Source organism: Oceanospirillum linum, assembly GCF_001995095.2.
Lineage (GTDB): Bacteria > Pseudomonadota > Gammaproteobacteria > Pseudomonadales > Halomonadaceae > Oceanospirillum > Oceanospirillum linum.
Map to the genome: position 1 here is coordinate 346,029 of NZ_MTSD02000001.1, position 230,686 is coordinate 576,714.

The window sequence follows — 230,686 nt, forward strand, 5'->3', positions numbered from 1 at the left end:
CCGGAGCCAGCATGAACCGATAATCCTTGCGGTTTATTGATCACCAGCCAGTCATCACACTCACGCAACACAGCAGCCTCCAAGGCCCGGGCAAACTCCTTGCTGACAGGTATATCATCTGCTTTTTCTGCAACCCGAACCGGTGGAACACGAACGATATCTCCCGCTTGTAAACGGTATACCGCCTTGACTCTTTTTTTGTTCACCCGAACCTCACCCTTTCGGATAATCCGATAGACAAGGTTTTTTGGCACACCTTTAAGAAAGGTAATCAGGAAGTTATCAACCCTTTGTCCCTCATGATGACTATCAATGGTGACAAAACGAACAGAGTGAACAGCTTCAGCCACATGGCCTCCCGGGGCAGTTCTTCAAGTAAATCAAATTGATGGTTTGCGTGATAACTGCTATATTACAGACCGCCTGAAAAAAGACTAAAAAAACTGACATCTATTGTCGCCTGCACACTTGGCTGATGGGGTATAAACTCCCCCGCCAGGAAAAACAGCCCGGCATTTCAGGCAAATATCACCGCTAGCATATTGAGAACAACCGTATTGTGTACGGGCTGTCATCAATCAGCGAGATGGTAACAGATTACACATTGAATGTGAGCTGAATGAACAGCTTGCAATTTCCGTTAACAGCACACCCTCACAACCTGAATAGTGCGAACGGATCAACTTATGTTTCGTGTCCGGTGAGACTTGCGGAACGACTGGTTTGTTTAGTGTTGGCCGATTGCCAACCCCGGTATCATCATTTGTCGTCATCCAGTCCTGTACCTTGCCACCAGTATGTTTTTCACCTTTTGCTGCATTCCGGCATCGGCCCATGTTATCCAACGTGAAACATGTTGCCCTAAGGGATAGTAGTCAGAGTTCGGCTCTATGATCGGGAACTGCCAGTCAGCAGATCAGATACGTATGACAGCCGCCGCTGAAGAGCATTAAGCACGCATAAAAATTTTGATTCTGAGCCTTAAAAGGTTGGTCAGTATACTGACATTTGGGTGTCCCAAGGACCCAAAAGACTTCGATGAAAAGAATGCTAATCAACGCAACCCAACCTGAAGAGTTGCGTGTTGCCCTTGTAGATGGCCAGAGACTTTACGATCTGGATATCGAATCAGGATCCCGTGAGCAGAAAAAAGCTAACATCTACCGCGGCCGTATCACACGTATAGAACCCAGTCTTGAAGCTGCCTTTGTTGATTTTGGCGCAGAGCGTCATGGTTTTCTGCCTCTGAAAGAGATCTCAAAAGAATACTTCAGCAAGAAACCGTCTGAAATTCAGGGCCGTATCAACATCAAAGATGTGGTTAAAGAAGGCACCGAGGTTATCGTTCAGGTTGATAAAGAGGAACGTGGTAACAAGGGCGCAGCCCTGACAACCTTCGTCAGCCTGGCCGGACGCTATCTGGTACTGATGCCAAACAATGCCCGGGCTGGTGGTATATCCCGCCGCATTGAAGGTGATGACCGCACACAGCTGCGTGAAGCGATGAGTCAGCTTAAAACACCTTCTGATATGGGCGTAATCGTCCGCACCGCTGGCGTTGGCCGCAGTGCAGAAGAGTTGCAGGTCGACCTCGACTACCTGCTACAGCTGTGGGACGCCATTAAAAGTGCCGCCCTTGAGCGACCTGCGCCCTTCTTGGTTTACCAGGAAAGTAACGTCATCATCCGTGCCATGCGTGACTATCTGCGCCAGGATGTTGGTGAAGTTCTTATCGATAGCCCTGAAGTTTTTCAGGAGGCGATGAACTTTATCCAGCAGGTGATGCCAAGCTTTAGCAACAAAATCAAGCAGTACGAAGACCCGGTACCTCTGTTCAGCCGCTTCCAGATCGAAAGTCAGATTGAAACGGCGTTCCAGCGTGAAGTGAAGCTGCCATCCGGTGGTTCCATTGTCATCGATCACACCGAGGCGCTGGTATCAATCGATATCAACTCGGCCCGGGCAACCCGTGGCAGTGATATTGAAGAAACCGCACTGAATACCAATCTGGAAGCCGCAGATGAGATCGCCCGCCAGCTTCGCCTGCGCGATATCGGCGGCCTGATCGTTATTGACTTTATCGATATGACGCCGGTTAAGAACCAGCGTGAAGTTGAGAACCGTATGCGTGATGCCCTCAAGGTGGATCGCGCCCGTGTTCAGGTCGGTCGTATTTCCCGCTTTGGCCTGATGGAGATGTCCCGTCAGCGTTTACGCCCTTCTCTGGGTGAAACCAGTGGTGTGGTATGCCCTCGCTGTGATGGTCAGGGCACAATCCGTGATGTGCAGTCACTGGCATTATCCATCATGCGTCTGATTGAAGAAGAGGCCATGAAGGATCGCACAGCGCAAATTCGGGCTATTCTCCCGGTCAGCGTTGCCACCTTCCTGCTGAACGAAAAACGTAAAACCCTTAACGATATCGAAACCCGTCAGGGTGTTGCGTTAATGATCGTGCCCAATCCACACATGGAAACACCTCACTATGAAGTGTCACGCCTGCGGGATGATCAGTTAGAAGGCAACGGTGAAGAGTCCAGCTTTGAAATCAATCTGGAGTCCACCGATAAAGAAGAAGAAACGGCAGCACCTAAACAGCCAGAACGTGCTCAGGCTGCAGTGCGTAGCGTTGTGCCGACAACGCCTCCACCAGCACCTCAGGTTAAAAGTGCTCCGACTGAAGAAAGCTTTTTCAGCAAACTGGTGAAAGGCATCAGCAAACTGTTTGCTAGTGATGACATCAAGAAATCAACGCCTGAGAAAAAGTCTTCTCAGGAAGAGAGTGAGAAAGATCATCGTAGCGGTCAGGAAAAATCAAACCGTAACCGTCGCCGCAGCGAACGCAAGCCACGTCGCGATAACCGCCGTGACAGCAGTCGTAACCGTGATGATCGTAATACCCGTGATGAGCAAGCGGAAGATAAATCAGAACGTAAGTCAGATAACCGCAAGCCTGATAAGCGCAATGATCGCTCAGACCGGAATAACGAACGCAGCAATGACCGAAAACGTCAGAGCCGCGATAATCGTGATCAGAAAGCGAAAGAAACTACAGAAGTACAAACGGAAGACAATCAGGAGCAGAAAGCAAAAGCCGAAGCTCGTGAAAATAACCGTCCGAAAAACAAGCGTACCCGTAACAACCCTCGCCGTCGTCGTCGTAACCGCAACAGCGAAGGTAACGAGCAAAATGAAGCACAGAACCAAAGTGCTGTTGCAGGCGGCAATGAGCCAGCAGAGAAAACGTCTGTTAAAGAAGAAGCCAAGCCTGTAGCTAAAAAAGCAGAGACGGCTCCTGCTAAAGCAGAGTCTTTACCGAGTAAAACAGAAGAAGCACCTGCAAAAGATGCGGCTAAAGAGATCTGGGCTAAAGCAGAAGCAACAATCGCGTCCCAGGTTGAAGAACCTTCTGTTCAGTCCGACACTGAAAATGCAGTCAAAGCAGCTAAAGCAACCTCAGCACCTGCTGGCGGCACTCAAAGTGCAGCAGCGGATCAAGCTTTACAAACAGCGCCTGCAGACAGTGTAAAAGAAGAGACAGTAACAAAAGAAGAAGCAGCAACAGAAGCTGAAACAGGCGTGGATGTCTCTCAGGAAGCAGCAACAACGGAAGTCTCAGATATTCAGCCTAACACTGAAGAGAAGCTGGCTGATGTTGACGTGAAGCCGGATGAGGTTATGCAGCAGGAAACCACTGCCAATGAAGTCGCTGTCGAGGCTGTACAAGCGGAGACCAAGTCTGAAGAGGTGAAGGAAACAGCGCCGGTTGAAAAACCCGTTGAACCTGTAGCAGAAGAGGCTGAGAAGCAAGAAGCAGTTTCAGCTACCGAGGAAGCCAGTGCAGCGCCAAGCAAGCCTGCAGAGGCAATAGCAGCTGAAACACAGCCTGCAGTGAAAACTGAAGCAGAAACAGCTCAGGTAGCTGAGTCACCAGCGGCAGATTCAACGCCGAAGAAACGGGTGAGTCGTAAGGTTCGTGCCAAAGTCGCCAAAGAGACAGGTGATATTGATCTGAAAATTCCGACACTTAAACCCAATGATGAAGCGATTACACTGCCAACTGAAAAGAAAGAAAGCGTCAGAAAAACGCGGGAGCGCAAACCACGCTCTGGTCGTGTTGCTAATGACCCTCGTCTGACCCGTGAATAACAGCGTTTATTCCGTCAACAAAAAACCCAGTCAATGACTGGGTTTTTTTATACCTGAACATAACCGGTACCTAAAAATAAAAAACAGCTCTTATTCAGATCAAAGAATCACTTGAGGCTCCCTCTCCAACTCAACCTGAAACCTGTGTTTTACCTCAGAAACAATATCATCAGCCAGAGCCAGCAGTCCTTCAGCACTGCCCCCACCATAGTGAACCAGTACAAGTGCTTGTTTAGGGTATACTCCTACAGAGCCGCGCCGGGTCCCCTTAAAGCCACACTGTTCAATAAGCCAACCTGCCGCCAGTTTATTTTGTCCTTCACCAGCAGGATATACAGGCATCCCAGGATATTGCCCTTTAAGGCTTTGTGCTAACTCAGAAGACACAACAGGGTTTTTGAAGAAACTACCTGCATTACCTACTTCAGCAGGGTCAGGGAGCTTACTCTGACGAATTCTGCAGACAGCCCTGGCTATCCTCAATGGCGTCACCTCTTTGCCTTCAAGCTCTGCCGCCAAGTCACCATAACCCAACTTCGGCTCTGCCTTAGTCTGCAGTCGCAGCAACAGGCTGGTAATAATAACCTGGTCAGTGCGCCCCTGCTGATACTCCGCAGACTTAAAGATACTGTCACGGTAACCAAAGAAACACGCCTCACGGCTTAGGGTAACCGGCTTACCATCACAGACACGAATCGCCGAAACCGACACCAGTACATCCGCCAGCTCTGAGCCATAGGCCCCGATATTCTGAACGGGCGCAGCTCCGGTACGACCTGGAATCAACGCCAGATTTTCCAGCCCGTACAGTCCTTTCCCGACAGTTTCCATCACAAGGTCATGCCAGACAACCCCTGCACCCACGGTCAGTAACACACTGCCATCTGCCTGAGGATCATAATGACGCTGCTGATTACTCATCTGCACTACCAGGCCAGGAATATCCGCAGCAAGAATAAGATTACTACCGCTACCTAGCGGAAAAACGGGCAAGTCACGCTTCCGAGCCCAGCCCAAAGCCTCCTGACACGCCTTTTCAGACTCAGGTCGACAGAAGTAATCGGCATAAACAAGAAAACCCAGGGTGTTTAACCCACTAAGGTCTTTATGATTTTCAGGTTCAAACAGGAGTTCTGATGGGGACACTAAATTGCTCACTAACCATTGGGGTGGGTTTGGCCTGAAAGGGATCAGCTATCGTGGTGTATAGCAAGCTCAACCAGTAGGTTTTTACCCGCCGCTTCAACCAGGTCCAATACTTGCTCGAAACCTGATTCACCACCGTAATAAGGATCAGGAACCTCCTTAAGACCCAGGCCTGGCGCGTAATCCAGAAAAAGCCCCAACCTTGCTGAAGCATCTTCAGGACGAATCTGATGCAGGTTTTCCAGGTTACTAAGATCCATTGCCAGTATATGATCATATTCATAAAAATCTTCTGCAATAGCCTGACGGGCTTTCAGCATACTCAGATCATAACCCCTACGTGCGGCAGCCTCCTGCGTGCGCGGGTCCGGCGACTTACCAATATGCCAGGCGGCAGTACCCGCCGAATCAATCTCGATCAGATCCTGAAGGCCCGCATCTGCAACTAACTTCCGAAATACGCCATCAGCCGTCGGGGAGCGACAGATATTGCCCAAGCAAACAAACAAAACCTTAATACGGGACATTAGAGCTTGCCCTCTGCCAGTCTCTGGCGAATATGGGCACGAACCCGATCCAGATCTTCAGCCGTATCAACACCTGCAGGATGCCGCTCGTCGGCCACCGCCACATGAATGCGGACGCCATTCCAGAGAGCCCGAAGCTGCTCCAGCTGCTCTGACTGTTCAATAGGTGCCGGTTGCCAGCTGACAAAGTCATTCAGCATTTTCACCCGATAACCATAAAGACCAATATGCCGATAAAGCGGCGAAGGCGGCAGCTGATTCAGATCTGCAGAAAATGCATCGCGCGCCCAGGAGATGGTTGCTCTTGAGAAATAGAGTGCATAGCCACGGGCATCTGTCACGACCTTAACAACATTCGGATTATGAACAGCGGCCAGATCTTCAATCTGCTCGCACAGAGTTGAAATACCTGCGGAAGGATCTGCCGCAAGATTATGGGCCACCTGATTGATCAGGCGCGGAGGAATCAGAGGCTCATCACCCTGGACATTAACGATGATATCATCCGCATAGAAGCCCAGCTTCTGAGCCACTTCCTGCAGACGATCAGTACCGGAAGGATGCTGATCTGAGGTCAGGCATACTTCAGCCCCAAAACCTTCAGCGGCACCTGCAATATTCTGATCATCCGTGGCAATAATGATCCGGCTGGCTTCACTTTTCCGGGCTTGCTCATACACCCGCTGCAGCATAGGCTTACCTTCAATATCCAGAAGCGGCTTGCCCGGCAAACGCGATGATGCAAAACGAGCGGGAATGACAACAGTAAAAGACATGGTCCGATCCTTAAAACCTTAGCTTGCACGATAGAGGATTACTTCTCGAGACGCTCATCAGCCGTCAATGTACGGGCTTCGCTTTCCAGCATAACCGGAATATTATCCCGAACAGGAAAAGCCAGGCCATCAGCCTTACAAACCAACTCGTTCTGCTCTTTCTTATAAACTAATGGCCCTTGGCAAACAGGGCAGACTAACAGGGCTAACAGTTGCTTATCCATGGTGTTTTCTCTTTAAAACAGTCAATAATTGATGATGTAGTGTTTCGATCAGGTCCGGCTTTATTCGGGCTTCAACATCCAAAGCCCAGTAGGTTTCTTCTGACCAGCTTCGACATTTCACCGCATCTTTTGCTGTCATCAGCACCACACGTCCATCCGGGACCTCATGATCTTTATAAATATGATGATCCGGGAAAGGATGACGCTCAATATGCAGCTCAAGCTCTTCCAGAGTCTGAAAAAAACGTTCCGGATTACCAATCCCTGCCATAGCAAATGCTGGCCTGCGCTGGGATGTTTTGAAAGGAGGTCGCCCTGCAGAAAACGTTTCTCCGGTGCGTAGATTTCTCCAGTAACGAGGACTCAGCTTCATGGGATGCGCCTGAACACCTGCGATATCAAGGGGGCAGTTACTTCCATTCGCCAGTACCAGATCCACTTCTTTCAGGCGCTGTGCAGGCTCTCTTAAAGGGCCAACGGGCAGGCAGTGGCCATTACCTAAACCACGACTGGCATCAACAATCACCCACTCAATATCCCTTGGCAGACTCAAGTGCTGTAAGCCATCATCACTGATAATCAGGTTGCAGGCAGTATGCCCCGGAAAATTCTTCTGAAAAAACGTCGTATCAAGCAGAGCCCGAGCAGCCCGATAGCGGTCCTGGTCGACAACAACCGGGCTATCGGTCTGAGCTGCAAGCATCACAGGCTCATCCCCAACGTCGGCTGCATCACTTTCAGCGGTAACGGCGACCGGCCCAGAGAGCTTCTTGCCACCATACCCCCTGCTAATCACCCCCGGATGCCATCCGTGATGCTGTAAAACCCGGCACAGCATAGACACCATGGGAGACTTACCTGTCCCGCCCACACTTACATTACCCACCACAATCACCGGAACCGGCAGGGCTCGTTGTTGTGCCCGTTTCTTTGCTTGATCTTTACGCGCTAAATAGCGGTAAACGACCTCAACCGGCCACAATAACAGGGGCCATTTGGCACCTGAATACCAAGCTTTTTCCAGTGCTTTCATGGTTAAGCCTCTTCGTCACTGAACTGCATGGAATGCAGCTGGGCATACGCCCCTCCTTTAGCCAGCAGCTCTTTATGGCTACCGGATTCAATAATTTCACCCTGCTCCATCACCATAATAATATCGGCGTTTTCAATGGTAGAAAGGCGATGCGCAATCACAAACGTCGTACGGTTTTTCATAACTTCATCAAGCGCTTTCTGAATATAACGCTCAGATTCCGTATCCAGTGCCGACGTCGCTTCATCCAAAATAAGAATAGGCGCATCTTTCAGAATAGCCCGGGCTATGGCCAGGCGCTGACGCTGCCCACCAGATAACAGAACGCCATTATCCCCAACCAGTGTATCCAGCCCGTCAGGAAGCTCCTCAATAAAGGACATCGCGTAAGCTGACTTAGCCGCAGCCTTTATCTGCTCCCGGGTTATGCCCGGCTGACCGTAAGCGATATTGTTAGCCACCGTATCGTTAAACAGTGTGACCTGCTGAGTGACCATGGATATCTGACGCCGCAGACTGGACAACGTCACATTTTCCAGTGGCTGCCCATCAAAACAGATCCCACCTTCAACAGGTTCATAGAACCGGGGAATCAGGTTGATCAATGTTGATTTACCACTACCGGAGCGCCCAACAATCGCAACAACCTGACCCGCATTAACATCAAAGTTGACGTCTTTCAGTACCTGCTTCTCAGTACCCGGGTAACGGAAGCCTACATTTCTGAACGAAACATCACCTTTAATTTGAGACATGACGCCGGAACCATAATCAGGCTCATCGTCTTTATCATATTGCTCAAAAAGATCCTCCGCCGCCGCAACCCCTCTCTGAATCGCATTATTAACCTCTGTCAGCTGACGGATCGGCTTCGCCATAAGTGATGCAGCGGTAATAAAAGCGATAAACTCACCAGGAGTCATGCCCTGCATAATCTCCGGGTCCAGAGCCAGCCAAACCAAAGTCCCCATGGCAAAAGCAACAATCAGCTGAACAAGAGGAGTACTCAGGGCCCGGGTTGCTGCCATCTTAATAAACTGCTTGCGGTTAAGCTCGCTTGCTTTATTGAATCGCGAGCGCTCATATTCAGTGCCATCAAAGGTACGTACAACCCGATACCCGGTAATAGCCTCAGAAGCAACATGGGTCACATCCCCCATTGAGGTCTGAATCCTGCGACTGACCTTTCTGAAACGCTTGCTGGCCACACTGACCACCAAGCCAATCAGAGGTGTCATCGCAATAAAAATCAGTGTCAGCCGCCAATTGTTATAGAAGAGATAGAGCAGCAGCCCGAACACAAAAATGCCTTCACGAATAACGACTGTAACGGCTTGAGAAGCAGCATTTGTGACCTGATCAATATTGAATGTCAGGCGTGAGATAAGGTGACCAGATGACTGACTATCAAAATATGACACCGGGAGAGAAAGGTACTTATCAAATAGCTGACACCGTAGTTTGTGCACCACGCCACGAGCGACAATTTCCATGAAGTAGATCCCTAAAAAGCTACCCACTCCCCTGGCCGCAAAAGCACTGACCATCAGAGTTGGAAATAACCACCGGAACTCCGAGTTTTGCTTTTCTATGGAATCAACCAGGTATTTCATCAGTTCGGCAAACGCTGTACTCGACGCTGCATAAATAATATAACCCAGAATACTTAAGGCAAATGCCCAGCTGTATGCCTTCACGTATTTTAGTAAGCGGAAATAAGAACTCGCCGCGCTTTTTGGCGAGTCTTCGAAAGGCGATATCTTTTGATCAGACAAGTGAAGCTACCTTATTAAAACGCTGTTTTTTTAATTAAAAATGCTGAGGTCTCGCCAGGAAGCGTTATGTTAACCACTTATTGGGCAAACCGGGTCTGAAAACTGACCTGAGTCAGACCCGCACCCGCCAGGTCATCCAAAACCCGCGTTACCCGACCATGGCGAGCCCTTTCATCAGCAATCACAACCACCCGCCCTGAGGATGCCTGCCGCTTAAGGTAGTCAGCCAGGGCTGATGAGAGTTTTTCAACAGGTTTCCCATTCATCAAAATGGAACCTGTTTCAGGAACCTCAAGCCGAAGCGGTGCAGGTGTTTCAACAGCCTGGCCATGGCTTGTTTCCGGTAGCTGAAGCTCAAGTTCGCTACTCTGGTCAAACGTAGTGGAGACCATAAAAAAAATCAGTAGCAGAAAAACCACATCAATCAGGGGTGTCAGATTAAGGCTGACGGGCTCCGACTGGCGACGCTGAAATTTCACGCAGGGATAACCTTTTCAGTCATATCACGTTGCATACGGGATCGCTCATCCAGGCCGGAAGACACTTTTGCCCGTTGACCATATAGCTCATCAACCAATTTGATTGACTCCTGCTCCAGATTAACAACCATATCCTGCACACGTCGTTCAAAAAAACGATGAAAAAGAACAGCCGGAATGGCAACCGACAGACCCGCAGCGGTTGTAACCAGTGCCTGAGAGATGCCACCAGCCAATGCCGGCGCTTTACCAGCCCCCTGCTCCATAATGACGGCAAAGACATCAATCATACCTAGAACCGTTCCCAACAACCCCAGCAAAGGAGTAATCGCAGCAATGGAGCCCAGTAAGCTTAAGAAACGTTCAAGATCGTGCACAACGGCTGCTGCGGCCTCTTCTATGGACTCCTTCATAACAACCCGGCTGAACTCTAGATTGCGCAGCCCCGCTGCAAATAGAAAACCCAAGGGCGAACTCTGCTCCAGCTCATAAAGCTGAGTCGAGCTCATTGGCGCAGACAGGGCCTGACGAACCACTTGCTGACGCAGAGCAGAAGGTGCAATACGTTCCCGACGTAATACCCAAAACCGTTCCAGAATAATTGCCGCGGCAGCCACAGATGAGGCCAGAATCGGCAACATTAACCAGCCACCGGCAGAAAAAATGAGATCCACGTTTTTTCCTTTGCTGAACAAGTGATTGTCTGTCATTCAAGCTGCAAGTGTACACCATTGTCAGGCTGGTCTGAACGCAAAACAATGACAGCAACAGCATTTCTCCCTCACCACGCCAGGCTCATCTGACAAATAAGCGCAACGGCCAGATCTTCAGCAGTATTCCGGCTCAATCAAGTTTTTGCCAGCGCCAGCGGAGCGGCTTCAATTCTCTGTTTGCCGTAAGCGTCCAATGACCGGAAAGGTCATCATCCTTCAGAAAGAGGGCTCCCAGATCCGCTGTATTGTATTCCCGGTAGATCTTTTCACTCGCCCCCATAGACTCCTGAGATCTGAGATAGGCGATCCGTTGCTGTACCTCTGGGGCAGGATGGCCATACCGGTTATTAAACCCAGCCGAGTAAATAACCCCTTTAGGTCTGACCGCCGATAAAAATGCCAGGCTATTTCCTCCGGTACTGCCATGATGACTGGCAACCAGCCACTCGGCCTGCAGATTTTGCCCCGAAGCTAACAACCAGCTTTCTGCCTGTTGACCAATATCCCCTGTCAGAAGAATGCTTTTTTCCGGCTCACTGACCGACCAGACCTTCAGCACACAGGAGCGATCATTATCACTGCGCACAATAGCAGACAGCACTTCAGTCGAAACAGGCGGATATAGCACCTCAAACACGGTATCTTCCCACTGCCAAAGCTGCCCCTGGTGACAGTCGGTAACGTGCTTAACCGAGCCTAAGGCTGTCTTATCCAGCCTTTCCGGCTGCCCTGCCAAAATCTTCTCAGAAAACGGGGTTAACGCAGATAAACCGCCTGCATGATCATTATCACCATGGGAGATCACAAGCAGATCAATCTGTGCGGCTTCCGATGCCAGCAGTGGAGGTAAAAAGAGTGAAACCGGTTGAAAGCCTGAACGAAAAGATGGGCCGGTGTCATATATCAGCTGCTTGTCTGCAACCCGGATGCGCACTGCTAACCCTTGCCCTACATCAAAAACCTCTACCCTGAAACCTTCCTTCCGATCCTTCTCGTGCTTAATATCTGCAACAAAATACAATCCGATACTAAGTATAACCAAGCTAACGCCCTGTCTGCCCGGTACCGCCGGAAACGCCCAGATCAGCGTCAGTAAAACCAATAATAACCCAGAGCCCAGGCCCAGTACTGGAGTCCCCCAGTTAAGCTCCAGCCCTAACAGCAAACATTGCCAGAACAGAAATTCCAGCATACCCAGTAAAGACTCAAGGGGAAGCACAGGCAAAATAGTCTGCAATAGTGCCAAGGGAAGTATCAAAAGCGATACCAGAGGAATAGCAACCAGATTGACCAAACCGGATACCAGGTCCGGAGTATTCAACCAAAAGCTCTGTACCGGTAACAACCCCGCCATCAGAACCAGCTGAACCCGGATAAACATGCCATGATGCCTGCCTCCGCTAATCACAATCAGCAACAGAAAAACAGCCCAGACACTGTAATAGAACCCGGGACGGAGCAAGTAGAGCGGTTCATAAAGCAGAAGCAGCGTCACAGCAAAAAGAAGAACTCGCAGGGGGGACAAAAGAAAGCCACGGCTTCTAATAAAAATCACCAGCAACGCCATTAAAAGCGCACGGGCTACTGCGACGCCAGGGGGCCAAATCAACAACATTGGGAATAACAGAATAACAGGGGCTGTCAGTAGAATAACTCTCTGCCAATACTGGTCCAGGGGTAACACTCGCCTTATCAGCGAAAGGACAAACCAGCCTGCACCCAGTAAAACCCCTATATGCAAACCTGAAACCACAACAAGATGAATTGTTCCGGTGGCCCGTAGCAGCTGCCAGTGATGGTCCGTCAGATACCGGCCATCCCCGGTCAGCAATGTTGATACCAGAGGCAAATCCTGATGATCCGCCCGCTCTGAAAAAACGGATCGCCATTGACTCAGTAATTGCGGCCAAAGATTAGCGTCAGACAGCCGCTGGCTATTCTGCTCACTGCGAATATAACCCCGGGCCATAACACCGTTACCCAACTGCTGAATCCGATAACGACTTTGTCCTGGATTACTGAGCCCCCTGACAGGATATAAGCGCACAAGAAACTGCCAGCGCTCCCCATCCCTGGCTTTAAATAATGACACCCTGTCTTCCGTCAAACCATGCAGATAACGATTAACCACCACACTGCCTTGAAAGGTGCATCTTTCAGCTGTTTCATCCACCAACTGGCACCAATTAACCTTAAATCTCAGCTGTTGCTGGTCCGTTGAATCACGCATGACCTGTTCAACCCGTCCCTGAATCAGCAGATCCTTCCCCGACAACGTCTGGGGCAGCGTTTGACTTAATAAAACAGCTAGATACACGTTTGTGTAAAGATACGCTAGAATCCCAACCCCTGTAGCAACAGATATAAGAGCAGGGCGGTTTCGGATTAATACCAGCGCTATAAAGGCCAGCATCAACAGGGCCTCAGCTGGTGGCCAGTCGAAAGCTACAATGCCCGCCAGCACACCTAAAATAACAACAATAAACCACATCGACCTGACCTCCTGTCCGGATGATGTTTTTTTTGACCTTAATCCCTAGTGACAAGGTCGAATATGTGGATAATGATCCGCTCTCAGAAGGTGACCAAAGACATGCCAAGACGAATCATCAAGAAATACATGCCCGACCCCAAAAAGCTACAGGAACAGAAATCTCTACGCTTTCTTGGCAAGCTTCTTGACGATCCCGGCCTTTTACATCTGACCCGGCGCTCTGTTGCCACTGCTTTCATGGTAGGCATTTTTTGTGCTTTTATTCCAGTTCCTTTTCAAATGGTTCTGGCCGCCGCCGGAGCTATGTTACTGCACTGTAACCTGCCAATTTCCGTAGGCCTTGTATGGATTACCAACCCGGTCACAATGCCGGTAATGTTCTATGGCACATACTTGGTTGGCGCATGGATTCTGGGCGTTGAGGCTAAGCCGATGCCTGATGAGCTAACCCTGGAATGGCTTGGCCAACTTTTGAACGATGCCTGGATACCGCTTTACCTCGGCTCCGTTATCATCGGCATTATGATGGCCATTCTCAGTAATATCGGCATACGCCTGCTTTGGCGCTGGCATGTCAGTAAAAGCTGGAACCGCCGCAAGAGACGCATGCTTATTCTGCCAGAGAAGAAGCAGGATATAGACGAAGAATAAACCTTCGGGCAAAACCAGATAGGATTGCCGATACGTTTATCGGGGGCTGCTTTTGCTACAAAATATCATTAATCGAAATTCCCAATCCAACACGATGAGTGTATTTATCGTAGTCTGCTAATGTATCACCATAGCCTGTGCGCATGAGCAAGTACCCCTTATAGCGCTCTCCTGCCAATGGGAAGCTCCAGCTAAACTGCATATTCCCCCGCGAGAAATCACTGTCGGTATGATTGCGCATACGGAAGGTCAATACGTGACTGGACTTCGTGTATGCCATGCCCAGCTCGCTGATTCCGACGTAGTTTTTGATATCCGGATTATCATCCTCTGATGCAGGCTCAGGAATGCGGAACCAGCGTTTAAACGCAATGCCCCAGTCGCCACTGGCAAAAAAGACCTCTGCAAACAACCGGTTCCAGCTACGGGAAAAATCTCCGCCCTGACCATTCGACTGGTGATTAATGCCCAGAGTAAAGCCTTCCAGTTTAAGCTCTTTCAATAAGGACTGGTTCAGGCTTACGCCATAAATCAATTCAGGCTCGTACATGGTCTCCCGGAAAGGAGCTGACTGCTCGTATAGCTGCCAATAAGATTGCTGAGTATAGGCTGCCATCAGCGCATCATTCTCTGTAAAAAGCCCGGTATCAATAGGGAATTTCAGACTGATCTGGAACTGTGCTTCTACGGGCCCATATTCTGCCCCCCGGAAGCCGGCAGATTTCTGGTAGCCACTGTAATAACTGACCGGCAAAAAATAGTTGGCCTTATAAGGCAGAAAAACCAAAGGGTCATCCGCCAGTTTTATTTCACGTTCTGCCCGCTTCCGCAGGGCAGATGGTGGATTAAACAGTGCCTTAGCAGTATTTTCCATCTTATCCGCCATTAACAGGCGTTCCTGTTCATCCGGTGCAAGTGGAACAGATTTTTCACCGGAAGGCAGACCAGTGCCTTGCTCGGACTGAACAAGCTGAACATCCTGTGTAGAACGGGTTTCCGAGAAAGAGGTACCAGCAACAGCAAGCCCCAGCAGGCCAATCAGGGCCCTGAGGCTTCCGATAACGTTCATCTCAGATGATCTCCGCAGATTCAGTCTGTTCAACCAACTGCCCCTGATCCAGCTTGAGCACGCGATCCATCCGCTGCGCCAGCGCCATATCGTGGGTTACCGTGATAAAGCAGGTCTGATGCTCTTTACCGATCTCCAGCATCAGCTGATTCACAGACTCTGCGGTATTCGGGTCCAGATTGCCGGTGGGCTCGTCCAGTAGCACACAGGCTGGCTCCCCTACCAGGGCACGGGCAATCGCTACCCTCTGACGCTCACCACCTGATAACTCTGACGGTTTATGATCAACACGATGCCCAAGGCCAACACGCTCCAACAGAGCCATCGCACGAGGCAGAACTACCCTACGCTTATCACCCCGAATCAGCAGCGGCATCAGCACATTTTCCAGCGCGGTAAATTCCGGCAGCAGATGGTGCAGCTGATAGACAAAACCGAGACTTCGGTTACGGAACAGCCCCAGTTCAGCATCAGTGAGCTTAGCCAGGGCTTTACCATCAATGGTCACATCACCGGAAGTTGGTTTATCCAGCCCGCCCAATAAATGCAGCAGAGTGGTTTTACCGGAACCGGAGCTGCCCACAATAGCGATACGCTCACCGCGAAAAGCACTAAAATTCAGCTGCTGTAACACCTGAACTTTCTCTGGCCCGTTCACATATTCCATCGACAGGTCGACACACTCCAGCACAGGTTGATTACTCATAACGCAGAGCCTCCGCAGGTTGAATTCGGGACGCCCGCCACGCAGGATACAAAGTCGACAGGAAGCTCATCACAAATGCAGAACCGGTAATGACACCCACATCACCCCAGCGCAGTTCTGACGGTAAATAACTGATGAAATAAACATTACTATCCAGAAACTGAATCCCCATAATCTGCTCTACCCAGGCAACAAAGTCGCTCACATTCAAAGCCGCCAAAACACCAAGTCCTGTGCCAATAAGCGTACCCGTCAACCCAATCACAATACCCTGCACCATAAAAATGCCCATGATGGTGGCCGGAGTTGCCCCTAAGGTTCGGAGAATCGCGATATCCCCCTGTTTATCGGTTACCACCATCACCAGGGTAGACACGATATTGAACGCGGCAACCGCAATCACAATCATCAGCAGCAGGCCGATCATGCGTTTCTCCATCTGTATCGCCTGAAACAGGTTGCCATGGGTTCGTGTCCAGTCACTACCGCGCATATTAGACGGTAGTTCCTGCAGTTGATTCCAGACCACTTCACGGGCTTTAAAAAGATCATCCAACTGCAGGCGCAGGCCATGAATATCTTTATCCAGTCGCATCAGGGTTTGCATATCCGCGATATGCGCCACCGCCAGATTACTGTCCAGTTCCGCCCCGACACTGAAAAGCCCCACAACAGTGAAACGTTTCATACGGGGAAAGACACCCGCCGGTGTAATCGAGGCTTCCGGAATCATCAGCGTCACCTTGTCACCAACACCGACACCGATGAAGCGCGCCAACAGATCCCCCATAATGATACCGAACTCACCAGGTTTCAGATCACCCAGAGAGCCTGCCACCATATGATCCTTCATGATGGAGACCTTATCCTCAAGCTCCGGCATAATGCCGTTCACTAAAGCACCGCGAACATAGCCCCTGTGGGTAAACATCCCCTGTGCCTTTACGTAGGGCACCGCAGCCTGAATGTGTTCATTCTGCTCCAGCTTTTCAGCAATCTCCGGCCAATTCTGAAAGCCGCTTTGAGAGCTGATGGTCGCGTGGGGCACCATACCCAGAATGCGCTGACGAAGCTCCCGGTCGAAGCCATTCATCACCGACAGTACCAGAATCAGTACCGCCACCCCCAAAGTTAGGCCCAGCATTGAGGTTAAAGAGATAAAAGAGATAAAGTGATTACGCCGCTTGGCGCGTGTGTAGCGTAAACCGATAAAAAAGGGAATCTTGTCTAACATCATGTTTGACTCAGGCTATGACGCAGGCTTGTGTAGCCAACGCCCATTTCAAATGAATATCCCGTAAAAGAGATACTCTCGCTAACAGGCTGTTTTTAGTGGGCTTATCATACGCTAAACCCTAAGTGTTCTGCCAATTGTGCCATTTTTTTCCGACACTATTGCTGCTGTTTTGTTATCCGCACAAACCGATCAAAGCTCAGCCGGTAAATAGCACTGGACAAAGTGCTATTCTCTGCTAAATTCCAGCCCCAAAATGGGCCAGAATTTATGAGACATAAAGGCTCAGAACAAGTTTCGGTCTGCAACATAAAATCAGGCAGATCACCCCTGATTTATTCCTAATCTCTTCTTTAAATATGAAGGTATCGCCACTGATGAGCACCACTTCAGACTCTCAAGCACCTGATCACCAAACAACATCATCCAAGTGCTACCAGTTGTTACCGGAATGGGCTCCGCAAAGCGGTGTTATGCTGACCTGGCCACACGCCAACAGTGACTGGGCTCCTTTCCTGACACAGGTTGAGCCTGTTTTTTATCAGATCGCAGAATCGATTGCCCATCGTGAAAAAGTGCTGATCACTGTGGCCAGTGATACGAAAAAGCGGGAAATAATCGCTCACTTTACTCAGTTAAATCTGCAGACAGAGCTGCGTGTTTTTGTTCAGGAAACCAACGATACCTGGGCGCGGGATCACGGCCCCATTACCGTCACCAAAGATGATAAGCCACTGCTACTGGACTTTATATTTAACGGCTGGGGCAACAAGTTTGATGCCCGACTGGATACGGCCCTGAACCGCAAACTGGCAAAAGCAAGTGCTTTCAACTGTGATCTGGAACCTGTCGACCTGGTGCTGGAAGGTGGCAGTATTGAATCAGACGGCCACGGCACGCTATTAACCACTAGCGAGTGCTTACTAGCGTCAACCCGTAACCCCTCTATGGATAAAGCAGCCATCGAAGCGCTGCTATCAGAGACGTTTGGCCTAAAGCGCACCCTATGGCTCGATTACGGATATCTGGCAGGTGACGATACCGATAGCCATGTGGATACCTTGGCACGCTTCTGTGACCCGCACACTATCGCCTATGTGCAGTGTACCGATGAAAGTGACGAGCACTATCCCGCATTGAAAGCGATGGAAAATCAACTAAAAGCCTTCACGGATTATCAGGGCCAAGCTTATAAACTGGTACCGTTACCGATGGCCGAGCCTTGCTTTAGTGACGAGGGCGACCGCCTGCCCGCCACCTATGCTAATTTCCTGATTATTAATGGTGCAGTCCTGCTACCCATTTACGGTAATGAACAACTGGATCAGCAAGCCATTGAGCAAATAAAGAGTGCTTTCCCGAACCATGAGATTATCGCCATCAACTGCCGCCCGATTGTTGAACAGTATGGCAGTCTGCACTGCCTGACAATGCAGCTACCTGAAGGAGTTCTCGTCTGATGCCATCATCCCCAAACAGCATATTAAAAGTAGGCTTGGTACAACAGCACGCCTTTAACGACAAAGAGAAGAGCCTGTCCATCAGTGAGCAGGGGCTGCGTCATCTGGCGGCCCAGGGCTGTGAACTGGCTATGCTGCAGGAGCTGCACGCTACCCAGTATTTTTGTCAGACTGAAGATACCGATCTATTTGACCTGGCAGAACCGATTGATGGCCCAACCAGTCAGCGCCTGTCTGCACTGGCCTATGAGCTGAATATGGTGATTGTCGGTTCAATCTTTGAAAAACGGGCTCCGGGCCTGTACCACAACACTGCCGTTGTGTTTGAGAAGGACGGATCACTGGCGGGCACCTATCGCAAAATGCACATTCCCGACGATCCCGGTTTCTACGAGAAATTTTACTTCACACCGGGGGATGCCACCTTTAATGATGGCCGCTCAGGTTTTAGTCCCATCGAAACTAGCGTGGGTAAACTGGGAGTTCTGGTCTGCTGGGATCAGTGGTACCCCGAAGCCGCCCGTCTGATGGCGCTGGCCGGTGCTGACATTCTGCTCTACCCCACGGCCATAGGCTGGGACCCGCGTGATGAAGCAGATGAACAAGCCCGCCAGAAAGATGCCTGGACGCTGATTCAGCGCGCCCATGCCGTCGCCAATGGCCTGCCGGTAATGGTGGCGAACCGGGTAGGCCACGAAACCGATCCAAGCGGTCAGAGTGAGGGGATTCAGTTCTGGGGCGGCAGCTTTATCGCAGGCCCTCAGGGGGAGCTGCTGCAACATGCCGGAGAAGATGCCTGCGTACTGGTGGCCACCATCGACAAACAGCGCACCGAAGACACCCGGCGTATCTGGCCGTATTTCCGCGACCGCCGTATCGATGCCTACGGGGATCTGACCAAACGACACCTGACGCCTTAATCAAAACGGCCAGACGATCTGGCCACCCTTAATCTGCCGCGACCGCCGTATCGATGCCTATGGAGATCTGACCAAGCGACATCTGACGCCTTAACCTGAAGCTTGGGCTGCACCAACAAAAACGCCCAGATAATCCCGACTAGCTCCCACGCTCTGCGTGGTAGCTCTCAGAAAGAGTAAGATATGGGTATTAGCCAAAAAAACACCGTACTACCGGACATTTGGAATCCTTTTTAAGGGTATACGCCCTTCCATGCTCCAGTTACGAATGATGCTAGAGCCGGCATTTCTAATCCGGTAGCGGTATTGGCCTGCCACCCTTGGGAAGAAATTGCGGTTGAGGCTCCTTACACCGCGGCTTGAACTCTTAGAAACCGGCACCCATACGCCTTTGATGCGCCGTTCGATAATATGCTCTATAACACTGTTTGGGCTATTACCTGATAAATCTCTGAACTTGAAAGAAACCATGCCCAGACAGGAAATCTTAAACGGCCCATACACGTTATCGAAAGACCCTACAGCCACGCGAGAACCGCTGCTGGATACTTTCATATTGCCACAACTACCCGCCTCTGCCGGATAACTTATACCCAGCAAAAGAAGGATCGCTATGGAGATAAATGATTTTCTGATCTGACACCTCCCGCCTAACAACAAAGATCTCACGCCACCAGTAAGCATCATAGCCAACAGAGTTATTGGACTGATCTATCAAATCATCTTGCCATCTTCGAAACCAAAATCAAACTGTTGCACCTGAAAACCGGGCAGTTCCGGGTTAAGCTTCCAGTTACCTTCCAGTCTGATATCCGGCAGCTGACCATTCTGTAGAAGAGACAACAGCGAACGACTGGTGCTGTCCCAGGAGAAGTTGAGCGGGATATCCAAAGTAGTTTCACTTTTCGCCGGCAGGCGGGTTTCGCTGTCTTTGCCGATCTGAACCGGCTTCATGCCGTTAACGATCAGTGCGGCACTCAACTGCTCTACGCTGACATCAAACATATTGGGGTTGTTGACCGGCAGCTGCACATTAAGTTGCAGGCCGCTTAAGCTGACATCCCCCAGGCTGATTTTTGGCATTTTAATTTCCGGTAGCTTCGGCGTAGCTATGACTTTGCTCACGGAAACCGGCTTTTCCCATTTCAATCCCAGAGGTCCGTTCAAAGTCAGTAAAGTACCAAAGGTATACTCCAGTTGATCTTTTTTCATCAGCTCCGGTGCCAGTTTAACAAGACTGTCCAGGCGAACTTTAAATGGCAGACTGATATTAGCCTGCCCACTCGGTTTCAGGCTCAGGCCGTTGTTGTCGCCTGTCACCAACGGCTGGCCCTCTACATCCAGCGTATAGTTAAAGCCATCCAGGTTCAGGGCAACCGGATTGGGGTTCAGCAGTTCGATATCCGCATCAAAATAGATGTAATTGAAGTCCATTTTGCTCACCTGAATCTTCTGGGAGACGACTTGTGGACTCTTGATCGTATTTTCAGCTAATGTTCCCAGCTGGGCGCAGCCCGTGAACAAAACCGTAGACAACAACAGAAACAGGGCTCGGTAATAACCGGAAGGCCGGTGAACTAAAGATAAAACGAATGGCATAAGAGATTCTCCAATAATGACGAAGTTATAATGCCACAATCACTGGCGAATTAACGCCACTCATAAAAAAGCCCCTGAACCGAAATTCAGAGGCTACTTACAGCATATAGAGCTAACAATCAGAACAGACGATTCAAGCCATTCAGTGCCGCTACCCGGTAGGCTTCCGCCATGGTTGGGTAGTTGAAGGTGTTATTGACAAAATACTTGATTGTATTGCCTTCACCCTCCTGGTTCATGATCGCCTGACCAATATGCACAATTTCAGATGCCTGGTCACCAAAACAGTGGATACCCAGCAACTCCAGAGTTTCCCGGTGGAAGAGTATCTTCAGCATACCTGCAGTTTCACTGGTAATCTGAGCACGGGCAGTATCTTTAAAGAAGGCCTGGCCCACTTCATAAGGAATTTTAGCCTCGGTCAGTTCACGCTCACTCTGGCCAACAGAACTAATCTCAGGGATGGTATAAATTCCGGTCGGAACTTCATTCACAAAGCGGAATTCGTCATCATCCAGAATATCTGCCGCTGCTGAACGCCCCTGGTCATAGGCAGCACTGGCAAGACTCGGCCAACCGATCACATCACCTACAGCGTAAACATGCTCTACGCTGGTACGGTAGTGCTGGTCAACTTCTAACTGACCCCGCCCATTTGCTTCAAGACCAACAAGCTCTAAACCAATATCGTCAGTATTACCGGAACGACCGTTACACCATAGGAAAGCATCGGCCCTCAGTTTCTTACCAGACTTCAGTTCCATCGTGACGCCCTGTTCATCGGCAGTCACCTTTTCATACTCTTCATTGTGACGGATCAGAACACCGGTGTTACGCAGATGGTAACTCAGGGCATCAGAGATTTCGTCATCCAGGAAGGATAGTAGACGATCACGGTTATCAATCAGGTCAACCTTAACGCCCAGACCACTGAAGATAGACGCATATTCACAACCAATAACACCCGCTCCATAGATAATCAGACGACGTGGTGTGTGGCCCAGTGTCAGAACCGTATCACTGCAATAGATGCGGGGATGACGGAAATTAATATCTGCCGGACGGTAAGGGCGGGAACCAGTAGCGATAACGATCTTCTGAGCGCGCAGCTCTTCGGTACCGTTGTGGGGGTCACGTACCATGACGGTGTGAGAATCCAGAAAACGGGCCTTGCCGAAATAGACATCAATCCGGTTACGGGCATAAAAGTTTGTCCGCAACTGAACCTGGCGCTCAATAACACGCTGAGAGCGCTCCAGAACTTTTGGGAAAGAGAACCAGCGAGGCTCACCAATATCGCGAAACATGCGGTTGGTATTAAACTGGATAATCTGCTTCACCGCATGGCGCAGCGCCTTGGAGGGAATAGTTCCTTTGTGAGTGCAATTACCACCTACAGAGCTTTGCATTTCAACCACAGCCACACGCTTACCGTGTTTTGCTGCGTTCATTGCTGCGCCTTCACCTGCAGGGCCTGTACCGATCACTACTACGTCGTAATTATATACCGCCATTGTCGCCGAATAACTCCCTAACCGTCGTGTTAGATCTGGCTGCACCTGAGCCTTCTGATTTTGGGCCTGAACAGACCCGAACACCCTAATGTGGACTCATGAGTTACAGCCAGCAATTATGCTTTCGCCGCGTATCTGCAAAAACAAGCTTCATTATTATTTATAACATCACGCCAAACGCTAAACCTTAACGCTGTACAACCAATTACATAGTTACTGCTTTCTTGCCAGGAAAAAATGCCCATTATCTGCAGAAACTGCCATTGTCGGCTGTCATGTTATTTATTTTTTTCCTTCATGCTGTGTTGCATCATACGAAAGATCTGTACGCTGAGAGACCTTACCTGCTTTTTTCTCTTGCTCAGTTTCGCAGATATCCTTGTTACCACCACAGATATCACAATCAGCAACCATTCCGATAGCGCTCATACCACCACAGGAGCCTGTAATGGGTTTACGACCAAACAGAACACCCACAGCCATACCTGTGATAAGCAGTGCGATAACAACAAATGCCAGAATCATTGTAGTCATTTAAGATTACCTCAGATTATTCATCAAAACGCTTTGTAATAATAAAAAAGACGGAAAATACGACTCAGTAATTCTGATTCGTCAAAGCGGTAAATTGTTCCGTCTGGATCACATCAAAACCTTCTTCAGCCTTGACCAGCATATAAACTGCAAGCTTTTGCTGTCGGGCAAATTTAAGCCCTTTTTCAGGCCCCATAACCATCAACGTAGTCGCAAGGGCATCAGCGGTTGCACAGGAAGCATGTAAAACAGTTACTGAAGCCAGTTTGTGCGTAATAGGCAAGCCCGTCAGTGGGTTAATCGTATGAGAATAACGCTGACCATCTGCTTCAAAATAATTCCGGTATCCACCGGAGGTTGCCACAGCGACATCCGTCACAGCCAGAACCTGCTGCGCAACCTGACCCTGAGTGTCAGGCTTCTCGATGGCTATCCGCCAGGAAGAACCATCCGGCTTACGCCCTTTAAGCTGAAGCTCACCACCCACTTCAACCAGATAGTTTTGATAACCCTGTTTCTGCAAATAACGGGCAACCTGATCAACAGCATACCCTTTTGCGATGGCTGAAAGGTCGAGGTAGATCGCTTTATTTTTTCGAATAGCCGGGGCTTTACCCTCAATACCTTTCACCTGAACCGAGTGGTAGCCTACCCGTTCAAAAGCAAGGGCCAGCTCAGCTTCACTGGGTACCTGATCAGGTTTAAGATCCGGGCCAAAACCCCAAAGGTTAACCAAAGGCCCTATAGTAGGGTCAAATGCCCCACCACTTTCTTCTGCGATCAGTAGCGCTTCGTTAACAACAGCAGCGGTATCCATCGAAACCGGAAACCACTCACCAGCTTCCATCTGATTAAACCGGGACAGTTCAGAAGACGATTTATACGTCGACATTTTAAGATCAATATCGACAAGGGAATCTTTAATACCCTGGGCCAGCAATTGCCGCTCGGCTTCACCAAGGCTGAGGCCTTCACTTTCGACCACAGAAACATGATATTGCGTGCCCATAATCGGGCCGGAAAATTTAATAACAACCGGATCACTATCGCAACCAGCAAGAAGGGCCAGCCCTATTAAGGCCAGCCCCACTTTCAGAGCCTGCCCCAGACGGGACAGGCTGCCAGTGATCAGTTTTCCAATCTGTCGCCATCCTGTTCGGATATAAACAGTAGGCGACAACCTGAGATCACTGCACATGACTTAACCACCGAAGTCATCAAGCAGAATGTTCTCTGGCTCCACACCCAGATTCTCAAGCATCTGGATCACTGCAGAGTTCATCATTGGAGGCCCACACATGTAGTACTCACAATCTTCAGGCGCTTCGTGATCCTTCAGATAGTTTTCATACAGCACATTGTGGATAAAACCAGTCATCCCCGTCCAGTTATCCTCTGGTAACGGATCAGACAGTGCCAGATGCCACTCAAAGTTTTCATTTTCTTCAGCCAGCTTATCAAACTCTTCCACATAGAAAGCTTCGCGCACAGAGCGAGCACCGTACCAGAAAGAGATCTTCCGCTTAGAATTCAGACGTTTCAGCTGATCGAAGATATGAGAACGCATAGGCGCCATACCTGCACCACCACCGATAAAGACCATCTCGTTGTCGGTATCTTTGGCAAAGAACTCACCGAAAGGACCTGACACAGTGATCTTATCACCCGGTTTCAGACTGAAGACATAAGAGGACATCTGACCCGGTGGTACATCATCACGACCCGGAGGTGGAGATGCGATACGGATGTTGAATTTAACAACACCTTTCTCTTCAGGGTAGTTTGCCATGGAGTAAGCACGGGTGATGGGCTCATCAACCTTAGATACGTACTTCCAGATGTTAAACTTGTCCCAGTCCGGATGATATTCTTCTTCAATATTGAAATCTTTGTAGTGAACCTCATGGGGAGGCACTTCCAGCTGAACATAACCACCAGCACGGAAATCTACGTTTTCACCTTCCGGCAGACGTAACGTCAGCTCTTTAATAAAGGTAGCTACGTTCGGGTTAGACTCTACAGTACATTCCCATTTTTTCACGCCAAATACATCGGCTTCCACTTCTACTTCCATGTCCTGCTTGACAGGAACCTGGCAGGATAAGCGCCAACCTTCTTTTTTCTCACCCATTGTAAAGTGAGACTCTTCCGTTGGCAGGATAGAGCCGCCGCCGGAAGATACAATACATTTACACTGTGCGCAGGAACCACCGCCACCACAAGCTGATGACAGGAAGATACCATTCGAGGCCAATGTCTGTAGCAGTTTACCGCCGGCAGGGGTGGTAATTTTCTGCTCACCATTAATGGTTACCGTGACATCGCCACTGCTAACCAGCTTGCTGCGTGCTGCCAAAATCACCAGTACCAGAGATACAACGACAATGGTGAACATGACCACGCCCAGCACAATAAGTTGTGAATCAACCATGTTCTGAACCTTTTTGTTCTAAGTTTCCGCCAACTGCAATTACAGCTGTACGCCTGAGAAGGACATAAAGCCCAGAGACATCAGACCTACAGTCACGAAAGTAATACCCAGACCTTCAAGGCCTTTTGGCACATCACTGTACTTCAGTTTTTCACGGATACCTGCCAGCGCAACAATCGCCAGCGCCCAACCGATACCAGCACCAGCACCGTATACCACGGACTCTCCGAAGTTGTAGTCACGCTCTGCCATAAACAGAGACGCACCCAAAATCGCACAGTTCACAGTAATCAACGGCAGGAAGACACCCAGCGCGTTATAAAGTGCAGGTACAAATTTATCGAGGAACATCTCAAGAATCTGAACCATCGCTGCAATAACACCGATGTAACTCAGATACCCCAGGAAGCTCAGATCAATAGATTCCGCACCTTCCATGCCAGTCCAGGTCAGCGCACCCTCGCGCAGCAGATTGTTATAGATCAGGTTGTTTACCGGTACAGTAATGACCAAAACGACAACAACTGCGATCCCCAGACCCAGGGCAGCTTCTACTTTCTTCGAAACGGCCAGGAAGGTACACATACCCAGGAAGAAAGCCAGGGCCATGTTTTCTACAAACATCGCCTTAACCAAAAGGCTTAAGTAGTATTCAAACATTATACGGCCTCCTTAGCCTGAGTATTAGGAGCGATCTTAAACTCAGCCACTTCATTCTGAGACGGCTGCCAGGTACGGATCAGCCAGATAAAGCCCGCAATGATAAAGAAAGCGGAAGGTGGCAGCAGCATCATGCCGTTAGGCAAATACCAGCCTCCATCGTTAATCTTTTCAAGAATCTGGATACCGAACAGGCTACCGGAGCCAAACAGTTCACGAACAAAACCAACGAACAGCAGAACCACAGTGTAGCCCAGGCCATTACCGATACCGTCGATGAAGCTCATCACAGGACCGTTTTTCATCGCGTATGCTTCAGCACGACCCATTACGATACAGTTGGTAATAATCAGTCCCACAAATACTGATAGCTGCTTACTGGTTTCATAAGCGTAGGCCTTCAGTACCTGGTCAACGACGATTACCAAGGATGCAATAATCGTCATCTGCACAATAATACGAATGCTGTTTGGGATCTGATTACGAATCATCGAGATAAACATACTCGAGAACGCGGTCACCAGAGATACAGCTGCACCCATCACCAAGGCAGTGCCCAAGTTGGTCGTTACCGCCAGAGCGGAACAAATACCCAGAATCTGCAAGGCAATTGGGTTGTTAGCGAAAATAGGGCTTACCAGAACACCCTTTGGAGCATCAGCCATCTTTATACTCCTTCCTTACGAATTTTGCTGAGGTAAGGACCAAAGCCCTCACTGCCGACCCAGTATTTAACCAGGTTACTTACACCACGACTGGTCAGAGTTGCACCAGACAGGCCGTCAACTTTGTGTTCTGCATTGGCAGTACCTTCATCAACGGAACCTTTGATCACTTCGATCACAGGCGTCATGCTGCTGCCTTCAAACACTTTTTTGCCCGGCCAGATCGCTTTCCACTTAGGGTTATCAACTTCACCACCCAGTCCCGGAGTTTCCGCGTGCTGGTAGAAGCCAAGCCCAACGACAGTGTTAGCGTCAGCTTCCAGAGCTAAAAAGCCATGCAGTGTTGACCATAGGCCATAACCACGTACTGGTAGAATAATACGGTCAAGCTGACCGTCCTTCTCAACCAGATATACCGTAGCGAACTGCTCACGGCGCTTAATGCTGGCAATATCTTCACTGTTAGACAGTGCTTTAGACATAGCAGGGTCTTTAGCCGCCTTCAGCTGGTCGTAAGTTTCAGCGTTGACTTCGTCCGTATACTCACCTGTATTCAGGTTTACCACACGAGGAGTAATCTGAGCGTACAGTTCATCTACGGATTTACCTGGTTCCAACAGACCGGCTGCAGCCAGAATATTAGATTTACGGTCCAGGTCTTTATTTTCCTGCTGTTGTGCTTTGAAAATAACCGCTGCGCCGGAAACAATCACGGAGCAGACGATACACAGCAGTAACGCTACGGTAAGCGTTTTCTTGATGGAATCGTTGCTACTAGACATTGCGCATCATTCTCCGTTTGATATTGGCCTGAACCACAAAGTGGTCGATAAACGGTGCAAACAGGTTCGCAAACAGAATCGCCAACATGATCCCTTCAGGGAATGCTGGGTTGATCACCCGAATCATTACGGTCATAACACCGATCAGAATACCGAACCAGAACTTGCCTGTATTCGTCATAGAGGCAGACACAGGGTCAGTCGCCATGAAGAACATACCAAAGGCCAGACCACCCAGGGTCAGATGCCAGTACCAAGGCAGCGCAAACATAGGGTTTGTGTCAGAACCGATAGCATTCAGAAGAGAACTCAGAGCAAACATACCGACAAACACACCCAGCACAATACGCCAGGATGCAATCTTGGTTGCCAGCAGCACAGCACCGCCGATCATAATTGCTAAAGTCGATGTCTCACCCATAGAGCCCGGCATAACACCGGTGAAAGAATCCCACCAGGTCAGCGTCTCTGTCAGACCCGCCATACCGTCAGCGGCAGCAACACCCAGAGCCGTTGCTCCAGTATAGCCATCCACCGCAGTCCATACCGCGTCGCCGGAGATTTGAGCCGGATAAGCAAAGTACAGGAAAGCACGACCTGCCAAAGCAGGGTTAAGGAAGTTCTTACCTGTACCGCCAAAGATCTCTTTAGCAACAACCACACCGAAAGTAATACCCAGTGCAACCTGCCACAGAGGGATAGTTGCGGGCAGAGTCAGTGCGAACAGGATAGAGGTAACGAAGAAACCTTCGTTCACTTCGTGGCCACGCTTCATCGCGAACAGCACTTCCCAGAAACCACCGACAATAAAGGTCACGGCATAAACAGGCAGGAAGTACATCGCACCGTGGATCATGTTGTCCCACAGGCTTGCAGGGTCATAGCCAGCAAAAAGACTGATCAGACCACCACGCCAGCCTTCAGCCGCCATAAGACCGGTTTCAGCCATCGCCATATTTGCGTGGTAACCCACATTCCACATTCCGAAGAACATCGCAGGGAAGGTACACATCCATACGGTGATCATCATACGTTTCAGGTCAACGCCGTCACGTACGTGAGCTGTGTGCTTAGTTGTAGAACCCGGAGAGTAAAAGATGGTATCGACGGCTTCATACAGCGCATACCAGTTCTCGTACTTACCACCTTTGTGGAAGTGAGGTTCCATATTATCAAGGATTTTACGCAGACCCATTATGCCCCCTCCTTCTCAATCGTGGTCAGATTGTTGCGCAGGAGAGGACCATACTCGTACTTACCCGGGCAAACATAGGTGCACAGAGCAAGATCTTCTTCGTCCAGCTCAAGACAGCCTAACTGCATTGCAGTTTCGATATCACCAACGATCAGTGCACGCAGCAACTGAGTTGGCAGAATATCCAGAGGCATAACACGCTCGTAAGAACCTACAGGAACCATGGCGCGCTCACTACCGTTTGTATTGGTAGATGGTGCATAGTTCTTCAGGCCAAACAGTTTGGAAACATAAATATTCAGCATGGAGTGCTTGTTCGCACCCGGCGACAACCAACCCATAAAGTCACGCTCAGTGCCTTCTTTCAGTACGCTGACCTGTGTGTGGTAACGTCCAAGGAAAGAGTAAGGACCTTTAGCCGTTGTTCCGCCAAACACGGAGCCAGAAATCAGGCGCACTGAATCACGGTCTGCGATGTCCGCACCACATACATCTTCCAGAGAGGCGCCCAGGCGAGTCTTAACCAAACGAGGGTTTTTAACTTCAGGGCCGCCCAGAGCGATGACACGGGAAACATTCAGCGTCCCTGTCAGAAACAGCTGACCAAAGGCTACAACATCCTGGTAACCAATCGTCCAAACTGTTTTGCCAGAGCTTACAGGATCTAAGTAGTGGATATGAGTTCCAGCCAAACCTGCAGGGTGAGGGCCTGCAAACTCTTCAACCACAACCTGGCCACTGTTTTGAGCCGGTACAGAAGCACCTGCCGCTTTACAGACAAAAACCTTACCATCAGTAAGGCGCGCCAAAACATCCAGTCCAGCCTGAAAATCCGCTTCCTGTCCTTTAAGAACAGCCACAGGGTCAGCCGCCAGAGGATTCGTATCCATTGCCGTAACGAAAATGGAATTTGGCGTGCTTTCCAAAGCAGGAACACGGCTGAACGGACGAGTACGTAGCGCAGTCCACAGACCGGACTCAACCAGCTGCTCCTGAACCTTTGTACGCTCCACCGATGACAGTTCACTCTGACTATATTGAGTAAACTGAACACTTTCTTCCTGCTCGGCAACTTTAATGACCACAGACTGAAGAATACGACGCTCACCGCGGTTAACTGCTACAACCTCACCAGCAGCAGGAGCCGTATATTTCACGCCCGGGGTCTTTTTATCACTGAAGAGCTCTTGACCCAGCTTAACCTGATCGCCGACTTTCACCGCCATTGTAGGCTTCATACCCACATAGTCAGTGCCAATCACAGCGACCGTACGTGCCTGAGCAGCATCTTCGATGCTTTGCTTAGGTACGCCGGCTATAGGCAGATCAAGGCCACGTTTGATTTTTATCATACGTCTCGCCCAATCACTTAGTTATTTTTTAAAGGTAAAGCTTAGATAACCTGAGGCAACATGCTCCGATATGCTGAGAAGCACCCTGCATCAGGTCGATAATTCTTATGGTCAGCTTGGCTGTTTTCGTAATCACAGGTCTGCCCACCCGGATCACGCCCAAAATCGAACACATTATAAAGACCTGCCAGCCCCTTTACCACTCGACCTGCGACATTTTGCCACAACCTCGGCCCAACAAGCGCCTTAGTCTTAAGTGAATTTCGGTCATTTAGGGGGCAACGTCTGAAAATATCCGCCAATTACCGGATAGATAGCAGGAAAAATGTTTAATTTTCTTTTACTTAGGTGCAAAAAAGCCCACTCATTGAGTGGGCTTTAATCATATCCGACTCAAAGGCCGGATAAGCATTTTCAGCGGATCAACGCGCCGGGAAATGCTGGAAGTGCACGTTAGAGATCTGCTGCAGAATACGTACAACCTGGCAGCTATAACCAAATTCATTATCGTACCAAACATACAGAACAGCCTGCTTGCCATTCACGATGGTTGCCTCACCATCTACAATCCCTGCATGACGGTTGCCAACGAAGTCGGAAGAAACCACTTCAGGAGACTGAACAAAGTCGATCTGCTTCTGGATAGATGAGTGCAATGACGCATCACGCAGGTAATCGTTAACGTCCTCCACAGACGTCTCTTTACCCAAGGTCAGATTAAGGATCGCCATTGATACGTTAGGTGTTGGAACCCGGATCGCATTACCGGTCAGCTTACCTTTCAGAGAAGGCAATGCTTTAGCGGCAGCAGATGCCGCGCCAGTTTCGGTAATTACCATATTCAATGGTGCCGAACGGCCACGACGTTTCGCTTTATGGAAGTTGTCAATCAGGTTCTGATCGTTAGTAAATGCATGAACCGTTTCAACATGGCCATGCTCAATGCCATATTTATCTTCGATCGCCTTCAGAACAGGTACGATGGCGTTAGTTGTACAGGATGCAGCCGAAAGAATCTTATCGCCTTCTTCGATCACATCACTGTTAATACCATGCACAATATTCTTGATATCACCTTTACCAGGCGCTGTCAGCAGAACCCGGGATGCGCCTTTACAGTTCAGGTGCTGGCCCAGACCGGTTTCATCACGCCACATACCCGTGTTATCAACGACAATCGCATCGTTAATACCGTAAGTTGTATAATCAACTTCAGCTGGCGAGTTCGCATAGATCATCTGAACGTAATTACCATTAATGATCAGCGCTTTTGCTTCTTCATCAACAGAAATTGTACCCTGGAAAGAGCCATGCACAGAATCGCGACGCAGTAAACTTGCACGCTTCTGCAGATCACCTTCCTTACCGCCCCGAACAACAATGGCACGCAGGCGCAACTTATTACCGCCACCCGCTTTCTCAACCAGGATACGCGCCAGCAAGCGGCCAATACGACCAAAACCATAAAGCACAACGTCTTTATAGCCATCTTCGCCATTATCCTGATATTTACCTACGGCTGTATCCAGCTCTTTGCGCAGGAAAGCTTCCAGATCACTACCGCCTTCGTTCTTGAACTTAACAGCCAGCTTGCCAATATCAACGTGAGCGGGGCCCATGTCCATACCTGCCATCGCTTCCAGAATAGGATGCGTATCACGAACTGACAGCTCAGTACCCTCAACCTGGCGAACAAAGCGGTGATCTTTCAGGATGCGGATAACCGACTGGTTGACCATCGCGCGGCCATACAGTGAAGTCACTACATTGTTTTTACGATACAGCTGACCGATCAGCGGGATCATACCTTCAGCCAGAGCTTCACGCTCCTGCCAATCCTGGAAACAGCTATCTAACATATCTTGACTCACGGGCGGCCTCACTTTAAATCAAAAAAAATCTCAACCGAAAATGCGGGCGTATTATGAAAGCAGAATGCCCAAAGGGCAAATTTAAACGCCGGTTTTACGGCCAAAGTCTATTTCACAGCCAGATTAAAGCATTACATATTAAACTTATCGGTTTAAATCCTGGATTTGTACGCTTTACATTCATGTACACCGCCTTAGACTTATCGTCTTTTCTGTCCCCAAGACATTTTATACAGCTACGGACCAGACATGATGCAACTGCAGCTCAAGCCTCAAACAGTTCCCGTTAAGCCCGGCGATACCCGTCACTGGGGAAACCTACCCGGGAACGCCCGCGCACTTATTATCAGTGAGCTGGCAAGCCAGCAGGACCGCCTGCTGTTTGTGGTGACTCAAAGCCAAAGCGATGCAGAGCAGCTGGCAGAGCTACTTGAATTCTTTTTACCGGATGAGCTACCGGTACTTCGCCTGCCTGACTGGGAAACATTACCCTACGATGCATTCTCCCCCCATCAGGATATTATCTCAGAGCGTCTGAAAGTACTGCTTCAGCTACCTCAACTGAAAAAAGGTGTCCTGGTGGCGCCGGCCTCAACCTTGATGCAACGGCTGGCCCCGGAAAGCTATATCAGTGGTTCGACATTTCTCCTGGAAACAGGCCAGTCCTTTAATGCTCAGTCCATGAGTCGCCAGCTGGAACAAGCGGGCTACCACTGTGTTGACAATGTCTACAGCCATGGCGAATACGCAATCCGTGGCGCCCTGATGGATATCTTTCCAATGGGCAGTGATCAACCGATCCGCATCGATCTGTTTGATGATGAAATCGATACTCTGCGTACATTTGATCCCGAAACTCAGCGCTCTCAGGAAAAAACTGATCAGATACGCATTCTGCCCGCCACAGAATATCCCCTGGACAATAGCGGAAAAACCCAGTTTAAAATCGCTTTTCAGGAGCAGTTTGATATCGATTTCCGCCAGTGCCCTCTCTATCAGGATGTCAGCAAAGGCATACCCTCACCAGGCCTGGAATACTATTTACCACTGTTTTTTGAGCAAACCGCCGACCTTTTCAGCTACCTGCCGGACAACACCCTGCTGGTGAGTCACAGCAATACTGAAGAAGCCGCCGAACACTTTTGGACAGAGGTAGAGCGCCGTTACGAAGATCGCCGTTACGATATCCAGCGCCCGATTCTTCCTCCTCCGCAGCTGTTTCTGCCGGTAAACCAACTGTTCAGTCGACTCAAAAGCTTTGCCCGTATTCAGCTACACACCGCTTCAATTGAAGAAAAAGCCGGGCGGATTAACCTGCCGTTCAGCGAACCTGCTCAGCTTCCCATCGATGCTAAAAGCAATACACCGCTAAAACGGCTGCAGGACCATCTGGCCTGTACAGAAAAGAAGGTACTTTTCTGCGCCGAATCTGCCGGTCGCCGCGAAGCGCTTCTGGAGCTGCTCGCTCGTATTCATTGCACACCAACCGGTTTTGATAACTGGCAAGCGTTTACTTCAGCTCCACCCGAGAGCAAACTGGCTATCGCCGTTGCTCCACTTCTGGAGGGCATCACCTGTGAAAACCCCGCTTTTGAGCTGATCAGTGAAAGCCAACTGTTTGGCCAACGGGTTTTCCAGAGTCGACGCCGCCAGAAAGCAACCGATATTGGCGAGTACACAATACGCAGCCTGACCGAGCTACAGGAGGGCGCACCTGTTGTACATATCGATCACGGGGTTGGCCGCTACCTGGGTTTGCAGGTGCTGGATATTGACCAACAAAAAGCTGAATTTCTGACCCTGGAATATGCCGATGGCGCCAAGCTTTACGTTCCTGTCAGCTCACTACATCTGATCTCCCGCTATTCCGGAGCCGGCGATGACCACGCCCCTCTGCATAAACTGGGCACAGAACAGTGGGAAAAAGCCAAACGTAAAACCGCTGAAAAAATCCGTGATACCGCAGCCGAACTGTTGGATATCTACGCCCGTCGGGCTGCCCGAAAAGGCTTTAAACATGATGACCCGGATCACTCCTATGAAGCCTTCTCAGCGGGCTTCCCTTTTGAAGAAACACCGGATCAGATGATGGCGATCAACGCCGTGATTCAGGACATGACCTCACCCCAGCCAATGGATCGTGTTATTTGCGGTGATGTGGGGTTCGGTAAAACTGAAGTTGCTATGCGGGCTACGTTTATGGCGGTTCAAAGTGGTAAGCAGGTAGCCATTCTGGTGCCCACAACCTTACTGGCGCAACAGCATTTTGAAAATTTCCGGGACCGCTTTGCCGACTGGCCGGTACAGGTGGAGGTGCTCTCCCGCTTCAAATCTGCCAAAGAACAGAAAGCAGTACTGGAAAATATGGGCAACGGCAAAGCAGATATTGTCATTGGTACCCATAAACTATTACAGAAAGATACCCGCTTCGATGATCTCGGCCTATTAATTATTGACGAAGAGCACCGCTTTGGTGTTCAGCAGAAAGAAAAGCTCAAATCTCTGCGCTCTGAAATAGACATTCTTACCATGACAGCGACCCCCATTCCCCGGACATTGAATATGGCCATGTCCGGTATCCGGGATCTGTCGATTATCGCCACGCCTCCAGCCAAGCGACTTTCCGTGAAAACCTTTGTTCGCAAATATGACAAACCAACCATTAAAGAGGCGATACTGCGGGAGATTCTCCGGGGCGGTCAGCTCTACTTCCTGCATAACGACCTGAAAACCATCGAAAATGCGGCAGAAACGATTCGGGAGCTGGTACCAGAGGCCAGAGTCGGCGTTGCACACGGCCAGATGCCCGAGCGGCAACTGGAACAGCTGATGTCCGATTTCTATCACAAGCGTTTCAATGTACTGGTCTGCTCTACTATTATTGAAACCGGCATCGATATTCCCAGTGCCAATACCATCATTATTGAGCGGGCGGATAAGTTTGGTTTAGCTCAGCTGCACCAACTGCGGGGACGTGTCGGACGCTCACACCACCAGGCATACGCCTATTTGCTGACCCCGGAAGGCAAAAAACTAAGCAAAGATGCCGAAAAGAGACTGGATGCCATCGCCCTGGCAGATGATCTGGGCGCAGGCTTTACTCTGGCCACTCATGATATGGAGATCCGCGGAGCGGGTGAGCTATTAGGTGAAGGTCAAAGTGGTCAGATGGAGCAGGTAGGCTACAGCCTCTATATGGAGATGCTGGATAAAGCGGTAAATGCCATCAAGCAGGGTAAAACTCCGGATCTCGATAAACCTCTGAATCAGGGTGCTGAAGTCAATCTGCGGATTCCGGCACTTATTCCCGATGAGTATCTGCCGGATGTACACACCCGACTGGTGATGTACAAACGAATTGCTAACGCTAAATCCAATCCTGAGTTAAAAGAGCTGCAGGTAGAGATGATCGATCGCTTCGGCTTATTACCGGAGCCGGTTAAAAATCTATTCAATCAAACCCGACTTAAACTTCGTGCTGAAAGCCTGGGTATCAGCCGAATCGACTGCGGTGCTGAAAATGGTAGCCTTGAATTCTCCGCTGAAACTCAGGTAGAACCCCTCTCCATTGTTAAAATGGTACAATCAGCACCAAACCGGTATCGTCTTGATGGTGCAAGTAAATTACGCTTTACCGACCTTATGAACCAGCCAGAACGACGGTTCTCGGTGATAGAAACTCTGCTGTCAAAACTGTCACCTGAGAAGGCAGCCTAAAATGAGAACAATTGACTCAATGATGCAAAGTAAAAAAAACAGAACATCTTTTCTTACATGGGGCCGCCAGACAGTAGAACGCGCAGCAAGCCTGTGCGTTCTGTCCACCACATTACTGGCGATGATGGTTGGCTCACCGGTATCAGCTGCAGATAGCACCACAGGCAAGCCAGCCCCACGTTACTACTCCGTAGAAATGATTATCTTCAGCTATGAAGAGCAGGATGACACTTTATCGGAGCGTTGGCCGGAAAATATACAGGTCGAACTACCCACATCTTATTTGCAGCTTTACCGCCCTTCCGATATAACACCTGAGCTCCTCAGGGTCACTCAACAGGAAGTACAGACCCGTGTAAAAACCAATAGTCTGGGTGAAACTGAGCTGGTTGAAACCCCTGTTGGAGTTGTCCCTCTCAACTCACAACAAAGGGCAGATATAAAAAACAATCGGCTGCCAAATCTCTTTTATATGCCGAAAAACAAGATGCAGCTGAATGCTCAGTATAACCGACTGAAACGACGCAGTAGCCTTCGGATTATGTATCATGAAGCCTGGAACATGCCGGTGTACGACCGGGAAAACAGCACACCCATTCTGATACAGGGTGGAGAGCAGTTCGATAATCTGTTTGAGCTTGAGGGTAGTATCGAAATTTCTGTTGCCCGATACCTGCATCTGGATACCAATCTTTACCTGAGAGAGTTTGAAGCCAATCACAACACTGATCAGGCTAACCCTGCAGACTTTAATGCGCGCCTGAGCCACCATGATAGCTCTGTATCGGTACTACAACAGAACACTGCGACACCAAACCCATCCCTTGCTCTGTTGGGCTTCCGCCAGTACCGGGTAAATACGGTAATCCCTCTTAAGCAGTCACGCAGAATGCGCAGCCGTGACCTTCACTACATCGACAACCCACGATATGGCATTCTGATTCAACTGATGCCTTATGACCCGGAAGAAGAACCTCTCCCGTTACGGTAACACTCAGCGGCGTACCTGGAAAAAACACTCCTGCTATAGTTTCCTTCAGATAGGAGAATATAACAGGAGCCGTTGAGTAGGGGGCGGTAAAGATTTAAACCCTGAATGCTGCTACAACCCGTTGTAGCTGATCTGCCTGCTGAGAGATCTCTTCACTCGCCTCCGAGTTACGGCGAACAGCTTCAGCAGTACCCTCCGTAATATCACGAATGACAACAATATTCTGACCAACTTCATTGGCCACACTGCTTTGCTCTTCAATGGCAGCCGCAACCTGAGTCGCACGATCAGAAATATCTGTTACGTCCTGAGTTATCGCCATCAGAACTGTTTCAACCTGAACAGCCTGGTCCCGGCTCTCCATACCCTGGTTCCGGCTACTATGAATCAACTGAACAATATCATCCGTCTTACCCTGCAACGAGCGGGTAATCTCGGAGATCTCCTGAGTAGCATCCTGAGTACGTCCAGCCAGGGCCCGAACCTCATCTGCAACCACAGCAAAGCCACGCCCTTGCCCTCCTGCTCGTGCAGCCTCAATCGCAGCATTTAATGCCAACAGATTAGTCTGCTCAGCAATTCCCTGAATAACACCTAGGACCTGACCAATAGTCTGACTCTGTTCAGATAACTCTGAAACCGTCGATACAGACCCTTCCAGCTGATCAGAGAGATCACGAATCAGGCTAATAGCCCGTTTCACCTGCTGCTGGCCACTGACCGCATCCTGATGGGTATTACGGGCATTAACAGCCATATGTTCAGTGTTATCAGCAATCTCCTCTACCGTACTCACCATCTCAGTCACTGCGGTAGCAACCTGATCTGTCTCCTGACGCTGACGATCAACATCAGAAGCAGTTTGAGAAGCGCGGTCAGAAAGCTGATTCGTAGTATGATTCATAGCACTAACAGCGTCATTGACCTGACAAATTACTTTCTGAAAACCTGCCAGCATATTATTCAGCGATGAAGCCATCATAGTGATTTCATCCTGACCCGTCTGCTCAACACGAAGCTTCAGGTCATGCGTCTCATGAATTCTCTGTATATCTCTCTGAATCCGGTTAATCGGCTGAAAGATAGAACGACCTATCAGATAGATAGTTACCATGGTGATAAGAAGAGCCACAACAAATACGGAAACCGCCAGGGTATGGGCCCAGGCGATACTGACAGCTAACTGATCACTTACTTTTTGCAAGGTCGAATCCAGCAATACCTCTGTACTCTGAATACGCTCGCGCATCTTAAGCCTCAACCCCTTGCTACTGCTTAGCCCAAGCTGCTCCCGACTTTTTACATAAGCGGAAAATTTCTGCTGATAGATATCCGCATAGCCAAGAAGGCTCTGATCAACCCCCAATTGTTTCAGCTGCTGCTTCAGCACCACCATTAACGTACTGAATTTCTCTGGATATTTTGCAGTGCCGCGCAAAATAAAGTCTTTTTCTGCCCGGCGAAGCTGAAGCATTGTCACCATGACAGCATCAGCAGAGAGTACTTTCAATTCGCGCTCAATATTGTGCACGGCTTGCCGTAGTTCACCCTGTAAACCAGATTCATGATCCAGGCCAACCTTTTCAGTGGCTTTTACCACACCATGAAAACTGCTTTGATATTGACTGAAGGTCGTTTCAAGCTGCTTCAGCTCCGGAAGCTGCAGATCATACTCATCAGCAATACCTTGCAGTTCCTCAAGTACAGTACGGGTATGGTGAATTTTCTCATCAAAGCGCGGAACATATTTCAGGTCGCTGCGAGCCATAAAGTCTTTTTCATAGCGACGCATACTCAACATATCAGACTCAAGGTTGTGGGCAAGTTCCTGCCCACGCCCCAACTTTTCAACCGTCGTTAATGCCCAGATAAAAAGTCCGAACATCACCAACATTACCACCACGACAATCGCCGCATTAATTGAAAGCTTGTGCTTAATCAGCATAGAAAGAAAACCTTAGTCGATTCATCAAAGCTCAAAGACCGAATAGTCTTTAGCTGAACAGAGCTTGTCGTGATTCCTTTCTAAATAAGCACAAGCCTCCTTGTTATACCTTCATTCAGATCCACGATTACACTTTGTCACAATTATAATTACACTTTATTACACTTAGTTATTCTTTTTGTCCAGTTTAAAAGCGTGATAATCATAATACAGATAAAGAATAATCTTAAGAATCAGTAAGATAGATACTTGGTTAAACATTAAAGCGATTCATATGTCCTGATACAGCCTGAACAGACCGCTCCAGATCACAACTGGCTTGTCGGGTTGAGTCTGCCAATGAGGACAGCTGGTCAGACTGTTCATTAATTTCATGCACCGTATCGTTAATATGGTTAGCCACTACAGACTGCTCTTCAGTTGCCGTCGCAATTTGTGCTGACATGCTATTGATCGTGTTAATACCGGAAACGATTCCCTCCAATGCGTCACTGGCAGACTGAGCACTACCGACCGTAGCGGTGACCTGATCACTGGCTCCCTGCATCGCCTGAACTGAGTCAGCAACCCCTTGCTGCAACCGTTCAATCATTTGCTGAATATCCTGGGTCGACTGCTGAGTCCGGGAGGCTAATGTTCGTACTTCATCGGCTACAACCGCAAATCCACGACCTGCTTCGCCTGCACGAGCAGCCTCGATAGCCGCGTTTAATGCTAACAGATTGGTTTGCTCTGCAATTCCGCCAATAACACCAAGTACAGACGCAATATTATTACTCTCCGACTCCAGCTGGGTAATCAGATCAACAGCACGCCCCATCTCTTTGGATAGCACATCAATCTGGGAAGACGCATCACGAATGGCAGTACCTGATACCTGAACATCATGATCTGCCTGATCAGACTCAGACGAGGTATTTTGAGCATTAACAGCAATTTCCTGAATTGCCTGCTGCATCTGATGTACAGCTGTCAGCACCTGTTCAACCGAGCGACTCTGATGTTCAGCACGCTCACCAGTCTGTGCAGCACTAGCCAACAAACCATTAACACCTTGAGCCATCTCCTGCACATGATCCTGAGCTTCCGCAATCATGGTCTGTAAAAACTCAAGCAGACGATTTACCTGATTAGCCAAACGGGCTATTTCATTTTGCCCCTCCGCCGGAAGTCTCTGGGTAAGGTCACCACCACCATCAGCAAGTGCTGCCATCAGTGCTTCCAGGTGAGTTAAAGGTTGCGCGATTAAGCGAGGGATAAACACGGTTGCAATCAAAGCGGTAATAACGGTCAAAGCAAGAATAACAGCAGCGTTTGAACGCTCATCACTGGAGACCTGAGTGATCTCTTCTGCCAATATATTTGCCCGATTATCGATGCCTTCACCCATCCGGTCATATTGCCCACGCAATTCAGAAAAGGCAGCACCTTCAGAACCTGTCATCAGGATAAAAGCGACCTGACTGTTTCTGGCATCGGCGGCTGACATTACTTTTTTCGCTTCCTGCTGCCAATTCTGTAGCGCCCGATGAAACTCATCTTCAGACTGCAGAACAACCCCGGCTTCCGCTGCTAGCTTACGGGCCAGAGCCATCCGCTCTACAGCCTGCTGAACATTCTCATCAAAGTCAGCTCTGGCACGATCAACTGAAGCTCCCTGACGACTCAGTGTCACATAGTCTCTTAGTGCAACCGCAGCCTGATAAAGATCCCGATCTGCATTTAACACTGCGCTTGAAGCCGGTGTCAGCATAGTTGCCATTCGCTCCGAGCGTTCACTGACATGTGAAATTCCGCGCGCTCCTATATACCCTTCAACCAGGATGAGAAACAAAAGCACCATAATAGGCAGGGCAACCTGCCATCTTAAGCTCAGTCTGCTATACGATTTGATCATGGCCTAACCCCACTCTTTATTTAAATCCGTTTTTTGTTCTCTGAATTTACCTTATACAGATAGGCACCTCTGTCCTATTAATCATAGGAATAAAGTCTCCTTATTAACAAAAATAAATGGAGTTAAAAACGAAAAAACCCTCTTCACAAGAAGAGGGTTCTAATTCTGAATCATGAGTAAGTAGTAAGAATCAGTCCACCGAAGTAGCATCCTCTTCTACATGAATCGCTTCTTCATCTTTCGCAGCATTCTTAGTTCTGTGCTCAATAAGGAAGTAAAGAACCAGACCTACGCCCAGGCCCCAGGCTGCACCATGTACCGACAGTACAACACCCATGATACCGGCAACCCCCATAGAGGTTGCACTTTCAATCTGTTCCACCGCAACAGCAATACACAGATAGCCCGTAATGATCAGCGTGATCGACAGCGCAATCGGTAATACAGGCTTAAACAGCGTAATCAGGGGCAAAATAAACAGCGCGATAAAACCAACAATCCAGAAAACACCTGCACCAGAGTAAATAGTATCCATGGCACCACGGCCATAACGATAGCGCTCAGCAATCGTCGCCATTACACCCGTGAATAAAGGACCCGCCAAACCCGGGTACGGCGCAAAGAAAGAATGCATCAGATTACGAAGACCTGTTACCAGGTGAACGCGATCAACATCAACTTCGATCTTTTCATCAGGGCGTAAATGATCAACACGGCTCAGCAGACTCTGACCCACAATAATGTCACCAAAAGCGATGATATACGCAATGATCGCCGTTGGAATCGCAGCGAGGAACAGGTCAATACCCGGCATACCTATGGTAAACGGCAGATAATCCCAAATCGCTGCAAAGTTAGGTGTAGAAATCCCCATCTCAATTTCAGGCAGTGGGTATTCACCAACACTCCACCCGATTGCCATAGCGATCAGCATGCCTGGCACCATGCCATAACCGGCAATAGTTTTTGCCCAACGATGCTTCTCTACCCAACCACGGAAAGACAGTGAGAACAACACATAAGCTGTAATCAGACCACCAATACCCAGAGATATTGGAGTACTGTTCAGGCGGCCACCATCAACAATTTCACCGCTGATTGCCGCAATACCAGCGCCCAGCAGAATACCCGCTTTAATAGAATCAGGTATCGAGTTCACCAGCTTAGAACCTAACCGGGTAACCCCCATAAAGAGAAACACAGCAGTGACAACCAGCTGCAATGCCACCAGGGCTTTAATCGCTTCAGGGCCAGGTTCAAAATCTCCGATAAAGAGAAGAACAACAGGGATAGCAGGAGTGATCCATCCGGGCACAAACGGTACACCGAGCAGATTAGGTAGCATGAAACCAATACCACAAATAACAACATAAGCCAGAGCTACATCATAAGGTAGCCCCAGGTACTTTTGCAGCAGCGGGATCATTGCCATACCCACGACAAACATCACCATACCCTGAACCGTCTCAGCCAGCTCCCAGCGGTAGTGAATGAATGGCAGACGAATTTTAAACGGACCCGCAGGCCAGTACGGATGCTCTTCTCCGTGTTTACGTTTTAATAGCACAGTAACACCTGTTAATTATCAATTTATTTTTAGTTTATTCAGCCATACCGATATCAGGAAACTGATTTGTCATTATCGTTATACAGAGCCATCCGGCATGATCAGGTGCTTTTTACCTTTCTTTCGCATCCGCAGCATATTAGACCTTGGTCAGAGCATGGTATGACTTCAAGGTCACTCTTCATCTATAATTTTCAATGACTTAGAAGTCACATACCAACCTATCAACCGGAAGGCCATGTCATGCATAGGCTACATAAAATTCAGCCAGCCCTTTGACAGCTAAACTTGAGCCATCTTTTCGGAAACAGGTATACGACTAAAAGATAAGCACTCCGGCGCAGAGATACCGGGCCTGTTCTTTCATTTCCTGCAGATGTTATGCTTATGTCACAGATGGGTATTAACATCTTATGAAACAGCATGTTAGCAACATACTTTTTCATCATTCGCCAGAAAAAATCTAAGAGGCCTCTATGCAAACCTTTAGTCAGCGTGCAGATCAACTTGCTGAAGTATTGAAACAAATGGAGATGCAGGCCGATGAATCACAGCTCTTTGCTCTGGGTTACATCATTCCGCAGCTAACATTGGTTGCTGAATATGTCGAGCCTGAAGACGACTTTGATACCTGCTTTACTCGTTGGCTGCATCAGGTATTCACTGATGATGGCATGAACAATGAAGATCAGCAGGAGATTTTACAGATCTGGCAGGCAGCTCAAATTAAAGCTCAATAACCTATACCCCTCCCTGTATCTTGAAATATAGCCGGGCAGAATCAGAAACAGAAAATCTCAGCACGGTAAACAGGCAAGATTAAAAAGATAAGCAAAGCACAGTCCTGAAAAGACAACAGATGCAGGGACAGGAGATAACGGTATGACATCACATAAAAAGCCAAAAGGCATTGATACACATATTTCGCCAGAAGGTAGCCTTGAAGTACTGTCTCAGACTGAAGTGAACCGGTTGAAATGTACTTCTGAAAACGGCCAGTACAACCTGTTAAGAGGTTGTGCTCTGGCAGTCCTTAACTGTGGCAGTCATACTGACGACAGTAAGGCGATACTGGAGCAGAACAAAGCATTTGATATTGAAGTGCTTCAACAGGACAGAGGTATCAAGATTCACCTGACACAAGCCCCGGCATCTGCTTTTGTCGATGGTCAGATGATCAGAGGTATCAGAGAGCATCTTTCCTCTGTTCTGAGGGATATTGTTTATGTCAGCAGCGAAGTTCAGCACAATAGCCGCTTTGACCTGAATGATTCCGAAGGGATCACCAATGCAATTTTCCATATATTGCGTAATGCAGGTACCCTGAAAGCAAACCATACGCCGGATATGGTGGTTTGCTGGGGTGGTCACTCGATCAGTCGTGAAGAATACCGCTACACTAAAGATGTTGGCCATGAGCTTGGCTTACGTGGTCTCAATATCTGCACCGGCTGCGGGCCAGGTGCTATGAAAGGGCCCATGAAAGGGGCTAATCTTGCCCATGCCAAACAGCGTATTCAGAATGGCCGTTATCTGGGAATTTCTGAGCCAGGTATCATTGCGGCAGAGTCACCCAACCCGATTGTCAATGAATTGATTATCATGCCCGATATTGAAAAGCGCCTTGAAGCCTTTGTTCGTGTCGGTCATGCCATTATTGTATTTCCCGGGGGAGCAGGAACCGCTGAAGAGATCCTTTATCTTCTCGGAGTACTGCTCAACCCTCAAAACGACGACATCCCTTTCCCGGTTATCTTCACAGGCCCGGAAAGCAGCCGTGACTACTGGCAACAGATCAATCAGTTCATTGGGCTAACACTGGGCTACCAGGCGCAACAACGCTATAAAATCATTATTGATGACCCAGCCCGGGTAGCCCGCGAGATATCTCACGGTATCTCTGAAGTTAAGAAATCCCGGTGTATCAGCAGCGATGCCTTTTATTTCAACTGGCGTTTAAAGATAAGCCCCGAGTTTCAACAACCTTTTGAACCAAATCATGAGAATATGGCATCACTCAATATACGCTTTGACCAGCCGACACATATACTGGCCGCAAACTTGCGACGTGCCTTCTCAGGTATTGTTGCAGGCAATGTTAAAGCTCAGGGAATCACTGCAATTGAGCGATTAGGCCCGTTCCAGATCAATGGTGACGAAGAGATCATGGCCCCTCTTGACGCACTGTTACAATCTTTTGTGCAACAACAACGCATGAAACTGCCGGGAACAGAGTATAATCCATGCTATGAGATTGCTAAGGACAGTAAATAGCACGCATAAATATCCTGCTTGTTGCAAAAAAAGGATAACAGATAAGGATCAGGATACAGTGGTTGAAAGCCCTGTATTGATGTCTGAGGTTTTCAATGCAAAACATGAGAAAGCTGAAGGAAGATGCCCTTCGGCGAAAACAAGAGTTCGAAGAAAAGCAGCGTAACGAAGAACTCAAAAAACAGAGAAAAATGAGCGGTGGCCGCTCATCACGCTCGGATAAACGACGCCCCTCTAAAGGGCGAGGCAGTAGTGCAGATCAGCGCCGTAAAGCGGTGCCTGCGCGGACTCAGGTGCGTAAAAAAGCGAAAAAAACCCCTGGTCGCTGGGTTATCGACACTCTTCTTGTTGTCGGAACCCTGATGGCTTTGGTTGCGCTGTTTAATCCCTACTAGCCTTATTCACGATAATATTCAGCCAGAGTGACCAATCCTCTGGCTTTTTAATTCTGTATGGTCACGCTTTATACCATCAGCAAGCCTTTTCTGCTTCCGCCTGGCAGTAGGCTCTCCCTAAAAGGACTCAGGGCTAAAAAAACAGGGCCTTGCTTTTAATAGACTGAACGGGGAGGTGCCATTGATTTGAGCGAGCTTATCAGCCTATTAAGTTCATGCTCGTCACCGGGCAAACCAAAACGTAACCGACCATATGGCTCAAAAGTGCGAACCCAGATGCCTTGTTGTGCAAGCTTCTGCTGGACCCATCTCACAGATCCATGGTACTCACTGGCATCTGCGAGCAGCACTAGGCTCACAAACAGCGGCGTTTGGCCCAATTCAAGATTCTGTGGAAATGCGTGTTCCAGATGAATGGCCAGCCGCCTGCTTTTATCTGCTAATTGCTCCCTCGCCCTGCTTTGCCAAGCAACATCATTTAGCATACGGGTTGTCAGCCAGCTGGTCACACCACTGACTGGCCAGGGACCTGTATTTATTTTCAACTCTTCTATCAGGGTCGCCCCCGCTAATACAAAACCACTGCGTATTCCGGCCAGGCCAAAAAACTTCCCGATAGAGCGTAAGACAATGATCGAGTCGCAGGCATCACAGGCAACACTCAGTCTTTCCTGCTCAGCAGAGGAATAGGCATCAATAAAAGCCTCATCCACCACCAACCAGCCTTGCTTTCCCGCTAATATGCGATGGCATGCAAGCAGCGTCTCCCGACTAAAATGCTGCCCTGTGGGATTATTCGGGTTAATTACCACTAAAATATCGCAGGCCTCAGCACAGGCAATTAGCTCAAGGGCATTGCTCGCATGGTAACAAAGCACTTCAAATCCGGATTTTTGCCAACACCAGGCATGCTCACGGTAGCCCTCTTCCGGTACTGCAACAGTTTTAGTATAGGAACAGCGCTTAGCCTCCGGCCCAATGTCTATACTCTGTGTCTCAGATATCTGCCTCAGAAATAAAGCGGACAATAACTCGATCCCTTGTTGAGAGCCATTTACAGGCCATAAATCAAGCTGCCGATAATAACCCCGGGCGGCCTGTAACAGAGCATCATAGTCATCCGGTAAATCCTGAAAGCAGCTGACAGGGATAGCAGGAACCGGCCAGGAGTCAGGGTTGAGCCCGGCAGAGAGGTCCACCCAGTGCTTGATATCAGGATAAGCTTGCCTGGCCCTCTTCAGATCTCCACCATGCCGGGGGGCATCAAGAGAAGGCAGCTTTGACAGCAGCTTTTTTTCCGATGAGTACGATTGATAGAATAACGACATCTAAGAAACCAGATAATCTACAACGAACACAAATATACTGCCAACGACGAGCCAGGCAAGCAGTACTCGTTCTACCAGTTTCTCTGCCGCCCTGAGATCTTTAACTTGCGGAGGACTGCCCTCTCCTAATATAGGGCGCTCTTTCCAGTGCCCATGGTAAGTATCACCGCCCCCCAGCCGTACTTTTAATGCACCGGCACCAGCAGCCATAACAGGCCCGGCATTGGGGCTCTCCCAATCGCCACTCTGTTTCCACCAGCAACGCAAACCAGACTTGATGCCTGCAGTACCATAGGGGCTATTCAAAGCATAAAAGAGCGCGGAAATACGGGCAGGAACCAGGTTCAGTACGTCATCAAAACGAGCCGCTGCCCAGCCAAAACTTAAAAAACGTTCCGTTTTATACCCCCACATCGCATCCAGTGTATTCGCCATACGATACAGCAAAACACCGGGAGCCCCAGCGAGTAAAAACCAGAACACTGCAGCGAAGGCACTGTCATTACCGTTCTCAAGACCGGACTCAATGGCTGCCCGTGTCACACGCATCGCATCCATATCAGAGGTATCCCGACTAACGATCCATCCCACATAAAATCGGGCCCGGTCCAAATCTCCGGCTAGCAGAGGGCGCTCAATCTGAATCAGATGCTGGCTCAGACTTTTAGCTCCTAGGGCAAAATAGAGCACGCCACCTTGCAGCACAAGATGCACCCAAAACAGGTAACCCGTTTCCATCTCAGGTATAAGACAAAACATCAGGGCAAGAAAAGGAAGCAGCGCCAACAGTAGGGCAAGAATACCCAGAAAACGCTTTTTAGCCACCGAAACAGAATGATCCTGCAGCTGGCTATCAGGGTTTAACCCCCGTTCCACCCAACTTACAAGGCTGCCATAACCCACCAGCGGATGCCAGAAAGGCAGTTCACCAAAACGAAAGTCCAACCACCAACCCAACCAAAGCGCGAAGAAAATAATCTCTGGTGCATATAGCGCCATAGGAACTCCAAGATCGAATGCTCAAATGGCTGACGTAAGTGGCCATCAACCTACAGTAAAAAATGCGCTATCATATCGCCTTTTTTCAGTACCGTCTTTTCAGTACCTGCCTTTTTAAATATCAACACGACAAACGAACCGGAACCGATACGATGGCCACCTGCAAAACGCTTATGATTCAGGGTACCACCTCCGATGCTGGCAAAAGCGCTATGGTGACCGGGCTTTGTCGCTTGCTCGCGCGCAAAGGTATCAGAGTCGTACCCTTTAAACCTCAGAATATGGCACTGAATAGTGCCGTAACGATTGATGGCGGTGAAATCGGCCGAGCACAGGCAGCACAGGCACAGGCCTGCTTTCTCGAACCCCATACCGATATGAACCCGATACTTCTGAAGCCCAATTCAGATACCGGAGCACAGGTCATTATCCAGGGTAAAGCGATCACCAATATGGATGCTCGTGTTTATCATAACTACAAACAGGAGGCGATGAAGGCTGTACTGGATAGCTATCAGCGCCTGCAGCAGCAATATGATGTCATTCTGGTAGAGGGCGCAGGCAGCCCTGCCGAGATCAATTTAAGAGATCGCGATATTGCCAATATGGGTTTTGCTGAAGCTGTGGACTGCCCTGTAGCGATTGTCGCTGACATCGACAAAGGAGGGGTTTTTGCCCACTTAGTTGGCACTCTGGATCTGTTGTCAGAATCTGAACAGCAGCGCACCATCGGCTTTCTGATCAACCGCTTCCGTGGGGATATCGCTCTTTTAAAGCCTGGTAATGACTGGCTGGAAGCACGTACTCAAAAGCCTGTACTGGGCGTGATTCCTTTTTTACATGGGCTTTGTCTCGAAGCGGAAGATGGCATTGGCGGGACAGGAGGGGACAGTGGCCGCGAAGATTCAATTAGGATTATAGCCCCAGTACTGCCTCGTATCAGTAACCACACTGACTTTGACCCTCTGCGCCACCACCCGCAGGTAGACTTCCACTTTGTAGCACCGGATGAGGTGCCGCCGCCAGCAGATTTGATTGTGATTCCCGGCAGTAAAAGTGTACAGGCAGATCTGAGCTGGCTACGGAAACAAGGCTGGGAAGCATATCTGAATAAACACCTTCGTTATGGTGGCAAAATTTTAGGCATCTGTGGCGGCTTTCAAATGCTCGGCCAGTGGTTGCATGACCCGAAAGGTATTGAAGGCACTCCGGGTAGTCTTGCAGGGCTCGGCTTTCTGGAGGCAGAAACAACCCTTGCTTCCGAAAAGCAGCTAAAAGAGGTGAATGGTGTGCTGAACCTTCAGCAATGCAAGCCCTCAGGCTCTGAACCGTTAACCCCGGTATATGGCTATGAAATACACGCTGGAATCACCACCGGAGACGCTTTATCTAACCCTCTGGTGCGACTGAGCCATGGTAAAAATGACGGGGCTTTATCAGCAGATGGTCAGGTAGCTGGCAGCTATCTGCATGGACTGTTTGATCATCCGCAAGCCTGCCAGGAGATTCTGAAATGGGCCGGGCTTAATCACGCAGAGCACTTCGATATCCGTACTCTGCATGAAGATGCCATTGAACGTCTTGCAGATGCACTGGAGGCCAGCCTGAACCTTAAACACTTATCTGAACTCACCGGTATCCCTTTTTGAGGGTGAGTATCATTTGACCGCACCTACAGACACCGCCTTACGCCCTGATATAATCCGGGGCCATTTAACCAGATAACGATCATTATCAGCTTTATTTTTCGGAAATAAAAAATATGCAAACACGAACTCTACGCTCTGATCTTATGCTGCTGATTACCGCGGCTATCTGGGGCACCGCCTTTGTCGCACAGCGGGTAGGCATGGATTATGTTGGCCCTTTTACCTTTACTGCAGCCCGTTTCTTTCTTGGTGCGCTTTCCCTACTGCCACTTTTATGGATTCTGAAGCCAGCAGCTATTCAGCCAACAACAGGCAAAGCCCGCCTGAACATATGGCAGGGAGGCTTGATCGCAGGTAGTTTTCTTTTTGCTGGTGCCACTCTTCAGCAGGTTGGACTTCAGTATACCACCGCAGGTAATGCCGGTTTTATCACGGGTCTTTACATCATTCTGGTACCCATTATGGCACTGCTTTGGGGGCAGAAAACCGGACGAAACACCTGGATTGGCGGAGTACTGGCCGTAGTAGGCCTGTACCTGCTGAGTATCACCGATGACTTCACACTGGCATACGGCGACCTTTTGCAGCTGATCGGTGCTCTTTTTTGGGCCGGCCACGTGCTGATAATCGGTTGGCTTTCACCGCAAATGGATGCTCTGCGACTTTCTATTGTGCAATTTTTTACCTGTGGCCTTGTGAGCCTGGGTGTGGCGCTTTTCATCGAAAATCCAACCTTTGCCAATATCGGTATGGCCTGGCAGCCAATCGCTTATGCAGGCCTTCTATCCGTTGGGGTTGCCTATACGCTTCAGGTATTTGCTCAAAAAACAGCGCCTGCGTCTCATGCTGCGATAATTCTTAGCCTAGAGGCTGTATTCGCTGTTATTGGTGGTTATTTTCTTCTCGGCGAGCGTCTGGATAGCCAGGGGGTTGTCGGGTGTGGCCTGATGCTGGCAGGTATGTTGATTTCGCAAATTTCAACGAATAAAAGCCCGAAAAAAGAACCTCAGGTTGAAATGCTACATTAACTTCCCTTTGTACTAAAACACTGCTCAGATCTCATGGTCTGAGCAGTGTTATCCGTGATCGTCTATTTTCGTTTTCAGTATCTGAGGAATACCGGCGGTCACAAAGATAACTTCATCCGCAATCTCGGCAATTTTTTGGTGTAATCGACCAGATTCATCCACAAAGCGCCTTGCCAGCTTATTCGTCGGAACAACCCCCTGACCGACCTCATTACTGACCAGAATCAGATGGCCATCAACCCCTTTTCTGAGGAAGCTAAGAAAGTCTTCCTGCCGTTTTATCAGCGCCTGATCATCATCCAGCAATAACAGATTGGTCATCCACAAAGTCAAACAGTCCAGCAACACACAGCCTTTCTGATCACAGGCCCGGAGCTTGATAACAGGAAGGATATCCAGAGGTGCCTCAATGGTTGGCCACTCTGCCGGACGACTGGTTTGATGATGCCGCACACGATTCGCCATCTCATCATCCCACACCTGGGCGGTTGCCAGATAATGCACAGGTAACCCGCTGCAGGATGCTATTTTTTCCGCTAGTCCACTCTTACCGGAGCGGGCACCACCGAGAATAAAACTAATCACATCGTTCTCACTTAAATACAAAATAAAGCATCAACTAATCACATCGGGTATTGTGATCAGTTATGCTGGAAGCTTAAGCTGAACTTTGTCAGCCTCCCTCTGTCCAGAAGGTATCGTCTGCGTCATTTCTACTGATTTTAAATTGCAGACCTCAGACAATAAAAGGATACACCTGTGAAAAATAAATTGATCGCATTCGCTGGTATTATATGGATGACACTGGCATTTCAGGCCTACGCACAATCACCGGAACAACCTCATATTATCGTTCAGGCTGAAGGCGTTGAATACACCTTACCCGACCAGGTTACACTCAGCCTGACATTGGAAAATGTCAGCCCACACTTATCCAAAGCCCGGGATAATGTAGAACAACGGAGCGAACAACTACTGCGTAGTATCCGCCGTTTTCAGTTGGATGATAAAGACATTGAAGCGGGGCAGGTTCGGGTTCAACCTGAATACCAATGGGAAAATAATAAACGTATCCAGACGGGTACCAAGGTCAGCCGGAGTATGCAGTTTCATATCCGGGACCTGAGTATCTACCCGGACGTGCTGGATGAAATCTTCTCTGCGAAGGTGGACTCTATGGCTCAGGTGATATTTTCCCATAGCCAAGCGGAAACATTGCAACAGCGTTCTCTGGCCAAAGCTGTGAAAAATGCGAAAGAGAAAGCAGAACTGATGGCACGTCAGCTGGGGCAACGAGTAGGTAAAGCTTACATGATTGAAGAAGCAGGGTTTAGTCACCCAACGCCTGTTGCCCGCAAAGAAGTTATGATGCTGGCCGATGCAGCCCCGCAAGCTAAAACCGATTATCAGCCCGGTGAGGTAGCCTTTCGCAGTCAAGTGCGTATTGTCTTTTATCTGAACTGACAGCAAATAACCTGCTACAGACAAAATGGGCGCTTCACCTGAAGCGCCCATTTTTTATACCGAGGGCTTAGCTATCCACCCTTCTTCACTTTTTACCGGTCAGATCTTTGCCAGACCCCGGGCCAGATCCGTTTTCAGATCTTCCAGTGTTTCCAGCCCAACAGCAATACGCAGCATACCATCGGTTATACCTGCTTCATCACGTTCCTGCTGGCTGATACGTCCATGCGTGGTACTGGCCGGATGTGTGATGGTGGTTTTCACATCCCCCAGGTTCGCCGTGATCGACATCATCTCCGTGCTATCAATAACTGTCCATGCACCCTCTTTACCGCCACGCACTTCGATTGAAAGCACAGCACCAAAAGCAGACTGCTGCTTTTTAGCCAACTCATGATCAGGGTGCGATGCTAAACCCGAGTAATTAACTTTAGCCACCTGCGGTTGCTGCTCCAGCCATTGAGCCAGTGCCAGAGCATTTTCACTGTGTGCTTTCATACGCAGGTTAAGTGTCTCCAGACCTTTCAGGAAGACCCAGGCATTAAATGGACTCAGGCTTGGGCCACAGGTACGTACAAAGCCGACAACCTGCTCCATATCCTGGGCATTACCCACAACAACACCGCCAATGCACCGCCCCTGTCCGTCCAGATACTTGGTGGCAGAATGGATTACAATATCAGCCCCCATAGACAGCGGTCGCTGCAGAGCCGGTGTGCAGAAACAGTTATCAACAATCAGCTTCGCACCTTTGCCATGGGCAATCTCTGCAACTCTTGCAATATCAGCCAGCTCACAGGATGGGTTGGATGGCGTTTCCAGGAAATATAGTTTTGTGCGCTCTGTAGCAACGTCAGCCCAACCAGCATAATCCTGAAGATCCACGTAGCTGATGCTGACGCCGAACTTCTTCATATATTTTTCAAAAAGATTAACTGTTGAGCCAAAAATATTGCGGGAAGCCACGATATGGTCACCCGCTTCCAACAGTGCCATACAGGTACTCAGAATTGCAGCCATACCTGATGCAGTACCCACAGCCTTTTCGCCACCTTCCAGGGCTGCGATACGCTGCTCAAACATGCGTACTGTTGGGTTGGTAAAGCGTGAATAAACATTCCCCGGCTCCTCACCGGAAAAACGCGCAGCCGCCTCAGCCGCAGAGCCAAAAACAAAACTTGAGGTAGGGTAAATCGCTTCGCTATGCTCACCTTCCTGAGACCGGGTCTGGCCGGCACGAACGCCTAATGTCTCCAGTCCCCACTCATGGGCATTAATATCAAAATCGTTCATAGGGTGCTCTTTAATGGTCTGATCGGGTATGTCGCTCTTATGGGTAGAGCTCTGACAGGCAGGCTAAACAGATCAGGACAACCCAATCCTGTTTAGCCTGAAGGCACGAAGGTTTAATCGTCCGTGCTATCGTTGTGCATATCAATCACTACATCAACCTTAGGGTTTGAATCCTGCTTAGCATCATCATTACGCTCCGCATCAATACGATCCAGGTAGGCCTGGTCAATATCGCCGGTCACATACTCACCATTAAATACTGAGCAGTCAAAGCCCTCAATCTCAGGATTGCCCTCTTTGCCACACTCAATCAGGTCATCCAGATCCTGATAAATCAACCAGTCGGCACCAATTTTCTGACCAACCTCATCATCGGTACGACCGTGAGCAATCAACTCTTCCGCAGACGGCATATCGATACCATAAACATTAGGGAAGCGAACAGCAGGTGCTGCAGAGGCAAAGTAAACATTCTTAGCACCGGCATCCCGGGCCATCTGAATGATCTGCTTACAGGTGGTTCCACGCACAATAGAGTCATCAACCAGCAATACATTACGACCTTCAAACTCGAGGTCAATGGCATTTAGTTTCTGACGCACCGATTTCTTACGCTCAGTCTGACCCGGCATAATAAAAGTACGACCGATATAACGGTTTTTGATAAAGCCTTCACGGAAAGTCACACCCAAGTGGTGTGCCAGCTCCAGAGCGGAAGTGCGGCTGGTATCCGGGATAGGGATAACCACATCGATGCCATGATCAGGGCGGTCACGCTGAATCTTTTCAGCCAGTTTCTGCCCCATACGCATACGGGATTTATGAATGTGGATACCATCCATAATGGAGTCAGGACGGGCAAGATAAACATGCTCAAAAATACAGGGGCGCGGACTTGGCTTATCAGCACATTGCTGGGTAAAAATTTCACCCTGCTTACTGATATATACCGCTTCTCCCGGCGCAATATCCCGCACCAGTTCAAAACCTAAAACATCCAGCGCGACACTCTCAGAAGCAACCATATATTCTGTGCCCTGGTCAGTTTCACGCTTACCAAATACCGCAGGACGAATCCCCATAGGATCACGAAAAGCCACAAGACCCAAACCACTGATCATAGCAATGGCGGCATAGCCACCATTACAACGACGGTGCACACGGCGTACTGCATCAAAGATATCTTCCGGCGTTAACTGCAGCCCTTGTTTACCCAGCTCATGGGCAAATACGTTCAGTAACACCTCAGAGTCAGAGGTGGTGTTGATATGACGCAAATCCGTATTGAATAACTCTTCAGCCAGATCTTTAGAGTTCGTCAGATTACCGTTGTGCGCCAGAGCAATACCGTAAGGTGAGTTTACATAGAAAGGCTGAGATTCCGCTTCACTGGATGAACCCGCCGTTGGGTAGCGGACATGGCCAATACCGATATTGCCATGCAGGCGTTGCATATGACGGGTGCGAAATACATCGCGTACCAGGCCATTACTTTTACGCAGAAAAAACCGACCATCCTGGCAAGTCATCATACCGGCAGCGTCCTGTCCACGGTGTTGTAGGACAGTTAAGGCATCATAAATGGCCTGATTTACACTGCTATTGGCAACAATGCCGACGATTCCGCACATCTAATATCACCTCTTAGGGGTTTAGGCTACATCAAACAAAAAAGTTAGCTGATCTGTCGATCAACCAGGCCTGCCGCCTGATCTCTCAAATTTTCCAGCATAGGGATAAATTGTGACTCACTCCACCAGCCTGAATCCACCAATGGCGTCAGACTGACAACCGCGGTTAGTATCACAAGAATAGCAACACCACGAATACCACCAAATATAAAACCCAGAATACGGTCAAAGCCGCCCAGGCCACTTGCTGTCACAAGGCTATGGGCAGCCCTGGAAATCATAGAGCCCAGCATGACGATGATGATCGCGGTCAGCGCAAAACCAAGACCATTTCTGATGGTAGTATTGTCAATGTAAGGTACCAGCATATCGCTTACCTGAGGGCCAAAAAGCCGGGCAATCATAATCGCTGCGATCCAGGTGGCTAAAGCCACCAGCTCTTTTATCATGCCCCGAATCAGGCCAAAAATGGCAGAAAGTACCAAAATTGCAATAATAGCCCAATCGATCCAGATCATGACGGCTCCTTACGTTATTTCATCAAACGATTCATTTCCCCATATTCCACAGGGCTTACAGTTAAACAGGCTTTACTGTTTCAAAATACCCGGCCATCCGGCACTCTGAACGACTTCAGGCTTACTTCCGCCTGTTACTGACGCACATCGGACATCGGATCATAGCTGACCATCAAAGCTTTAATACCAAAGCCATCTTTTAGCGCTGCTTTTACCTGATCTGCTTTGCCAGGGTCTGCAAAAGGGCCAGCATAAACAACAAAATAGGGTGTGCGCTCACGAACATAGGAGCGAATAGATTTGGCGCGAATTCGGTCGCGGAGTTTGATCGCGTTATTTTTATCTTTAAAACTTGCAGCCTGCAGCGTCCAGGCTGCAAGGGTGTGGCGCTCGGATAAACCTGACTGCCATTGTCCACGCTCAGGTGCCTTTTTTACAATATCCACTGGCTCTTTAGCCACAGGTTCATGAACTCTGATCTCAGGCTTTGGTGGTGCTGCCGGAATAGGCGTAGTGGTTTGCGATAGCTGAGGACGCTCGCCACCATCCAGTATAATAGGCAGGAAAATGACGGCGAGAGAGAGCAAAATAATGGCGCCGATAATCCGGTGTTTTAAGCCATATTTCACTGGTCTGTTCCTTTTATACCGGGCTTTGGACAACCCTTCATATTTGCTTTTAAAAAGATATCTCTGGGCACAAACATATCAGGTCGTTAACCGCTTTTTCTCTGCCAGAACATCGGCAACTGTATAGAAAGAACCAAAAACAAAGATAAGATCCTGGTCATCTGTTTCCTGCAAAGCGCTACTCAGAGCAGAGGAGACACTCCCGAAGCTCCGTATATTAACACATCCCTTAGCGGACAGGTGCGATTCAATACGTTGCACATCTGTCGCCCTCGGACTATCCAGCTGAGCCAGGTACCAGACATCAAAATAAGGGGCAACAACATCTAATACTGACTCAATATCCTTATCATCTAACATCCCTAACAGCGCAACACGTTTACCGGAAACCTCCGGCAGGCGCTGGACAACATAGTTCGCTGCATGGGGGTTATGGGCAACATCTAACAAAAAGCGGCCAATACGCTGCATGCGTCCCGTAAGCTGAGCTGAAGCCAGTCCCTGATAAATGGCCTGAGCCGGAAGACTTAGTCCAAGATGCCGGATAACCTGAAGAACTGTCGCAGCATTATCAACCGGCAAGCTCAGCTCTGGTAGCGCCAGGTACTGCAGCTCCACCTCTCCGGCAGCATTTAACTGTTGCCAGTTCCAGCCTTTATCTGCTTTTTGCCAACGATACTGCTGCCCAAGCTGATCAATGGAGGAACACCCAAGAGCTTTGGCGGTTTCCCGAACAGAAGGGACCATTTTTTCCGAGCCGATAATAGCAGGTCTGCCTTTTCGGAAAATACCGGCTTTCTCACGGCCGATCTGCTCGATATCAGAACCTAACCAACTTTCATGATCCAAAGCGATTGTGGTCACAACAGAAATATCAGCATCAATGAGGTTAACCGCATCCAGACGCCCGCCCAAACCTACTTCGAGTATCGCCACATCGACATTCTGCTCCGCAAAGATCAAAAGAGCGGCTAACGTACCAAACTCAAAATAAGTCAGGGATATATCACCACGGGCCTTCTCAATCTGCGCAAAAGCGTTGCAGATCAGCGTATCGGTAACGGGCTTACCATCCAGTGTGATACGTTCGTTATAGGACAGAAAATGGGGGGACGTGTAGCAACCGGTTTGATAACCACCTGCGCGCAGTACACTTTCAAGTAAAGCGACAGTAGAGCCTTTACCGTTAGTCCCGGCAACCGTTACGACTTTGCAGGGTAAGCTTGTTGCACCAAGCCGATCAGCGACCTTGCGCAAACGATCAAGCCCCAGATCAATCTCTGTCGGGTGCAGAGCCTCAAGGTATCCCAGCCATTCAGAAAGTGAGGCCGTTTCAGCAGCAAACCCCTGAAAATCAGGGGTTTGTATACCGGAGGTCAAATTACCGGATTGAGTCTTCATGAATCAGAGGATGCTCAGTTAGCCGGCATAGCCGTCAGCTTACGCAGGATAGAGGAGAGACGCTCACGTAATTCGTGGCGGTGAATGATCATATCGACTGTACCATGCTCCAGCAGGAACTCACTGCGCTGGAAACCTTCCGGCAGTTTTTCACGTACTGTCTGCTCAATAACACGAGGACCGGCAAAGCCACACAGAGCGAAAGGCTCAGCCACATTCAGGTCACCCAGCATCGCAAGACTGGCCGATACACCACCGTAAACCGGGTCAGTAAGTACTGAGATATAAGGAATGCCTGCCTGCTTAAGTTTCTCAAGAGCGGCACTGGTACGGGCCATCTGCATCAGAGAGAACAGCGCTTCCTGCATACGGGCACCGCCACTGGCGGAGAAGCAAATAAAGGGAACACCTTCAGCAAGAGCCAACTCAGCAGCCTTAACAAACCGCTGGCCCACAACAGAGCCCATGGAGCCGCCCATAAAGCTGAATTCAAAAGAACAGGCAATAACGTCAACGCCCTGAACAGAACCGCGTATAACAACTAATGCATCTTTCTCTTCAGTATCACGCTGAGCAGCAGCCAGGCGATCCTTGTACTTCTTCGAGTCTTTAAATTTCAGACGATCAATTGGCTCGATCTCAGAAAACAGTTCCGTACGCCCCTCTTCATCCAAAAACATGCCCAGACGTTTACGTGCGGTAAGGCGCATATGGTGATCACATTTAGGGCACACATTGTGACTCTTCTCAAGCTCCGGGCGGTAGAGAACAGTTTCACATTTAGGGCACTTACGCCACAGGCCTTCCGGGATATTGTTACGACGGTTACGATCAGAACGAACGATCGAAGGTACAATTTTTTCGAGCCAACTCATAAGTTATTTACTTCTGCTATTCCGTATAACAGCTTGACCGCCCGCAGGCAGCCAGCAGCGAATCTTTTTGTGAACAGAACGCCCCTAACGGGGCGTTCTCTGAGCTTAGGTGCAATATACCAAAACAACACGGATCACATAAAGTAAAGAAGCGTGTTTTTAGGCATCCATTGCCAAACGCATCTCTTTAATACGCTCCTGAAGTGCAGGAGCAATTTTTTCCGGGGTATCAGCCAGCTCTGCGATACAGTTAACCAGTACACTGCCAACAATCACACCATCAGCAACCTGACTGACCGCAGCAGCAGAAGCACCATCACGGATGCCAAAGCCAACAGCAAGAGGTACATCTGTCAACTGACGTAAACCCGCTAATTTACGACCTACTTCATCAACATCAAGTGTGGCAGATCCCGTCACACCTTTAACAGAAACATAGTAAAGGTAGCCTGATGCATGAGCCGCAATTTTAGCCGCACGCGCTTCTGTCGTTGTCGGTGCGACCAGGAAGATAGTATCAATACCGGACGCCTTAAACACAGGAACTACGTCATCCGCTTCCTCAGGCGGCAGATCCACCAAAAGCACACCATCAACACCCGCTTTCTTAGCGTTAGCGGCAAAAACGTCGTACCCCATATGCTCGATCGGATTCAGATATCCCATCAGCACAACCGGTGTTATCGAATCTGTCTTACGGAAAGACTCAACAATATCCAGAACCCCCTGAACACTGGCACCTGCACCGAGTGCACGTTCACAGGCTTTCTGGATCACAGGCCCATCGGCCATAGGATCAGAGAAAGGCATACCTAACTCAAGCATGTCTGCACCAGACTCAACCAAAGCATGCATCAGGTTTTCTGTGTATTCCGGTTTTGGATCACCACCAGTAATATACGGGATCAGTGCCTTTTTGCCGTCAGCATTAAGAGCTGCAAACTTTTCTTCAATACGTGTCATCATCAACCTCACACCGTTATTCCATCGATACCCGCAACCGTGTGAATATCTTTATCACCACGGCCGGACAGGTTGATAATAATGTGCTGATCAGGACGCATACTTTGAGCCAGTTTGCGACCATAAGCCAAAGCATGGCTACTTTCCAGTGCCGGCATAATACCTTCAACCCGAGTTAACTCGCGGAAAGCCGCCAACACCTCATGGTCATTAGCAGCCACATAGTTTACCCGACCGATATCTTTCAGATAAGCGTGCTCAGGGCCAACACCCGGATAATCCAGACCCGCTGAAACCGAGTGGGTTTCAATGATCTGACCATCGTTATCCTGCATCAGGTAAGTACGGTTACCGTGCAGAACACCTGGCTCACCTGCACACAAAGGCGCAGCATGACGACCGGTTTCAACACCGTTACCACCGGCTTCAACGCCATACATTGCCACTGACTCATCCTGCAGGAAGGGGTAGAAAAGCCCCATCGCATTAGAACCACCACCCACGCAGGCTACCAACGCATCTGGCAGACGGCCATTTTGCGTCAGGCTCTGCTCACGGGCTTCACGGCCGATCACAGAATTAAAATCACGCACCAGCATAGGATAAGGGTGCGGGCCTGCGACAGTACCGATAATGTAGAAGGTATTGTCGACGTTGGTTACCCAGTCGCGCAGCGCTTCGTTCATTGCATCTTTCAGGGTACGGGAACCGGAGGTTACAGCGTGAACTTTCGCACCCAACAGCTTCATGCGGTAGACGTTCAGGGACTGGCGCTTCACATCGTCCGCACCCATGAAAATCTCACACTCAAGGCCCAGACGAGCAGCAACGGTTGCTGTTGCCACACCATGCTGGCCAGCACCGGTTTCAGCGATGACACGGGGTTTACCCGTGTATTTCGCCAGCAGCGCCTGACCAATCGTGTTGTTAACTTTATGAGCCCCCGTGTGATTCAGATCCTCACGCTTAAGAAAAATCTGCGCACCACCCAGTATCCGTGACCATCGTTCTGCGTGATAAAGCGGCGAAGGACGACCCACATAATGAGCCAGATCTTTATCAAACTCCGCCTGAAACTCAGGGTCTTTTGATAATTTGTTATAAGTCTCTTCCAGTTCTTCTAACGCGTAGCTCAGCGTTTCTGAAACAAAGCGACCGCCATATGGGCCAAAGTGGCCCTTCGTATCCGGCAGTTGCAATAGCTCAGCATAGGTGTTCGCCTTGGTCACGGATTTGCACCTCTAATAAATGCATGAATTTTAACGGGATCTTTAATCCCTTTTTGGGCTTCAACACCGCCTGACACATCAACCCCATAGGGTTGGAGCTGTTGCACGGCAGAGCTGATGTTTTCCGGGGTTAATCCCCCGGCAAGAATAAGTGGTCTTGGTGGATCTTCCGGTATCAGTTCCCAGTTAAACGTTTCGCCCGTCCCTCCCGGGACACCGGGGCGATAACTATCCAACAGCAATGCCCTTGCCTGTTTAAACTCAAGCATCTGCAGGGACAGAGAGCTCGCGTCCTTGACACGGAGCGCTTTAATCCAGGGACGGTTAAACGACTCGCAGAACTCAGCAGACTCATCACCGTGAAACTGAATCAGATCACAATGACTCACCTCTAGAATACGATAAATATCATCGGATGGTTCATTAACAAAAAGTGCAACTGTCGTCACGAAAGGAGGCAACTGGCTAATAATTTCACCTGCTTTCTCCGGTGAAATATAGCGTGGACTGGGTTTGTAAAATACAAACCCAAGGGCATCTGCCCCAGCGGCAATGGCCTCCAACGCATCTTCAATACGGGTAATACCACAGATTTTCACACGGGTTCGCATGACTTAAATATTCTCAGAACCTAACAGAGTTAAAAAATGCGGGCCAAGCTCCAGTTTTGGCAGACCAAAATGCTCCGGATACTGGGCTTCGACAAAGTAAAGACCATTGGGAGGTGCCGTCACACCAGCCTGAGTACGATCTCGCAGAGCCAGAAGTTCTGCTATCCACTCAACGGGTTTATCCCCAGCTCCAACCGGCAGCAGCGCGCCCACAATATTGCGGATCATATGGTGAAGAAACGCATTGGCCTGAATCTCCAGAATCACCAGAGAGCCCATGCGAAAAACTTTGGCTCTCTCGATATTACGCCACGGCGTATTGGACTGACAACCCGCAGCACGAAATGAAGAGAAATCATTTTCTCCTAACAGATGCTGAACAGCCTCATGCATCCCCCTCTCATCCAGCGGACGGTCAAACCAGGTCATCTGATCGCACATCAGTGCAGGGCGCACACGCTGATTGTAAATAATATAGCGATAGCGCCGGGAGGTTGCTGAATAACGCGCATGAAACTCAGAGTCCACAGGAACCGCCCAACGAACCGCGATACTATCCGGCAAATTGGTATTACAGCCAAAAACCCAGGCTTTACTGGAGCGCACCGCTTTGGAGTCGAAATGAACAATCTGAGATGAAGCATGCACACCAGTGTCTGTCCGACCTGAACACATAACCGTCACAGGCTCATTTGCCACTTTGCTCAGTGCCTTTTCCAGCGTTTCCTGCACACTTCTGACGCCTGGCTGCTGTGTCTGCCAGCCATGATAGCCGGCCCCATTATATTCAACACACATCGCATAACGACCTGCGCGGCCATTATCATCAGGGATTACAGAAAGCTGAGTCATATTGAAAGGATGTATTCCAGTTAAACAAAAGCGTTATACAAAATCTGCTGGGCCTAAACAGGCCAGCCTTAAAACGGCATCGGGCCTGACCTGAGTCAGACCCGATGGATACTGCAGTATCTGCATCCGATGCTAAGCATCACCCTGCAGTTTAGCTATTAGTTCGCTGGCATCACGTTTTTGCTCAGTGCTACCACGCTTAAGAACATCTTCTAAAGCTTCAATGGCTGATGTGGTATTCCCCATATCAACATAGGCCCGGGCCAGATCCAGCTTGATTTCCGGGTTCTCGTTTTCATCCAAAAGCCCATCAATATTCAGCTGTTCATCAACACCGTCGTCTTCAAAAGAGATATCTGATAGCTCTCCAAGATCCGCAAGATCGTCATCATCATCGATACTTGGTGAAAGATCGACAATATCATCAGAGGCCAGATCCTGACTGACAAGATCTTCCATACCTCTTACGTCTGAAATATCAGGCTCATTAACAGCTGACATCGACAGATCACCAAGATCCTCAATATAATCTTTAGCATCCGTTCGAAGGGCTTGCTGGCTATCATTAAATTGATAATCAGCATCACTTTCATCAACGCTGAACGGAGCCAGATCATCAGATTCTAAGTCCGCCAGATCTGTCAGTTCAAAATCATCTTTACCGAGAGGCTCCGGCTCACCAAGCTCCAGTGGGTCCAGGTTGATCATGGGCTTACCATCTTCAGGATCATCGCCCAAATCCAAGTCCATCAACTCAAAGTCAATGTCATCCAGGTCGAGGCTATCATCGGAAGATTCCTCACCGGCATAGCGTTCAAAGTCACGTTCCAGCGCATCCAGCTCACTATTCAGGTCAACATCATAATCAGCATCTACTGACCCGGAAGAAGCGGCCTTATCATCCAAAGGCATGATGTCATCCAGGTCATCAACCTCATCTGCAGCGGATGGCTCAGCCACATAATGACTAGCACCGGTTTTGTTATAGAGTTCCTGCTGCAGAGTCAGCGCCTCACTTAACGCTTTAGCATCCGCGGCACTCTGCAACTGGCGCAGCTCATGATCAAAAGTCGCCTCATCACCCAGGTCAACCAGCACCTCCATAAACTTCAGGCGCACATCATTATCCTGAGGGTTCTCACCCAAACTTCTCTGTAAGATTGCAGCAGCGCGCTCGGGCTGACCGAGTTCACGGTAGCTTTCAGCTTCATCTAAAGCACTAAGCTCAGAGACAGTATCATCAAGCTCTTCAGAGTCGCCCTGCATAACAGAAATATCATCGGATTCAGATAAAACCGGTTCTACAGCAAAATCATCAGGGGCAGCGTCTGTAGAAAGATTCTGTTCTGACTCCAGAGCTAATTTCTCAGCTTCCTGGGCAGCAGCGTCATCGGCAAGCGCGGCCAACAGCTCATCATCTTTCTGCTCCTGAGTATCGATAGCACCATCATCAAGAGACAGATCAGTACCATCATCTATCTCTGAAAGCTCCAGATCACTCAGGTCATCCCCTTCAAGGTCAATGAGCCCCTCATCATTCAAATCAATCTGAAGATCCGGATCATCTTCACTGGTTTCTGTTACGCTATCTAATTCCAGATCGTCAAGCACTTCCGGTTCAGACACCTCATCATCGAATGAGATATCTGAGCGCCCGGCATCTGACCCAATGAGATTATCCTGAACCGACTCACCTGAATCAGCTTCAACGGCTAATTCGGTGTTTGCTGTCGACTCAGCTTGCACGAAAGGGAGTTGGATGTCCCCCGCTTCGTCATCTCCGTCAGGCTCGCCCAGATCGCCCAGGTCAAAGTCTTCTGAAAAATCGAGATCATCGAGATCAAGATCACCGTCCAGCCCCAAAGATTCACCGCCGGTTTCAAGATCGTCCCCCAGGTCACCCAGATCGAAATCACCAAGATCTTCGATATCTGCAGAGCTGCGTTCCGCCTGAACATCAGGCTCACCGAGGTCATCAAGATTTAGCTCATCGGAAGCATTAGCTTCAAGATCCATCTCAATCTCAGACAAGCTACTCTCATCAAGGTCGCCACTCAGGTCATCATCAAGATCACCACTCAAGTCATCATCAAGACTCAAATCATCCGGTAAGTCATCATTTGAGATCGCGTCCAGAGCAGCGACACCAGCGGCCCCCGCTACTGCGCCGGTTGCCAGATCAGACAAATCAGAATCATCACTGCTATTTTTCTGTTTTACCGACTTTTTACTGGCAGCCTTGCGGCGACGCATCATCACAAGCAGCAGAATCAGAGCCAGTATTGCGGCAGCAGCACCACCAATAATCGTTGCATTTTTTCGCAGACTATCAACAAGGAATGATCCAGGGTCCAGCTCTGTTGTTTCCTGTGTATCCAGTGAGAAGGATTTAACAGGCTCCGGTTGAGCATCCTGTTCCGTTGCAGCTTCATTCTGCTCCGAAGCTTCTTCAGCTTTTGCAGCCAGATCCAGGCCAATAGCACCGGCACTAACCTGGCCAGTTACCGCCGCTGATGCGGTTGTTGCAACTGGAGGCTCAGCACTAATCGCCATGCTGTCTTTTTCGGTAGACGGGGTATTGGGTTCTGCAACCGACTCACCCGACAGAAGCTTATTCTGCTTATCAAGCATTGCTTCCATCGCAGCCAGCTGTTCATCTTTTAAGCGAATCAGTTTCTGTAGAGTACTAACCTGCTTCTGAAGCTCATCCAGACGGCCGGATAGTTCAGTTTTTTCACGGTTTGACTGATCAAGGCTTTCTTTACTGAGCGCCAGCTCTTCACTGACTTTTGCACGCTCTGAATCTGCTGCCTGTTGCTCTGTATCAGCCACCAGCTTCAGAGGCTTACTGTCAGCCGGAGCGCTACTCGCCGGTTTTAATTTGGCAGGCCCAGGTACTGACTGAGCTTTAAATGCGACCCAGGCTTTATTCTGGCGGGCAACCTCTCGAATAGCTTCAAGCCCGGTACGGCTCATCATGGCAGAGCGATTAGGAATCAGGATGGTGCTGCCTGCTTCCATATTATTGATATTGCCGGTTGGGAAAGCATCCGGATTAGCGTCCTGAATACCCAGTATAGCCTGCTTAATAGTAATATCACTATCCGGGCGGTTCTTACGGGCAAGGCTCCAGAGTGTATCCGTTGGGCCAACCTTAATTCGATGCGCGCCCTCTTCAACCAGGTTTGTAACAGGCGGGGCAGTACGCGCAGAAGATGCAGGGGCGGCCTGAACACTGGAAGAAGACTGTGCGGATGTATTGTCAGCTGACGTATTGTTATACGTTGGAGGGTCGATCAGGAAAGTATATTCCCGCATCAGCTGCCCCTGCGGCCACTCTACAGCCAACAGAAAGTTCAGAAATGGCTCTTTAACCGGTTTAGAACTTGTAAGTTCAATATAGGGACCGTTACCACCCGAAATAACACTAAAAGTCAGGTTCTCCAGAAAAAACTGGCGATCCAGCCCCGCTTTAGCAAATGCGCGTTCATCCGCAAGTTGCACGCGAATATCTTCAGCATCAACATCGTCTGTTTGTGCCAATTGAATCGTTGCCTTAAACGGCTGATTCAGTGATGAAAGTAACTCGGCTTCACCGAGTCCTAAAGCAAACGCCAGTGGACTGCTTAACATACCCACCGTCGCAAGAGTTCCCGCCAGCTTGCGCACCATATTTCTGATTCCTTAACACTTTGCACCGACCTGAACGGCAGTACGGCAGACTGAGATTGCTAAACCTTAGCCTTTCTGTCCCAGTTGATATTGGATTAGTGTAACTTTTATCAATATTTCAACTATTTGTACACATCACCAAAGAACCATTCAGGCTTTTTATTTGTTTAGGTTGTTATTTTTTATCCGCTTTTTCCCCGGCTAAACGGCTGATCAGTGCCATAAGTTAACAACCTGTCGTTGATAAAAGCAAAAAACAAGCCAAAAAAGAGATATGCGTAAGATCCGAATAAAATACTTTGAATGCCTGTAAAATATTAATTCACTGCCAACAGTCCCCGGATATTATGAATATCGGCCAGACATTCTCGAATATCAACCTGTACAGCCTGTACCCACTGATGCGAACGGGATAAGCATTGCCGCTGAAACGGAAAAAGCCTGCCGAAGCAGGCTTTTCCCATGTAATAACAGAAAAAATCAGTTATCCATCAGGATCGTCAACATACGACGCAAAGGCTCAGCAGCCCCCCACAACAACTGATCACCCACACTGAATGCGTTCAGGTATTCATTGCCGATATTCATCTTGCGCAGACGACCAACCGGTACACTAAGAGTGCCTGTCACTTTTGCCGGCGTCAGTTCCTGAGCCGTGATATCACGCTCATTAGGAATCACTTTCACCCAGTCGTTTGCCTCAGCGATCATGGCGTTAATCTCATCCATCGGCACATCGCGCTTCAGTTTGATGGTAAACGCCTGACTGTGACAACGCATCGCACCGATACGCACACAGGTACCATCGATTGGAATCGGGTTCTTATCCAGCCCCAGAATCTTATTGGTTTCGGCAACTGCTTTCCACTCTTCCCGGCTCTGGCCATTATCCAGCTTGCTGTCGATCCATGGGATCAAAGAACCTGCCAATGGTGCGCCGAAGTTGTCCAGCGGCATCTGATCACTGCGGATGGTTTCTGCAACTTTACGGTCGATATCCAGAATCGCCGCTGAAGACGCGATATCGTCTGCAACAGAGCCATGGATAATCCCCATCTGACTAATCAGCTCTTTCATGTGGCGGGCACCGCCACCAGAGGCCGCCTGATAGGTCATGGAGGTCATCCATTCGACAACATCATTCTGGAACAGGCCACCCAGGCCCATCAGCATCAGAGAAACGGTACAGTTACCGCCGACAAAGGTTTTAACACCGTTTGCCAAACCGTCTTTGATCACGTTCATGTTGACCGGATCCAGAACAATGATCGCCTCATCATCCATACGCAGTGAAGATGCGGCATCGATCCAATAACCGTTCCAACCACTGGCACGCAGCTTAGGGTAAACATCGTTTGTATAATCACCACCCTGACAGGTGATGATAATATCCATGGCCTTCAGCTCTTCGATATCGGTAGCGTCTTTCAGGGCAGGCGCTTCTTTGCCAAAATTTGGCGCTGCCTGGCCTGCCTGAGAGGTTGTGAAGAAAATAGGTTCGATCTGGTTGAAGTCACCTTCATCCTGCATGCGCTGCATCAGCACAGAACCTACCATTCCGCGCCAGCCAACAAGACCTACACGTTTTTGAGCCATATTGTCACCTATTGGTCTATGGAGTATTTGCCGCCCTACACCTCGTCTTAAAGGTATAGGCCGGTTAAGTAATTAACAGCAGAATCCGTGTCGGGCAGGCCCATGACCTACCTCCCGGCAATCTGCCTGAGCCGCTTTGTCTGCAGCCTCAGCGCTGTACCATAACGGTTTTACTAAAGTGCAGCGACAACAGCAGCACCCATCTCTTCAGTACTAACCAACTTACAGCCTTCCGACATAATATCCGCTGTACGCAAGCCCTGATCCAGCACCTTTTCTACCGCCTGCTCAATACGATCTGCCGCGGCAATCTCATTCAGAGAGTAACGCAGCATCATAGCTACGGACAGAATCGTTGCCAGGGGGTTTGCTTTACCCTGACCTGCAATATCCGGCGCCGAGCCATGGCACGGCTCGTACATACCTTTACCGTTTTCATCCAGAGAAGCGGATGGCAGCATACCGATAGAACCGGTCAGCATAGCAGCTGCATCGGACAGAATGTCGCCGAACATGTTGCCGGTTACCATCACATCAAACTGCTTAGGTGCGCGCACCAGCTGCATCGCGGCATTGTCCACCAGCATGTGAGACAACTCAACATCCGGGTATTCTTTGGCCAGCTCATCCATCACCTCTTTCCACAGCACAGTCACTTCCAGCACGTTGGATTTATCGATGGAGCACAAACGCTTACCACGTTTCTGAGCTGCCTCAAATGCCTGGCGGCCAATACGACGAATCTCTGACTCGGAATAAACGTAGGTGTTGTAACCTTCACGCTCACCATTATCCAGAGTACGGATCCCCCGAGGCTGACCAAAGTAGATACCCCCAGTCAATTCACGCACAATCAGAATATCCAACCCGGATACCACTTCCGGCTTAAGCGTTGAAGCCTCTGCCAGCTGTGGGTAAAGAATCGCCGGGCGTAGGTTAGCAAACAGTTCTAACTGAGAACGGATGCCCAGAAGACCTTTCTCAGGTCGCTGCTCCATCGCATTGCCATCCCACTTGGGACCACCGACAGCTCCCAATAAAATAGCATCGGCGTTACGGGCTTTTTCCAGAGTCTCATCCGGAAGAGGGTTACCTGTGGCATCCACAGCTGCGCCGCCGATCAGAGCGGAGTCAATCTCAATATCCAGATTCAGCGTGCCCAGCACTTTTACTGCTTCGGTTACAATCTCAGGGCCGATGCCATCACCGGGCAATACCAATACATGCTTTGTCATTTTCTGTTATCCCGAGGCAGGTCGGTTACCTGCCTTTATCTGTACATAGAATATTTAGCTTCACGGTCTGTTAAAACTAAGCTCAGTCAGTCATTAAAAAGCGTATTAAACCTGGCGGAACAACCATGGCTGTGAAGCCTGATGCTTCGCTTCAAACGCTTTAATGGCATCTGATTTTTCCAGTGTCAGGCCGATATCATCCAGACCATTGATCAGGCAATGACGGCGGAAGTCATCTACATCAAACGTAATACTGCGTCCGGATGGCGTACGAATCTCTTTCGCATCCAGATCCACCGTCAGACGATAACCTTCTGCACCAGCAACTTCTGTAAACAGGCTATCGACAGTCGCATCATCCAGAACGATCGGCAGAATGCCGTTCTTAAAGCAGTTGTTGTAGAAAATATCCGCAAAGCTTGGCGCAATAACACAGCGGAAACCGTAATCCAACAACGCCCAGGGTGCATGTTCGCGGGAAGAACCACAACCAAAGTTCTGGCGCGCCAGCAGTATAGAAGCGCCGTCATAACGCGGCTGATTCAGAACAAAGTCCGGGTTTTTCGGTCGCTGACTGCAGTCCTGATCAGGCTTACCTTCATCCAGATAGCGCAGTTCATCAAACAAGTTTGGCCCAAAACCAGATCGCTTGATCGATTTCAGAAACTGCTTAGGGATAATCATGTCGGTGTCGACATTGGCGCGATCCATTGGAGCAACCAAGCCATCTAATTGAGTAAACTTTTCCATGGGTGCCTCCGGTAATCAGTTAGCTTGCAAAACATCACGAACATCAACAAAGTGACCAGCAACCGCTGCGGCTGCGGCCATGCCTGGGCTGACCAGATGCGTCCGGCCACCAAAACCCTGACGACCTTCAAAATTGCGATTTGATGTTGAGGCACAATGTTCACCGACCCCCAGTTTATCGGCATTCATCGCCAGACACATGGAGCAACCCGGCTCACGCCATTCAAAACCCGCTTCGACAAAGACTTTATCCAGTCCCTCTTTTTCTGCCTGGGCTTTTACCAGACCAGAACCCGGTACAACCAGTGCCTGCTTAACATTCGCTGCAACTTTTTTACCTTTAGCAACAGCCGCTGCTTCACGCAGATCCTCAATACGGGAGTTCGTGCAGGAACCGATAAAAACACTATCCAGCTTAATATCAGTAATTGACTGGCCCGCTTTCAAACCCATATATTCTAAAGCACGGGCATAGGCTTTCTGCTGATCTTCTTCTGCCTGTTCTGCAGGGTTTGGAACGATACCGGAGACCGGCAACACCATTTCAGGAGAGTTCCCCCAGGTTACTTGTGGCTCAATATCAGCCGCTTCAAGTTCAACGACAGTATCAAACACAGCATCAGCATCAGAGTGCAGGTCACTCCATACCTCAACTGCCTGCTCCCATTGCGCCTCTGTCGGCGCAAACGGGCGGCCTTTAACATAATCAATTGTTGTCTGATCCACAGCGACCAGGCCGACACGGGCACCCGCTTCAATCGCCATATTACAGATGGTCATACGCCCTTCCATCGACAGGTTGCGAATCGCTTCACCGCCAAATTCAATGGCACAACCATTGCCACCTGCAGTACCTATTTTACCGATTACCGCCAGAACGATATCTTTACCAGTAACACCGGCGACCAAGGTACCGTTAACCTTCACCAGCATATTTTTCATTTTGCGCTGAATCAGGCACTGGGTCGCCAACACATGCTCTACTTCTGAAGTACCGATACCGTGTGCCAGAGCACCGAAAGCACCATGGGTTGCAGTATGGGAGTCACCACAAACCAATGTCATACCAGGCAGAGTTGCCCCCTGCTCAGGACCAACGACGTGTACAATACCCTGACGTATGTCGTTAATTTTGAATTCTGTGATACCAAAGTCGTCACAGTTCTCATCCAGAGTCACAACCTGAATTTTGGAAACCGGGTCTTCGATACCGGCATTACCCTCTTTACGCTCTTTCAGTGTGGTTGGCACATTGTGGTCTGGCGTTGCCAGGTTCGTATCCAAACGCCAGGGTTTACGACCTGCAATACGCAGACCTTCAAACGCCTGGGGTGACGTTACTTCGTGCAGTAACTGACGGTCGATATAAATCAACGAAGTGCCATCATCACGCTCTTCAACTAAATGGTTATCCCACAATTTATCGTACAGGGTTTTGCCTGCCATCTGCCTAACTCCTCATGCATCTGTTTTCAGACCCGTATTTCTCATATTTTCAGCAACAAGCAGGTTTCAACCAGCGGGTTGCACTTTATTTACGGGTTATTCGACCAGTTTATAAGCCGCAATAAGATAAAACAAATTCATATTTTTTATCTATTGGATTCCTTTTGGTTATAATTGATCTCATTTGATTTAATAAATAGCCTTCAAGTGAGAATTTAAGAGCAGACCCCATGGATACTCAATCGTTACATGCCTTCATTACAGTTGCAGAGACAGGCTCTTTTTCCCGAGCAGCAGAGCTGCTACACCTGACTCAACCGGCAATATCAAAACGTATTGCAAACCTGGAGCGACAACTGGCGTGCAGATTGTTTGACCGCATTGGTCGGCAGACCCATCTCACAGAAGCGGGCCTGGCACTCATGCCACGGGCACAAAGCGTTCTGATCGAACTGGAGGACACGCGCCGTCTGCTGAACAACCTGAACGGTGAGGTCTCCGGCTCGCTGGTACTGGCTACCAGCCATCATATTGGCCTGCACCGGCTACCACCTGTATTAAAATCATTTACCCATCAGTACCCTCAGGTGAAACTGGATATGCGCTTTCTGGATTCAGAGCAGGCTTACGAAGGCATATTGCAGGGCAAGCTGGAGCTGGCTGTGGTGACACTCTCACCTCAAACCAATAGCAGCCTGAAAGTTGTTCCGGTCTGGACAGACCACCTGAAGCTGGTGGTTTCTAAAGACCACCCTCTTAATCGATCGACTCAGGTTAGCCTCAATGAGTTAACCCATTTTGATGCGGTACTGCCAGGCTTTCAAACCTTTACCCGGGGGATTGTTGAAGCAGCTTTCGCCCGAGAGCAGCTGACCTTAAATGTGGCGCTATCCACTAATTATATGGAAACACTAAAAATGATGGTCTCAATCGGCCTGGGCTGGAGCCTTCTGCCAGATACGCTGATTGATGACAGCATGTCCGTTATCCCCTTGCCGGATGTCGATATTACACGCCCTCTGGGTTATCTTTACCACAAGGAACGTACCTTATCTAACGCTGGCCAGAAAATGATAGCCTTACTGAACAATGCCATAGAGCCATCAGCAGATATAAAAGCACAACACGGATAATAAGCCGGCACCCCTTCAAGATCAGGGTACCGGCTTACAATGCCGTTGAACTCAGATTACAAAACTAATCAGCGTTCGTAGCAGCGTCTGCTTTTAACACATCAACAATCCGCATTGTGGCATAAGATCCCGGAGCCGCTTCAATGACATTCAGTTTACCGGCACCTGGCTCACGGGCTGCAACCATCGTTTTAGGGTCAGCATATTTATTTGATGTGCTCCACTCCTGCCAGTTTGGCCACCAGGAACCCGGATGCTTTTCAGCGCCGGCGAACCAAGCGTCCGGTGTATCTGCCAGTTTATCATTCGTCCAGTAACCGTATTTCTCTTTGGTGGGTGGATTCACAATACCTGCAATATGCCCTGAACCGGACAAAACAAACTTAACAGGTCCAGAGTGTATTTGAGCGCCCTTGTAGGTGGATGTCCATTTGGCAATGTGATCCTGAATGGTTGATACAAAATAAACCGGGGTTTTAATCTTGCTCAAATCTATCGGCGTTTCATTCAGGGTGATACCACCTGGTTTGACCAGATTGTTTTCCAGATACATATTACGCAGATAAAACTTATGCATTGCTGCCGGCATGTTCGTACTGTCAGTATTCCAGTACAGCAGATCAAATGCCGCAGGACGCTCACCTTTCAGGTAGTTATTGATAAAGAAGGACCAGAACAGATCGTTCTCACGTAACAAATTAAAGCTGAAAGCCATCGCACGGCCATCAAGATAACCATCACGATCCAATTGGCGCTCAATACCTGCCAGTGTCGCTTCATTGATAAAGACACCAATTTCACCAGGGTCAGTGAAGTCCTGAAGCGTTGCCATATAGGTTGCAGATTTAACGCGCTTATCATTTTTCGCTGCCATATAGGCCAGGGTTGATGCCGTTAACGTACCACCAATACAGTAAGAGATCACATTGACCTCTTTCTCACCGGTTGCCTGCTCAATAGCATCTATCGCTTCCAGCGGGCCTTCCAGCATATAGTTTTCAAAGCTTTTATCACGCAGGGATGGTCCCGGATTCACCCAGGAAATAATAAACACCGTATGGCCCTGATCAACCAGCCACTTAACCAGCGAGTTACTGGAGCGCAGATCAAGAATGTAATACTTGTTGATCCAGGGTGGCACGATCAGCAGTGGCGTCTTAAATACTTTTTCGGTGCTTGGCTTGTACTGAATCAGCTGCATCAGGTCATTCTGATAAACCACCTCACCAGGTGTGCTGGCAACATTTTCACCGGGCTTAAAAGCACTCCGATCCGTCATGGCAACATTCAGGCCATCACGACTGGACTTAAGATCCTCAATGAGCTGCTCCATACCCTGAATCAGATTACGCCCCTTCGTTTCAAAGGTACGACGAATCACTTCCGGGTTCGTTGCCACAAAATTACTCGGGCTCATTGCATTAACAAACTGCCGGGTATGGAAGTCTATGGTTTGACTCGCATGGGGACTCAAACCTTCAATATTGTGCACTGTGTTAAAAATACTGCGGGCAAACAGCAGGTAGGACTGCTTGATAAAATCAAACAGCGCATTTTCAGCCCACTCGCTATCATTAAAGCGGCGATCATCTTTAGCGGGTTCAACAATCGGGTCAACGGCTTCTCCCATCATCTGACGGGCCGTATTTTGCCAAAGCTGAATCTGGCTCTTCCATAGATTCATCTGCTCTTCATAAATCACCATTGGGTTTATGGCCAGCTGTTCAGACATCTTCTGAAAAGATTCCGATACGTCGAATAAAATGGAAAGAGATGGGTCACTCATACCCTGGCGGGACATCAGTTGTTCGATAAGCTTTTGATATTGACTGTTAGCATTGGAAATAAAATCAGCTAACTCAGCAGGATCGTAGATGTAATCCGTTGAATCTGTGCTCTGTTCACTCATGAGCATACCTCACTTGGTCTCACTTAAAGACCGGGTCATCCCTGGTGTCTTTCGACAAGCATCACAATTAGAAAAAACGAGGAGGGAGAATAAGAAGGCCACATAATTGCGGCCTTCTGGGTATTCAGCAAATTAAGCCGAAGCTGAGCTGCGGCTATTGCTCTTTGCTGCGGGCTTGGCTTCAGCAGCTGGGGCAGCCGCTGCAGTGGTGCGAGATTCTTCAACGATTTTCTCGACTTCCTGCTTAAATTCCATGGTCATATCAGCCATGCTTTTTGCGTCTTCCAGGACTTTCTTACTCAGGGTGCTCATGAGTTCAGCCTGAGATGCAGTGAAGTCGCGTACAGAATCAGCATCTTTGATTTCCGTAGCATTTTTCAACTGGTTAACGCCCATTTTACTGTACGACTTAAGAGCTTCGATCTGAAACTCTGTCATCTTTTCCATGTTTTCAACCATCAATGCATTCATTTTACGCATTGGTGCATACATGTTTTTTGTCTGTTCAGCAAAAGCGTTCATGATTTTGTCTTGCATGATATATTCCTTTCTTGGATTATCGACTTGATAAATTCTATAGTTTGCCAAGTGTCAATATGATTACATCTGTGAGGCACTCATATTGCACTGCACACAACGAATACTTTCGTTGGGTATGGCGTTAATAAGCTCAGCTTATTTTTACCTGCCAATGCATCCGGCACTAAAAGCAGGCATTCTCCCTGTCACTTCCCTATCTCTTAATTAGAACATTCCATTTTACTGTAAAGTGTTTTTTTATTTTTGCTGGGTGTAACTATTAAGCATCTGCATCATCATTTTTTGATATGTCTCAACAGAATCAAAACCCTGACTTATAAAAGGCTTCATTAAAGCTAAGGGCTCGTAACCCTCAACACCTTCTTCCATCTGCTGGCGAATTTTGACCATCAGATCTTCCTGAAATTTTTGCACATCCGGAAGGCCCATCGCCTTACGAAATTCTTCAGGCGTCATATCGACTTCGATGTTTACCTTCATGTAATCTCCTTTCCCTATGCAGGGAATTATAAGACTAATGTAACGCGCAGTGTCGCTATGTTGCAACTGCACAATCGTTATATCTGCGACTTGGAGCAATATTTCAGTCACAAGCTTAGTTAAGTTTATTGCTTTTCTTCTGCCCAGTAGCAGCGATGTATCCAAAGCGACCAAAGCACCAATGCAGCACCAAAACCTGCAGCAACACAAGCCAGCAGATAGCTTCCCTGGGCACCAATGCTCACCCAGAGTAAACCACTACCCCATGCTCCAAGTGCTCCACCAACGCCATACCCTAAACTACTGTATAACGCCTGCCCCTGGCCTGCTGTTTTGCCCGTAAAAAAACGTTGTACTAAAGCAATTGAAGCCGCATGAAAACTGCCAAAAGTGGCTGCATGCAACAACTGGGATGCTAAAAGCAACATCAGTTCATCAGCAAAAAGAGCTACCATCAGCCAGCGCAGAGCCGCTAAAACCAAACTCAACAGCAGCAAAATTTCGGGCTTAAAGCGTGTTAGCAGCAGGTGCATTATGGCAAACAGAACGACTTCAGCCATTACACCTAATGACCATAGTAATCCAATCAGGCTGCGGCTATAGCCAACGCCCTCCATATAAATAGAGAAAAAAGTGTAATACGGTCCATGGGAGACCTGCATCAAAATAACTGACAATAGAAAGACAAAAACAGGAGGGTGCTTTAAACGCCGCCAAAAACCTTCCTCCTGACGGGAATCTCTCTTGTTAACAGGAGGGCCATCTGATTCAGAGGCTGGTATTTTTGCCTCAACATCGGGCCAAATCTTTCCAGCTGGAATCATCAGTGTCGATAATGCCATAAAAGTCATGACAGATAAGATACTGACGGGCAGCCAGGTTACTGCAACCTGATCCAACAGCCAGCCAAGGCTTGCAACTGCTGCAATAAATCCAACAGAACCCCAAAGACGTATCTGACCGTAACGTTCTTCACGGCCTTTTATCGCTTTCAAGGTGATTACCTCATATTGCGGCAGGATGGCATTCCAGAAAAAGCTATACAGCACCATCGCAACAGCCATTGACCAAAATCCCTGCTGCAGATACACCGTCAGGAAACAAAGAGGTGTTAGCACCGCTCCCAGGCGCATAACGGATACATGGGCCTTCTTCTGGTCTGCCCAATAGCTCCACAAATTAGGAGCAACCAGCTTGGTCGCAATAAAAATAGCCATCAGAGAGCCAATCTGCTTTGCATCAAACCCTAGGGACTGCAGATACAATCCCCAATAAGGGTTTGTAGCCCCAAGAACCGCAAAATAAAAGAAATAGACAGAAGATAACACCCAATAAGCATTGGCCATCATATCAGTGCCACTGGATCACTTGATTTAAGTACATAGGAAGCCACCGTCATAGAAGAATCAATAGCCAACAGAAAGGTAAAAAAATACCCCGTACAAGCCGGGGTATCATTGCGCAGAGCTTCCGGGTCAGGCCTGAGCAGGCACAACAGGTGTTGGCATAACGACATCTCCACATTGTGCACGGTGGCGCAAATAGTGATCCATCAGAGTAATGGCCATCATCGCCTCGGCTATGGGCGTAGCACGAATACCCACACATGGGTCATGACGCCCTTTAGTAACCACTTCTACAGGTTCGCCACTAACATTGATACTTTTACCCGGCAAGTGCAGGCTGGACGTTGGCTTAAGGGCGATATGCGCCACAATGTCCTGTCCGGACGAAACACCACCTAAAATACCGCCTGCATTATTTGATAAGAAACCTTCCGGGGTTATTTCATCACGGTGCTGAGTGCCTTTCTGCTCCACAGAGTCAAAACCCGCGCCAATCTCAATACCTTTAACGGCATTGATACTCATAAGCGCATGGGCAAGCTCTGCATCCAATCGATCAAAGATAGGCTCCCCCAGACCGGGAGGAACATGGGACGCAACAACCGTTACTTTGGCACCGACAGATTCACCTTCTTTGCGCAGGGCATCCATATACCGCTCCAACTCAGGCACCTTATCTGCATCCGGGCAGAAGAAAGGGTTTGTGTTCACCAGGTCCCAGTCGACTTTCTCAACTTTAATTGGCCCCAGCTGAGACATATAGCCCCGCACCTCGATACCAAGACGCTCTTTCAGAAACTTCTTGGCCACAGCACCTGCAGCTACACGCATGGCTGTTTCACGGGCTGAAGAGCGCCCCCCGCCACGATAATCCCGGAAACCGTATTTCTGGTTATAGGTGTAATCCGCATGAGCAGGGCGATACTGCTGGGCAATATTGGAATAGTCTTTGGAGCGCTGATCCGTGTTTTCAATCATCAGACCAATAGCAGTACCCGTAGTTTTACCTTCAAAAACGCCGGATAAAATTCTGACTCTGTCATCTTCGCGACGCTGGGTCGCATGACGGGAGGTTCCTGGCTTACGACGATCAAGATCAATCTGCAGATCGTCTTCTGAGATTTCCAGACCCGGCGGGCAACCATCAATAATCGCCCCCAGTGCAGGGCCATGGCTTTCACCAAATGTGGTCAGGGTGAACAGTTTTCCAAAGCTATTACCAGACATGAAGCTCTCTCTTGCATTGCCTTTTCAGGCGTCATTTATTCTGTAAAATGAGTCCTGAAAAAGTCAGGACTATTAAGCGCTGTGGAAAAGGGTATCAACCACAGAGCTCCTGTTTTTCAGGGAAAAATCGATCAGGCGAAGTGACCTGCATATTCTTTTAGTTGCTCAGCGGTCAACATAAAAACACCCTGGCCTCCCATCTCAAAATCCAGCCAAAGAAAGGGGACTTCCGGGTAGGCTTCCTGCAGGGCAAACTCACTATTACCAACTTCACAAATCAACATACCATTATCCGACAGATAATGCGGTGCATCGCGTAGAATACGACGGGTAATATCCAGGCCATCACGACCGGAGCCAAGACCCAGTGCCGGTTCATGGTGATACTCTATCGCCATCGCCTCCAGATCCTCCTCATCCACATACGGAGGGTTAGAGACAATCAGATCATAAGCTGCCTCCTTAGGCAGATCATCAAACAGGTCGGACTGGTAAACCGTTACCTGATCAGCAAGGTCATGACGCTCAACATTACTACGGGCGACGCAAAGAGCATCTTCAGAAATATCCGCCAGGTCAACACGGGCATAGGGAAACGCATAGGCTGTTGCGATACCGATACAACCACTGCCAGAGCAAAGATCCAGCACACGGGTTGGTTCTTCACTGACCCAGGGCTCATAGTGGTTCTGAACCAGCTCACCAATAGGGGAGCGGGGCACAAGTACCCGATGATCAACATTGAACGGCAGACCAGCAAACCAGGCTTCGCCCAATAGGTATGCCAAAGGCACACGATCCAGGCAGCGCTTCTCAACGTGACTTAAAATAATAATCGCCTCATCACGGGTGACCCGGGCATCCAGCATGGAAGGGTCAAAATCCCAGGGCAGGTGCAGACTTCCCAGAACCAGGTGCACAGCCTCATCCCAGGCGTTATCTGTCCCATGGCCAAAGTAGACGTTATGGTGATTAAACTGAGAAAAAGACCAGCGGATATAATCACGGATGGTAAACAGTTGCTGGGCAACTTCAGTTAGCGCTTTCGTCTGTGGCACAAATTTTCTCCAGTCAGTCTTAACCACGGGTTATCACGTTTAAGTTTAACTCAGCATCCGGTTGCTATAAACCAAACTCGCTTATTTTGCCGACAGATTCCAAAATCGTAACGGATCTCTCCTTGCGCCAAATCAAGCATCTGGTATCGTTGCCCGATCACGAACACCGAGCCTAAGCCATGAGTAAAACCTTTCTGCCTGACGATGCCTTATCTGACGAAAACCTTAATGATATGGATCTTTTCCACTCAGCCATGAAGGGTGTGAAGCCGATCAAAAGTGACAAGGTGCTCCTGAAAACCCCAAAAAAGAAAGATATCAATACAGAAATCAAGCGCGCGGCAGCAACGGCCGCAGAAGAGAAATTCGTAATAGATAATCTTTCCGAAGGCAATATTCCTGATCAGAAACCCAGTGATATCCTTAGCTTCAAAGTACCCGATCTTCCGGTACGCACCTTTCAGGAGCTAAAAAAGGGCGAGATTAGCTGGCAGGAGGGCCTGGACCTGCACGGCCAGAATACTGAAGAGGCACGCTCAGAACTTTATGCCTTTATTCAGGATTGCCGGGCAAGGCGTTTTCGGAGCGTGATCGTCGTGCATGGTAAATCCTGGACAGAAGGCAGCGGCCGGGCGGAACTGAAATCCTACGTTAATGTCTGGCTACGCCAGATGCCGGAAGTGATCGCATTTCATTCCTGCCGCCCCGCCGACGGTGGTACCGGAGCGGTTTATGTCTTGCTGAAAACCAAAGAATGGGGCAGCTGACCCCAGACTATCCGTAACGGGCAGTCACTTCATAACCACCAGCTCCAGCCGACCACCATAGGCCACGGAGCCTTTTGTTGGTGCCAATGCCCCTAAACCTCTAAACTCCAGTTTATCCGGAGACAGACCAAGTACCTCCAGAGCACTCAGCAGCCGGGCAGCAGCCTGTTCCGACTTCAACATAAGCGCCTGATCACTTTGTCTGCCATAGTGGTGAGCCACTAACCAATAACGATCAGAGCTTGCCTGAATCTTTGAAACCAGCTGTTTGAGCGGCTCCCGGGCGTCTTCTTCAAACTGACCATCAGGCATCACCGGCAGCTCAACCCATCCGTCATCCTGCAGCTGTTCAAACAGAGTGTGCACACTCCCCTTACTGACAACCTTCTCAGCGTTAACCCGGTAATGGGAAACATAAACATAGATACGGCCAGTGCCTCGTTCTGTGATATATACCGAGATGTAATTATCAGAGGCATCATTTAGTTTATGGCGAACAGCAAAGTAGTGCTGTTCACGATCAACTCCATAGAGCGTAGACATTTTAAACACTCGATTAGCCCAGTCATTGCTGCTGCCGCACTCTCGGCCACTACACTGGAACAAAACATCAGAACCGGGTTGCATCAGATGATTCTGATAATATTCCAGTATCTCATCAGTGTCCCGGGTTGAACGCACCCGGTACAACGCCTGGTTTAGGGTTCCTGCTGGCAGGCTTAACCAGCTTTCAGGGAAAGCTTCCCCTCCTTTATTCTGAATTCGTCCTGTTGCTAACATATGCTGGTCCAGCACCAGGGTCTCTTCCATCTCTTTTTCCGCCAGGGGAAAAGGCTGCAGGAGATTAGCAGCCTGAGCAAAACCAGCAAGCATAAGGGCGAAAATAAGAATAAACATCTGGCAAAAATGCCGAAATGCCTCAGCAGAAAATGAGCGTCTGTTAAAAATACCGATACTGAAAATAGATATACCCACGATGTTCCTCACTAATGACCAAACTGATCCACATGCAATCAGGTCGACCTGCATGTCATCACTGTGACAACGGATTCAAGCCTATAACCCTAGACTACAGATCAGATAAAAGATTCGTTCAGGATAATATCTTCTGATAAAAAATGAATAGATCAGCTTTTTTGCCAAAAATCTTTCAGGGCATCTGCCACAGCGATTGCTGTCCCAGGTTCCAGGTGCAGATGGTGATTACCCGGCAGCACAAGCTGCTCAATATCGGCCACCCGTTCTTTACGCAATCGGGTATTTTCTCTATTCACAAGAAAGCCATGATCACCAACAATCAATTGTGTGGGGGCTTTAATCGCTTCACAAAAGCTATAGATCTGCACCTCTGTCAAACGCACCGGAGAAGGGATCCTCAGTCGTGCATCTGAGCGCCAGCGCCAACCCTCTTCATCACGCCGGGTTCCCCGTTCAGCCAGAGGAAAGGCTGCGTCATAACTGATTTCACCAATCCCTCGCATCCGGGCTTCTGCAGCTTCTTCTACGCAAGTGTAACAAGGTGGTGTCTTATAGGTTTGCAGCTTGTAGCGGCCTATAGCCTGGGTCAGCTGCTGAGGTGACTCTTCTGCCGACGTCGATAACGGCCCCAAACCCTCGATCAGGCCAACCCTGCCAACCCGGTCCGGCATTGCGCCAGCCATCAGAGTAGCGACACCGGCCCCCATGGAGTGCCCCAGCAGATCCACCTGCTCCCAGCCTTGCGCATCCATGAGAAGTGCCATATCAATGACATTATCCCAGATATGATAATAAGAACCTTTCGGACGATGACCGGAATGACCGTGCCCGACCAGATCAATTGCCCAGATATCCAGATCACAGGCCTCTGCCAACATGGGAGCTATCCGACAGAAGCTCTGACAATTATCCAACCAACCATGCATTGCAAGCACCGGCGTACGGTGCCCTTTTCCCCAGCGCAAACCGGAAAGGGAAACGTAGTCTAAATCCACCTGAAAAGGAATCGGTTCCTGCACGGTAGTACCTCGGTCATATCACAAGTACGGGCTTAACATCCTGCAGGCTATTGCGGGAGGCCAGATGAACCCTGCATCAGTTTAATCATGGCCTGAATCTCATCAGCTGTCGACTCCGGATACTCAAGTGGGAACAGGTGTCCACCATCAAGGGGTTTCCAGTTGAAGCCCGAACGACGAATCCCCCGAATCCCGTCCCCCGGAATGACGGATGCCTGATCGCTGGTCAATACGGATACCGGTACTTTTATTTTACGCCCTGACCCCCACAGGTTGTCAGCAATACCGCAAAAAATTTTGTACTCCACCTCAGGTGAAAAGCTCAGCACACGCATGCCATCTTCTGATTTAGTACCCGAAGCAACATAGTCAGCAAGGCAGCGTTCATCAAAATTTCGGAACAACGCCCGTGATTGCAGATACTCCAGAACAGCCTCTTCATCTGACCAGCTTTTCTTCCGGTAACGACTCTGGCGCGCCGGAGTAATGCGGTCGATTCGGCCTGTACGCTTAGCGATTTTCAGCAGCCAGGGTCTGAGACCGGAGATATAAAGAGGCGGGTCCAGCAAAACCAGCCCTTTAAAATAAGCGGGGGCTTTCAGGGCAGCCCGATAGAGCAACACGCCTCCCAGGGAGTGCCCTACGCCCCACACCGGTTCTTCTGCAGCACTGATCAGAGACAGCTGCTCATCCACCAGTGCATCCCAGTTGTCTGAGACAGGCCAGCGGGGGTCATGCCCGATATGTGACACCCCCTGAACATTAAAATTCTCAGCCAAAGCTTCAAACAAAACCCGGTAGCTCCCCATAGGAAAACCATTGGCGTGGGCAAAATGCAGAATTGACATAATAACGGACAGACTCCAGAGCAAACGTACGTTTGATTTTTATCACTTATGCCATAATGCACAAGTCAGAGATTATTCTGGGCTGTTAAATAATTAATCAACTTGCAGGAAAGCAAAGAGCGCAGTAAAGTCTTGCTCCCCTTAAGAGGAACTCCCTTCCGGCTGCATAATGCCAGCCCCTGGGCTAAGCAATCCCTAAAAAAGGAGCTATTATGAGTCTTGACCCGGATAAATCCAAACGCCCCAGTCGCTCTCCTGAAGTGAAAAAGAAGCGTAACCTAAGCTTCTTTATTACCGTGCTGGTAGCGATAACATTTGCCATCTGGCAGATCAGTCAGTCAAGCTGATGGACGCCCTACTTCACTCCCTTAGCGCGACGCTTCAAATTACCGCCCCAGTTTTTATTATTGTCTTTCTGGGTGTGCTGTTTAAGCAGTGGCGCTGGCTGGACGATCACTTTGTCAGAGTCGCCTCCACATTAGTTTTTCGTGTCACCTTGCCAACGCTGGTGTTTCTGAATATCAGTAAGACCAATATTCGCGAAAGCCTTGATCCCGGAGTTCTGCTCTATGCTTCTGCCGTTACCCTGATTAGCTTCTTTCTGCTGATTTGGGCTGCACGAATAATGGTGCAGACTCCTGCCGACAGGGGCGTATTTATTCAGGGAAGTTTCCGCGGTAATCAGGGAATTATTGGCATGGCCCTGGTAGCAAACCAATTTGGCGAGGCAGGCCTGCCCATGGCTTCGTTGCTACTGGGCTGCCTGATCATTCTCTATAACATCCTGTCAGTAATCGCCCTAAGCACGTCACAACCGGAACGATCAGGTATGGGCTGGAAGCCGGTTTTCATGGATATTGTCAAAAACCCATTGATCCTATCTGTCGTGCTGGCCCTGCCCTTTTCCTACTTCCAGTGGACTTTGCCACCACTACTGCTGAAAACAGGTACTTACTTTTCCGGTATGACCTTACCGTTAGCGCTATTATGTATTGGTGCTTCTCTGAGTCTTAAAGCGTTAAGAGCTTCATCATTGGCTTCATGGGGGGCCACCGGAATGAAACTGGCCATTCTGCCAGTATTGATGACCTGGGGGGCATGGTACTTGGGATGGACAGGGCAAACCCTGGGCATTCTCTTTCTCTACTTTGCCAGCCCAACCGCCGCAGGCAGCTTTGTTATGGCAAAAGCCATGGGGGCGAATGGTGCCCTTGCGGCAAATATCGTCGCCCTGACAACGGTGGGATCAACTTTAACCATCACGCTCGGTGTTTTCTTCTTACACTGGTTGCAACTGGTATAGATACTCCGGCTTACAAGCCATCCGCAACAGCACTCAGTATAAAAAACGCACTGTTACGCTAAATAACAGTGCGTTCTATATCAGAAACTCAATCCGGCAGGCAGAATCAGGAGGGCTCCCCCTTGACCTTCATTTTCAGAAACTCCCCCAGCTCCCGTAAGGCTTCGTCGGCCTGGGGTAAGTAGCGATGCAGTAGCTGCCAGACGTGTGGCATCTGACTCCACTTACTGATTTGAACCGGTGTGCCCGACGCTTCAAGCCGTTCCGCAAGACGCACACCATCATCTAACAGTAACTCCTGGCGACTGACCTGAATCAGGCAGGGTGGCAAGCTGGAAAGGTCACCAAACAAAGGGGACACCCCTGCATCTGACACAGAATGATCACCTGCATAAACATGGGCAAAACTCTGCATCTGTGCTTTGTTCAGCACCATATCGGTCGCAGTATTGGTATCAAGACTTGGCGTAGAACAGGTTAAATCCACCCAAGGGGAGAGGAAAGCCGCCGCGGCAGGCAAAGGTCTACCGGCAGATTTCAGCCTCTGCATCAAAGCTAAGGCCAGACCACCACCGGCAGAATCACCGGCAAATGCAATTTGTGAAGGGGTAACACCAACATCTAACAACCACTGATAAGCCGCCTCAGCATCATCAAGGCCAGCAGGATAGGGGCCTTCCGGGGCAAGGCGATACTCAACAATTAATACACGGGCATGAGCACGGTGGGCGATTTGCGCCGCCAATTCCCGATGAGTATCAATGGAACCCAGGACATATCCACCTCCATGCAGATAAACCACATAACGACGGGGCGTATCATGATCCCAGTACACCAACTCGGATTTGACGCCATTGGTATCTTGCTCGCTGATAATCAAGCCATGTGGCCGACAGGGCTTTAACATAGCGCTTTCTAACTGGTCCCGCATCAGTCGACAATATTGATTAAGCCCCTGGCGGTGCCAAAAGTCAAAACTCTGCCGGAAAGGTTCAAAGCTAATCACATGTTACTCCAGATCATCGGCATGGATCACAGTTTCCAGCCGGGCCAGACCTGCCGCCCAAATATCAGCCTGTACAACCGTAACCGATGCTGTCGCCATAGGATAGAATCCAGTCTCATCGCCATCAAGCAACAGACTGATCAGGCGACTGACCAGAGGCTGGTGGGTAACCAGCAGGACCGTTGATGTTTCCTTCATTTCACTCAACCACTGGAGCACCTGTGCCGGATCCTCATCCGGAGTAATCAGACCCAGTTCATGACAGGATTTCAACTCTGCATTTTTTTGGATCTCAGTACAGGTCTGCCGGGCTCTGACATAAGGACTGACATAGGTAACCGCCCCACTGAGATAATCAGCAATATGGCAGGCTACCTTACGCACATCTGCAATTCCCGCATCGGTCAGGCAGCGGTCAAAGTCCCGCGGAGCCATTCCGGCTTCGCCATGACGAAACAAAATCAGGCGCATCAGATTTAGTCCTGATCCGTAGGCTGATAAGGGTCTGCATCGGGCGACTCACCCTCCGGCCAGGCAGTAAAAGGGAAAGGTTTCTCTTCCCGGTTATACGTCAGATAGCGATAGACCTGATAAGCGTATCGGGAGAGACTGGCACCCGTCTGTTGTAAAAACAGGTTTTTGTCGCCTGTTACGGCAATAAAAACCACCTGCAATAAAACACTTAGCCCCAGTAAAAGCTCCGCAATCTGATAAGCAACCACAAAGAACAGCATGAAGATAATGCGTAACCAAAAAACTTCCGTTGCAATACCCTGTTTTTTCTCACTCATTGCTCTACTCCTTCTTTCACTGGCAAACCCTGACGACCAGGTTCTCGGCAATACAAACTCAACATCGGTACTTTGCTCACCGGACATTAAACCACGAATCACCTTCTCAACCGGCATATCGTTAAAAAGAACTTCGTACAACCCACAGGCCAGAGGCATATATACCTGCATCTCAACCGCTTTATTTCTGACCAGCCGAATAGTATTAACGCCTTCTGCCACCTGCCCTAGCTCATTCACAGCATCATCCAGTGACTTACCCTGTCCAAGAGCATAACCCACTCTGAAGTTACGGCTTAAGGGTGACATACAGGTGACAATAAGGTCCCCAACACCCGCCAAACCTAAGAAGGTCATTGGATTAGCCCCCATACTGACCGCAAAGCGGCTCATCTCAGCAAGACTACGGGTAATCAGCATACTTCTGGTGTTTTCACCAACCCCCAGGGCTGAAGCCATGCCCGCTGCAATCGCATAGATATTTTTGAGCGCTCCACCCAACTCAACACCAAACAGATCATTGCTGGCATAGACACGAAAGTAATCACAGCCCAGTACTTTCTGAATACTCTCACGTGTCAACTGATCATCACTGGCAACCACTGTTGCCGTCATCTGTTTCTGTGCAATCTCACTCGCAAGATTGGGGCCACTCAGAACACCGATATGTTGACTCGGTGTATGTGTCTTCAGGATCTCTGACATCAGGAGAAAGCCTTCTTCCCGGATGCCTTTCGCGGTACTGATCATGATCTGATCCGGGCGTAACTGGTCAGAAACCTGATCAACAACAGATGCAAAGGCTTTACTGGGAATGGCTACAAAAATAATATCTGCACCGGAAACCGCCTCGACAACATCGGTCGTCGCCCTGACATTAGCATTAATCTCATAATCCGGCAGATACCGCGTATTGCGACGCTTTTCATTAATATCCTGTGCAAGCAGCTCATCACGCAACCACTGAGTCACCGGATACTGATTGTCCGCTGCAATACTCGCTATAGCGGTACCAAAGCTACCTCCACCGAGTACGGTTACGGCTTGTCTCTTAGTCATAATCACTCTTACTATTATTATTTCCGGCTGACACTGAATATTCTATATTTTACCGGAGATACTCATCTGGCGCCTGTTCAATTAAATCAGCGTTGACCTGAACCATCTCTTTTAGCTCATCCACGTAGGCCTGACCACGCTGGGAATATCGCTTCAGATGCTCTGCAAGATAGATTGCCAGCCTGGCCCCTTTAAGCTCAGGCTCTGCAGCCCTTGCCTGTCGAAAGTCTTCATAAGCCCAGAAACTATTCAGGTTCTTCAGGTAGGCCCTGATACTGAGTTGCGGCGACTTAAAAACAGCAACCTCGTGATATGCTCCCTCGGACCGCTGATTGGGCACAAGGCCACACCCTTTACTAAAACACCACTGCCCAAAAAGGTTATTACCTTCCCGGGCAAAGCGGGAGCGCCCCCATGCCGATTCATTTGCGGCCTGAACCAGAACAAGCTCAACAGGAACAGGTTGCACCCTTATCAGTAACCGGCTTACCAGCGCCCTCAAAGCAGATACATCTGATGGCAGAGAGTCAGAGCCATCCATAAGCCTGTAATTTATCAGTATTGAGTTCAGCTGTGATGACTGAACCGGGGTAAGCTGCGACAGATTCAGTGCTTCAATCCAGCGCCGCTGCTCCAGGATATAGCTATTTTCCAGTAGAACCATGGGCTTTAACAGCGCAAAAAAGCCAAGCTTTTTCTGCCGGACATCCTGGGTATCTTTCAGCTCAGCAAGGGTACGATCAAGCATTTTAGGCGTCTCAGCCATCCCTTGCTTTCCTGAGCCTTTGCCATAAAACATCTCACTCATTAATAAAAAAGGAATCAGCAGCAGCAGAAAAGCTGAAAGCGATAAGAAGGGAAGCAGCTCTTTACGATCAGAAGTTGAAGACATGATTAATCTTTCCAATAAAAAATGCACAGCATATGCCGTGCATTTTAAGAGACAGAATTTAGAGAAGAGTCATCTGCAGTATCGTTAAACGACCTGAATATGCCAAGGCTCGTAACGCACACCAAACTGATTGTCATCCGTATACCGCAACGTCAGGAATCCTAAATCCTGCAGTTTCTTGTATACATCCGTCTCCGCAAAATCTTCTGTGAAGTTTCGGTAACCAAAACCTACCTTACCAACATCAAAGTCTCCCACTGCATGGTATGAGTACCCTGGTGGTGCCAAAGAACGGGATGCCTTAGACATGTTACCTTCAGCCTGAGCCACTTTAGACAAAAACAGGTACATCTGTTTAACCGTTCCCCGGATACCCGATGTCAAAACGATGTCGTCACCAACACCCTTTCTAAGCTTTTCATAAAAAGCGAGAGACTTACCCTTAAAGAGGAAATGCCCTGTTTTAGGCACTTTAAGCAGATCTTTGGATGGAATACGTTGCGTTAAACCGGCCATCACCTTTTCGCCGTAGAAACCATAAGTATGGGCATCAGCAAAAAATAACTTTTCCAGATATTCAAGCTCGACTTTGGTGAAATCACCAACCTGGGAGAAGTTTTTGCCATATTTAATCATCTGATCAAAGCTGATTAAATTAAAATTCCCGTGCCCCACCGTACGCTGTACGCGCGACATTCTGGCCAAGGTTTGTTTGACCAGTTTAAACTCTTCTGCAGAGATAAAATAATCGTCTTCAAAGACACCCTCAAAGTAGCGAATTTTCTTCATATAATCTTTGACTTGAGGGTCTGCTTTAACCGCTTCCAGGTCAGCCTGAAGATCCGCTACTTTATTTTCCATTCTGCTTGGGGCAGAAACCTCATGAAAGTCTGCTGCCGCTGCGTGTTCTTCTACGATGTCAGCCAACTGTTGAGGGACATCCGGCAGTGCAGAAACAGCCTTATCTTCAGCAACAGGCACCACAGCCAAGTCCGAGCCTTTGCTCTGTAACAGCTGACGCATGACGGAGCCGCTACCTAACGCAACAAAACCGCTGACTGACAATGCTTTTAAAATGCTTCTACGATCCACAACTACCATCCAGTGTCTGATCTGTAACCAAAGAGCCTAAAGCTTAAACTCTATCCCTTTTTCTGACAAGCCAACCTATCCTACTAAAGCACCTTTAAATCAGGCAAGAGGAAGATGTACATAATTGTATCGAAATAGTTGCTTATCAGTGTGCAGTGAATCACTTAAAATGATTTTTCAAAGCGACGTTAAAGAGAAACCGTATGCTAAAGAAAGGTGTTTTACTGGATGCAGCCAGTCTTGGTCATGATATTGATCTGAGCGAGTTAAAAGAAACGCTCGGCCAACTGAAGATATATGATAAAACCGAGCCAGATCAGGTTATCGAGCGTATTCAGGGTGCCGATGTCATACTGACAAACAAAGTTATAATCAACGCCTCAGCCATTGCAAATGCAGATAACCTGAAACTGATCTGCGTATTAGCTACAGGCGTTAACAATGTCGATCTCGAAGCTGCGAGTCAGGCAGGCATCCCCGTTAGCAATGCTGTAGCCTACGGCACGCATAGTGTCGCCCAGCACACTCTGATGCTGATGTTAATGCTTACAACCCGTCAGCCTCTGTATCAGAGTGCTGTAGCGGATGGAGAATGGAATAAAAGCCCGTTTTTCTGTTTGATGCAGCACCCCGTCTCTGAGCTGGCAGGGCAACATCTCGTTATTGTCGGCTCGGGTGAGCTGGGTCGTAAAGTCGCTCAGCTGGCAAAGGCCTTTGAGATGAAGGTCAGCTTCTCTGCACGGCCCGGAAACGAAGCTGACGATGGCAGAGAACCCCTCGCTCAGTTACTTCCGAAAGCCGATATCCTATCGCTGCACTGCCCCTTAACCGAAGCAACAAAAAATCTGATTGATGCCGGACTCCTGTCCCTGGCCAAGCCGGAACTTATGATCATCAATTGTGCCAGAGGCGGTATTGTCAATGAAAAAGACGTGTTGGCCACCCTGAAAGCAGGTAAAATCGGTGGCTATGGTACAGATGTTCTAACTCAGGAACCTCCGGTCAACGGCAATCCTCTTCTGGATGCTCTTCAGGAAAACCTAAACCTGATCATCACTCCGCATAATGCCTGGATTTCCCAGCATGCCCGACAGAATATTATCGATCAGACCACAAGATCGATCCAAACCTTTACCCAAACTCAGTGAGTAACTAACTTAACTATGCGTCTTGATAAGTTTATTTGTCACCACACAGGAATCTCACGCGCCGAAGCCAAACGGGTTTTACGCCAGGGGATGGTCACCTTTGATGAACAGGTGGTGAAAGACCCTGGTTTCAAAGTCAGTAACGATATGGAAATTGAGCTGAATGGCCAGATTCTCGGCGCGGTCAAACCACGTTATTTTATGCTCAACAAAATGGCAAACACACTGTGTTCTACCCTTGACGAGGAATATCCATCAGTACTTAGTGACATGGACCTCCCGCACACTAAAGGGCTTCACATTGCAGGGCGTTTGGATGTCGATACTACAGGCCTGGTGCTTATAACGGATGATGGCCAATGGTCTCATCAGATCACATCACCCAAAAAAGCATGCATGAAACGCTATCGTGCATGGCTTGCAGAACCACTGGTGGCAGATGCCGAGCATCAGTTTACAAAAGGTGTCCAGCTGCATAATGAGCGTGAGTTAACCAAACCGGCCATTCTGGAGCGTATAACCGATACAGAAGTGTTATTGAGCATCAGCGAAGGGAAGTATCACCAGGTTAAACGTATGTTCGCCGCTGTGGATAATAAGGTGATACAGCTGCACCGGGAGCAGATTGGTGCAATCTGCCTTGATCCGGAACTGAGTGAAGGAGAATGGAGAGAGCTGACTGACAACGAAATAAAAAGCGTCTGGTCAAAGTAGTTAACACACTCTACGTGGAAATTTCGCTATAGCAGAAGGTGGTCGCCCACTTTCTGCAAAGCTTATCAGGCCTCATGCTCCTGTGGAATAACCACCTGTTGCTCTTGCTTGCAGTCATCAGACTTTAAAGCCTTCAGGCACTTCTCAGCCCGCTCGTAGCCAAGGTCAATCATCTCTGTAGCCCGGTTAAATTCCAATGTTCCACAGGCATTCCTGGCAATATCCACCACCAGATCCGGGGGATAAACCGCCAGTTTCTGGCGGGCAAGAGTACTCTGCATCGCATCAAATGCCTGGTTAGCAACATCGTAGGCGGACCAGTCCCGCTCCTGTTTATCCGACTCCGTCCTTTGAAAGCCCTTAAAGAAGCGAGAGATTTTATTTTGCAGATCCGGGTTATCATTCTGTTCGATAGCAATCGATTGGCGCGGCATGGAAAACTCCTCCTGAACGGAAGCCCCCAGATTAACCGCAATTGTCAGATCAGTTTTATCACTAAACGTTGGAGCGATAGGCACCGGATTCAGGACACCGCCATCGATAAGTGTCAGGCCATCCAGCTGTACTGGTGTAAAAAATAGCGGCAAAGAAATTGATGCCCGAATCGCCTGAAAAAGAGATCCCGAATTGAGCCAGACCTCACGCTCTGCCTGAATGTCTGTTGCCACTGCGGTATAACATATCGGAAGCTCTTCAATCGTCTGATCACCCACAAGGTCCGTTAGGGTACTGATAATTTTGTCCCCTTTAATCAAACCTCCACGCCCCCAGGAAATATCCATCAGGGTGACCATATTTGCCTTCGTTATAGCCCGGACCCATGCTTCAAACTCATCCAACTTTCCAGCAGCATAAATCCCCCCCACCAAAGCCCCAATCGAACTGCCTGATACCGAAGCGATGGAAAAGCCATGCGCTTCAAGCCAGCGGATCACACCAATATGCGCAAGCCCTTTAGCACCACCACTACCTAAAACTAAGGACACTGTCTTTTTTGATTCCATAAACTCTACACGCCTCGAAATAATCACCACCACAAGCGATATGAACATAAGCAAAATATATACCTTGGTCTATATTAGCTATTTATTAGTCCCCAAGTTCAATTCATACATTTAAAATTCATTTTTAACCAAAAACATAAGGAAATAAGCATGAAGCTTATCCGTCAGGGCATATCACTTCAGTGGTTGATAGGTGGAGCGATGTTCTGCGCCATGCTTCTGCTTAGTACTTTATTAGTTATTCAAAATTATCAAAACAACAAAAATGCGCTTCTTGTCGCCACAGCGGAATCCGCCAAACAGCTTAGCGACACCTTAAATGAAAAAGCCAAACGCTTAACAGGTCCAGCTCAAAGCGCCCTGCAAATTCTCAGTTACGACCCTCTTCTGACCGCTAAAACCCTTGAAGCCAGACAACAGCGTCTTCCGGTACTGTTTGAAACACTTGACTCAAATGATGTACTGAGCGCCATTTATGCAGGATACAGCACCGGTGAATTTTTTCTGCTCAGGAAGCTAAATAACCAGGTCATGCTCAGAAAATTTGACGCCCCTGAAAACACAGCCTTTCTGCTTCAGACGCTATCGCTGCGACCAGACGGCATAGGTCAAGGCATGAAAAAGATATGGTTCTTCTATGATAAAAACCAAAACCTTCTCAGCAAAATAAATAAACCTGACTACGAATACGACCCCAGAACACGCGACTGGTTTAACAGGGCCCTGGAAAGCGAAGACCAAATACTAACCAGCCCTTATCTCTTTTTCAGTACCCGGGAAATCGGTATCACACTGGCAAAAAGAGGACACAATACTCAAAACACAATCGGTATGGATGCATCCGTCACTGATTTAGCCGCACAAATAGCGATGTTAAAACTGACATCCGGCAGTGAACTGGTAGCTGTTGATGAAAAAAACAATATTTTAGCCCACGCCGATACAGAGAAGATGATTGTTCAGGAGGATAAATATTACCGAATGAACACGCTTGAGGAGCTGGAAAGCCCCGTACTCAGAATGATTTCGGAGGATAACCTGGCCGCCAATGAGCTCAAACGTTTTAACACAAAAGACCAGGAATGGTATGGGCTTTGGATTCCAATTACAGGCCTCAGTGAACAAAATATAAAAGTATTGTTAGCAATCCCTTCAAATGAGCTTTTAGCCAACGCCAAAGATATTATTTTAAACCAGACTCTGTGGACCATCGTCGTTATTCTTATGCTTCTGTTGCTGGGTTTATATGGTGGTGCTCGTATCGGCCGGGCCTTCAGACAGCTTACAGAGCAGGTCAGGGCGCTATCCGGTTTTGATTTTAGCTCTCAGGTGCAGATTCGATCTGATATTAAAGAGGCAAAAGAGCTCAGTAGAGTTGTGGGTAATATGTCCCGCACGATTGATAGCTTCCAGGCCATTAGTCTCTGCCTCAATAGAGAAAATGATCTGGAGAAAATGCTCGACGGAGTATTAGAGAACCTGGTCACAGCTACAGGCATGTCCACTGGGGCTATCTATCTCTACCAGCCGGAAAAGCATCACTTTTCCCTTACCAGCACCACCGTTGAAACCGGCTTCCCAGAAGTACTAACAGAACAGGGTCAGGACGACTCCAGTATCCTCCACCACACACTAGAGCAGCTTGAAACGCCGAAGAACAGTCTGGTTATCTCTCTCAGAAAACGGGATAACAGCCTAGAGGGGCTGCTCGTTATGCATTGGAAAAAAGCGCCGAAAAATAAAAAAGCCCTGATTCGTTTTGTTTCAGAATTAGCTGGCTCAGCAGCAGTCGCCATTGAGACGCGACGACTTATTGACGGTCAAAAAGAACTGATCGAGGGTATTTTGCACTTACTTGCCGATGCCATTGATGCCAAATCTCCCTACACAAGTGGCCACTGTGAACGAGTGCCTCAACTGGCGCTACAGCTGATTGATACTCTCTCAGAGCAAACAGAAGGCCGTTTCGCAGACTTCAGCCTGTCCACTCAGGATAAAGAAGCCTTCCGTATTGCAGCATGGCTACATGATTGTGGGAAAATTCTAAGCCCAGAGCACGTCATTGATAAGGCCACACGACTGGAAACTATATTTAACCGCATACACGAAATCCGCACTCGCTTTGAAGTACTATGGCGGGATGCCGAAATTCACTATTGGCAGCAACGGGCTGCCGGTGAGCCGGAAGATGAACTTAAAATTGAACTTGAGCAGCGGCAACAGCAACTTCAGGCACAATTCTATTTAATAGCTAAAGCAAATGAAGGTGCAGAATCCACATCGGCAGATGCAGCCGCTCAGATCCATGAAATCGGCGATCAAACATGGCTACGTCACTTTGATAACACCCTAGGCCTTGCCCATGAGGAGCTCACACGCTTACTGAAAACGCCGCAGCCAACACTGCCAGCCAAAGAAAAACTACTGGAAGATAAGCCAGAACATATTATGTCCTGGGATGAAAAGCGCCGCCCGCCAGTTGAAAGTAACAACCCTGATAATATCTGGGGCTTTGATATGCAGCTACCGGAATACTCCGTCAATTTTGGCGAACGTTACAACCTGACCATACCTTTTGGCACCCTGACCAATGAAGAACGCTTTAAAATTAATGAGCATATCGTCCATACCATTATTATGCTGAGTACCCTGCCATTACCTGATCACCTTAAGCGAATTCCAGAAATAGCCGGCAACCACCATGAACGGACTGACGGCCAGGGCTACCCGAGAAAACTCCTGAGCCATGAGATGGCTCCGGAAGAGAAAGTGATGGCCGTGGCTGATATTTTTGAGGCACTGACCGCGTCTGACCGCCCCTACAAAAAGCCAAAAACCGTGAGCGAGTCACTAAGTATTATGGTCAATATGTCCCTTAACGGACACATTGACTCAGAGCTGCTCAGTACACTTTTGCAGGCTAAAAGCTTTTCCGGCTACGCCAACGAGTTTCTCTCCGAGGAACAGAATGACAAAGTGGATTACCCGGCACTGATCGAACAGCTAAATACTCCACAGCCGTAACCTGTCTGACAGGTATAAAAAAACCGCCACCCCAAATGGGTGGCGGCTGTTGCACTAATAAGGAACCTTCATGAAAAACAGGCTTTGACAAACCTGCGTCTTGCTACGCTTATTGCAGAAGATTAGAAGCCGGAAAGCCGGAACAGTTCCTGAATATTTTGTTAACTCCGGTATTAATAATCGATCAAAACCCCCTTATTTATTATTTTTATTAATCCACACCACGCACATGCATATAGACTACGAAAAACCCTACTTTTTAAGCGCCGCTACTTTAGGGAGATTACAACACCGGTAACTGCTGTTTTAAAAAGGCTTAATTTTTGTAAGTAACTTAAATTCATCCCAAATATTCAAAGGCTTCTTGATGGTAGCCGAGCTACACTCGGGACAGTTGTATTGAGGCATTTCCATTGGCGATATGATCACATCAGACATTGGAGCAACCACCTGGCTCCATCTACAGTTTGGGCAGATGCGTTTATAAGGTTCCGGTTTCACAGGCATAAGCTACTCCTCGTTTTGGTTGTTTTATCCGCAATAGTCGCTTCCCATTCCCAAGGCTAATCGCTTATGCGACACATGATGTCGTCCGGCGTTGTTAGTCTATGTCATAGACAGCCCGATGAACGTTGTCTATTACCACAAAGACAGAGTGTCTGCATGGAGGGGGTATTACACAATATGGTATCGTAAATCCGCCGCCCCCTTTCAGATAGCCACCGTTTAAAGGAATGATAATGGACTCCTCTTTAATAATAGAAAATAAAAATCAGGAACTAGAAAGAAGTATTCAAGATATCACTCAGTCTTGGGATATGCCTGTTTTGAATAAACCACAAGTCAAACCTCTTATTCCTGCAGAGCAACTGGAGTATCGTTTTTTCCGTATTTCAGAAATCAGTGAAGATAAAGCTGAAGGGTACCGCCTTGCGATGGCTAATGTACTTTCAATTTTAAATGATTCTGCAGCATCGTTGGCGTACCTGCTGAATGGCACACCTGAAGGTATTGAGCTGTATATTGGTGTTGTTAGCCAGGATTCAGCTATTACCTATGAAGCTTCCAAGCTACTTGAAGGCGCTCTAAAGGGTAATTTTCCTGGAGTACAGCTGGAAAAAGTCCAAGGAGACACGTCTTTCCAAGAGATGATGAGTCAAAGCCGTTATTTAGGTGTTGTTCAGGGTGTTCCTTCATTTAATGAGCAGGCGCAGGAAGCAAATCAAGAGGATGTACAGGGTGTTGAGCGTTTGGTGAACTCATTGACTGGAGGGTACTGGCAAATGTTGGTAATTGCAGAATCCGGCTCTGACGATGAGATCAAAGAGATTCTGAACCAGGTTTATGATCTGTCCACCAATCTGTCTGAAATGGCCAAGCGCTCCATTCAAAAGACAGAGAATAAGGGTACGTCTACCAGTCGAACGGAGGGTACAACGGAAGGAGATAATACTGGCTGGAGTAACTCTAAAAATACAAATGAAAGTAAGTCTGAAAATGAAGGTTGGAGCCTAACCAAAAGTGAGAATATAGGGCAGAGTTCAGGTAGTTCAGAGACTACGAGTACATCCACAAATAAAGGCACCTCCTATTCCACTAATAGAGGCACTTCCTCCTCTACTAATAAAGCTACCTCCGCCCCTGCTTCCGCCGGCAAAGGTACGTCTAACTCAATCAATAAGGGAAGCTCCAGCTCCACTACTGAAGGCAGCTCTATCTCTATCAATAAAGGCACTTCCACTTCTACCAATAAAAGCACCTCTACCAATAAAGGCACAACGGATGGAAAAACAGGTGGTAGTAGTACCAGTTTCTCAACAGGTGAGACCAAAAGTGAATCCGGCGGTAAAAATTGGTCCAATAATTCATCAGATATGGAAGGCACAAGTCACAGCCAAGGGATATCTTTTACCCAAGAACGAGTTAATAAAAGTATTGAAGAGCTGCAAAAACATTTGAGTGAGCAGGTGATCGAGCGTTTTCGGCTTGGACGTAGCAAAGGTATGTTCCGTACCGCTGTGTATCTGAGTGCGCCAGATAAGCGCAGCTTCCAAATATTGAGAGAGAGCGTGCGTTCTATCTTTCAGGGTAGTCAGGCTACAGCTACCCCTTTGAAAGTCTTCAAACTGGCTGAAAATGTTCGTCAATTAGGTGATATTCTACAATTACATGTAATAATGCCTAGACAAGTTATCAGTAAAGCATCTTTGTTGGTTAATAGCATTCCAGCCCGTAAATCTGGGCAGCTGGATATGGCCACTTGGCTTAATACCAAGGAGCTCGCCCTGTACACGGGTATACCCACCAAAGAGTTACCGGGGATTGTACTGCGAAAAAGTGTTAATTTCGCCGTGAACACGCTACCGGTAAAAGATCTGGCACTCAGCATTGGCCATATTGTGCATCATGGTCGTCTGTTAAAAGCCAGCCCGCTGCAACTTAGTAAGCAGGATCTGAACAAACACGTTTTTGTTACCGGGGTAACCGGTTCCGGTAAAACCACAACCTGTATGCAGCTACTGGAAAGCTCTGGCCTGCCTTTTATGGTAATTGAACCGGCCAAAACAGAGTACCGCGCCCTGCATGAACGTAATCTGAATGTAGAGTACTACCTGCCGGGTCGCGAAGAGATTACACCCTTCCGGCTGAACCCTTTTGAGCTGGTCCATCCCAGACAGAATCTGGCCGGGCATATCAGTGTGCTGACCTCAACCCTGACCACTGTCTACCCGATGGAAGCCGCCATGCCGCAGCTGGTGGAAGAGGCGATTATTGCCGCCTATGTGGATAAAGGTTGGGACTTAAGCACCGGTGATAACCTCTTTTACGACAACCCCTGGGATGACTCCCTGCAAGGCTGCTGTTGGCCCACTTTCTCCGAGATGATCGCGCAACTGGATGACCTGATTAAATCCAAAGGTATGGGGCAGGAGTTTGAAGAGAAATACCGGGGCTCTCTGGTTGCCCGCCTGACCAACCTGACACAGGGCATCAAAGGTCAGATGCTTAATACCCGTCGATCGATCAACTTTGATGCCCTGCTGGATAAGCGGGTGGTGATCGAGCTGGAAGAGCAGAAAAGCGAACAGGACAAAGCTCTGCTGATGGGGTTAATTGTCACCCGTCTGGCCGAGTGTATGAAGCACCGTCATGCCAAAGATCCCGCGTTTCAGCACCTGACTCTGATTGAAGAGGCGCACCGTCTGCTGTCCAAACCGGAGCCCGGTGAGGCCGATGCCAAAAAGATGGGGGTAGAGATGTTTGCCAATATGTTGGCCGAGGTTCGTAAATACGGTGAAGGTCTGATTATTGCTGATCAGATTCCCAATAAGCTAATCTCCGATGTATTAAAAAATACTCATACGAAAATTGTCCACCGCCTCTTTGCTGCCGATGACCGAAATGCCATCGGTGACACCATGAATTTAAATGATGAACAGAAAGATTTTTTACCGCTACTCCAAGCCGGTGAAACTGTTGTTTACTGCGGTGGTTGGCATGCACCGGTTCGAGCTCAAATTGAAGAACTAACGGAAACAGACGGCACTCCTCTGGCAGAGGACGCACTTAAGGTACTCGGTATGCGGCAAACCTGGCTGCAAAGAGAACAACTCTTCCCACAACTGATGGCGACTGGCCTGGTGACCTCTGCGGAGCAACTGACAGAAGTGCAATATAAAGGCGGGCGTTTATTACGTTTGGCCTACCGTTGTGCAGCTGGCTTAACCGGTAAAAAAGTGGCTAAAGATACCGATAAGTTACTGGCCAACGTTAGAAAAGTCTTGGATAGCTTTTCAATACAGTTGGCACGGTTTAACCCACAAAGTGATACCGAATCGGTTTATCAGTGTCTTGAAGCTTTACTGGAAGATAGCGTGTTGCAGAGTGTGCCAGATGGGGTTATCGCAACAGTATTAACGCTGCTAAGTGAGATTAACATAGAAGAAGCTTCTTTAAGCCGTGAACAGAAAACACAGATTAAAGATGATTTCTTAGTGCTTTTTAATTAATTCAATAACTAATACATTTTAGGAGAATTACATGGGATTCTGGTCATCAATGGGTAATGCTATCAGTAGTGCGGTGAGCGCCGTGGGTAGTGTGTGTAGTAGTATTGGTAGTGGCCTAAGTTCTGTTGCGTCTACCTTAGAGCCTCTAATCCGTAAAGGGCTGTCCTATATTGGCCCTGTGGGTAATGTTATCAGCACGGTTGCACAGAGACTAGAGGTATTTAAGTCCGGTGAAGATGTCATGGAAATGGGTGATCGACATATTCAAGCGAAAGATAAAGGGATTGATTACACACCTAATGATCAAACTTATAACGAATATCTTGAAGAAATCCGTAACTTTGAACTGGATCCGGAAAAAAGTCCGAAAACGGTGCTGGAAAAGATCGTTACTACCGCAAGCGGTATTGTGTTGGGCCTTAAGGGTATCGAAGAGAAAATGGATATGGCAGACGGTGAGTCTGGACATATTCTACGCTTAGTTGTCCTGTCGCCGGATGTCTTTAATGCTGAGAAAGTAGTCGATATGCTGGCGCAGGATACTGATTTTGAAAAGATTGCTGACTATTTTGACAACAAGCTGTCAGCGGTTGAAAACCGAGAGCTGCGTGGCGAAGTATTTACTCTGATCAAAGAGAGTGATCCGTCATTGGATGGCGAAGGGGTCTACGAAAAACTTTCTGAACTGAAAGATAAAGAGCCCGTAGCCTGATTAAAAGTCGTTGCCTTCTCAATTGTTAAACGGAACAGGAATAACCATGACGGATCAAAACCTACAAACAACGCTGGTGCTGGCTGAGCACCAGCGTCAGCTGTTTACCTTTATGCAAACTCCAGACAAACCTGAGAGCTGGCAACTTTTCAAGCCGCGGGGCGAGCTATCCCTTCCAGCTACCGGTAATGATTGCTGGCAGAAAGCACTGGACGAGATAACTGATTTTCATAACCGAAGCAGCGGCCTAGCCGCTTGTTCTGTTTTTGTGCTCAGTGATCGCCTCGGACTTTTTGCCCAAAGTGAATTGCTTGAACCGCTGCAGCAGGCGCAGGCCCAGCAGTGTCAGCTGATCCGCCTAAGCTGGTTAGCAGAGCGCTCCGGCACCTTGCCACCGGCCAGTGCCGATGCGGACTGGTTACAGCAATATATTCTGCCGGAGCTGGTGTCGGTGCCAGAAGCGGAAGCGCAAGTCGACAGCATATCCGATCAGGAGTTGTCTGAAGAGTTACAGAATGCCCAGGTCCAGCTGAAAGACCTGCAGCAACGGATTAAGCAACTGACCAACAGCGAACAACAGCTGAAACAACAACTTCAGGAAAAAGAGCAAGCGCTGCAGGTGACCCAAGGCGATATGGAGGCACTAAAACGTCGCAGCGATGCCTTAGTCAGTGGTGAACTGACCATGATGCAGCTGACAACTCTGCTGCCTGCCCTCTATAAAAATTTCTGGAGCTCTATCAGCCCCAGCGATTTGGCACTGCTGGCCGGAACCACTGAAGTCCCTCAGATTCGATCCCCGGTACATGAACCCACCGATGCGGTTATTCAGACCCTGAAAAAACGGATTCAGGTGCTGCACAGCAGCCAGAAAGAGGAGCTGAGGCAGCTCTGCCGTCAGTTGCCCCGACAGTTTACGGTCAGACCTGAAATGCAATTTTTCTTTGAGGATGAAGCCTGTGTCTAAAAGTGAAAAGGATATCGCAAAGCGCTACAAGCAGATAACAGATATAGACAAGGCCTTTCCTAAGGATCTTAATTATCTGGATCTTTTGATTCTGATCGAACGCGACCCCAAACTGCAGGCTCTGTTGCGCCAGGTGGTCTTGGGCGATGAACAGGTTCAGCCTACGACTGCAGTTAGTGCTAACGCTGCAACTACCCCATCAGAAAAAACCGCATCCGATGTTTATGCATCCGATGCTGAGACTGATGAGATTCAAACCCCGCCTGTCGCTTCACCTGAAGTGAGCCTCGCGCCAGAACCAGAACCAGAACCAGAACCAGAACCCCAGAATCCTCTGTTGGATGAACTGCAACCGGCACTAAATCTTCTGAATCAGGTTGAGCAGGATGCTGATTTTTCTGATCTTTGGCTACACCCGGATGACACTCAGGGGCAGACGCTTATCCGCTTGATCGCCACCCTCAGTCAGTGGGATCAGGTACAGGAGTTATGGGATCGTTTGGCCAGTCGCTGCAAAACCGATCAGCGCCCGGCATCGGCAGATGAGCTGTCAATTTTAGAAGCCGCTCTTAGTTTTTATAATCTGACACTGCGCTCCCGCTCCGCCAAGCTCAGCCAGCCGGAAACAGGTATCGCCTTTGATCATCAGCTACACACCCGAGCGACGCCACAAGGCGAGCAGATTAACGCCGTATGGCTGCCGGGGCTGACCAACGCCGCCGGTAAACTGCAGAAAAAACCTCTGGTACGCACTTGACCGCATTCTAACTTTTTCTATAACACGCATTTTAATTTTTTTGATAAACAGTCAAGGATTGAGCGATGGCTTCCCCTAATAAGCAGGCATCATCAGATCAAGCAAACAGCAACAATTCAAACTCTCTACCAGATGCCTTCAATCTGTATCTGAAGTGGCAAAAGATAGAACCGAGTCAATGGCAACAGTTAGACCCGGGTATTCAGCTGGATATTAAGCGCTCTGTCGAACAGGAGTTTCAAAAGGTTATTCAGAAGCTAAAAGAGCAGCAGCGTTACTATTTTGTTGCTGATCCTAATACAGATGAGTTAGCGCTGTTTGATGTAACTGCAGGTCTGTTATGGGATGTGCAGTATGACTTGATTGCAGATTATAAACGCTCAGCCGCGCGACATCGTGCAAAAGCAATCAGTAAGTTCGGCTTAGAAAACTGGCAAGTGCCAACGCTGCAGCAATTAAGGGCTCTTCATGTCAACTCTGGACAGTTACTGCGCTCTGGACACAACTACAGTTTTGTTGCTGCCAGTGAGTATTGGGCTACTGAAGAGGGTATGGTGGATATGGATTTTGAGCCGGGTTTATGGAGTCCTGCTCCTGGAACTGGCCATCTCATAGCCTGCAATCAGATTTCTGTTGAGCACTTAGTAATGCAAAGCCTGAATCAAGGCTGGTTGATTCATTCCTCTTTGAACTCTATTGGCGAAAAGTGGAAGCAAGCCCTCTCTCGTAATCGTAATGACCCATATTGGGCTGATGTGATCGCTGCTTGTAAACAGAGCCCCTGGCAAATGCCTTATCTGGGTTTTGGTCAATATTTCGCTAATCTCGACAGTACATCAACCACACTTCCCAAGTTGGAACAAAACCAGATTTCCGATCAGGATAAAGGCCTGTGGGAGCTGCACGGTGCTGACGCTAACCTGCTGCAGAAATTCCAGATTCGCCCCCGTAATCCCGCGCTGGATGTAAAAGACTGGCCCATCGCTATCGATTTTGGCACCAGCAGTACCGTAGTGGCTTATCAGGAGCATGGTCAGAAAAAACTGCTGCGTATCGGGGTAAAAGACCATTTCAGCGAGCCGGAAGCCAGCCACTTTGAGAATCCTACGGTTCTGGAATTTGTTGATCTGCCAAAAACCCTGCAGCCCTGGCAGAGCACCGCCTATCGGCCCAAGGTGAAGTGGGGAGATGTACGCTGCTCCCACGAGGCGCTGTCCCGGCTGCGGGATAACGAAGGCGATCTCAGTATCACCACCAGTGTACTGGCCAAAATCAAACACTGGGCCCTGCGCGAGGCACGGGATATTGCGGTGCGCATCAGCGATCAGGTCAATCAGTTTGAGAAAGAGCTGGAGCCGCTAACCCTGCGTAACCCCACCAAAGGGCAGGCGTTGCAGGTCAGTAATCAGGACCCGTTTGACCCCATTGAGCTGTATGCCTGGTTTCTGGGGTTGACTATCAACTGGCGTCAGCGCGGTATCTTTCTAAAATACTATATGACTTTCCCGGTGGCATACCCACAGGTGGTTAAAGACAAAATTCTGGCCTCGTTCCGCCGAGGGCTGCAGCGTTCCCTGCCTGAATCTCTGATTAACCAGCAGGTCTTTAATGATTTCTCGGTAACAGAACGCGCCTCTGAACCGGCAGCATTTGCCGCCACAGCACTGCCTTATTTTGGTATTGAACCCACAGAAGAGGGTGTGGCTTACGGTGTATTCGATTTTGGGGGTGGCACCACAGATTTTGATTTTGGCCTCTACCGGGAACCCAGCCCAGAAGAGGAAGATGAAGGCTACGAAGAGGTGTTTGAACACTTCGGGGCCTCCGGCGATAAATTTCTCGGCGGTGAAAACCTGCTGGAGCATCTGGCTTATGAGGTTTTCAAGGCCAACCAGGCCTTGTGTCGGGAGAAAAAGATCGCCTTTACCAAACCGTTGGATGCGGATGATTTTCCCGGTTCGGAAATGCTGCTGGAGAAAACCCGCGCCGCCTTTACCAATACTCAGATGCTGATGAGTCGCCTGCGCCCCTACTGGGAAGCCCGTGAGCAAAATAGCCAAGGTATTGAAAAGCTCAATCTGATCAACCGCAGTGGCGAAAGCATCAGTTGTGAGCTGACACTGCCCTATGATGAGCTGGAAAGCTTCCTCAATCAGCGCCTGGCCAAAGGGGTGATTAACTTCTTCTCCGCTATGCACAAGGCCTTTACCGAAGCCGATGTGCAGCCGCAAAAAGTACATATCTTTCTGGCGGGTAATGCCAGCCTGTCACCGGCGTTGCAGAGCTTGTTTGGTCTGAACAGTAAAGGTGAGCAGGGCAACAAAGGCGAGCAGAACAGCGAAGCGGGTGAAAATCCTTACCATCAGCAGGTGGCAGAATTAACCGATCGCTTATTTGGTGCGCTGGATATCGATTTTCAGGTACACGCACCGATCAGCCAAAGCGAAGGCAATCCGTATCAGGCTACCACCAAAACCGGTGTGGCTCTGGGGCTGCTGGATCTTTGCCCAGGCAGTCCGGTTAAGGTGGTTAACCGGGCGGTGATTGCTGCCCAAGGCGAAGCGCCTTTCGATCACTATGTGGGCTGCATTAAGCGTCGTATGTTTAAACCCAGCCTGAAGCGTCATGCAGCTTATGGACAGTGGCATGAACTGGGCCCTGTGCGGGAAGGTGTGTTTACTCTGGTCTCCACTCAGTCACCGATGGCCAATACCGGCACGGTACCGCAGAATGATCCGATTCTGATTCACAAACCCCTCAGCTTTGCCCATGCACAACCCGGTGAGCGGGTGTTTGCCCGAGCCATCGCCCCGGATCAGATCGAACTCACCACTGCCGAACATGCCGAAAAACTGCAGCGGGATAATACCCTCAGCGTACAGATTTTAAGTCTGGCGAGTTAAACAAAGGGATAAAAAATGACTTTTATTAGTGTCTTCGAGCTTTATGAGAAGCAGCAGCTTGAGAAGAAGCAGCTTGAGAAGAAGCAGCTAAAGAAAACTGTAGACGTTTTAGATCAGATAGCCAAGAGACGGGCTGCACAAGAACAGGCGGAAAAAAAGCCTGCCGCTCAACAAACGCTGCTTGAGTTGGATAAGCTGTTGTCGCCGCTGCCGTTGCTGGATCCTTCTGAACTAACCGACCCCAATAAAGGGCTTTGGGAGTTCTGGCAGCAGACTGCCCCAGAAGATTACCCGGGGCTGCTTGGCCGCAACCCTGCCGAGGATGTACAGCCTTGGCCGGTGACGATTGATTTTGGTACCAGCAGCACTGTTGTTGCCTTTAAAGACGGCGGTAAAAAACGCCTGATCCGTGTGGGTGTGAAAGACTTTTTTGCCAAGGCTGAAGCAGAGCATTTTGAAAACCCCACCGTGCTGGAGTTTGTGGATCTGGATAAGGCGCTGCCACCGTGGCAGCAAAGCGCCTATAAACCCGGTATAAAATGGGGCGATCTGCGCTGTTCCCATGAAGCTTTGGCAGGCCTACGGGATAATGAAGGTGACCCAGCCGTCACCGCAAGTATTCTGACTAACCTAAAACACTGGGCCTTGCGGGAAGGTAAAGAGGCACCTCTACGGATTCAGGATAGGGTTAACAACCGAGAGTTGATTTTGCCACCCCTAGAACTGAAAAATCCGGTAAAAGGTCAGCCGCTGTCGGTGAGTTCTGATGATGCTTTAGATCCCATTGAGCTATACGCCTATTATTTAGGGTTGGCGATTAACTGGCGCAAGCGTGGTATTTTTCTGCGTTACTATATGACCTTTCCAGTAACCTACCCGCAACGGATTAAAGAGAAAATTCTTTCCTCTTTCCGACGGGGCCTACAGCGCAGTCTGCCGGAAACCCTGATTCAGCAGGATATTTTTAACCGTTTTGAAGTGGCCGAAGTAGCCTCTGAACCGGCCGCTTTTGCCGTTGCAGCGATGCAGATGCACGGTATTGAACCCACCGAAGAGGGCGTCACTTACGGTGTGTTTGACTTTGGCGGCGGCACCACAGACTTTGATTTTGGTATCTATCGGGAACCCAACCAGGAAGAGGAAGAGGATGACGATTACGAAGTAGTGTTTGAGCACTTCGGCGCATCCGGTGACTCTTATCTTGGTGGTGAAAACCTGCTGGAAAATCTGGCCTATCGGGTATTTCAACAGAATCAGGAGATCCTGCGGGAGCACCGTATCGCCATCAGTAAACCGGTGAACGGGGGTTACTTTACCGGTTCTGAAATGCTAATCGACACCACTCAGGCGGCATTAACCAATAGCCAGCTGTTAATGGCCCGTCTGCGCTCCTTTATGGAAGAGGGCGAGGAAAACAGCGAAGGTATTGAGAAGATCAAGCTAATTAAACGCTCCGGTGAAGAGGTCGTCGCTGAGCTTGAGATCCCTTATGAAGATCTAAACGCTTATCTGGCCCAACGGATGCAAAGCGGTGTTGATAAGTTTTTTGCTGCGATGAATAAAGCTTTTGAAGAGCATAATCATCAGCCAGAGCAAGTACATGTCATGCTCGCCGGAAATGCAAGCAACTCATTAATACTACAAAATCTTTTTTCTAAAAAGATAGAGCAAAATGATGTTCTAGCGGAAGGCGATAACGGCGTTTGCGTTAAACTATACCAGCCTCTCTCAATGTCTGATAATAACCCAGAACAGGTCACGGCCAAAACCGGTGTTGCGCTGGGGATGTTGGATCTGGTGCCAGGCAGTGCTGTTAAGGTGGTCAATCATGCTCATCAGCAAAGTAACGGTGAAGGCCCTTCGCATTTTATGTCGGGCGGATTCGTCGCGGGGTGTTCCAGCCAGCTTTAAAGCGCCATGCAGAGTATCAGCAATGGCAACAGGTTGGGCTGGTGCGTAATGGCCGTTTTGATCTGACTTACACCACGTCCCCCCTTGCCAACGAAGGCGGGCTGGATGCAGGCTCAGATGAGACCTGTTTTATCCCCCTTGAACTGGCGCAGCTGGCAGATAAACAGCGTTTGTTTGTGCGGGCTGTAGCACCGGATCAGATAGAGATCTGCACTGCTGAAAGTATCGATGCTGCAGAAGCCGGTCAGGGAGATAATCAGCGTTTATTACATCTGACCTGATGAGCAACGACACCCTTTGTCGCCCCTCTCGGTAACCTCTCTTTTATTCTTAATTCTTAAGGACAAAAGGAGAGGTTATGTCCGTTCAGCAAGAATTTATCGATCTGTTTATCCCCATCGCTACGATTGAGGCCAAGTATCCTGGTGGTTGGCGTGGTTTTATCCAAAAATATCCAGAGGTGTATGCTTCCGGTTGGCATGACTGGCATCTGTTCCGGATGGGGGCAATGAATCCCCATCAGATCGATGGCCTGGTTAATTGGTGGCGTGAACAGGGTTTTATCCCTTACCGCCCAACACAGGGCAAGCCCAAACGCTGGGTGGATCTGTGCGTTTCCTCCTGGGGCAAGCCTACATTACCTTGCAGCTGGATCGCGTTTGATGAGCAAACAGGGGGAGCCTACCTGAAGGGAACCGAACCCGGTGAACGAATTGGACCAGAGCAGATGCCATTTATTCAGCCTAAATAAAGCGATCAGACAAGATAAAAAAAATTACACATCAATAAGGCTAAGTCTCTGTTTTATGAGTTAATATTAAGCTTCATAAGGTATCTCTATTTTGACTTTTTCTGTCTTATGTTTTCTCAAAGGAGTGAGTATGTCAGATCTTGTTCTGCGTCATCTGGAAATGCTGCGTTTAATCCCGCGCACAGCACCGGGTATCAGCACGGGTGATATTGAAAATACGCTAAAGGATCAGGGGTTTTCAATATCACGCCGTTCGATTCAGCGGGATCTTGAAAAACTGTCTCTTACTTACCCTTTGACCTGTGACTCAGAGGGCAATACCAACTATTGGTATTACACCTTGCGTGAAGATCAGCATATTTTAATCCCTTCCATGGACCATCAGGCAGCCTTAACCTTTAAGCTGGCTGAGCGTCATTTAATGCCGCTTATTCCTCAACAGTTGAAGTTTTTCCTTAATCCTTACTTTGTTGAGGCCGATAAAGTTCTCAACAAGCACCCGTCAAAGCTAAAGAAGTGGCTGGATACAACCCGGGCCATTTCTCTCGGGATTCAACAGCAAGCCCCGGAGATGGATGAGGCGGTTTGGGCTGTTTTCTCGCAGGCCATTATCAATCAGCAACAGTGCGAAGTTGTGTACCATTCTCGACGCTCTGAAGAGCCCAGAGCTTACAAAATCAGCCCATTAGGTATCGTCATTCGAGGGCCGGTTACCTATTTGCTAGCAATTTATGATGGTTATGATGATATTCGGCAGATGGCGATGCACCGTTTTAAATCGGCCAAAGCGATGGTTGATGATGCATTTATACCGGATCATTTTGATTTAGATGAGTATATCCGTGAGGGGCAGTTCGGCATTCTGACGGACGAGAAACCGATTCAGTTAAAGCTTAAGGTCTCTGCTGATGTTGCCCGCAGCCTGACTGAGGTGCCCCTTGGTGATAAACAGGTGATTGAGGCGATTACCCCTACTGACTTCAGAAGTGACTGCCGGGTAAGCTGTATGTTGCCGGAAAGCTGGGATCTGTATCGCTGGCTGCTGTCTCACGGCATGAGTGTTCAGGTTGAGTCTCCAGTGCGTATTCGCAAGACCTTTATTGATCATCTGCAAACGGCTCTCGACCGGAACACCTCCCCTATCAGTAACCCCATTGAAAATAGTTCTGCCATAATATAGCACCAAGAACCGGATTGATGCCGGTCTTATTTTTCGTTGGGCGGGATGCACTGTAAATGCTAGTTTCATCCAGCAAACGGTCAGTCAGATCAAGGCCTACAAAACGGCGCATGGAACCATGCCTCATAAAGCACACCTTCCATGGGAGATGCGCTCAAGTTGTCAAAAACGGCATGGTATGGATGTACCACATAGGCCATATTGAACAAGCTATGGATTTATTTCAATCAGCTCAACATCAAAAATCAATACCGAACCCGCAGGAATACGACCCACAGAGCGATTACCATAAGCAAGCTGACTGGGAATAAAGAAACGGGTCTTTTCACCTTCAACCATCAGCTGAACACCTTCTGTCCAGCCGGGAATCACCTGATTGAGACCAAAATCAATCGGCTGGCCACGATCTACCGAGCTGTCAAACACGGTGCCATTCAGCAGAGTGCCATGGTAGTGTACTTTAACCCGATCCGTAGCCTCAGGGTGCTGCTCACCTGTGCCTGCTTCCAGTACTTTGTACTGCAAGCCTGAATCCGTTGTTACGACATCTTCTTCCTGAGCATTACTGTTCAGAAAAGCCTGCCCTTCCTGAACATTTTCAGCAACATTTTTGCGATCATCCGTAAGACGTTTAAAGATAAAGAGCGCGATAATGACAATTACCGCAATAATAATGACTCGAGTCACAGAGAGTTTCCTTGTTATCAGGATATGGAACACCAGAAGTCAGAGCCTTGATCGCTAAAACCTCAAAACTCTGGCTGTCATATACATAAAAATTTTGCTTATGCTAGAGTAGACCGACAAAAAAGCAAGTATCTGCTGAAGCCACTATACGTCAATCCTGCACCACTCCAGCAAACGATTATTAGCAGGCATCCTATGATCGGCAACCAGTGCCAAGCCTGCTAACTCCGCCAGTTCCACGACCGCCTCGAACTCCCGGATGCCACTTAAAGGGTCTCTGTCCCGCAAAAAGCGATCAAAAGCCTGATTGCTCTCACTGGTATAAGTCCCCTGATAATTGAACGGGCCGTAAATACAGAGTTTGCCTCCCGCCTGCAACCGGGAGCCAATACCTTTAAAAAAAGCCTCAACCATAGCCCAGGACATGATATGCAGAGTATTGGCGGTAAAGATGCCATCCGGTTTTATCTCGGGCCATTGAGCCTGAGTCACATCAAGCTCAATGGGTGGCAGAAGGTTGTCACCTGAATATTCATCGCACCAGAGCTTCACGCCCGGCAGATTGATCAATTGATCAGAAGGCTGCCATTGCAGATGAGGCAGGTGCTCCGCCATATATACCGCATGCTGGCCCGTGCCACTGCCCACCTCCAGAACCTGCGAAACATCACTGAAAGTGCGCTTTAAGACCTGAAGGATAGGAGCCTTATTATTTTCGCAGGCCTGTGAAAAGGGTTTATTCATGGCTATTCCTGTCTTAAAAGCGGTGAAGACGTTTGAAGATTACAAGCCGGTATTAGCGACCTGAAAACTGGGCTGGACGTTTGGCGATAAAGGCCTGAACGCCTTCCCGCCCATCCTGTGTTTTGCTTAATGCGGCAATGGATTGAGACTCCAGCTCCATTTGGCTTTCTAAAGTTGCCGTATGGGCGCTGCCCACCAGTTGTTTTACTTTGGCGTAAGCCTGAGTCGGCCCTGCTGCAAGCATCTTAGCCAGTTCCTGAACCGTTGCCTCCAACTTATCAGCCGGTACAACACGATTGACCAGTCCCCAGTCCAGAGCTGTTTCAGCATCAAGCACACGGTTCGTCATAAAAAATTCTTTCGCCCGGCGCGGCCCTATCTGCTGAGTCAGATAATAGGATGTACTGCCATCAGGAGAGAAGCCAATTTGCGTATAAGCGCTGGTAAAACGAGCGGTATCTGCCGCAATAACCAGATCACAACAGGCCATTAAACCCAGGCCCGCACCTGCGGTCATCCCGTTAATGGCTCCAATAACAGGCAACGGTAAACGTGAAAGCCGGGCAATAGCGCTATGAAAATACGTTGTCATATCCATAAGCAAGCGATCAACTGAATCAGGATCATCAGCAAAAGCCCCTACATCACCACCGGCAGAAAAAGCTTTATCACCACTACCGGTGATCACTACAGCCCGAAGGGATGAATCACAGGCACACTGATTCGCCAGCTCACTCAGACGGCGCATAGCATCTTCATCCATCGCATTAAAAGCGTGAGGGCGGTTCAGGGTAATCCAGGCGATATTGTCGATACGTTCAAAAAGTACTGCGCTCATAGGGCTCTCCGGCCAGTTGATCTTGTTATGAATAAGGCATGTGTTACAAACAAGGTATTAGGACGGTGATTTTAAAACCGTGCTAAAACAGCACGAGAATTTCACAGCTGGCAGGGCAAGTCAAAATTGACTTATCAGTCAAAAATCATAGGAACGACAAAGCGGATATTTGGCATCAGAAGGCAGGTGCGCAAAGCGATTTACACGACCAATGCGGTTGAGGCAGTGCATCGCCAGTTCCGAAAACTGACCAAGACTAAAGGCGGCTTCGCCAATGAAAACGCGTTACTCAGGCTGCTGTACGCAGGTATGTTGAAGGCATCAGAGCGCTGGACGCATCCCGTGCAAAACGGGAACCTGACGTTGTCGCAGCTGAGCATCCACTTTGAAGGACGGATCGACGGCTACGTGGATCTGTAAGTAATGGGTGACACAGAACTATGAACACCCTCGCCATCACCGCCTCCTGCGTTTCAAAACCCGATCAGACCATAGTTCGGGAGGTTTTTCTACAGCTTGAACGCCCGCCATAAACGGCGCGAGGAACGAGCGTCCGGCGACCGAAGGGAGCAAATTTGATGGGCTTGCTAAGTTTATACAGGGCTAAATTGCCCAAGGAGCTTGCTTTATCTCCAATGCTGCATTGTTAAACCTTAACTTCCTATCTAAATTTTCAGTTAGAGTGCAAACAATATTTAGTGCCGTTTTATAATGCTCAATAGCTTTATCTAAGTGCATGAACTGCTCTGCATATCTAAGCTTAATAGCATCTTTCTCGCTAGGTAGAGATTTAAGGCTCTCAACATCAAGGTCTGCGCAAAACTGTTTTGATTCTTCGTAGAGAGACAAAAGATTATGGCCGAATATTTTTTTACCAATCTTTTGTTTTATTAATACTTTAAATGACTTTTCCACTGCTAAGTGAAGCTCCCAACACCCTATTGATACTCTATCTGTGTTGAAAGATATGATGTCATCAATAGCTTTCTCAAAGTGTGCCCATATCCCGTTTTTCATACTCAGAGTTTCAGGCTCTAACCCACTCACACTCATTAGGTTTAAGTGTATTTTTCGAGTCTTTGAAGCCACTTCTAAAACCTCATTCTCAAGAACCCTTAATCTTTCACTTACAAGAGCTTCAAGCCTTACTTTGTCATCGATGAAGTCTGTATACGATTCAGTTTCCTCAATACTATCTGGAAATTTAAGCCAGCAAGTTCCTTTTTCAGTTAGCGATGATGTTGTGAGAGGTATTTTTATTTTAATAGGCTGAGCATATGACGTTACAATCCCATATGTATCAGACTGATGTGGCGGTTTAGCAAGCTCACCATAAGTTTCGTAATACCATTGCATGAATAATGGAACAATGTCTCTTGAAAAAGCATCATGCTCTAAAATATTTTCTGAATCACCCAACGAACTACCTTTTATGCAATTTTCTACGAAGAACACAGCAGCTTTCATGAATCGCTCATGGATTGGAAAGTTATGTTCAGTAAAAACCTCATCGATTTGAGGCATTATCTGATCAATGAATTTTTTTAGCTCTGGATTCAACTGCATATACACCCAACCCTCATGGAAACTTAACGAGGCTGTAGAAAAACCTCAGCCTCAAAAATTGATCATTTTTTGTACTAAAAATAACGCTTCTACGTGAATTCTGGGGCAGTTTTCATCGCCAAATACTCTTAAATCAACGTAAGCGCGCGATAAATTCTCAATAACCAGAACCCGTTAGGTTTTTCTACAGCCTAACACCGCGTTAAGTAGTGAGCCACCACCACCATACCTAAACCATTGTGCCGTAGACACTAAATTCAAAGCAAACCGAAAATGCCGAGCGTTGCGAATCTGCCTTAAACGCTTTGTTAGGTGTTTTTCAGCGCATATGCTTTGAGGTGTACTTCTGCGGCAGACTCAGGGTCTAAACCTCGTAGTTGGGTAGTTCGAGTGCTACCATCCGGTAAAGTAACATCCAAGGTATCACCTGTAATGGTGTAGTAAGCAGTTATTACTTTGCCATTACTTTCAATACTGATTTCTTCATGCATATCTGTCCCTTACTTATTGCCTTTGCCTAAATCTTGTTTGAGTTTCTCTATATTGAGTTTGAGTAATTCGTCTTGAAGTGGCTGCACCACAAGATGCCATGTCCTAAAACCATACCAAATCATTAGAAGCCCTACACCAGCAAAAAAACCTAAACTTGACAAGAATATCGTTTTATTTTTTTTTGCGATTTTTAGCTTATTATCTAAAACTTGAAAGCGAGCTTCTTCTGAAACAGAGCGGGCAGGATCTGCAGCTAAAGTGGTGTATTCAACAGCAATATCAAACGCTAGAGTGTTAGTGCTATGGTTTACATAAACTAACGAACTAATGCTAAATATAAGCAGTAGAAGACCAAATAATGCGTAAAATTTGTAAATATTATCCGTCGGTAAAGGAACCCTACTTTCCATTAATATGACCTCGAAACTTCAATAACACCTAACATTTTAATCATAGGCATGCTTATTTCGCCAGTTTCAATATACCGCCAAAAATTGAGGAAAGATTTTGATTAGAAAGGAAAAATCCGTTTTCTGATCTGACTGCTTCCCTGCTAAACGCGCATGCGTATATACGCCAATAACCGTGCGCCTGTGCTCTTAAAAGCAATGGGCAGGCACGGTTTCCATAATGTATTGAATTTGCAGCTTATCTGATCGGCTTAATTAGGTAAACTGCGCATTAAGTCAAACAAAGTAGGTATGACTCACCTAGATATAACGTAACACCAAAAGAATTAAGATGTAGAAAACCTGCGGTAGCTGCCTAGTTCCTAGTCTCTGATCAAAAGATCAAAGAGGCTGAAAAAAAGGGCTGAAGAATATTCAGCCCTGTTGATGACGTTAGATTAACACTGAAAACGTTGGCTCTTATCATGCAGTTGTTGCATAAGCCGGTTAATGCTTACGCTCGCCTCGCTGGAGTTATCAGCTAACGATGCAGTAACTGCCGCGTCATCAGACAGCCGCTCCAGGGCAATATGTACTTTATTAACCGCATCATGTTGATGATGAGTCTGATCTGCCATCTGTCTATTTTTACTAAAAATAGCCTTCATTTCATCAGAGAGTGTAGTAAGCTCCTTCTGCGTCTCATCAAGGCTTTGCATCCCTTTTTCACTGCTGTCAGAACTATATTTCAGTTGATTTGCCATACCCTCACTTGAATGTTTCAGGTTTTCCAGCATCTCATGGATTTCTGTCGTGGAAGACTGGGTTCGGCTGGCTAATTGGCGAACTTCATCGGCCACAACAGCAAAGCCACGACCATGCTCACCGGCCCTGGCAGCTTCAATCGCTGCATTTAACGCCAGTAAATTAGTCTGGTCTGAGATATCACGAATAACCTCAAGAACCTGCATAATATTTTCACTATGGGATAACAGCTTATCTAGCTCCCCCAAGCTTTGGGTCATATCTTTTGTCAGATTGCTAATCGCTTCATGGCTCTGCCCTAGCTGAGTTAAGGCTCTCGCTAGTACTGTGCCACCTTTATCTGAAAGCCCCGCCGCTTCCTCCGCCTGATCGGCAATAGTCGAGACCTGTTCAGCTAACTGATCCATATGGTTCGAGATACCATTAATAGCCTGCTGCTGTTGAAAGGATGCCTCTTGAGTCTGGGAGGCTGCCTGTTGAACATTAGAACCAATGGCCTCTGCTTCTTTGGCTGAATGCTGTACATCTAAAATAGTGTCCCGTAGACGATCAAACAGCTTATTGAGCTGTAGGCATAATTCACCCACTTCCGCTTTATCCACTGTAGAGAACTGAGCCTTTAAATTCATCTCATCGGTCACACTGCGTAACTGCTGACGCAAGCGAGTGATTGGCCTTATCAAAATACCCGCCAGTGGGTATAAAACAGCCAAACTGGCTAAAAGTAAAAGCCCGGCAACCATCAGAGTATAGCGTTGATTCCCTTGGATCTGAGCCATAATTTCTACCACAGGAACCTCAGCTACTAAATAACGTTGTAAGGCAGAAATATAGATAGCACCAATAAAAACCGGGGCTCCTGCACGCTCAACCCGATAGATACGGGAAGTATCGGCAGAGACACCCTGCCATTGCGTATTGACTAAAGGGGCAAAATCTGGGGATTGACTAAGATTTTGTTTACCTGCGATAGAGGAGTCTGGATGGATATTAATTAAACCGTCTTTATCTGACAGCATCACAATGCCGGATTCACCAATACGATAATTTTGTATCATATTTGCCATCTGACTCATATTAAGCGCGGCCCCAGCGACAACTATCGGCTCACCATTAGCACTGGTCATATCGCTACTGTAGTTCACGAACATCATCATCTTGCCGCCACTGAGTTCGTTCGTATCCAAATTCAGCTCATACTCCTGACCCGATTTAATATAACGGTAATACCAAGCATTATCAGGGTTGCTGGTCGACATTTTTTGCACACTCAATTTGCCAGTGTAGTGGTAATAATAAGCACCGGAAGGTGTATTAATCGCCATAAAGGCCACTTCAGCATCAAGAGATTTAAACGTTTGGGCTAGGGCTTCTGTTATTTCAGGTAAACGGGATTCATCCGCACCATCGCGAACCCAGCGTTGAATAAAGGTGTTGTTCGAGAGTGATTGCGATCCTGCAATGGCAGGACTTAAAGCCGCTTCAATACGGGCAGATATCCCCGTAATCGCAGAAGGTAGTTCCTCAAGCTCTAGGCGGTTCAGCCGGTCGTTGCTATTAAGACCTGATTGCAGGAATATAATCAGACATAAAACGATAGTTAGTACAATTGAAGAGGCCGCGAACAAACGTGCCCGCATTGATAATGCATTCCAAAAAGCCATGATGCTATCTCCAAACAGCGTATTTCATCAATCCGTGAATGATGATCATGTTTAAAACTGCTATTCATTTATATTTATTATCAGGTGATATTCAACATCAAAAACTCGGCTATAAAAGCCGAGTTTTATTTTTCACAATAAAATTAAGCGCTGACGTTTTTCGCCGCGATAATCTCTTTCCACTTAGCAGGCCCGGTGGTGTGTACCGACTCACCCTTGGTATCAACAGCCACTGTAACCGGCATATCCGTCACTTCAAATTCATAAATGGCTTCCATCCCCATTTCAGGGAAAGCCAATACCTTGGCGTTCGTAATCGCTTTCGATACCAGGTAAGCGGCGCCACCTACCGCCATCAGGTAAACCGCTTTGTTGTCCTTGATCGCTTCAATCGCAACAGGGCCACGCTCAGATTTACCGATCATTCCCAGAAGACCGGTGCTCTCGATAACCTGACGGGTGAACTTGTCCATACGGGTTGCCGTAGTAGGGCCAGCAGGGCCAACCACTTCATCACGTACCGGATCAACCGGGCCTACGTAGTAGATAAAGCGCCCTTTCAGATCCACCGGCAACTCTTCACCGGCATTCAGCATCTCAACCATTCTCTTGTGAGCTGCATCACGACCGGTCAGCATCTTACCATTCAGCAGAACCGTTTCCCCCGGCTTCCAACTTTGAACGTCTTCTGGTGTGACTTCATCCAGGTTCACACGGCGGGTGCTCTCACTGACTTCGAAAGTCACTTCCGGCCAATCATCCAGGTTCGGAGGTGTTTGCAATGCAGCACCGGAACCATCCAGCTCAAAATGTGCATGGCGTGTGGCCGCACAGTTAGGAATCATACATACCGGCAGAGAAGCCGCATGGGTTGGGTAGTCTTTGATCTTAACGTCCAGTACCGTGGTCAGGCCACCCAGGCCTTGAGCACCAATACCCAGCTCATTAACTGCATCCATAATTTCCAGACGCAACTCTTCAGCACGATTCTGTGGGCCGCGCTCGCGCAATTCATGGATATCAATCGGGTCCATCAGAGATTCTTTCGCCATAACGGCTGCTTTCTCAGCAGTACCACCGATACCCAGACCCAGCATACCTGGCGGACACCAGCCAGCACCCATGGTCGGTACGGTTTTCTTAACCCACTCAACAATAGAATCCGATGGGTTCAGCATCACCATTTTAGATTTGTTTTCAGAGCCGCCACCTTTCGCTGCGACCTGAACATCAACGGTGTTGCCCGGTACGATTTCATAGTGAATAACCGCAGGGGTATTGTCTTTAGTGTTCTGACGCTTACCGGCAGGGTCCGCCAGAATAGAAGCGCGCAGTACGTTATCGGGGTGGGTATAAGCACGACGAACGCCTTCGTTAATCATGTCTTCAAGGCTCATATCGCCTTCCCACTGTACCTGCATACCTACTTTGACAAATACGGTAACAATACCAGTATCCTGACAGATAGGACGCTTACCTTCTGCACACATACGTGAGTTGATCAGGATTTGTGCCATTGCATCTTTAGCTGCAGGGTTTTCCTCTCTCAGATAGGCTTCATGCACCGCCTGAATAAAGTCTACCGGATGGTAGTAGGAAATATATTGCAGGGCGTCCGCAACACTATCGATCATATCGTCTTGACGGATTACAGTCGTCATCTTCGGAGCATCTCCTATCACGGTGTGTGCTTGGCTCCGGCGAACCGGAGTCTCGTTATTATTGAAGGCCTGCTACTAAGTCGTCTGCCCTAATTACAACACGCTCCGGCTGTAATAAAGAGCTATAAAATAAAGGAGGGCACAACGCTATCATCAGATCCTGTTAAGTCGCCGGATTATACACGATTTTCTGAAGCTAAGGCCCATCTGTCAGCTCAACTTTAGACAAAGGCACAAAAACCACTTAACAAAAAGTTACACAAAGAAACACCTAGACTACAGAAGAGTTCGGACTCTTAACCCACACTCATCAAAGATACAACTTTAACCTTTGTTCAAAAAAGATCCCCCATAAAGCTTCCAGCCAAGCGTTATCTCACTATCCTTACTGTGGTTCCAAAAATGAAAACAATAAAATGCCCAGCGACCAGAGAGCGTCACGAGCAATATCTGCGCATGAAGCGCTTGGGTATATCCGCACTTTCTCATGGCATGCTACTTCTGATCTTAGCACTGGCTCTCAGCCTGGATCTGTTAACAGATTTCAGCTTGCTAAGCTTCGTGCTTTTGACATTTAGCGCTATGGCGACCCAGGGAGCTTTTTGGTTACTGTTCCATTGCCGAATCAATCTCAGGTTCAAAGACCCCTCCCTGACACTGATGCAGATGGCAGTCGCGATTATATGGTTCAGTATTCTGATCAGCCAGCTACCAGAGATACGTGGTAGCCTGACACTGCTCTACATTATGGTCATGCTGTTTGGAATTTTTCAGATCTCTATGTTTGAGTTTGCTTTCGTTGGCCTGCTCAGTCTTGTCTGCTTTGGCGGTGTAATCGCTTCAGATCTTTATTTCCACCCGGAAGAAATTAACCTAAAGCTCAGTCTGGTACAGTGGCTTATATTGGCCTCAGCACAAACCTGGATCGCTCTTTTTGGTAGCTACGTTCGACGGTTGAGTGAGCGCCTGAAGAGACAACGTTCTGTCCTTCGCCACAGTAACCATAAAATGCAACGCGCGAATGAAGAACTCGAACAAGCGATGGAACAGCTGGATGAAATAGCCGGAACCGATGAGTTGACCGGCGTACTCAACCGCCGCCGATTTTTTGAAGAAAGCCGACTGAGGCTTGCAGGTACAGATGAATACCAGTCTTCTGCACTCTGCATGATAGACCTTGATCACTTCAAAAGAGTGAATGATCGCTTCGGCCACCAGGCAGGGGATCTTGTATTAGAACGTTTTTGTCAGATAACCCGGGAATGCCTGAGAGGCAGCGATCTGTTTGGCAGGTACGGCGGTGAAGAGTTTATCCTGTTGTTGCCACAAACCAATCAGGAGAGTGGCGTACAGATCGCCGAACGTATCCGACTTGCTTTCGAACAGTACACCTTTGACAGCATTGAACCAGGCCTCAGGCTTAGCGCCTCTATCGGCGCTACGCTACACCGCTGGGGCGAAACATTGGAAGAAACATTAAAGCGGGCGGATAAAGCTCTGTATCAGGCAAAAAGCTTCGGCAGAAACCAGACAATTTATATATCAGGCGCTCAAAGCTCCAGCCGTACATTAGATAACGCAGGAAAGACAGCCAAAGATTAGACCTGCACTCTTTGATCTATCAGGAGTCATCAACGCAGTAAATGACAAGAGTCATCAACGCAGCAAATGAAACTCAGTGAGTTGGTTCCGCTAATTCACTAAAGTGCTCAGCCCATAACGGATCGACCTTCTGGCAAACCACAAACTCCGGATTCAGAAGGCTCGCTTCCTGATTATAACGCAATGGCTTCAGGTCGCCATCCAACACGCATCCCCCCGCCTGTTCAACAACAGCTTGCGCTGCAGCTGTATCCCACTCACCCGTTGGGCCAAAGCGAACATAAAGATCACTTTTACCGGCAGCCACTAAACAAAGCTTCAGCGAGCTGCCCATGGGAACATTTTGGAACGCAGGCAAAACGGCGCAGAATTTCTCCAGTCGTTCAGCGCCATGGGAGCGGCTCCCAACGATTCTCCAGATTTCAGGCTGATACTTTGGGTCTGTTTTCAGCCGAACCGGGCTATCACTGCCATACTGAGCATGTGCGCCCAGACCCTCGGCACCGGTATAAAGCCAGTCTTTAACCGGTGAGTACACTACGCCTAAAACAGGCTTACCCTGCTTAATCAATGCAATGTTAACGGTGAATTCACCATTGCGTTTTACAAACTCTTTCGTGCCATCAAGAGGATCAACCAACCAGTAACAAGACCAGTGTTGGCGCTCTTCCCAGCGAATATCATCACTCTCTTCTGACAATACAGGAATATCCGGCGTCAACTGACTCAAGCCTTGCTCAATACAGTGATGAGATGCCAGATCAGCACGGGTCAATGGGCTGTTATCCGCTTTATACTCGATACCTAAATCCTTTTCCTGATAAATCGCCATAATCGCCTCACCTGCCTTGCGGGATAACTGTACGATATCAGGTAACAAGGATGCAGGGGTCCTTATACTCGATGTGCTCATAATGACTCCTTAGCCAAATACCGATATGGAAAATCAACGGATTAAAATAGAGGTGGGATCAGGTAACTCGTCAGCAGAAGAGTGCCAAATATCGCATGAAAGCGCCCGGTTAATGGTGTAATCATCACGCGCTCATTTGCCGGAACGGTCAGCAAACGCCAGGGGGCCTTTAGTGCCAATAGACTCATCAGTATCCATGCACTAAACGGCATCACACCGCTAAGCCATAACAGCAGAGCAGCAACAAATGCCGACAAGGCCATAAGTCTGTAGAGCACGACTGACTTCTGATAACCAATACGCACCGTCAGTGTCTGCTGGCCAACAGCCTTATCACTCTCAAAATCACGTAGCTCATTACTCAATAGTAACAGTGAAGTCAGAATACTTAACGGAATCGCCTGCAAAAAATATTCTATTTTAAAATATCCACTCATTACATAAGCGGACCCTGAAATCATCAGAATGCCCATCATAAAAAAAACAATGGGCACACCTAACCCTCGGTTTTTATAGTTGATGGGCTCTTGAGTATAAAAGTAAGCACCCGCTAAGCCGACGAGACAGATCCATAATAGATCCAATCCTCGTAAACTGATTAAAAACAAGCCAATCAGAATTGCCATCAGAAAACAGAGAAGGCCTAACCGAAAATTCCGGTCAATCAAGCAGGCTATGTCTTGCCGGTCACTTTCTGAGGCATTAGGAAAGCGCTGATCCAGTTCACGGATATCAGAATGATCGTTAATCAGGTTAACGGCAAACTGCAGCAGAATTCCTCCGGCCAGAATAGCCGCGGCAAAAAGAAAAGGTGCATGGCTACCATTCCAACCCAGAATGATACCCTGCAGGCAGGAAAGAACAGCAACCACCAGTGAAAAAGGACGGGCAGCCTTCAGCAATTGGTATTTCTGAGGGTTGCTATGTCGGCTGCCAAGCGTTTGCGCTGTCATGCTTTATCCTTAGCCTCTGCTATTGCCATAGGACTTTTTCTGAAACCTGTGCAAATGAGAATTTTACAGGCGGCTAATAGCAGAGATCAGTTACTTATTATGACGGATCGGAAAAACCAATACAGGTTACTTCAGATCACGCATCAGCAGCGCATACTCCAGATCCGCCTCGTTAAGGCCTGTTCCATCCAGCTCAAACCTGACAATATGACCATTACCAGGTGCAACCTGCATATCCTGACCTTTGCGGTTTTCCATCTGTTGCAGCTGGAAGCGACGATTCCCCTCCGGCAACATAAGCTCCAGCATATCACCGGTTTCAAAGCGATTTTTTACATCGATTTCCAGGACATTACGCTGGCTATCGAAGTTCATAACCTCACCAACAAACTGCTGATTCACCCCAATAGAGTTACCGGTTTCATAGTTTTGGTACTCATCATGGACATGGCGACGGTAAAAGCCTTCGGTGTAACCCCGGTGCGCCATATTCTCCAGCGTATCCATCAGACTCATATCAAATGGCCGGCCAGCAACCGCATCATCAATCGCTTTGCGGTATACCTGGGCGGTTCGTGCCACATAATAATGCGACTTGGTACGGCCTTCGATCTTCAGTGAATGAATACCCATCTTAGTCAGGCGTTCAACGTGCTGTACTGCACGCAGATCCTTAGAGTTCATGATGTAGGTGCCGTGCTCATCTTCATACACCGGCATCATCTCTCCCGGTCGGGAAGCCTCTTCAATCAGTGCAGATAAGCCTTGGCTGTTCTCATCATGGTGCATAGCACCCGGTGACATGACGTCACCCCCGGACATGGACGGGTCCCAAACACCAGCAGACTGATCAACCTGGGAGACAGGGATCAGGTCACCTGTTGCATCCGTTTGTGTCTGAACAGTATTGTAGTTCCAGCGGCAGGCATTGGTGCAGGTTCCCTGGTTCGGATCGCGATGGTTAAAGTAACCGGACAACAGGCAGCGACCTGAGTAAGCGATACACAATGCGCCATGCACAAAGGTTTCCAGCTCAAGCTCCGGACATTCATTACGGATCTCTTCAATCTCTTCGAGGGAAAGCTCCCGTGACAGAATGATCCGCTCGACACCTTGCTGGTGCCAGAACTTAGCTGCAGCAAAGTTCACCACATTAGACTGTACAGACAGATGAATAGTTTGCTCAGGCCAACGCTCACGGACCATCATAATCAGACCTGGGTCTGACATAATCAGAGCATCTGGCTTCATCTCAATGATAGGAGCCATATCATTCAGGTAAGTACGCACTTTGGCATTATGGGGGGCAATATTACTTGCCACGTAAAACTGTTTACCCCGGTCATGAGCGTACTGAATCCCCTTCTCCAGGTTATCCAGTTTAAAATCGTTATTTCGGACACGAAGGCTGTAACGGGGCTGCCCTGCATAGACGGCATCTGCACCATAGGCAAAAGCGTAACGCATATTTTTAAAGGTACCCGCCGGGGAAAGAAGCTCAGGCTTAAACATATCAACCTCTTCGGTGTCTGGTTGCAGGCCAGATCCACCCTTTGAGAAAACGCGCACTGCAAGCGTAAAATTGAAAGCTGGCGATTCTAACACAGGCATGGTTAGACAACAGTCTAATCCCATATTTTTAGTGGCAGTTAAGCTGGTTATCACTCAGAATTTTATGATCGATACGGTCACAACAGCGCAACAAAATCGTAATCTTATCGAAACACTCTTTTTATAGGCTGCTAGAAAGTTCAGATTCAATATTTCTAATTGCCTGATATAAAAGGAAACCAATATGAAACTCAAAGCATTAGCTAAAGCTCTTCTGATAACGGGCGCAATTGCAGGCGTGTCTGCCTGTGCCCAAATGGGTACGGCACATAATAGTGCACAGGAACAGATGCAGCAGGCTAAAGCCTTGTATGAAGTACATCATGATGATGGTCGTATCTATTTTTTCTATGACAAGTCCACTTACGCTCATTTTCTGCAGCACGGTGAAACACCCTATGCCTTTAAACGTATTGCTTCAGGCCCTAATGGTGAAACCCTGGTCTTTGGACTCAACGGGAAAGACAAAAAGAAACGTTCCGGTGTAGAAAGCGTTGATATGTATGATGGCAAACTCAAGCCAGATGCTTTCTATGGTGAAATGAGAGCTGAGGGCCGTATCTATGTGTTCTCAACGCTGGAAGATATGCAGAATGTGCGTGCCACTGGCGAAACCCCTTATCGCTTCACCCAAATTGGTGATGGCCCTAACGGTGAAACCATTGTTTATGTTTTAAACAACAGTAATAAGAAGCAACGCCCTGATGCACTGATTGCTCAGTTTAAAGCGCAATACCAGTAAGCAATTGCCCTCTTCAGGAGGAAAAAGACTTGCGCTTGAAACCAGCTTCGGCTGGTTTTTTTGAGCCCAAAATTCCTGTCAGAGATCAGAAGCCAATACCAACTGAGCATAAACAGGCAATAAAAAAGGCGACCCTAGGGTCGCCTTTTGGTGTGCTTACGCACAGTAATTATCAGTCTTATTAATAATTACCACTTACTCAAAGTAAGTTTATTTCCAACCAGTAACTTCGCGCAGACCGTCTGCGATACCAGCCAGAGAGCGTACAGTCTTAACGCCAGCGTCTTCCAGTGCAGCAAACTTGTCATCTGCAGTACCTTTACCACCGGAGATGATTGCACCAGCATGACCCATACGCTTGCCTTTAGGTGCAGTTACACCAGCAATGTAGGATACAACAGGCTTAGATACATTCGCTTTGATGTAAGCAGCAGCTTCTTCTTCAGCAGTACCACCGATCTCACCGATCATTACGATCGCTTCAGTCTGTGGATCATTCTCAAATTTTTCCAGAATGTCGATGAAGTTAGAACCTGGAATCGGGTCACCACCGATACCAACACAAGTGGACTGACCGAAACCAGCATCAGTCGTCTGCTTAACGGCTTCGTAAGTCAGAGTACCGGAGCGGGAAACGATACCTACTTTACCCGGCAGGTGAATGTGGCCCGGCATGATACCGATCTTACATTCGCCTGGAGTGATAACACCCGGGCAGTTAGGGCCAACCAGCTGAACACCCAGCTCGTCACACTTAACTTTACAGTCCAGCATATCCAGCACAGGAATGTGCTCAGTGATACAAACGATCAGCTTGATACCTGCGTTTGCTGCTTCCAGGATAGAATCCTTACAGAAAGGAGCAGGAACGTAGATAACAGAAGCGTCAGCGCCAGTGGTTTCAACAGCTTCAGCAACTGTGTTGAATACCGGCAGACCCAGGTGAGTCGTACCACCCTTACCAGGAGTTACACCACCAACCATCTGAGTACCATATGCAATAGCTTGCTCAGAATGGAAAGTACCCTGACCACCAGTGAAACCCTGGCAGATTACTTTAGTGTCTTTGTTGATTAAGATAGACATTCGATTAGTTCCCCGCCGCTTTTACCGCTTGTTGAGCAGCGTCAGTTAAGCTTTCAGCTGCGATGATATCCAGGCCAGATTCAGACAGAACCTTTTTACCCAGGTCGGCATTGGTACCCTCAAGACGAACAACAACAGGTACGTTAACACCTACTTCTTTCACCGCACCGATGATACCTTCAGCAATCATATCGCAACGAACGATACCACCGAAAATATTCACCAGAACTGCTTTAACTTTACTGTCGGACAGAATCAGTTTGAATGCGTGAGCAACGCGCTCTTTCGTCGCACCGCCACCAACGTCCAGGAAGTTCGCAGGGAAACCACCGTGCAGAGCAACGATATCCATCGTGCCCATCGCCAGACCAGCACCATTCACCATGCAACCGATGTTACCATCCAGTGCTACATAGTTAAGATCCCATTCTGCAGCTTCAGCTTCACGAGCATCTTCCTGGGAAGGGTCGTTCATCTCCTGCAGATCTTTGTGACGGTATACAGAGTTACCATCAACACCCAGCTTGGCATCCAGACAGTGCAGATCACCGTCTTCTTTAACAACCAGAGGGTTAATTTCGATCAGCGCCAGATCTTTTTCCTGGAATAATTTAGCCAGACCCATAAAGATCTTAGTAAACTGACCAACCTGAGTCTTGTTCAGACCCAGTTTAAAGCCAAGCTCACGGCCTTGGTATGGCTGTGCGCCAACCAGAGGATCGATAACAGCTTTCAGAATCTTTTCTGGAGTTTCTTCAGCGACTTTCTCGATCTCAACACCACCTTCAGTGGATGCCATGAAAACGATACGACGAGTAGCACGGTCAACAACCGCACCCAGGTAAAGTTCGTCAGCAATGTCAGTGCAGGTTTCTACTAAGATTTTAGAAACAGGTTGACCATTTTCATCAGTCTGGTAAGTCACCAGATTTTTACCCAGCCAGTTCTGAGCGAACTCGGCAGCCTGAGCCGGAGTTTCGATCAGTTTCACACCACCAGCCTTACCACGGCCACCTGCGTGAACCTGTGCTTTAACTACCCACTTGTCACCACCGATTTTTTCACACGCTTGCGCGGCTTCTTCCGGGGTATCTACAGCAAAACCCTTGGAGACAGGCAGTCCGTATGCGGCAAAAAGCTGTTTGCCCTGATATTCATGAAGATTCATACTGCTAAGCCATTTTTTTGTGCACTAACACTATTGGCGACACCTTGGGGTATGGTGTCGCCCCCTGCTACGGTTACCCGTAATTTTTTATTTCTTAAACGTCAAAATTACTTGCGTTTCTTACGGTTCGGCATATGAATTGCGTGACCGTCAACTGCCAAAGCCGCTTCGTGAACAGCTTCAGACAACGTCGGGTGCGCAAAGCACATCAGTGCCAGATCTTCTGCACTGGAGCCAAATTCCATTGCGATCACACCCTGGTGAATCATCTCACCAGCATTCTGACCAATAATGTGCATACCCAGGATACGATCAGTATCTTTCTGAGTAATAATTTTCACCATACCGTCGGTGCAACCATTGGTCATTGCACGACCAATAGCGGTGAACGGGAAGACACCCGTTTCATACTCAGTACCTTCTGCTTTCACATCTTCTTCAGTCTTACCAACAGAAGCGATTTCAGGGAAGGTATAGATAACACCAGGAATAGCATCGTAGTTAACCTGAGCTTTGTGCCCTGCTACGATATCAGCAACCATAACGCCTTCTTCAGATGCCTTATGAGCCAGCATAGGCCCACGCACCACATCACCAATCGCGTAAACACCTGGCACAGAGGTACGGCACTGATCATCAACATAGATGAAGCCACGCTCATCCAGAGAAACACCGGAGTCGTTGGATAACAGCGCTTCAGTGTATGGACGTCGACCAACACAAACGATCAGTTTGTCAAAGGTTTGAGTCTGCTCACCTTTAGCATCAGCATAGGTCACAACAACTTCGTTGCCGTTAATTTCAGAACCGGTGACACGGGCACCAATTTTGATATCCATACCTTGCTTGGACAGAATTTTCTTAGCTTCTTTAGCAATCTGCTGGTCAGTAGACGCCAGAAACGCATCCTGAGCTTCCAGTACGGTAACTTCAGAACCCAGGCGCTGCCATACAGAACCCAACTCAAGACCAATAACACCGCCACCGATAACACCCAAACGACCAGGAACTTCTTCAAAGTCCAGTGCGCCGGTAGAGTCAACGATCAGCCCTTCAGTCAGAGGCGTTGGTGGAATTTCAACAGGTACTGAGCCGGAAGCAATAATAATGTTATCCGCTTCAACAATCTGCACAGAACCATCATGAGCGGTCACTTCTACTTTCTTACCACTCAGTACTTTACCTGTGCCATGCAAACCCGTAACGCCATTTGCCTTGAACAGACCAGCAATACCCTGAGTCAGGTTGCCAACGATCTTGTTCTTACGGGCGATCATTTTCTTAACGTCCATTTTGACGTCAGAAACTTCAATACCCATATCCGCAAAATCATGCTGTGTTTCAGCATACTTGTGGGAAGCTTCTAATAGCGCCTTTGATGGGATACAGCCAACATTAAGGCAGGTACCACCATATACAGGTTTGCTTTCTTTATTCAGCCATTTTTCAACGCAAGCTGTTTTCAGGCCAAGTTGTGCTGCACGGATCGCTGCAACATAACCGCCAGGACCTGCACCGATGACAACTACATCAAATTTATCAGACATTATTTTTTCCTGTCTTTCGTGTCATGAGTGATCAAACTGTACTTAAACTTCCAGCAGGATACGAGCTGGATCTTCAAGAAGTTCCTTGATGGTAACAAGGAACTGTACAGCATCTTTACCATCGATCATACGGTGGTCATAAGACAGCGCAAGATACATCATAGGACGAATCTCAACTTGTCCATTAACTGCCATAGGTCGTTCCTGAATTTTGTGCATACCCAGAATAGCAGTCTGAGGAGCATTCAGGATTGGAGTAGACATCAGAGAGCCGAATACACCGCCGTTAGTAATGGTGAAAGTACCACCTGTCATATCAGCAATGCCCAATTTACCTTCACGGCCGCGCTTCGCGTATTCACCGATGCTGGATTCTACATCAGCCAGGCTCATAGTGTCGGTATCGCGCAGAATTGGAACAACCAGACCACGATCAGTAGAGACTGCAACACCGATATCGTAGTAACCGTGGTAAACAATATCCGAGCCGTCGATGGAAGCGTTAACATCCGGGAAGCGTTTCAGAGCCTCGGCAGCCGCCTTTACGAAGAAAGACATAAAGCCAAGACGAGTGCCGTTGTGCTTCTTCTCGAACATATCTTTGTATTTCTTACGCAGCTCCATAACCGGCTTCATGTCCACTTCATTGTAAGTGGTCAGCATAGCGGCAGTTTGCTGAGCATCAACCAGACGCTTAGCGATGGTCTGACGCATACGGCTCATTGGAACACGTTTCTCAACACGCTCACCGGCAGCAACATTCACTTCAACGGCAGGAGCTGCAGCAGGTGCCGCTTTAGCAGCGCCGGACTGTACTGCTTTCTGTACGTCTTCTTTAGTGACACGGCCACCTTTACCGGTACCGGTCAGCTTGGCAACATCCAGGCCATTCTCATCAGCCATCTTGCGGGCTGCAGGGCTCAGAATCTTGTCACCAACCTGAACGGTTTCTTCTTCAGAAGCAGAAGGTGCAGCGGCGGAAGCTTCTTCAGCAGGTGCAGCTGTAGTCCCAGCAGCGCCTTCTTCAAAAATTGCGATGACCTCGTCGCTCAACACTGTAGCGTCAAGATCCTTTCTGATCTCTTTAATAACACCATCAGCAGGGGCAACAACTTCCAGAACAACTTTATCAGTTTCGATTTCAACCAGCAGCTCATCACGTGAAACAGCTTCGCCAGGTTGTTTTGCCCAGTTTACGATGGTTCCGTCTGCAACAGATTCAGGGAAGACGGGAGCTTTAATTTCAGTAGCCATGTTCGGTCCTTTCTGGATTGTTCTTTGTTTGCACAAACAAAAAATCTGAGGTGCCCCGCCAGTTAGCAGGGCACGTAATTGATCAATTAAGCGTTAAAAGCATCAGATACCAGCTGTGTCTGCTGTTCAGCATGCACAGAGGTATAACCACAAGCCGGAGCCGCAGATGCAGCACGACCCGCAAACTTCAGTTCATAACCGAAGCCTTTACGGTAGTCATTCAGCACACCACGCATGTGATGCTGACTGCTGTACCAGGCACCCTGATTCATCGGCTCATCCTGACACCAGACAACATCTTCCAAAGCAGGATATTCGGCAACGATCTCTGCCAATTTCTCGGTCGGGAATGGATACAGCTGCTCAATACGGATAATAGCTGTATCTTCGCGCTCATTCTCACGACGGTAATTCGCCAGGTCGTAGTAGACCTTACCGGTCGTCAGAACCAGACGTTTTACCTTGCTTTTATCAATGGTGGCATCCACTTCATTGATAATGGTTTGGAAGCTGCCGTTAGCCAGCTCTTCAAGAGTAGACGTTGCATCTTTATGACGCAGCAAACTCTTAGGTGACATCACAATCAGCGGCTTACGCAGCGGACGAATCACCTGACGACGCAGCATGTGGAAAACCTGAGCCGGCGTAGTCGGAACAACAACCTGAATGTTTTGCTCCGCGCAAGACTGCAGGTAACGCTCTAAACGTGCGGAGGAGTGCTCAGGGCCCTGACCTTCATAGCCATGAGGCAACAGCATAGTCAGGCCGCACAAACGCCCCCATTTGTGTTCACCACTGGTGATGAACTGATCAATTACAACCTGAGCTCCGTTGGCAAAGTCACCGAACTGAGCTTCCCAGATGACAAGAGCATCAGGTTTTGTTGTTGCGTATCCATACTCAAAAGCCAGAACGGCTTCTTCGGATAGATAAGAATCATGAATCGTCATGGTAGGCTGTGACTCAGACAGGTTCTGCAAAGGAACATAAACCTCTCCATCAGCCTGACTGTGAATCACAGCATGACGGTGCGAGAAGGTGCCACGACCGACATCCTGACCGGTAATACGAACCGGGTGGTTCTGGTCCAGAATAGTGGCATAAGCCAGTACTTCTGCAAAACCCCAGTTTACAGGCATAGCACCTGCAGCCATCTTACGACGGTCTTCATAAATTTTATTAACCTGACGCTGAATCTTAACGCCATCCGGGATCTCACCCAGCTTGTTCGCCAAAGCCTGCAGGTGAGTCAGCTCAACAGAAGTATCTGCCTGAGAGGTCCACGCATGACCAAGATAAGGCGTCCAATCAACAAACAGCTCTTTGTTTGGCTCTTTAACCAGGCTGTTTGCTACATGACGGCCATCAACCAGAGCAGAGCGATAGTCTTCCATCCGGTCTTTATCTTCAGCTTCGCTTAATACACCTTCTTCAATCAGCTTCTTAGCATAAAGTGTACGTGTACTTGGCTGCTTGGAAATCTTCTGATACATCAGAGGCTGTGTACCAGATGGCTCATCCGCTTCGTTGTGACCACGACGACGATAACAAACCAGGTCAATCACAACATCACGCTTAAACTGCTGACGATAATCCGCGGCAACCTGAGCAGCATGAATCACGGCCTCAGGGTCATCACCATTAACATGAATGATCGGAGCCTGAACCATCTTCGCAATATCGGTGCAGTATTCGGTAGAGCGGGTATCTTCTGGTTTGCTGGTGGTGAAACCAACCTGGTTATTGATGACAAGGTGAATCGTGCCACCTGTCTTATAGGCACGGGTCTGAGACATCTGGAACGTCTCCATCACCACACCCTGACCAGCAAAGGCTGAATCACCATGAACAACAATCGGCATTACCGCATCACCAGACTGGTCTTTACGACGATCCTGGCGAGCCCGAACAGAACCTTCAACAACCGGAGAGACAATCTCAAGGTGAGACGGGTTGAATGCAAGAGCCAGGTGCACTTCACCGCCGGACGTCATAACATTGGATGAAAATCCTTGGTGATATTTCACATCACCGGAGCCATCATGATTGAGTTTTTTACCTTCAAACTCTTCAAATAGCTCAGCAGGGTTTTTACCCAGAATGTTAACCAGAAGGTTCAGACGCCCACGGTGGGCCATACCGATAACAATTTCTTTTACACCAAATGAGCCAGAGCGCTGAATCAGCTCATCAACCATAGGAATAAAAGATTCACCACCTTCCAGACCAAAACGCTTGGTACCTGGATAGCGGGATGCAAGATAATTCTCCATACCCTCAGCAGCGGTTAAGCGCTCAAGGATATGCTTTTTCGCCTCAACTCCGAATGCCGGAGCTGAACGCACGCTTTCAAAACGCTGTTGTAACCAGCGCTTTTCTTCAGTGTTCACAATATGCATGAACTCTGCGCCGGTGGTGGAGCAGTAGGTCTTCTCCAGCGCTTCGATAATGTCACGCAATGGGGCTTCATCTTTGCCGATAAACAGAGAGCCCGTTTGGAAAACGGTATCAAGGTCAGCGGAAGATAGTTGATGATATGCCAGGTCCAGATCAGCTACCGGCTCACGCTCAAGAAGATTCAAAGGATCAATATTCGCTTTCTGGTGGCCACGGAAGCGGTAAGCATTGATCAGCTGAAGGACACGAACCTGTTTCTTCTCATGCTCAGTACTTACTGAGCCTGCACTGGCGGGAGCAGCTTTGTGCTTGTTTTTAGCAAGCAGATCGAAGTGTTCACGGATGGGGGTAAGGGGGATATCACGGGAACCGGCGCCTTCGGTTCGTGGGAGCTTGTCGAAGTAGTTCCTCCACTCTTCAGGAATTGCATTCGGATCAAGCAAATATTGCTCATAAAGCCCTTCAACGTAGGACACATTGCCTCCGTAGACGTGGGAAGAGCTCCACATCAACTCCATTATGCCTTCTTGCATTCTTAGTCACCCTGCACGAGGAACTTGAAATCCACAATGACCCCTGAGTCTTTTTCAGGTCAAAAAAAAGGTAGCGTGCCTTACCTTCTGCAGATTAGGGTCAAGCCCTGTTCCCCAAGTCGTTTTACATTTGCTAAAGCCGGTACCTTTTGAGCACCGGCTTTAGCGACCACAGGTGTCAGCCTTTTGGCAGACACAATAGCTTTATTATTGTATTGATGAGCTGCGGTATGACTAGGTTGCGTTACGCAACAACATGTCACGGATGTGGCCAATGGCTTTTGTTGGATTCAAGCCTTTTGGACACACACTTACACAGTTCATAATACCGCGACAACGGAATACACTGAACGGATCGTCCAGTTCACTCAGTCGTTCACGAGTCTGAGTATCACGGCTGTCGATCAGGAAACGGTATGCCTGTAGCAGACCGGACGGGCCTACAAATTTATCAGGATTCCACCAGAACGACGGACAGGCCGTTGAACAACATGCACAGAGAATACACTCGTACAATCCATCAAGTTTATCACGATCTTCAGGTGCTTGCAGACGCTCAATAGCCGGAGCAGGAGTGTCATTCAGCAGATAAGGCTTGATGCGTTCATATTGCTTGTAGAACAGAGACATATCAACCACCAGATCCCGAATAACCGGAAGACCTGGCAGAGGACGAATGACCAGCTTATCCGCAGTCACAACTTCAGAAAGAGGTGTGATGCAGGCAAGACCATTCTTACCATTCATATTCATACCATCGGAACCGCAAACACCTTCACGGCAAGAACGACGGTAAGCAAACGTATTATCCTGCTCTTTAATCATGCTAAGAACATCCAACACCATGACGTCAGCGCCTTTAGTGTCGATATTGAACTCCTGCATGTACGGAGCAGAATCTTTTTCCGGATTATAGCGATATACACTAACAACCAGCATTAGGCTAACTCCCGTAAATTAGTAAGTACGTACTTTCGGTTCAAACGTCGGTACAGTTTTTGGTGAGAAATTAACATCACGCTTACCAACACGCTTATCAGCCGGGAAGTACATTGAGTGCTTCAGCCAGTTCTCATCATCACGATCACGATAATCATCACGTGCGTGAGCACCGCGGCTCTCTTTACGGTATTCAGCTGTAATAGCCGTTGCTTCCGCCACTTCAAGCAGGTTATCCAGTTCAAGAGCTTCAATACGCGCGGTGTTAAACGCCTGGGACTTATCGTCCAGCTTCGCATTAGCTATACGCTCACGAAGGGAAGCCAGTTCCTGAATACCTTTCTGCATGTACTCTTCTGTACGGAATACACCGAAATAGTTCTGCATGGTTTGCTGCAGTTCAGCACGTAGAGCAGCTACGCTTTCGCCATCACTGGACTCATTCCAGCGATTCATCCGTGCCATAGCACGTTCGATATCAGCTTCGTTAACATCAGCGTCGGTCAGACCTTCGCTCAAAGCTTTCTCGATATGGATACCCGCAGCACGACCAAATACAACCAGATCAAGCAAAGAGTTACCACCCAGACGGTTCGCACCGTGCACGGAAACACATGCAACTTCACCTACAGCGTACAGACCATTAATGATGTGATCGTTACCGTCTTCGTCCTGGGTCAGCGCCTGACCATGAACATTAGTCGGTACACCGCCCATCATGTAGTGGCAGGTAGGAACAACCGGTACAGGTTCTTTAGTCGGATCCGCATGGGCAAATGTTTTAGACAGCTCACAGATACCTGGCAGGCGCTTATTCAGAACCTCTTCACCCAGGTGATCCAGCTTCAGGAATACATGGTCGCCATTCTCACCACAACCACGGCCTTCCAGAATCTCCATAACCATGGAGCGGGCCACAACATCACGACCGGCAAGGTCCTTCGCGTTAGGCGCATAACGCTCCATGAAGCGCTCACCATCTTTGTTTACAAGATAGCCACCTTCACCACGACAACCTTCAGTAACCAGTACACCCGCACCCGCAATACCGGTTGGGTGGAACTGCCACATTTCGATATCCTGAACAGGAATACCAGCACGCAGAGCCATACCTACACCGTCACCGGTATTGATCAGCGCATTCGTGGTAGACGCGTAAATACGACCTGCACCACCTGTTGCCAGTACAGTCGCGGCTGCTTTAACAAATACGGTTTCGCCAGTCTCGATACACAGCGCGATCACACCACAGATATCACCAGCGTCGTTACGCACCAGATCCACGGCATACCATTCATTCAGAAATACCGTGTTATTTTTCAGGTTAGCCTGATACAGAGTGTGCAGCAGAGCGTGACCGGTACGGTCAGCAGCGGCACAGGTACGAGCAGCCTGACCACCTTCACCGAAGTTCTTAGACTGACCACCGAAAGGACGCTGGTAGATACGACCATTGTCAAAACGGGAGAAAGGCAATCCCATATGCTCCAATTCGAATACCGCTTTAGGGCCTTCGGAACACATGTACTCAATTGCATCCTGGTCACCAATGTAGTCCGAACCTTTTACGGTGTCGTACATGTGCCAGCGCCAATCATCATTCGGATCTGCACTTGCAATCGCACAGGTAATACCACCCTGAGCGGATACCGTGTGAGAACGGGTTGGGAACACTTTTGTAATCAGAGCAGTTTTCTTACCGGATTGCGACAGCTGCAGAGCAGCGCGCATACCGGAACCACCACCACCAACAATGATGGCATCAAAATTCAGTGTACGTAGATTTGCAGTCATTCCTTACGCTCCCCAAAGAACTTGAACACCCCATACCACATAGGTAAAGAGGGCTAGGTTACATACTGCCTGGAAGACAAAACGGATCCCCGTTGGCTTAATATAGTCTGTGGAAATTGTCCACAGACCAATCCAGGCGTGGGCAGCAATAGACAGGATCGTCAGGAACGTAAAGATACGAACCCAGGTTTGCTGAAAGAAACCGGACCACTGCGCGTAATCCAAGTCAGAAGTCGTCAGGAAATAACCAACGATAAAAACGCTGTACAGAGCTAGAACAACCGCACTAAAACGCTGTAACAACCAATCTGACAGGCCGCTACGACCAAAATTCGTTACGTTGGTTACCATACCCACACTCCTGCCAGTACAATCAGAATTACAGAAATCACCAGCGTCAGCTTGGCACCCAGCTGACCCCCTTCCAGTGTTTCACCGATACCTGCATCCATAAACAGATGTTTGATACCTGCTACCACATGGTAGGCCAGTGCGGAAAGAAGTCCCCAGAGTACAAACTTGGCGAATGCACCCTCCTGCAGAGTCTCTTTAACTGCATTGAAGCTTTGCTCTGATTCCAGAGAAGCATCAAAAGCCCAGAACATGAACGCCAGTCCAACAAACAGAATGACGCCCGTGATACGGTGCAGAATCGAAGTATATGCAGGGAGAGGGAGCTTAATAGTTGCTAGATCTAAGTTTACAGGTCTTTTGCTATTCACGGCTCTTACACACTCTCTATGCCCTTTCATAGGGCTTATGGTTTCAGGTGGTTGCATCCTTATATATAGAAGCATAAAAAAGGCAAAAAACCCCATTTCATTAACTTATTTATATAAGGCCGCACCACCGCCAATCGTGCGGCAGGAATTATAGTGACTCGCTATTCTGATTACAATAAAACCAAAGGCATAGCCGGGTCATAATTCCACGAAAACGCCACACGTCCGATGGGTCATTGATTTTAACAACCATTACCTGCTTTACTGCTACCTTTTTGGGTAATTGACAATCCTGCTTATCCTTCTATATTTGTGCAGTCCGCGATTTTGGGCATGGCAAGTATGAATTAACAATTAGAAAGGAGGCCATAATGGCTGACAAGAAAGCGATCCTGACGGTACCAGGGCTTGATGATCCAATTGAACTGCCGATTTATAACGGCACTGTTGGCCCTGACGTTATCGACGTACGCGGCTTGACCTCCAAGGGAATGTTCACCTACGACCCCGGTTTTGTTTCCACAGCATCCTGTGAATCAGAGATCACCTATATTGATGGCGCCAAAGGTGTTCTGCTGCACCGGGGTTATCCGATCGACCAGCTGGCAAAACAGTCTGATTACATAGAACTGTGCTACCTTCTGCTGAACGGCGAACTACCCAGCCCGGAAGATAAGAAAAGTTTTGAGTCCACCATCACCTACCACACCATGGTGCATGAGCAACTGACTCAGTTTTTTAAAGGCTTCCGCCGTGATGCACACCCCATGGCAATCTTATGCGGCGTTGTTGGCGCTCTGTCTGCGTTCTATCATGACTCCCTGGATATCAAAAATCCACGGGACCGCGAAGTATCTGCATTCCGCTTAATCGCTAAAATGCCGACGATTTCCGCAATGTGCTACAAATACTCAACCGGCCAGCCGTTTGTCTATCCACGCAACGATCTGAGCTATGCAGAAAACTTCCTGCATATGATGTTCAGCACCCCTTGTGAAGAATACGTACCGAATCCTGTGCTGGCAAAAGCCATGGATCGCATCTTTATGCTCCATGCCGATCATGAGCAAAACGCTTCAACATCAACCGTACGCCTTACCGGCTCCACGGGTGCAAATCCTTTCGCTTGTATTGCGGCAGGCATTGCAGCGCTATGGGGACCTTCCCATGGTGGAGCAAACGAAGCTGTCCTGACTATGCTGGATGAGATTGGCGAAGACTCTGAAGACAATATTCAGCGCTTTATTGCCAAAGCGAAAGATAAAGATGATCCATTCCGCCTGATGGGCTTTGGTCATCGCGTTTATCGCAACTTCGACCCTCGTGCAAAAGTAATGAAAGAAACCTGCGACGAAGTTCTGAAAGAACTTGGTCTGGAAAACGACCCTCAATTACATATTGCCAAGCGCCTTGAAGAGATCGCCCTTGAAGATGAGTACTTTGTGAAGCGCCAGCTATACCCTAACGTAGACTTCTACTCCGGCATTATCCTTAAAGCAATAGGCATCCCAACTAACATGTTCACTGTGATTTTCGCATTGTCACGCACTGTTGGCTGGATCTCCCATTGGAAAGAAATGGTAAGCGGCGACAACAAAATTGGCCGCCCTCGCCAGCTGTACAAAGGTTCCGATATGCGCGATTATCCTGCTAAATAAGCAAAAATCGGTTCCAAAAAAGGGCTGCTTTGCAGCCCTTTTTTATTATCAGAAACAGTATTCTTATCACAGCAAGAAAGAGGAATAACAACAATGACACTTAACCTCGCATTTATCGGCCTGGGCGTTATGGGCTACCCAATGGCAGGCCACCTGGCAAGCGCAGGTCACAAGGTCTGCGTGTATAACAGGACCTCCAGCAAAGCAAAGCAATGGACCGAAACTTTCGGCGGTAGCTTTGGCACAACACCTGCTGAGGCCGCTAAAGATGCTGACATTGTATTTTGCTGTGTCGGTAATGACGATGATGTACGCAGTGTCACCATTGCCGAAAATGGCGTTATTGAAAGCATGAAAGCCGGCAGTATTCTGATCGACCATACAACAGCCTCAGCAGAGCTTGCCATTGAACTCGATACCGCATGCCGTAGAGCTGGCTTACACTTTATCGATGCCCCTGTATCCGGCGGCCAGCAAGGAGCTGAGAACGGTAAATTAACGATCATGTGCGGTGGTGAAGACACTGTTTTCGAGAAGACCGAAGCCATCATGTCGAGCTATGCGCAGGCCGTCACCCTAATGGGTGCAGCCGGAGCAGGTCAACTCACCAAAATGGTCAACCAGATCTGTATAGCCGGACTGGTACAAGGCCTGTCTGAAGGGCTCTACTTTGCCGAAAAGGCCGGACTCGACCAGAATAAAGTTATTGATGTGATTTCCAAAGGCGCAGCAGGCTCCTGGCAGATGGTCAACCGACACCAAACCATGATCAGCGATCAGTATGAACACGGCTTTGCGGTGGACTGGATGCGCAAAGACCTTGATATCTGTCTAAACCAGGGACGTAAGATTCAGGCTAAACTACCGGTCACCGCACTTGTTGACCAGTTCTACAGCGAAGTACAGGCAATGGGTGGCGGGCGCTGGGATACGTCCAGTTTGCTAAAACGCCTGAAAGCGACCGATTAAATACTTTTTTATGTAATTTCCAGATACAATTTTAAGTGTACAATTTAGCTTTTTGATTTTATAAGGTGTTTTCTTTCCACGAAAACAAATTAGCCATTCAGACAAAGAGGATTTGATACCTTGGCAACGGAGACCCCCAACGCACAACAGGACAATCAATCTGAGCCACAGGGCCAGCTATTGACCAAACCTGAAAGCATTTACGGGCTTCTCAACCGCCTGAAAGATCATCATATCCCGCTAAAATTACACTTTAATACGGTCGAAGGTGTGTATAGCACCATTATTCTGAAAGTCGACCTGAAAAACCGCCACTTTATTATCGATCAGGTTACCCCTAACTGGGGTGACAGAATGATGGCAAAAAGTGGCGCGTTTATGTTTGAAGCCTACTATGACGGCTGCAGAATAGCGTCATCGACCCTGAAAGCAGCAGGAAAAGGGATCCAGGATGGACAAGCCATCTACAAGATTCCTTTTCCTGACGAGCTCGATTATTTTCAGCGCCGACAGTTTTATCGGGCCCAAATCCGCCGCGGAGTTATTATTGATGCTATTCTGGACTCGAAAGACTTTGCAAAACCCATTGTCGGCGAACTGAAAGACATCTCCGCCCAGGGCTGCCAGATTGAGATAGACGGCGATTACCGGGACACTCTTGGCAACCAAATCGTTCTTGACGCCTGTTCAATAACCTTCCCTAATCAGCTATCGATCAGCACCGCAATTCAGGTTCGCCATGTTGGTTATGATGACAAAAAGGATCGCTCAAGTTGCGGCTGCCTGTTTGTCGATCTCCCGCCAATGGAAGAGCGCAAAGTTTCCTACGCCGTTGCCGAAATACAACGGGAAGTTGCCCGTCGCTCCAGTGATGGCAGTGCCCGTTACATCTCCCCTCTTTATGAACCAAAGCCCATTGAAGAAAATGAAGATGAAGGCAGTGCAGGGACTACCGGCAAAAAAAACAAAAGCAAAACATCAGGTACAGCGACCGATAGCGACAACAAGGCTACCGACGGCTCCGTAAAAGAACAGATTGAGGATAGCGCTCTTCAGACCGGTATTAATGAGCTTAAACAGCAGAAAGAGAAAGCAAAACTGCAGGAACTTTTCAAAGAGTTCCGTATTTACCACACAAACGCTATTGCCGCTGTTAAAGGTCTTTTAGCCCAGGTTAAGCAGAAAACAACTCTTAAACTACAGCCTGCAATCGAAATATCAGAACAGCTGGCAAACGCCCTGGAGCAAAACCCACATGTTTTGCTGGCACTAACAACCCTGCGCGATGCTCAGGACTATATTCCCCAGCACAGCGTCAGCTTTGGCATTCATTTGGCTCACTTTGCCAAAAGCATGGGTTATCAGGGCAAGCTTGCAGACCTTATCTACGCAGGTCTTCTACATGATATAGGCAAGGCTACTTTACCCAGTATGGTTGTATTCAAGCCCGACAGGCTGAATGCCCAGGAGTTGAAAAGCATGCAACGGCATGTCATCACAACCCACAAGGCTCTCACGGAAGCATCGGACAACATTCCGAAAGAGGTAATCGCTGTTGTACTGGGCAACACAGAAAGACTTGATGGCTCAGGCTATCCCCGCCAGCTCAAGGCTGACAAAATATCAGGCCTTGCCCGAATGGCTGGTATTGTTGATGCCTACGATGCCATGACGACGGATCGTAACTACGCAAAAGGTGTATTGCCAGCTCTGGCGTTTAAAACACTCATGAATAGCGATAAGCAGTTTGACAGGCTAATGGTACAACGCTTTATCAAATGCATTGGGCTTATGCCCGTAGGTTCTTTTGTTCGCCTGTCCAGTAACAAGCTAGGCTTTGTTCTGACACTGGATGAGGAAACCTCTAAACCCGCAATGGTTCGTGTCATTTACGATGCCGACAAAAAACAACTTATTACGCCAGACGATTTTGATTTAACCGATCCGGTCAGCTCCGCCAGTGTCGGCACCATTGTTCGTCCGGAAGACCCCGCCAAATACTTTGTTAACAGATTACTGATGATGGACTAAAAGGCTTAAGCGGAAGAAGGCTTAAGAAAAAGGGATGGTACAGGCAGGCTCTTTCGGATACAGAAGCTATATTTCAGGCATAAAAAAACCGCCCATCAGGCGGTATCGTTATCTCTTTTCAACTCAATCTTCAGTAGAAAAGTGGCGTCCCATAGGGGGTTCGAACCCCTGTTACCGCCGTGAAAGGGCGGTGTCCTAGGCCACTAGACGAATGGGACGCATAACACTTCAAAATCACACACTTACCGGTATGATTTCAAAAGAGACAAGAGATTGGTGGAGCCTAGCGGGATCGAACCGCTGACCTCAACACTGCCAGTGTTGCGCTCTCCCAGCTGAGCTAAGGCCCCATCTCAGGTACGGGACGAATAATACTGATCCGCCCCGCACTGGTCAATACTTTTTTTCTAAAAAAACGGCATTTTTTAAGAAAACTTATACTGACAAATCAACCGGTTAGCCAGAAAGGCTTATCCGGCAAAAGAATTAGCTTACTGGTTTAACACAGCAAACTCTTTTTCCAGCTTCTTGGTTTGCTTTTTGGAAACACCACCCAGAACGTCAACCGCATGACGAAGGCGGGCACGGGTCATATCCGGGCCAATAATTGCCATGGAATCCAGAACTGAAGAAGAGGTTGCAGAACCGGCAATAGCGACAAAGATCGGCTGCAGGAACTCTTTGATTTTCACATCAAAGTGATCTGCAAGCATCTTCACATCTGCAAAGATATTATCTTTATTCCACTCACGGAGTGCTTCCATCTGCCATAACGTGAACTGCAGCTGCTTCACAACATCTGCTTTTTCCGTCTTGATGTGGGCAAAGCTCTCCTCATTGATTGGCAACATGCCAGAGAAGAAGAAACCTGCCAGTGGTGCGATATCACTAAAGGTTTCCACCCGCCCCTTAATCTGAGGAATGATCTGGCTGACGTACTCAGGATTAAAGGCCCACTTCATCACTTCCTGCATAAACTGTTGATCATCCAGTGTCTCACGGATGTATAAACCATTCAGCCAGGACAGTTTCTCAACATCAAAGACCGGACCACCCAATGAAACCCGCTGAATATCAAAGTTTTCAATCATCTCATCCAGCGAGAAGCGCTCACGCTCATCCGGCATCGACCAACCCATTCGCCCCAGATAATTCACAACCGCCTGAGGCAAGAAGCCCATACGACGATAGAAATTGATTGAAGTCGGGTTCTTACGCTTAGACAACTTCGATTTATCCGCATTACGCAACAATGGGAAATGACACAAAACCGGCATATCCCAACCGAAATACTCATACAGCAGCTTGTGCTTAGGTGCCGAGTTGATCCATTCTTCGCCACGAAGCACATGGGTGATCTTCATCAGATGATCATCCACCACGTTTGCAAGGTGATAGGTCGGCATGCCATCTGCCTTCAACAGGATCTGACAGTCGATCTGTCCCCAGTCGATCTCAATCGTGCCACGTAACATATCGTCAACCTGACAGACACCTTCCTCCGGTACGCACATGCGAATCACGTAAGGTGCATCAGCCGCTTCACGGGCGGCCACTTCCTCAGCAGGCAACGCCAAATCGCTTTGTTTCAACGCGGTATGCTTGCCTTCAGCTTTACGGGCTTCGCGCAGTTCATTCAGCTCTTCACTGGTACGATAACAGCGGAATGCCTTACCTTCTTTCTCCAGGCGATAAGCATAGTCTGCATACATATCCTTACGCTCAGACTGTCGGTATGGGCCGTATTCTCCACCAACATCCGGCCCCTCATCCCAGTCGAGGCCCAACCAACGCAGGGAGTCAAAGATCATCTGTTCCGAATCTGCACTGCTGCGGGTCTGGTCAGTATCTTCAATACGCAGAATAAATTTACCGCCGTGCTTTCTGGCAAAAGCCAGATTAAACAAAGCAATATAAGCAGTACCAACATGGGGATCACCGGTTGGTGATGGAGCAATACGGGTGCGAACAGTCATGGTTTTCCGTTCTATCCTGTGATGATGAATGGGAAAAATAATTGCTGACAATTATAGTCTAGGGACTGCCAGACCAACAGCCCTTCGGGCCAGTTATCAGGCCTCTGCAGATAAAACTTTACGTTTATTCCGCAGAGTTAAGAGTGCTAAAGGAATCATAGTTAGCGATCACAAGCGCCTGGCAGCCATCTGCTTACAGACGCCGATGCAACCAACTGGACAGCTGCTGACGTACTTCAACAAAGCGGCTGACTTTGAGTTCCGCCACGATAATACCTTCACCGGTTTCAAGCTCAGCCAGCTTCTCTCCCCAGGGATCAAGAGTCATGGTGTGCCCCCAGGTTTTACGGCCACTTTCATGATGACCACCCTGTGCCGGAGCCAGCAGAAAACATTGATTCTCTATCGCACGGGCTTTCAGCAACACCTCCCAATGGGCGCGCCCGGTTGGCACCGTAAAGGCTGAAGGCACAATCAGAAGATCGACATTATCCAGCCCACGGAAAAGCTCAGGAAAGCGAAGATCGTAGCAAATACCAAGGCCAACTCTCCCCCAGGGCGTATCAAAACAGATCGGTTGCGTGCCCGCTTCAATACTGGCAGATTCGTTATAACACTCCTCACCTTTTTGAAAACTGAACAGATGAATCTTGTCATAACGGGCGATGCACAAACCTTCAGAGTCAAAAACCAGCGTTGTATTGGTGACATGATCGCTCTGCCGGCCTTTTAACGGCAGGGATCCGGCCACAAGCCAGATATTAAGCTTACGGGCAAGGCTCGCCAAACGTTGCTGAATCGGCCCATCACCATAAGTCTCAGCGATCTCAAATTTGGCTCGTTCATCATGATGCAGCAGAGTAAAATACTCCGGCAAAGCAATCAGTTGTGCCCCCTGCTCCGCCGCCTGAGTCACCCAGTATTCTGCCCGTTTCAGATTCTGTTCCAAATCTTCACCGGAAACCATCTGCACGCCTGCTACTTTAAAATCCGCCAACATCATTTTTACCTTTTTTTATCCACCGCCACCGTCCCACGACTCTTTCAGCGGAGGCCAATTCATCAGAAAGCTAATTCATAGAAAAGCCCCCTGAAATACAAAGTCATTTAATGTGCCGCAGTATAACAATAGCTTTGCCCCTCGGCACAGCAAGGGTTCTTGCGTACAATGGTTGGTTTTGACGTTATTGGCCGGACGGCTCACCTCAATAATAAACGCTGGCCCGACAGAAACTGGATACGAATTTGACCTCACAACAAAACCCACGACTAAACTTTAAAGGTCTTATGGCGGCCTGCTTCAATCGCCGGATGCTGGTCACCTTTGTCATGGGCTTTTCAAGCGGCATGCCACTGCTACTCACCATATCAGTACTTCAGGTCTGGATGCGCCAGGAGGGTGTCGACCTTTCAACCATAGGTTTAATGGCTCTGGTCGGCTTGCCCTATACTCTGAAGTTCGTCTGGGCGCCGTTTTTAGATCGTTTTACCCTGCCCTTTCTGGGCCGTCGTCGCGGTTGGTTGCTACTGATTCAACTCCTGCTTGCATTTTCTATCGCAAGCCTTGGTTTGTCTGACCCTGCCTCATCCCCCTGGCTGATCGCTTTTCTGGCCTTGTTAGTCACCTTCTTCAGCGCCAGCCAGGATATTGTCATTGATGCCTATCGCCGAGAGCATCTGCATGAAAATGAATTGGGTATGGGTTCCAGCCTCTACGTCTACGGTTACCGTACCGGCATGCTACTGGCTTCCGGTGGAGGGCTCGTCCTGGCAGACAGCATCGGCTTTGCAGCGGTTTATATGCTGATGGGGCTTTGCATGGGTATCGGCATGGTAACCACTCTGATGGCCCCGGAACCTCAGATTGAAGCCGCACCACCTTCCAGCCTGAAAGCCGCAGTGGTTGAACCCTTCAAAGAGTATTTCACCCGGGATAGCGCCTGGACTATTCTGCTATTTATTCTGCTTTATAAGCTGGGGGACACTCTAGCCAGCGCCATGACCAGCCCTTTCTATGTGGACTTAGGATTCAGTTCCGAAGAGATTGGTTACACGGTTAAACTGTTTGGTTTCTGGGCGACACTGATAGGGGCTTTTTTAGGCGGTGCCCTGATCATCCGGTTAGGTATTTATCGCGCGCTATGGTTATTCGGCATCCTGCAAATGGCCAGTACCGCCGGCTTTGCACTTCTTGCGGAAGTGGGTTACAACCTGAATGCACTGGCCGCAGTGATAGGCTTCGAAAACCTGACCGCAGGAATGGGCACCGCTGCCTACATGGCCTTTATGGCATCCCTGACAGACAAACGTTTTACAGCAACTCAGTACGCACTACTCACCAGCCTGATGGGAGTTCCCCGTACGCTGATCTCGGCACCCAGTGGCTTTCTTGCCGAAGCTGTTGGCTGGACGGAGTTTTTTATTCTTTGCACTCTGATCGCGCTACCTGGCCTTTGGCTGCTGCGCCACTTCTCTGACTGGCATGGCCATAGTGATCAGAAGCAGAGATATCCTGGAACAAATAACAAATACTCAGCCTCTGATACAAGCCAGCTAAAGCCACAGACTGATAATAAGCTCTCTATAAAAAATAAGACCTCTGTTAAAAATGCCGTAAACTCGGGAAGAAGGAACCAGGGATATGATTAAGCAGGATGTTGAGAAGACCATTAGCCATGCTTTAAACTGTTGCCAACAATCCGGTGTACGCCTGACTCCAAAACGGGAAAAGGTTCTGCGTGTTTTGCTGGAAGCCAATAACCCCCTATCAGCTTACGACGTGGTTGAGCAGTTTCGGGAGGATTACTCCGAAAATCTACCGGCTATGAGTGCCTACCGAATTCTTACCTTTCTGCTCGACAACGGTTTCGTGCATAAGCTGGAAACCACTAATCAGTTTCTGGCCTGTCATCATATTCGCTGCGATCACCCCCACCAGCCGCCTAAGTTTCTGATTTGCGATCAGTGTAATACTGTAAAAGAGTTAAGCCTAAGCCCGGACACACTGAATGAACTTAATCGCGGCATTGAAGAAGCGGGCTTTACTCTAGTAAGGCGACAGCTGGAACTCCATGGCCTGTGTGATCAGTGCCAAAAAGACACCAAGGTTTGATTAAACGAACAGAAAAAGGCCTCGATTGAGGCCTTTCTATCTATGGACAGGTTTAATAAGCCTGCTCAGATTAAAATCAGATACCATAATCCCGCTCGACTTTAGCAATTCTCAGCTTAAAGGAGGCGTACCACTTTTCATGCCCCAGTCGCTGTGCTTCCTTGTGTTCCGCATTCTGCTTCCAATATTTAATCGAATCGAGATTTTCCCAGTAAGATACAGTAATACCTAAGCCATCCCGCACCGACTCCACCCCCAGAAACCCGGGCTGCTCAGCAGCCAGTTCAACCATGCGATCCGCCATCGCGCCATACCCATCATCACTTTCGGTTCTCTGGTTAGTAAAAATTACCGCGTAATAGGGTGGTTGCGGTGTTTGAGCAATATCAGACATATTCTTTTCCAGAAATGAGGTTAAAAACAGGCCGGAGCCTAAGCACCGAGCAGCGGTAAATGCTTAACCGAATGATATCTCAGGGCCAGTTGCAGACAGTGTTTTACAGCCGTCTCCGGCAGAGGCTCAGATAGCGGTAAAACGATAGCACGATTACCTTCAAAAACCAGGCTGTCGCGATACAACTCTTTAAAGGTCTCAATCAGACGCGTTTTGCAGTTGAAAAAAAGATAATACTGATCCGGTGCTTTTTCCTTCCAGTCCATTCGGACAGGGCTACCGGATTTCACGTGAAAACTTGGTTCCCCCCACTTTAAAGTCTGTTCAACCTCACCCACCTCTAACTTTGAAGCGGTCCTTATGATCAGGTCACGGAGCTCCAGCAGCCTTACCCGAACCTGATCCGGGTATTGATCAAGATGCAGACTGACGACATCACTCATTGCTTTACTCCATACCTTGCGTCACCGGCAAACTCTGAGGTCACAATATTCAGGTGTTCATCAGCCGTCGGTGGCTCAAAAAATGCAGTCACCTGATGAAACACCGCTTCGGTATCAAAGGCTGCCTGCTCCGGTTGCTCAAGGCGGCGTTGGGCGATCTGTTTCAGACACTGCTCATCGCTCAGATCCAGCCAGATCATCTGATGCTCGCAGCCTGCTTCACGACAAAGGTTCAGAAACCAACTTCGCTGACGCATAGTATTGGCCGGAAAATCCATCACCACATCTGCCCCTGTTGCCAGAATATTATGCACGAGTTGTTTGATAAACGGGCGGATCAGCGCGGAATATTTCAGGTAATCATCAAAGCTCTTAATCTGGCCTGAGTAATGGGTTGCAAGCCATTCATCTTCAGATAACAGCACTGCCTGCTGGTCAGCGGCTAGTTGCCTTAAATCCGGGTAAGAAAACGACAAAAGCCGGAGTGGTATCACTCCGGCTTGAGAGGTTCAGGAAAACAAGCCATCCTGAAAATGGTGTTCATCAGGCATCCTGCTGTCCACGATCATACTCTTCCTGGGCATCCTGCCATGCATCCGACATAGACTGATAGGCTTTATTGAAGCCGTTTCTCATTTCAGACCAGGCTCCTTTACTGCTTTCTTTCATACTGCCATACCATTCAGACAGCTGATTCCGCTCCTGGCGCAACTCCCGGAGAGCAGCCTGAGTTTCTTTACGAGCAGGCTTACTTAACTGATCCCAGCGATTATCAATCTGAGCTTCCAGCTGATTGATGCGCTCATCAGCCCGTTGCATTACTTGCCTGGCCGTTTGAACAGCCTCCTGCTGTTGATCCTCAGTATAAGCCTGTAGGGTTTCGACAACGTCAGCTGTTTCCTGCCTGATATCCTGGGCAGTAACGTTAGTATCTTCTTTATTGGCCGCCATAGAAAAAGACGCCACAGACAATAACAAAAAAGAAGTAATAATTTTAAAAATGTTATTTGTAAATATCATGTAATAGACTCCATTATTCATCAATTAAATTCAGATATGATAAAAAAACAATTAATCATCTGAAACGTTTTGATGCGGAGTCCATGGCTTCTGAGAGAGACTCTTTAGCCAGCTCCAGACCTGATTTGACATCGCTCCAAGCGTCATCGCTGGAATTACGAAGCTCTTCAAACTTGCTGGATACTGCTTCCTGCTTGGTTTTTAGCTGTTCGATCTGCTCATAGTACTCAACCTGGGCAGAAGCATTGGCCTGATCTGCTTTAGATTTGAGCTTATCGATATCAGCTTTCCACTCGTCAAGCTGGGCTTCAACCTTTTGTTGATAGGCTTCCTTCTTACTCATGATTCAATTAACTCCTTTGCCACGATCTCATATAAATATATTAGATATAAAATATAAAAGTGACTAGCTAACTGAGAATTTACCTTATCAAGGATCGAAATATGATAAGAAGCTTGATAACTACCCTAACATAAAAAAACGGGGTTCTGTCAAATCAGAACCCCGTTATATTTATTAATATTTAAAATATAAATTATGCTATTAGAAAACTAAATATTAATCTCTGAAATTTTGATACTGAAGCGGAATATCCAACTCAGACTGGCGGAGAAAGGCGATCACCTGTTGCAGGTCATCACGCTTTTTACCGGCAACCCGTACCTGATCCCCCTGAATAGCAGCTTGCACTTTCAGCTTTTCATTTTTGATCATTTTGACGATTTTACGTGCCGTATCAGTATCGATACCTTCCTGAAGAGTGACAATCGCCTTAGCTGTTTTGCCACTTTCAATGACATCGCCAACCTCCATACATTTAACATCAACTTCACGGCGGATCAGTTCTGCCTGCAGCATATCAACCATCTGACGTACCTGAAATTCAGACTCAGATACCACTTCCACCACATTTTCTTTACGCAAAAACTTAGCATCAACCCCTTTAAAATCGAAGCGATTTTTCACCACGCGATTAGACTGATCCACAGCGTTGGTCACCTGATGCATATCCAATTCTGACACCACATCAAAAGATGGCATGTTTGTCTCCTTAATAATTCTGTCTGCAGGCATTATACTTGCGCCCCTGTTTCTGCCAACTGGATAAATTGCATGAGTCAAACACACTGGACGGTATTGGGTGCGGGTTCGCTGGGCTGCCTTTGGGCGGGCTATCTGAATCAGGCCGGATTCCCGGTAACCCTACTGCACAGAGAAGGGGTTGCAGCACCTGAATCCCTGAATCTGACACGTTTTCAGGCTGAGCAGGCAACAGCATTTGAAGCAAGACTGACAACAGCATCTGCCTGCCCGGAAAAATCGATTAGCCGACTGGTTGTCGCCACAAAAGCCCATGATGCTCTGAATGCCGTGGCAGGTATTAAACATGCGCTAACCGACAACGCCTGTATTGTCCTCCTGCAAAACGGCATGGGGTCTCAGCAAGCTGTAGCAGAGCAATACCCTGAGTTTGCTATTATCGCAGTGTGTATTACTGATGGCGCGTACCGAACAGGCCCCGGGCATGTCATCCATGCCGGTCAGGGGGTCAGCCGTGTCGGGGCTCTGAATAAAGCAGGCCAAAAGGTCTGGCGGCAAGTGGTTGAAGATCTTGAGCAAACAGATCTTATTATCGAAGCCTGTGAAGATATTAATCAGGCGCTGTGGAATAAACTGGCAATCAATATCGCTATTAACGGCCTGACAGCATTGGATCAGTGTCTGAACGGTGAATTGATGCAGCCTGAGCGTTATCAGCGGGTCAGCCTGCTCTGTCAGGAAACAGAGGCCGTGATGAAAGGTCTGAAGCTACAACTACCGGAACAGGGACTGCTGCAACTGGCAACGGATGTCATTGAAGGTACGGCGAAAAACCGCTCCTCCATGCTGCAGGACACCCTGCGGGGTAAAATCACCGAGATCGACTATATCAACGGTTATCTGGTACAGCAGGCAGAACGCCTGAATATTGAAGTGCCGGAAAGCCTGAGTATCTACCGCGATGTAAAACAACGCTTCAATCAGCCGTCCTCATAGGGCGGCTTCTGACTCAACTGATCCAGTTGCTGTAAACCTTCTTCGATAATCTGGCGGGCTAAAGCGAACAGCTCAGGACGGCCTTGCTTTAACACCTGAAGCATCGCATATTTTTCCGGCAGGTAAAGCGCTGCAAACTCAGGATCACGCTCAGCGATTGTGTTGGTATTATCGATGATATCTGCCAGCTTAATCGTTTTTGCCCGTTTATCAGCCTGCTGAAGCTGCATTCGATCAAGCAACTTCCGCTCCGCACGTTCGAGGTCATCACTGTGTGGCCCCGAAGTCAGCTGCTCCACCAAAAGAGCAACCTCATCACCAAACAGCTGTCGAATCTCATCCAGATCCACATCTGTGTCTTCCACGACATCATGCAACCATGCCGCAGCCAAAACTTCTGGCTCCGGCAGAAACTCTGCCACACGTTCAGCAACAGCCTGTGGATGAACAATATAATCCTCATTGGTATAACGACGAACCTGCTCATGCCGGCCATGGGCATCTGAAGCAAATTGACGGGCTCGCTCCACCAGAGGGTGCTGCATAGCACTCGCACGCACCGTACCCCTGCGCCCCGTCTCCTCCACAGATGGAGCAGTATTCTGCTCCACATGGTTCAGCACATCGGCCGAGGACTTCGATGAGTTCGTTGATTTCATTCTGCCTCCGGATACCCCGGCAGTATGGGCTACCGGGGAAAGCTCATATATCAATATAAACCACGTAGCATTAGCCCGTGTTACGTAAACCGGCAGCAATGCCAGCCATAGTGACCATCAATGCCTGCTCGACCTGTCCATTACCCGGCTGAGAACGGTCCCGTTGTAATAACTCCGCCTGCAAAACATGCAGAGGATCGATATAAGGATTACGTACCCGCACAGCTTCAGCAATCAAGGGCATATGTTCCTGCAGTGTCTTGCGATCACGGATCTGCATAACGGTCTGCTTCAGGTTATCCAGGCGCGCACAGAGTACATCACCCAGAGGGTGCAATTTTTCCGGTACCAACTTTTTCTCATAATAACGGGCAACATTGGCATCAGACTTAGTCAGTACCATTTCTAACATATCCATATAGGTGGTAAAAAATGGCCACTTCTCCATCATTTCCCGTATTAAAGGCAGTTCACCTTCCTGAACCGCATCAGACAGAGCTATATCACTGCCCAGCCAAGCGGGCAACATCAGACGGATCTGAGTCCAGGCAAAAATCCACGGAATCGCCCGTAGGCTTTCCACACCACCGTCAGCCCGACGTTTAGCCGGCCGACTTCCCAACGGTAGCTTTGCTAACTCCTGTTCAGGTGTAATCGCGCGAAAATAGGGAACGAAATCCGGTACATCCCGCACCTGATGACGATAACTTTGCAATGCGCGCTCAGCCAGCAAATTCATCTCTTCACGCCACAAAGCTTTAACCGAGGGCGGCGGCTGAAGTGTGGCCTCCAGCACAGCGGAAACATAAATTTCCATACTCCGTTGTGCGATATCCGGCAAACCAAACTTAAAGCGTATCATTTCACCCTGTTCGGTTACCCTAAGACTGCCACTGACAGAACTTGGGGGTTGAGCCAAAATTGCCGAGCGGGCCGGACCACCGCCACGACCGACCGTGCCACCGCGACCATGGAAAAGTGTCAGATGGACGCCGTGGCGTTTACAAACTTTCACCAGTTCTTCCTGGGCACGATACTGTCCCCAGGCTGCAGCAAGCTGTCCCGCATCTTTAGATGAGTCCGAGTAACCGATCATGATCTCCTGCTCACCGCGAATCCTGTCCTGATACCACTCAATGCGCATCAGGCTACCGATGACCTCCGAGGAACGATCCAGATCATCCAGCGTCTCAAACAGAGGCACAACCCTCATAGGGAAAGGGCAACCACACTCTTTCAGAAGCAGGTGCACCGCTAAAACGTCCGAGGCATGATGCGCCATGGAGATCACATAGCTGCCAAGGGCTTCTTCGGACTGCTGAGCCACAACCCGGCAGGTATCAATCACTTCCTGGACATCAGCAGAGGGCTGCCAGTTATGAGGAATCAAAGGGCGGCAAGAGCGTAGCTCTGTCAGCAAAAAGTGCTGCTTTTCAGGCTCACTCCAGCTGCGGTAATCCCCCAGGTCCAGGGCCTGACAGATCTCTGCGATCACATCTGCATGGCGACCTGAATCCTGACGAATATCCAGTTTGAGCAGATTAAGACCAAAGCAACTGGCTCTTCGTAAGGTATCCAGCAAAGCACCTTTCGCAATACGGGACATACCGCAATCGATCAGGCTTTGGTAACAAAGCTTAAGGGGGGCTTTCAGCTCTTCGGTATCAATCAGTACAGCATCCGGCCGCTCGTCGCGACTATGGCCATCCAGCTGGTCTTCAATCCATTCCTGAGTCACCTGCAGGCGACGACGCAAACCACGCAGCAGTACGCGGTATGGCTCTTTGGTTTCCTCACCCACTTCGGCGCGCAGACCATCATTACACTGCCACATGGAGAGTTCGTTCAGCAGCTGATCTATATCACGCAAATAGAGGTCCGCTGCCATCCAGCGGGCTAACAAGAGGACTTCCTGCGTCACCTTCGCGGTTACATTGGGATTGCCGTCACGGTCGCCACCCATCCAGGAAGCGAAACGAATCGGCGAACAGTCCAAGGGCAGCGAACGCCCCGTTGTCGCTTTCAATCCCTGGTTCAGGTAGCGATAAAATTCAGGAACCGCCTGCCAGAGCGAGTTCTCAATAACCACAAAGCCCCACTTGGCTTCATCCACAGGCGTTGGTCGCTGATGTCGGATCTCATCGGTATGCCAAGCCTGTTCCACCAGCTGACGAATACGGTTTTGTATTTTCTCCCGCTGATCGAGATAGAGACTTTCATTTTCCAGCTGATCAAGATTATCTGCGATAGCATCATATTTCTGGATCAGTGTACGACGGTTCACCTCAGTGGGGTGAGCGGTCATCACCAGATCAATACGCATATCGGTAATGGTCTGCCAGATCTCCTCCGGCGAAATGCTCTGGGTCGCCAGGTGGTTAAACAATGTCACAATAGAGTGTTGCTCAAGCGCTTCGTAGTTCTCTGTTTTGCGATACCTGGCACGGTAATGCTGCTCTGCAATATTCGCAAGATTCAGAAACTGGTTAAAAGCCCTTGCCACCGGTAATAGCTCATCATCAGAAAGATTACTGAGGTAATCCTGCAAGCTGTTGTCAGAGTGATCACCCACCCGATCCGCTTTTGCCAGATGGCGGATGGTTTCGATCTTTTCTAAAAATTCATCACCCAGATGATGGCTGATGGTTTGCCCTAAATAGTCGCCCAGCTCTCGCACATTATCACGCAACGACTCATGTAACTGATTCATGGGCTACCTCCATGATGTCCGGAAAATTCATACCACGGGAAGATGTAATGACCGAGCCCGTAAATATTTTTTACTACGTTTGCATACCATTTACTACGTTTAAAAACTAAATGTCACTGGTTACTTTGCCCAATCTGGGCCATCTTTAAGGTGTCGTTATTGGACAGCTTTAATATCTGGGTCGCCGTGGGGAGCAAACTTATGAGATTTAATGAACTGGTACATAACTGGAAAAGCAATGACACCGGAGCAATTACCGAGGAGTTGTATAGCATTCGATTGCCGGTTGAGGATGCGGCCCGATTACAGGCGCTGGCAGAACTTTTTCCACGACGACCGCCAGAGCTATTATTGGCTGATCTGATTAAAGTAGCATTGGACGAGGTGGAGGGGCGCTTCCCTTACGAGAAAGGCACCAGGGTTGTGGCCCATGATGAAGAAGGTGATCCGATCTATGAAGACAAAGGCTTAACTCCCCGCTTTCTTGAACTGAGTCGTCACTATCTGAAAGAACATACCAAGCTTAAAGCTGCAGGTTAGTTTAGCTTCAGAGCAAACAGCTTCATCACCCGAAAACGAATAGTAAACTGTTTTATCACCGCCTTTCTCCCTTAGGCGGTATTTTCCCGCAGGATCACTGCGGGGCTTGCCATGTAGGCCGTCTGCCCTGAATCTTCGGAATCAGGATACCAGACGGTCAATTTTTACATCAGACTGACCAAACCTTCTATTCAGACAGAACTTGCGTCTCCAGCAACTTGGCTTCATCCCACCAGAGATCCATCTGTTTCAGGTCCACATCATCAAAATGGAGACCTGCCTTCTGTAGCTGTAACTCAACATAAGCAAAACGGAATTCAAATTTCCGATTCGTTCCTCTTAATGCACTTTCCGGGTCCTTCTTCAGGTAACGACTGAGATTGGTTGCCGCAAACAGAAGGTCACCAAACTCCTTCTGAGCTTCCTGCAGGTTATTTGCTGCTACCGCCTCTTCTACCTCTTCCAGTTCCTCGCGGACTTTTTCCAGCACGCCCTGAATATCCGGCCAGTCAAAACCTACCTTAGAGGCTTTTTTCTGAATCTTGGCAGCCCGGGTTAAAGCAGGCAGGCCAACAGGAATATCCGCCAGAATCGAAGGTTTATCTGGCAAGCGACCCGTGGATTCAGTCACAGCCTTGTTCGCCTTCTCTGCTGCCTTAATTTCCTCCCAGCGCTGACTGACCTGAGCTTTATCAACTTCTGTTGACGCCATAGCGCTATCATTGACAGGATACAGTTTACCCTCAGCAAAAACATGGGGATGACGTCGTACCATTTTGGTCACCAACTGATCAGCCACATCATCCAGATTGAACCAACCTTTCTCATCAGCCATCTGACTGTAGTAGATCACCTGGAACAGAAGGTCACCCAGTTCTTCCTTAAGATGATCCCAATCTTCACGCTCAATGGTATCGGCTACTTCGTATGCCTCTTCCAGGGTGTATGGCACTATGGTGGCAAAGGTTTGCTCTTTATCCCAGGGACAACCATTTTCCGGATCGCGCAGGCGCGCCATCAGATAGGTCAGGTCCTTTATGCTATATCGACCCGGGTTTTCAGATGACTCAGGCTGAGTATTGGTAACTGGCTTTTGGCTCATAACAGGTGGCTCTTGACGATAAATAAACAGATGAAAGACTCTAATGTAAAACGCCCGCAAAAGCGGGCATTTTCAGCAATCAGCATAGATCTGCGGCACAGATCAGACTGACTTTTTCTTTTCCTGGAAACGCTGGACATCAAGAATATTCGGTAACTGCTCGATACGATTCAAAATACGTCCCAATACCTGAATACCATCGACTTCCAGTGTCACTAAAATATTAGCCTGATTCTCTTTTTTATCCGTAAGCGTATTCACTGACAGCACATTCACTTTATCGTTTGCCAGTACTGACATAATGTCCCGCAGCAGACCGGAACGATCCCAGGCCCGAATACGCACATCAACAGAGTACATATGCCGGGTGCGCTCTCCCCACTCTACATTAATCATTCGATGCGGATCTTCAGCTTTCAACTGCAAAGCATTTGCGCAGTCCTGGCGATGAATAGAGACCCCGCGCCCAACGGTAATGTAGCCGACAATGTCATCTCCCGGAACCGGATGACAACACTTGGCAACCTGGGTCATCAAATTACCAACACCATGAATCGTGATGTCATCAGGGGCGCTGCCACCTGATGCCTGACCACCAGGATAACGCCGATGCAGCAGGAATTTTTCCAACTGCTCTTCATCATCCGTCTCACCAAATAAATTCTGAGCAACACTCAATACCTGACCGGTGCGCAAGTCACCGGCACCCAGCGCTGCGTACATATCATCTTCAGTATGATAATTAACCGCCTGAGCTAACTTTGGCAGATCCAAGCCGCTAAGCCCCAACTGCTTAAACTCTTTCTCCAGCAGTTGACGGCCCTCCGCAATATTCTGATCCCGGTCCTGAAGCTTGAACCAGCTCTGAATCTTAGCCCGGGTACGGGATGTTAACGCATAGCCCAAAGCAGGGTTCAGCCAATCCCGGCTGGGCCGGGTGTTCTCTGAGGTCAGAATTTCAACCTGATCACCGGTTTTCAAATGATAGGTCAAAGGTACAATGCGGCCATTCACCTTTGCACCACGACAACGATGGCCTACTTCGGTATGTACCCGGTAAGCGAAATCTACTGGCGTTGCATCATGGGGCAGGTCTAATACATGGCCATCCGGGGTAAAGATATAAATTCGATCCGGAGCAACATCATTACGCAGCTCTTCACGTAAACCATTGGCATCCCCGACCTCTTCATGCCATTCAAGAACCTGACGCAACCAGGCAATCTTCTCTTCGTAGCTGTCGCTGGTTTTCTTGGTATCGGTTCCCTTGTAAAGCCAGTGCGCACAGACTCCCAGCTCGGCTTCCTCATGCATATCGAGGGTACGAATCTGAACCTCGAGCACCTTCCCTTCAGGCCCAACCACTGCAGTATGCAAAGAGCGGTAACCATTTTCTTTAGGCGTTGCGATATAGTCATCAAATTCATGGGGAATGTGGTGCCACAGGCCATGAATAATCCCCAGGGCGGTATAGCAATCTTTAACATCCGGCACCAGAATCCGTACTGCGCGAACGTCGTACACTTCTGAGAAATCGATATTTTTACGCTTCATTTTGCGCCAGATACTGTAAATGTGCTTCGCTCGCCCATTTACCTCTGCGCCACGAATGCCTTCCCCTTCAAGCTTCTCTTTCAGGTGCGCAATCACCTTTTCAATATAGTCCGTACGATCCAGGCGCTTCTCAGATAACAAGCGGGCGATGCTCTTGTACTGCTCCTCTTCCAGATAGCGGAACGAAAGGTCTTCCAGCTCCCACTTGATATAACCAATACCTAAACGGTGCGCCAGGGGTGCATAGATTTCAAACACCTCACGGGCAACCCGCAAGCGCTTATCGCGGGGAGCATTTTTTACATCACGAATAGCGCAGGTACGCTCTGCAAGCTTAATTAAGGCTACGCGGACATCGTCTATCATCGCAACCAGCATCTTACGCAGATTTTCCAGCTGACTTTTATTCTCCTGACCGAAGACAATACCTTCTGCCGGCAGCTGAATATGGCTGATCGCCGCCATTTCTGTAACGCCGTTGATCAACTTGGCAACCGTTTCACCAAATGCCTCTTCAACCTGGCCAATCGTAATATGCCCCTCACGAACCGCCCGATAGAGAATAGCAGCGATCAGGGAGTCTTCATCCATCTGCAGCTCACCGAGAATATCAGCCATCTCAAGGCCGGTACGGTAACAACGGGACCCCTTTGCAATCCAGTAGTTGTCTTCTTTACGGGCATTGCGCTGGGCATCACGGGCCATTTCACAGGCTAACCGGACCCGCTCCGGAGAGTTGAGCGTGACATCTTCCTGCAGACGCTGCAGCCAGTTAGGGATGTTAACCGTGCCATCAGGGTTTAACGGTTGATCTTCGCGTACTTTTACCATGTCTTCGCCTGTAAATTCGGTTTCTTATTATCAGGTACTCACCCTGGCATACGCCCAGCTGCACCCTTTTTATTATATTGAGGTAAACAGACCGATAAGCCCGTCCAATCGACCATCGGTATTCTGCTAAATAATCCGTTTGCTACGCCTGTTTTTTCTTTTTCTTACCGCTACGCTCAAAAAGAGCCATAGACTCAACATGAGCAGTCTGAGGAAACATATCCATAATACCCGCCTTAACCAGCCTGAAGCCCTGCTCCGCCAGAATGGCACTATCCCGCGCCAATGTGGACGGATTGCAGGAAACATAAAGCACCTTTTTAGCACCCAGAGACTTCATCTGTTCACAGATCGTCTGCGCCCCTGTTCTGGGTGGGTCCAGCAGGACAACATTATAACGGGTCTTTGCCCATGAAAGCCCTTTGAATGCCTGACTCAGGTCAGCCGCTTCAAAAAAAGCATTTTCTATGCCATTTAGTTTCGCATTAACACGAGCCTGGCGAACAAGGTTTGCAGCACCTTCAACCCCCGTTACAGAAGCCACCTTTTTGGCCAATGGCAAACTGAAGTTGCCGAACCCTGCAAACAGATCCAGCACCACATCGCTTTCTTTCAGCTGCAGCCATTCCAAAGCCTGATTCACCATCTGCTGGTTAATAGCAGGGTTAACCTGAATAAAGTCGTTAGGTTGGAATGTAAGTGTGACATCATTATGGCGATAGCTAAGCACTGGCAGGTCATCGCCACTCAGCATGACCGGCTTACCTTTCTCAAGGCAGGCTTTAACCAGGCTATCAGCCTGGTCCTTCTGCCAATAAAGTTGAATCGAGTGCTCTTCAGCCCAATTAAGCCAGAGCATCTGATCTTTATGGGAAAGCGCTTTCAGATGACGCACCACTAAAGCACACCCTTCGTCACTGTGTGCCAGCTCAAGGTGCCCGATTGTTCGGCGCGATTCCAGCTCCGGAATCAGTTGATATAAAGAAGGGATTATAGCGGACAGTTCAGGATGTAGTACGGCACAGTGCTGAATTGAAACCAGATGAGAAGAGCCTTTCTCACGAAAGCCGATGATCAGCTCCTCCTGTCGGCTCCACTTCACCCCCAGCCGGGCTTTACGACGATAACCCCAGGGAGCATCAGCCAGCATAGCCTGTACTGGAATATCGGTCAGCTTACCGAAGCGCTCAAGTTGATCCACCAGGGCACTCTGTTTAACCTCACGCTGACGTTCAAGGGTGAGGTGCTGTAAACCACAACCTCCGCATTGCTGATAATACTCACAAGAGGGGGTGACACGGTCTGGGGACTGACTGTGCACTACTTCACAAACAGCTTCATCAAACCGTCGGTGTGTTTTAGTAATATGAATACTGACGACCTCACCGGCCAGAGCGCCTTCAACAAAGACGGTTTTTCCTTTGTGGCGAGCGATACCCCGGCCATCATGGCTCAGGCGTTCAATGGGGAGTTCAGACACTAGCTCAGGCACATAGCCCCCTTTCTTATCGACAATATCCGCACAAAACACGCCTTCAGATGCCGGTGCGTTAAGATAGCCTGACCTGTATATCCGGCAGGATAACAACGGGAAGTAGAGTAACGAACTGCAAATGCTGGATAAAGCAACAGCACTGCATAATGGCCGCAGATGATAACGCCTAATCTGCGCTTGTCCAGCCAGAGGGCTTAATCACACTCAAATTGCGACGAAAATCGCAGAACCCTGATAAAAAAGAGGAAGAACAGTGGTAATCATAACAGATAAACAATGGCTGCAATGAAAGAGGTGTTAGGAACAACAGTCATCGGGTTTAAAGGCTGGCAGCCAGACCAGATGAAGAGCGGTCACAACGCCTGACCGCTCCCGGGCTGATAAATCAGCTGTTAAAAACCCCCGTCGAAAGATACCGGTCACCACGGTCACAGATAATCGCCACAACAACAGAACCAGGGTTCTGGTCAGCAATGCGGATCGCACCTGCAATGGCTCCTCCTGAGGAGACGCCAGCAAAAATACCTTCCTCTCTGGCCAGGGCCTTCATCGTACGCTCCGCCAGATCCTGATCAATATCGATGACCTGATCGACCCGCTCCTCTTCAAAGATGGCTGGCAAATACTCAGCAGGCCAACGGCGAATACCAGGGATACTGGCACCCTCACTGGGCTGGAGTCCCACAATCTGAATATCCGGGTTCTGCTCTTTCAGGTAGCGGGATGTTCCCATAATCGTCCCTGTGGTTCCCATCGCACTGACAAAATGAGTCACTTTACCAAAGGTTTGCTGCCAGATTTCAGGGCCGGTCCCCCGGTAGTGAGCTTCCGGATTATCCATATTACCAAACTGGTTCAACACAATGCCTTTACCTTCGCTCTGCATGTTCAATGCAAGATCCCGGGCAGCCTCCATTCCTTCTTCTTTACTGACCGTAATCAACTGCGCACCATATGCTGCCATTGATGCTTTGCGCTCGGCACTCATATTATCCGGCATGATCAGCACCATGTTATACCCCTTGATCGCTGCCGCCATAGCAAGAGCAATACCTGTATTGCCACTGGTGGCCTCAATCAGTGTATCGCCGGGTTTGATATCACCACGAGCCTCCGCCAGATTGATCATACTGAGTGCTGGACGATCCTTTACCGACCCTGCAGGATTATTGCCTTCCAGCTTGGCCAGCACCACAGACCCATTATCCCGTATCAGGCGCTGCAAACGCACCAGTGGCGTTTGCCCCACAAAGGCTTCGATGGTCGGAAAGTTGTTAAATTGCACCTGATGTTCAGTAACCTGGTCCGGGGACATTTTTTCGGAAGACATAGACTCTCTCTGATTTTCGCTTTATCCGGACACATAATTCAGAAGCCGGGAATTATCTTGTTAATTTAGCAGGATATGAACCGCTAAACATTCCGGAACGGCCCAATAAAAGCAGATATTTCAATTACGTTTTTATATCTGCGCTCTTACTTTTTGAAAACCGCTACACCAATATCCGGCACATTTTCTCCGGTTGTCTGGAAGAAACTATATGGGGCAGATTCCGTATTTTTCAAAATAATGCTTTGCTATTTGCTTATAACTGCACCTGTAAGGGTATTATGATACAAGTGTTTTTTTCTGGTGTGACTGCCATTGCAGTAAAGATAAATCTGGATTACTGATGAAAAACTGGCCTCTGCGTAACAAAATACTCTTTATTGCGACCTTTCCGGCAATTATCACAGCGCTGGTTTTAAGCACCCACCTGTTTGTTAACTACTACGCCTTAGTGGAAAAAAATCTGATGGAAAAAGCAGGTGCTTTAAGCCGTCAGTTAAGTACTCCCTTAGCTTATGCTCTGGAACGAAATGATCGAGAGCAGGTACGCCGCATCATGGACCGGCTAAGCCAGGAACCTGAGATACGAGCGGTATCCATCCATAATAAAGACCGGGAAAACATTTTCCATGGTGGCCCCAGTATGTACCCGGTCAGCAACCCGGAACAAAGACTGCAGCCTGAATCTATGGTTCGGTATTCGGAGAGTACGTTACGTATTATTCAGCCTCTTTTTTCTCCCTTACCGGCCAAAAACCACATCATGGATACACAGCCTGACAATGACAGTAATAACCTTGTCGCGCCCCAGTTTATTCATATGGAGATCAAAACAAATGCTATTGCAGGGTGGCTGGAGCTGGAAGTTCACCTAAGCCAAATCCGCCTTAATATCATCTACGATGTCATACTCAATTGGGCTGTCGTACTGATTCTACTGATTGCAACCCTATTTATAGCGCTGCGGATAAGCCGCCATTTCCAGGAACCCATTCAGGAGGCCCAGAGTGTACTGAAGCAGTTACGCTCCGGTAATTATACTGTTGAAGCCCGGCACATTGGCGGCCCTGAATTCCATCGACTGGCAGATGATATCAATCAGCTAACTTATAGCATCAAACTGAAACGTCAGGAGCTGAACGATAATATTGAACAGGCTGCAGCAGAGCTTGAAGAAACCATGACCACCATGGAAACTCAAAGTATTGAGCTAGACCTCGCCCGTAAGCGTGCGGAAGAGGCTAACCGGATTAAATCTGAGTTTCTCGCCAACATGAGTCATGAGATCCGCACCCCAATGAATGGCATTGTTGGCTTCTACAACCTCTTGCGCCGCACCCCACTGACGCCTCACCAAAGCGCCCACCTGAACAGTATCCGAAATGCATCAGAGAGCCTGCTTTCAATCATCAACGATATTCTGGACTTCTCAAAAATCGAAGCACAGAAGATGGAAATTAAATCAATTCCCTTTAATCCCCGTGAAGTCGTTGACGAAACCATCTCTCTGCTCGCCCCAGAAGTACAGCGAAAACAACTCGAAATGGTCGCACTGGTTTATGACGATGTTCCGGCAACGCTGATCAGCGACCCCTTACGTATCAAACAGGTGCTCACCAACCTACTAGGGAATGCTGTGAAGTTCACCGATAAGGGTGATGTTGTTATCCGTGTTATGACCGAGCTGGAAGCGAATAATGAGCTATTAATTTGCTTTAAAATCAGTGATAACGGCATCGGTATAGCGAAGGAGAAACAATCCACTCTCTTTACCCCTTTCACTCAGGCAGATTCCAGTCAGAACCGCCTACACGGAGGAACAGGCCTGGGGCTGGTGATCTGTAAACGTCTGGTAGAGTTGATGGGGGGAGAGATTGGCCTGGAAAGCGACCTGGATAAGGGAGCCACTTTCTGGTTCACAATACGCACTCAGGTCCAGGGAGAGGTTTATGACCTTGAACCAGAGGCCTGCTTTGATAGTCTGAATACAATCCTGGTGGAAAGCCATCCTCTGAATCAGAACGCCCTGAGTCATCAGTTAAGTCAATTCGGGCTACAGGTTACCAGTCACAACAGTGTAAACGGTATTAATGTGCAACAGCCGGGCTGCCAGCTTGCTGTTTTAGCCTTAAATCATCAGGAGGCAACCAACAGAGCAACCCTCGCCCTGACACATAAACTGGCAGAGAGGGTTCCCGTATTAGTACTTTTAGGCAGTAATGATGCCGACCTTATCACCCGTTATATGAGTGCCGGGGTCAGCCATGTTGAAACGAAACCGATTAGCCAGGAAGAGCTGAAGACTGCCATTGAGGCAGTTCTTATTCATCACCAGCCAGCACAACAGGTATCTGCCGCGAAACAGATAAACCCTATCCCGGAAAGTGGTCTCATAACATACAAACCCGGCGAGTCTGGAGTCTCCCCGCATCAGGAGAGTACCCAGGACAATGTACAAAGCTATAGCCGCCAGGGTGACTTTAACCTGCAAGGTAACATGACCTCTTCGCCCACAATTCTTGTCGTAGATGACAATGACTCCAACCTGTTACTGGCATCAACGCTCCTCAGTGAGTTCGGCCTGAATGTCGTACAGGCTAAAAGTGGCAAGAAAGCGATTGAGGAAGTATTGAGAAAGCGTCCGGACCTGATTCTGATGGATATCCAGATGCCGGATATGGACGGTATGGAAGCAACCCGCAGAATCCGCAACCTTTCCCCTTACTATGAAGACTTGGGAATTATCGCCCTGACGGCTCACGCACTGCCGGAGGAAAAAGAAAATTTCATGGCGGCAGGGCTTAATGACCTTCTGACCAAACCCATTGACGAGGAGAAACTGGCAGGCCTGATCAAGCACTGGACAGGCTTCAGCCCAAGCGTTATGCCTCCTGATGCAGAGCCACCACTACCTGAAAACCAGCAACAGCTCGAAGACAGTATGGAAAGCGTGGTGGATATGGAAATGGGCACTCGCCTGGCAGGGGGGAAGGCATCTCTGGCAGAGGAGATGCTCAGAATGCTACTACAGGATATTCCTGCCACCCGTGAACATCTCGACAAGGCTTTTCACGGTGAAGATATAGAAGAGATGATCAATGCTGTTCATCACCTGCATGGGGCAACCCGTTACTGTGGCGTCCCACGCCTGGCTTTAACCACAGAAACCCTGGAAACACAGCTTAAAATACGCCAGATGCCCGCAGCCCAGGAAACACTGAGAACCCTGTATAAAGAGCTGAACAAGTTAGAATCATGGCAAAAAGAGCAGGAAATACTACAGCAAAGCCATTAATACACTGCCGGGCTATCAATGACTTGCAGGGAGCAGTCCCGCTCTGTCTAGCGGGACTCCAAAACAACAAAAGCCTGAGCTAAGCCGCCATCATCTGTGATCGAAAGGTGACAGACGACCTCCTGGTGAGCGGCAATGCACTCCGCCGCCGCACCGGATAGCAGCATAACGGGAGCGCCCGATTCCGCCCTGTCTACCTGCATATCCTGCCAACTGATCGGGCCGATGCCTGTTCCCAGAGCCTTTGCCGTTGCTTCTTTAGCAGCAAAGCGCTTGGCCAGATAAGCTGCTGGCTGAGGATGTTTGCCATACCGTTCCAACTCCGGCTTCGTCAGAATACGTTTTGCAAAACGCTCCCCATGCCGGTTGATGGCACTTTCAATTCGCGCTATCACAGCCAGGTCTGTGCCGATTCCCAAAATCATACCTGCAACTCTACTTAGGCTGAGCCGCCAGCATAATGCGCTTCATTTCAGTAACCGCTTCCTTCAGACCCACAAACATGGCTCGTGCGATAATCGCATGGCCAATATTCAACTCATAGATACCCGGAATACCGGCAATCGGCTCCACATTATGGTAGTGCAGGCCATGGCCGGCATTGACAATCAGCCCTTGTTTCAAACCCAACTTAACCCCTTGTTTAATAACATCCAGCTCCGCCGCCTGCTCCAGTGCATTTTCTGCATCAGCATAACGGCCTGTATGGAGCTCTATCACAGGGGCAATCGTTGCAGCTGCTTCAATCTGAGCCGGGTCAGCGTCAATAAACAAGGACACTTCGCAACCCGCAGCAGCCAAACGTTTACAGGCATCCGCCACACGGTCAAACTGACCGACCACATCCAGACCACCTTCAGTGGTCAGCTCTTCACGCTTTTCAGGTACAAGGCAGATATGCTCGGGGCATATCTCCTCAGCAAAAGCGATCATCTCCTCCGTTACGGCCATCTCAAGATTCATACGGGTCTGCATCACATCTTTAATCAGGCGAACATCCCGCTCCTGTATATGGCGACGATCTTCCCGCAAGTGAAGAGTAATGCCGTCAGCACCCGCCTCTTCAGACAAAATAGCCGCCTGAACCGGATCGGGATAGCGGGTACCACGAGCCTGACGCAGAGTCGCAATGTGATCGATATTAACACCCAGTTGCAAACGCGGAACGGACACTGAAACACCTATAGACATGATGACTCCTAAATTTAGCCTTATATGCAGGCTATGAAACAATTAAGACTGGGTTAGCCTAACAAGGCTGCCACACCACTTTATATATCTACGAAAAAAACTAAAGATTGATTCACTACTGCCCCGAATCCAAAAGAGCAGGCAAATGCGGTTGTATCGGGTTTTGATTCGCAATGCTGGGCTGAAAAAGTTGGCGGGAAAGCAGCGGTTTATCACCAATAAGGGGCTGAAGCGCAATTCGACTGAGTTTTTTGGCGACCTTCAGAGCATCTGCTGACGACCAGTTTTGCTCACTTAAGGCCTGTAAAACATCACCGGCAAAGCCACCCTGATCCACAGGATGAAAGCCTGACTGCCAATGATAAATATACTGTTGGTCCGGTTTAAGCTGCCCGCCCTGGTCATCAGAAAAAACCAGAGGATAACCAAGTGTTTCCAGCAATTGCCACTCAAAGCTTCTCAGAGAAGGTTCCAGCTGACCGGGCTGCTGTAACTGGGCAATCATCAGAGCATATTCCCGGAAAGTCTCGGGCACAGCTTCCTGTGGTAGCAACAAGCGATTTAGCAATTCATTCGCATACAAAACGCAGCTCAGAGCTCTCCCTCCGAGTAAAGGAAGCTGGCCACAGGGTTCAATGTCAAAAAGAGTCTTAAGACTGCTACTCCCCCGCCATGAAAGCTGCAGAGGCTGTAATGGCTGCAACAGGGCGCGATTACGGCTTTTTTTCTGCCGAACCCCCCGGGCAACGCCGTCTATACGACCATAATCCAGAGTCAGTAAAGAGACCAGGGCACTGGTCTCCTTGTAAGGGCGGCTATGAAGAACATACGCTGGCTGGCAGTGAACACTGGTGATCACAGGTGTGCTCCATCAAACTGGGCGTCAGAGATCTCAGATCAAAGGTCGGTGTAGCCCAAACTCTTCAGAGCACGCTCATCATCGGACCAACCACCTTTCACCTTAACCCAAAGGTTTAGCATGACTTTAGCACCAAAAGCACGCTCCATATCTATGCGGGCTTCCTGACCAATCTGTTTAATGCGGGTGCCTTTCTCGCCGATAATGATACGCTTCTGACCAGAGCGCTCTACCAGAATAAGCGCCCCGATAAAGAGCATGCCATCATCTTCACTGAACTCTTCAATCTCAACAGTAGCCTGATAAGGCAGCTCATCCCCCAACTGGCGCATAATTTTCTCTCGCACCAACTCTGAAGCAAGAAACCGCTCAGAACGATCGGTCACCTGGTCTTCCGGGTAGTAATGAAAGGACTCCGGCATATAGCCTCGTACCAGAGTCTCTAATTGCGACAGGTTGTGGCCGTGCTGAGCTGAAATCGGAATAATGGCATCAAATGCATACTTTTGCGCGACTTCTTCGAGATAAGGCAGAAGTGCTTCTTTGTCTTCCAGGCGATCCATTTTGTTAATCGCCAAAACCACAGGACATTTCAGGCCTTCAAGCTTCTGAAGAACAACTTCGTCTTCCTCTGTCCAGCGCATGCGGTCAATAATGAAGATGACAAGATCAACATCCTTCAGAGCACTGCTTGCCGCCTGATTCATGTAGCGATTGATCGCTTTGTTACGATCCTTTTCAAGCTTATGCATCCCGGGTGTATCCACATAGACCACCTGCACATCATCTTCGGTTTTAATACCGACAACCTGATGACGGGTAGTCTGAGGGCGACGGGAAGTGATGCTTAGCTTCTGGCCTAATATATGATTCATCAGGGTAGACTTGCCCACATTCGGGCGGCCAACAATGGCCACAAAGCCGCAATGACTGGTCTGATCACTCATAGGCGCACTCACTTCTTGCTATCCGATAATTTTGCAGACTGCTTTTTGGATTCAAGCTCTGTGAGGGCATTTTTTGCTGCCTGCTGCTCTGCATTACGGCGACTGCTGCCAATTCCTATCGTCTTCTCTTGCAAAAGAACCACATGACACTCAACAGTAAAAGTCTGATCATGGGCTTCACCCTCAACGGAAATCACTTCATATTTAGGCAGATTCTGTTGACGGGACTGCAGGAATTCCTGAAGCAGTGTTTTGGGGTCTTTCTGGGTATCATTAAGATTCAGCTTCATCAGGCGCTCTTTGTACCAGTCCAGAATACGTTCGCGAACCGTATCCATTCCGGCATCAATATAAATCGCACCTATGACAGCCTCCATCGCGTCGGCCAGAATCGAATCCCGCCGGTAACCACCGCTTTTCAGCTCTCCCGAGCCCAGCTGCAGGTAGTCACCCAGGTCAAACTCACGGGCAACTTCTGCCAGTGTCAGACCTTTAACCAGTCGAGCCCGTAGTCGGCTCAACTGCCCTTCACGGGCTTCGGTAAAACGATGATACAACGCTTCGGCGATGACAAAATTGACGATAGAATCACCCAGAAACTCCAGACGCTCATTATTACTACCACCAAAACTACGGTGAGTAAGCGCCAGCTTCAGCTGGTTAATATCGGTAAAGGTATAGCCCAGTTTTTTACTGAGTTCATTCAGATTTGCTTTCAACTCTAACTCGTTTTTTTCCGTCATCAGAAAAGGCAAACCGGCCCAGTTGGCCGGTCGTTAAATTATTACTGTATTACCCGAACACTGGAGAAGCTGGGCAGACTTGACCAGCCTTCCCAATGCATCCAGACCGCAAAGGCCTTGCCGACAATATGGCTCTCAGGCACAAAACCCCAGTAACGGCTGTCATTACTGTGATCCCGGTTGTCACCCATAACAAAATAGTGACCCTCCGGTACAACCACCTCTCGCATGTTTTGACCAGGCTGTAAGCTGTTGTAAATTTCGTGTTCAACATCACTCAATGATTCACGCAGAAGCTTCCGGTTCGGGTTGCCAGCGGGTAATGCCGCTACGAACGTCTGAGCAGCAGGCTCGCCATTGATATAAAGAACTTTATTCTCGTAACGTAAACGATCACCCGGCAGACCAATCACTCGCTTGATGTAATTAACCTTATCGTCTTTAGGATAGCGGAACACCATCACATCGCCACGCTCCGGATCATCAATCTCCACAACAAGATTATTGCTCACAGGCAGACGCAAGCCATAGGAGAATTTGTTTACCAGAATAAAGTCACCAATTTTAAGTGTTGGCAACATTGAGCCACTGGGAATCTGAAAGGGTTCGACCACGAAAGACCGAACGATCAGAACCAGAAACAACACAGGGAAAAAGGAGCGTGAGTATTCAACCCATAAGGGCTCTTTTTCCAACTGGTTAATCACCTCAACATCCATGGCAGAGCGTTGAGGCTGATTCAGAAAAGCGCTGACAGCACGTTGGCGCTTCTTAGCAAAGAAGAGGGCATCGGCAACATAACCGACACCCGTTACGGCAACCGCTATGACCAGCACTAATGCAAAATCAAAATCCATATTTAATTATCCACTTTAAGAACCGCAAGGAAGGCATCCTGTGGAATCTCCACACGCCCGACCTGTTTCATCCGTTTTTTACCTTCTTTCTGCTTCTGCAGCAGCTTTTTCTTACGACTAACATCGCCACCATAACATTTGGCGGTTACATTCTTACGTAATGCTTTTACGGTCTGACGGGCAACAACCTGATTTCCCATCGCAGCCTGAATCGCCACATCAAACATCTGACGCGGGATAATCTCTTTCATTTTTTCGGTCAGAGCCATGCCCCGGCTACGAATATGCTCTTTATGCACAATACAGGCCAGAGCATCAACTTTATCGCCGTTAATCAAAATATCCAAACGGGCAAGATCCGCTGCCTGGAAACGATCAAAGCTATAATCAAGAGAAGCAAACCCGCGACTCACAGATTTAAGCCGATCAAAGAAGTCCAGCACAACTTCATTCAGCGGGATATCATAAACCAGCTGAACCTGCTTACCCATAAACTGCATATCAATCTGAACACCGCGTTTCTCAACACAAAGAGAAATAACACCGCCCAGCATATCCTGCGGCACCAGAATATTAACCCGGGCAATCGGCTCACGCATCTCTTCGATACCTGCAGGATCAGGTAGCTTCGATGGACTATCAACACTGATGACATCGCCATTTTTCAACATTACTTCGAAAATTACTGTCGGAGCCGTCGTGATCAGATCAAGATCATATTCACGTTCCAGACGCTCCTGGATAATTTCCATATGCAGCATACCCAGGAAGCCGCAGCGGAAACCAAAGCCAAGGGCTTCACTGTTTTCCGGTTCAAAGAACAGGGAGGCATCATTGAGGGTCAATTTTTCCAACGCATCCCGGAAATCTTCGTAATCATCTGAGCTTACGGGGAAAAGACCTGCATAAACCTGAGGTTTAACTTTTTGGAAGCCCGGCAGCATAGGCACATCCGGAGTTTTAGCGGACGTGATCGTGTCACCTACAGGGGCACCATGGATATCTTTAATACCGGCAACTAAGTAACCTACTTCACCTGCTTTCAGAATACCGGTAGGCGTACGCTTCGGCGTAAAGATGCCGACAGCGTCAACTCCCCAAGCCTTACCGGTAGACTTGAGAATAATTTTATCGCCTTTACGAACCGTACCTTCCATAACACGGATCAGGGAGACAACCCCCAGATAATTATCAAACCAGGAGTCTATGATCAAAGCCTGCAAATCACCATCCGGGTCACCTTCAGGGGCAGGGATACGGGCAACCAGATCTTCCAGTACATCATCAATACCCAGACCGGATTTAGCACTGCAGCGTACAGCCTCAGTGGCGTCAATTCCGATAATATCTTCGATCTCCTGAGCGACACGGTCGGGTTCAGCCTGAGGCAGATCCATTTTATTCAGCACAGGAACCACTTCCAGTTCCTGTTCAATGGCAGTGTAGCAGTTTGCTACAGACTGAGCCTCAACACCCTGCGCTGCGTCAACAACCAGCAGAGCACCTTCGCAGGCAGCAAGAGAACGGGAAACCTCATAGGAGAAATCCACATGCCCGGGTGTATCAATAAAGTTCAACTGGTAGGTATTACCATCTTTGGCGCTGTAATTGAGGGTTACACTCTGCGCCTTAATAGTAATACCGCGCTCACGCTCAATATCCATGGAGTCCAGAACCTGAGCAGCCATCTCCCGCTCACTCAGACCTTCACAGTTCTGAATAAAGCGGTCAGCCAAAGTGGATTTACCATGATCAATATGGGCGATAATAGAGAAGTTACGGATGTGACTTAAGCGACTCACAGTATATTTTCACCAAAGAAAGGTCATCTACTGACGAATATGAATGTATCTATATATATCTGTCAGGGCTACGGATCGGCCCAAGACATGAACAGCCCAAACCCGAATAATGCAAAAAAGCCCCAGAAAAAATTAGCCCAAGAGTCTACATGATTCCCTATGCAGACGCCATGCCCATTACCCAGGGCTTCGCCAGATTTAATAAAGATCCCCTCCTGCCATATCAGCGATATATCATCGCCCATACAGCAGGAGGCAATTACAGGAGCAGAGGCTCCGCTTTATTGTCTTCGGCGGTCACTCAATTTTCAGTGGAACAAAGGCAGGCTCACCCTGGCGTACAACTCTAACCGGAACGGACTGGTCTTTTTTCAGTAGCCCGATAGCCTTACGGTAGTCATCCACACTGTTGATCTGGCGACTGCCAACCATGGTGATCACATCCCCTTCGCGTAAACCTGAACGAGCAGCACTTCCGGCCTCAATAGCCACAATGACAACACCCTGTTCAACATTCCAGCGCTGCTTCTGCTCTGACGTCAATTCAGCAACTTTCAATCCGATACGGTCGGCGGGCTGCTCCTGCTGAGTTCGGCGTGCTCCACGCTGATCCGGTAACTCTTCAATCTCAATATTCAGCATTTTGCGTGAACCGGAGCGCAACACCAGAACCTGAGCTTTATCACCGGGGCGCACCTGACCGACTAAGGGAGGCAGCTCACCGGAGCGATGAATCTCCTGCCCTTCAAACTCAAGGATAATATCCCCCTCCTGGATACCACCTTTACCAGCAGGACCATCCGATGCAACCTGAACAACCAACGCCCCCATAGGCTTTCTCAGCCCGAATGACTCTGCCAGATCACGATTGACCTCCTGAATGACAACGCCCAACCAACCCCGGGCAACACGCCCCTTCTCTTTCAGTTGATCGGCAACATTCATTGCCACATCGATCGGGATTGCAAAAGAAAGCCCCATAAAGCCACCGGAGCGGGTATAAATCTGAGAGTTGATACCAACAACCTCACCATCCAGATTAAACAGAGGACCGCCTGAGTTACCAGGGTTAATGGCGACGTCCGTCTGAATAAAAGGCACATAATTCTCATTCGGTAAGGAACGATTAACAGCACTGATAATGCCAGCCGTTACGGAATGATCAAAACCAAAGGGGGAGCCAATAGCAAGCACCCACTCACCGGCCTTCAACGACGCTGAGTCACCTAATTCAACAACCGGCAGCGAACTACCATCAATCTTCAGAAGAGCCAAATCAGTCCGTTTATCAAGGCCTATTACCGCTGCTTCCATTTCACGGCGATCAGACAGGCGAACAATAATTTTATCAGCCCCTTCAACAACATGGTTATTCGTTAAAATATAACCATCATCAGAGATAATAAAACCTGAGCCCAGGGACTGCTGAGGCTGCTCCTGAGGTGTACCGCGACGACCAAAGAAATGACGGAATATCTCAGGAAGATTTTCCTGATCCATCCCCGCAATTGGCGGATGATTTCCAGAGCTGTTTTTTACAGTACTGATATTCACGACTGCCGGTGCAGCATCTTCTACAAGGTCAGTGAAATCCGGCAAATTATAAGCATAAACCCTGCCAGCCAATAACAGGCAGCCCATAGCCAGACTCAGAAATACAACAATTCGGTTTATTCTTTTCATCAAACGCTCCTGAATGGAGGTTCCTGAATATGAGGATAATACCGGCTAGCTCCGGAATAAAACCTATAGCGCCTTAACTATCCACATATACAGTCACGTTCCACATACACAGTTATCAGATATATTGATATGGGGGATTACTGCGAATCAAGTTAATGGCAACAACGTTGTGATAGCGCACATCTAGTGATTCACCAGGGGGATATCGCCAGCAGAAGACTGTTTTCGCAATATCACAGGTTGATATTGTGAGTCCTGCCTGTGCCGCAGGCTGTACCAGCGCACATAAGCAAACCCAGACAGAAGGCCGACACCGGACAGAACAAAACTCATAACAGAGTCTTGCCCAAAAAAGTGCTCACCCATCAGAGCACCAGCCATCAGAGCTAACAAAGGCAGCAGATAGACAAGGGCTGAGCCGCGAATAAACGCTCCCTCTCCCAGACCAAGTACAACCTGGTCCCCAATCTGAAGCTTTTGGTTCGTTTTAACCTGTAGCCTTTGGGTCTTGCCGCTACTGATCTTACTCAGCAACGAGTGACCGCAACTACTTTTAGCAGAACAACTCTGACAAGCTGTCTGTCGGCAGGTTTCAACCCAAACCTCTCCAACTGAAACATCTACAACAATCGCTTGCTCTTCCAGCATGGCAGAACCTTTTTCTTAGGGTGACAGTGAACATCAGCCAAGTTTAAACGATCCATCCATAGTTCAAAGTTGAAAAGAGCAACGGACTCAGAAGGCCGCTGCAATTTTCTGTGCGGTGTGCAAAGGTATTTCACCTACAACCGTAATGACCCGTCCCTGATTCTGTTCATGTATACTTCGAATGACGACAACCGTAGCGCCATACTGGTGATGTCCTTCCTTGAGAGAATCAGCTCTTAACGGCTCAACAAAAACAGAAAAAGTACTCACACCATCTGACCAGGAATACATATTAGCCAGATGATCTTCGGACACCATCACAGCCTGTTTTTGCATAAACAGCTCAAAGCCTTCTGGAAGCCAGGGTAAAATATTCTGGGCAACGCTCAAAGGTGCTTCATCTGAACTAACACCTGCCTGCTCATTTTTAGCCGTAAAGGAAAAAGAGGTGAACTGGAAGGTCTCCAAAGCACGCGCCAGCGGGTCCAGCGTAACCGATTTCAACAAGAGCGCAGACTCCTTATCCAACCAAAGCCTGTAACCCAAACGCTGGTTGTCACGGGGAACAATTTCGACAATTACAGCCGGGCGACCAACAACGCGCCCCTGTCCTTTCAGCTGTAACTGATAAAACTGCTTAATTTTCTCAAGCCCGCCAGACAACCGCCCGGAAGGGTTTCGCCCCTGGATCAGATCGCTGGTGACAACTTCACCGGAGATTTTCCGGGTAATACGATCACCCTCCTGAAGAAACTCCCGTGGCAGGCCATCCAGGTAACTCAGTCTGGCTTGTTCACCCTGATCATTCACATCATGACTCAATTCGACCGCATCCAGCTGCCCTTCCCGTGAATAGACGAGCACACCGCTGTATTCATAGTTGTGCATCGCTTCAGAAAAGCGCTGTAACCACTGATCGGCACTGTCCGCAGCCTTAGCGGCCTGCGAAATAAAAAGCACACCGAACAAACCTATCGCGGAAATAAATTTTCTGATCATTAATTACTACCTGTCTGAGCCAGAGGTGATACACCTGAGGTATCACCGAGGCTCTCATCACTTATTGACCTGCAGCCTGATAACCGGAAACACGCACGATGGGCATCATGCCGTGAGTACCATTAGTGGCAACATATTCAGAGTGTTGCATCAGATACCCTCTAATCAGCCGTTCCTGACGCAGCTTTTGGTTATCAACCAACAGATAAGGAGCCCGGGCTACTTCTGCTCCGGCGCTCACTCGCTGAACCCCAATCGGACTCTGCTGCAACCCACGGGAAGGCAGGGTTTGCTGGTAGCCGGCAGACTGAGAAGCCAGTTGCTGGGCAACAGGTAATTCCTGTTGAGGGTTTGGCATCAACAGGACAACTGCCGCTGCAACAGAAGCCGCAATAGCACCTTTCGCCATCCAGGTATCCGATATCTGAGCAGCCCGCTGTCGCCAGTTCTCAAATAACTTTTTGCGATGAGCTGGTTCAGGCTCCTGCTCAAGGGCAACAGAAATCCGGTCAGCGATATCAACCAACTGCTCCTGTTCAAACTCTTGATGTAAAACACTGCGAACCAGATGATAACGATGCCAGGTATCAGCCAGGTATTCGCCATCCTGCTCATCGCAGGCTTTGAGAATACGGCGCAATTCTAGCTCGTCCGCTTCATTGTCCATCAGATGTGAAAGCGACTGGTGAATATTATCACTCATAGCTAACCTCGGTTCTTACTTACCCTGACGTGCCAGGGTGAAAAATTACTGAGCCGCCAGCTCAGGCTCAAACAGACGCTTAATCTCACGATCTACAGCCTCACGGGCCCGAAAGATACGAGAGCGTACTGTCCCCACCGGGCACTGCATAACCTGAGCTATATCTTCATAACTCATGCCATCCATTTCCCGTAGCGTAATAGCGGTACGCAACTCATCAGGTAAGTTGTTTATCGCTTTGTATACCGTTGTTTCCAGTTCATCCCGCTCCAGGCGCTTATCCGGAGACGCGTTATCGTTCAGGCGGCCGTCGTTATTCAGTACTTCAGCATCACCATAATCGATATCTGTTCCGGGAGGCCTTCGGCCGCGGGATACCAAATAGTTCTTTGCAGTATTAATAGCAATACGGTAAAGCCAGGTATAAAAAGCACTCTCAGAACGAAAATTCCCAATCGCCCGGTAAGCTTTTATAAAGGCTTCCTGGGTAACATCGAGAACTTCATGGGAGTCCTTTATATATCGACTGACCAACGCAGCGATCTTATGCTGATACTTACGCACCAGAAGATCAAACGCTCGTTTATCACCCGCCTGAACCCGCGCTACCAGCTGCTGATCCGTTTCCTTCGTCATCTCTCAACCTCAATGCGCCAGGCATTAATGCCACCCACGCAAAGCAATAAGGTGTTTCTTTATGAACACTATGACTCATTATGGCCTGCCATACTTCATGATTATTATGCTATGCAGGCAAGCGTTAGTCAGTGCTGTTATTCCGGTTTACGTCTTTCTACCATTTCCAGGCATCAGACAACGACATGATTACCGGTTATACCAACAGCCGTATCTACTTAGGGTTACCTGCTCTAAAATCTGCAGGACAAACACATTCACGACGATATCCAAAAATAGTGAAATCAAACGTAAGTTTGTCTGATGAAAGAAATTTCTCTAACATCAGTTGCCCTAGGTTGTCTTGCCATTATGACCGGAGCCTGTCCTAAAGGTTCATCTTGTAACAGCAGGAATATTTATTTTTTTGTGCATCGGAAAAAAATTGATGAGTCAGGTTTTTCAGCATGATGTTCTTATCATCGGTAGTGGCGCTGCCGGTTTATCTTTAGCTCTGCAACTGGGCGATCACTGTTCTGTTGCGGTCTTAAGCAAGAGTACCTTGGATGATGGCTCAACCCGCTGGGCACAGGGTGGCATAGCGGCGGTACTGGATACAGAAGATAGTGTTGAGTCCCATGTACGGGATACTCTGGTGGCAGGAGCAGATCTTTGCGAAGAAGAAGCTGTCCGCTTTACCGTACAAAACAGCAAAAAAAGTATCGACTGGCTGATAAGACAGGGCGTTCCTTTCACCCCTAATGATGAAACCGACAGCGACCAACCCTACCATCTGACCCGTGAAGGCGGGCACAGCCATCGCCGAATTATCCACGCAGCAGATGCAACGGGGCGGGCGGTATCTGACACCCTGATTGCCCAGGCACTGCGCAAACCGGGAATTGACATCTATACTCGTCGCATGGCCGTAGACCTGATCACCCGTCGAAAGCTGGACGCCGAAGGCCACGGTTGCGTTGGCGCTTATGTGCTCAACTGCGATACAGAACATGTCGATGTATTCAAAGCCCGCTTTGTTATTCTAGCAACCGGCGGTGCCAGCAAAGTATATCTCTATACCAGCAACCCTGACGGTTCGTCCGGTGACGGCATCGCCATGGCTTGGCGGGCAGGCTGCCGCGTGGCCAATATGGAGTTCAATCAATTTCACCCGACATGCCTTTACCATCCGCAGGCAAAGTCCTTTCTGATTACCGAGGCCTTAAGAGGTGAAGGCGCTCACCTTCTGCTACCTGGTGGCCAGCGCTTTATGCACCATTTTGACGAGCGCAAAGAACTGGCACCCCGGGATGTGGTAGCCCGAGCCATCGATCACGAAATGAAACGACTGGGCAGTGACTGCGTTTATCTGGATATCAGTCATAAACCGGCAGACTTCATCAGAAGCCACTTTCCAACGGTCTATGAGCGCTGCCTGGAGTATGGCATCGATATCACAAAAGACCCGATTCCTGTCGTACCCGCAGCACACTACACCTGCGGAGGCATCGTAGTCGACACCAAAGGGCATACTGATACACCAAATCTTTATGCCATTGGTGAAGCCAGCTTTACAGGCCTGCATGGCGCTAACCGTATGGCCAGCAACTCTTTATTGGAATGTCTGGTTTACGCCGAATCTGCAGCAAAGGATATCCTCAGCAAACTTCACGACGTACCTGAACCGCCCTATGTACCCCACTGGGATGAAAGTCAGGTCACAGACTCTGACGAAGATGTCGTCATCGCCCATAACTGGGATGAACTTAGGCGTTTTATGTGGGACTACGTCGGTATAGTACGTACCAATAAGCGCCTGCAGCGTGCCAAACACCGGATTGATATGCTGAATAACGAGATATCTGAGTATTACTCAAACTATAAGATATCAGGTGACCTGATCGAACTACGTAACCTTTCAGTGGTTGCAGACCTGATCATCCGCTCAGCTCTGATGCGCAAAGAGAGCAGAGGCCTGCATTACACCCTGGACTACCCCAACCCGAGCACTGAGCCACGTAATACTGTTTTAACCCCAGATCAGTGGTAATAACACCCTCCGCCACAGAATAAAATAAAAGCCGGCTCAGAACCTGAAGCCGGCTTTTTTACTGACAAAACTCAGTAAAACTCTAAGTTTACGGAAGCTATCTTGATCCGTACTGTCACCAACAATAAAAGCACGGTAAATCTCACCGTTTTTATCCCGGAATAACAAAAACAGCCAGAAACGGTAAAAACCTATGCTACTGATCAACTCGACGGAGCGTGAGGTGCCCGAGTGAAGCGTTAATGTCCACTGCCCATCAGCAAAAGCAATACCGCGAATATCACAGGGAAGCCCCATCAGGCCAAATATCTTTTTGGATCGATGCCAGAAGTAAACAGCCGGAATAATAAACAGCAGATTAATCCACTGCGGATACAGGTACAGCAAAAGCAGAAAAGGGAAAGCGTGACCTGCCAGAAGCCAGCCACGCAGTCGATCAGAGGCTCTTAAAGTTAGAAAGATCACCGTGCTCGGCATACGCAATAATTTTTTCCAGAATGACACGATATTCAGGCTCTTCAGGCAGATCACGCTGCATCAGCCACACAAAAAGATCCTGATCTTCGCACTCAAGCAGCTGCTCATAGCGCTGCCGATCCTCTTTGTCTAAGCCCTGAAAACAATCGCGAACGAAAGGCACCAGCATCAGATCTAATTCCCACATCCCACGACGACTCTGCCACTGCAAACGCTTAACTTCTTCTTCAATACCCATCTACGCACCTAAATACTTTTTAAAAGTCCCGGACGCAATTCCGAGCTGACATAGCCCATTATACCGCGCCTGAACAGCTTACCCCAGATCACTACGACCAATGATCAAAACAAAAAACTGCTTTAACCATTGATTTTTCACTAACCTTTTGTTTAATACAGAGATTATCTCTATTTTATTTTGCCGTAACCGGCCGATAATAATATTGCTTAACAGAATAACAAAGCCCATAAAAGAATAACGATCGACATGCAGGAAACAGACAATGACTAAATCAGAGTTAATTGAGCAAATAACCTTAAAACAACCCGAGCTATCAGCGAAGGAAGTTGAGGCTGCTGTTCGCATACTTCTTGAGCAAATAACCGATACACTGGCTACCGGTGGCAGAGTTGAGATTCGCGGTTTTGGCAGTTTTTCTCTGCATTACAGAGAGCCCCGTACCGGCCGCAACCCCAAGACCGGTGAATCCGTTGATCTGACCGGAAAATTTGTTCCTCATTTCAAGCCGGGAAAAGAACTTCGTGAACAGGTCGATGAAGCCAAAAAACTGCGAAGCTAATATGCCGTGCCTTGCAGTTTAAACTTCCGGGCTTGGACATCTGCTCTTTTTCATTAATGAGATTCCTGTCTAATGCTGGCATAATCCAGCCATACCCAATCAGATAACAGGAGTTAAGATGCGTTGGCTTAAAAGCGGTATTCTCTTTGTTGTGGTCTTAACACTTCTGATCACCGGCGTGCTTTTTTCTTCCCGAAACACAACACCCTACGCCATCGACCTACTGATTTTCCGCCTACCGGAAATCAGCATTTCTTTGCTTATTCTGGGCAGTTTGGTTATCGGTCTTGTCACAGGCTGGTTACTATCGCTTACTACCTTTGTCCGCCTGAAAGCCTCTCAGTTACGCAGTGAAAAAGCTTTGAAAACTGCTCAAAAAGAGCTGGATACCCTAAGAATATCTGGTTTAAAGGACAGTCAGAATGAATGAAATGCTACTGCTGATCATTCTGGTCACAGCAATAGCAACCGGCTTTTTTCTTGGTCAAAAAACCAAAAATAAAAGCAGGGGGCGCAAGGTTCCCCTGACAGAAAACAGCCTGAATAAAGATTATTTTACCGGCCTGACCTACCTTTTAAATGACCAACAGGATCAGGCAATAGAAACTTTTATGCGGGTTCTTGAAATCAATCCAGAGACCGTTGACACCCATATTGCCATGGGTAACCTTTTCCGCAGTAAAGGCGAAACAGAAAAAGCGATCCGCCTGCATCAGAATCTCTTTGCCCGCCCAACGTTAAGCAAGCCACTGACTCAGCAGGTTCAATTGGAGCTTGCCCGTGATTTTTTCGCCGCAGGCCTGTTTGACCGTGCAGAGCGCCTACTGCTTGAGATAACGAAAGCTCACTCAGACGACATCCGCTTACAGGTTCTTAAGCTGCTACTGCGCATCTATGAGCAGGAAAAAGAATGGCAAAAGGCCATTGATATCAGCGGGAACAGGCTTCTGAGAGACTTACCGGAACAGCGCATCGCAATAGCCCATTACTATTGTGAACTTGCGGAGCATCTGCTCAAACAAAACGAAACCATACAAGCAAAAAAATATTTAAAGCAGGCCCTTTACAATGACCCGAACTGCATTCGCGCGAACTGGTCAACAGCCCATCTTGAACTCAAAAACAAAAATATCCGTAAAGGCAAATCTCTTCTGCTGAGAATTCCACAACAGGACAAACGCTACTACTCCCTGGTATTACCGGAGCTAAGCAGCATCATGTCAGAAAAAGAGCTCAGCCCTGTACTGAATGAAGCACTGGAAGCCTTTCCATCACAAACAGCTCTTAGTCTTAAAACCAACCTGATCCGGCAAAAACATGGGGCTCGCTCATCTCTGGAGTATCTGGAGGCTTATTCTACGCGCCAGCAAAGTGCCTCCCCCTATGTAGCAACACTTGAGATACAGTTGATACGGGAGCTGACACCTTCGGAAGATATACACGGGCACCTGACTCAACTGGAGCAACAGCTTACCCGTTATGAAAACAAGCAACACAAGTCCCGCTGTATAAGCTGCGGTTTCAAAAGTAACCACAGCCCTCTTTGGCAGTGCCACAAATGTCGTAGCTGGGGAACCGTAAGGCCTGATGATATGCTTTAAGGCACCAGACAAAGAACACGCCCCCCACAAGCCCTCTCCCCATAGCCGCTTCCTTCTCAGCTTCTTACAGATGCGATCTCACCCTCAATCAGAGCCAACGCCTGCATAGGGTCTTCAGCCTGAGTGATAGGGCGACCGATAACCAGGTAATCACTGCCATCAATCAAAGCCTGTCCGGGTGTAACGACACGTTGTTGGTCACCCTTCGCAGCAAAAGAAGGACGAATACCCGGCGTAATCAACTGAAAGCTTCTCGGCAATGCTTCACGCAGCATGATCGCCTCCTGAGCAGAACATACGACACCATCCAACCCGGCCTGCTCAGTAAGAGCAGCCAGGTGCATCACCTGTTCTGCAGGGGTCGCATGGACGCCGGTTTCACGTAACTGCTGTTCATTCATACTGGTAAGTACAGTCACTGCAATCAATAAAGTATCATGACCGGCGCCCCGCAAACGCGCCAAAGACTCCTCCATCATAGGACGGCCGCCACAAGCATGAACGTTAACCATCCAGGCACCACTGTCCGCAGCAGCCAGAACAGCCTGAGCGGTTGTATTTGGAATATCATGAAACTTCAGATCCAGAAAGACCTTAAAACCTCGTTTGGTCAAAGCCGCAACAATAGATGGACCTGACCGGGTGAAAAGCTCTTTACCCACTTTAAGCTGACAACGTCCCGGCTCAAGCTGATCCACAAATGCTAACGCCTGTTCGGCGTTTGGATAATCAAGAGCAACAATAATCGGATTTTCTGTAAATAGAGACATCGGTTTTCCTCTGCAGTGAGTGCGCGCACATTATAAAGCCTGCCCTGAAAGGGTACAGGACAAATTCTCCCAAAAATTATCAGGCATATAAAAGTTAGATTAAAACCAAAGTCTATCAGGCAAATTGCCATTTTTTTTCTATGGTTAAAAAGCAATATATGGAAAAAACCAACAGAGGACGTTTTATGATGGTTAAGCACTTACCCTGCAAAAAAAGCCTGATGACCGCTTTCTTAATCGCGGTTTCCTTCCTGGGCAGCCCGGCATTGAAAGCTGAAGCGAAAACAACAGAGCAAACAGCCTCGGTCGCAACAACGACTCTGCAGGCTTCTGTTGTCAACATCAATCAGGCAGACTTATCCAAGCTACAGGATCTGAAAGGAATTGGACCTGCCAAAGCACAGCGCATTCTGGATTTTCGAAACCAGCATGGCCCCTTCAAAAGCATTGAAGCGCTAACTCAAGTGAAAGGTATCAATCTGAGAATTCTGGAACAAAACAAAGGGAGGATCAAAATCTGATTTCGATACACATAAAAAAAGGAAGGTTTGCACCTTCCTTTTTACAATCTATCCTATCCAACCATCAGAATCAGATACGCAGACCACCATCGCACTCAATGACACGACCGGTGAAATAATCATTTTCAATAATGTACTCAACAGAGTGAGCGATTTCGTCAGGCTTGCCCAGACGTTTCATAGGAATCACTGAGCACACTTTTTCCAGTGCTTCAGGCTTCATACCAGCCGTCATATCAGTTTCGATAAATCCAGGTGCGATCGCACCTACACGAATACCGTAACGGGACAGTTCTTTGGCCCAGGTTACCGCCATATTAGCAACACCAGCTTTAGCAGCAGTATAGTTAGTCTGACCCAGGTTGCCGGAGCGGGAGATACTGGAGATATTAATAATAACCCCTGGAATATCACGCTCAATCATTTGGCATGCAGCTTCACGGGCACACAGAAATACACCCGTCAGGTTTACATCAATAACCTGCTGCCACTGCTCAAGGCTCATCTTCTGCTGAACCTGGCCGTCTTTCGCCTTGATAAACAAGCCATCGCGAGTGATACCTGCATTATTAACCAGAACATCCAGGCGACCGAATTCAGTTGCGATTTTATTAAAAGTTGCTTCTACTTCAGCTTCCTGAGCAACATTCGCAATATAGGTTTTTGCCTCAGAACCAGCTTCTTTTACCAGACTGGCTGTTTCATCCAGTTTTTCCTGGTTCAAATCAACCAATGCTAACTTGGCGCCTTTAGCCGCCAGACGCAGAGCCATCTGGCGTCCCAGACCCTGACCACCACCTGTAATTACAACAACTTTATCCTGTAAATCCATCACGACCCCCTGGGCTTCTTACATGGCGTCATCGCCACTTATATTAGGTTTGAATACTTTCTTAATTTTGTGCATCGCAATATAACCCATTTTTTTTAAGTTGCGAACCCTGTTTTTCGCATCTGCAACACAAAAAAGAAAGTGAGGTGGCAGATTGAACAGGATTGAAATCCTCATTCTCTATCCCAATATCTGAGTTCAGACAATCAGGAAACGACTTATGAATAAATTTTTGCTCTTATTTATCGCAGTACCTCTGATCGAAATGGTTGTTCTGATTAAGATTGGACAACAGATCGGAGCACTCTCTACTATTGCTCTGGTCATATTGACTGCGATCATAGGTATTGCTCTTCTCAAGCAGCAGGGCATAGCGATGCTTAACCGGGCTAACTGGAAAATTAATCAGGGGCAAATTCCTGCCAGAGAAATGGCTGAAGGCATTGTCCTGGCAGCAGGGGGAGCATTGCTACTAACACCTGGTTTCGTTACCGACGCTCTGGGTTTTATCTGTATTTTGCCGGGCAGCCGTCATTTTCTTTTAAACCAGGTCTTGAAAAATATCAGCATTAACCCTATCCATCAGACACATGAACAAACCCATTGGCACGATACTCAAAGCAGCCAGAGGGATACGTATCACCGACACACCCCGCAAGAGAACAAAAAAGACTCTGGCAATGTGCTTGAAGGTGATTACGAAAGGAAAAAATAATTTTCCTAAGCCATTGAATTGAAAAAGCATGTCCCCATTAAAAGGGCATAGCTTTGAGCCCTTCGGGGCAAAACCAAAACATCCGGTTATACCGGAACTTTAAAGATTGAATATTAACGATCTTTTTTAGGAGTGATTTGAGAATGAAAATCCGTCCTTTGCATGACCGCGTAGTAATCCGCCGCAAAGAAGAAGAAACCACCACAGCAAGTGGTATTGTTCTGCCAGGCTCTGCTGCAGAGAAGCCTAACCAAGGTGAAGTAGTAGCAGTCGGTCAGGGTCGCGTTCTTAATAACGGCGAGCTTCAGGCTGTGAGCGTTAAAGAAGGTGACACCGTTCTGTTTGGTCCTTATGCCAGCAACACTGTAAAAATTGATGGTGAAGAATTGCTGATCATGAGCGAAAGCGAAATCTATGCTGTCTTAGAAAGCTAATTCAGTTTGACGCATTTGTACTTATCAACAGACAACAATTTACTGAACAGGATTTTTCAAAATGGCTAAAGAAGTATTATTTGGTACTGATGCACGTCAGCGTATGCTGGAAGGCGTAAACGTACTGGCTGACGCGGTTAAAGCAACTTTGGGCCCTAAAGGTCGTAACGTGGTTCTGGAGAAGTCTTTTGGTGCTCCGACCATCACAAAAGATGGTGTTTCCGTTGCCAAAGAGATCGAGCTGAAAGATAAGTTCGAAAATATGGGCGCGCAAATGGTTAAAGAAGTTGCGTCAAAGGCAAATGATGTAGCTGGTGACGGCACAACAACTGCAACCGTTCTGGCGCAGTCTATCGTTACTGAAGGTCTGAAGTCTGTTGCTGCGGGCATGAACCCAATGGATCTGAAGCGCGGCATCGACAAAGCGACTCAAGCTGTTGTTGCTGAACTGAAAGAACTATCTGTTCCTTGCGCTGACAACAAAGCGATCGCACAGGTTGGTACCATCTCTGCAAACTCCGACGCCACTGTAGGTGACATTATCGCTGAAGCGATGGCTAAAGTGGGCAAAGAAGGGGTTATCACGGTTGACGAAGGTCGCGGCTTTGATGATGAGCTGGAAGTTGTTGAAGGTATGCAGTTCGACCGTGGCTACCTGTCACCTTACTTTGTAAACAACCAAGAGAAAATGGCCGTTGAGCTGGATGACCCTCTACTGCTGCTGGTTGACAAGAAAATTTCTAACATCCGTGAGTTATTGCCGGTTCTGGAAGCCACTGCGAAAGCAGGCAAGCCACTGGTGATCATCGCTGAAGATATCGAAGGCGAAGCACTGGCGACTCTGGTTGTTAACTCTATGCGCGGTATCGTGAAAGTTGCTGCTACTAAAGCCCCTGGCTTTGGTGATCGCCGCAAAGCGATGCTGGAAGATATTGCTATTCTGACCGGTGGTACTGTCATTTCAGAGGAAGTTGGCCTGAACCTTGAGACAACAACTCTGGATCACCTGGGCAGTGCGAAGCGCATCACTATGAGCAAAGAAAACACCACCATCATTGATGGTGTTGGTGAAGCATCAGCGATTGAAGCTCGTGTTACTCAGATCCGTGCTCAGATCGAAGAAACCACGTCTGATTACGACAAAGAGAAGCTTCAGGAACGTGTTGCCAAGCTGGCTGGCGGCGTAGCCGTAATTAAGGTTGGCGCTGGTTCAGAAATGGAAATGAAAGAGAAGAAAGACCGCGTTGAAGATGCTCTGCACGCAACCCGCGCCGCAGTGGAAGAAGGCGTGGTACCTGGTGGTGGTGTAGCTCTGATCCGAGCTCTGGCAAAGGTTAAAGAGATTCAGGGTGATAACCACGATCAGAACGTTGGTATCGAACTGGCTTTCCGCGCCATGGAAGCACCTCTGCGTCAGATCGTAACGAATGCTGGTGAAGAAGGTTCTGTTGTTGTCGCTAACGTTCGTGCAGGCGAAGGCAACTATGGCTACAACGCAGCATCCGGTGAATACGGTGATATGATCGAAATGGGTATTCTTGACCCAGCGAAAGTAACCCGTTCTTCTCTACAGGCTGCAGCTTCTGTTGCAGGTCTGATGATCACTACTGAAGCGATGGTAGCTGATGCACCGGAAGAGAAAGGTGCCGCTGGTGGTATGCCTGATATGGGCGGCATGGGCGGTATGGGTGGCATGGGCGGCATGATGTGATCATCAGCCCTGCCATCGGGAACAGCGCCTCTGTTAGGCGCTGATCTCTGATACCATAAGCCTCGCTGAATGCTTTAACCGGCAGCAGCGGGGCTTTTTTCGCCTGTTGTTTTTCAGCCTGCAGCCTCAGTCCGTTTACGGTATCCTTGCCCGCTTCAGATTAACCGCTCAGCACTCAATACACGCCCGGTATAATCTCTCCAAATTTAGCGCTTTTATGGATCACTTATGCTCGAAAAAATTCGCATTGTTCTGGTTAATACTTATCACCCCGGCAACATTGGCTCTGCTGCACGGGCGATGAAGGTGATGGGACTGGATCGCCTTTATCTGGTTTCCCCGAATCAGTTCCCCCATGAAGACGCCAATACCATGGCTGCCGGTGCCGAAGATATTCTGGACAAGATTGTGCTCTGCGAAACGCTGGAAGACGCTGTCGGAGACTGTGAGCATGTGATTGCCACCAGTGCCCGCCCACGTTCCCACCAGGTGCCCGCGATGACACCCCCTGAATGTGCCCTCTTTGCTCATCAGACACCGGCCGCTGAAGAGGTTGCAATTGTCTTTGGCCGCGAGCGTAGCGGCCTGACTACAGAAGAATATGAACTGTGTAACAAACACGTGTTTATTCCGGCAAACCCCGACTATTCAATTCTGAATATGGCCTCTGCTGTTCAGATCATCGCTTACGAGCTGTACCAGAAAAGTCTGACTCACTTTGAGCCAGTGAAAAAAGAGATGGAACGCCCCAGTGCCAAAGAGATGAAGTTTTTTCTGCAACGTATGGAAGAGCGCCTGGATGACGCCGGTTATTTCAAAGGAAAGCCAAAAGATGTCACCTTGGGCAAATTACGGGCCTACTTTCAGCGCAGCCTACCGGAAAAGGCAGAGCTTAGCTTACTGCAGGGGATACTGACCCGCCTGGAATCAGAGGAAGATTGGCAACGTCGGCAACAGATAAAATGATAGATGAAAAAGCATCCGGCCAGCCTTTCAGCTGGCCGGGTACTTTCAAAGAAACAGCTGTCTCTGATCAGCAGCCTGAAACCTAGTTAACTTTAAAGCGGTTAATCAGGTGGATCATATCCTGAGACACCTGCATCAGGTTCTGACTGGCTGATGCCATCTGGGCAGACTCATTACTGACATTCATAGTCAGATCCCGCAAACTAACCACGTTGTTATTGATGCCCGATACAGTTGTGGATTGCTCTTCTGATGCCGCGGCAATCTCCTGATTCATTCGCTGAATCGAGGTAACCTCCCGGGTGATATTACCCAGCGCCTGACCCGCGGATGCGGATGTTTCAGCTGCAACACCTGCTTTCTCAGCACCATCACTCATGACCGACACGGCCTGTTCAGCTGCGGTCTGTAGTTTCTCAACAATGGTTTGAATCTCAGCTGTCGACTCCTGAGTCCGCTGAGATAAAGTTCGCACTTCATCCGCAACAACAGCAAAACCGCGGCCAGCTTCACCGGCACGAGCAGCTTCAATGGCCGCATTCAGTGCCAGCAGGTTAGTCTGTTCAGCAATACCTCGGATCACTTCCAACACAGTATCGACATTACGACTATCTTCTGCCAGACGTGAGATCACACTGCTGGCCTCCTGAATGGCAGAGGAGAGTTGCTCCGCTTCAGTAATATTCTGACGTATAATCTCCTGACTCTGCTCCGATTCCTTACTTGCCTGAATCGTCGATTCAGTGGCCAGAACCGTACGCTCGGTCACCTCTTCAACACTTGCCAGCATCTGCATCATAGCACTTGCCAGCTGCTCCGAATCCTGCTTCTGCTGATGTACACTACCGTCAACACTCTGAGTCGATGCCACCATTTGCGAGGCAGAACTTGCCAGCCGTTCTGCTGAGCCACTGACATCACGCATAATGCCCTGCAGAGAAGCCACAAAGTGATTGAAGTAACGCGCCAGCGCCACCAACTCCACCGAACCGGTTTCCTCCAGGCGCTGGGTAAGATCCCCTTCACCCTGTGACAGGCCCCGCATCGCTTTTACGGTTCGATTCAGAGGGGTTGTAATACTGCGGATAAAGAACACCAAAATAACTGATAAACCAACCAGAATAATCACACCATTGAAGATAGACATTAGCTCAGAAGCAGCAATATCTGCCTGCAGCGCATCCATATTCAAACCACTTCCAATAGTCCATTGCCATGGAGCAAAATAATTAGCGTAGCTGGTTTTGGGGTCCAGCTGCTCTTTGTTTTCACTGTTTGGCCATTGATAGTCAACAAAGCCACCGCCACTTTTTGCCTGAGCATAAAGCTCCTGAACGAAAGGCTTACCATTCGGGTCTTTCAGGCCCATGATATTTTTACCGACCAGGGCTTTAACCCCGCTGGCCAACTGCACACCCTCGCTGTCACCCACAAAAAGATAGTTACCATTATCAAAGCGCATAGCCGTAACCGCAGCCAGTGCCTGACGCTTGGCCTCAGCCTCTGACAAGGTACCATCCTGACTAAGCTGGTAGTAATGATCAATGACACCAACCCCACTTTCAACCAGAAGTGACACCCCTTTCTCATAGCTATCACGCAGGTGATCACGCATCTTAGATGCATCCAATAAGGTATTGATCACCAACCCCAACGCAAACAAGCCCAGTATCATCCAAGCGCGAGTCGCAATGGATATTCTTGATAAACTGGTTTCCATGATGTTCCCTCTAATCCTTGCCCAAGGCATTTACCTAAGACCCTGTAATACACTTTCCGGCCAGAAGTTTATGATGTTTTTCCTGTAACCGGCTCAGTTGTTCAACAGCAACGCCCCGATCCACATTCGGTTCAGTAGCTGTTTTCCGGATGACATCCCTGATGGTTTCAAGCAGCTCCTCTGAGTCTGCTTCGGAAACAGCGCCCATGCTGCTCCCCTGTCGCTCAAGCTGCTGCTGATCCTTCCTTCGTTTGGCCGCAGCCCTGGTAAAAACACTCACGCATGATCTCCTGCATCAAAATGGTAAACATTGACCCGATTCAAAGCACAATCCGGCAGATAGATCCGCCGATTACGAACATGCATCAGGTAAGGCATCCATAGCTGACCTTTAGAGCTATCCGCGCCAAAAGCTGCAAAAGCAGATACACACTGGTCGTTCCTATCAAAAACTTTCACGGCGCGATTCACCAGGTCTGAGACAAAAAGATAACCCTGCTCAAACTCAACACTGGTAGGAAGCAGAAAGTGATCATCGTCGGTTCCATAACCTGGCTGACCAAAACGACGAACCGGCCGCCCCTGTAAATCGGTTACCTGAATCCTGTGATTAAACTGATCCGAGATATAACAGAGCCCATCATCAGACACAGCAATATCAGAGGGCGTATGAAACTGATCGTCACCATCGCCCAGAGTACCAAAGGTATCTACAAGCCCGACGATTCCCAGTCTGTTGAGACGCCAGCGAGCGATACGGTTATTACCGGAATCCGCAATAAAAATATCCCGACTAACGGGATCAATGGCCAGCCCCTGAGGCTTATTCAGCTGCCATGGGAAATGTCCCAGAGAGCCGAAGACTGTATAAGGAATCAGCTCTTTGTAGAATGGATGGTATTGATAAATTGTGACAATTCCGCTTAGAAAATTACTGACAACTAATAAGGGGATATCAGGATCAAATTGCCCTGGTAAGGGATTAAGCGGTGTTAGAGAGGTAACCCCTAAGGAGCCAGGTAGCAGAGGCATACTGGCTGAACGTAAGCTGTTCGACTTTAAATTATCAGTGGATTGCAGCTGATAGTTTCCGGCATCGACCACCCAAAGACTCTCATCTTCAACCGAATTCGATGACGGCATAAACAGAGAAAGCCAACTTCTTTGCCAACGCTGCATCCACTCCATCTGCCAGTTCAGCCCCATATTGAGCCAGGTTGGCATGCCGGGTATCTCCGTCAGCTTCAGAAATTTTTCCTGCTGCTGCTTCAAATGCCCTACCTGTTCCTGAGAGAACCAAGGCATCATCGTTGGAGATTGAGCCGTGGAAGCACTGCGTCTCTCCGGGGTAATATCACCCGCAGCAGAAGTTGCAAAATGAAGCTGCCCCTTACTGTCACGTTCATCTCCAACCTGTGCCAGCACATCAGGGTAAATATCACGTCCATGTTGTACCCGTCTAAGATTAGCCTTGTGTAACTGCAAAGAAGCCAGAATCGGTTCGGTTACCAGAAACGTATTTTCCTGGGGAAACTCCGTTATCTGAATTGGCGAAAAATAACCCGCTAAAGCCCCCTGAGAGACACCATTCTGGCTATAGACAGAGATCGCATTACTTTTACCACCTGGAATCAGTACCCGTCCCTGAATTATGGCAACATCCCTCGCCAGCTCAAGGCCATCAATATAAGGTTTACCTGTGGATGAAAAAGCAACGCCATTACCCTGCCAGTCACAACGAACAACAGTATTAAAACCGGTATTAGCGATGTAGATACGCCCCTGCCGATCGACACTTAATCCTTGGGGCCAAAGCAGCTCTACTGGTGTTTTATAGCCGGTAATCTGATGGATATCGTAGAGATACTCTCCATCATCACGGAACACAGCTAAACGGCTGACACCATCAGGCCCTTCATAAAACTCATCGGCAACGCAAAGCTGACCCCGATAATAAACAATGCCATTAGGGCCTTTCAGGTCAATGTTTGATGTATCACCAAATGTTGAGATTGGAGTAATGGTATTTTCATCGTAAGAGAGGATATGAACTCGGTGATTGCCGATATCGGTAACGTAGATATATCGTTTTTCAGGATGAGGCAAAAGCCGGAAAGGCATGTTGAACTGCCTATCACCGCTACCCGTTGAACCGAAAACCATCAGAATGGTTTCAAGTTCAGCATCCATAACCAATAATCGGTTATGTGAGGTATCCGCCAGCCAAACTCTGCCAAAATGATCAACACAGCTACCAACAGGCGTATTCAGAGAGAGATGGCCCGCCGCAGCGACAGGCAACACTGGAAGATCACGAATCACAGATCCCAAGTGCGTTTTATATTCAACTCCCATCGGCCACACTCCTTGTCTGAGACTCATCTGATAATAGCCATAACGACTGTTGCACTGCAACGGATCTAAATGTAATCCTCCGAAAACAGTATGCCAACAGTTTTTTTAAAGCTTATTGTAATGATGTGATTCAACCCCAAAATACTGAAGGCCGCACCATATCTGACTTATGGCTAATACAGGAATAAAAAATCCTTCGAGCACCCGGCCTGCAGCAGGCTTTTCTGCAGACGAAAAAAAACCACCGCTAAGCGGTGGTTTTCTGTGAAATCCAGCTAATCAGTAATGATTAGTTGTTTTTCATCTGCTGCTTGATCAGATCACCAATAGTGGTAGGACCTGCAGCTTCAACTTCCTGAGAGCGTACTTTCGCCAGCGCTTCTTTCTCATCTGCAGCATCTTTCGCTTTAACAGACAGATTGATTACGCGGTTCTTACGGTCAATGCTAACGATCTTAGCTTCAACTGCATCGCCTTCGTTCAGTACGTTGCGAGCATCTTCTACTTTGTCACGGCTGATTTCAGACGCTTTCAGAGTAGCGATAACGTCAGTTGCCAGTTCGATAGTCGCTTCTTTCGCATCAATCGCTACAACTTTACCATTTACCAGAGTGCCCTTGTCATTTTCAGACACGTACTCAGCGAATGGGTCGCTATCCAGCTGCTTGATACCCAGGGAGATACGCTCACGCTCTGGATCGATAGACAGAATGATCGTTTCGATCTCGTCGCCTTTCTTGTACTTGCGAACGGCTTCTTCGCCAGCTTCATTCCAAGAAATATCAGACAGGTGAACCAGACCGTCGATGCCGCCATCCAGACCGATGAAGATACCGAAGTCAGTGATAGACTTGATAGAGCCAGTCACTTTGTCATTCTTGTTGAACTTGCCAGAGAACTCTTCCCAAGGGTTAGGAGTGCACTGTTTGATACCCAGAGAGATACGACGACGTTCTTCGTCGATGTCCAGTACCATAACTTCAACATCATCACCCACGTTAACAACTTTAGATGGGTGGATGTTTTTGTTCGTCCAATCCATTTCAGAAACGTGAACCAGACCTTCAACACCTTCTTCCAGCTCAGCGAAGCAGCCGTAGTCAGTCAGATTAGTAACACGTGCAGTTACTTTGGTGTTTTCTGGGTAACGGGAGATGATGTTCACCCATGGATCTTCGCCCAGCTGTTTCAGGCCAAGTGATACACGGTTACGCTCGCGATCGAACTTAAGAACTTTAACGTTGATTTCGTCACCAACGTTAACGATTTCGCTAGGATGCTTGATACGCTTCCAAGCCATATCGGTGATGTGCAGCAGGCCGTCAACACCGCCCAGATCTACGAATGCACCGTAGTCAGTCAGGTTCTTAACAATACCTTTAACTTCCTGACCTTCTTGCAGGTTAGCCAGCAGCTGCTCGCGCTCTGCAGAGTTTTCTGCTTCCAGAACCGCACGACGGGATACAACAACGTTATTACGCTTAGGATCCAGCTTGATTACGCGGAAGTCCAGCTCTTTACCTTCCAGGTGAGTGGTGTCACGAACCGGACGTACATCAACCAGAGAACCAGGCAGGAACGCACGGATGTTATGAACGTCAACTGTGAAGCCGCCCTTAACTTTACCGTTGATCACACCTTTAACAATTTCATTCTTCTCAAAGGCCGCTTCCAGACCTTTCCATGCTTCAGCACGTTTCGCTTTTTCACGGGACAGACGGGTTTCACCGAAACCATCTTCTACTGCTTCCAGAGCTACCTGAACTTCATCGCCAATGGACAGGGCAAACTCTTCACCTTCATTTACAAACTGAGAGCGTGGGATCACACCTTCAGATTTCAGGCCGGCGTGAACCGTTACCCAGTCACCATCAATATCAACAACCGTTGCGGTTACAATGGAGCCTGGCTCCATGTTGACTTCCTGGAGGCTCTGTTCAAACAGCTCAGCAAAGCTTAATTCGCTCATTATTTATCCTACGTGATCTACAAGTTAAGGGATTAGCAACACGGCTATAAGCCGCTGTATACATTGCTTCTCCACAGTCTCCGTATCACCAGCAAATACGGGCTTCATTTTATCTGCGCTCAGAAGTGTTAACGCCGGTTCAGGTGAATATCCGTTTATCAGTTAAAGGACAGATATTCCCTATGACACTTTGCCTGAGCACCCCCCGAAAACAGAAAACAGAAAATCAGACCAAAGCTCGCGCTTTAGCCAGATCGATAATCTGTGCAACTACTTCCGGAATCGACATATCGGTTGTATCAAGCGTAATCGCATCATCCGCAGGCTTTAATGGCGCTACGTCCCGATTCATATCACGCTCGTCGCGAGTTTGTATCTCGCTTAAAATGGCTTGGAATTTAGCATCAATGCCCTTTTCTTGCAACTGTTTTACCCTTCTTCGCGCCCGTTCGTCGGCACTGGCAGTGAGGTAAATTTTCAGTGGCGCATCAGTAAACACCACGGTTCCCATATCACGGCCATCGCCGACAACGCCAGGGGACTGGCGAAAATCACGCTGACGCTGCAGCAGCGCATCACGCACCGGAGTCAGCGCCGCCACGATAGATGCATTGTTACCGGTTGCCTCAGTACGGATCGCTTTAGAAACTTCTTCGCCATCCAGCATTACGCTGACAGGTTCATTCTCTGCTCCGGGCAGAAATGCAATATCCAAATTACGAGCAACTTCAGCCAGCGCTGCCTCATCATCAAAAGCAACACCTTTACGCTCTGCTCCAAGGGCGGTCAACCGGTACAAGGCACCACTGTCCAACAAATGCCAACCCAGCTTGCCAGCAATAATCTGACTGATAGTGCCTTTACCGGCACCACCCGGTCCATCCAATGTAATTACAGGGGCTGCTTTGCTCATTGCTATTCCCTATTTAATCAGGCTTCTTCAACATTAATTTTCATGCCAATTTTATTGGCAAGCTCGACAAAACCGGGGAATGAGGTCGCCACATTGGCGCAGTCCTCAATAAAGATCTCCCCTTCTGAGCATAAAGATGCCACGGCAAAAGACATGGCGATACGGTGGTCATCATGGCTGTGAACACGCCCTCCGGACATCTTACCGCCCTGAACAGCATTAATGCCGACGATATCAATACCATCTTCATAAACGGTGCATTGAATACCCAGTGCCTGCAGGCCGTCAGCCATCACCTGAATACGATCACTCTCTTTAACCCGTAACTCTTCTGCACCGCGCAAGCGAGTAACACCTTCTGCGCAAGCCGCAGCCACAAACAACACAGGGAATTCATCAATAGCCAGTGGAACCTGATCCTGAGGAATATCGATGCCTTTAAGATCCGCTGAGCGCACCCGCACATCCGCCACAGGCTCGCCCCCTACTTCCGATTCATTTTCCAGCGTGATATCAGCACCCATTGCGCGCAGGATATTCACAATACCCACCCGGGTCGGGTTCATACCCACATGCTCGATAAGAATCTCAGAGCGGTCAGCAATAGAGCCCGCCACCATGAAAAACGCAGCTGAAGAGATATCTGACGGTACATCAATATTACCAGCAACTAACTTTCCACCCCCTTGCAAAGAGGCCGTTGCCCCCTTACGGGTTACCTCATAACCAAAGCCGGTCAGCATGCGTTCCGTATGATCCCGGGTGGGTGCCGGTTCCGTTGTTTTGGTTTCACCTTCAGCATACAAGCCTGCCAGCAGGACACAGGATTTCACCTGGGCACTGGCCATCGGCATCTGGTAATCGATCCCTTTCAGGGCCTGGCCTCCACGAATCACTAAAGGTGGACGACCCCCTTCGGCTGTTTCAACCACGGCTCCCATCTCACGCAACGGCTTGGCCACCCGCTCCATAGGACGTTTAGTCAGAGACGCATCACCTGTAAGTTCTACATCAAATGCCTGGCCCGCCAGCAGACCAGACAATAAGCGCATTGAGGTTCCTGAGTTACCCAGATAAAGTGCGCCTGCAGGTTTTTTCAGACCATTAAGGCCAACGCCATGAATAGTGACTTCCCCTTGGTGAGGCCCTTCAATTACAACCCCCATATCACGGAATGCCTGTAGAGTTGCCAGACTGTCTTCCCCTTCAAGAAAGCCCTTAACCTGGGTAACGCCTTCAGCAAGAGAGCCCAACATAATGGAGCGGTGGGAGATCGATTTATCACCCGGCACACGAATACGGCCACTCAGGGCATTACCAGGGGCGGTGCGGTAGTTAATTAGCTTATTTTGCATAGGGATATACGCCGAATTTTCCAAAATTCTTGAGAAATGCTCACGGGCGGCTTTGGCACGGGTAAAAATACCCAACATAGCGTCACTGTCCGACTCTTCAATGGCCGTTCTTAAGCGTGACAAGCCCTGCTCAAACTCCGTAAGCGCTTGTAATACAGCGGGTTTATTTGCAATGTAGATATCACGCCACATCACAGGATCACTGGCTGCGATTCGGGTAAAATCGCGAAAACCGCCAGCGGCATAACGAAAAATTTCCAGGCTTTCATCTTGTGAAGCCAGGGTATCAACCAGGGAGAACGCAAGCATATGTGGCAAATGACTGGTCGCGGCCAACACTTCATCATGGCGAGCAATGTCCATGGTAAGCACATCAGCCCCCGTTGACCGCCACATCTGAGTAACGATGGATACCGCCTGCCGGTTATTATCCTGGGTCGGAGTCAGAATCACCTTATGCTTCTGATAGAGATCCACCAACGCCGCACTGACCCCACTTTTCTCGGAGCCCGCGATGGGATGCCCAAGAATAAAGTTTGCAGGCAGCCTGCCCCATACCTTGACCGCAGACGTTTGCACAGAGCCCTTACTGCTGCCTACATCCGTAATAATCGTATCGTTGCGCAGTAAGGGTTTAAGCTGCGTCATCACCGATTCCATAGCAATGACAGGCACCGAGACCACGATCAGATCCGCCTCTGCAATCCAGTCTTCTGCCCGGGTCGAACCTTGGTCAATCATGCCGATTTTGATCGCCAGTTCCACCTCGCTCTGATCCCGGTCACAGCCGATAATGGTGCCTCCCAGCCCAGCCTTACGCAGCGCCAGCGCCAGGGAACCGCCGATCAATCCAAGGCCGATAACGAGTGTTTTCTTTATCGATTTCACCCGGGGTTATTCTCCCTGCTCGTTTTCAGTACCGGAAGTCGCCAGAACCTTCTCCAGCGCGGCTATAAACCTCTGGTTCTCTTCCATCGTACCGATAGACACCCGAAGATGGTTTGGCATCTGATAGGGAGCCACCGGGCGTACAATAACACCCTCCTGCAGCAGAGCATCATCAACAGAGCCTGCCGGTTGCCCAACATCCACGCTGATAAAGTTACCCACGGACGGAATATAATCCAGCCCCATGCGTTTAAACTCTTCTTCCAGATATGCCATACCATCAGCATTCACCTGAATGCTTTTTGCCAGGTAATCCTCATCCTGAAGAGCGGCAATCGCAGCTTCCTGCGCCAACATATTGGCATTAAAAGGTTGGCGGATGCGGTTTAAAATATCAGCCACCTGAGGATGACTGACACTGTAACCGATTCTCAGCCCGGCAAGACCATAGGCTTTAGAGAAGGTACGGGTCACCACCAGGTTAGGATAATCACTCAGCAAGCGGATGCCATCGGGAAATTCGGCCTGATCAACATATTCGGTATAGGCTTCATCCAGAACCACGATAATGCGTTCCGGTACTTTATCCAGAAAGGTGCGTACCGCGTTTTCGCTCAACCAGGTTCCGGTTGGATTGTTCGGATTTGCAATAAAAATCACGCGGGTTTTATCAGTAATCGCTGCGGCCATCGCATCCAGATCGTGCCCCCAGTTTACTGCAGGTACAGCAATATGCTGAGCACCAATCGCCTGTGTCACGATGGGATAAACGGCGAATGCGTGCTGGGAATACATAGAGGCGCTATGGGCGGTCAGATAGCTGCGGGCGATCAACTCCAGTACATCATTGGAACCGTTACCCAAGGTGATCTGATCAGTGTCTACACCCAGCTTGTCAGCAATTGCCTGCTTCAGACGAAATGCGTTACCGTCAGGGTAGCGGGTCAGCTCCGGCATTTGGTTACGAATCGCAGCCAGCGCCTTTGGGCTTGGGCCCAGAGGGTTTTCATTACTGGCCAGTTTAACAATATTGCTGATGCCCAGCTCACGCTCCAACTCTTCTACTGGCTTACCGGGCTGGTACGGCTGCAGACCCTGAACGCCTTTATTTGCTAATTCAATGTAATCACACGCCATAATTATTCCGCCTTAGCTATTTCGCTTTGCCTATACTTGTCTGTTCTTATCTGCACTTGGTCAAGACAACAAAACGGGAGGCCAAGCCTCCCGTCTGGTTTTGCTTATTGCACACTAACCTCAGGGAGCCTTCAAAGTACGCCCTTAGGATAAGAACCCAGAATTTTAATATCAGATACTCTTTGGCTGATTTCCGCCAATGCCTCTTTAACGTTGTCACTTTCTGCATGATCTGCGAAGTCGATAAAGAAAACGTAGTTCCAGGCACCAACCTTAGAAGGGCGCGTCTCGACACGGGTCAGATCGATACCGTGACGATGGAAAGGTTCCAGCAGGTCATGCAGCGCTCCGGGTTGATTACGGGTAGCTACCATCAAAGAGGTTTTATCTTCACCGCTGGCAGGCACTTCCTGATTACCGATAATCAGGAAACGGGTAGAATTATCCGGCTGATCCTCAATTTTCTCTGCCAGCTTATCAAGACCGTATAACTGCGATGCCATATCACCAGCAATTGCTGCCGAGTGCCACTCGCTTTTTACTAAGCGCGCTGCTTCGGCGTTGCTGCTGACAGCGATACGCTCTGCATTCGGGTAATGCTGATCCAGCCACTTACGACACTGGGCCAAAGAGGAAGCATGGGAGTAAATTCGTGAGATCTTATCTTTACGGGTATTTTCCCCGACCAACAGATACTGATGGATACGCAGAACCACCTCACCGGAGATCTTCAGGGAAGAGTCAATAAAGCTATCCAGCGTGTGACTGATCACCCCTTCTGTGGAGTTCTCAACAGGAACCACACCATAGGCCACGGCCCCTGCTTCCACTTCGCGAAAAACATCATCAATAGCAGCCATTGGCAGGCTGCGGGCCGAGTGGCCAAAGTGCTTAAGAGCGGCTTCCTGGGTAAAGGTACCTTCAGGGCCAAGAAATGCCACTTTTACCGGCTCTTCAAGAGCCAGACAAGCCGACATAATTTCCCGGAAAAGGCGCGCCATCTCCTCATCAGATAAAGGGCCTTCATTGCGGCCCATCACCCGACGCAGAACCTGAGCTTCACGCTCAGGACGATAAAAATGGACATCAACAGAACCGGAGGCCTGCTTGACTTCCGCCACCTGCTGCGCGCACTGGGCACGCTGATTAATCAGCTGCTGAATCTGCTGATCAATGGAGTCAATTTGGTCGCGCAGCAGCGCGAGCTGTTCAGCTTCGGACATCTTGGCTTACCCGTGACGTTTTTCGAAATCAGACATAAAGGCGATTAAAGCATCAACCGCCGCTTCCGGTACTGCGTTATAGATACTGGCCCGCATTCCACCTACAGAGCGATGGCCGGCCAGATTCAGTAAACCAGCGGCCTCAGACTCCTGCAGGAACAACTTGTCCAGAGACGCATCCGCTAATGTAAAGGGTACATTCATCTGCGAACGATTTGCTACTGCAATCGGGTTAGCATAAAAGCCACTGTTATCAATCGCCTGGTAAAGCTTCGCAGCTTTGCGGGTGTTGATCTCAGCCATCTTGTCCAGGCCGCCAATATCACGTTTCAGCCAGTCAAACACCAGCCCCGCCAAATACCAGGCATAGGTCGGTGGAGTGTTATACATAGAGTCGTTATCCGCCATGATACGATAGTTCATCATCGACGGCGTGACCGCCATCGCCTGATCCAGCAGATCATCACGAATAATCACCAACGTCAGGCCAGCAGGGCCAATATTTTTCTGAGCACCGGCATAGATCACGCCATACTGCGTCACATCCAGGGGCTTGGACAGAATATCAGAGGACATATCACAGACCAGAGGCAGATCAGCCTGTGGCAGATAATCAAAGGCCAGTCCGCCGATGGTTTCATTACTGGTAAAGTGCAGGTAAGCCGCATTGTCAGACAATTCAAGTTCTGACTGCGCAGGGGTACAGGTGTAATTACGGTCTTTACTGCTACCGGCGGTATGAAGACCTTTCGCATAACGGGAGGCTTCTTTGATCGCTTTCCCGGCCCAGACACCGGTTTCAATATAGTTCGGTATACCACCATTACCCAGCAGATTCAGAGGCACCATTGCAAACTGGCTGCTGGCACCGCCTTGCATAAAGAGCACTTTATAGTTATCAGGAATATTCAGCAGCTCACGGAAGTCTTTTTCCGCCTGGGCGGCGATTGCCACATAATCGTCGCTGCGATGACTCATCTCCATTACCGACAAGCCACGCCCCTGCCAGTCCAGCATCTCAAATTGTGCTTTTTTCAGTACCGCTTCAGGCAGAGCAGCTGGCCCTGCACAAAAATTAAACAGACGTGTCATTTGGGTCTTCTCAAAATCGAAGTTCTGATGGTCCGGTCACTCAACAGATTAACGACCGTGACGGGTTTCAAATAGGGTTTTAAAACACATCAGAACTTCAGGCCATATCAACGCGGTAGCACCGCATCCGGTATAAAAGAGCTCCGGCGAGGAAAGCCCTCGCCGGAAAGGTGTTCAGAACGATCTGTGCTTATTCAGCAGAGTCATCTTCCGCAGAAGGATCAGATGGGGCTGAGCGCTCCGGTTCTGAAGTAGCATCGGTCTGATCCGTTGGTACAACGGAATTTTCAGCATCGTCTTCCAACTCATCTTCCGTCACTTCAGGCTCATCAATACGAACCGCAGTCACCAGGTTTTCGTCATCGCCCAGGCGAATCAGAGTTACCCCTTGAGTATTCCGCCCCGAAACAGAAACCTCAGAAACACGGGTACGTACCAGTGTGCCCTTATCGGTGATCAGCATCATCTCGTCCAGGTCACTGACCTGCATGGCAGAAACCAACTGACCGTTACGCTCACTGGTCTGCATCGCAATAACACCCTGACCACCACGGTTACGAACCGGGAAGGCCTCCAGACAAGTTCGCTTACCATAACCATTTTCAGAAGCAGTCATGATATAGATCTGACTATCTGTTGCATCATGGCTATCGTCAGCAATCGCGATATCAGAGGTTGAAGTATTATCCGGACTTTCTTCTGCTTCTGCAGCCACGTCATTAGTCTGAGGGATGATCAGGGAGATCACCTGAACATCACCCTCTTCCGGCAGACGCATACCCCGAACACCACCGGCAGTACGGCCCATTGCCCGCACATTGGACTCATCAAAACGAATCATCTTACCGGCACTGTTCAGCAGCATCACATGGTTACTGCCGTTGGTAATTGCAGCGCCAATCAGACGATCACCCTCTTTAATGTCCAGCGCGATCAGACCACTGCTGCGGGGACGGGAGAACTGGCTCAGAGCCGTTTTCTTAACCGTGCCTTTAGCGGTTGCCATAAAGACAAAATGGTCATCAGGGTAATCACGAACCGGCAGAATAGTGCTGATCTGCTCACCCTCTTCCAGCGGTAGCAGGTTCACCATAGGGCGTCCCCGGGAGCCGCGACCGGCCTGAGGCAGTTCATAGACCTTCAGCCAGTAAACCTTACCCTTATTGCTGAACAGCAAAATAGTGTCATGGGTTGATGCAACCAGCAGATGCTCCACCACATCTTCATCTTTCACGGACGTTGCAGACTTACCACGGCCACCGCGACGCTGAGCCCGATAGTCACTTAGCGGTTGAGACTTGGCGTAACCACTACGGGAGATGGTCACGACCATATCTTCTTCGTTGATCAGGTCTTCCATGGTCAGGTCGAGCTGACTGCTGATGATCTCGGTACGACGCTCTTCGCCGTACTGGTCCCGAATCGCTTCCAGCTCTTCACGAATAACCTGCAGCAGCTTCTCTGAATCCGCCAGAATAGCCGCCAGTTCTGCAATTTTTTCCAGAATATCTTTATATTCATTGAGCAGCTTTTCATGCTCAAGGCCGGTCAGGCGATGCAGACGCAGTTCCAGAATCGCCTGAGCCTGAGCAGGGGACAGGCGATACTCACCGTTGTCCTGAAGGCCAAACTGGGCCTCAAGCTCATCCGGGCGACAGGAATCTGCACCAGCTCGCTCCAGCATAGCGATAACATTACCCGGCACCCAACTGCCATTGATCAGCTTCTCTTTTGCTTCTGCTGCCGACGGTGACTGACGGATTAGTTCAATAACAGGGTCGATGTTCGCCAGTGCAATGGCCAGACCTTCCAGCAGATGGCCACGCTCACGGGCTTTACGCAGTTCAAAAACCGTACGGCGGGTTACAACTTCGCGTCGGTGACGCAGAAAGGCCTCTAAAAGCTCTTTCAGGTTCATCACCCGGGGCTGACTGTTCTCCAGTGCAACAATATTGATCCCGAAAACACTCTGCAGCTGGGTCTGTGCAAACAGGTTGTTGATGACAACATCACCGGATTCACCCCGTTTCAGCTCAATCACTACTCGCAAGCCGTCTTTATCAGACTCATCACGCAGCTCAGAAATACCTTCGATCTTCTTCTCTTTTACCAGCTCAGCAATCTTTTCGATCACCCGGGCTTTATTCAGCTGATAAGGGATCTCAGTGATAATAATGGTTTCTTTGTTGGCTTTATCATCACGTTCGATATGGTGGCGGGCACGGACATAGATACGGCCCCGACCGGTACGGTATGCCTGCAGAATACCTGCACGGCCATTGATAATACCCTGTGTCGGAAAATCCGGCCCCGGAATATATTCCATCAGATCATCAATGGTCAGCTCGCTATTATCCAGCAGAGCCAAGCAGCCATTGATCACTTCCGTCAGGTTGTGCGGCGGAATATTGGTTGCCATACCAACAGCAATACCAGAGGAACCGTTTACCAGCAGGTTCGGTACACGGGTGGGCAGAACTTCCGGAATCTGTTCTGTACCGTCATAGTTATCAACGAAATCAACGGTCTCTTTATCCAGATCCGCCAGCATCTCATGGGAGATACGCGCCATACGTACCTCGGTATAACGCATTGCAGCCGCGTTATCACCATCAATGGAGCCAAAGTTACCCTGGCCATCCACCAGCATATGTCGCATGGAAAAAGGCTGCGCCATACGCACAATAGTGTCATAAACCGCACTGTCACCGTGGGGGTGATATTTACCGATTACATCACCGACCACACGGGCCGATTTCTTATACGGTTTATTCCAGTCGTTACCAAGCTGCTGCATCGCAAACAGCACACGACGGTGTACCGGCTTAAGGCCATCGCGAACATCGGGAAGAGCACGACCTACAATTACGCTCATGGCGTAATCCAGATAGGACTGCTTCAGCTCGTCTTCGATGTTGACTGGCAGAATTTCTCTTGCAAATTCACCCATGAGTATCGGAATCCTTTATCGGCAACACTGCGTTGCAACCCAGTGCGCAACACTCTTATTCAAAATTCATCCGATTATACTCTTTATTACCCCCTTGCAGCAATTTGAGCGCTGACACACTACAATTGTAAAAAGACCACAAATCAGTTTGTTAAGCCTTATCTGTCACTTTCTCAGGGTAGCCTCGGCTTTCGCAGAGATAAAAAAACAGCTTCTGCACATTACGTGACAGAAGCTGGTTTTAAAATTCTTGGCGCATCACATACGATCAGAGCAGAAATTCTTTTTTATTCCGGGATACTCCCAAGGCATTCGAGATCCAAAGCACCTTTTCATGCACTTCCGTCTGCACCGAAAGAATCACCTCTTCTGCCTGCTGGGCCTGCTTTTCCATCTCTTCCATACTGGAGATAAAGACCTCAACCTGCTCGACCTGGTGACGGGCAACCTTTGCTCCCTGATGGGCAAACGTAGCCGCCTTATCGGAGTGAGCCTGGACGGTACGGGACATATCCAATAGCTCGCTGGAAGCTTTTTTCTGCTCCTGGGCAGCATCAGAGATATCCGTCATATTATCTTTCAGGTTACCGGATGAGTTACGTAACTGCCCCAGAATGCCACCAATTTTGGTAACTGAGTTTTGCGTTTCCATGGAAAGATTTCGCACTTCATCAGCCACCACGGCAAAACCACGACCATGCTCTCCCGCCCTTGCGGATTCAATCGCAGCATTCAGTGCCAAAAGATTTGTTTGCTCAGAGATACCGGAGATCACATCCAGAATGCTGGTGACTTCATCTACAGCAACGATAAGCTCATCCAGGGATTGATGACCACTGCTGAGTGTTGAAATTGCCTGTTCACTGGCCTGCTCTACGTTACGGGCACTGGTCTGACTTGTTTCCATAAAGCTTGCAGTTTCACGGGCAAAGCTTTCTACCTGTGTAGAGCTCATATCGACATCCTGTGCCAGGCGGGTCAGCTCATCAGTAAAGCTATGGGACTTAGAAATATAATCCCGAGTTTCATTGGCCGTTTTACTGATGGTATCGATATCCGTCAACACAACCTCCAGCGAGTCGGTAATCTGGCTCAGCTGCGCATGCTTTTCCTGTTGCTGATGCTGCATCGTTTCGATCATATGATTAAAGTTCTGCGCGATCTGCCCGGTTTCACTATCTGGGTTGTGAACCGTAATTTGTCGCATCTCACCGCTTTTTACCAGAGAGCCAATACCATCAGAAAGCTCTCGCAGTGTTTTCAGTACAACACGATTCTGGAACAGATGCAGGATAATAGCGACAAAGACGATTAGTCCCACATAAGCAATAAAAATCTGTTTAACCTGTCTCTCAAGCGTGTGACGATAGGCAATCACATCCGCCTGTCCGGACAAAATTTGCGACTCAGCATCAGCAATTAACTGATTGACCGCAACCCGGCTTTTCACTCCGACTTCAATGTTACTCAGGGTATTATCCAGCTCGGTCGGATACCGGCGCACTAGCCCCTGTAGATCACTGATCAACTCATCGCCAAGATCCACTTTAGCCGATTCAGACTCTGAGTCATCCCCCCAACCCATCAGGGCCTGCATCTCATCAACCTCCTCCTCGGCATAGACACCAAGGCGAGGCATTGCATTCAGTTCCGCAGCATCTGCCTTCAACTGCGCAACTTGCTCCAAAAGAGACTCACGATAGCTACTATTAGCCGTGTCCATATACTGCTCTCGCAGATACTTCACCTGAACAAGGGACTGACTCACGTGGTGCAACAGTTTAAAATATCCGGCAGCTACACGAGGGCTATCGGACTCACCTTCATCGGCATAGTCATAAATTACATCAGCAGCATCAGCAATCTCTTTCTCAGCCTGCAAAAGCAACCCTTTCTGATTACCCGCCAGTTTGCCAGCTCCCCGAAACTCACCGGTCACCCCTTCTTTCAGACGATTCAAGGAATCCGCAATATCTCGGGCAAGGGCCGGAGGCAAAAGCGCCAAACGTTCAGAGGTCAGTCGGTCAATTTCCTGCTCTGCCGCACTCAACTTTAAAGCATTGCCGGTTTGCAGGTATTCCTGAAGCGTACGCCTAAGGTCCAGAGCAACCTCTTCTTTCAACTCGTTATAGGATTGAGTTGCGGAGAAAGCACTGTCGAGACGCTTAAGCCCCCAGAACAGAGTTGCCGCCAAAGAAACAGCGATCAGAACCAGAACAACTGAGGTCGCTCGCGTGACCGTAGCAATTTTCATAGGATGTGTAGCCTTCATCTACGGGGCTTTCAATTCCCGCCATTCAATGCAGTAATTGGACGAATGTCCGCAATTAACTCTTTCGCAGCACACGATGCCAAAGCTAAATGACAGATTTCTTACACTTAAATGACAGTAATATTTCTGCAACACTTGGGAGCCGCCCAAGCCTCAGATCTACTTTGCTCCAGAGGTTTGACAGTTTTGTTACGGAATGTAAGAACAACTGTTTTCCCCGTATTATCTGGCTTAGCCGCGTCCTTTATTAGATAATGTCGCGCCCAGAATTGATGGAGTCCTGTCGCATGTGGTTTAAGAACCTTCAGCTTTTTCAGCTCAACAAAGATATCGAGCCAGATCTCAGCCAGCTTGAATCTCAGTTAGAAGCGTTCCGGTTTGAACCCTGCAAGAGTATCGAAACCTATCGGCTTGGCTGGACATTACCCGCTGCAACGGCAGGACAGCTACATCACGCCAGTGGCGGTGCTATTTTGCTTTGCTTACGCCGTCAGGAAAAAGTGATCCCGGCAGCCGTCGTTAATGAAACGCTTCAGGAAAAAGTGGAAGAGCTGGAAGCCAAAGAAAACCGCCACGTTGGCAGAAAAGAAAAGCTCAGCATTAAAGAGGATATCCTTAGCGAACTAACACCCCGTGCTTTTGTTCGTTCAAGTTTTACCTGGGGTTATATCGCCCCCAAGGACAACCTGGTGGTGGTTGACGCCTCCAGCGCCAAGAAAGCCGATGAGTTTTTAGATCTGCTACGCCAAACGCTGGGATCACTGCCTGTCGTCCCTTTTAACACCGAACAAAGTCCCAGTATTGTGATGACAGAGTGGCTGCAGGATGCCAGCAAGCGCCCTCAGGGGCTGGAGCTGGATGGGCAATGCGAACTGCGCTCTGACCTTGAAGAGGGCAGTGTGATTCGATGCAAACAGCAGGAGCTGGATGCGGAGGAAATTCTGGCCCACATAGAAACTGGAAAACAGGTGGTTAAGCTGGCAATAAACTGGCAGGAAAAGATCCAGTTTATCCTGCAGGATGATCTCATCATTAAACGCCTGCGTTTTGGTGATGAGCTACTGGATGAAGCGAAAGATAGCTATAGTGACGAAGACCCCATGACCCGGTTGGATACAGACTTTACACTGATGACCCTTGAGCTAAAGCGTTTTATTCCCACCCTGGCGGAATGGATGGGCGGTCAAAGCAACCTGGGATCCAACTAACCCTCCCCCCAACGAATAGTGACGCCTACCGGGCAGACTGATAAACCAATGGACTCAGAGAGACAATGAACACACTGGAAAACGACAGCTTTAAAGAGATTCGTCCTTATTACGACCATGAAGTTAACGAGGTCGTTCAGGAGGTCATCAACAACCCTGAACTGATCAGTGCCATCTGTCAGTTCCGTTTTCCACAGCTACATCAAAGCCTGGGTTTTCTTTTGCGCCCTCTGATTCGCCGTAAACTGAAAAGCCAGTTTTCAGATATCAACCGCATCGACCAGTTTCAGAGTCAGATCGCCGGCTACATGAATCGAATGATCCGCAACTCCACCGACGGCTTTACTGTTTCCGGCCTCGAGCAACTGGATACTTCCAAAGCTTATCTTTTTGTGGCCAACCACAGAGATATCGCCATGGATCCGGCATTTGTGAATTATGCTCTCTATCAGGCAAATCGTGACACCGTGCGTATCGCCATCGGCGACAATCTACTGCAAAAACCTTATATCAGTGACCTGATGCGCCTGAACAAAAGCTTTATCGTTAAACGGTCTGCCAAAGGCGTACGTGAAATGATGAAGACACTGACTCAGCTATCCGGTTACATCAACTTCTCTATACTGGAAGAACAGCATTCCATCTGGATCGCCCAGAAAGAGGGGCGGGCTAAAGATGGTATCGACCGCACAGATCCCGCCATCGTTAAAATGTTTTACATGAGCCGTAAACAAAAAGGCTCCGGGCCAACCTTTTCTGAGGTGATTAACGAGTTAAATATCGTGCCGGTCACCATCTCATACGAGTATGACCCCTGCGATGAGATGAAAGCGCGGGAACTCAACGCATTGGCCACTGAAGGTAGTTACAATAAAGTGGAGTTTGAAGATATAGACAGCATCGTTAAAGGCATATCCGGTCATAAGGGTCGTGTACATGTCCACTTTGATCAGCCATTATCCGGTGAATTCGCCAACGCTGATCAAGCCGCTTCTCAGATTGACCGCCGGATTTGGGACAATTATTGCTTCTACCCATCAAACTGGTTAGCTCTTGAAAAGCTGGGTGGTTATGAACATATCAGCGGCAAACCCATGATCACGCAACAGGAACGTAATCAGTTTGAACAACATCTACAGTCCATTCCTGAAAAACTACACGACTATGTTCTGAAAATGTATGCGAATCCTATTCTGAATAGTCGCGGCCTAATTAATAGCTAACCTGCTCTTTCCATCGGGCTTCCATATTAGGGCAGCCCGATGGAAAACAACTGTCCTTAACCCCAATTCCATCTTAGTATTCTCTTTCTACAAACTCGCTAATATGCCTTACCACAGGAGTTGCTATGCGACAGGAATCGACTAAAGCGGCACATAAAGTCACCCTGATCGGAGCTGCTCTGGATGCGATTCTTGGTATCTCAAAAATTATTGTCGGCTGGGCCAGCAATTCTCATGCGTTAATCGCCGATGGCATTCACTCACTATCGGACCTACTGACTGACGCCATGGTAATGGTTGTCACCTATTACGGCCGTCAGAAGCCGGACAAAAACCACCCTTATGGTCACGCCCGTTTTGAAACCATGGGCACGCTGGTTCTCGGTAGCCTGCTGATCGCGGTAGCAGGCGCGATCTTTTATGACAGCCTTATTCGACTCTGGCAAACAGACAACCTGACAGTCCCCCGCTGGCCAGCACTTGTCGTAGCCGCTATATCTATTCTCGGTAAGGAATGGATTTTTCACTACACGATGCGAGTCGCACAAAAAATCAGGTCTGATCTTCTGGTGGCCAATGCCTGGCACAGCCGCAGTGATGCCCTCTCGTCTATCGTGGTCCTGATCGGTATCAGTGGTACCATGCTCGGTATCCAATGGCTTGACCAGATCGCCGCCATGATTGTTGGCCTGATGGTCGCCCATATTGGCTGGAAACTGATGTCAGGCAGTATTAAGGAGCTGGTAGATACCGCCCTTCCCGAAGAAGAAACCCTTGATATGTTACGCCATGCAGAGAGTATTCGGTGTGTAAAAGCCATTCATAGCCTGCGTACCCGAAAGATGGGAGCCGATGTTTTCCTTGATATCCATATTGAAGTAAACCCAAGGATTAGTGTTTCCGAAGGTCATCAAATTGGTGTTCAGGTTTCTCAGTTGATCCGTGATCATCACCCGGAGGTGGCGGATATAACCTTTCATATTGATGCGGAAAATGACTCAGACGACGACTTACCCTCACTGGAAAAGCTACCACCGTTGAGAGACGACGTTGTCGGACAGCTTCAATATGCATGGCGGGCACTACCCATTGAGTTCCAAAGCAGCCAACTGGTACTGCATTATCTGAATAATCGTATCGATATCGACCTCTATCTTGCCAACAGCCTGCCCGTGACGCTGTCAGAGAGCATCCTTAAGCAGTGCCTTAACGATAAAGATTGGCTAGGGCAGCTAAGGGTCTGGCAACGAAATAATTAAGGATTATTCATTTAACAATCGGTAGTCCTAAGCCCATTGAAAAAAAACGTCTATTTAATCTGACGGGCAGCTTATATAATTCTGTGCAAGGCGGTATTCAATCCAGAGCCAGTTCCGCCACATTCACAGTCATGCGTCACCACAGATCAGATTATAAGATTGCGAACGGCATCTAAGGAGCCTTATATGAGCAGCGCAAATGAAATGAACAAAACCCGCGTTATCAACGAACTACGCCAGTTTATTAAAAAACTTCTGCAGGATCCTGAAATTATTCCCGCATCCCTTGAAGTTGCCCGCAAACACTCCGGCACTCAAAATGCAGCCACGGTTATCGCTAATGAGATCAGCAGCCTGACCAGCGTTAAGATTCCCGATGACCCGGAAGATTTCTCCGATGCAGATCGCCTGTACCTGGAAGTCTTAAAAGAAGTGATCGACGAAGAGCAAGCGATGTATTAGGCAGTAACAAGCTATGCGTTAGGCCTGAATCGACCGATATCAGTACAACAACGCTCTTTGCAAATCAAAAAAACCGAAGCTACAACCTTCGGTTTTTTTTATAGCCACCCATTGAGGCTTAAGTCAGATAGAGCAGGCATCAAAGTACACTACTGTATCTATTCACCAGAACCGGAAACACATGCTGTCTCTGTGGTTTCCCATGTAATAACGCCACCGGTTGTCGTCGGTGTAATGCAGTAAGAGGTTCCACCAAAATCTTCTGTAGCCGTTATGCTGATCTTTCCAGCTGCCACCGTTAAGGTAGCAACCGCTTTATTACCATCAGTAGCCGTAATTTCATCAGGGATATCTTCTTCGTCATCATCACAGTCATCAAAATCCCCTTTAATCTGAGCGCAAATTCCAATGGGCGTTTTATAGGCATCTGCCGCTGAAAGTACCGCAGCTCTGTTCGCTTTAGCGACATAATCACCATACTGAGGTACGGCTACGGCTGCCAAAATACCAATAATAGCGACGACAATCAGCAGCTCTACCAAAGTAAAGCCCTGTTCTGACTTACTGCTTGCTTTATTCGTAAATTCCATTTCATTCGCCTCTGCATGAGTGAAACGCATCCTGAAAGTGATAACCTGACTCTACCCAAATAACCGCCAAACCGATACTCGTGGCAGTAAAACGATTAAAAGTAATTTAGGTAAGAGCTGACTTATAACAATAGGTAGTATTCTGAAAAAGTCTATTTTCCAATACATGAACCCGGCAAACTGAAGGCAAGATACCCACTCAACGGAGGAGAGTCCGGTGACCTTAGATGGAATAGCAAAAAGATTAATCATGGAAGGTGTCCTCAGCGAAAAAAAAGCTACGGCTATCGCAGAGCAGGCTAAGGAGCAGGATACCTCTTTTCTTCAATATGCAGCCTCTGGTGATCAGGTTGCGCCAAAGACATTGGCATTGGCAGCCGCTCAGGAGTTTGGCCTGCCATTTATGGATTTATCTGCCTTTAATCCTGAACACTTTCCAAAAGATCTGGGAAGCGAGAAGCTGATCCGGCACCACATGGTGCTGCCTCTGTATCGTCGTGGCAGCAAGCTTTTCCTGGCTATTGCAAATCCGACACACCTAACGGCTGTAGATGAAATTCAATTTCAGACGGGGCTGAGTACGGAAGCCATTCTGGTACCCCATGATCAACTCTCAAAAGCAGTTAATACTTATCTGGAAGGCGATGAAGTCGCCTTCGCCCAGCTGGAAAAAGAAACCATTGAAAATCTGGATGCCTCCGCAGAACAGAGTGGTTTATCGAATGAGGCATACTCCAGCAGCTTTGACGATGCCCCTATCGTTAAGTTTGTCGATAAAGTGCTACAGAATGCGATCAGGATGGGGTCCTCAGATATTCACCTGGAACCCTATGAACACAGCTTCCGCATCCGCTACCGTACCGACGGTATTCTGCATGAAGTACTGAATCCGCCATTCAGCCTCAGGCACCGTATTACCAGCCGTATAAAGGTGATGGCACAGTTAGATATATCGGAACGCCGTATCCCTCAGGATGGCAGTATTAAATTAAGAATATCCAAAACCCTTACCATCGATTTTCGTGTGAATACTTTGCCAACACTTTGGGGAGAAAAAATTGTACTCAGGGTACTGGACTCCGGTGCAACCCAAATGAGCATTGATGAATTGGGTTTGTCGGAAATCCAGAAAACGATCTACAAGAATGCACTCGCTAAGCCCCAGGGTATGATTCTGGTTACCGGCCCAACCGGCAGCGGTAAAACGGTAACCCTCTATACAGGACTAAACATTCTGAATACGCCGGAACGCAATATATCCACAGTGGAGGACCCTGTGGAGATTAATATGGATGGCATCAATCAGGTTAATGTTAACACCAGGATTGGTCTCGACTTTGCGACCACTCTTCGGGCCTTTCTCCGGCAGGACCCGGATATTGTCATGATTGGGGAGATCCGTGATCTCGAAACTGCAGAAATAGCTATTAAAGCGGCACAGACCGGCCATCTGGTTCTGTCTACACTACATACGAACAGTGCTTCAGAAACTCTGACGCGCCTGAACAATATGGGAATACCTTCCTTTAATATTGCAACATCTGTCAGCCTGATCATTGCACAAAGGCTAGCCCGAAAACTGTGCAGTAACTGCAAAGCCTCCACAGACATCCCGGAAAAAACTCTCTTAGAGGCAGGATTCAGTCGTTCCGAAGTAACATCATTGAAACTGTTTGAGCCCGTAGGGTGTGAACAATGTAACAACGGCTATAAGGGACGCGTCGGTATTTATGAACTGCTACCGGTAACTTATGATATTTCCCGAATGATTCTAAAAAATGCAAATGCGATAGAAATAGCTCAACAAGCAGCGAAGGAAGGTTTTCCGGACCTGAAAGCATCAGCACTGGATAAAGTGCGTTCAGGTGTAACCACTCTGGCAGAAATACACAGAGTGACCCAGCATTGACTCAGAAGGAACCTGAGGATAAGACACGATGATAAAACCAGAAAAACAAAAGCAGCCATATTCAGTATTCAGCTGGCACGGTGTTGATCAGTCCGGTAATAAAGCTCATGGTGAACTTCAGGCACTAAGCCTGAACAGAGCAAAGATCTATCTGCGAAAACAAGGCATTACACCAAAGAGAATCCGCAAAAAGAAGCCTGTTCGCTTTGGCATCGGCAAACAAAAAATAACATCACGGGAAACAACCCTGTTTACCCGCCAGCTTGCCACTATGCTTCGGGCTGGTGTTCCCCTGATACAGTCTCTTAACGTGATCGCAGAAGGTCTTGAAAATGCGGCTATGCAGACAGTCATATTCAGTGTCCGAAATGAAGTAGCTGATGGGCATATGCTGAGTATGGGGCTACGAAAACATCCCAAGGTTTTTGATAAGCTTTTCTGCAACCTCGTCGAGGCTGGCGAACAATCAGGCTCACTGGACACGATGCTGGATCGGCTGGCCATGTATCAGGAGAAGACCGAACGCATTAAAACTAAGATCCAAAAAGCGCTCTATTATCCGGCCGCAGTCATAGCCATCGGCATCCTTGTCATACTGATCTTACTACTTAAAGTTATTCCTCAATTTGAATCATTATTTAACAGCTTTAACGCAGAACTTCCGGCAATAACCAGAGCTGTTCTCGGGCTTTCTGAATGGGTTCAGCAAGGTTGGTGGCTAATCGTGAGTCTTCTCACTATGATTCCTCTGTTTTTTATTCGAAGCTACAAATCTTCAGAACTTTTCGCTTACCGTATGGACGCTCTGATGCTTAAACTACCGGTTATTGGCCCCATTCTGCGTAAATCGTCTATCGCGAGATTTTCCCGAACACTCTCAACCTCGTTTGCATCGGGAGTTCCCTTGATAGAGTCTATGGCATCGGCAGCAGGAGCTGCTGGTAATAGAGTTTTTACCAGAGCCATCATTCAGGCCAGAGATAATATTTCAGTAGGTCAGCAATTAAATTTCGCCTTAAAAACCACGCAAGCCTTCCCTGTGATGGTGATACAGCTGGTCTCGATTGGAGAAGAGTCAGGGTCATTGGATAGCATGTTGAATAAAGTCGCAGATTTCTATGAAGAGGAAGTTGATGATGCAGTGGAAAGTATGACAACTCTGTTGGAGCCCATTGTTGTGGCTGTGCTTGGTACTATGGTAGGAGGACTGGTACTTGCCATGTATTTACCTATCTTCAAAATGGGCAGCCTTTTCTGATGAACGAACTAATCTACCTTCTGGATAAAGAGCCAATCGTTAGCGTTATATTAGTGACTTTGATCGGCCTACTACTGGGAAGTTTTCTTAATGTCGTTATTTACCGCTTACCTCTGATGATGCACAGGGAGTTTATGGAGCAGTGCCCGTCACCAGGCCTGCCCTCTAACAGCCAGACGGAGCAGAATAGTAAACAGTTTAACCTCGCATGGCCCGGTTCTCACTGTCCAGCTTGTCAGGCTCCGGTAAAAGCATGGCAAAACATACCGGTTATTAGCTACCTGGTATTAAAAGGCCGCTGTAACAACTGTAAAAGTACGATCTCGTTTCAGTACCCTCTTGTTGAAATAACCTCTGGCTTTTTTGCCGTTATCAGCTGGCAGCTATTTGGTTTATCACCGGAAGGCATCGCTTTCTTTATAGTCAGCCTACTACTCCTGGCACTCAGTATTATCGATCTTAAAACCTTCCTTCTACCTGACCGGCTGACCCTGCCTTTACTTTGGGGTGGCTTGCTGTATCAGAGCATTTATCAACCTCCTTTTCTGAATGAAGCCCTCTGGGGAGCCGCGTTAGGCTATCTGATACTCTGGAGCATTTATTGGCTGTTCAAGCTGATCACAGGGAAGGAGGGTATGGGTTACGGGGACTTCAAACTCCTTTCTGCACTGGGTGCATGGCTGGGAGCCAGTTTTTTACCAGCCTTGCTAATTATAAGCGCCCTTACGGGACTCATCATAGGGCTCGCCTACAAGACAAAGAACCGGGGACACCAAGGGGGAGTTCCATTTGGGCCCGCTTTGGCTTTTTCGGGCTGGCTCTGCCTCGCATTTCCTGATACCGTGCGCGCCATTATGGCTAAGCTATTTCTTTAAGGTTTGAAAAGATCCCATGAACACAACCAGGTTAGTCATTGGTCTTACCGGGGGTATCGGCTCCGGAAAAACGGCCGCGTCAGATTACTTTGCCACACTAAATATCTGCATTGTTGATGCAGATATAGAGGCCAGGGCCGTTGTTAAAGCGGGTACAGATACACTGGCTAAAATATCAGAACATTTTGGCCCTGGGTCTCTGAATCCGGATGGCTCCCTGAACCGTTCATGGCTCCGAGACAGGATATTCCAGCACCCTGAAGAGCGACGCTGGCTGGAATCAGTAACCCACCCAGCCATACGTCAGCGTATCATCGACAAACTGGCAGACTCAGACTCGCCTTACAGCATCTTGGTTTCACCTCTTTTGTTTGAAAGTGGGCAAAACCAGCTGACGGACAGAGTACTCTTAATCGATGTGCCGGAAGCACTTCAGATAGAACGCACAATGATGAGGGACCAGAGCAATAGCGAGGGGGTTAAGGCTATTCTCAAGGCTCAGATGACACGAGATGAACGTCGGAAGAAGGCGGATGATATCATTGTTAATAACCGTGACCTGACTTACCTGCAGTCTGAATGCCTGAAGGCTCATCATCACTACCTGAAACTGGCGGAGCAGCATACCAAAACACAAGCCTGACGAGTAAAGCCAGGCACAGTTGAATCAAATGACCTTTTGTTAACCGGATGTGAAGATGTCTAAAAAACCACTGACCGTAAAGTGCCCAACGTGTAAAACAGATGTTATCTGGAATGAAGCGAGTATACACCGACCTTTTTGCAGTGATCGTTGTCGCCTGATTGATCTGGGAGAATGGGCCAGTGAAAACCATAAAATTGCTGGTGAGAGCGCTTTTGATGAGGCCAGTAGTGACTTAATGGATATGTACCCTAAAGATTAAACCGCCCCAATTGAGCCCTGAGTACCCCAATGCGTAACGTACACTCATTGGGGTATGCATCATTAGACCAAGGAAAGATCGGGCAGCATGCACAGCAGCGGATAAGCCATCAGAAAATCAGACGGCTCCCTGGGGCCAAAAAGCCCGAATCCCCGCAACACCTTGCCCCCCTAAACCCCGAGCCCGACGAATATCCGCACGGCCAAGGCCTCCCAGCGCATAAACAGGTACAGGAATAGGCTCAATGGCATTATGAAACTCCTGCCAGCCCAAAGGCTCGACACCCGGGTGGCTTTCCGTTGCCAGCACAGGGCTGTACGTAACCATATCTGCACCCAAAGCTTGGGCCATCTGAAGCTGCGTAGGATTATGACAGGCACAGGATAACCATTTACCCGCAGGAATCGGCCGACTGGCATAATGAGACAGGCGTTCAGTCGTGAGGTGAATACCGTCAGCATCAACCCTGTCAAGTATGGACGGCTCCGCATTCAAAAGCAGTAAAGCACCAGCTTTCCGTGTCAACTCCAAGGCAGCATTAGCACGTTTAACAAACTCCTCTTCAGAGAGGTCATGGGCACGAAACTGAACAAGTTCAATATCTGTATTAAGTGCCACATGAAGCTTCTGCAACCACTGCTCCTCGTTCTCTGCATCACCTGTGATCATATAGTGATCTGGCAGGCGCAGTGCTTTGAGGATCGGCTTATTGGCTTCAGGAAAACTGTATTGCGACAGGTCTTCTTCTTTAACCCAGCGAACCGCCTGCCCTTCACGCCCATATGCTTCACCAGAAAAAGCACTAACCTGCCAAACATCCAACAGAACGGCGCGCTCCGGATAGCGGTGATGGATACGGATCAGCGGAGAAGCGGATTCAACCTGAATCCCGACCTCTTCACATAACTCCCGGTCTAATGCCTGACGGCCTGTTTCATAGGGGGCCAGCTTGCCACCGGGAAACTCCCAGAGTCCCCCCTGATCAACAGTAGCAGGACGGCGGGCAATCAAGATTTCACCTTTATCATTACGCACAACAGCAGCGGCAACATGAAGATGCTTGGGCATAGGGCACCTGTACTTCTTAGTATCAAAAACAAAAAAAGCAGGATGCCGATCAATGACAAGCGACAATGACGATTATTGCCACATCAATCTGCACCCTACCCTCTGGAGTCTACTCAATCATTTTCAGTCGGAAAACAGATACAGTCTCTAACTACGATAGTCAGCATTAATGCTGACATAATCATGCGACAGATCTGTTGTCCAAACGGTTTCGGCTGATTCACCACGAGCCAAATCGATACGAATAGAGATATTTTCCTGAGCCATAACAGCGGAACCGGCTTCTTCTGTATAAGTAGCGCAGCGGCCACCCATCTCAACGATTTGAACATCGCCCAGCCAGATATTGATATTATCAACAGCCAGTTGTCTCACATCAGCACGCCCCACAGCAGCAAGAATTCGTCCCCAGTTAGCATCACTGGCAAAAAGCGCCGTTTTAACCAGGGGTGAGTGGGCGACCGTAAAGGCAACTTCAAGAGCTTCTTCACTATCGCCTGCATGGGTGACGGAGATCTCAACAAATTTTGTTGCACCTTCACCATCTTTAACAATAGCGTGGGCTAAAGGTTGGGAGACACTATCCAGTGCTTGCTGGAAAGCTTCAACAGCAGCCGTATCATCAGCTGTAATAACAGCAGATCGTCCGGTAGCAACCAGCATGCAGGCATCATTCGTCGATGTATCACTGTCAATTGTGATGCGATTAAACGAACGATTGGTCGTTACAGTAAGCATCTGTTGCAGCAATACCTGATCAATTTTGGCATCTGTTGCAATATAGCCCAACATGGTTGCCATATTGGGTTTAATCATACCTGAGCCTTTGGAAATACCACTGATATGAACCGTTTCCCCATTGATCTCAACAGTTGCAACAGCACCTTTAGGGCGGGTATCTGTCGTCAAAATACCCTCTGCTGCAGAAGCCCAGTTATTCTCTGACAGGTCAGCTACCGCATCAGCCAGAACCGCTTCTATTTTATCAACCGGTAGTGGCTCACCGATCACACCTGTTGAGAAAGGTAGTACTTCATAATCAGCAACACCGGTCTTCTCCGCAAGCGAGGCGCAGCAACGAGCCGCAGCATCAACACCGCCAGAGCCAGTACCGGCATTGGCATTACCGGTATTTACCAGAAAATAGCGTGGCGATGCTTTTTCCAGATGTTTTTTTGCCACCTGTACGGGGGCAGCACAGAAAGCATTCTTAGTAAATACACTGGCAACGGTTGCATCTGCCGGGCACTCAATAACAACAACATCTTTACGCCCCGGCTTTTTGATCCCGGCACAAGCAACACCTAAACGCACACCTGAAATGGTATTAAATACAGGTAACTCCGATGGGCCAACGGCCATGACCACACTCCTCAATATCTGATGACAGTTTTCGCTTAACTCAGTTTACCGTGACACTGCTTATATTTTTTTCCGGAGCCACACGGACAAGGCTCATTACGACCAACTTTCCGGCCTTCGCGTACAAAGGGTTGAGCTGCATTCTCATCCTGCGGTATATCTTCCTGCTCAGCCCCCATAGCATTCGTTTCTGCATGCTGATACTGGTAGGCCTGCTCTTCCTGTGCTTCCCGGCGGCGGCGCTCCATCTCTTCAACATCAGCTTCCTGCTGTACCCGAACATGGCTCAGAATACGAATTGCATCATGCTTGATATTGCCCAGCATCTCCTGGAACAACTCAAAGGATTCGCGCTTATACTCCTGCTTAGGATTTTTCTGCGCATAGCCTCGCAAGTGAATCCCCTGACGAAGATGATCCATGGCCGCAAGGTGCTCTTTCCAGCGAGTATCCAATACCTGAAGAAGCACTTGTTTTTCAAACTGACGAATCGTGCCTTCGCCGACATGGGCTTCTTTATCGCGATAAAGTTGCGATAATTCCGCAAGAATTTTTTCCCGCAGACTATCTTCAAACAGTTGCTGATCATCATCCAGCCACTGCTGAATTGGCAAGCGCAGCGCAAATTCAGCCTCAAGGTGTGCTTCCAGGCCGGCGACATCCCACTGTTCTGGCATACTTTGCGGAGGAATAAAGGTACTGATTGCATCGTTTACGACATCACTACGAATTGAGTCTATGATCTCAGCAATCGACTCACTCTTCAGAACGTCTTCTCGCTGCTGATAAACAACAGAACGCTGGTCGTTGGCAACATCATCATATTCTAGCAGCTGCTTACGGATATCGAAGTTGCGCCCTTCAACTTTGCGTTGCGCTTTCTCAATCGCATTGGTCACCATACGGTGCTCAATGGCTTCGCCATTTTCCATCCCCAGAGCTTGCATAAATCCACGCACACGCTCAGAGGCGAACAAGCGCATCAGGTCATCTTCTAAAGACAAAAAGAAGCGGGTAGAACCAGGGTCACCCTGGCGGCCTGAACGCCCCCGGAGCTGGTTATCAATACGACGTGATTCGTGACGTTCAGAGCCGATCACATGCAGGCCACCAGCATCTAAAACAGCATCGTGGCGTATTTTCCATTCCGCCTTAATTTTATCAATCTGTTCCTGGTCAGGAGATTCCAGCCGTTCAATTTCATTCTCCCAGCTGCCACCTAAAACAATGTCGGTACCACGGCCTGCCATATTTGTAGCAATCGTTACAGCACCCGGGCGACCCGCCTGAGCAATGATATGAGCTTCTCTATCGTGCTGTTTGGCATTCAGAACATTATGCTTAACATCTGCCTTAGTCAGCAGGCGACTCAGATACTCAGACGCCTCAATAGAAGCCGTACCAACCAAGACCGGACGTTGGCGCTCCACCTCATATTTAACGTCTTTAATAATGGCATTAAACTTATCTTCCATCGTCAGAAAAATAAGATCATTCAGGTCTTTCCTCTGAACCGTTTTATTCGGAGGGATAACCACCACGTCAAGACTGTAAATCTGATGAAACTCAAAAGCTTCAGTATCTGCGGTTCCCGTCATGCCTGAAAGTTTTTCATACAAACGGAAATAGTTCTGGAAGGTCGTTGAAGCCAAAGTCTGGCTTTCATTCTGAATCGTAACCCCTTCACGGGCCTCAACAGCCTGGTGCAAGCCTTCAGACCAGCGACGGCCAGGCATGGTACGCCCTGTATGCTCGTCAACGATAACGATTTCATTATCCTGCACAATATAATGTACATCACGCTGGAATAGGTTATGAGCACGCAGTCCCGCATTAATATGATGCAGCAAGCCCAGGTTTGCTGGCGCATAAAGACTTTCACCTTCAGGCAGCAAGCCCTTCTCAATCAGCAGATTCTCAACAAACTGGTGACCGTCTTCTGTTAATTCTACCGTGCGGTGCTTTTCATCTTTAGTAAAATGACCTTCACCCCCCTCTTCAATGCACTCCTGAAGCTGAGGAATCAATGCATTGATCGTGCGATACATCTCCGAGCTGTCTTCAACGGCACCAGAGATAATCAGTGGTGTGCGGGCTTCATCGATCAGAATCGAATCGACCTCATCCACAACTGCAAAATGAAGATCACGCTGAACACGGTCTTCAAGGCTGAACGCCATGTTGTCACGAAGGTAGTCGAAGCCGAACTCGTTGTTAGTACCGTAGGTAATATCACAGGCATAGGCTTCACGTTTCTGTTCAGAGGTCATACCAGGAACAGAAACACCAACAGTCAGCCCCAGAAACTCATAAAGCGGGCGCATCCATTCGGCGTCACGGCGTGCTAAGTAATCATTTACAGTTACAACATGCACACCCTTAGAAGGCAGTGCATTCAAATATACCGCAAGAGTCGCTACCAGGGTTTTACCTTCACCGGTACGCATTTCAGCAATTTTACCGCTATTAAGAGCCATACCACCAATAAGCTGTACATCAAAGTGACGCATACCCATGACACGGGCACTGGCTTCACGGCATACGGCAAAAGCTTCCGGGAGTAAGGCGTCCAGAGCTTCACCTTTTCCCAGGCGTTCCCGGAAATCTACAGTTTTAGCCTGTAGCTGCTCATCAGATAGGGGCTTTATTTGATCTTCCAGACCGTTAATTATGTTAACCGTCTTTCTCAACCGCTTCAGTTCACGGTCATTTTTACTACCAATAATTTTTTTTAAAAGAGATGCAACCATGTTATTTCTTCAGCTATGAGGACGCATAAGAGCGTTAAGGCACGGAAAAATAAAAAAATTCTGCCCGCATAGTAACATGTACTTATGCGGGCAGAAATGATTCAAACGGGGTTTATCGGCTTGCGCGATAAATAAACTTGGCGGGGTCCATAGAGCGCCCCCTATGCCTCACTTCGTAATGAACATGGGGGCCGGTGGATCGACCACTACTCCCCATCAAAGAGAGCACTTGTCCTTTACTCACAATATCACCGGGTTTAACCAGAGCCTTTTTATTATGAGCATAACGAGTGGTATAGCCATCGCCATGATCCACTTCAACCAATAACCCATAACCGTATCGGGGACCAGCCCAGGTAACAACACCTGCTGCCACTGCGATCACATCAGAGCCATCTTTACCTGCGAAATCGACACCTTCATGCCAAGCAATACGGCCGGTAAATGGGTCGGTACGCTTACCGTACTTCGATGATAACCAGCCCTTCTTAATTGGGCGGCCGGCAATAAAAACATCATCCTGAATTTTACGACTGCCCAACAATGACTCAATAACCTGGAGCTGCTGTTCGCGATCATCAATCGTTCTGGCTAGGTCATCAATCGTCGAAACAAAATCATCAACTTCTACACTAACGCCCATCTCCATCGCCTCAGGGCCACCAACGGGAGGTGTGCGATCAAAATCAAACTCACCCTCTTCAAGGTCAGCGATGTGAGTCAAACGCTTACCCAAAGCATCCAGCCGGACAAGGCGCGCCTGTAGCTCAGCAATACGCACAGTTAGCGCATCCAACTGTTCCTGGGAATTACGGCGGAGTACATCAATATCTTCTTTTTGTTTCCGAATATCCTGCAGCCACTCCTGCGCTGATTCTTCTGTCAACAGAGGAGATTCATTATTCAGCGCCATATAAAGACCAACACTGCCAACAGACAGAGGAGCAAAAATGAATACCGTCAAAAGAACACCTATCATCCAACCTGGGATGTGTAGGTTTTTCGACGCTGAATGGCTATCATTGAAAATTACGATATTCATTAAACAAACCTTTTGCTATTTCCGTATACAAAATACTTTTTACCCGACCTATTATTACAGGCACAGTATATGCGATCACACCGCTCGACAAAACGCCTTAATGAGATTATTAACAAAGAAAACACCTTACTCTCCAAGCTGTTTCACAAAGCAGAGGTTCTGCAACAGTTAGATACAGAGATCTCATCAATATTGCCATCCGCAATGAATGGCAAAGCCAAAGTGGCAAATATCAGCCGAAGCGAAATCATTATACACATCACATCCGCAGCACTGTTGACCCGACTCAGGCTACAGCAAAGATTATTAATGCAGAAAATAAATCAGCGTTATTCCTGGGCAAAAATAGAAAAAGTGACCATCAAGGTTCGCCCTGATAGCATTAAGAAAGCAGACCGTCCTATCGAAAGGCCTCATCGCTCAGAGAAAATAGCGGCCGATGTCACTTTCGCGGCAGAGAAATGTAGTGACCCAGAGCTACAAAAAAGCCTATCGAGGCTGGCAAGACATATCCGTCAACCCGATTAATCGGTAACGGGTAAAATCGCGGGTATAAAAAACCTCCCAGCTGGGAGGTTTTTAAAAAATCTGGAAAGCATTATCCTGCTGCCGCAGGCTTCATGTATGAAATCGGAGATGCCTCGGCCTCATCAAAGGTTATCACATCGTAGCAATCTTCATGCTGGAGCAGCTCACGTAGCAACTTATTATTTAGTCCGTGACCTGACTTAACACCTTTAAACTCTCCGACCAAGCCATAACCCAGCAAGTAGAGATCGCCGATAGCATCAAGCACCTTATGGCGAACAAACTCGTCTTCATACCGTAAGCCATCTTCGTTGAGGATACTGTACTCATCAACAACAATGGCATTATCCATACTGCCACCAAGGGCTAAATTCTTCGAACGAAGGAATTCGATATCCTGCATAAAGCCGAAAGTACGCGCCCGACTTACTTCTTTAACAAAAGAGGTACTTGAAAAATCAATAGAGATTTTCTGACGCTGAGATGCAAAAACAGGATGATCAAAGTCGATAGCAAAAGAAACCTTAAAACCATCATAGGGTAAGAAGGATGCACTCTTATCACCCTCTTCAACAACAATAGACTTATTAATACGAATAAATTTCTTAGCCGCCTCTTGCTCCTGAATTCCTGCAGACTGAACTAAAAAGACAAAAGGCCCTGAACTACCATCCATAATAGGAACTTCAGGCGCACTTACTTCAACGTACAGGTTATCAATCCCCAAACCAGCCAAAGCAGATAGCAAATGCTCTACGGTACCAACTTTGACATCACCCTGAGAAATTGTCGTGGACATGGTTGTCTCACTGACATTAGTCGCAGTAGCCTTTATTTCGACTACCGGGTCAAGATCAGTACGTCGAAAAACGATACCGGTATCGACAGCAGCCGGACGCAGGGTTAAGTACACTTTCTCACCGGAGTGAAGACCAACACCTGTTGCTCGAATTGTATTCTTGAGAGTCCGCTGTTTTATCATGACTATATCTTTTATCTTTTGGGTAGGAATTAACCATATCTTAACAGATACGCAGTAAAAGCCACCACCGAGTTTATTGCATTTTTGCAGATGTTTCGTTTGGGATTAATTAAAATTAAGAGCTAGCCTTAATTAATCAGCCTGACGACGTAAAAAAGCAGGAATATCCAGATAATCCATATCAGATTTATTCTCAGCTTGCTTTTTAACCGCAGCAGCATCTTGTTCTTTACGATTAATTGCCGGTTGCCTGTCAAGCTTTGTGTAGTCAACCGGTGCTGCAGATGTTTGCGGCTTAGTAGCAGCAGTGGTGGTAGCAACAGGCTTAGGAGCCTGGGTAGCCCGATCCTGCTCAAGCCCTGCAGCGACAACAGTCACCTTTACCTCATCATTGCTGTCCATTTCAGGATCAATTGAGGTTCCAATAACAACTGTCGAATGCTCCGAAGAAAACTCGTCCAGCAAATCACCCACAGCGGTAAACTCGCCAATTGAGAAATCAGACCCAGCGGAGATATTCACCAAAATACCACGAGCATCCCGCAAATCGATATCTTCCAGCAGAGGGCTTCGAATAGCTTTCTCAGTCGCTTCAATTGCTCTGTTTTCACCGCTGGAAGTACCTGTACCCATCATTGCCATGCCTTTTTCTGACATCACCGTACGCACGTCAGCGAAATCGACATTGATCATCCCCGGACGGGTAATCAGATCTGCAATCCCTTGTACAGCACCAAGAAGTACATTATTAGCTTCACCAAAAGCCTGTAGCAGGCTGGTGTTTTTACCCAAGGCCGTCAGAAGCTTCTCATTTGGGATTGTAATCAGAGAGTCCACATGTTCAGAAAGAGCCTGAATCCCCTGGTCGGCAATAGCCATACGCTTACGACCTTCAAACGGGAAAGGCTTAGTCACAACAGCAACCGTCAGTATACCCAACTCGCGGGCAACCTCTGCAATGACCGGAGCACCGCCTGTACCTGTACCACCCCCCATTCCTGCGGCAATAAACACCATATCCGAGCCATTCAACAGCTCTGCGATACGCTCACGGTCTTCAAGGGCAGCCTGACGACCAACCTCTGGGTTAGCTCCGGCCCCCAAACCTTTCGTCAATTCACTGCCCAGTTGAAGAATGCTTTTTGCTTCAACTTTTTTCAATGCCTGTGCATCGGTATTGGCAACAATAAAGTCAACACCTTCGACGTTGTGACGAAGCATATGGGTAACAGCATTACCACCACCACCACCGACACCAACAACTTTGATGACAGCATTGGCGTTTGCTGCATTATCTAAAATCTCAAACATGTTTCAGTCTCCTCAAACGCACTTAACGCAGCTCAATCAGAAGTTACCCTTGAACCAGCCTCTGACCTTCTCAACGATGCTCATATCATCAGCCTGCCCGGGGGACTGTTCTTCTATATAGGCTGCACGAGAGTTTGATGTCGCTCCCGTATTTTCCAGCCCATAGACTAACAACCCGACACCCGTCGAATAAATGGGGTTTCCGACAACATCGGATAACCCCTTGATGTTACTTGGCGACGCAATCCTGACTTGCATATGAAAAATTTCCTCAGCAAGCTGAACAACACCTTCCATTTTCGAAGTTCCGCCTGTCAGCACGATTCCCGCAGGAATCAGATCTTCGAAGCCACTTCGGCGTATCTCGTCAAGAACCAGTGTAAAAAGTTCTTCATAACGAGGCTCAACAACCTCCGCTAAACGCTGCCGTGACAGCTCCTGCGGGGGACGCTCCCCTACACTAGGCACCTGGAATACATGCTCTTCACTCGCCAGCTGCGTTAATGCACATGCATATTTTATCTTAATCTCTTCCGCGTTCTGTGTCGGGGTACGCAATGCCATCGCAATATCATTGGTAACCTGATCACCTGCAATCGGAATAACAGAAGTGTGCTTAATGGCACCTTCTGTAAATATAGCGATATCTGTCGTACCACCACCAATATCGACCAGGCAAACACCCAGCTCACGTTCATCTTCATTCAGTACAGCATAACTGGAGGCCAGTTGCTCCAGAATGACGCCATCCACCTCAAGACCGCAACGACCAACACACTTCACAATATTCTGAATAGCATTAACTGCAGCTGTGACTAAGTGAACCTGAACTTTAATTTCACGGCCAGACATGCCGAGGGGCTCTTTGATACCCTCATGAAGATCAATCGTGTACTCCTGAGGAATAACATGGATGATCTCCTGGTCTGTGGTGATACGTGATGTTGCTTTTTCACGGGCAGAGCTGACAACCCGGTCAATATCGTCCTCTGTCACCTCCCGGTTTGAGGTCGTCGCAACACCGTCAGAGTTCATACTACGTATATGACTACCTGCAATACCAACATAGACGGAGTGGATATTACAGCCGGCCATCAGTTCAGCTTCTTCGATTGCACGCTGGATAGAAAGGACAGTAGACTCGATGTTGATAACAACACCTTTTTTCAGCCCCCGGGAAGGATGTGACCCTATACCTACAATCTCTACTTCACCATCTGCTGTCCGGTGGCCAACGATGGCAACAATTTTTGATGTTCCGATATCGAGCCCGACAACCATGTTGTTGTTCGTCATATTTGCAGCCATAAGCCGGGCATTCTCCTCAACGCGTCAACGTAAACCGTAAAATACAAACTAAAAAATCCAAGGCTCAGCCCTAGATTATAAATTCTATTGCACCCATTCAACAGAAAAACCGTTCGGGTAACGAAGATCAATCAGTCTGACATCGCTCCAACGGTCTTTAAGACTTGAGTACACCGCCCCTATTCTGCCAATGCGCTCTGTCGTTTGCTCTTTACCAACTAATAACCACGGGCCATCCTCAAGATGAACAGACCAAGCTCCGTGCTTAGCGACAGAAACGACATCAATACTGAGCCCAATAGGCTTAACACGTGCGGACAAAGCGCGATAAAAATCCCAAACTCTCTTACCGGACCCTTTAGGACCCGCAAGTTTTGGCAATGCTTCACGATCGACACGATCCGCAGGGAAAAAGGCGTCTAGGTTAGAGTCAAGAAAGCCATTTTGCAACCAATTTGCAACAGGTTTTTTTTCTGTGACAGCAACTTCAATTTGCTCCGGCCAAACCCGGCTGACCTGAGCCTTAGCAACCCATGGCAAGCTTTCAACACCTTCTTTTACTTCGTTAAGATCTGATGCCAAAAAGCCAACAGATAAAGTCTCAGCTAAAACATATTGCAGGCGTTTTTTATCCACATGCTCGATAGAGCCAACGACCCGCACACCGTCAACCGGCCAATAAAGTAAAGGCCGCACTCCTTTAAGTGCCGCCACAAGTAAAACAAAAACTCCAGTTAATACAAGAGGGTTTAACCAATTGATACGCCCCGGTAAACTAAACACACAACCTCCACCCGAAAAATCGAGTTTGTTTAAAAGCCATAGCGTTGCTTCGCAGCCTGAATTATTGCCAATACCAACTCAGAAAAGCTGTACCCTTTTGCCTGAGCAGCCATGGGCACAAGACTATGATCTGTCATTCCAGGTAACGTATTAACCTCTAATAATTGAGGTTCACCTTTTTCATTCAACATAAGATCGACCCGCCCCCAGTCCTGACAACCTACAGCATTGAAGGCTCTGAGTGAAAGTGCCTGAAGCTCCCGCTCTTCTTCAGGAGAAAGACCGCAGGGCAGAAGATAGCGGGTATCGTTCACCAGATACTTGGCTTCATAATCATAAAACTGGTGATTGGTTTCCAGTCCTATCACCGGCAAAGCTTCTCCATTAAGAATGGACACAGTAAATTCTTTACCTGTTACCCATTGCTCAACAAAAACACAACTATCAAGATCAGAAGCTTTAGCTACGGCATCCTGCAACTGATCCAGGCGATCCACTTTAGACATACCGATACTGGAGCCTTCGTGAACCGGTTTGACCATAAGAGGCATACCATCCAGTTTACGCCAAACCGCCTCCAGATCCGTGGACGCATCAATCCAGCAATATCCCGGTGTTGGTAAACCAAGTGTCTGCCAAACCTGCTTGGTCTTCAGCTTATCCATTGCAAGGGCAGAACCTAAAACACCGCTGCCGGTATAAGGGATTCCCAAACACTCAAGTAGCCCTTGTATTGTACCATCTTCACCTCCCCGTCCATGTAGAGCAAGGAATGCGATATCAAAGTCAGCCTGCTGTATCAAGGGCAACCAGTCACCGGTATTATTAATATCAATACCGATAACATCAATTTCTGCTGTTTTCAGTGCCGCGATCACAGCCTGACCACTGTTCAGGGATACGTCACGCTCAGCTGAAGTTCCGCCATACAAAACAGCCACACGAAGAGGTGATTCCGGGTTCAGAAATTCACTCATCACAGAACTCCTTCAGTCCCTCAGCACTCAGGTTTGTTGCCAGACCACCGATATCACCCGCGCCCTGTAAAAGTAATATATCCCCGTCCTGCAAAACTGACCTGAGCACTGATTTAAGCTCTGATTTCTCTGGGATAAAAACAGGTTCAACCTGCCCTCTTTCACGGATACTACGACTCAGAGAGCGCCCTTCAGCACCAGGAATTGCCTCCTCACCCGCCGCATAAACCTCCATTAACAGCAGCTTATCCACACCGGAAAGCACCTGAACAAAGTCTTCATACAGATCTCTCGTACGGCTATAGCGATGAGGCTGATAGACCATAACCAGACGCTTATCAGGCCAACCACTGCGCACAGCCTTGATTGTCGCTTCCACTTCTGTTGGGTGGTGACCATAATCATCCACTAGCATTGCCTGCCCTCGATCATACTCTAACTGGCCTAGAATCTGAAAACGTCGTCCAACACCATCAAAGCGTGCTAAACCGGCAACAATAGCTTCATCACTTACCCCTTCATCCGTAGCAACAACAATAGTAGCCAGTGCATTCAAAGCGTTATGCTGACCAGGCATATTCAGCGTAATATCAAGATCCGCATGACCATCCGGGCGAATCGCTGTAAAGCTGATTTTCTGCCCCTGTTGAGTAAAGTTAACAATACGATAATCCGCATCATCACTAAAACCGTAGGTAAGTATCGGACGACTGATCTGAGGAATTAACTCTCGAACAACGGGATCATCGACACAGATAACCGCCAGACCATAGAAAGGCAGGTTGTGCAGAAAATCGATAAACGTCTGCTTCAGTTTGCTGAAATCACCACCATAGGTGGACATATGATCAGCATCAATATTAGTAACAATCGCGACCATAGGTTGCAGATGCAGGAATGAAGCATCGCTTTCATCCGCTTCAGCGACCAGATAACGACTCTCCCCCAACCGGGCATTACTACCAGCGCTGTTAAGGCGACCGCCAATCACAAAAGTCGGATCAAGCTCTCCTTCCGCCAGAACAGTAGCCATCAGGCTGGTCGTCGTCGTTTTACCATGGGTACCCGCCACAGCAATACCATGGCGAAAACGCATCAGCTCTGCCAACATCTCAGCACGGCGGACAATCGGTATACGTCGCTGCACTGCATAGGCGATTTCAGGGTTATCTGTGTTGATCGCCGTTGAAACCACAATCACATCTGCGCCATAGACGTTGGTTTCATCGTGCCCGATAAAGACTTCAGCACCTAAGTCCAGTAATCGCTGCACACTGGCAGACTTTTTCAGATCAGAACCAGAAACAGAATACCCCTGATTCAGGAGAACTTCGGCGATCCCACACATGCCAACGCCACCGATACCAACAAAATGAATCCGACGAATGCGGCGCATTTCAGGGACTTGATAACCCACTTTTTCTTCAGCCAAAACGCTTCTCCAAACACCCTTGAACGACCGCTTCCGTTGCCAGTGGTCGTGCAACACGACGAGCATTCTTACCCATCGTTATAATTTTTTCAGGATTACTGACCAGATCTCTGAGCACATTGGACAGATGATCAGCATCCATCTCTTTTTGAGGCAGCAGAATACCTGCATCTGCTTCAACTAAAAAGCGTGCATTCGCCGTCTGATGATCATCAACCGCAATAGGTAAAGGAACCAACACAGAGGCACGACCTGCAGCTGCCAGCTCGGATACCGTCAGAGCTCCTGCCCGACAAATAACCAGATCTGCCCAATCAAAAGCCCCGGTCATATCATCAATAAATTCCTGGGTGCGGGCAGCAACCTTAAAGTGCTGATAGCTTTCCTCAGTAGCACCAAGCTTACCTTTGCCAGCCTGATGCCAAACATAAGGGCGCACTTCAGGCGGTATCTTTGATAAGGCTTCCGGCAGTCTTTCGTTAAACACCTGAGCCCCTAAGCTTCCTCCGATAACCAGGATATTAAGCGGTAAGGAATGCAGAGATTTATCGGGTACCGTCAGTAAACTCTCCCGAACAGGGTTACCGGTTACAATAGCGCCTACTTTTTCATCAAATGCACCCGGGAAAGCAGCAAAAGTTTGGCGTGCCACTTTCGAAAGCCAGCGATTGGTCATACCCGCCACAGCATTTTGTTCATGAATAAAAACAGGAATACCCAGAATCCGGGCTGCAATCCCCCCCGGGCCACTGGCAAAACCACCTAAGCCGACAACAAAATCCGGTTTAAAACGGCGTAAAATAACAAGAGCCTGCTTAACGGCGTTAAGGACCAAAAAGGGGGCCATCAGCTTTCGCAGCAGCCCCTTCCCCCGCAACCCCACAACATCGATGTGATTCAAGGCGATACCTGCCGCCGGAACCAGCCGGTTCTCAATGCCCTGCGGGCTCCCCAGCCATTCAACCTGCAAGCCCCCAGCCATAAAACGTTCCGCAAGTGACAAAGCAGGAATAACATGACCACCAGTGCCACCAGCCATCAGCATTACTTTTTTACCTGCGTAACGATCCGCTTCAATAGTTGTAGCAGCAGGCTCTGAACGCTCCCGACCTTTATCGATTATATCGCTGGGCATATTTCGCTCTTTTTTGCTCATACAAATCAACTTTATGACGGGTTTCCTGATCAATCCGCAGGCAGATAGCAACCATGACACAACTAATCAGCAAACTGCTGCCACCATAACTCATAAAGGGTAATGTTAGCCCCTTCGTTGGCAGTAAACCGGTATTCACACCAATATTAATAAAGGTTTGTGCCGCAATAACCAATGCCAGCCCAAAAGCCACATAACAGTGAAAAAGGAGTTTATGCTCACCGGCTTTCCGGGCAATAACAAACATGCGGTAAATCAGAAGACCATAGACAAATAAAGTAATCAGGGCTCCAAATAATCCTAACTCTTCCGCCAGAATAGCAAAGACAAAGTCAGTATGAGCCTCGGGCAGATAGAAAAGCTTCTGAACACTATTTCCCAAACCCAGGCCATCCCAGCCGCCTCTACCGAATGCAATCAATGCCTGGGTCAGCTGATAACCGGAGTCAAACTGAGCAGCCCATGGGTCAAAGTATGTGGTCAGGCGCTTCATTCGATAAGGCTGCAGCAGTGCAATAAATCCTGCCATAGCAATAGTGCTTAGCATTAGCGTAATAAAGCGCTTCATTCCGACACCGGATAAAAAAAGCATGCCCAGCATGCTACCCAGGATCACAACAGTTGCGCCGTAGTCCGGCTCCATGATCAGCAAAAGCCCCATAAAGCCCATCACAGCCAATGGTTTCATAAACCCAGACCAGTGCTCGCGCACTTCATCCAGCCGCCGAACCAGATAACCCGACAGATAAACCACCATAAAAAGCTTAGCCAGCTCTGATGCCTGCAGGTTAACAATCCCCAGCGAGATCCAGCGGGAGCTACCATTTACTTCGCGACCTATACCCGGTAACAAAACAGCGATCAACAGCAGAAAGGCCGTCAATAACAGGGCAAAACTATTGTCATACCACCAACGAATAGGAACAAGAGCGACTAAGAGTCCCAGGCCAAGGCCCATCACCAGATAGATACCGTGCCGGATACTGAAAAAGAAAGGATTCCCGTAGCGGCTGCCGGCAATTTCCATAGATGCGGACGTCACCATCAGCCAGCCCAGAAAAAGGAGAAACAGGGATGAAAAAAGTAACCAGCCATCAATACGACGGGTCATTTCTTTGTTAACGTGGACAAGGTTCAGCAGCTCTAATAATGGCTGCAGTACCTCATAGATACTCAGAGACAGCTGTTTTACTCTCCCTGTCATTATCTGCCACTTATCAATCAACTGCTGCTTACGATCAGCCTGCACAACAGATTTCCTTTACGGCAGTCGTGAAGGCATCGCCACGAACAATATAACTTCCGAACATATCCCAGCTGGCACACGCTGGAGACAACAAAACCTGATCTCCCGACACAGCCAGTCCGTGCGCCTTTTTTACGGCATCTTCCATCGACACAGCCCGGTAAACAGAAGTGGATGGCGTCAGAGATTCCGCAATAACATTAGCATCGCGACCAATCAGAACCACGGCTTTACAATATTCAGCAATCGGCGCCGCTAAATCATCAAACTCAGCGCCTTTGCCATCGCCGCCCGCGATCAGAATAATATGACCATCCACCGCAAGACCGTTCAAAGCAGCAACCGTGGCACCGACATTCGTACCTTTGGAGTCATTAATATATTTGACCCCATCATGCTCCAGTACCAACTGACAACGATGGTCCAGCCCCTGGAAGTCTTTCAGCGCCTCCAGCATTGCATCCATAGGGATACCAGCCCCCTGACCAAGAGCTAACGCAGACAGAGCATTTAGCTGGCCATGACGACCACTCAACGCAATATCATCAACCGGTATCAGTGCATTTTCACCCTGAGATAACCACTGACGATCATCTATTGAGATCAAACCAAACTGGCCTGCCTCAGGCACATCTAAACCAAAACTCACCAAATCACTTTTAAACTCATGCACCGGCAACGTCGCATGCTCCCCTCTGTTGACCACTGCCAACTTGCAACCCGTATAAACACGCTGCTTTGCCAGGCCGTACTCCAGCATATCCGGATAACGATCCAGGTGGTCTGCACTTAGGTTCAAAATAGTAGCCGCCTGAGCTCTCAGGCTATGGGTTGTTTCCAGTTGAAAAGAAGAGAGCTCAAGGACATAAAGCTCCTTTTCACCGCCGGTCAGAAGATCCAGAACCGGAAGGCCTATATTGCCGCCAACACCTACATTAATACCGGCTTTCTCAGCCATATAGCCCACAAGGCTAGTCACAGTGCTCTTCGCATTAGAGCCGGTAATGGCCACAACAGGAGCGGAAACCTCATACGCAAATAGCTCGACATCACCCACAACAGGTACACCTGAAGCCATGGCTTTGGCAATCGCAGGTTCACTGACAGCAATACCAGGGCTTACAATCAATCGGGTAGCTTCGCAAAGCTGACCTGCATCCAAAGGGCCCAGCCAAAGTTCAACACCGGGAAACTCACGTTCAAACTCTGCCAAACCAGGAGGGTTAAAACGGGTATCCGCAATAGCGAAATGCTCCCCTTTGCCTGTCAGATACCGGGCGCAGGAGATACCGGTCTGACCTAAACCTATAACGACGCTATGGGACACAAAAACATCCTCTACTGAAACGACAGTTCATTAAACATCGACCTTTGCACATCAACGCTTCGGTTAATCCACGTGAAAAGGCTGGCAGCATAAATCAACGAAGCTTTAAGGTCGCAAGACCAATCAGAACCAATACAACCGTGATAATCCAGAAACGGACAATCACACGGGGCTCAGGCCATCCCTTTAACTCAAAATGGTGATGGATCGGTGCCATACGAAAAATTCTGCGTCCGGTCAGTTTAAAAGAAGCCACCTGCAAAATCACCGAGACCGTCTCCATAACAAAGACACCTCCCATGATAAAGAGGACAACCTCCTGGCGCACAATAACAGCAACAACACCCAGCGCAGCACCTAAGGCTAGCGCTCCGACATCGCCCATAAAAACCTGCGCCGGATAGGTGTTAAACCAAAGAAATCCAAGGCCTGCACCAGCAATGGTTGCACAGAATACAAGTAGCTCACCTGAGCCAATGATATAAGGAATTTTCAAATACGCTGAAAATTCGATATTACCCGATGCATAAGCAAAAACCCCAAGTGCCGAGGCCACCATCACCGTGGGTAAGATCGCCAAACCATCCAGGCCGTCGGTCAGGTTAACGGCATTACTGGTACCCACAATAACAAAATAGGTTAAGACCACGAAGAAGATCCCCATCTCCCAGCTGAAGTCTTTCAGGAAGGGCAGAATCAAAGAGGTTTCAGCCGCAGTTGGGGCGCTTTGAAACAGAAAAACAGCTGCCCCCAAGCCTGCTACAGACTGCCAGAAATACTTCCATTTTGCCGGCAGCCCCCGGGAATTTTTCTCAACTACCTTACGGTAGTCATCGACCCAGCCCACGGCACCGAACATCAGAGTAACAGCCAGTGCAACCCAGACATAGCGGTTTGATAAGTCTCCCCACAGCAAGGTACTGATCGTAATGGCACTGATGATCAGGGCTCCGCCCATAGTCGGGGTTCCGTTCTTGCTCAGATGACTTTGCGGACCATCATCACGTACAGCCTGACCTATCTGAGCTGACACCAGCTTACGAATCATCCAGGGACCAAAAAAAAGTGAAAGCGACAAAGCCGTAAGTACACCCAGGATCGCTCGCAGAGTCAGATAGTTAAACACAGAAAAAGCGCTGTAATATTGGGACAGCCAGTCAGCAAGAATCAGAAGCATCTGTAGGTTATTTCCCTGTTACGCCCTCTTCGGGGCTTTTCGTTATAAATGTTGATGGAAGCTCTGCTCAGCCTGAACCTGAACTAAAAGCTGTTATTGTTATATCAGTCCACTGAGGGAGGTGAGCTCAATGCTTTCACCACCACCTCCATGTGCGTACTACGGGAACCTTTCACCAGCACAACTGTGTCTTGCGTTAACCACTGTTTCACCGACTCCGCAAGTTGCAAATGGTCTGTAAAATGGTAGGCATTATCACCAAAACTACCCGCGCTATGTCGGGTCAGCTCACCATAAGTAAACAGGTGCTCCACCCCCTTTTCCCGTGCATACCGGCCAAGAGAAGCATGAGCCTCCACAGACCCGTCACCCAGTTCACCAACATCGCCTAATATCAGTATATGCTGACCACTGAAGTCCATAAGTGTATCTATGGCAGCCCTGACAGATCCGGGGTTGGCATTGTAACTGTCATTGATAATACTCGACTGTTTAAAGCCCGTAACGATTTGCAAACGTCCCACGACACCAGAGAAACGCTCAAGTCCCTCAGCAATCGTCTGTAAAGATACACCTAGCTGCAATGCTGCTGAAGCTGCCGCCAAAGCATTGCTGACATTATGTCGGGCCGGCACCTGAAGAAGAACAGGGAAGCTTTCATTGTGAAAACAGAGATCAAATGCATAACCTGAATTTTTAATCTGTATATTTTGAGCCTTAACCTCAGCCTCTTTCGGGTGGCCCAAGCCAACCCCATAGCCCGTGAGCCTGCAACCCGACGCTAGCGAACGCCAGTACTCGGCATAGACATCATCCTGATTGATTACAGCGCAACCTTCCTCACCCAGAGCTAGAATCAACTCTCCTTTGGCCTGAGCGATGTTTTCCGTGGAACCAAATTCACCCAGATGCGCACCGGTCACATTCAGTACAACGCCAATATCCGGCCTCGCTAAACCTGCGCAATACTCAATCTCACCCAGGTGGCTGGCGCCTAGCTCAATCACGGCGAACCGGTGCTCTGCAGACAACCGTAAGAGTGTCAGCGGCACACCGATATCATTATTAAAGTTTCCTGCAGTAATTAATACAGAGTCCGAGCCAAAAGCATGACTCAGGACTGAGCCCAGCATCTCCTTTACCGTGGTTTTACCGCTGTTACCGGTAATAGCGATAACGCTCCCCCGGAACAACTCCCGGTTAAGCAGGGCAATCTGCCCCAAAGCAATTCGGGTATCCGCTACACACCACTGAGGTAAGTCAATACCGGGTTGAAAATCACTGACCACAAGGCCTGTCGCCCCCTGCTCTTTTGCCTGCAGGCAAAACCTGTGGCCATCAAAGCGCTCACCCTTTAAAGCCAGAAACACCTTACCTTCCAAAGGTAGGCGCGAGTCGGTTTCCAATTGAGTGAAGCCACTAAGGCTGCCATAACACTCACCCCCGAAGCGTTGCTGCAATTCAGCAAAAGAAAGCGACCGTATCATAGCAACCCCTTATTTGCTTTTGTGTTTTCAGAGGATCGCAGATCAAGGGCAAGCCGTGCCTGCTCCACATCATCAAAATGGTGACGCACCCCCTGAATATCCTGATAGGCCTCATGGCCTTTACCGGCAATTAGAATCACATCCTCTGGATCAGCGCTCATAACAGCTTTTCGAATCGCTACGGCACGATCAGTCGATGAGAATATTGCGGGCTTCAGCAATCCGTGTTTAACCTGGGACAAAATATGAACAGGGTCTTCTGTACGTGGATTATCACTGGTGAGAACAACTTCATCAGCAAGGCGGGATGCAACTTCCGCCATAAGTGGGCGCTTACCGGCATCACGATCACCACCGCAGCCAAAAACACACCAAAGACGACCCTGAATATGCTCTTTAACCGCTAAAAGCGCGTTTTCCAGAGCATCAGGTGTATGAGCATAATCCACCACCACCTGCGGTTGAGGTGCGTGCTGAACCTGTAAAGGGAGAACCAGCTGCATACGACCTGCAACAGGCCGGACATCTTCCAGTTGAGTCATAACATCAGCCGCAGTAAAGCCTAGGGCCAATAAGGTCGTTGCTGCAGCTAAGGCATTAGCGACATTGAACCGACCCAACAGTGGGAGCTGCACAGTAAACGCCCCCCAACGACCCGCCAACGACAGAGCAAACCCCGAAGGTTCGGCTCTGCAGCTCACACAATAAAGATCCGCCTTGCTGTCATTCAGGCTATAACGATAAACCCGGGGATGGTGATCAGACTGATTGATACTCTGTTCCAGGGTCGTACTATAGGCATCATCGGCATTGATGACCGCATAATGTATTGGATACCGGATAAACAGATGGGATTTGGCCGCCCCATAGGCAGCCATTGTGCCATGATAATCAAGGTGGTCACGGCTCAGATTGGTAAACACGGCCACCTCAAAAGGCACACCCGCTGTACGCAGCTGATCCAGCGCATGGGAGGAGACCTCCATCGCCTGGTAGGTATAACCCTCCTGCTTTAGCTCCGACATTACTTTATGTAACTGAACCAAATCAGGAGTCGTGTGTGTCGCCGTCCTCAGCGCTCCGGGAGCACCGATACCAACAGTACCGATCACCGCAGCCTTTTGTTGTAAACCTTCTAACATGCCTGCCAGGTAATGACTGACCGATGTTTTGCCATTAGTACCGGTAATACCGATCAGGTGCAGTCCGTTATCAGACAACTCACCCGCCTGAGCTAACCAATGCCCCAAACGCTGCCTCAAATGCTTTAAAGCAACAACCGGCAGTCGGTCCACCAGGTAGAAGTCATCACAGTCTGACTCAAGTAAAACCAAGCTGGCACCCAAGGTCTTAGCCTCCGGGATAAAATCCAGTCCCTGATGACGGGTACCGTTTAAAGCAACAAAAACATCGCCCTCTGAGATACAGCGGGAATCAATGCAGAGAACACCCTCAGGACTCTTTCGCTCTGATAACTGAGGAAACAGGGCTTTAACTTCCTCCAGTACGCAAGCAACGAAACGATCAGAGGTCATCATTTGTCCCTTCAGCTATATTATCCGGCGGTACATTCAGATAACGCAAGGCATTACCCAT

The 230,686-nt window shown here is 48.6% G+C and carries 195 protein-coding genes, 2 tRNA genes and 3 pseudogenes (2 of these 200 only partly in view); 58 read left to right on the plus strand and 142 right to left on the minus strand.

What is annotated here, in order from left to right:
* A protein-coding gene (locus tag BTA35_RS01675) for an RluA family pseudouridine synthase (protein ID WP_077242688.1) crosses the window boundary here: on the minus strand, positions 1–350 show its start. It extends 613 nt beyond the left edge of the window; the window shows 350 of its 963 coding nt (coding positions 1–350); the start codon lies at positions 348–350; the stop codon falls past the left edge of the window.
* A gap of 688 nt (positions 351–1,038) precedes the next feature.
* Between BTA35_RS01675 and rne the strand changes: the two genes are divergently transcribed.
* Positions 1,039–4,149, plus strand: coding sequence for a ribonuclease E (gene rne / locus BTA35_RS01680; protein WP_077242689.1), 3,111 nt, complete (start codon positions 1,039–1,041; stop codon positions 4,147–4,149).
* Positions 4,150–4,248: 99 nt separating this feature from the next.
* Here the strand turns inward: rne and murB are convergent, their stop codons facing one another.
* From murB to BTA35_RS01725, 9 genes are all read right to left on the minus strand, one after another.
* The gene (gene murB, locus BTA35_RS01685) at positions 4,249–5,295 is read right to left on the minus strand and encodes a UDP-N-acetylmuramate dehydrogenase (RefSeq protein WP_103989640.1); all 1,047 of its coding nucleotides are present in this window, start codon (positions 5,293–5,295) and stop codon (positions 4,249–4,251) included.
* Between the two features lie 44 nt (positions 5,296–5,339).
* A complete protein-coding gene (locus BTA35_RS01690) occupies positions 5,340–5,822 on the minus strand; it encodes a low molecular weight protein-tyrosine-phosphatase (protein WP_202931149.1) in 483 nt (160 codons plus the stop codon).
* Positions 5,822–6,598: a 3-deoxy-manno-octulosonate cytidylyltransferase gene (gene kdsB / locus BTA35_RS01695; RefSeq protein WP_077242690.1), complete on the minus strand. Its 777-nt coding sequence runs from the start codon at positions 6,596–6,598 to the stop codon at positions 5,822–5,824. The genes BTA35_RS01690 and kdsB overlap by 1 nt, the downstream gene beginning before the upstream one ends.
* A 38-nt stretch (positions 6,599–6,636) precedes the next feature.
* Positions 6,637–6,822, minus strand: a complete 186-nt coding sequence (locus BTA35_RS01700) for a Trm112 family protein (protein ID WP_077242691.1) — start codon at positions 6,820–6,822, stop codon at positions 6,637–6,639.
* On the minus strand, positions 6,815–7,855 hold the full coding sequence (gene lpxK, locus BTA35_RS01705; RefSeq protein WP_077242692.1) for a tetraacyldisaccharide 4'-kinase: 1,041 nt from the start codon (positions 7,853–7,855) through the stop codon (positions 6,815–6,817). The genes BTA35_RS01700 and lpxK overlap by 8 nt, the downstream gene beginning before the upstream one ends.
* A 2-nt stretch (positions 7,856–7,857) precedes the next feature.
* Positions 7,858–9,630: a lipid A export permease/ATP-binding protein MsbA gene (gene msbA / locus BTA35_RS01710; RefSeq protein WP_238377466.1), complete on the minus strand. Its 1,773-nt coding sequence runs from the start codon at positions 9,628–9,630 to the stop codon at positions 7,858–7,860.
* 77 nt (positions 9,631–9,707) lie between these two features.
* On the minus strand, positions 9,708–10,109 hold the full coding sequence (locus BTA35_RS01715) for an ExbD/TolR family protein (protein ID WP_077242693.1): 402 nt from the start codon (positions 10,107–10,109) through the stop codon (positions 9,708–9,710).
* Entirely contained in the window at positions 10,106–10,783 is a 678-nt protein-coding gene (locus tag BTA35_RS01720; RefSeq protein ID WP_430522258.1) for a MotA/TolQ/ExbB proton channel family protein, read from the minus strand. The genes BTA35_RS01715 and BTA35_RS01720 overlap by 4 nt, the downstream gene beginning before the upstream one ends.
* 169 nt (positions 10,784–10,952) lie before the next feature.
* Positions 10,953–13,313, minus strand: a complete 2,361-nt coding sequence (locus tag BTA35_RS01725) for a DNA internalization-related competence protein ComEC/Rec2 (protein ID WP_077242695.1) — start codon at positions 13,311–13,313, stop codon at positions 10,953–10,955.
* A 102-nt stretch (positions 13,314–13,415) separates the two neighbouring features.
* Between BTA35_RS01725 and BTA35_RS01730 the strand changes: the two genes are divergently transcribed.
* On the plus strand, positions 13,416–13,967 hold the full coding sequence (locus tag BTA35_RS01730; RefSeq protein WP_077243351.1) for a DUF2062 domain-containing protein: 552 nt from the start codon (positions 13,416–13,418) through the stop codon (positions 13,965–13,967).
* A 55-nt stretch (positions 13,968–14,022) separates the two neighbouring features.
* On the opposite strand, the gene BTA35_RS01735 is transcribed toward BTA35_RS01730, so the two are convergent.
* From BTA35_RS01735 to BTA35_RS01745, 3 genes are read right to left on the minus strand one after another with little or no spacing between them, the layout of a single operon-like run.
* Positions 14,023–15,036: a phospholipase A gene (locus BTA35_RS01735; RefSeq protein WP_077242696.1), complete on the minus strand. Its 1,014-nt coding sequence runs from the start codon at positions 15,034–15,036 to the stop codon at positions 14,023–14,025.
* Position 15,037: 1 nt separating this feature from the next.
* On the minus strand, positions 15,038–15,742 hold the full coding sequence (locus BTA35_RS01740) for an ABC transporter ATP-binding protein (RefSeq protein ID WP_077242697.1): 705 nt from the start codon (positions 15,740–15,742) through the stop codon (positions 15,038–15,040).
* Entirely contained in the window at positions 15,735–16,976 is a 1,242-nt protein-coding gene (locus BTA35_RS01745) for a lipoprotein-releasing ABC transporter permease subunit (RefSeq protein WP_077243352.1), read from the minus strand. Before BTA35_RS01745 ends, BTA35_RS01740 begins: the two co-directional genes overlap by 8 nt.
* Before the next feature lie 377 nt (positions 16,977–17,353).
* On the opposite strand from BTA35_RS01745, the gene BTA35_RS01750 reads away from it, so the two are divergent.
* Positions 17,354–18,436 carry an agmatine deiminase family protein gene (locus tag BTA35_RS01750; protein WP_077242698.1) on the plus strand — a complete coding sequence of 361 codons (1,083 nt, stop codon included), beginning with the start codon at positions 17,354–17,356 and terminating at the stop codon, positions 18,434–18,436.
* Positions 18,436–19,356 carry a carbon-nitrogen hydrolase gene (locus BTA35_RS01755; RefSeq protein ID WP_077242699.1) on the plus strand — a complete coding sequence of 307 codons (921 nt, stop codon included), beginning with the start codon at positions 18,436–18,438 and terminating at the stop codon, positions 19,354–19,356. Before BTA35_RS01750 ends, BTA35_RS01755 begins: the two co-directional genes overlap by 1 nt.
* A 714-nt stretch (positions 19,357–20,070) precedes the next feature.
* Here BTA35_RS01755 and BTA35_RS01760 read toward each other — a convergent pair.
* From BTA35_RS01760 to BTA35_RS01810, 11 genes are all read right to left on the minus strand, one after another.
* Positions 20,071–20,955 (minus strand): LEA/WHy family protein, encoded by an 885-nt coding sequence (locus tag BTA35_RS01760; protein WP_077242700.1) that lies wholly within the window; start codon positions 20,953–20,955, stop codon positions 20,071–20,073.
* A gap of 119 nt (positions 20,956–21,074) precedes the next feature.
* Positions 21,075–22,469, minus strand: a complete 1,395-nt coding sequence (gene sthA, locus BTA35_RS01765) for a Si-specific NAD(P)(+) transhydrogenase (protein WP_077242701.1) — start codon at positions 22,467–22,469, stop codon at positions 21,075–21,077.
* Between the two features lie 282 nt (positions 22,470–22,751).
* Complete coding sequence (gene nqrM, locus BTA35_RS01770; protein ID WP_077242702.1) at positions 22,752–23,003, minus strand: (Na+)-NQR maturation NqrM; 252 nt, start codon at positions 23,001–23,003, stop codon at positions 22,752–22,754.
* A 64-nt stretch (positions 23,004–23,067) separates the two neighbouring features.
* Entirely contained in the window at positions 23,068–24,201 is a 1,134-nt protein-coding gene (locus BTA35_RS01775) for an FAD:protein FMN transferase (protein WP_077242703.1), read from the minus strand.
* A gap of 3 nt (positions 24,202–24,204) precedes the next feature.
* Positions 24,205–25,434, minus strand: a complete 1,230-nt coding sequence (nqrF, locus tag BTA35_RS01780) for an NADH:ubiquinone reductase (Na(+)-transporting) subunit F (protein ID WP_077242704.1) — start codon at positions 25,432–25,434, stop codon at positions 24,205–24,207.
* 39 nt (positions 25,435–25,473) lie between these two features.
* Positions 25,474–26,094, minus strand: a complete 621-nt coding sequence (nqrE, locus tag BTA35_RS01785) for an NADH:ubiquinone reductase (Na(+)-transporting) subunit E (protein ID WP_077242705.1) — start codon at positions 26,092–26,094, stop codon at positions 25,474–25,476.
* Positions 26,094–26,759, minus strand: a complete 666-nt coding sequence (locus BTA35_RS01790; protein WP_077242706.1) for an NADH:ubiquinone reductase (Na(+)-transporting) subunit D — start codon at positions 26,757–26,759, stop codon at positions 26,094–26,096. The genes nqrE and BTA35_RS01790 overlap by 1 nt, the downstream gene beginning before the upstream one ends.
* 2 nt (positions 26,760–26,761) lie before the next feature.
* On the minus strand, positions 26,762–27,541 hold the full coding sequence (locus BTA35_RS01795; RefSeq protein WP_077242707.1) for a Na(+)-translocating NADH-quinone reductase subunit C: 780 nt from the start codon (positions 27,539–27,541) through the stop codon (positions 26,762–26,764).
* Positions 27,534–28,736, minus strand: a complete 1,203-nt coding sequence (locus BTA35_RS01800) for an NADH:ubiquinone reductase (Na(+)-transporting) subunit B (RefSeq protein WP_077242708.1) — start codon at positions 28,734–28,736, stop codon at positions 27,534–27,536. The genes BTA35_RS01795 and BTA35_RS01800 overlap by 8 nt, the downstream gene beginning before the upstream one ends.
* Complete coding sequence (locus tag BTA35_RS01805) at positions 28,736–30,088, minus strand: Na(+)-translocating NADH-quinone reductase subunit A (protein ID WP_077242709.1); 1,353 nt, start codon at positions 30,086–30,088, stop codon at positions 28,736–28,738. Before BTA35_RS01805 ends, BTA35_RS01800 begins: the two co-directional genes overlap by 1 nt.
* A 422-nt stretch (positions 30,089–30,510) precedes the next feature.
* Entirely contained in the window at positions 30,511–31,959 is a 1,449-nt protein-coding gene (locus BTA35_RS01810) for a glyceraldehyde-3-phosphate dehydrogenase (protein WP_077242710.1), read from the minus strand.
* 249 nt (positions 31,960–32,208) lie between these two features.
* On the opposite strand from BTA35_RS01810, the gene mfd reads away from it, so the two are divergent.
* Positions 32,209–35,676, plus strand: coding sequence for a transcription-repair coupling factor (gene mfd, locus BTA35_RS01815; RefSeq protein ID WP_077242711.1), 3,468 nt, complete (start codon positions 32,209–32,211; stop codon positions 35,674–35,676).
* 1 nt (position 35,677) lies between these two features.
* Positions 35,678–36,667: a CsiV family protein gene (locus BTA35_RS01820; protein WP_077242712.1), complete on the plus strand. Its 990-nt coding sequence runs from the start codon at positions 35,678–35,680 to the stop codon at positions 36,665–36,667.
* Positions 36,668–36,761: 94 nt separating this feature from the next.
* Here the strand turns inward: BTA35_RS01820 and BTA35_RS01825 are convergent, their stop codons facing one another.
* From BTA35_RS01825 to BTA35_RS01835, 3 genes are all read right to left on the minus strand, one after another.
* The gene (locus BTA35_RS01825; protein ID WP_077242713.1) at positions 36,762–38,612 is read right to left on the minus strand and encodes a methyl-accepting chemotaxis protein; all 1,851 of its coding nucleotides are present in this window, start codon (positions 38,610–38,612) and stop codon (positions 36,762–36,764) included.
* Positions 38,613–38,865: 253 nt separating this feature from the next.
* The gene (locus BTA35_RS17845) at positions 38,866–40,509 is read right to left on the minus strand and encodes a methyl-accepting chemotaxis protein (RefSeq protein WP_077242714.1); all 1,644 of its coding nucleotides are present in this window, start codon (positions 40,507–40,509) and stop codon (positions 38,866–38,868) included.
* Positions 40,510–40,699: 190 nt separating this feature from the next.
* Entirely contained in the window at positions 40,700–42,076 is a 1,377-nt protein-coding gene (locus BTA35_RS01835) for a xanthine/uracil/vitamin C permease (RefSeq protein ID WP_077242715.1), read from the minus strand.
* Positions 42,077–42,552: 476 nt separating this feature from the next.
* Here BTA35_RS01835 and BTA35_RS01840 point away from each other — a divergent pair, with 476 nt between their 5' ends.
* From BTA35_RS01840 to BTA35_RS01850, 3 genes are all read left to right on the plus strand, one after another.
* Positions 42,553–42,816 carry a hypothetical protein gene (locus BTA35_RS01840; RefSeq protein WP_077242716.1) on the plus strand — a complete coding sequence of 88 codons (264 nt, stop codon included), beginning with the start codon at positions 42,553–42,555 and terminating at the stop codon, positions 42,814–42,816.
* Between the two features lie 142 nt (positions 42,817–42,958).
* A complete protein-coding gene (ppnN, locus tag BTA35_RS01845) occupies positions 42,959–44,350 on the plus strand; it encodes a nucleotide 5'-monophosphate nucleosidase PpnN (protein ID WP_077242717.1) in 1,392 nt (463 codons plus the stop codon).
* A 95-nt stretch (positions 44,351–44,445) separates the two neighbouring features.
* Positions 44,446–44,745: a hypothetical protein gene (locus BTA35_RS01850; RefSeq protein WP_077242718.1), complete on the plus strand. Its 300-nt coding sequence runs from the start codon at positions 44,446–44,448 to the stop codon at positions 44,743–44,745.
* A gap of 155 nt (positions 44,746–44,900) precedes the next feature.
* Here the strand turns inward: BTA35_RS01850 and BTA35_RS01855 are convergent, their stop codons facing one another.
* Complete coding sequence (locus tag BTA35_RS01855) at positions 44,901–46,073, minus strand: threonine-phosphate decarboxylase (RefSeq protein WP_077242719.1); 1,173 nt, start codon at positions 46,071–46,073, stop codon at positions 44,901–44,903.
* On the minus strand, positions 46,074–47,072 hold the full coding sequence (cbiB, locus tag BTA35_RS01860) for an adenosylcobinamide-phosphate synthase CbiB (RefSeq protein ID WP_077242720.1): 999 nt from the start codon (positions 47,070–47,072) through the stop codon (positions 46,074–46,076). It abuts the gene before it with no gap.
* A 152-nt stretch (positions 47,073–47,224) separates the two neighbouring features.
* On the opposite strand from cbiB, the gene BTA35_RS01865 reads away from it, so the two are divergent.
* Together BTA35_RS01865 and BTA35_RS01870 are read left to right on the plus strand one after the other, a co-directional pair.
* A complete protein-coding gene (locus BTA35_RS01865; protein WP_077243353.1) occupies positions 47,225–48,721 on the plus strand; it encodes a cobyric acid synthase in 1,497 nt (498 codons plus the stop codon).
* 113 nt (positions 48,722–48,834) lie between these two features.
* Positions 48,835–49,749: a DMT family transporter gene (locus BTA35_RS01870; RefSeq protein ID WP_077242721.1), complete on the plus strand. Its 915-nt coding sequence runs from the start codon at positions 48,835–48,837 to the stop codon at positions 49,747–49,749.
* A 48-nt stretch (positions 49,750–49,797) separates the two neighbouring features.
* On the opposite strand, the gene cobU is transcribed toward BTA35_RS01870, so the two are convergent.
* Positions 49,798–50,334 carry a bifunctional adenosylcobinamide kinase/adenosylcobinamide-phosphate guanylyltransferase gene (gene cobU, locus BTA35_RS01875; protein ID WP_077242722.1) on the minus strand — a complete coding sequence of 179 codons (537 nt, stop codon included), beginning with the start codon at positions 50,332–50,334 and terminating at the stop codon, positions 49,798–49,800.
* A 174-nt stretch (positions 50,335–50,508) separates the two neighbouring features.
* On the opposite strand from cobU, the gene BTA35_RS01880 reads away from it, so the two are divergent.
* Positions 50,509–51,213, plus strand: a complete 705-nt coding sequence (locus tag BTA35_RS01880; protein WP_077242723.1) for an SIMPL domain-containing protein — start codon at positions 50,509–50,511, stop codon at positions 51,211–51,213.
* Positions 51,214–51,312: 99 nt separating this feature from the next.
* Here BTA35_RS01880 and BTA35_RS01885 read toward each other — a convergent pair whose 3' ends face one another.
* From BTA35_RS01885 to leuC, 15 genes are all read right to left on the minus strand, one after another.
* Positions 51,313–52,506 carry an O-succinylhomoserine sulfhydrylase gene (locus BTA35_RS01885; RefSeq protein WP_077242724.1) on the minus strand — a complete coding sequence of 398 codons (1,194 nt, stop codon included), beginning with the start codon at positions 52,504–52,506 and terminating at the stop codon, positions 51,313–51,315.
* A 113-nt stretch (positions 52,507–52,619) separates the two neighbouring features.
* On the minus strand, positions 52,620–54,137 hold the full coding sequence (gene purF / locus BTA35_RS01890) for an amidophosphoribosyltransferase (RefSeq protein WP_077242725.1): 1,518 nt from the start codon (positions 54,135–54,137) through the stop codon (positions 52,620–52,622).
* A gap of 44 nt (positions 54,138–54,181) precedes the next feature.
* On the minus strand, positions 54,182–54,655 hold the full coding sequence (locus BTA35_RS01895; RefSeq protein ID WP_077242726.1) for a CvpA family protein: 474 nt from the start codon (positions 54,653–54,655) through the stop codon (positions 54,182–54,184).
* A gap of 134 nt (positions 54,656–54,789) precedes the next feature.
* A complete protein-coding gene (locus tag BTA35_RS01900) occupies positions 54,790–55,284 on the minus strand; it encodes an SPOR domain-containing protein (protein ID WP_160054906.1) in 495 nt (164 codons plus the stop codon).
* 78 nt (positions 55,285–55,362) lie between these two features.
* Entirely contained in the window at positions 55,363–56,685 is a 1,323-nt protein-coding gene (gene folC / locus BTA35_RS01905) for a bifunctional tetrahydrofolate synthase/dihydrofolate synthase (protein WP_077242728.1), read from the minus strand.
* Positions 56,686–56,699: 14 nt separating this feature from the next.
* On the minus strand, positions 56,700–57,560 hold the full coding sequence (gene accD / locus BTA35_RS01910; protein ID WP_077242729.1) for an acetyl-CoA carboxylase, carboxyltransferase subunit beta: 861 nt from the start codon (positions 57,558–57,560) through the stop codon (positions 56,700–56,702).
* A 159-nt stretch (positions 57,561–57,719) separates the two neighbouring features.
* Entirely contained in the window at positions 57,720–58,523 is an 804-nt protein-coding gene (gene trpA / locus BTA35_RS01915; protein ID WP_077243354.1) for a tryptophan synthase subunit alpha, read from the minus strand.
* An 8-nt stretch (positions 58,524–58,531) separates the two neighbouring features.
* A complete protein-coding gene (gene trpB / locus BTA35_RS01920) occupies positions 58,532–59,752 on the minus strand; it encodes a tryptophan synthase subunit beta (RefSeq protein WP_077242730.1) in 1,221 nt (406 codons plus the stop codon).
* Complete coding sequence (locus BTA35_RS01925; RefSeq protein ID WP_077242731.1) at positions 59,749–60,363, minus strand: phosphoribosylanthranilate isomerase; 615 nt, start codon at positions 60,361–60,363, stop codon at positions 59,749–59,751. The genes trpB and BTA35_RS01925 overlap by 4 nt, the downstream gene beginning before the upstream one ends.
* 3 nt (positions 60,364–60,366) lie before the next feature.
* Complete coding sequence (gene truA, locus BTA35_RS01930) at positions 60,367–61,215, minus strand: tRNA pseudouridine(38-40) synthase TruA (RefSeq protein WP_077242732.1); 849 nt, start codon at positions 61,213–61,215, stop codon at positions 60,367–60,369.
* A 132-nt stretch (positions 61,216–61,347) separates the two neighbouring features.
* Entirely contained in the window at positions 61,348–64,887 is a 3,540-nt protein-coding gene (locus tag BTA35_RS01935) for a FimV/HubP family polar landmark protein (RefSeq protein WP_077242733.1), read from the minus strand.
* 480 nt (positions 64,888–65,367) lie between these two features.
* Entirely contained in the window at positions 65,368–66,483 is a 1,116-nt protein-coding gene (asd, locus tag BTA35_RS01940; protein ID WP_077242734.1) for an aspartate-semialdehyde dehydrogenase, read from the minus strand.
* A gap of 173 nt (positions 66,484–66,656) precedes the next feature.
* Positions 66,657–67,718: a 3-isopropylmalate dehydrogenase gene (leuB, locus tag BTA35_RS01945; RefSeq protein WP_077242735.1), complete on the minus strand. Its 1,062-nt coding sequence runs from the start codon at positions 67,716–67,718 to the stop codon at positions 66,657–66,659.
* 105 nt (positions 67,719–67,823) lie between these two features.
* Positions 67,824–68,468 (minus strand): 3-isopropylmalate dehydratase small subunit, encoded by a 645-nt coding sequence (gene leuD, locus BTA35_RS01950; RefSeq protein WP_077242736.1) that lies wholly within the window; start codon positions 68,466–68,468, stop codon positions 67,824–67,826.
* 15 nt (positions 68,469–68,483) lie between these two features.
* A complete protein-coding gene (leuC, locus tag BTA35_RS01955) occupies positions 68,484–69,914 on the minus strand; it encodes a 3-isopropylmalate dehydratase large subunit (RefSeq protein WP_077242737.1) in 1,431 nt (476 codons plus the stop codon).
* 230 nt (positions 69,915–70,144) lie between these two features.
* On the opposite strand from leuC, the gene BTA35_RS01960 reads away from it, so the two are divergent.
* Positions 70,145–71,047 (plus strand): LysR family transcriptional regulator, encoded by a 903-nt coding sequence (locus BTA35_RS01960; RefSeq protein WP_077242738.1) that lies wholly within the window; start codon positions 70,145–70,147, stop codon positions 71,045–71,047.
* A gap of 64 nt (positions 71,048–71,111) precedes the next feature.
* Here the strand turns inward: BTA35_RS01960 and BTA35_RS01965 are convergent, their stop codons facing one another.
* The 6 genes from BTA35_RS01965 to prmB form a co-directional block, all read right to left on the minus strand.
* Positions 71,112–72,956: a PHA/PHB synthase family protein gene (locus BTA35_RS01965; RefSeq protein WP_077242739.1), complete on the minus strand. Its 1,845-nt coding sequence runs from the start codon at positions 72,954–72,956 to the stop codon at positions 71,112–71,114.
* A gap of 132 nt (positions 72,957–73,088) precedes the next feature.
* Entirely contained in the window at positions 73,089–73,493 is a 405-nt protein-coding gene (locus tag BTA35_RS01970) for a phasin family protein (protein WP_077242740.1), read from the minus strand.
* A gap of 240 nt (positions 73,494–73,733) precedes the next feature.
* Positions 73,734–73,976 carry a DUF6489 family protein gene (locus BTA35_RS01975; RefSeq protein ID WP_077242741.1) on the minus strand — a complete coding sequence of 81 codons (243 nt, stop codon included), beginning with the start codon at positions 73,974–73,976 and terminating at the stop codon, positions 73,734–73,736.
* Between the two features lie 125 nt (positions 73,977–74,101).
* Positions 74,102–75,325 carry an MFS transporter gene (locus tag BTA35_RS01980; RefSeq protein ID WP_077242742.1) on the minus strand — a complete coding sequence of 408 codons (1,224 nt, stop codon included), beginning with the start codon at positions 75,323–75,325 and terminating at the stop codon, positions 74,102–74,104.
* A 126-nt stretch (positions 75,326–75,451) separates the two neighbouring features.
* Positions 75,452–76,549 carry a chorismate synthase gene (gene aroC / locus BTA35_RS01985; protein ID WP_077242743.1) on the minus strand — a complete coding sequence of 366 codons (1,098 nt, stop codon included), beginning with the start codon at positions 76,547–76,549 and terminating at the stop codon, positions 75,452–75,454.
* A 131-nt stretch (positions 76,550–76,680) separates the two neighbouring features.
* Positions 76,681–77,607: a 50S ribosomal protein L3 N(5)-glutamine methyltransferase gene (gene prmB, locus BTA35_RS01990; RefSeq protein ID WP_077242744.1), complete on the minus strand. Its 927-nt coding sequence runs from the start codon at positions 77,605–77,607 to the stop codon at positions 76,681–76,683.
* 179 nt (positions 77,608–77,786) lie between these two features.
* Here prmB and BTA35_RS01995 point away from each other — a divergent pair, with 179 nt between their 5' ends.
* Complete coding sequence (locus tag BTA35_RS01995) at positions 77,787–78,374, plus strand: Smr/MutS family protein (protein WP_077242745.1); 588 nt, start codon at positions 77,787–77,789, stop codon at positions 78,372–78,374.
* 24 nt (positions 78,375–78,398) lie between these two features.
* On the opposite strand, the gene BTA35_RS02000 is transcribed toward BTA35_RS01995, so the two are convergent.
* The 3 genes from BTA35_RS02000 to BTA35_RS02010 all read right to left on the minus strand — a co-directional run bounded on the left by BTA35_RS02000 (position 78,399) and on the right by BTA35_RS02010 (position 81,219).
* A complete protein-coding gene (locus BTA35_RS02000; RefSeq protein WP_160054908.1) occupies positions 78,399–79,349 on the minus strand; it encodes a DUF4892 domain-containing protein in 951 nt (316 codons plus the stop codon).
* A gap of 152 nt (positions 79,350–79,501) precedes the next feature.
* Positions 79,502–80,371, minus strand: coding sequence for an alpha/beta fold hydrolase (locus BTA35_RS02005; RefSeq protein ID WP_077242747.1), 870 nt, complete (start codon positions 80,369–80,371; stop codon positions 79,502–79,504).
* Between the two features lie 47 nt (positions 80,372–80,418).
* Entirely contained in the window at positions 80,419–81,219 is an 801-nt protein-coding gene (locus tag BTA35_RS02010; protein ID WP_077242748.1) for an alpha/beta fold hydrolase, read from the minus strand.
* A 212-nt stretch (positions 81,220–81,431) separates the two neighbouring features.
* On the opposite strand from BTA35_RS02010, the gene BTA35_RS18640 reads away from it, so the two are divergent.
* Both BTA35_RS18640 and BTA35_RS02015 read left to right on the plus strand, forming a co-directional pair.
* Complete coding sequence (locus BTA35_RS18640; protein ID WP_274378407.1) at positions 81,432–81,566, plus strand: hypothetical protein; 135 nt, start codon at positions 81,432–81,434, stop codon at positions 81,564–81,566.
* Positions 81,566–82,522, plus strand: a complete 957-nt coding sequence (locus BTA35_RS02015; protein ID WP_077242749.1) for an AEC family transporter — start codon at positions 81,566–81,568, stop codon at positions 82,520–82,522. Before BTA35_RS18640 ends, BTA35_RS02015 begins: the two co-directional genes overlap by 1 nt.
* A 106-nt stretch (positions 82,523–82,628) precedes the next feature.
* Here BTA35_RS02015 and BTA35_RS02020 read toward each other — a convergent pair whose 3' ends face one another.
* From BTA35_RS02020 to BTA35_RS02040, 6 genes and pseudogenes are all read right to left on the minus strand, one after another.
* Positions 82,629–83,528, minus strand: coding sequence for an alpha/beta hydrolase (locus BTA35_RS02020; protein ID WP_077242750.1), 900 nt, complete (start codon positions 83,526–83,528; stop codon positions 82,629–82,631).
* A gap of 3 nt (positions 83,529–83,531) precedes the next feature.
* Positions 83,532–83,999 (minus strand): SixA phosphatase family protein, encoded by a 468-nt coding sequence (locus BTA35_RS02025; protein ID WP_077242751.1) that lies wholly within the window; start codon positions 83,997–83,999, stop codon positions 83,532–83,534.
* A gap of 5 nt (positions 84,000–84,004) precedes the next feature.
* Complete coding sequence (locus BTA35_RS18350; RefSeq protein WP_274378413.1) at positions 84,005–84,319, minus strand: DUF4389 domain-containing protein; 315 nt, start codon at positions 84,317–84,319, stop codon at positions 84,005–84,007.
* Positions 84,320–84,361: 42 nt separating this feature from the next.
* A pseudogene (locus tag BTA35_RS02030) lies at positions 84,362–85,378 on the minus strand (NAD(P)H-dependent glycerol-3-phosphate dehydrogenase); the annotation flags it as partial.
* A gap of 49 nt (positions 85,379–85,427) precedes the next feature.
* Positions 85,428–86,270 (minus strand): glucosaminidase domain-containing protein, encoded by an 843-nt coding sequence (locus BTA35_RS02035; protein WP_077242753.1) that lies wholly within the window; start codon positions 86,268–86,270, stop codon positions 85,428–85,430.
* Between the two features lie 84 nt (positions 86,271–86,354).
* Positions 86,355–87,362, minus strand: a complete 1,008-nt coding sequence (locus tag BTA35_RS02040; protein WP_160054910.1) for a D-alanyl-D-alanine carboxypeptidase family protein — start codon at positions 87,360–87,362, stop codon at positions 86,355–86,357.
* Positions 87,363–87,565: 203 nt separating this feature from the next.
* Here BTA35_RS02040 and BTA35_RS02045 point away from each other — a divergent pair, with 203 nt between their 5' ends.
* Both BTA35_RS02045 and rsuA read left to right on the plus strand, forming a co-directional pair.
* Positions 87,566–88,510, plus strand: a complete 945-nt coding sequence (locus tag BTA35_RS02045; protein ID WP_077242755.1) for a D-2-hydroxyacid dehydrogenase — start codon at positions 87,566–87,568, stop codon at positions 88,508–88,510.
* Between the two features lie 15 nt (positions 88,511–88,525).
* Complete coding sequence (gene rsuA, locus BTA35_RS02050; RefSeq protein ID WP_077242756.1) at positions 88,526–89,224, plus strand: 16S rRNA pseudouridine(516) synthase RsuA; 699 nt, start codon at positions 88,526–88,528, stop codon at positions 89,222–89,224.
* 65 nt (positions 89,225–89,289) lie between these two features.
* Here the strand turns inward: rsuA and BTA35_RS02055 are convergent, their stop codons facing one another.
* Positions 89,290–90,228, minus strand: coding sequence for a patatin-like phospholipase family protein (locus BTA35_RS02055; RefSeq protein WP_077242757.1), 939 nt, complete (start codon positions 90,226–90,228; stop codon positions 89,290–89,292).
* 150 nt (positions 90,229–90,378) lie between these two features.
* Between BTA35_RS02055 and BTA35_RS02060 the strand changes: the two genes are divergently transcribed.
* The 10 genes from BTA35_RS02060 to BTA35_RS02105 all read left to right on the plus strand — a co-directional run bounded on the left by BTA35_RS02060 (position 90,379) and on the right by BTA35_RS02105 (position 106,443).
* Entirely contained in the window at positions 90,379–93,252 is a 2,874-nt protein-coding gene (locus BTA35_RS02060) for an HD domain-containing phosphohydrolase (RefSeq protein ID WP_077242758.1), read from the plus strand.
* 827 nt (positions 93,253–94,079) lie between these two features.
* Positions 94,080–97,262 (plus strand): ATP-binding protein, encoded by a 3,183-nt coding sequence (locus BTA35_RS02065; protein WP_139363602.1) that lies wholly within the window; start codon positions 94,080–94,082, stop codon positions 97,260–97,262.
* Between the two features lie 31 nt (positions 97,263–97,293).
* Positions 97,294–97,974 carry a hypothetical protein gene (locus BTA35_RS02070; RefSeq protein WP_077242760.1) on the plus strand — a complete coding sequence of 227 codons (681 nt, stop codon included), beginning with the start codon at positions 97,294–97,296 and terminating at the stop codon, positions 97,972–97,974.
* A gap of 46 nt (positions 97,975–98,020) precedes the next feature.
* Entirely contained in the window at positions 98,021–98,941 is a 921-nt protein-coding gene (locus tag BTA35_RS02075) for a hypothetical protein (protein ID WP_077242761.1), read from the plus strand.
* Complete coding sequence (locus tag BTA35_RS02080; protein WP_077242762.1) at positions 98,934–99,698, plus strand: hypothetical protein; 765 nt, start codon at positions 98,934–98,936, stop codon at positions 99,696–99,698. Before BTA35_RS02075 ends, BTA35_RS02080 begins: the two co-directional genes overlap by 8 nt.
* 65 nt (positions 99,699–99,763) lie before the next feature.
* Positions 99,764–102,601, plus strand: a complete 2,838-nt coding sequence (locus BTA35_RS02085) for an Hsp70 family protein (RefSeq protein ID WP_077242763.1) — start codon at positions 99,764–99,766, stop codon at positions 102,599–102,601.
* A 15-nt stretch (positions 102,602–102,616) separates the two neighbouring features.
* The gene (locus BTA35_RS02090) at positions 102,617–104,512 is read left to right on the plus strand and encodes an acetate and sugar kinases/Hsc70/actin family protein (protein WP_077242764.1); all 1,896 of its coding nucleotides are present in this window, start codon (positions 102,617–102,619) and stop codon (positions 104,510–104,512) included.
* On the plus strand, positions 104,494–104,793 hold the full coding sequence (locus BTA35_RS02095) for a hypothetical protein (protein ID WP_077242765.1): 300 nt from the start codon (positions 104,494–104,496) through the stop codon (positions 104,791–104,793). Before BTA35_RS02090 ends, BTA35_RS02095 begins: the two co-directional genes overlap by 19 nt.
* 77 nt (positions 104,794–104,870) lie before the next feature.
* The gene (locus BTA35_RS02100) at positions 104,871–105,263 is read left to right on the plus strand and encodes a hypothetical protein (RefSeq protein ID WP_077242766.1); all 393 of its coding nucleotides are present in this window, start codon (positions 104,871–104,873) and stop codon (positions 105,261–105,263) included.
* 130 nt (positions 105,264–105,393) lie between these two features.
* On the plus strand, positions 105,394–106,443 hold the full coding sequence (locus BTA35_RS02105) for a helix-turn-helix transcriptional regulator (protein ID WP_077242767.1): 1,050 nt from the start codon (positions 105,394–105,396) through the stop codon (positions 106,441–106,443).
* Positions 106,444–106,653: 210 nt separating this feature from the next.
* Here BTA35_RS02105 and bamJ read toward each other — a convergent pair whose 3' ends face one another.
* The 3 genes from bamJ to BTA35_RS02120 all read right to left on the minus strand — a co-directional run bounded on the left by bamJ (position 106,654) and on the right by BTA35_RS02120 (position 108,712).
* Positions 106,654–107,130 (minus strand): BamJ family beta-barrel-assembly machinery protein, encoded by a 477-nt coding sequence (gene bamJ, locus BTA35_RS02110; RefSeq protein WP_077242768.1) that lies wholly within the window; start codon positions 107,128–107,130, stop codon positions 106,654–106,656.
* Positions 107,131–107,274: 144 nt separating this feature from the next.
* A complete protein-coding gene (locus tag BTA35_RS02115) occupies positions 107,275–107,874 on the minus strand; it encodes a DUF938 domain-containing protein (protein ID WP_077242769.1) in 600 nt (199 codons plus the stop codon).
* Between the two features lie 52 nt (positions 107,875–107,926).
* Positions 107,927–108,712 carry an enoyl-CoA hydratase/isomerase family protein gene (locus BTA35_RS02120; protein ID WP_077242770.1) on the minus strand — a complete coding sequence of 262 codons (786 nt, stop codon included), beginning with the start codon at positions 108,710–108,712 and terminating at the stop codon, positions 107,927–107,929.
* A 186-nt stretch (positions 108,713–108,898) separates the two neighbouring features.
* Between BTA35_RS02120 and BTA35_RS02125 the strand changes: the two are divergent.
* A pseudogene (locus tag BTA35_RS02125) lies at positions 108,899–109,132 on the plus strand (transposase); the annotation flags it as partial.
* A 183-nt stretch (positions 109,133–109,315) separates the two neighbouring features.
* On the opposite strand, the gene BTA35_RS02130 reads toward BTA35_RS02125, so the two are convergent.
* The 5 genes from BTA35_RS02130 to BTA35_RS02150 all read right to left on the minus strand — a co-directional run bounded on the left by BTA35_RS02130 (position 109,316) and on the right by BTA35_RS02150 (position 115,249).
* The gene (locus tag BTA35_RS02130) at positions 109,316–110,278 is read right to left on the minus strand and encodes a HEPN domain-containing protein (RefSeq protein WP_077242771.1); all 963 of its coding nucleotides are present in this window, start codon (positions 110,276–110,278) and stop codon (positions 109,316–109,318) included.
* 308 nt (positions 110,279–110,586) lie between these two features.
* Positions 110,587–110,769 carry a hypothetical protein gene (locus BTA35_RS02135; RefSeq protein WP_024699546.1) on the minus strand — a complete coding sequence of 61 codons (183 nt, stop codon included), beginning with the start codon at positions 110,767–110,769 and terminating at the stop codon, positions 110,587–110,589.
* A 9-nt stretch (positions 110,770–110,778) separates the two neighbouring features.
* The gene (locus tag BTA35_RS02140; protein WP_077242772.1) at positions 110,779–111,180 is read right to left on the minus strand and encodes a hypothetical protein; all 402 of its coding nucleotides are present in this window, start codon (positions 111,178–111,180) and stop codon (positions 110,779–110,781) included.
* Positions 111,181–111,617: 437 nt separating this feature from the next.
* Complete coding sequence (locus BTA35_RS02145) at positions 111,618–113,588, minus strand: methyl-accepting chemotaxis protein (protein ID WP_077242773.1); 1,971 nt, start codon at positions 113,586–113,588, stop codon at positions 111,618–111,620.
* A 143-nt stretch (positions 113,589–113,731) separates the two neighbouring features.
* Positions 113,732–115,249: a fumarate hydratase gene (locus BTA35_RS02150; RefSeq protein WP_077242774.1), complete on the minus strand. Its 1,518-nt coding sequence runs from the start codon at positions 115,247–115,249 to the stop codon at positions 113,732–113,734.
* A gap of 402 nt (positions 115,250–115,651) precedes the next feature.
* Between BTA35_RS02150 and BTA35_RS02155 the strand changes: the two genes are divergently transcribed.
* On the plus strand, positions 115,652–116,851 hold the full coding sequence (locus BTA35_RS02155) for a GGDEF domain-containing protein (protein WP_077242775.1): 1,200 nt from the start codon (positions 115,652–115,654) through the stop codon (positions 116,849–116,851).
* Between the two features lie 73 nt (positions 116,852–116,924).
* Here the strand turns inward: BTA35_RS02155 and cysQ are convergent, their stop codons facing one another.
* The 3 genes from cysQ to trhP all read right to left on the minus strand — a co-directional run bounded on the left by cysQ (position 116,925) and on the right by trhP (position 120,229).
* Positions 116,925–117,764 carry a 3'(2'),5'-bisphosphate nucleotidase CysQ gene (gene cysQ / locus BTA35_RS02160; protein WP_077242776.1) on the minus strand — a complete coding sequence of 280 codons (840 nt, stop codon included), beginning with the start codon at positions 117,762–117,764 and terminating at the stop codon, positions 116,925–116,927.
* Between the two features lie 41 nt (positions 117,765–117,805).
* Positions 117,806–118,717, minus strand: a complete 912-nt coding sequence (locus tag BTA35_RS02165) for a prenyltransferase (protein WP_077242777.1) — start codon at positions 118,715–118,717, stop codon at positions 117,806–117,808.
* Between the two features lie 126 nt (positions 118,718–118,843).
* Positions 118,844–120,229 carry a prephenate-dependent tRNA uridine(34) hydroxylase TrhP gene (gene trhP / locus BTA35_RS02170; RefSeq protein ID WP_077243355.1) on the minus strand — a complete coding sequence of 462 codons (1,386 nt, stop codon included), beginning with the start codon at positions 120,227–120,229 and terminating at the stop codon, positions 118,844–118,846.
* A 283-nt stretch (positions 120,230–120,512) separates the two neighbouring features.
* On the opposite strand from trhP, the gene BTA35_RS02175 reads away from it, so the two are divergent.
* On the plus strand, positions 120,513–121,070 hold the full coding sequence (locus BTA35_RS02175; RefSeq protein WP_077242778.1) for a hypothetical protein: 558 nt from the start codon (positions 120,513–120,515) through the stop codon (positions 121,068–121,070).
* Between the two features lie 210 nt (positions 121,071–121,280).
* On the opposite strand, the gene sucD is transcribed toward BTA35_RS02175, so the two are convergent.
* The 9 genes from sucD to sdhC all read right to left on the minus strand — a co-directional run bounded on the left by sucD (position 121,281) and on the right by sdhC (position 132,606).
* Positions 121,281–122,156 carry a succinate--CoA ligase subunit alpha gene (gene sucD / locus BTA35_RS02180; protein ID WP_077242779.1) on the minus strand — a complete coding sequence of 292 codons (876 nt, stop codon included), beginning with the start codon at positions 122,154–122,156 and terminating at the stop codon, positions 121,281–121,283.
* Between the two features lie 4 nt (positions 122,157–122,160).
* Positions 122,161–123,324: an ADP-forming succinate--CoA ligase subunit beta gene (gene sucC / locus BTA35_RS02185; RefSeq protein ID WP_077242780.1), complete on the minus strand. Its 1,164-nt coding sequence runs from the start codon at positions 123,322–123,324 to the stop codon at positions 122,161–122,163.
* Positions 123,325–123,431: 107 nt separating this feature from the next.
* The gene (gene lpdA, locus BTA35_RS02190; protein ID WP_077242781.1) at positions 123,432–124,871 is read right to left on the minus strand and encodes a dihydrolipoyl dehydrogenase; all 1,440 of its coding nucleotides are present in this window, start codon (positions 124,869–124,871) and stop codon (positions 123,432–123,434) included.
* Positions 124,872–124,913: 42 nt separating this feature from the next.
* Positions 124,914–126,125: a 2-oxoglutarate dehydrogenase complex dihydrolipoyllysine-residue succinyltransferase gene (odhB, locus tag BTA35_RS02195; RefSeq protein WP_077242782.1), complete on the minus strand. Its 1,212-nt coding sequence runs from the start codon at positions 126,123–126,125 to the stop codon at positions 124,914–124,916.
* A gap of 86 nt (positions 126,126–126,211) precedes the next feature.
* Complete coding sequence (locus tag BTA35_RS02200) at positions 126,212–129,055, minus strand: 2-oxoglutarate dehydrogenase E1 component (protein WP_077242783.1); 2,844 nt, start codon at positions 129,053–129,055, stop codon at positions 126,212–126,214.
* A 234-nt stretch (positions 129,056–129,289) separates the two neighbouring features.
* Positions 129,290–129,991, minus strand: a complete 702-nt coding sequence (locus BTA35_RS02205) for a succinate dehydrogenase iron-sulfur subunit (RefSeq protein ID WP_274378414.1) — start codon at positions 129,989–129,991, stop codon at positions 129,290–129,292.
* Positions 129,992–130,012: 21 nt separating this feature from the next.
* Positions 130,013–131,788, minus strand: coding sequence for a succinate dehydrogenase flavoprotein subunit (gene sdhA / locus BTA35_RS02210; RefSeq protein WP_077242785.1), 1,776 nt, complete (start codon positions 131,786–131,788; stop codon positions 130,013–130,015).
* A gap of 3 nt (positions 131,789–131,791) precedes the next feature.
* On the minus strand, positions 131,792–132,139 hold the full coding sequence (gene sdhD / locus BTA35_RS02215) for a succinate dehydrogenase, hydrophobic membrane anchor protein (RefSeq protein WP_077242786.1): 348 nt from the start codon (positions 132,137–132,139) through the stop codon (positions 131,792–131,794).
* Positions 132,133–132,606, minus strand: coding sequence for a succinate dehydrogenase, cytochrome b556 subunit (gene sdhC, locus BTA35_RS02220; RefSeq protein WP_338012991.1), 474 nt, complete (start codon positions 132,604–132,606; stop codon positions 132,133–132,135). Before sdhC ends, sdhD begins: the two co-directional genes overlap by 7 nt.
* A gap of 275 nt (positions 132,607–132,881) precedes the next feature.
* Between sdhC and gltA the strand changes: the two genes are divergently transcribed.
* From gltA to BTA35_RS02235, 3 genes are all read left to right on the plus strand, one after another.
* Positions 132,882–134,168: a citrate synthase gene (gltA, locus tag BTA35_RS02225; RefSeq protein ID WP_077242788.1), complete on the plus strand. Its 1,287-nt coding sequence runs from the start codon at positions 132,882–132,884 to the stop codon at positions 134,166–134,168.
* An 84-nt stretch (positions 134,169–134,252) separates the two neighbouring features.
* Positions 134,253–135,137: an NAD(P)-dependent oxidoreductase gene (locus BTA35_RS02230; protein WP_338012996.1), complete on the plus strand. Its 885-nt coding sequence runs from the start codon at positions 134,253–134,255 to the stop codon at positions 135,135–135,137.
* A gap of 120 nt (positions 135,138–135,257) precedes the next feature.
* Positions 135,258–137,168 (plus strand): HD domain-containing phosphohydrolase, encoded by a 1,911-nt coding sequence (locus BTA35_RS02235; protein ID WP_077242790.1) that lies wholly within the window; start codon positions 135,258–135,260, stop codon positions 137,166–137,168.
* Positions 137,169–137,310: 142 nt separating this feature from the next.
* Here the strand turns inward: BTA35_RS02235 and BTA35_RS02240 are convergent.
* From BTA35_RS02240 to BTA35_RS02255, 4 genes are all read right to left on the minus strand, one after another.
* Positions 137,311–137,386: transfer RNA gene (locus tag BTA35_RS02240), tRNA-Glu, on the minus strand.
* Positions 137,387–137,442: 56 nt separating this feature from the next.
* Positions 137,443–137,518, minus strand: a tRNA-Ala gene (locus tag BTA35_RS02245).
* Between the two features lie 141 nt (positions 137,519–137,659).
* On the minus strand, positions 137,660–139,144 hold the full coding sequence (gene gltX / locus BTA35_RS02250; RefSeq protein ID WP_077242791.1) for a glutamate--tRNA ligase: 1,485 nt from the start codon (positions 139,142–139,144) through the stop codon (positions 137,660–137,662).
* Positions 139,145–139,337: 193 nt separating this feature from the next.
* Entirely contained in the window at positions 139,338–140,144 is an 807-nt protein-coding gene (locus tag BTA35_RS02255; protein WP_202931151.1) for a carbon-nitrogen hydrolase family protein, read from the minus strand.
* A gap of 245 nt (positions 140,145–140,389) precedes the next feature.
* Here BTA35_RS02255 and BTA35_RS02260 point away from each other — a divergent pair, with 245 nt between their 5' ends.
* Together BTA35_RS02260 and BTA35_RS02265 are read left to right on the plus strand one after the other, a co-directional pair.
* Positions 140,390–141,793, plus strand: a complete 1,404-nt coding sequence (locus BTA35_RS02260; protein WP_238377467.1) for an AmpG family muropeptide MFS transporter — start codon at positions 140,390–140,392, stop codon at positions 141,791–141,793.
* Positions 141,786–142,256, plus strand: coding sequence for a transcriptional repressor (locus tag BTA35_RS02265; protein ID WP_077242794.1), 471 nt, complete (start codon positions 141,786–141,788; stop codon positions 142,254–142,256). The genes BTA35_RS02260 and BTA35_RS02265 overlap by 8 nt, the downstream gene beginning before the upstream one ends.
* A 76-nt stretch (positions 142,257–142,332) precedes the next feature.
* Here BTA35_RS02265 and BTA35_RS02270 read toward each other — a convergent pair whose 3' ends face one another.
* From BTA35_RS02270 to BTA35_RS02295, 6 genes are all read right to left on the minus strand, one after another.
* A complete protein-coding gene (locus BTA35_RS02270; RefSeq protein WP_077242795.1) occupies positions 142,333–142,650 on the minus strand; it encodes an antibiotic biosynthesis monooxygenase family protein in 318 nt (105 codons plus the stop codon).
* A gap of 38 nt (positions 142,651–142,688) precedes the next feature.
* Positions 142,689–143,093 (minus strand): DUF1801 domain-containing protein, encoded by a 405-nt coding sequence (locus BTA35_RS02275; protein ID WP_077242796.1) that lies wholly within the window; start codon positions 143,091–143,093, stop codon positions 142,689–142,691.
* Positions 143,090–143,587 (minus strand): P-loop nucleotide/nucleoside kinase family protein, encoded by a 498-nt coding sequence (locus tag BTA35_RS02280; RefSeq protein ID WP_274378409.1) that lies wholly within the window; start codon positions 143,585–143,587, stop codon positions 143,090–143,092. The genes BTA35_RS02275 and BTA35_RS02280 overlap by 4 nt, the downstream gene beginning before the upstream one ends.
* 49 nt (positions 143,588–143,636) lie before the next feature.
* On the minus strand, positions 143,637–144,044 hold the full coding sequence (locus BTA35_RS02285) for a sll1863 family stress response protein (RefSeq protein ID WP_139363603.1): 408 nt from the start codon (positions 144,042–144,044) through the stop codon (positions 143,637–143,639).
* 124 nt (positions 144,045–144,168) lie between these two features.
* Positions 144,169–144,456: a sll1863 family stress response protein gene (locus tag BTA35_RS02290; protein WP_077242799.1), complete on the minus strand. Its 288-nt coding sequence runs from the start codon at positions 144,454–144,456 to the stop codon at positions 144,169–144,171.
* Between the two features lie 216 nt (positions 144,457–144,672).
* Entirely contained in the window at positions 144,673–145,155 is a 483-nt protein-coding gene (locus BTA35_RS02295) for a YajQ family cyclic di-GMP-binding protein (protein WP_077242800.1), read from the minus strand.
* Between the two features lie 72 nt (positions 145,156–145,227).
* Between BTA35_RS02295 and BTA35_RS02300 the strand changes: the two genes are divergently transcribed.
* The gene (locus tag BTA35_RS02300; RefSeq protein ID WP_077242801.1) at positions 145,228–146,151 is read left to right on the plus strand and encodes a ketopantoate reductase family protein; all 924 of its coding nucleotides are present in this window, start codon (positions 145,228–145,230) and stop codon (positions 146,149–146,151) included.
* On the opposite strand, the gene BTA35_RS02305 is transcribed toward BTA35_RS02300, so the two are convergent.
* Both BTA35_RS02305 and ppc read right to left on the minus strand, forming a co-directional pair.
* Positions 146,136–146,810 carry an HD domain-containing protein gene (locus BTA35_RS02305; RefSeq protein ID WP_202931153.1) on the minus strand — a complete coding sequence of 225 codons (675 nt, stop codon included), beginning with the start codon at positions 146,808–146,810 and terminating at the stop codon, positions 146,136–146,138. The two genes, BTA35_RS02300 and BTA35_RS02305, sit on opposite strands and share 16 nt — an antisense overlap.
* Positions 146,811–146,880: 70 nt before the next feature.
* Positions 146,881–149,520, minus strand: a complete 2,640-nt coding sequence (ppc, locus tag BTA35_RS02310; protein ID WP_077242802.1) for a phosphoenolpyruvate carboxylase — start codon at positions 149,518–149,520, stop codon at positions 146,881–146,883.
* Between the two features lie 201 nt (positions 149,521–149,721).
* Between ppc and BTA35_RS02315 the strand changes: the two genes are divergently transcribed.
* Positions 149,722–150,060 (plus strand): hypothetical protein, encoded by a 339-nt coding sequence (locus BTA35_RS02315; protein WP_077243357.1) that lies wholly within the window; start codon positions 149,722–149,724, stop codon positions 150,058–150,060.
* 187 nt (positions 150,061–150,247) lie between these two features.
* Here BTA35_RS02315 and mazG read toward each other — a convergent pair whose 3' ends face one another.
* The 4 genes from mazG to cysM all read right to left on the minus strand — a co-directional run bounded on the left by mazG (position 150,248) and on the right by cysM (position 156,372).
* Positions 150,248–151,162 carry a nucleoside triphosphate pyrophosphohydrolase gene (gene mazG / locus BTA35_RS02320; RefSeq protein ID WP_077242803.1) on the minus strand — a complete coding sequence of 305 codons (915 nt, stop codon included), beginning with the start codon at positions 151,160–151,162 and terminating at the stop codon, positions 150,248–150,250.
* A 102-nt stretch (positions 151,163–151,264) separates the two neighbouring features.
* Positions 151,265–153,547, minus strand: a complete 2,283-nt coding sequence (gene relA, locus BTA35_RS02325; RefSeq protein WP_077242804.1) for a GTP diphosphokinase — start codon at positions 153,545–153,547, stop codon at positions 151,265–151,267.
* Positions 153,548–153,689: 142 nt separating this feature from the next.
* Positions 153,690–155,039, minus strand: coding sequence for a 23S rRNA (uracil(1939)-C(5))-methyltransferase RlmD (gene rlmD, locus BTA35_RS02330; RefSeq protein ID WP_160054912.1), 1,350 nt, complete (start codon positions 155,037–155,039; stop codon positions 153,690–153,692).
* A gap of 388 nt (positions 155,040–155,427) precedes the next feature.
* Entirely contained in the window at positions 155,428–156,372 is a 945-nt protein-coding gene (cysM, locus tag BTA35_RS02335) for a cysteine synthase CysM (RefSeq protein ID WP_238377468.1), read from the minus strand.
* Between the two features lie 343 nt (positions 156,373–156,715).
* Between cysM and BTA35_RS02340 the strand changes: the two genes are divergently transcribed.
* Entirely contained in the window at positions 156,716–159,667 is a 2,952-nt protein-coding gene (locus BTA35_RS02340) for a response regulator (protein WP_077242806.1), read from the plus strand.
* A 47-nt stretch (positions 159,668–159,714) separates the two neighbouring features.
* Here the strand turns inward: BTA35_RS02340 and acpS are convergent, their stop codons facing one another.
* The 12 genes from acpS to rpoE all read right to left on the minus strand — a co-directional run bounded on the left by acpS (position 159,715) and on the right by rpoE (position 170,735).
* Positions 159,715–160,092 (minus strand): holo-ACP synthase, encoded by a 378-nt coding sequence (gene acpS / locus BTA35_RS02345; RefSeq protein ID WP_077242807.1) that lies wholly within the window; start codon positions 160,090–160,092, stop codon positions 159,715–159,717.
* A gap of 10 nt (positions 160,093–160,102) precedes the next feature.
* Positions 160,103–160,858 (minus strand): pyridoxine 5'-phosphate synthase, encoded by a 756-nt coding sequence (gene pdxJ, locus BTA35_RS02350; protein ID WP_077242808.1) that lies wholly within the window; start codon positions 160,856–160,858, stop codon positions 160,103–160,105.
* Positions 160,859–160,973: 115 nt separating this feature from the next.
* On the minus strand, positions 160,974–161,717 hold the full coding sequence (gene recO, locus BTA35_RS02355; RefSeq protein WP_077242809.1) for a DNA repair protein RecO: 744 nt from the start codon (positions 161,715–161,717) through the stop codon (positions 160,974–160,976).
* A gap of 38 nt (positions 161,718–161,755) precedes the next feature.
* Positions 161,756–162,664 (minus strand): GTPase Era, encoded by a 909-nt coding sequence (gene era / locus BTA35_RS02360; RefSeq protein ID WP_077242810.1) that lies wholly within the window; start codon positions 162,662–162,664, stop codon positions 161,756–161,758.
* 8 nt (positions 162,665–162,672) lie between these two features.
* The gene (gene rnc, locus BTA35_RS02365; RefSeq protein WP_077242811.1) at positions 162,673–163,407 is read right to left on the minus strand and encodes a ribonuclease III; all 735 of its coding nucleotides are present in this window, start codon (positions 163,405–163,407) and stop codon (positions 162,673–162,675) included.
* Between the two features lie 41 nt (positions 163,408–163,448).
* The gene (lepB, locus tag BTA35_RS02370; protein ID WP_077242812.1) at positions 163,449–164,264 is read right to left on the minus strand and encodes a signal peptidase I; all 816 of its coding nucleotides are present in this window, start codon (positions 164,262–164,264) and stop codon (positions 163,449–163,451) included.
* Between the two features lie 2 nt (positions 164,265–164,266).
* Positions 164,267–166,066, minus strand: a complete 1,800-nt coding sequence (lepA, locus tag BTA35_RS02375; RefSeq protein WP_077242813.1) for a translation elongation factor 4 — start codon at positions 166,064–166,066, stop codon at positions 164,267–164,269.
* A gap of 297 nt (positions 166,067–166,363) precedes the next feature.
* Positions 166,364–167,749 carry a DegQ family serine endoprotease gene (locus tag BTA35_RS02380; protein WP_077242814.1) on the minus strand — a complete coding sequence of 462 codons (1,386 nt, stop codon included), beginning with the start codon at positions 167,747–167,749 and terminating at the stop codon, positions 166,364–166,366.
* A 183-nt stretch (positions 167,750–167,932) separates the two neighbouring features.
* On the minus strand, positions 167,933–168,397 hold the full coding sequence (locus BTA35_RS02385) for a SoxR reducing system RseC family protein (protein ID WP_077242815.1): 465 nt from the start codon (positions 168,395–168,397) through the stop codon (positions 167,933–167,935).
* An 87-nt stretch (positions 168,398–168,484) separates the two neighbouring features.
* Entirely contained in the window at positions 168,485–169,396 is a 912-nt protein-coding gene (locus tag BTA35_RS02390; protein ID WP_077242816.1) for a MucB/RseB C-terminal domain-containing protein, read from the minus strand.
* A 61-nt stretch (positions 169,397–169,457) separates the two neighbouring features.
* Positions 169,458–170,099, minus strand: a complete 642-nt coding sequence (locus tag BTA35_RS02395) for a sigma-E factor negative regulatory protein (protein ID WP_077242817.1) — start codon at positions 170,097–170,099, stop codon at positions 169,458–169,460.
* 45 nt (positions 170,100–170,144) lie between these two features.
* Entirely contained in the window at positions 170,145–170,735 is a 591-nt protein-coding gene (gene rpoE, locus BTA35_RS02400) for an RNA polymerase sigma factor RpoE (protein WP_077242818.1), read from the minus strand.
* A 427-nt stretch (positions 170,736–171,162) separates the two neighbouring features.
* On the opposite strand from rpoE, the gene nadB reads away from it, so the two are divergent.
* Positions 171,163–172,764: an L-aspartate oxidase gene (gene nadB, locus BTA35_RS02405; RefSeq protein WP_077242819.1), complete on the plus strand. Its 1,602-nt coding sequence runs from the start codon at positions 171,163–171,165 to the stop codon at positions 172,762–172,764.
* Positions 172,765–172,800: 36 nt separating this feature from the next.
* Here the strand turns inward: nadB and BTA35_RS02410 are convergent, their stop codons facing one another.
* Complete coding sequence (locus BTA35_RS02410; RefSeq protein WP_077242820.1) at positions 172,801–173,229, minus strand: protein YgfX; 429 nt, start codon at positions 173,227–173,229, stop codon at positions 172,801–172,803.
* Complete coding sequence (locus BTA35_RS02415; RefSeq protein ID WP_077242821.1) at positions 173,201–173,479, minus strand: FAD assembly factor SdhE; 279 nt, start codon at positions 173,477–173,479, stop codon at positions 173,201–173,203. Before BTA35_RS02415 ends, BTA35_RS02410 begins: the two co-directional genes overlap by 29 nt.
* A 262-nt stretch (positions 173,480–173,741) precedes the next feature.
* Here BTA35_RS02415 and ihfB point away from each other — a divergent pair.
* From ihfB to BTA35_RS02430, 3 genes and pseudogenes are all read left to right on the plus strand, one after another.
* Positions 173,742–174,041: pseudogene (gene ihfB / locus BTA35_RS02420) on the plus strand (integration host factor subunit beta); the annotation flags it as partial.
* Positions 174,042–174,159: 118 nt separating this feature from the next.
* A complete protein-coding gene (locus BTA35_RS02425; RefSeq protein WP_077242823.1) occupies positions 174,160–174,471 on the plus strand; it encodes a LapA family protein in 312 nt (103 codons plus the stop codon).
* On the plus strand, positions 174,464–175,642 hold the full coding sequence (locus BTA35_RS02430; RefSeq protein ID WP_077242824.1) for a tetratricopeptide repeat protein: 1,179 nt from the start codon (positions 174,464–174,466) through the stop codon (positions 175,640–175,642). Before BTA35_RS02425 ends, BTA35_RS02430 begins: the two co-directional genes overlap by 8 nt.
* Positions 175,643–175,698: 56 nt before the next feature.
* Here the strand turns inward: BTA35_RS02430 and pyrF are convergent, their stop codons facing one another.
* On the minus strand, positions 175,699–176,412 hold the full coding sequence (pyrF, locus tag BTA35_RS02435) for an orotidine-5'-phosphate decarboxylase (protein ID WP_077242825.1): 714 nt from the start codon (positions 176,410–176,412) through the stop codon (positions 175,699–175,701).
* A gap of 158 nt (positions 176,413–176,570) precedes the next feature.
* On the opposite strand from pyrF, the gene BTA35_RS02440 reads away from it, so the two are divergent.
* On the plus strand, positions 176,571–176,933 hold the full coding sequence (locus tag BTA35_RS02440; protein WP_160054914.1) for a ComEA family DNA-binding protein: 363 nt from the start codon (positions 176,571–176,573) through the stop codon (positions 176,931–176,933).
* Positions 176,934–177,003: 70 nt separating this feature from the next.
* Here the strand turns inward: BTA35_RS02440 and BTA35_RS02445 are convergent, their stop codons facing one another.
* The gene (locus BTA35_RS02445; protein WP_077242827.1) at positions 177,004–177,765 is read right to left on the minus strand and encodes an SDR family oxidoreductase; all 762 of its coding nucleotides are present in this window, start codon (positions 177,763–177,765) and stop codon (positions 177,004–177,006) included.
* A gap of 220 nt (positions 177,766–177,985) precedes the next feature.
* Here BTA35_RS02445 and BTA35_RS02450 point away from each other — a divergent pair, with 220 nt between their 5' ends.
* The 4 genes from BTA35_RS02450 (at position 177,986) to BTA35_RS02465 (ending at position 181,591) form a co-directional block, all read left to right on the plus strand.
* Positions 177,986–178,480 (plus strand): FxsA family protein, encoded by a 495-nt coding sequence (locus tag BTA35_RS02450; protein ID WP_077242828.1) that lies wholly within the window; start codon positions 177,986–177,988, stop codon positions 178,478–178,480.
* 143 nt (positions 178,481–178,623) lie between these two features.
* Positions 178,624–178,914, plus strand: coding sequence for a co-chaperone GroES (locus BTA35_RS02455; protein WP_077242829.1), 291 nt, complete (start codon positions 178,624–178,626; stop codon positions 178,912–178,914).
* Positions 178,915–178,975: 61 nt separating this feature from the next.
* Complete coding sequence (gene groL / locus BTA35_RS02460) at positions 178,976–180,625, plus strand: chaperonin GroEL (RefSeq protein WP_077242830.1); 1,650 nt, start codon at positions 178,976–178,978, stop codon at positions 180,623–180,625.
* A 228-nt stretch (positions 180,626–180,853) separates the two neighbouring features.
* Positions 180,854–181,591 carry an RNA methyltransferase gene (locus BTA35_RS02465; protein ID WP_077242831.1) on the plus strand — a complete coding sequence of 246 codons (738 nt, stop codon included), beginning with the start codon at positions 180,854–180,856 and terminating at the stop codon, positions 181,589–181,591.
* An 82-nt stretch (positions 181,592–181,673) separates the two neighbouring features.
* Here the strand turns inward: BTA35_RS02465 and BTA35_RS02470 are convergent, their stop codons facing one another.
* The 11 genes from BTA35_RS02470 to BTA35_RS02515 all read right to left on the minus strand — a co-directional run bounded on the left by BTA35_RS02470 (position 181,674) and on the right by BTA35_RS02515 (position 199,447).
* Complete coding sequence (locus BTA35_RS02470) at positions 181,674–183,311, minus strand: methyl-accepting chemotaxis protein (protein WP_077242832.1); 1,638 nt, start codon at positions 183,309–183,311, stop codon at positions 181,674–181,676.
* Positions 183,312–183,345: 34 nt separating this feature from the next.
* Positions 183,346–183,591: a hypothetical protein gene (locus BTA35_RS02475; protein WP_077242833.1), complete on the minus strand. Its 246-nt coding sequence runs from the start codon at positions 183,589–183,591 to the stop codon at positions 183,346–183,348.
* The gene (locus tag BTA35_RS02480) at positions 183,588–185,666 is read right to left on the minus strand and encodes an NHL repeat-containing protein (protein ID WP_077242834.1); all 2,079 of its coding nucleotides are present in this window, start codon (positions 185,664–185,666) and stop codon (positions 183,588–183,590) included. The genes BTA35_RS02475 and BTA35_RS02480 overlap by 4 nt, the downstream gene beginning before the upstream one ends.
* A 289-nt stretch (positions 185,667–185,955) precedes the next feature.
* Positions 185,956–187,635: a 30S ribosomal protein S1 gene (rpsA, locus tag BTA35_RS02485; RefSeq protein ID WP_077242835.1), complete on the minus strand. Its 1,680-nt coding sequence runs from the start codon at positions 187,633–187,635 to the stop codon at positions 185,956–185,958.
* Between the two features lie 226 nt (positions 187,636–187,861).
* Positions 187,862–188,548 (minus strand): (d)CMP kinase, encoded by a 687-nt coding sequence (gene cmk / locus BTA35_RS02490; RefSeq protein WP_077242836.1) that lies wholly within the window; start codon positions 188,546–188,548, stop codon positions 187,862–187,864.
* Positions 188,549–188,565: 17 nt separating this feature from the next.
* The gene (locus tag BTA35_RS02495) at positions 188,566–190,791 is read right to left on the minus strand and encodes a bifunctional prephenate dehydrogenase/3-phosphoshikimate 1-carboxyvinyltransferase (protein WP_077242837.1); all 2,226 of its coding nucleotides are present in this window, start codon (positions 190,789–190,791) and stop codon (positions 188,566–188,568) included.
* Positions 190,792–190,797: 6 nt separating this feature from the next.
* Entirely contained in the window at positions 190,798–191,928 is a 1,131-nt protein-coding gene (gene hisC / locus BTA35_RS02500; protein ID WP_077242838.1) for a histidinol-phosphate transaminase, read from the minus strand.
* 131 nt (positions 191,929–192,059) lie between these two features.
* On the minus strand, positions 192,060–193,151 hold the full coding sequence (gene pheA, locus BTA35_RS17690; RefSeq protein ID WP_103989644.1) for a prephenate dehydratase: 1,092 nt from the start codon (positions 193,149–193,151) through the stop codon (positions 192,060–192,062).
* A gap of 6 nt (positions 193,152–193,157) precedes the next feature.
* Positions 193,158–194,243 carry a 3-phosphoserine/phosphohydroxythreonine transaminase gene (gene serC, locus BTA35_RS17695; RefSeq protein ID WP_103989645.1) on the minus strand — a complete coding sequence of 362 codons (1,086 nt, stop codon included), beginning with the start codon at positions 194,241–194,243 and terminating at the stop codon, positions 193,158–193,160.
* A gap of 190 nt (positions 194,244–194,433) precedes the next feature.
* Complete coding sequence (gene gyrA, locus BTA35_RS02510) at positions 194,434–197,193, minus strand: DNA gyrase subunit A (RefSeq protein ID WP_077242839.1); 2,760 nt, start codon at positions 197,191–197,193, stop codon at positions 194,434–194,436.
* Positions 197,194–197,461: 268 nt separating this feature from the next.
* Positions 197,462–199,447 carry a methyl-accepting chemotaxis protein gene (locus BTA35_RS02515; protein ID WP_160054917.1) on the minus strand — a complete coding sequence of 662 codons (1,986 nt, stop codon included), beginning with the start codon at positions 199,445–199,447 and terminating at the stop codon, positions 197,462–197,464.
* Between the two features lie 305 nt (positions 199,448–199,752).
* Here BTA35_RS02515 and rdgC point away from each other — a divergent pair, with 305 nt between their 5' ends.
* The 4 genes from rdgC to BTA35_RS02535 all read left to right on the plus strand — a co-directional run bounded on the left by rdgC (position 199,753) and on the right by BTA35_RS02535 (position 203,617).
* The gene (rdgC, locus tag BTA35_RS02520) at positions 199,753–200,673 is read left to right on the plus strand and encodes a recombination-associated protein RdgC (RefSeq protein ID WP_077242841.1); all 921 of its coding nucleotides are present in this window, start codon (positions 199,753–199,755) and stop codon (positions 200,671–200,673) included.
* 65 nt (positions 200,674–200,738) lie between these two features.
* Positions 200,739–201,896, plus strand: a complete 1,158-nt coding sequence (locus BTA35_RS02525; RefSeq protein WP_077242842.1) for a 1-acyl-sn-glycerol-3-phosphate acyltransferase — start codon at positions 200,739–200,741, stop codon at positions 201,894–201,896.
* Between the two features lie 125 nt (positions 201,897–202,021).
* Positions 202,022–203,155 (plus strand): cation diffusion facilitator family transporter, encoded by a 1,134-nt coding sequence (locus BTA35_RS02530; RefSeq protein ID WP_077242843.1) that lies wholly within the window; start codon positions 202,022–202,024, stop codon positions 203,153–203,155.
* 186 nt (positions 203,156–203,341) lie between these two features.
* Positions 203,342–203,617, plus strand: a complete 276-nt coding sequence (locus BTA35_RS02535) for a hypothetical protein (RefSeq protein WP_077242844.1) — start codon at positions 203,342–203,344, stop codon at positions 203,615–203,617.
* Positions 203,618–203,775: 158 nt separating this feature from the next.
* Here BTA35_RS02535 and BTA35_RS18645 read toward each other — a convergent pair whose 3' ends face one another.
* Entirely contained in the window at positions 203,776–204,207 is a 432-nt protein-coding gene (locus tag BTA35_RS18645; RefSeq protein ID WP_160054919.1) for a pilin, read from the minus strand.
* A 217-nt stretch (positions 204,208–204,424) separates the two neighbouring features.
* Here BTA35_RS18645 and pilB point away from each other — a divergent pair, with 217 nt between their 5' ends.
* Genes pilB through yacG form a run of 5 tightly spaced genes read left to right on the plus strand, consistent with a single transcriptional unit; the run spans position 204,425 to position 209,154 of the window.
* Positions 204,425–206,116 (plus strand): type IV-A pilus assembly ATPase PilB, encoded by a 1,692-nt coding sequence (gene pilB / locus BTA35_RS02550; RefSeq protein ID WP_202931154.1) that lies wholly within the window; start codon positions 204,425–204,427, stop codon positions 206,114–206,116.
* A 28-nt stretch (positions 206,117–206,144) separates the two neighbouring features.
* Positions 206,145–207,374, plus strand: coding sequence for a type II secretion system F family protein (locus BTA35_RS02555; RefSeq protein ID WP_077242847.1), 1,230 nt, complete (start codon positions 206,145–206,147; stop codon positions 207,372–207,374).
* Positions 207,374–208,249 (plus strand): prepilin peptidase, encoded by an 876-nt coding sequence (locus BTA35_RS02560; protein ID WP_103989646.1) that lies wholly within the window; start codon positions 207,374–207,376, stop codon positions 208,247–208,249. Before BTA35_RS02555 ends, BTA35_RS02560 begins: the two co-directional genes overlap by 1 nt.
* Before the next feature lie 16 nt (positions 208,250–208,265).
* Positions 208,266–208,892 (plus strand): dephospho-CoA kinase, encoded by a 627-nt coding sequence (coaE, locus tag BTA35_RS02565; protein ID WP_077242849.1) that lies wholly within the window; start codon positions 208,266–208,268, stop codon positions 208,890–208,892.
* Between the two features lie 55 nt (positions 208,893–208,947).
* Entirely contained in the window at positions 208,948–209,154 is a 207-nt protein-coding gene (gene yacG, locus BTA35_RS02570) for a DNA gyrase inhibitor YacG (protein WP_077242850.1), read from the plus strand.
* A 117-nt stretch (positions 209,155–209,271) separates the two neighbouring features.
* On the opposite strand, the gene BTA35_RS02575 is transcribed toward yacG, so the two are convergent.
* From BTA35_RS02575 to BTA35_RS18650, 4 genes are all read right to left on the minus strand, one after another.
* On the minus strand, positions 209,272–210,222 hold the full coding sequence (locus tag BTA35_RS02575; RefSeq protein WP_077242851.1) for a Nudix family hydrolase: 951 nt from the start codon (positions 210,220–210,222) through the stop codon (positions 209,272–209,274).
* A 147-nt stretch (positions 210,223–210,369) separates the two neighbouring features.
* Entirely contained in the window at positions 210,370–211,584 is a 1,215-nt protein-coding gene (gene argJ, locus BTA35_RS02580) for a bifunctional glutamate N-acetyltransferase/amino-acid acetyltransferase ArgJ (protein WP_077242852.1), read from the minus strand.
* Between the two features lie 35 nt (positions 211,585–211,619).
* Positions 211,620–214,334 carry a preprotein translocase subunit SecA gene (gene secA / locus BTA35_RS02585; protein ID WP_077242853.1) on the minus strand — a complete coding sequence of 905 codons (2,715 nt, stop codon included), beginning with the start codon at positions 214,332–214,334 and terminating at the stop codon, positions 211,620–211,622.
* A gap of 112 nt (positions 214,335–214,446) precedes the next feature.
* Positions 214,447–215,376, minus strand: a complete 930-nt coding sequence (locus BTA35_RS18650) for a M23 family metallopeptidase (protein WP_077242854.1) — start codon at positions 215,374–215,376, stop codon at positions 214,447–214,449.
* 69 nt (positions 215,377–215,445) lie between these two features.
* Between BTA35_RS18650 and BTA35_RS02595 the strand changes: the two genes are divergently transcribed.
* Positions 215,446–215,904 carry a DciA family protein gene (locus BTA35_RS02595; protein ID WP_077242855.1) on the plus strand — a complete coding sequence of 153 codons (459 nt, stop codon included), beginning with the start codon at positions 215,446–215,448 and terminating at the stop codon, positions 215,902–215,904.
* Between the two features lie 70 nt (positions 215,905–215,974).
* Here BTA35_RS02595 and lpxC read toward each other — a convergent pair whose 3' ends face one another.
* From lpxC to BTA35_RS02660, 13 genes are all read right to left on the minus strand, one after another.
* Complete coding sequence (gene lpxC / locus BTA35_RS02600) at positions 215,975–216,886, minus strand: UDP-3-O-acyl-N-acetylglucosamine deacetylase (protein WP_077242856.1); 912 nt, start codon at positions 216,884–216,886, stop codon at positions 215,975–215,977.
* Between the two features lie 132 nt (positions 216,887–217,018).
* The gene (gene ftsZ / locus BTA35_RS02605) at positions 217,019–218,197 is read right to left on the minus strand and encodes a cell division protein FtsZ (protein ID WP_077242857.1); all 1,179 of its coding nucleotides are present in this window, start codon (positions 218,195–218,197) and stop codon (positions 217,019–217,021) included.
* A 36-nt stretch (positions 218,198–218,233) separates the two neighbouring features.
* Positions 218,234–219,505 (minus strand): cell division protein FtsA, encoded by a 1,272-nt coding sequence (ftsA, locus tag BTA35_RS02610; protein WP_077242858.1) that lies wholly within the window; start codon positions 219,503–219,505, stop codon positions 218,234–218,236.
* 84 nt (positions 219,506–219,589) lie between these two features.
* Complete coding sequence (locus BTA35_RS02615) at positions 219,590–220,288, minus strand: cell division protein FtsQ/DivIB (protein WP_077242859.1); 699 nt, start codon at positions 220,286–220,288, stop codon at positions 219,590–219,592.
* A gap of 29 nt (positions 220,289–220,317) precedes the next feature.
* A complete protein-coding gene (locus BTA35_RS02620; protein WP_077242860.1) occupies positions 220,318–221,265 on the minus strand; it encodes a D-alanine--D-alanine ligase in 948 nt (315 codons plus the stop codon).
* Positions 221,258–222,661 (minus strand): UDP-N-acetylmuramate--L-alanine ligase, encoded by a 1,404-nt coding sequence (gene murC / locus BTA35_RS02625; RefSeq protein ID WP_238377496.1) that lies wholly within the window; start codon positions 222,659–222,661, stop codon positions 221,258–221,260. Before murC ends, BTA35_RS02620 begins: the two co-directional genes overlap by 8 nt.
* A 28-nt stretch (positions 222,662–222,689) precedes the next feature.
* Positions 222,690–223,832, minus strand: coding sequence for an undecaprenyldiphospho-muramoylpentapeptide beta-N-acetylglucosaminyltransferase (gene murG, locus BTA35_RS02630; RefSeq protein ID WP_338012993.1), 1,143 nt, complete (start codon positions 223,830–223,832; stop codon positions 222,690–222,692).
* Positions 223,810–225,102 (minus strand): putative lipid II flippase FtsW, encoded by a 1,293-nt coding sequence (ftsW, locus tag BTA35_RS02635; RefSeq protein WP_238377469.1) that lies wholly within the window; start codon positions 225,100–225,102, stop codon positions 223,810–223,812. The genes murG and ftsW overlap by 23 nt, the downstream gene beginning before the upstream one ends.
* Positions 225,092–226,426: a UDP-N-acetylmuramoyl-L-alanine--D-glutamate ligase gene (gene murD, locus BTA35_RS02640; protein WP_077242862.1), complete on the minus strand. Its 1,335-nt coding sequence runs from the start codon at positions 226,424–226,426 to the stop codon at positions 225,092–225,094. Before murD ends, ftsW begins: the two co-directional genes overlap by 11 nt.
* A 94-nt stretch (positions 226,427–226,520) precedes the next feature.
* The gene (mraY, locus tag BTA35_RS02645; protein ID WP_077242863.1) at positions 226,521–227,603 is read right to left on the minus strand and encodes a phospho-N-acetylmuramoyl-pentapeptide-transferase; all 1,083 of its coding nucleotides are present in this window, start codon (positions 227,601–227,603) and stop codon (positions 226,521–226,523) included.
* A gap of 104 nt (positions 227,604–227,707) precedes the next feature.
* On the minus strand, positions 227,708–229,090 hold the full coding sequence (locus BTA35_RS02650) for a UDP-N-acetylmuramoyl-tripeptide--D-alanyl-D-alanine ligase (protein WP_077242864.1): 1,383 nt from the start codon (positions 229,088–229,090) through the stop codon (positions 227,708–227,710).
* A complete protein-coding gene (locus tag BTA35_RS02655) occupies positions 229,087–230,625 on the minus strand; it encodes a UDP-N-acetylmuramoyl-L-alanyl-D-glutamate--2,6-diaminopimelate ligase (RefSeq protein WP_160054921.1) in 1,539 nt (512 codons plus the stop codon). Before BTA35_RS02655 ends, BTA35_RS02650 begins: the two co-directional genes overlap by 4 nt.
* Positions 230,615–230,686, minus strand: partial view of a peptidoglycan D,D-transpeptidase FtsI family protein gene (locus BTA35_RS02660; RefSeq protein ID WP_077242866.1) — the 3' end only. It continues 1,620 nt past the right edge of the window; only the last 72 of its 1,692 coding nucleotides appear in the window; the start codon falls outside the window, past its right edge; it ends in the stop codon at positions 230,615–230,617. Before BTA35_RS02660 ends, BTA35_RS02655 begins: the two co-directional genes overlap by 11 nt.

Coding starts and splice junctions, on each gene's coding strand:
- rne (WP_077242689.1), top strand. CDS start 1,039: ATGAAAAGAATGCTAATCAACGCAACCCAACCTGAAGAGTTGCGTGTT.
- BTA35_RS01690 (WP_202931149.1), bottom strand. CDS start 5,822: ATGTCCCGTATTAAGGTTTTGTTTGTTTGCTTGGGCAATATCTGTCGC.
- kdsB (WP_077242690.1), bottom strand. CDS start 6,598: ATGTCTTTTACTGTTGTCATTCCCGCTCGTTTTGCATCATCGCGTTTG.
- BTA35_RS01700 (WP_077242691.1), bottom strand. CDS start 6,822: ATGGATAAGCAACTGTTAGCCCTGTTAGTCTGCCCTGTTTGCCAAGGG.
- lpxK (WP_077242692.1), bottom strand. CDS start 7,855: ATGAAAGCACTGGAAAAAGCTTGGTATTCAGGTGCCAAATGGCCCCTG.
- BTA35_RS01725 (WP_077242695.1), bottom strand. CDS start 13,313: ATGTGGTTTATTGTTGTTATTTTAGGTGTGCTGGCGGGCATTGTAGCT.
- BTA35_RS01730 (WP_077243351.1), top strand. CDS start 13,416: ATGCCAAGACGAATCATCAAGAAATACATGCCCGACCCCAAAAAGCTA.
- BTA35_RS01735 (WP_077242696.1), bottom strand. CDS start 15,036: ATGAACGTTATCGGAAGCCTCAGGGCCCTGATTGGCCTGCTGGGGCTT.
- BTA35_RS01740 (WP_077242697.1), bottom strand. CDS start 15,742: ATGAGTAATCAACCTGTGCTGGAGTGTGTCGACCTGTCGATGGAATAT.
- BTA35_RS01745 (WP_077243352.1), bottom strand. CDS start 16,976: ATGTTAGACAAGATTCCCTTTTTTATCGGTTTACGCTACACACGCGCC.
- BTA35_RS01750 (WP_077242698.1), top strand. CDS start 17,354: ATGAGCACCACTTCAGACTCTCAAGCACCTGATCACCAAACAACATCA.
- BTA35_RS01755 (WP_077242699.1), top strand. CDS start 18,436: ATGCCATCATCCCCAAACAGCATATTAAAAGTAGGCTTGGTACAACAG.
- BTA35_RS01760 (WP_077242700.1), bottom strand. CDS start 20,955: ATGCCATTCGTTTTATCTTTAGTTCACCGGCCTTCCGGTTATTACCGA.
- sthA (WP_077242701.1), bottom strand. CDS start 22,469: ATGGCGGTATATAATTACGACGTAGTAGTGATCGGTACAGGCCCTGCA.
- nqrM (WP_077242702.1), bottom strand. CDS start 23,003: ATGACTACAATGATTCTGGCATTTGTTGTTATCGCACTGCTTATCACA.
- BTA35_RS01775 (WP_077242703.1), bottom strand. CDS start 24,201: ATGTGCAGTGATCTCAGGTTGTCGCCTACTGTTTATATCCGAACAGGA.
- nqrF (WP_077242704.1), bottom strand. CDS start 25,434: ATGGTTGATTCACAACTTATTGTGCTGGGCGTGGTCATGTTCACCATT.
- nqrE (WP_077242705.1), bottom strand. CDS start 26,094: ATGTTTGAATACTACTTAAGCCTTTTGGTTAAGGCGATGTTTGTAGAA.
- BTA35_RS01790 (WP_077242706.1), bottom strand. CDS start 26,759: ATGGCTGATGCTCCAAAGGGTGTTCTGGTAAGCCCTATTTTCGCTAAC.
- BTA35_RS01795 (WP_077242707.1), bottom strand. CDS start 27,541: ATGTCTAGTAGCAACGATTCCATCAAGAAAACGCTTACCGTAGCGTTA.
- BTA35_RS01800 (WP_077242708.1), bottom strand. CDS start 28,736: ATGGGTCTGCGTAAAATCCTTGATAATATGGAACCTCACTTCCACAAA.
- BTA35_RS01805 (WP_077242709.1), bottom strand. CDS start 30,088: ATGATAAAAATCAAACGTGGCCTTGATCTGCCTATAGCCGGCGTACCT.
- mfd (WP_077242711.1), top strand. CDS start 32,209: ATGATGCAACTGCAGCTCAAGCCTCAAACAGTTCCCGTTAAGCCCGGC.
- BTA35_RS01820 (WP_077242712.1), top strand. CDS start 35,678: ATGAGAACAATTGACTCAATGATGCAAAGTAAAAAAAACAGAACATCT.
- BTA35_RS01825 (WP_077242713.1), bottom strand. CDS start 38,612: ATGCTGATTAAGCACAAGCTTTCAATTAATGCGGCGATTGTCGTGGTG.
- BTA35_RS17845 (WP_077242714.1), bottom strand. CDS start 40,509: ATGATCAAATCGTATAGCAGACTGAGCTTAAGATGGCAGGTTGCCCTG.
- BTA35_RS01840 (WP_077242716.1), top strand. CDS start 42,553: ATGCAAACCTTTAGTCAGCGTGCAGATCAACTTGCTGAAGTATTGAAA.
- ppnN (WP_077242717.1), top strand. CDS start 42,959: ATGACATCACATAAAAAGCCAAAAGGCATTGATACACATATTTCGCCA.
- BTA35_RS01850 (WP_077242718.1), top strand. CDS start 44,446: ATGCAAAACATGAGAAAGCTGAAGGAAGATGCCCTTCGGCGAAAACAA.
- BTA35_RS01855 (WP_077242719.1), bottom strand. CDS start 46,073: ATGTCGTTATTCTATCAATCGTACTCATCGGAAAAAAAGCTGCTGTCA.
- cbiB (WP_077242720.1), bottom strand. CDS start 47,072: ATGGCGCTATATGCACCAGAGATTATTTTCTTCGCGCTTTGGTTGGGT.
- BTA35_RS01865 (WP_077243353.1), top strand. CDS start 47,225: ATGGCCACCTGCAAAACGCTTATGATTCAGGGTACCACCTCCGATGCT.
- BTA35_RS01870 (WP_077242721.1), top strand. CDS start 48,835: ATGCAAACACGAACTCTACGCTCTGATCTTATGCTGCTGATTACCGCG.
- BTA35_RS01885 (WP_077242724.1), bottom strand. CDS start 52,506: ATGAACGATTTTGATATTAATGCCCATGAGTGGGGACTGGAGACATTA.
- purF (WP_077242725.1), bottom strand. CDS start 54,137: ATGTGCGGAATCGTCGGCATTGTTGCCAATAGCAGTGTAAATCAGGCC.
- BTA35_RS01895 (WP_077242726.1), bottom strand. CDS start 54,655: ATGATCTGGATCGATTGGGCTATTATTGCAATTTTGGTACTTTCTGCC.
- folC (WP_077242728.1), bottom strand. CDS start 56,685: ATGAAGACTCAATCCGGTAATTTGACCTCCGGTATACAAACCCCTGAT.
- accD (WP_077242729.1), bottom strand. CDS start 57,560: ATGAGTTGGCTCGAAAAAATTGTACCTTCGATCGTTCGTTCTGATCGT.
- trpA (WP_077243354.1), bottom strand. CDS start 58,523: ATGACACGTATTGAAGAAAAGTTTGCAGCTCTTAATGCTGACGGCAAA.
- BTA35_RS01925 (WP_077242731.1), bottom strand. CDS start 60,363: ATGCGAACCCGTGTGAAAATCTGTGGTATTACCCGTATTGAAGATGCG.
- truA (WP_077242732.1), bottom strand. CDS start 61,215: ATGACTCAGCTTTCTGTAATCCCTGATGATAATGGCCGCGCAGGTCGT.
- BTA35_RS01935 (WP_077242733.1), bottom strand. CDS start 64,887: ATGGTGCGCAAGCTGGCGGGAACTCTTGCGACGGTGGGTATGTTAAGC.
- asd (WP_077242734.1), bottom strand. CDS start 66,483: ATGGCTCAAAAACGTGTAGGTCTTGTTGGCTGGCGCGGAATGGTAGGT.
- leuB (WP_077242735.1), bottom strand. CDS start 67,718: ATGACAAAGCATGTATTGGTATTGCCCGGTGATGGCATCGGCCCTGAG.
- leuD (WP_077242736.1), bottom strand. CDS start 68,468: ATGGAAAAGTTTACTCAATTAGATGGCTTGGTTGCTCCAATGGATCGC.
- leuC (WP_077242737.1), bottom strand. CDS start 69,914: ATGGCAGGCAAAACCCTGTACGATAAATTGTGGGATAACCATTTAGTT.
- BTA35_RS01960 (WP_077242738.1), top strand. CDS start 70,145: ATGGATACTCAATCGTTACATGCCTTCATTACAGTTGCAGAGACAGGC.
- BTA35_RS01965 (WP_077242739.1), bottom strand. CDS start 72,956: ATGAGTGAACAGAGCACAGATTCAACGGATTACATCTACGATCCTGCT.
- BTA35_RS01970 (WP_077242740.1), bottom strand. CDS start 73,493: ATGCAAGACAAAATCATGAACGCTTTTGCTGAACAGACAAAAAACATG.
- BTA35_RS01975 (WP_077242741.1), bottom strand. CDS start 73,976: ATGAAGGTAAACATCGAAGTCGATATGACGCCTGAAGAATTTCGTAAG.
- BTA35_RS01980 (WP_077242742.1), bottom strand. CDS start 75,325: ATGATGGCCAATGCTTATTGGGTGTTATCTTCTGTCTATTTCTTTTAT.
- aroC (WP_077242743.1), bottom strand. CDS start 76,549: ATGTCTGGTAATAGCTTTGGAAAACTGTTCACCCTGACCACATTTGGT.
- BTA35_RS01995 (WP_077242745.1), top strand. CDS start 77,787: ATGAGTAAAACCTTTCTGCCTGACGATGCCTTATCTGACGAAAACCTT.
- BTA35_RS02010 (WP_077242748.1), bottom strand. CDS start 81,219: ATGTCAATTCTGCATTTTGCCCACGCCAATGGTTTTCCTATGGGGAGC.
- BTA35_RS18640 (WP_274378407.1), top strand. CDS start 81,432: ATGAGTCTTGACCCGGATAAATCCAAACGCCCCAGTCGCTCTCCTGAA.
- BTA35_RS02015 (WP_077242749.1), top strand. CDS start 81,566: ATGGACGCCCTACTTCACTCCCTTAGCGCGACGCTTCAAATTACCGCC.
- BTA35_RS02025 (WP_077242751.1), bottom strand. CDS start 83,999: ATGCGCCTGATTTTGTTTCGTCATGGCGAAGCCGGAATGGCTCCGCGG.
- BTA35_RS18350 (WP_274378413.1), bottom strand. CDS start 84,319: ATGAGTGAGAAAAAACAGGGTATTGCAACGGAAGTTTTTTGGTTACGC.
- BTA35_RS02035 (WP_077242753.1), bottom strand. CDS start 86,270: ATGTCTTCAACTTCTGATCGTAAAGAGCTGCTTCCCTTCTTATCGCTT.
- BTA35_RS02045 (WP_077242755.1), top strand. CDS start 87,566: ATGCTAAAGAAAGGTGTTTTACTGGATGCAGCCAGTCTTGGTCATGAT.
- rsuA (WP_077242756.1), top strand. CDS start 88,526: ATGCGTCTTGATAAGTTTATTTGTCACCACACAGGAATCTCACGCGCC.
- BTA35_RS02055 (WP_077242757.1), bottom strand. CDS start 90,228: ATGGAATCAAAAAAGACAGTGTCCTTAGTTTTAGGTAGTGGTGGTGCT.
- BTA35_RS02060 (WP_077242758.1), top strand. CDS start 90,379: ATGAAGCTTATCCGTCAGGGCATATCACTTCAGTGGTTGATAGGTGGA.
- BTA35_RS02070 (WP_077242760.1), top strand. CDS start 97,294: ATGGGATTCTGGTCATCAATGGGTAATGCTATCAGTAGTGCGGTGAGC.
- BTA35_RS02075 (WP_077242761.1), top strand. CDS start 98,021: ATGACGGATCAAAACCTACAAACAACGCTGGTGCTGGCTGAGCACCAG.
- BTA35_RS02085 (WP_077242763.1), top strand. CDS start 99,764: ATGGCTTCCCCTAATAAGCAGGCATCATCAGATCAAGCAAACAGCAAC.
- BTA35_RS02090 (WP_077242764.1), top strand. CDS start 102,617: ATGACTTTTATTAGTGTCTTCGAGCTTTATGAGAAGCAGCAGCTTGAG.
- BTA35_RS02100 (WP_077242766.1), top strand. CDS start 104,871: ATGTCCGTTCAGCAAGAATTTATCGATCTGTTTATCCCCATCGCTACG.
- BTA35_RS02105 (WP_077242767.1), top strand. CDS start 105,394: ATGTCAGATCTTGTTCTGCGTCATCTGGAAATGCTGCGTTTAATCCCG.
- BTA35_RS02115 (WP_077242769.1), bottom strand. CDS start 107,874: ATGAATAAACCCTTTTCACAGGCCTGCGAAAATAATAAGGCTCCTATC.
- BTA35_RS02120 (WP_077242770.1), bottom strand. CDS start 108,712: ATGAGCGCAGTACTTTTTGAACGTATCGACAATATCGCCTGGATTACC.
- BTA35_RS02130 (WP_077242771.1), bottom strand. CDS start 110,278: ATGCAGTTGAATCCAGAGCTAAAAAAATTCATTGATCAGATAATGCCT.
- BTA35_RS02135 (WP_024699546.1), bottom strand. CDS start 110,769: ATGCATGAAGAAATCAGTATTGAAAGTAATGGCAAAGTAATAACTGCT.
- BTA35_RS02140 (WP_077242772.1), bottom strand. CDS start 111,180: ATGGAAAGTAGGGTTCCTTTACCGACGGATAATATTTACAAATTTTAC.
- BTA35_RS02145 (WP_077242773.1), bottom strand. CDS start 113,588: ATGGCTTTTTGGAATGCATTATCAATGCGGGCACGTTTGTTCGCGGCC.
- BTA35_RS02150 (WP_077242774.1), bottom strand. CDS start 115,249: ATGACGACTGTAATCCGTCAAGACGATATGATCGATAGTGTTGCGGAC.
- BTA35_RS02155 (WP_077242775.1), top strand. CDS start 115,652: ATGAAAACAATAAAATGCCCAGCGACCAGAGAGCGTCACGAGCAATAT.
- cysQ (WP_077242776.1), bottom strand. CDS start 117,764: ATGAGCACATCGAGTATAAGGACCCCTGCATCCTTGTTACCTGATATC.
- BTA35_RS02165 (WP_077242777.1), bottom strand. CDS start 118,717: ATGACAGCGCAAACGCTTGGCAGCCGACATAGCAACCCTCAGAAATAC.
- trhP (WP_077243355.1), bottom strand. CDS start 120,229: ATGTTTAAGCCTGAGCTTCTTTCCCCGGCGGGTACCTTTAAAAATATG.
- BTA35_RS02175 (WP_077242778.1), top strand. CDS start 120,513: ATGAAACTCAAAGCATTAGCTAAAGCTCTTCTGATAACGGGCGCAATT.
- sucD (WP_077242779.1), bottom strand. CDS start 122,156: ATGTCTATCTTAATCAACAAAGACACTAAAGTAATCTGCCAGGGTTTC.
- sucC (WP_077242780.1), bottom strand. CDS start 123,324: ATGAATCTTCATGAATATCAGGGCAAACAGCTTTTTGCCGCATACGGA.
- lpdA (WP_077242781.1), bottom strand. CDS start 124,871: ATGTCTGATAAATTTGATGTAGTTGTCATCGGTGCAGGTCCTGGCGGT.
- odhB (WP_077242782.1), bottom strand. CDS start 126,125: ATGGCTACTGAAATTAAAGCTCCCGTCTTCCCTGAATCTGTTGCAGAC.
- BTA35_RS02200 (WP_077242783.1), bottom strand. CDS start 129,055: ATGCAAGAAGGCATAATGGAGTTGATGTGGAGCTCTTCCCACGTCTAC.
- sdhA (WP_077242785.1), bottom strand. CDS start 131,788: ATGACTGCAAATCTACGTACACTGAATTTTGATGCCATCATTGTTGGT.
- sdhD (WP_077242786.1), bottom strand. CDS start 132,139: ATGGTAACCAACGTAACGAATTTTGGTCGTAGCGGCCTGTCAGATTGG.
- sdhC (WP_338012991.1), bottom strand. CDS start 132,606: ATGGGGTTTTTTGCCTTTTTTATGCTTCTATATATAAGGATGCAACCA.
- gltA (WP_077242788.1), top strand. CDS start 132,882: ATGGCTGACAAGAAAGCGATCCTGACGGTACCAGGGCTTGATGATCCA.
- gltX (WP_077242791.1), bottom strand. CDS start 139,144: ATGACTGTTCGCACCCGTATTGCTCCATCACCAACCGGTGATCCCCAT.
- BTA35_RS02255 (WP_202931151.1), bottom strand. CDS start 140,144: ATGTTGGCGGATTTTAAAGTAGCAGGCGTGCAGATGGTTTCCGGTGAA.
- BTA35_RS02265 (WP_077242794.1), top strand. CDS start 141,786: ATGATTAAGCAGGATGTTGAGAAGACCATTAGCCATGCTTTAAACTGT.
- BTA35_RS02270 (WP_077242795.1), bottom strand. CDS start 142,650: ATGTCTGATATTGCTCAAACACCGCAACCACCCTATTACGCGGTAATT.
- BTA35_RS02275 (WP_077242796.1), bottom strand. CDS start 143,093: ATGAGTGATGTCGTCAGTCTGCATCTTGATCAATACCCGGATCAGGTT.
- BTA35_RS02285 (WP_139363603.1), bottom strand. CDS start 144,044: ATGGCGGCCAATAAAGAAGATACTAACGTTACTGCCCAGGATATCAGG.
- BTA35_RS02290 (WP_077242799.1), bottom strand. CDS start 144,456: ATGAGTAAGAAGGAAGCCTATCAACAAAAGGTTGAAGCCCAGCTTGAC.
- BTA35_RS02295 (WP_077242800.1), bottom strand. CDS start 145,155: ATGCCATCTTTTGATGTGGTGTCAGAATTGGATATGCATCAGGTGACC.
- BTA35_RS02300 (WP_077242801.1), top strand. CDS start 145,228: ATGAGTCAAACACACTGGACGGTATTGGGTGCGGGTTCGCTGGGCTGC.
- BTA35_RS02305 (WP_202931153.1), bottom strand. CDS start 146,810: ATGAAATCAACGAACTCATCGAAGTCCTCGGCCGATGTGCTGAACCAT.
- ppc (WP_077242802.1), bottom strand. CDS start 149,520: ATGAATCAGTTACATGAGTCGTTGCGTGATAATGTGCGAGAGCTGGGC.
- BTA35_RS02315 (WP_077243357.1), top strand. CDS start 149,722: ATGAGATTTAATGAACTGGTACATAACTGGAAAAGCAATGACACCGGA.
- mazG (WP_077242803.1), bottom strand. CDS start 151,162: ATGAGCCAAAAGCCAGTTACCAATACTCAGCCTGAGTCATCTGAAAAC.
- relA (WP_077242804.1), bottom strand. CDS start 153,547: ATGGTAAAAGTACGCGAAGATCAACCGTTAAACCCTGATGGCACGGTT.
- cysM (WP_238377468.1), bottom strand. CDS start 156,372: ATGTCTTCCGAAAAAATGTCCCCGGACCAGGTTACTGAACATCAGGTG.
- BTA35_RS02340 (WP_077242806.1), top strand. CDS start 156,716: ATGAAAAACTGGCCTCTGCGTAACAAAATACTCTTTATTGCGACCTTT.
- acpS (WP_077242807.1), bottom strand. CDS start 160,092: ATGATTTTGGGAATCGGCACAGACCTGGCTGTGATAGCGCGAATTGAA.
- pdxJ (WP_077242808.1), bottom strand. CDS start 160,858: ATGTCTATAGGTGTTTCAGTGTCCGTTCCGCGTTTGCAACTGGGTGTT.
- era (WP_077242810.1), bottom strand. CDS start 162,664: ATGAGTGATCAGACCAGTCATTGCGGCTTTGTGGCCATTGTTGGCCGC.
- rnc (WP_077242811.1), bottom strand. CDS start 163,407: ATGACGGAAAAAAACGAGTTAGAGTTGAAAGCAAATCTGAATGAACTC.
- lepB (WP_077242812.1), bottom strand. CDS start 164,264: ATGGATTTTGATTTTGCATTAGTGCTGGTCATAGCGGTTGCCGTAACG.
- BTA35_RS02380 (WP_077242814.1), bottom strand. CDS start 167,749: ATGAAAAGAATAAACCGAATTGTTGTATTTCTGAGTCTGGCTATGGGC.
- BTA35_RS02385 (WP_077242815.1), bottom strand. CDS start 168,397: ATGCTGGAAGAGCAAGCGATTGTTGTAGATGTTTCAGTTGGAGAGGTT.
- BTA35_RS02390 (WP_077242816.1), bottom strand. CDS start 169,396: ATGATCAGAAAATTTATTTCCGCGATAGGTTTGTTCGGTGTGCTTTTT.
- BTA35_RS02395 (WP_077242817.1), bottom strand. CDS start 170,099: ATGAGTGATAATATTCACCAGTCGCTTTCACATCTGATGGACAATGAA.
- rpoE (WP_077242818.1), bottom strand. CDS start 170,735: ATGACGAAGGAAACGGATCAGCAGCTGGTAGCGCGGGTTCAGGCGGGT.
- nadB (WP_077242819.1), top strand. CDS start 171,163: ATGAGTCAGGTTTTTCAGCATGATGTTCTTATCATCGGTAGTGGCGCT.
- BTA35_RS02415 (WP_077242821.1), bottom strand. CDS start 173,479: ATGGGTATTGAAGAAGAAGTTAAGCGTTTGCAGTGGCAGAGTCGTCGT.
- BTA35_RS02425 (WP_077242823.1), top strand. CDS start 174,160: ATGCGTTGGCTTAAAAGCGGTATTCTCTTTGTTGTGGTCTTAACACTT.
- BTA35_RS02430 (WP_077242824.1), top strand. CDS start 174,464: ATGAATGAAATGCTACTGCTGATCATTCTGGTCACAGCAATAGCAACC.
- pyrF (WP_077242825.1), bottom strand. CDS start 176,412: ATGTCTCTATTTACAGAAAATCCGATTATTGTTGCTCTTGATTATCCA.
- BTA35_RS02440 (WP_160054914.1), top strand. CDS start 176,571: ATGGAAAAAACCAACAGAGGACGTTTTATGATGGTTAAGCACTTACCC.
- BTA35_RS02445 (WP_077242827.1), bottom strand. CDS start 177,765: ATGGATTTACAGGATAAAGTTGTTGTAATTACAGGTGGTGGTCAGGGT.
- BTA35_RS02450 (WP_077242828.1), top strand. CDS start 177,986: ATGAATAAATTTTTGCTCTTATTTATCGCAGTACCTCTGATCGAAATG.
- BTA35_RS02455 (WP_077242829.1), top strand. CDS start 178,624: ATGAAAATCCGTCCTTTGCATGACCGCGTAGTAATCCGCCGCAAAGAA.
- groL (WP_077242830.1), top strand. CDS start 178,976: ATGGCTAAAGAAGTATTATTTGGTACTGATGCACGTCAGCGTATGCTG.
- BTA35_RS02465 (WP_077242831.1), top strand. CDS start 180,854: ATGCTCGAAAAAATTCGCATTGTTCTGGTTAATACTTATCACCCCGGC.
- BTA35_RS02470 (WP_077242832.1), bottom strand. CDS start 183,311: ATGGAAACCAGTTTATCAAGAATATCCATTGCGACTCGCGCTTGGATG.
- BTA35_RS02480 (WP_077242834.1), bottom strand. CDS start 185,666: ATGGGAGTTGAATATAAAACGCACTTGGGATCTGTGATTCGTGATCTT.
- rpsA (WP_077242835.1), bottom strand. CDS start 187,635: ATGAGCGAATTAAGCTTTGCTGAGCTGTTTGAACAGAGCCTCCAGGAA.
- cmk (WP_077242836.1), bottom strand. CDS start 188,548: ATGAGCAAAGCAGCCCCTGTAATTACATTGGATGGACCGGGTGGTGCC.
- hisC (WP_077242838.1), bottom strand. CDS start 191,928: ATGGCGTGTGATTACATTGAATTAGCAAATAAAGGCGTTCAGGGTCTG.
- pheA (WP_103989644.1), bottom strand. CDS start 193,151: ATGTCCGAAGCTGAACAGCTCGCGCTGCTGCGCGACCAAATTGACTCC.
- serC (WP_103989645.1), bottom strand. CDS start 194,243: ATGACACGTCTGTTTAATTTTTGTGCAGGGCCAGCTGCTCTGCCTGAA.
- gyrA (WP_077242839.1), bottom strand. CDS start 197,193: ATGGGTGAATTTGCAAGAGAAATTCTGCCAGTCAACATCGAAGACGAG.
- BTA35_RS02515 (WP_160054917.1), bottom strand. CDS start 199,447: ATGAAAATTGCTACGGTCACGCGAGCGACCTCAGTTGTTCTGGTTCTG.
- rdgC (WP_077242841.1), top strand. CDS start 199,753: ATGTGGTTTAAGAACCTTCAGCTTTTTCAGCTCAACAAAGATATCGAG.
- BTA35_RS02525 (WP_077242842.1), top strand. CDS start 200,739: ATGAACACACTGGAAAACGACAGCTTTAAAGAGATTCGTCCTTATTAC.
- BTA35_RS02530 (WP_077242843.1), top strand. CDS start 202,022: ATGCGACAGGAATCGACTAAAGCGGCACATAAAGTCACCCTGATCGGA.
- BTA35_RS02535 (WP_077242844.1), top strand. CDS start 203,342: ATGAGCAGCGCAAATGAAATGAACAAAACCCGCGTTATCAACGAACTA.
- BTA35_RS18645 (WP_160054919.1), bottom strand. CDS start 204,207: ATGGAATTTACGAATAAAGCAAGCAGTAAGTCAGAACAGGGCTTTACT.
- BTA35_RS02555 (WP_077242847.1), top strand. CDS start 206,145: ATGATAAAACCAGAAAAACAAAAGCAGCCATATTCAGTATTCAGCTGG.
- BTA35_RS02560 (WP_103989646.1), top strand. CDS start 207,374: ATGAACGAACTAATCTACCTTCTGGATAAAGAGCCAATCGTTAGCGTT.
- coaE (WP_077242849.1), top strand. CDS start 208,266: ATGAACACAACCAGGTTAGTCATTGGTCTTACCGGGGGTATCGGCTCC.
- yacG (WP_077242850.1), top strand. CDS start 208,948: ATGTCTAAAAAACCACTGACCGTAAAGTGCCCAACGTGTAAAACAGAT.
- BTA35_RS02575 (WP_077242851.1), bottom strand. CDS start 210,222: ATGCCCAAGCATCTTCATGTTGCCGCTGCTGTTGTGCGTAATGATAAA.
- argJ (WP_077242852.1), bottom strand. CDS start 211,584: ATGGCCGTTGGCCCATCGGAGTTACCTGTATTTAATACCATTTCAGGT.
- secA (WP_077242853.1), bottom strand. CDS start 214,334: ATGGTTGCATCTCTTTTAAAAAAAATTATTGGTAGTAAAAATGACCGT.
- BTA35_RS18650 (WP_077242854.1), bottom strand. CDS start 215,376: ATGAATATCGTAATTTTCAATGATAGCCATTCAGCGTCGAAAAACCTA.
- BTA35_RS02595 (WP_077242855.1), top strand. CDS start 215,446: ATGCGATCACACCGCTCGACAAAACGCCTTAATGAGATTATTAACAAA.
- lpxC (WP_077242856.1), bottom strand. CDS start 216,886: ATGATAAAACAGCGGACTCTCAAGAATACAATTCGAGCAACAGGTGTT.
- ftsZ (WP_077242857.1), bottom strand. CDS start 218,197: ATGTTTGAGATTTTAGATAATGCAGCAAACGCCAATGCTGTCATCAAA.
- ftsA (WP_077242858.1), bottom strand. CDS start 219,505: ATGGCTGCAAATATGACGAACAACAACATGGTTGTCGGGCTCGATATC.
- BTA35_RS02620 (WP_077242860.1), bottom strand. CDS start 221,265: ATGAGTGAATTTCTGAACCCGGAATCACCTCTTCGTGTGGCTGTTTTG.
- murC (WP_238377496.1), bottom strand. CDS start 222,661: ATGCGCCGCATTCGTCGGATTCATTTTGTTGGTATCGGTGGCGTTGGC.
- murG (WP_338012993.1), bottom strand. CDS start 223,832: ATGCCCAGCGATATAATCGATAAAGGTCGGGAGCGTTCAGAGCCTGCT.
- mraY (WP_077242863.1), bottom strand. CDS start 227,603: ATGCTTCTGATTCTTGCTGACTGGCTGTCCCAATATTACAGCGCTTTT.
- BTA35_RS02650 (WP_077242864.1), bottom strand. CDS start 229,090: ATGATACGGTCGCTTTCTTTTGCTGAATTGCAGCAACGCTTCGGGGGT.
- BTA35_RS02655 (WP_160054921.1), bottom strand. CDS start 230,625: ATGACCTCTGATCGTTTCGTTGCTTGCGTACTGGAGGAAGTTAAAGCC.